The following is a 213,494-nucleotide window of genomic DNA, read 5'->3' on the forward strand; positions in this document are numbered from 1 at the left end:
GGTCTCCCCATGCGAGAGTAGGGAACTGCCAGGCATTAATTAAGTGAAGAGGCCATCCTGAGGGATGGCCTTTTTGCGTTTATGCGTCCGGGCGCAGCCGGATGTCGGCTGCGCCTTATCCGGCCTACGTATGAACCAGATTCAATAACGGATACGGTCTGCCAAGATCGTCTACCTCTGAACGTCCTGTCACTTTAAATCCCATCTTTTTGTAGAACCCAACCGCTTGTTCATTCTGTTCGTTAACGTTGGTTGTTAACTCGGGGGCCAGCGTAAACGCATGCTCAACCAGCAATTTCCCTACGCCGCAGCCACGAACGTCGGGATCGACAAACAGGGCATCCATGTGCTGCCCGGTCAGCAGCATAAACGCGACGGGCTCATCCTGCTCTGTCACTGCCACCCATAACGGCGCTTCTGGTAAAAAAGAACGCACCAGCTCTTCCAGCTCGCTCCGATAGGATGCAGACAGGAAATGGTGCGTAGCATCAACGGAACGACACCAGATAGCAATCAGTTTTTCCCCTTCATCTTGCCGCGATCGGCGAATGCTAATAACCATATTATCTCCTTTTCTTTGTGCTTATATTCTATCGTAAACACCGCCGTGAAACTTTCTCACCTTCAACATGCAGGCTCGACATTAGAAGAATTTCTGGGTATCTTCAGCTATCTGGATGTCTAAACGTTTAAACGTATGTAGTGAGGTTATCAGGTTATGCCAATTCGCGTGCTGGACGAGCTACCCGCCGTCAATTTCTTACGTGAGGAAAACGTCTTTGTTATGACGACATCCCGCGCTTCTGGCCAGGAAATTCGTCCGCTGAAGGTGCTTATCCTCAACCTGATGCCGAAGAAGATCGAAACGGAAAACCAGTTCCTGCGCCTGTTGTCAAACTCACCGCTTCAGGTCGATGTTCAGCTCTTGCGGATTGATGCCCGTGAATCGCGTAATACACCGGCAGAGCATCTGAACAACTTCTACTGTAACTTCGAGGATATCTGCGATCAGAATTTCGATGGGCTGATTGTCACCGGCGCACCTCTGGGCCTGGTGGAGTTTAATGATGTTGCGTATTGGCCGCAGATTAAGCAGGTGCTGGAGTGGGCAAAAGATCACGTCACCTCAACGCTGTTTGTCTGTTGGGCGGTACAGGCCGCGCTTAATATTCTCTATGGCATTCCGAAGCAAACCCGCACAGATAAACTTTCCGGCGTCTACGAACATCACATCCTTCATCCTCATGCTTTACTGACTCGTGGTTTTGATGATTCATTCCTTGCTCCGCACTCACGCTATGCCGACTTCCCGGCGGCGCTGATTCGGGACTATACCGACCTTGAGATCCTCGCGGAAACCGAAGATGGAGATGCCTACCTGTTCGCCAGCAAAGATAAACGAATCGCGTTTGTAACCGGTCACCCGGAGTACGATGCCCATACGCTGGCCAGTGAATATTTCCGGGATGTTGAAGCAGGTTTAAGTCCGAATGTACCGTACAACTATTTCCCGAAAAACGATCCGCAAAACAAACCTCGCGCGACCTGGCGCAGCCACGGTAATTTGCTGTTTACCAACTGGCTCAACTATTACGTCTACCAGATCACGCCATATGATCTGCGTCACATGAATCCAACGCTGGATTAATCTTCTGTAGCGCACGATCCTAAAGCGTTTCAGCATGTTGAAACAGGCACCTTCGGGTGCCTTTTTTATTTCTGAAATGCCGCTCATCTTGTAATTAAACTTTATTTTTATTGTTATCAATAAGTTAATTGATAATTAAATTAAAAATGGAAATTGTTTTTGATTTTGGAATTTAATTGAGTAGTCTTAGTTGTGCTGAACGAAAACCACACAACGATCCTTCGTTCGCATTGGGGATGTATTCGGATCAATGACGAGGAGCTGCATAATGAATCAACAGGCAACGACAACCGATGAACTGACCTTTACCAGGCCGCATGGTGAGCAGGAGAAGCAAATTCTGACCGCTGAAGCGGTAGAGTTTCTGACCGAACTGGTGACGCGTTTTACGCCAAAGCGTAACAAACTCCTCGCTGCTCGTATTCAGCAACAGCAGGATATTGATGACGGTAAGTTGCCTGATTTTATTTCGGAAACCGCTTCCATTCGTGAGGGTGACTGGAAAATTCGCGGCATTCCTGACGATTTACAGGATCGTCGCGTGGAAATCACCGGCCCGGTAGAACGTAAAATGGTGATTAACGCGCTGAATGCTAACGTGAAAGTGTTCATGGCCGACTTTGAGGATTCACTGGCGCCGGAGTGGAGCAAAGTGATTGATGGCCAGATCAACCTACGTGATGCGGTGAACGGCACCATCAGCTACACCAACGAAGCCGGGAAAATCTATCAACTCAAGCCGGACCCGGCGTTACTGATTTGTCGCGTACGCGGTTTACACCTGCCGGAAAAACATGTGACCTGGCGTGGCGAAGCCATTCCTGGCAGCCTGTTTGATTTCGCTCTCTACTTTTTCCACAACTATAAAGCGTTGCTGGCAAAAGGCAGCGGTCCGTATTTCTACCTGCCGAAAACTCAGGCCTGGCAGGAAGCCGCCTGGTGGAGCGAAGTCTTCAGCTATGCCGAAGACCGTTTTAATCTGCCGCGCGGCACCATCAAAGCCACCTTGCTGATTGAAACTCTGCCTGCCGTCTTCCAGATGGATGAGATCCTGCACGCGCTGCGTGACCATATTGTTGGTCTTAACTGCGGCCGCTGGGATTACATTTTCAGCTATATCAAAACACTGAAAAATCACCCGGATCGCGTCCTGCCGGACCGTCAGGTGGTGACGATGGATAAACCGTTCCTCAGCGCCTATTCACGGCTGTTGATCAAAACCTGCCACAAGCGCGGCGCATTTGCGATGGGCGGCATGGCGGCGTTTATCCCGAGCAAAGACGCCGAGCGCAACAATCAAGTGCTCAACAAAGTGAAAGCGGACAAAGCGCTGGAAGCCAATAACGGTCATGACGGCACCTGGATCGCGCATCCGGGGCTGGCGGACACCGCGATGACGGTCTTTAACGAGGCGCTGGGCGAAAACCAGAACCAGCTGTTTGTTACCCGTGATGAAGATGCGCCCATTACTGCCGAACAGCTGCTGGCGCCCTGCGAGGGCGATCGTACCGAAGAGGGGATGCGCGCCAATATTCGCGTGGCGGTGCAGTACATCGAAGCATGGATCTCCGGCAATGGCTGCGTACCGATTTATGGCCTGATGGAAGATGCGGCAACGGCTGAAATCTCCCGTACCTCTATCTGGCAATGGATTCATCACGAGAAAACCCTGAGCAACGGCAAACCCGTCACGAAAGCGCTATTCCGCCAGATGCTGGCCGAAGAGATGCTGGTGATCCAGGACGAGCTGGGAGAGCACCGCTTCAGCAGCGGGCGCTTTGATGAAGCCGCGCGCCTGATGGAACAGATCACTACCTCTGATGAACTGATCGATTTCTTGACCCTGCCAGGCTACCGCCTGCTGGCTTAACTCACCACATAACAATATGGAGCATCTGCACATGAAAACCCGTACCCAACAAATCGAAGAGTTACAGAAAGAATGGACGCAACCGCGCTGGGAAGGTATCCGTCGCCCGTATAGCGCGGAGGAAGTGGTGAAATTACGCGGCTCGGTCAACCCGGAATGTACGCTGGCGCAGCTTGGCGCGGCCAAAATGTGGCGTCTGCTGCATGGCGACGCGAAAAAAGGCTACATCAACAGCCTCGGCGCACTGACTGGCGGCCAGGCGTTGCAACAGGCGAAAGCGGGCATTGAGGCGGTCTATCTGTCCGGCTGGCAGGTGGCGGCGGACGCTAACTTGGCCTCCAGCATGTACCCGGATCAATCGCTGTACCCGGCAAACTCTGTTCCGGCGGTCGTGGATCGGATCAACAACACTTTCCGTCGTGCGGATCAGATCCAGTGGGCGTCCGGCATTGAGCCTGGCGATCCGCGCTTTGTCGATTACTTCCTGCCGATCGTTGCCGATGCGGAGGCCGGTTTTGGCGGCGTACTGAACGCGTTTGAACTGATGAAATCGATGATCGAAGCCGGTGCAGCGGCTGTTCACTTCGAAGATCAGCTTGCGTCGGTGAAGAAGTGCGGCCATATGGGCGGCAAAGTTCTGGTGCCGACGCAGGAAGCCATTCAGAAACTGGTGGCTGCGCGTCTGGCGGCTGACGTGATGGGCGTACCGACGTTGCTGATTGCCCGTACCGACGCGGATGCGGCAGATCTGATAACCTCCGACTGCGACGCGTACGACAGTGAATTTATTACCGGCGAACGCACCAGCGAAGGCTTCTTCCGCACGCGTGCCGGTATTGAGCAGGCGATCAGCCGTGGGCTGGCGTATGCGCCTTACGCAGACCTGGTGTGGTGCGAAACCTCCACGCCGGACCTTGAACTGGCGAAGCGCTTTGCCGATGCCATCCATGCGAAATACCCGGGTAAACTGCTGGCCTACAACTGCTCGCCGTCGTTCAACTGGCAGAAGAACCTGGACGATAAAACCATCGCCAGCTTCCAGCAGCAGCTGTCGGACATGGGCTACAAGTACCAGTTCATCACCCTGGCGGGCATCCACAGCATGTGGTTCAACATGTTCGACCTGGCACATTCCTATGCGCAGGGTGAAGGCATGCGCCACTACGTTGAGAAGGTTCAGCAGCCAGAATTTGCGGCGGCCAAAGACGGTTACACCTTCGTGTCCCATCAGCAGGAAGTGGGGACAGGCTACTTCGACAAAGTGACCACCATTATTCAGGGTGGCACCTCCTCAGTGACGGCATTAACGGGTTCTACTGAAGAATCGCAGTTCTGATTCATGCCGGATGGCGCTTACGCTGATCCGGCCTACCCCGAACCGTAGGCCGGATAAGGTGCTTGCTCCGCCATCCGGCAACCGATGAGGACAAACCATGTCGCGTGGCCTGGAATTACTGATTGCTCAAACCATCCTGCAAGGCTTTGACGCGCAGTATGGTCGATTTCTGGAAGTGACTTCCGGCGCGCAGCAGCGCTTTGAACAGGCCGACTGGCATGCCGTGCAGCAGGCGATGAAAAGCCGTATCCACCTCTACGATCATCACGTTGGTCTGGTGGTGGAACAGTTGCGCTGCATTACTGACGGCAAAAGCACCGATGCGGCCTTTTTACTGCGCGTCAAAGAGCATTACACCCGGCTGTTGCCGGATTACCCGCGCTTCGAGATTGCGGAGAGCTTTTTTAACTCCGTCTACTGTCGGTTATTTGACCACCGCTCGCTCACTCCCGAGCGGCTTTTTATCTTTAGCTCCCAGCCTGAACGCCGGTTTCGCACGATCCCGCGCCCGCTGGCGAAAGATTTCTTCCCCGATCACGGCTGGGAACCGCTGTTGACGCGTATTCTCAGCGATCTACCGCTGCGTTTGCCCTGGCAAAACAAAAGCCGTGATATTCATTACATCATTGCTCACCTGACGGAAGCGTTCGGAGCGGAGGCTTTGCACCGCAGCCATTTGCAGGTGGCGAATGAGCTGTTTTATCGCAATAAAGCCGCCTGGCTGGTGGGGAAGTTGCTGACCCCAGCCGGCACGTTGCCGTTTTTGCTGCCGATTCATCGCACCGATGAAGGCGAACTGTTTGTCGATACCTGCCTGACCACCACGGCTGAGGCTAGTATCGTGTTTGGTTTTGCCCGTTCCTACTTCATGGTGTACGCGCCGTTGCCCGCCGCGCTGGTTGAGTGGCTGCGTGAGATCCTGCCAGGTAAAACCACCGCCGAGCTGTACATGGCGATTGGCTGTCAGAAGCATGCGAAAACCGAGAGCTATCGCGAGTATTTACTGTATCTGGCGAACAGCGATGAGCAGTTTATTGAAGCGCCCGGTATTCGCGGCATGGTGATGCTGGTGTTTACGCTGCCGGGCTTTGACCGGGTGTTTAAGATCATCAAGGATACGTTTGCCCCACAAAAGGAGATGTCGGCCGCCCATGTGCGCGCCTGCTATCAACTCGTTAAAGAACACGATCGCGTCGGGCGGATGGCCGATACGCAGGAGTTCGAGAACTTTGTGCTGGAGAAGCGGCGAATCGCGCCAGCGCTGATGACGCTGTTGCGTCAGGAGGCGCCGGAGAAAATCATCGACCTTGGCGATCAGATAGTGATTCGCCATCTCTACATTGAGCGTCGTATGGTGCCGCTGAATATCTGGCTGGAGCAGGTGGAGGGCCAGCAACTGCGTGACGCGATTGAAGAGTACGGCAATGCGATTCGCCAGCTTGCCGCCGCCAACATTTTCCCCGGCGACATGCTGTTTAAAAACTTTGGCGTCACCCGCCACGGGCGCGTGGTGTTCTACGATTACGATGAAATTTGCTACATGACGGAAGTGAATTTCCGCGACATTCCGCAAGCGCGCTACCCGGAAGATGAGCTGGCCAGCGAGCCCTGGTACAGCGTTTCGCCAGGGGATGTTTTCCCGGAAGAGTTTCGCCACTGGCTGTGCGCTGACCCAAGAATTGGGCCGTTATTTGAGGAAATGCACGCCGACCTGTTCCGTGCCGACTACTGGCGGGCGTTACAGACGCGTATCCGCGAAGGACATGTGGAAGATGTTTACGCCTATCGGCGCAAACAGCGGTTTTGCTTCAGATTTGCGGCTTGACGCCCGGTGGCGCTGCGCTTACCGGGCCTACTCGTGACTGTAGGCTGGATAAGGCGCTTGCGCCGCCATCCGGCAAGCCTTGCTTATCTAAACCCGCCGTATGCCAGCGTGACTTCTTTCGCCGCTTTAATCACCATCGCGCCAAACTCGGTGACGCGATCGTCAGTGATGCGGGAAATCGGCCCGGAAATTGAGATCGCGGCAAACGGCTCGCGGTGCTCGTCGTAAATGCACGACGCAACGCAACGCAGGCCAAGCGCGTGCTCTTCATCATCAAAGGAATAACCGCGCTTGCGCGTCTGGGCGAGGTCGTCTTTCAGATGTACCGGCGACACCAGCGTGGCGTGGGTATAGGCATGCAGCCCTTTACGGTGCAGCAGGCCAGTCACCTGCTCTTCGCTGAGTTGCGCCAGAAACGCTTTCCCGGCGCCGGAAGCGTGCATTGGCAGTTTGCCGCCGATGGGCGCAGACATGCGCATCAGCTGTGTGCACTGTACCTGGTCGATAATAATCGCCTGGTGATCGCTCTGATCCAGCACCGCCAGATTGACCGTCTCGCCGGAGTCTTCCATCAGTTTGCGCAGGATAGGATGGACAATCGCCAGCAGATTACGGCTCTGCAAAAAACTGCTGCCGACGATAAACGCATGGGCGCCCACGGCCCAGTGGCCCAGCTCTCCCACCTGTCGCACAAAGCCCTGCTGCTGCATGGTGGTCAACAAACGGTGAGTCGTGGAGTTCGGCAGGCCCGCCTGCTGCGCCAGTTCGGTCAGCGCGACGCTGCCGTTGGATTCGGCAATCCACTCCAGCAGCTTCAGGCCACGGGTCAGCGACTGAACCTGCCCGGTTGCGGGCGCAGTGGCAGCGGCGGGTTTTCTACCGCGTTTCGCGGGGACAGGGGCAACCATGGCGGACTCCTTTTCTGTATCGTGGAAATCATTTTCGTTTTATTAAAATATAATGCAAGAATTCCTGCACTGATCGGAGGAGTGAAGCTGAACATGTCTCATGTTGCCCGTTGTTCTCTTTTCCGCCTGTCGTGTTTATGCCAGTATGGTTTGTTGGCCTTTTTTCGGTCCAGGTTGAGTGTTGTCGGGAGCAAGTCGTGAGCAGCAAAGTTGAACAACTGCGTGCGCAGTTAGATGAACGTATTCTGGTTCTGGATGGTGGCATGGGGACAATGATCCAGAGCTATCGCCTGAGTGAAGAGGATTTTCGCGGCGAGCGTTTTGCTGACTGGCCCTGCGATTTGAAAGGCAACAACGACCTGCTGGTACTCAGCAAGCCGGAGGTGATTACCGCGATTCATCACGCTTACTTTGAGGCGGGTGCGGATATCATCGAAACCAACACGTTTAACTCCACGACGATTGCGATGGCGGATTACCAGATGGAATCCCTGTCGGCGGAAATCAACTTTACCGCTGCGAAACTGGCCCGTGCCTGCGCCGATGAATGGACGGCGCGCACGCCGGAAAAACCGCGCTACGTTGCGGGCGTGCTTGGCCCAACCAACCGCACCGCATCCATCTCGCCGGACGTGAACGACCCGGCGTTTCGTAATATCTCCTTCGATCAGCTGGTCGCGGCCTATCGCGAATCCACCAAAGCGCTGGTGGAAGGTGGGTCAGACCTGATTCTGATTGAAACCGTCTTTGACACGCTGAATGCGAAAGCCGCCGTTTTTGCGGTGAAAGAAGAATTTGAAGCACTGGGCGTCGAGCTGCCGATTATGATCTCCGGCACGATTACCGATGCGTCCGGGCGCACGCTCTCCGGCCAGACTACCGAAGCGTTTTATAACTCGCTGCGCCACGCCGAAGCGCTCACCTTCGGTCTTAACTGCGCGCTGGGGCCGGATGAACTGCGCCAGTATGTGCAGGAACTGGCGCGCATTGCCGAATGCTATGTCACCGCGCACCCGAATGCCGGTCTGCCTAACGCCTTCGGCGAATACGATCTTGATGCTGATACGATGGCGAAGCAGATCCGCGAGTGGGCGGAGTCGGGCTTTCTCAACATTGTCGGCGGCTGCTGTGGGACGACGCCGGAACACATTGCCGCGATGAGCCGCGCGGTTGATGGTTTAGCGCCGCGTAAACTGCCCGATATTCCGGTTGCCTGTCGCCTCTCTGGCCTTGAGCCGTTGAATATTGGCGATGACAGCCTGTTTGTAAACGTGGGTGAGCGTACTAACGTTACCGGTTCCGCTAAATTTAAGCGGCTGATCAAAGAAGAGAAATACAGCGAAGCGCTGGATGTCGCCCGCCAGCAGGTGGAGAGCGGCGCGCAGATTATCGATATCAACATGGATGAGGGGATGCTCGACGCCGAAGTCGCGATGGTGCGCTTCCTCAACCTGATTGCCGGTGAGCCGGATATCGCCCGCGTACCGATCATGATCGACTCCTCAAAATGGGAGGTCATCGAAAAAGGGCTGAAATGCATTCAGGGTAAAGGCATCGTTAACTCCATTTCGATGAAAGAGGGCGTGGAAACCTTTATCCACCATGCGAAGCTGCTGCGTCGCTATGGTGCGGCGGTGGTGGTGATGGCCTTTGATGAACAAGGGCAGGCCGATACCCGCGCGCGTAAGATCGAGATTTGCCGCCGGGCGTACAACATTCTCACCAAAGAGGTGGGTTTCCCGCCGGAAGACATTATCTTTGACCCGAACATTTTTGCCGTAGCGACCGGTATCGACGAGCACAACAACTACGCGCAGGACTTTATCGGCGCCTGTGAAGATATCAAACGCGAACTGCCGCACGCGCTGATCTCCGGCGGCGTCTCTAACGTCTCCTTCTCGTTTCGCGGCAACGACCCGGTGCGCGAAGCGATTCATGCGGTGTTCCTCTACTACGCCATCCGTAACGGCATGGACATGGGGATCGTCAACGCCGGGCAACTGGCGATTTATGACGACCTGCCCGCCGAACTGCGCGACGCGGTGGAAGATGTGATCCTCAATCGCCGCGACGATAGCACCGAGCGTCTGCTGGCGCTGGCGGAAAAATACCGTGGCAGCAAAGCCGATGATTCAGCCAATGCGCAACAGGCGGAATGGCGCAGTTGGGAAGTGAAAAAACGCCTTGAGTATTCGCTGGTAAAAGGCATTACCGAGTTTATCGAACAGGATACCGAAGAAGCCCGTCAGCAGGCGACGCGTCCGATCGAGGTTATCGAAGGGCCGCTGATGGACGGTATGAACGTGGTGGGCGATCTGTTCGGCGAAGGCAAAATGTTCCTGCCGCAGGTGGTGAAATCGGCCCGCGTCATGAAGCAGGCGGTGGCGTATCTGGAACCGTTTATTGAAGCCAGCAAAGAGCAGGGCTCCAGCAACGGTAAAATGGTTATCGCCACCGTGAAGGGCGACGTGCATGACATTGGCAAAAACATTGTTGGTGTCGTTTTACAGTGCAACAACTATGAAATCATCGATCTTGGCGTTATGGTGCCGGCAGAAAAAATCCTCAAAACCGCAAAGGAAGTGAATGCGGATTTGATTGGTCTCTCCGGCCTGATTACCCCGTCGCTGGATGAAATGGTCAACGTGGCGAAGGAGATGGAACGTCAGGGCTTCACCATCCCGCTGCTGATTGGCGGCGCGACCACGTCCAAAGCGCACACGGCGGTGAAGATTGAGCAGAACTACAGCGGCCCGACGGTCTATGTCCAGAACGCCTCGCGTACCGTGGGCGTCGTGGCGGCGTTGCTGTCTGAAACCCAGCACGATGAGTTTGTCGCCCGTACCCGTAAAGAGTATGAAACCGTGCGCATCCAGCATGCGCGTAAGAAACCGCGCACGCCGCCGGTGACGCTGGCCGCCGCGCGTGATAATGACCTGGCATTTGACTGGGAAAGCTATACACCGCCTGTCGCTCATCGTCTGGGCGTGCAGGACGTTGAGGCCAGTATCGAAACGCTGCGCAACTACATCGACTGGACGCCGTTCTTTATGACCTGGTCGCTGGCCGGGAAATATCCGCGCATTCTCGAAGACGAGGTGGTGGGCGAAGAGGCGAAACGCCTGTTTAAAGACGCCAACGACATGCTGGATAAACTGAGTGCCGAGAAGACGCTCAATCCGCGTGGCGTGGTGGGGCTGTTCCCGGCAAACCGTGTGGGTGATGATATCGAAATTTACCGCGATGAGACGCGTACCCATGTGCTGGCGGTCAGCCATCATCTGCGTCAGCAAACGGAGAAGGTGGGTTTCGCCAACTATTGCCTGTCTGACTTTGTTGCGCCGAAACAGAGCGGCAAAGAGGATTACATCGGCGCCTTCGCCGTCACGGGCGGTCTGGAAGAGGATGCGCTGGCAGAGGCATTCGAGGCGCAGCATGATGATTACAACAAGATTATGGTCAAAGCGATCGCCGACCGTCTGGCGGAAGCCTTTGCGGAATACCTGCATGAGCGGGTGCGTAAAGTTTACTGGGGCTATGCGGCGAATGAGAACCTCAGCAACGAGGAGCTGATCCGCGAAAACTATCAGGGGATTCGTCCGGCGCCAGGCTATCCGGCCTGCCCGGAGCACACTGAGAAGGGTACCATCTGGCAACTGCTGGACGTGGAAAAACACACCGGCATGAAGCTGACCGAATCCTACGCCATGTGGCCGGGCGCTTCCGTTTCCGGTTGGTACTTCAGCCATCCTGACAGCAAGTACTACACCGTCGCGCAAATACAGCGCGATCAGGTGGAGGATTATGCGCAGCGTAAAGGAATGACGGTCGCGGAGGTGGAGCGCTGGTTGGCCTCCAACCTGGGCTATGATGCCGACTAGTTCATAAAACTGTCATTTTTCCTTACAACAAACAGGGTGCTCATCGGGCGCCCTGTCTCTTTATTGTTTTGAAACCCTTATACTGGAAGAAGGTTCACGGGGCTGCTTGCCGGATGGCGGCGTAAACGCCTATCCGGCCTATAAATATCCCCGTAAGCCGGATAAGCGCAGCGCTATCCGGTAAAAAGGCTGAACATCATAATAATGATAAGGAGTACCTGATTCTGTGTTAACTCTGCTACACCTGCTTTCTGCTGTTGCCCTGCTGGTGTGGGGCACCCATATTGTGCGTACCGGCGTGATGCGCGTTTTCGGCGCTCGTCTGCGTACCGTTCTCAGCCGCAGTGTTGAAAAGAAACCGCTCGCCTTCTGCGCGGGTATCGGCGTTACTGCGCTGGTGCAAAGCAGTAACGCCACGACTATGCTGGTGACGTCATTTGTCGCCCAGGATCTGGTCGCCCTGACGCCTGCACTGGTGATTGTGTTGGGGGCCGACGTGGGGACCGCGCTGATGGCGCGTATCCTTACCTTTGATTTGTCATGGTTATCGCCGCTGCTGATTTTCATCGGCGTTATCTTCTTTTTGGGGCGTAAGCAGTCACGCGCCGGACAACTGGGGCGAGTGGGGATCGGTCTTGGCCTGATACTGCTGGCGCTGGAGCTGATCGTGCAGGCGGTGACGCCGATTACTCAGGCGAATGGCGTACAGGTCATCTTCGCCTCGCTGACCGGCGACATCATGCTGGATGCACTGATTGGCGCCATGTTTGCCATCATCAGCTATTCCAGCCTGGCTGCCGTCCTGCTGACGGCCACGCTGACGGCGGCGGGCATCATATCGTTCCCGGTCGCGTTGTGCCTGGTCATCGGCGCCAACCTCGGTTCCGGCCTGCTGGCGATGCTCAACAACAGCGCAGCCAATGCCGCCGCTCGCCGCGTGGCGCTGGGCAGTCTGCTGTTTAAGCTGGTGGGCAGCCTGATTATCCTGCCGTTTGTCCATGTGCTGGCCGATACGATGGATGCGTTACCGCTGCCAAAATCCGAACTGGTTATCTACTTCCACGTTTTTTACAACCTGGCGCGGTGTCTGGTGATGATTCCGTTCGCCGAACCGATGGCGCGTTTCTGTAAACGTATTATCCGCGATGAACCGGAGCTGGATGCCCATCTGAAGCCTAAACATCTGGATGTCAGCGCGCTGGACACGCCAACGCTCGCGCTGGCCAATGCCGCCCGGGAAGCGCTGCGCATTGGTGATGCGATGGAGCAGATGATGGAAGGTCTGAAAAAGGTGATGCACGGCGAGCCGCGCGAAGAGAAAGAGCTGCGCAAGCTGGCGGATGATATCAACGTGCTTTACACCGCCATCAAACTCTATCTGGCGCGGATGCCGAAAGAGGAACTGGCGGAGGAAGAGTCGCGGCGCTGGGCGGAAATCATCGAGATGTCCCTGAACCTGGAGCAGGCCTCGGATATCGTCGAACGGATGGGCAGCGAGATTGCCGACAAGTCGCTGGCGGCGCGGCGGGCGTTTTCCATTGAAGGGCTGAAAGAGCTGGATGCGCTGTATGATCAGTTACTCAGCAACCTGCAACTGGCGATGTCGGTGTTTTTCTCCGGCGACGTCACCAGCGCCCGACGTTTGCGTCGTAGCAAACATCGTTTCCGTATTCTCAATCGTCGTTATTCACATGCGCATGTGGATCGCCTGCACCAGCAGAACGTACAGAGCATCGAAACCAGCTCATTGCATCTGGGACTGCTGGGCGATATGCAACGCCTGAATTCGCTGTTTTGTTCGGTGGCTTACAGCGTGCTGGAGCAGCCGGATGAAGACGACGAGCGGGATGACTATTGATTGCTGATTGCCGGATGGCGGCGTGAAATGCCTTATCCGGCCTACGTTATAAGCACTATCCTGTAGGCCTGATAAGCGTAGCGCCATCAGGCATTTTACATTCTACATGGCGACGATCAGAAGCGATGACCGGCTTCAAGAGGAACCGCTTCTTCACCCGCGTTGAACACATACGTCGTGTTCGGGCCGCCGAGCGTCGCCTGCCCCTTGCTCACCTGAATCCAGTTGCCTTCCGGCAGGCCAATCACCGTTAACTCTGGCGCGACCACCAGCAGCTCGCGAATACGCTGTTCGCGGGTTTCGCCTTTGTGGCCTTCCGGCAACGCGTTAGTGAAGTGCGGGTTAATCTGCAACGGGAACAGACCCAGCGCATCAAATCCTTGTGGGTCAACGATCGGCATATCGTTGGTGGTGCGAATAGTCGGACAGGCAAGGTTCGCGCCCGCGCTCCAGCCGATATACAACGCGCCACGCTTAACGGCAGCCACGATGGGCGCCAGCAGCCCACGTTCACGGCTCTCTTTTAGCAACTGGAAAGTGTTCCCACCGCCGACAATCACCACTTCCGCATCGGCAATCGCTGCGACCGGATCGGCGACGCTATGAATACCGGTCACTGAAACGCCGAGCGGCGCAAGGACTGCGGCGGTTTTCGCTGTGTAGTCGTCCCAGGTTTGCGTGACGCCAGCAAACGGGAGAAACACCGCTGAACGGCGGCCATGCAGTTGTTCCGCCACCAGCGGCAGCGCGTGTTCCAGCCAGGCTTTTCCCGGCAGAGTGGAGTTACTCAATAACAGCAGTTCCATGACATCTCCAGTAATCAAAAAGTAAAAACATCCGTGATGCTACCACCGCTCATCTTACCGCTTGCTGATGTGGCTCACGATGTGGTTATCGATATTCTGGAACGCGTCTCGCAGGGGGATTTCGTGATGTCATCGACTTTATGAGCAGCGGTGAGCCGCACTCCTGTCATTCGACGCTTTTTCCCTGACCGCAAGGTGCGGTATATTTCGCTTTTACAGGAGAATTTATGCTGCCCGACTCATCTGTCCGATTAAATAAATACATCAGTGAAAGCGGAATTTGCTCGCGTCGCGAGGCGGATCGCTACATTGAACAAGGGAATGTCTTCATTAATGGCAAACGCGCCACCATTGGCGATCAGGTGATGCATGGCGACGTGGTGAAGGTGAATGGTCGGTTGATTGAGCCGCGCGAAGCGGAAGATCTGGTCTTTATCGCGCTGAACAAGCCAGTAGGGATTGTCAGTACCACGGAAGACAGCGAACGCGATAACATCGTGGATTTCGTGAACCACAGCAAACGTATTTTCCCGATTGGCCGCCTGGATAAAGACTCCCAGGGGCTTATCTTTCTTACCAATCACGGCGATCTGGTTAACAAAATCCTCCGTGCCGGTAACGATCACGAGAAAGAGTATCTGGTCACGGTTGATAAGCCGGTGACGGATGACTTTATTCGCGGTATGGGCGCGGGCGTCCCGATCCTCGGCACGGTGACCAAAAAGTGCAAGGTGAAGAAGGAAGCGCCGTTTGTTTTCCGTATTACCCTGATTCAAGGGCTGAACCGCCAGATCCGCCGCATGTGCGAGCACTTTGGCTATGAAGTGACGAAACTCGAACGCACGCGCATTATGAACGTGAGTTTATCCGGTCTGCCGCCCGGCGAGTGGCGGGATCTGACGGATGACGAACTCATCGCTCTGTTTAAGCTGATCGAAAACTCTTCATCAGAAGCCAAACCGACGTCGAAGGCGAAAGCGAAGCCGAAAACGGCGGGCATTAAGCGTCCGGTGGTGAAAATCGAAAAAACCAATGAGAAAGCGCGCCCGGCGTCAAACGGAAAACGCTTTACCTCGCCGGGGCGGAAGAAGAAAGGGCGTTAACGTCTGCCGCGCGTCGGCGTATTGGCCGACCAGGAAAACGACGCCTCAGTATCTGGTTTATAAGCCTGCTTTTTCTTCAACTGGCGGGCTTTTTTGGCCTCTGCTTCGCGCAGCGCCATTAACTTATCAATGTACTCCTTTTTCACGCTGTTGGTTTCCGCATTCGTGAGCGGACGGCCATGTGCAATGCGCGCGCGATCGAGCAGCGTTTTCAGTTCACGCTGCTCGCGCTCGGTCATCTCTTTTTGGGTGATGCGTGGGAGTGCCATAAATGTACCCTCGGTCAGTCAGATAACCCAGTGTACGGCAAAGTGCAGAGGCTGTGTAGGCCGGATAAGGCGTTAGCCACCACCCGGCGACGTGCACGGATTGCGCCTGATGGCGCTACGCTTATCAGGTCTACACCTTCACCCTATCACGCGGCTTCTCGGCAATCGGCTTGCCTGACCAGTAACCGGCCAGCAGTGAGCCGGAGAGGTTATGCCAGACCGAGAACAGCGCGCCGGGGAGCGCGGCCAGCGGAGAGAAGTAAATTTTACCGAGCGCCGCCGCAAGGCCGGAGTTCTGCATTCCAACTTCAATCGCCAGCGTGCGGCAGGTGGACTCATCAAAGCCAAACAGGCGACCGCCCCAGTAACCGCCGAGCAGACCAATGGTGTTGTGCAGGATCACCGCCACAATCACCACAAAACCAACGGATGCGATATGCGAGGCGGAACCGGCCACCACTGCGCTGATGATCGCCAGAATGCACACCATTGAGAACGCAGGCAGATAAGGCTCCACGGTTTTTACCACGCGAGGAAACAGGTGGTGAATGACCAGCCCAAGCGCGATTGGAACCACGACGATCTGTAAAATGCTGAGCAGCATCCCCATCACATCCACCTGAATATGCGCATCCACATACAGGCGCGTCAGCAGCGGTGTCGCGACCACGCCAACCAGCGTGGAAACCGATGAGATAGTAACCGAAAGCGCCACATCCCCTTTCGCCAGATAGATCATGACGTTAGATGCCGTTCCGCTGGCGACGCTGCCCACCAGTACCATCCCGGCAGAGAGGTCCGGCGGCATGTTAAACAGTATCGCCAGTAGCCAGGCGGCGAGCGGCATCACCAGATAATGCAGGAAAATACCGGCAGCGACAGGCGCCGGGCGGGAAAGCACGCGTTTAAAGTCGTCGAGCTTAAGGTGTACGCCCATGCCGAACATAATCAGCATCAGCAGCGTGGTCACCCACGAGCCAATGGGGGTGAAGGTCGATGGCGTGTAATACGCAATAACAGAGAGCAGCAGCGCCCACAACGGGAACAGCCGGGTGATAACGGATAACATAATAAATTCCTTGCAGTATTGTCGTGTTGTTTAGTTATAAAAAAGCCGGGTTCGAGCCCGGCTATAGGTATTATTTATCGCGTGAGGAAATTTTATTCAAACAAATTATGATGAAGCTTCTGCACGACCTGTTCCGCTTCGGTGCCAGGCACCAGGAAACAGAGGTTATGGCTGGATGCGCCATAGCAAATCATGCGGATGTTGAACGGTTCCAGTACGCCGAACACTTCTTTACCGACGCCGCAGGCTTTAGACAGATCGTTGCCAATCAGCGCGACCAGCGCGAGATTTTCTTCCACTTCTACCCGGCATAGCGCGGAAAGCTCCATCAGCAAAGACTGTGTCAGCAGCGTGTCGCCCGTTGAAGTGGAACCGGTGGTATCCAGCGTCAGCGCCACGCTCACTTCCGAGGTGGTGATTAAATCTACGGAGATATTGTGCCGCGCCAGAATGCCGAACACTTCCGCCAGGAAACCACGCGAATGCAGCATATTCAGGCTGTGCAGCGTTAACAGCGTCTGTTTGCGACGCAGCGCCAGCGCGCGGAAGAGCGGTGGGTTTTGGGTTTTATTACATACCAGCGTCCCGCCCGCTTTTGGATCTTTACTGGAGCCGACGAAAACCGGGATATCGCTGCGTACGGCGGGCAGCAGCGTTGCAGGATGCAGCACCTTCGCGCCAAAGGTCGCCATTTCCGCCGCTTCTTCAAAGGCGATTTCATCGATACGCTGCGCGGCAGGCACCACGCGCGGGTCGGTGGTGTAGATGCCCGGCACATCCGTCCAGATATCGACGCGCGCCGCGTGCAGCGCTTCTGCAAGCAGCGCCGCCGTGTAGTCGCTGCCGCCGCGTCCCAGCGTCGTTGTGCGGCCTTTGCTTTCGCTGCCGATAAATCCCTGGGTGATGACCAGACCCTCTGCCAGGCGTGGGGCAAGCTGTAGCGTAGCCAGCTCCGACAGCGCTGCGATATCCGGTTCCGCGCGGCCAAAACGATCGCTGGTGCGCATCACCTTACGCACGTCAAACCACTGCGCCTGAATATTGCGCTCGCGCAGGATCTCCACAAACAGCAGGGTGGACATCAGCTCGCCGTGACTCACCAGCTCGTCGGTCAGAGCCATTGACGTCGCCAGTGAAGCCGCTTCGGCAAGCGTGGTAATGTTTTCCAGCAGACGCTCGATCTCTTCGCGGATAACGTTCGGGTAACGCAGACGCTCCAGAATATCGAACTGAATTTTACGGATGGCGTCGAGTTTTTCGAAGCGCTCTGGCGGTTCCAGCCCTTCTGCCAGCGCTACCAGCAGATTGGTGACGCCCGCAGAGGCGGAAAGCACCACTAAGCGTGCGTTAGCATCGGAAAGCACCACGTCGGCGCTACGGTTCATGGCGTCAAAATCGGCGACGCTGGTTCCGCCAAATTTGGCGACGACGAGCGGGGAAACAGCTGTTGTCATATCAACCTCGTGTCAGGGAATGAAAAAAGCGACCATGGCACAAGGGCAGAACAGAAACCGGTGCAGGCGCAAATACCGTATTTATAAATAAAATGTGTGGCTGGGACTGTCAACGCCGGGATTATGCGGATTTTTTATGCTGTCCTGGCCCTCAGTAACAGTGCTTATAACGACTATACCCGTCATACTTCAAGTTGCAGATGTGTTGGCTGCACTCAGAAACCCCAGTCACATAGTTATCTATGCTCCTGGGGATTTCTTCCCTTGCCGCCTTCCTGCAACTCGAATTATTTAGGGTATATACTTTTCGCTGCTTTTTATCCGCGTTTGATTCGCGTTCGGGCTAACGGCACTAAAACAATCACACTTTTTTGTGACTGGCGTTACAATCGATCTCAGTCACAATTCTCAAATCAGAAGAGTATTGCTAATGAAAAACATCAATCCGACGCAGACTTCTGCCTGGCAGGCACTACAAAAACACTACGACGACATGAAGGACGTTACTATCGCGGATCTTTTCGCGAAAGATAGCGACCGTTTTACCCGATTTTCCGCGACGTTTGACGATTTGATGCTGGTGGATTTCTCTAAAAACCGCATCACCGAAGAGACGCTGGCGAAATTGCAGGATCTGGCGAAAGAGACCGATCTGGCCGGTGCGATTAAGTCCATGTTCTCTGGCGAAAAAATCAACCGTACTGAAGACCGTGCCGTGCTGCACGTTGCGCTGCGTAACCGTAGCAATACTCCGATTATCGTTGACGGCAAAGATGTGATGCCGGAAGTGAATGCGGTGCTGGAGAAGATGAAAGCCTTCTCTGAAGCGATTATTTCAGGTCAATGGAAAGGTTACACCGGTAAAGCGATCACTGACGTGGTCAACATCGGTATCGGTGGTTCCGACCTGGGGCCGTTCATGGTGACTGAAGCGCTGCGCCCGTACAAAAACCATCTGAATATGCACTTTGTGTCTAACGTCGATGGCACCCACATCGCCGAAGTGCTGAAGAAAGTAAACCCGGAAACCACCCTGTTCCTGGTGGCGTCTAAAACCTTCACAACGCAGGAAACCATGACCAACGCCCACAGCGCGCGCGACTGGTTCCTGAGCACCGCGAATGATGAAAAACACGTCGCGAAACACTTTGCGGCGCTTTCCACCAATGCAAAAGCGGTGGGTGAGTTTGGGATCGACACCGCCAACATGTTCGAGTTCTGGGACTGGGTCGGCGGTCGTTACTCTCTGTGGTCGGCGATTGGCCTGTCTATCATCCTGTCTGTCGGCTTTGACAACTTCGTTGAACTGCTGTCCGGCGCGCATGCGATGGATAAACACTTCTCCACAACACCGGCTGAGAAAAACCTGCCGGTGCTGCTGGCGCTGATCGGTATCTGGTACAACAACTTCTTTGGCGCAGAAACCGAAGCGATTCTGCCGTACGACCAGTATATGCACCGTTTTGCGGCCTACTTCCAGCAGGGCAATATGGAGTCCAACGGCAAGTATGTTGACCGTAACGGCAATGCCGTAGACTACCAGACTGGCCCAATCATCTGGGGTGAACCGGGCACCAACGGCCAGCACGCGTTCTACCAGCTGATTCACCAGGGGACGAAGATGGTGCCTTGCGACTTTATCGCCCCGGCGATAACCCATAACCCGTTGTCCGATCACCATCAGAAACTGCTGTCTAACTTCTTCGCTCAGACCGAAGCGCTGGCGTTCGGCAAATCCCGCGAGGTGGTTGAGCAGGAATATCGCGATCAGGGGAAAGATCCGTCTCAGCTTGAGCATGTGGTGCCGTTCAAAGTGTTCGAAGGCAACCGCCCGACGAACTCCATCCTGCTGCGTGAAATCACGCCGTTTAGCCTGGGGGCGTTGATTGCGCTGTATGAGCACAAAATCTTCACTCAGGGCGCGATCCTGAACATCTTCACCTTCGACCAGTGGGGCGTTGAGCTGGGCAAACAGCTGGCTAACCGTATCCTGCCGGAACTGGGTGATGATAAAGCGATTTCCAGCCATGACAGTTCAACTAACGGTCTGATTAACCGTTATAAAGCATGGCGTGCCTGATGGCGTAACGCCCGGTGGCGCTACGCTTACCGGGCCTACAAACTGATGATGTAACGCCCGGTGGCGCCAGGCTTATCCGGCCTACAAACGGCGCGTCCTGTAGGCCGGATAAGGCGTTCCGCCGCCATCCGGCAGAAAAGTGATATATCTGTAATTAGAGCCGATATTATTATCGGCTTTTTTATAAGATAATTCCGGTTGTCTGTGCTATTCCGCAAAAATTTATATTGAGCTTAATCCTAAAATAATGAATAACCCGTAAGTTACTCGGTGTTATTTTCAGAGTATACGGATAATAAATATTGCATTGTTTTATTTTAATATAATGTTTTTAAAGGATATTTAATTATAATATAAGTGCCATTCCAGCCAAAAGTTTAATTATCCTAAAACCGCCTCGCTATTTAGACCTGTCGCAATCCACATGCTTTAGTTGTGTATACTCGATCCCGCCTGAATCGTTTTTCGGGTAAATCTCCATTCATTCAATGAAGGGATATTGTGATGAAAAAAGCTCTGTATGGCATTTTTGCCATATCTGCGCTTGCGGCGACTTCTGTCTGGGCCGCCCCCGTTCAGGTGGGTGAAGCAGCAGGGTCGGCGGCGACGTCGGTATCCGCGGGAAGTTCCTCCGCGACCAGCGTCAGCACCGTAAGCTCGGCGGTGGGCGTCGCTCTGGCGGCGACCGGCGGTGGCGATGGTTCTAATACCGGAACCACTACCACCACAACCACCAGTACCCAGTAACACCGGTACGTTTAATCATAACCACACTTCGGTGTGGTTATTTTAGCTTGCCTGAACCTGTGTGACTTCCTGGCCGGGGCCACCCGGCAATAATGCGGAGAAGAGTCGTGAAGCGACCTGGAATTATCATCATTTGCCTGCTGTTACAGGCTTGCTCAGCCACCACTAAAGGTCTGGGTAATTCGCTGTGGGACAGTCTGTTCGGTACGCCGGGCGTACAACTGACGGACGATGACATTCAAAACATGCCTTATGCCAGCCAGTACATGCAGCTCAATGGCGGGCCGCAGCTGTTTGTGGTGCTCGCTTTCGCAGAGAACGGGCAGCAGAAATGGGTGACGCAGGATCAGGCCACCATCGTGACCCAGCATGGTCGCCTGATTAAAACCCTGCTCGGCGGCGACAATCTGATCGGTGTGAACAATCTGGCGGCTGACCCATTGGCCAGACCGGCACAAATCGTAGATGGCGCAACGTGGACGCGCACGATGGGCTGGACGGAACATAAACAGGTGCGTTACGCCACCGCCCGCTCGGTCTTCAAATGGGATGGCGCTGACAGCATTAAAGTCGGTAGCGATGTAACCGCCGTTCGCGTACTGGATGAAGAGGTTACAACCGACCAGGCGCGCTGGCATAACCGCTACTGGATCGACAGCGAAGGGCAAATCCGCCAGTCGGAACAGTATCTGGGGGCGGACTACTTCCCGGTGAAAACCACGCTCATTAAGGCGGCAAAACAATGATGAAACAGACCATTGCAGCGCTGGCCCTGAGTTTGTGCGCTTCCTCATCTTTTGCCGCAGGCACCGTGAAGGTGTTTGCCGCAGGCAGCACTGAACCGAAGACGCTCACCGGCGCGGAACATCTGATCGATCTGGTCGGGCAGCCGAAACTGGCGAACAGCTGGTGGCCTGGCGCGGTTATCAGCGAAGAGCGGGCTACCGCCACGGCGCAGCGCCAGCAGCAGGAATTATTGGGCCGCCTGGCTGCGTTTGGCGCAGAGAAAAGCGGCGATGACGCCGCCGCAATCAATACGCTGCGCCAGCAGGTGCAGATGTTAAAAGTGACCGGCAGACAGCTCGTTAACCTTGACCCGGATACCGTACGCGTCAGCGAACGGGGCAATCCGCTGTTGCAGGGCCATTACACGCTGTGGGTCGGCGGGCAGCCGACGGATATCACGCTGTTTGGATTGGTTAGCCAGCCGGGTAAACGCCCCTTCAGCCCGGGGCGGGACGTGGCCAGCTACCTTGATGAGCAAAGCCTGCTCAGCGGGGCGGATCGCAGCTATGCGTGGGTTGTCTATCCCGACGGACGCACGCAGAAAGCGCCGGTCGCTTACTGGAACAAGCGTCACGTTGAGCCGATGCCAGGCAGCATCATTTTTGTCGGTCTTACGGATTCTCTATGGAGCAACACGCCGGATGCGCTTAACGCCGACATTCTTCGTACTCTGACGCAGCGGATACCCGAATAATGAAAAAAACACATCTGCTCAGCTTACTGGCGCTGGGCATCAGCGCAGCCTGCCATGCCGAAACATATCCGGCCCCCATTGGGCCGTCACAATCTGACTTCGGCGGCGTGGGGCTGCTGCAAACGCCAACGGCGCGAATGGCGCGGGAAGGGGAGATGAGCCTGAACTATCGTGATAACGATCAGTATCGCTACTACTCCGCGTCGATACAGTTGTTCCCGTGGCTGGAAACCACGCTGCGCTATACCGACGTGCGTACCAGACAATACAGCAGCGTGGAGTCGTTTTCCGGCAACCAGACCTACAAAGACAAAGCCTTCGACCTGAAACTGCGGTTATGGGAAGAGAGCTACTGGATGCCGCAGGTGGCGGTCGGCGCAAGGGATATCGGCGGGACGGGGCTGTTCGATGCGGAATACATCGTGGCGAACAAAGCCTGGGGGCCGTTTGATTTCTCGCTCGGTCTTGGCTGGGGTTATCTGGGCACCAGCGGCAACGTGAGCAATCCGTTTTGCTCATACAGCGATAAATTCTGTCACCGCGATAACAGTTATAAACAGGCCGGTTCCGTCAACGGCAGCGATATGTTCCATGGGCCAGCGTCGCTGTTTGGCGGGGTGGAGTATCAAACGCCCTGGCAGCCGCTGCGCCTGAAACTGGAGTATGAAGGCAACAATTATCAGCAGGATTTCGCGGGTAAGCTGGAGCAGAAGAGCAAGTTTAACGTCGGCGCCATTTACCGCGTCACCGATTGGGCCGACGTTAACCTCAGCTATGAACGCGGCAACACCTTTATGTTTGGCGTGACGCTGCGGACAAACTTCAACGATTTGCGCCCATCGTATAACGATAACGCGCGACCGAAATATCAGCCTGAGCCGCAGGACGCCATCCTGCAACACTCGGTCGTCGCTAACCAGTTGACGCTGCTGAAATACAACGCCGGACTGGCGGACCCTAAAATTCAGGTGAAAGGCGATACGCTGTACGTCACCGGCGAGCAGGTGAAATACCGTGATTCGCGGGAAGGGATCGAACGCGCGAATCGGATCGTCATGAACGATCTGCCAGAAGGGGTTCGCACGATCCGCGTGACGGAAAACCGTCTCAATATGCCGCAGGTCACCACGGAAACTGATGTCGCCAGCCTGAAACGCTATCTGGAAGGCGAACCATTAGGACACGAGACTCCACTGGCGCAAAAACGTGTGGAGCCGATCGTGCCGGAAACAACCGAGCAGGGTTGGTATATCGATAAATCGCGCTTTGATTTCCATATCGATCCGGTGTTGAACCAGTCTGTCGGCGGCCCGGAAAATTTCTATATGTACCAGCTTGGCGTGATGGGGACGGCGGATCTGTGGGTAACGGATCATCTGCTTACCACCGGCAGTCTGTTTGCCAATATCGCCAACAACTACGACAAATTTAACTACACCAACCCACCGAACGATTCGCATCTTCCGCGTGTGCGTACCCATGTGCGCGAATATGTGCAGAACGATATCTATGTGAATAACCTGCAAGCCAACTACTTCCAGTACCTCGGCAACGGTTTCTACGGCCAGGTTTACGGCGGTTATCTGTAGACCATGTACGGCGGCGCAGGGGCGGAAGTGCTGTATCGCCCGGTCGACAGCAACTGGGCGTTTGGTCTTGACGCTAACTACGTGAAACAGCGTGACTGGCGTAGCGCGCAGGATATGATGAAATTCACCGATTACAGCGTGAAAACCGGCCACTTGACCGCCTACTGGACGCCGTCGTTCGCGCAGGATGTGCTGGTGAAAGCGAGCGTCGGTCAATATCTGGCTGGCGACAAGGGCGGTACGCTGGAAATCGCGAAACGCTTTGACAGCGGCGTGGTGGTTGGCGGCTATGCCACTATCACCGATGTGTCGCCGGACGAGTACGGGGAAGGGGATTTCACCAAAGGCGTGTACGTGTCGGTACCGTTGGATCTCTTCTCGTCCAGCCCAACCCGCAGCCGCGCAGCGATTGGCTGGACGCCGCTGACGCGTGACGGCGGTCAGCAGCTTGGCCGGAAGTTTGGTCTGTACGATATGACCAGCGACCGCAACGTGAATTTCCGCTGATCGAGCCGTTTGCCAGCCGGATGGCGCTACGCTTATCCGGCCTACAAACCGCATCTATTGTAGGCCGGATAAGGCGTTTACGCCGCCATCCGGCAATTTACCACGCTTCCCGCGCCGATCACTGTGCCGTCGCTTTTCCCTTCTCTTTGAAACATGCCGTGACAGAGATAATTCTCCGCTGACCTTTGCTGCACAAAACATAAACAAAAAATATAGATCTCCGTCACATTTTTGCGTTATACAGGAACCTTGCTACTGAGAAAGAGGGTGCTGCTATGACGTCACTATCTCGTCCACGCGTGGAGTTTATCTCCACGATCCTACAGACCGTGCTGAATCTTGGGCTGTTAAGTCTGGGCTTGATCCTGGTCGTTTTCCTCGGTAAAGAGACCTTACATCTGGCGGATGTGCTGTTCGCGCCGGAGCAAACCAGCAAATACGAGCTGGTGGAAGGGTTAGTGGTCTACTTTCTCTACTTTGAGTTTATTGCGTTGATTGTGAAGTATTTCCAGTCAGGTTTTCATTTCCCGCTGCGCTACTTTGTCTATATCGGGATCACCGCGATTGTGCGGCTGATCATCGTCGATCATAAATCGCCGATGGATGTGCTGATCTACTCTGCGGCGATCCTGTTATTGGTGATCACCCTGTGGTTATGTAATTCGAAACGGTTAAAACGGGAATAAAAAAAGGCGCTCCGAGGAGCGCCGAAGAACAGTCACAAGTTGGGATAATATAAGTTGAGGGTTGCAGTGGCATTGCCCGTTTCCGGGCAGGTACATCAATGAAACTTAGCCTTTCACACCGCCTGCCGTCAGGCCGTTGACCAGCCAACGCTGGGCCAGCAGGAACACCAGCGTGATCGGGATGGCGGACAACACGGCAGCGGCGGCAAAATCGCCCCACAGATAGTTTTGCGGGTTGAGGTACTGCTGCATACCTACCGCCAGGGTATAGCTGTTTACATCACGCAGTAACAGCGAGGCGACAGGAACTTCAGTGATGGCGGCAATGAACGACAGAATAAAGACCACCGCCAGAATCGGCACCGAGAGCGGCAGCAGCACCAGGCGGAAAGCCTGCCACGGCGTCGCGCCATCCAGCGCCGCCGCTTCTTCCAGCGAACCGTCGATGGTTTCAAAATAGCCTTTAATCGTCCAGACGTGCAGCGCAATCCCGCCCAGGTAAGCGAAAATCACCCCGCCGTGGGTATTCAGACCGATAAACGGAATGTACTGGCCGAGACGGTCGAACAACGCGTACAACGCCACCAGTGACAGCACCGCCGGGAACATCTGGAAAATCAGCATCCCTTTGAGCAACGTCGCTTTGCCGGGAAAGCGCATACGGGCAAACGCGTAAGCGCAGGTCGTAGAGAGCGCCACGATGCCAATAGCGGTGATCGCCGCGACTTTGATCGAGTTCCACAGCCATAACAGAACCGGGAAGGGGGGCGGCGTGACACGGCCATCAGCGTGTTCCACGCTGAAGCCCAATGCCAGCCGCCAGTGCTCCCAGGAGATGCGTTCCGGGATCAGGCTCCCGGTTGCGAAGTTGCCTTCACGCAGCGAAATGGCGACGACCATCAGCAGCGGGAACATGATTGCCGCGATAAAAATCAGCAGCCCTAAGTGCGTGATGAAGAGACGCAGCTTTTGAGATTTGGGTTGAACCATTGCCATTGTTGTTATCTCCCTTAATCAAACTTCATACGTGTGGCTTTCAGGTTCACGATGGCCAGCGCGCCGACCAGCAGGAAGATCAGCGTGGCGATCGCGGCCGCCAGACCGAAGTCCTGGCCCCCGCCGCCTTCAAAGGCGATGCGGTAGGTGTAGCTCACGAGCAGGTCGGTATAACCGGCTGGCGTAGTGGTGCCGAGGCGGTCCGGGCCGCCGTTGGTCAGAAGCTGAATCAGTACGAAGTTGTTAAAGTTAAAGGCAAAGCTGGCGATCATCAGCGGCGTCAGCGGCTTAATCAGCAGCGGGAATGTAATCTTAAAGAAGTTCTGGAACGGGCCCGCGCCGTCCATTGCCGAGGCTTCGTACAGATCGTCTGGAATCGCTTTCAGCAGGCCCATGCAGAGGATCATCATGTACGGATAGCCCAGCCAGGTGTTGACGATAATGACCATCGTGCGGGCGGTGTTCGGGTCGCTGAACCAGGCCGGTTTGAGGCCAAACAGCGCGCTCAGCATCATGTTGATCTCACCAAAGCTCTGGTTGAACAAACCTTTGAAGATCAGAATCGAGATGAACGACGGCACCGCATACGGCAGAATCAGCAGCACGCGGTAAATCGCTTTACCTTTCAGCGCTTCCCACTGTACGAGGCAGGCCAGCACCATCCCAACCGCCACGGTCAGCAGCACGGTGAGAACTGAGAACACCACGGTCCAGACGAAGATCGCGAAGAACGGTTTCTGGATGCCCTCGTCAGTAAAGACGCGGGAGAAATTGTCCCAGCCGATGGTCACGGTGTAGCCTGGACTCAGTTTTTCGTCGCCCCAGTTGCCGTCCGCGTTGATGGCCTGATAGTAGCCAATATCGTTGTTTGGCCGATACGCCACGCCGCTCTGGTTATTTGTCAGCGTACCGTCGCTGGCGAGGGTATAGAGCGGCTGCGTGCCGGAAAACTGGCGCAGTGAGCTCATGATGACCTTGCTTTCATCGGGCAAAACGGCGGTAAGCTGGTTCAGCGCCTGACGATTTTGGGTGATGATGCGCAGGTTGGCGCGTTCACCGGCCGGCAGCGCGTCAGCCTCTTTCAGTTGCAGTTTTTGTTCGCCGCCGAATTTAAAGGCGTCGGAGAGATAATTCTTGCCGGTTTCGCCGTCGGTGAGGGCCAGTTGCCACTCGTCACCCGCCGGATACAGGCCAAAGTTATAGGTTTTGCCCGCCTGATAAGAACGATCCATCAGCACCTGCTGGGCGCGTTCAAAGGTGAGCTGGTTGGTGCTGCTGTAGTTGGTAAAGGCGATGGCGATAGTGCAGACCAGCGGGAACAGGACAAACAGCCCCATACCGGCCATGCCCGGATAAACATAGCGCCAGGCATAGGTTTTACGATTCGCGAAAATATACAGGCCAGCAGAGCTTAAAATCAGCGTCATGATGGCAAACAGGTACTCCCCTTGTGCGTACATTAAAACTACAAGGTAACCCACCAGCAGGCCCAGCAGACCAATCGCTGACCACTTCAGCGCGTCGCTTTGCCACCAATGTTTCTTTTTAATGACATCCATGGGGATCTTCCTCTACAACTTTGAAATCCTGTAGGTCAGCGTGCCTGATGGCGCTGCGTTTCTCCGGCCTACCTGTTCTGTAGGCCGGAGAAGGCATTGATGCCGCCAGCCGGCACACGACCTGAACATTACTTGGTGATACGGCCCTGCGCGTCTTTCAGCGCGGCGTCGACAGTCTGACGACCGCTGGCAGCGTTGATAACTGCCGTACGAACCGCATACCAGAAGGCTGACATCTGCGGAATGTTCGGCATGATTTCGCCTTTCTGGGCGTTATCCATCGTGGCGGCGATACGCGGATCTTTCGCTAACTGATCCTGGAAGGATTTCAGCGCAACCGCGCCCAGCGGTTTGTCCTTGTTCACGTCGTCCAGACCCTGATCGGTCAGCAGGTAGTTTTCGAGGAACTCTTTCGCCAGCTCTTTGTTCGGGCTGGCGGCGTTAATGCCCGCGCTCAGCACGCCAACGAACGGTTTAGACGGTTTGCCTTTGAATGTCGGCAGCAGTGTCACGCCGTAATTGATTTTGCTCTTGTCGATGTTTGACCACGCCCACGGACCGTTGATGGTCATCGCCGTTTCGCCTTTGTTAAAGGCGGCTTCCGCGATGGAGTAATCGGTATCGGCGTTCATGTGTTTGTTTTTGATCATATCGACCAGGAAGCCCAGACCGGCTTTCGCCCCTGCGCTGTCTACGCCGACATCTTTCACGTCATACTTACCGTTCTCAAACTTGAACGCGTAACCGCCATCGGCAGCAATCAGCGGCCAGGTGAAGTACGGTTCTTGCAGGTTGAACATCAGCGCGCTCTTACCTTTCGCCTTCAGCTCTTTATCCAGCGCCGGGATCTCTTCCCAGGTTTTCGGCGGGTTCGGAACGAGGTCTTTGTTGTAAATCAGGGACAGCGCTTCAACGGCGATCGGGTAGGCGATCAGCTTGCCGTTGTAACGCACCGCATCCCAGGTGAACGGATAGAGCTTGTCCTGGAACGCCTGGTCCGGGGTGATCTCAGCCAGCAGGCCAGACTGTGCGTAGCCGCCAAAACGGTCATGCGCCCAGAAGATGATGTCCGGGCCGTCACCGGTGGCCGCAACCTGAGGGAATTTCTCTTCCAGCTTGTCCGGGTGCTCAACGGTGACTTTAATGCCGGTGTCTTGTTCGAATTTTTTGCCCACTTCAGCGAGGCCGTTGTAGCCTTTGTCGCCGTTAATCCAGATAACCAGCTTACCTTCTTCAATCTTGGCGAGAGCCGAGGCGGAAAACATCATCGTCGTCAGTGCGGACAATGCGAGGATGCGTGCGCCAGTTTTGATTTTCATATCTCCCATCCTTTTTGGTGATGTGCTCGTGGATACACAGAGGTGGCTTAACGGTATCTAGTTTCTTTATACGACAACCTCTTTCCATCCTCCTTACCCCTACGCCCCACCCCTTCTTTATGTGATCTGTGTTGCATAAATGTGAGTAATGCGTGTTGGCGCACATAAAAACACCGCGATTTTTGCAGGTGACATCACGAAATTCCTCGGCGGGGCGCGGCCCGGGTCTCAGACGCTGCTCCCTCATCCTCCCGCCTCCTCCCCCATAAAAAAGCCGGGGGGTGGAGGATTTACGCAATCAAGGGATAACGCATAGTCAGGCCATCATGAATGTTGCTGTCGATGACAGGTTGTAACGAAGGGAGAAGGGCATGGCGAGCGTACAGCTGCGAAATGTAACGAAAGCCTGGGGTGACGTGGTGGTATCGAAAGATATCAATCTCGACATTCACGAAGGGGAATTCGTGGTGTTTGTCGGACCGTCAGGCTGCGGGAAATCGACCTTGCTGCGTATGATCGCCGGACTTGAAACCATCACCAGCGGAGATCTGTTCATTGGGGAAGCCCGTATGAACGACATCCCGCCCGCCGAACGCGGCGTGGGGATGGTCTTCCAGTCCTATGCGCTCTATCCCCACCTGTCCGTGGCAGAAAACATGTCTTTTGGTTTGAAGCTGGCGGGGGCCAAAAAAGAGGTGATGAATCAGCGTGTGAATCAGGTAGCTGAAGTGCTGCAACTGGCGCACCTGCTGGAGCGCAAGCCGAAAGCGCTCTCCGGCGGCCAGCGCCAGCGCGTGGCGATAGGCCGCACGCTGGTGGCGGAACCGCGCGTGTTCCTGCTTGATGAGCCGCTGTCTAACCTTGATGCCGCTCTGCGCGTGCAGATGCGTATCGAAATCTCCCGCCTGCATAAGCGTCTGGGCCGCACGATGATTTACGTCACCCACGATCAGGTCGAAGCGATGACGCTGGCCGACAAAATCGTGGTGCTGGATGCCGGCCGCGTGGCGCAGGTCGGTAAGCCGCTGGAGCTGTACCACTATCCGGCGGATCGCTTCGTCGCAGGTTTTATCGGTTCCCCGAAAATGAACTTCCTGCCGGTGAAAGTCACCGCGACCGCTATCGAGCAGGTGCAGGTTGAGCTGCCGAACCGCCAGAACGTCTGGCTGCCGGTAGAAAGCAACGGCGTTCAGGTCGGAGCAAATATGTCTTTAGGTATTCGTCCAGAGCATCTGCTGCCCAGCGACATCGCCGATGTCACCCTGGAAGGCGAGGTTCAGGTCGTCGAACAACTTGGTCACGAAACACAAATTCATATCCAGATCCCCGCCATTCGTCAAAACCTGGTTTACCGCCAGAACGACGTGGTGTTGGTAGAAGAGGGTGCCACATTCGCTATCGGTCTGCCGCCAGAGCGTTGCCATCTGTTCCGTGAAGATGGTTCCGCATGCCGTCGGCTGCATAAGGAGCCGGGCGTTTAAGGTCCCCATTAAAAAAACAAAACGCAAAACCATTCGAGGATGCATCAAGGCGGCAAGTGAAAAAACACCGCCAACAAAGAGGCAGTCCGAAGGGGGACGCGTTTAAAGAAAAGCAATGATCTCAGGAGATAGAATAATGATTACTCTGCGCAAACTTCCTCTGGCGGTTGCCGTCGCAGCAGGCGTTATGTCTGCTCAGGCAATGGCAGTGGATTTCCATGGTTATGCTCGTTCCGGTATCGGCTGGACGGGTAGTGGCGGCGAACAACAATGTTTCCAGGCAACTGGCGCTCAAAGTAAATACCGTCTTGGTAACGAATGTGAAACCTATGCGGAATTGAAACTGGGTCAGGAAGTGTGGAAAGAAGGCGACAAGAGCTTCTATTTCGACACTAACGTGGCCTACTCCGTAGCGCAACAGAATGACTGGGAAGCAACCGATCCGGCGTTCCGTGAAGCCAACGTGCAGGGTAAAAACCTGATTGACTGGCTGCCAGGCTCCACCATCTGGGCGGGTAAGCGCTTCTATCAGCGTCATGACGTTCACATGATCGACTTCTACTACTGGGATATTTCTGGTCCTGGTGCGGGTATCGAAAACATCGACCTGGGCTTCGGTAAACTGTCTCTGGCAGCGACCCGCTCTCAGGAAGCCGGTGGTTCCTACACCTTCAGCAGCCAGGATATTTACAACTCTTCTAAAGACACCGCCAACGACGTCTTCGACGTGCGTTTAGCCGGTCTGGAAACGAACCCGGATGGCGTGCTGGAACTGGGTGTCGACTATGGTCGCGCAAACACCACTGACGATTATCGCCTGGCTGACGGCGCATCTAAAGACGGCTGGATGTTCACTGCTGAACATACCCAGAGCATGCTGAAGGGCTACAACAAGTTTGTGGTTCAGTACGCCACTGACGCGATGACCACGCAGGGTAAAGGTATTCCTCAGGGTTCTTACGGCTCGACCTTTGATATCGGCGAAGGCGACGATCAGCTCCATTATGTCGATCGTTACGTCAATAACAACGGTAAGCTGTGGCGTATTCTGGACCACGGGGCGATCTCTCTGGGCGACCGTTGGGACCTGATGTACGTCGGTATGTTCCAGAAACAGGACCTGGATAACGATCTGGGTACTGACTGGTGGACCGTGGGCGTTCGTCCGATGTTCAAATGGACGCCGATCATGAGCACCCTGCTGGAAGTCGGTTACGACAACGTCAAATCTCAACAGACTGGCGATCGCAACAACCAGTACAAAATCACCCTGGCGCAACAATGGCAGGCTGGCGACAGCATCTGGTCCCGCCCGGCCATCCGTCTCTTCGCAACCTACGCGAAGTGGGATGAGAAATGGGGCTATATCAAAGATGGCGATAACACATTGCGTTATGCCGCATCGAATAACTCCGGCTTCAACACAACCAGCCGTGGCGACAACGATGAGTGGTCCTTCGGCGCCCAGATGGAAATCTGGTGGTAATACGTGACATAACGAGGGGGGCGCAAGTCCCCCGGTAACGAGATGCAGGCCGGATAAGGCGTAGCCGCTATCCGGCATTATCTGCACCGTTTCTCGCGGTTTAGCGCGCTATTGCCTGGCCACCGCTGAACCCGTGCTATCTGAGGTGATAACAATGAAAATGAAGAAAAGTCTCGTCGCCCTTTGTTTATCGGCAGGGTTGCTGGCAAGCGCACCAGGCATCAGCCTGGCGGATGTAAACTATGTTCCGCAAAACACCAGCGCAGCGCCTGCGATTCCGACCGCCGCACTACAACAACTCACCTGGACGCCTGTCGACCAGTCCAGTACGCAGTCCACACAGCTTTCCACCGGTGGTCAGCGGCTTGACGTCGCCGGTATTACAGGCCCGGTTGCCGCGTATAGCGTACCGGCGAACATCGGTGAGCTCACGCTGACATTGAGCAGCGAAGTTAACAAACAAACCAGCGTATTTGCACCGAACGTGCTGATTCTCGACCAGAACCTGACGCCTTCAGCGTTTTTTCCCAGCAGCTACTTTACCTACCAGGCCCCCGGCGTGATGAGCGCGGATCGTCTGGAAGGGGTGATGCGCCTGACGCCTGCGCTGGGCCAGCAGAAGCTGTACGTTCTGGTGTTTACCACCAATAACGATCTCCAGCAGACCACCACGCTGCTTGACCCGGCAAAAGCGTATGCGAAAGGCGTGGGTAATGCCGTCCCGGATATTCCCGATCCGATCGCGCGCCACACGACTGATGGCCTGCTGAAACTGAAAGTGAAAACCAACAGCAGCTCCAGCGTACTGGTTGGCCCGCTGTTTGGTTCTTCCGGTCCGGGACCTGTCACCGTCGGCAACACTGCGGCACCGGCGACCGCCTATACCGCACCAGCCGTTGCCGCGCCAGCGCCTGCCCCGGCGAAGAAAAGCGAGCCAATGCTGAACGACACGGAAAGCTACTTCAACAATGCGATTAAGGACGCGGTAGCGAAAGGTGACGTTGATAAAGCTCTGAAACTGCTTGATGAAGCCGAACGCCTGGGATCGACATCTGCCCGTTCCACGTTTATCAGCAGTGTAAAAGGCAAGGGGTAAGCGTCTCCCCACATTGCTGATTTTGCAACAACTGGTGCGTCTCCTGGCGCACCTTTTTTTTAGCATTCCATGCGAGTTGTTACACTTCTGTTGCGCAACCGATCACTTAATTATGTTTACGCCTCCCGTAATCTCTTTTCTGCGATACAATGCCTTTACGTTATGAAACGGAGAGTACGGCATGTCACACCCTGCGTTAACGCAACTGCGTGCGCTGCGCTATTTTAAAGAGATTCCTGCGCTGGATTCCCGGTTGCTCGACTGGTTACTTCTGGAAGATTCCATGACCAAACGTTTTGAGCAAGAAGGGAAACGGGTAAGCGTGACATTGCTTCGGGAAGCGTTTGTTGGTCCACATGAAGTGGCTGAAGAGGTGGCGCTGCTACCGGTCGAATCCCGCTACTGGTTACGTGAAATTTTGTTATGTGCAGACGGCGAACCATGGCTTGCCGGGCGTACCGTCGTGCCTGAATCAACGTTGTGCGGCCCTGAGCTGGCCTTACAAAATCTGGGAAAAACGCCGTTAGGGCGCTACCTGTTTACATCATCAACGTTGACCCGAGATTTTATTGAGATTGGTCGTGATGCCGCACTGTGGGGGCGTCGTTCCCGCCTGCGTCTGAGCGGTAAGCCGCTGATGCTTACCGAGCTGTTTTTGCCCGCATCACCGTTGTATTAAGAGGAAAACAAAATGGAGTGGAGTCTGACGCAGAATAAGCTGTTGGCGTTTCACCGCCTGATGCGTACGGATAAGCCAATCGGTGCCTTACTGCTGCTCTGGCCGACATTATGGGCGCTGTGGGTAGCGACGCCGGGAGTGCCGCAACTGTGGATTCTGGCGGTGTTTGTCGCCGGGGTCTGGTTAATGCGCGCCGCCGGTTGCGTGGTCAACGATTATGCCGATCGTAAGTTTGATGGACATGTGAAACGCACGGCCAACCGACCGTTGCCCAGCGGGGCGGTCACGGAGAAAGAGGCGCGCACGCTGTTTGTCGTACTGGTAGCGCTCTCCTTCCTGCTGGTGTTAACGCTGAATACGATGACCATTCTGCTGTCGATTGCGGCGCTGGCGCTGGCGTGGGTCTATCCCTTCATGAAGCGTTACACCCATTTGCCGCAGGTTGTGCTGGGCGCGGCGTTCGGCTGGTCTATTCCTATGGCGTTTGCGGCGGTGAGTGAGTCCGTGCCGCTGAGCTGCTGGCTGATGTTCCTGGCCAATATCCTCTGGGCGGTGGCCTACGACACGCAGTATGCGATGGTTGACCGGGACGACGATCTGAAAATCGGCATTAAATCGACGGCCATTCTGTTCGGGCGACATGACAAACTTATTATCGGGATTTTGCAGATTGCGGTGCTGGCGCTAATGGCGCTGATTGGCTGGCTGAACGGGCTGGGCTGGGGGTATTACTGGTCGGTGCTGGTGGCCGGCGCGCTGTTTGTGTATCAGCAGAAACTGATTGTCGGGCGCGAACGTGAAGCCTGTTTTAAAGCGTTTATGAACAATAACTACGTCGGCCTGGTGCTGTTTTTAGGGCTGGCGATGAGTTACGTTGGCTGAAAAAAAGCCCGGTAGCGCTTACCGGGCCTACATAACATATTGCGCAGAATGTAGGCCGGGTAGGGCGAAGCCGCCACCCGGCTTTTTATTGTCACTCGCCCTGCGTTGCGCTCTCAATGGTCAGACGCACATCCGACGTGATCAAATCGGCCAACATCTGATACACCTTCATCGTCTGCTCAGGCTCGGCGTCTCCGGTATCGCTGATGTATTTCTCATCACGCAGAGTCAGCACCAGAGAACTGAACACCGCTTTATCGAAGAACTCCGGCGCGTTAATGCCGTGCAGAACGGAAAGACGTTGCGCGACCGTGCGGCTCTCTTTTTCCAGCGTACCACGGTTGATCGACGGATTCGCGCTCAACAGCCAGAAGGTGATGGCATAGCGTTGCAGCGTTTCGCGCGCGCCAGCCGCCAGCAGTTGCAGCGTGCGAGAATGTGCCGGATTGATATGCAGCTCATCGTTCTGTACGGCGATCAGCCCCTGACGTTGCATCTCACTGCTCAGCGCGTCAATCACGCTGGCAAGCTCATCGTGTTCCCAGCGCAGGAACAGTTCCGCTTTCAGCATCGGATAGAGCACGTCAACATGCTGCATCAGCGCGTCACGCGAGATGTGGCGGTGCTGGGTAATGATGGCCGCCATCAGGGAAGGCAGAACCAGCATATGCGCGATGTTGTTGCGATAGTAAGTCATCAACACGGCCTGCTCGCGCGGCAGAATGATGATATCGCCGATGGTGTCTTTCTCGACCTCAAACTTGTTCATCTGCAAGGCGTGGTCGATCAGTTCACTGGCGCTCTGCGCAGGAACCGTAGAATCCGCCGCGTACGGCACGTTGCGCAGCAGACTCAGATAGCAGTCGAGCTGTTCAGTCAGTTGCTCACGGGTCAGAGAGCGCTGGCGGGAAGCCAGCAGCGCGGTGCAGCACAGGTTCATGGCGTTGGCGGCACCGGCGTTGTTAATGCGCACCATCAGATCGGCGGCAATGTTATTCACCGTCGGCGTCAGCCAGGCCGGGCGGATAGACTCGATAGGATCGATGGATTCACGCCACTCCGGCACATGCTGGTTGAGGTAAGTCATCAATGGCATCGGTTCGCCAAAGTTGACGTAGCCCTGGCCCAGATTACGCAGTTTGCTTAAACCGCGCAGCATCTGCGGCAGGCTCTCTTTCTCTTTCGTCGCGCCACGCAACTCTTTGGCGTAAGTGCCCACTTCCATCACATGCTCATAGCCGATGTAGATCGGCACCAGCGTGATAGGACGCGTGCCGCCGCGCAACATCGCCTGAATGGTCATCGACAGCGTGCCGGTTTTCGGGTCGAGCAGACGACCGGTACGCGATCGACCGCCTTCGACGAAATATTCGACTGAGTAACCACGGCTGAACAGCTCGCCCAGGTATTCACGGAAAACGGTGGAGTAGAGCTTGTTGCCCTTGAAGGTACGACGAATAAAGAACGCGCCCAGACGGCGGAAAATCGGACCCGCCGGCCAGAAGTTCAGGTTGATGCCCGCAGCGATATGCGGCGGCACCAGCCCCTGGTGATACAGCACGTAGGAAAGCAGCATATAGTCCATATGGCTGCGGTGGCAGGGCACATAGACAATTTCATGCCCGTCGTGCGCCAACTGACGAACGCGCTCGGCGTTATGGACGTTAATCCCCTGATAAAGACGGTTCCAGGTAAAGCCCAGAATACGGTCGGTCAGACGGATCATCTCGTAGGAGAAGTTGGCGGCAATCTCTTCCATCAGCGCAATGGCGTTTTGCTGCGCCTTTTCATGGGAGATTTTTTTGCTGCGCGCTTCATCTTCCACGGCGCGAGCGATGGCTTTTGAAGCCAGCAGCTTGTTAAACAGATCCTGACGGGCTGGCAGACGCGGCCCGACCGCCGCCAGACGTTGACGGGCGAAGTGCATACGCGCCACGCGCGCCAGTTTCTGCGCTATTGTCTTGTCAGTGCCGTGTTCGTCAGCCATCCGACGCAAAGACACGGACGGCGAGAAACGAACAAAGCTGTCGCGTCCCAGCCAGGAGACGGCAAAGAATTTCTGCACGCCGTTCAGCATACGTAAAGGCGGGTTCTCTTCTCCTTTTTCGCGCCCCGGAGAGCGGCCAAACATCACCGATACCGGCACCATTTGCACATCCAGATCGGGATTGCTGCGGTGGAGATCGAGATAGTTGTGGAAAAGCTTAATGGACTCTTCTTTTGGCGTGTAATAGGTGAAGACACGCGGCCCGCCGTGAATAAAGACATAACGCGGCAGCAGCGTTCCGTCGATCTCCAGCGGCTCCAGCGGGTCGGGAAGATCGTGCGCCAGACACTGGGCGCGCAGCGTCAGCAGGTCTGCTTTGGAGTTGTACGGCAATACGTACATAATAGGGCGCGATGTATCAAGCCCCAACTCCGGGGCAGGATCTGCCGGAATAGACTTGCTTTTTACCAGCACGCTTAATGGTAAATTCAGTAATTTGTAGTAAATTCGTGGCCAGCCGGACATAAACGATGTAAAGCCTCTGGTTAATAATGCAAATGCGCAGCAAGGATATCAGAAAGTCTGGTGAATTTCTGGTGTATCCCGTCATACTTCGCGCTGCGTTGCCGTCGCCCGAATCATACGGGCCAACGATATAATTTCATTGACGCTAATAATGCAAAAAGGTTCTTTTAATGGCCAATAATACCACTGGATTCACCCGAATCATTAAAGCCGCAGGCTATTCCTGGAAAGGTTTTCGCGCCGCATGGGTCAACGAAGCGGCGTTTCGCCAGGAAAGCATCGCCGTGCTGGCAGGTGTGCTGATTGCCTGCTGGCTGGATGTGGATGCCATTACTCGCGTATTGCTGATTGGTTCCGTGATGCTGGTGATGATTGTTGAAATCCTTAACAGCGCCATTGAAGCTGTTGTTGACCGTATTGGCTCTGAATACCATGAACTCTCCGGCCGCGCGAAGGACATGGGGTCTGCGGCGGTGCTGCTGTCTATTTTCGTCGCGCTGATGACCTGGGGTCTCCTGCTATGGTCACATTTCCGCTAAGGTTTTTTCGATAAAGATTCCATAACGGTATAAAACTCCTGTTTTCTGCGCAGTTTATGGTTCCAAAATCACCTTTAGCTGTATATACTCACAGCATAACTGTATATACACCCAGGGGGCGGAATGAAAGCGTTAACGGCCAGGCAGCAAGAGGTGTTTGATCTCATTCGGGATCACATCAGCCAGACAGGTATGCCACCAACGCGTGCGGAGATCGCGCAGCGTTTGGGGTTCCGTTCCCCAAACGCCGCTGAAGAACACCTGAAAGCGCTGGCGCGTAAAGGGGTGATTGAAATTGTTTCCGGCGCATCGCGCGGTATTCGCCTGCTTCTGGACGAAGAAGAAGGGTTGCCGCTGGTCGGTCGTGTCGCCGCCGGTGAACCGCTGCTGGCGCAGCAGCATATCGAAGGCCATTATCAGGTCGATCCCTCGCTGTTTAAACCCAATGCTGATTTTCTGCTGCGTGTTAGCGGCATGTCGATGAAAGATATCGGAATTATGGACGGCGATCTGCTGGCAGTGCATAAAACTCAGGATGTCCGTAACGGCCAGGTGGTTGTGGCGCGTATTGACGATGAAGTCACGGTAAAACGCCTGAAAAAACAGGGCAATAAAGTTGAACTTTTGCCAGAAAATAGCGAATTTAAACCGATTGTGGTTGACCTGCGTGAGCAGAGCTTCACCATCGAAGGACTGGCGGTAGGCGTTATCCGTAACGGTGAATGGTTGTAATCAGGTGCCGGCACAACGCCTGATGGCGCTGCGCTTATCAGGCCTACAAATATCCCCGTAGGCCGGATAAGGCATTTATGCCGCCATCCGGCGATTAATCGATTGGTTTATTTGACTTTTTCTCAGGCTCATCTGCATGCCTTTCTTCACATCCTCTGATAAAGCACTCTGGCGCCTCGCCTTACCCATGATTTTTTCCAACATCACCGTCCCCTTACTGGGTCTGGTGGATACGGCTGTTATTGGTCATCTCGATAGCCCCGTCTACTTGGGTGGTGTTGCCATTGGCGCAACCGCAACCAGCTTCCTTTTCATGCTGTTGCTCTTCTTACGCATGAGCACTACCGGGTTAACGGCGCAGGCCTTTGGCGCGAAAAATCCGCAAGCGCTGGCGAGAGCGTTGGTGCAACCACTCATCCTGGCGCTGAGCGCGGGGGCGCTGATTGCGCTGCTGCGCACGCCGATTATCGATCTGGCATTGCATATCGTTGGCGGTAGCGAAGCGGTGCTGGAGCAGGCAAGACGCTTTCTGGCGATCCGCTGGCTGAGCGCCCCGGCATCTCTGGCGAATCTGGTTTTGCTTGGTTGGCTGCTTGGCGTTCAGTACGCCCGTGCACCGGTTATACTGCTGATTGTCGGGAATATCCTGAACATCGTTCTCGACCTGTGGCTGGTTATGGGGCTGCACATGAACGTGCAGGGGGCTGCGCTGGCGACGGTCATCGCCGAATATGCCACGCTGTTAATTGGTCTGCTGATGGTACGCAAAGTCCTTCATCTGCGCGGTGTCTCTCCCGGTATGTTGAAACAGGCCTGGCGCGGGAACTTCCGTCGTTTGCTGGCGCTTAATCGCGACATCATGCTGCGTTCGCTGCTGCTGCAACTCTGTTTTGGCGCAATCACGGTACTGGGCGCCCGTATGGGAAGCGATATCATTGCGGTGAATGCCGTTCTTATGACGTTGCTGACTTTTACTGCCTATGCGCTGGACGGCTTCGCCTATGCGGTAGAAGCCCATTCGGGTCAGGCTTATGGCGCGCGGGACGGCAGCCAGCTACTGGACGTATGGCGGGCGGCGTGTCGCCAGTCGGGAATTGTGGCGCTGCTGTTTGCGCTGGTTTATGCGCTGGCGGGTGAGTACATCATCGCACTGCTGACTTCGCTGCCGCAGATTCAGCTTCTGGCCGATCGCTATCTTATCTGGCAGGTGGTTCTGCCGCTGGTGGGCGTCTGGTGCTATTTGCTGGACGGTATGTTTATCGGGGCGACGCGGGCGGCTGAAATGCGTAACAGCATGGCTGTCGCCGCAGCCGGGTTTGCGCTCACCCTACTGACGATACCGCTGCTGGGGAACCACGGACTGTGGCTTGCGCTAACCGTTTTTCTGGCGCTTCGTGGGCTTTCTCTGGCATTTATCTGGCGGCGACACTGGCGAAAAGGGACCTGGTTTGCCTGAGTCCGGTGGTTAAAAACTCTGAATTAAAAAATGAAGGCCGAATCACTGACTACAATTAATCTCACGTTCAGCAGAAAACGTAATGCGTTTGAGCGACGTTCTCCCGCTATTCACAACCGAACGATGAGGACTTGATGATGAATAAAGACGAAATCGGCGGCAACTGGAAACAGTTTAAAGGTAAAGTGAAAGAGCAATGGGGCAAACTGACCGATGACGATATGACAGTCATCGAAGGTAAGCGTGATCAACTGGTGGGTAAAGTCCAGGAACGCTATGGTTACGCAAAAGATGAGGCGGAAAAAGAAGTGAAAGAATGGGAAAACCGTAACGACTACCGCTGGTAATCAACTTCTCCTGCCCGTGAGTACAAGGACGTACTCCCCTCTGTTCAACGTACTTGCTTTGGGCGGCGTCTGCGGATTAGCCGCCCGATTTATTTAACGTGGTTTCTTCTTCACCAGAATAGAATGGTCGTGCTGGCACTCACCGGGGTGGCGACAGGCTTCGACTTCCACACACGCCGGGCATAACCCGTGTGCTTCAATCACGTTATGGCGCAGAGCGAACCCCATTTTTGCCGCCAGCGTATGCATAATGTCTTCCACGCCTTCAGCACACTCCTCTTTTACCACACCACAACGGTCGCAGATAAACATAGCCGAGCTATGGGTCGGCTGATCGAACAGGTGACAGAGCACGTAGCTGTTGGTGGATTCGACCTTGTGAACAAAACCCTGCTCAAGCAGAAAATCGAGCGCACGACACCGTCGGCGGTTTGGCCTGCGGCTCCGTTTCACGCAGCAGATCCAGCAGGTCATAGGCGCTGATCGCGCCTTCCTGTAGGCTCATCAGACGCAACACTTCGAGGCGCTGGGGTGTCAGCCGCACATTGCGTTGCGCACAGAGTTTTTCAGCTTGCGCTAAAAGCTCTTGCGTGGTGGTCTTTTCCATGTGGCACCTCGGATTGCGTGAAAGGTTAATCTTCTACTTTACCATGTTCTGCGTAAAACGCCGAGAAGCAGCTCATAACACAGCTCTGGTTGCTACACATAACCGTTTTATGCAAAAAGCAATACCTGCACGGTGGCGCGTCTGTCACTGGTTTCTGTAAGTGGGTAAATTGAACCGGGAGGAATAGTCCATAAAGTCACTGGACTTTCACCCGTGGTATTATTTTCTATCATTGAACGGTTATCTATTAACGCTAATCGTATTATTAAAATTGCTCAGTAAAATTACCATGAGACTTAAGTGAGGGCCTTTTATAAGCGTTCACCTATGAAAATTTTATGATATTCATGTTCAGTATGCTTTAAGGGTATTTATTGTTCTGCTTTTTATTTGTAACATTATTATTCTTAAATCGTGGTGGCAATACGTTATTTTTTGACGATGCACAAAATATTACTGTCCCCAGAGAATTACTCTCATAAAAGTGGTGTAATAAATCAGGGGCACAAATGGGTGATATTATTTATGTAACCATTGAGGGTGAGCATCAGGGGGATATTTCCTCTGGTTGTGGAACCACAACTTCAGTGGGGAATCGTTGGCAGCAGGGACATGAAGATGAAATTTTCGTTTTTAGCCTTACGCAGGGGATATCAAACACTGGAATGGGGGTGAAGCATCAGGGGCTGTCCTTTAGCAAAGTAATTGACAGGGCGTCACCGTTACTGACAAATGCGATCAATAATAATGAAAATCTTAAAATGCGCTTTGATATTTATCGGATCAATAGATTTGGCCGGTGGGAGAAGTATTATGTCATTAAACTGAGAGGGGCAAGATTAAATCGGCTGGTATCTGAATCACGGCAAAATAGTTTGGATTATGAATATATTTCGCTGGATTATGATTATATTCATTGTCAGCATCTTCTCGCTGGTACTGAATTCGATTACCTTGTTACGCCTGAACGATATAATCAGCTCTTTCCAGTGGCGCAGGTTATATCTCCTCCCCCGGAGCCGGAGAAACGAAAGGTTACGCTGGTGCTGGGGATCTTCTTCGATGGTACGGGCAATAACGCGGTCAATACGCGAAATATGCTGGCGGCTTGTACCGCGCAGCATTTTGACATTGATAACCCTGATGCGGAAAGAATTCTCCAAAAGAGTGCTTCCGAAAAAATGGGGCTGAGTGGTACAGAGGCAACCAGCTACTACGGATACTATACAAATATACACTGGCTAAATGAATTGTATTTGCAACGATTTCCAGCTGACGGGAAATATATTCAACATGCCGTATATATTGAGGGCATAGGTACGCAGGCTGGTGAAGCGGACAGCATGATCGGCTTAGGGCTTGGCACGTCTGATTACGGTGTAATCGCTAAAACTGACGATGCGGTAGCGCAACTGGCTGAAGCAATAAAGGCCACAATACGTATATTGGAGGGCAAACTTATTATTGAGAACTTGCTGTTTGATATTTTCGGCTTCAGTCGCGGTGCGGCGGCGGCCCGTCATTTTGCGAATCGCGTACAGTCAGAAGACGGCGCAATTGTGAATGCCATTAATGCTGGCATGGTAAAGCAGGTCTACACGGGGAAACCTGCAGGAAAGACCCGCTTTATGGGTATTTTTGATACCGTCACGGCCGTTGGAACTCCCTTTAATGGTCTGAATCCGCACAGCGCTGATACGGGCGACGTCAATATTCATTTGCGGCCCGGCGTGGCGCAAAAAGTTTTCCATATCACCGCTCAGCATGAATGTCGCTATAACTTTGCGCTTAACAGCGTGGCACCTGCCTGGCCGGAGATAACCTTACCCGGAGTGCATTCCGACATTGGCGGCGGTTACCTGCCTAAGACGCGTGAGGATCTGTTTCTTACCCGCCCACAGGTGGACACTTTACCATTAAATCAGCCTGATGAACGTTCCGGCGCTTACCGGAAGACCATGGCACAACTACCGGTTCTGGAAGCCTCTCCTGCTATCGCACCGATTATTCGTACTAATGAAATCACCCCTGAAGTTTGGTCAGACGACTACGCCGCTACTGACCGTTATGGTCAGATGCAAAAGCGCAGCTTTGCCGCACTGACTCTGCGCCAGCGTATTGTCCGAAATGACTGGTCGAAGGTAATTCTGTGGGTGATGGTCGATGCGGCGAAGGAGGCGGGAGTGATGTTTGAACCCCTTGAGAACAAAAAAGATATTCAGATTCCAGGTGAGCTTCTCACTTTCTATGAACATGCAACAAGGATAGGTAAATTCGCGCGTTTGAGACAGCCAGCAATCGGTTTTTCCGGGCAAGACATCGAAATTATCGCCAAAACCTATATCCACTGTTCAGCAAACTGGAATGCCGTCGCCGTAAGTAAAACGGGTAAACCACAAGGCGGGGTTTCTGCTTCTGAAACGATCGGCTTCGTTAACCGGCCTGACGCAGGATGGCTCAGAACAGTTTACAACATGGACGGGAAACAATGATGAACGCACGATGGTTACATATTCTGGCAGTCCTGCTGGCGCTGGCGGGGTGCAGTCACCCGCAGACGTATCCCTTACAGTCGAAGCAGGCTGCCAGCGGCGACTGGTCTTTACCCTACGGGAAATGGAGTTTTTCTTTTATCACTCCCTGGCGACTTCCAGCACGGGTGAGGCAGGCTCGGGTGATTGATACAGACGGGTATCTCTATACTTTTAACACGGTTGACCATACGGACAAAGATCCGGATTCAGTTAACAAATGGAAGACAAATCTCCATCGGGGAGGGGTGACTTTTAATAAAGTTAATAAACCACCACAGTATATGATCTTCTGTTGGGATTCGTTCATTGACCATCAGACCTACGAAACCCGCGTGATGTTTTCTCCTGCCATATGGCAGAGGATGAAGACCCCAGCAGACCATACTGATCGTTCAGGAGATCCTTTCTGGTACAACAATATTCTGTTCGGCCTTGCGCCTGGTGGCAAGGTCAGGATCTGGTTCCCTGATGTGGGCGATTATCCTGCCATCCCCGTAACGCCCCGGAAAATCCACACCCTGTCGGGTAATGAACTGACGATCTGTAAGGAGGGGGCAAACAGCGACTTTCTGCGCGAATACCGTTATTCCAGCGATACAGAAGCGTTTATCAAAGGAAAAACCTACCCCTACGGGGAGTGGTAATAACGTGGATGGGAAACAATGATGAACACACGAACAGTTATGATTCAGGCATTATTTCTCATGGCATCTTTTTAACCTCAATGTGCCATCTGCGTGCGGGTGTTTCTCTATGCTATAGTAGGCCATATCTCATTCCATTCTCCTCTGTAGGCTCCCATTTTTAGGGGGCTGTCAGAGGTACCGAGAATGCAAAAATACGTTAAAAAGTTTAAAAATGCATCAAAATAAAGAGTCACAAAACACGTTGCAAACCAACGTGATGCCAGAGAAGTTAGCCCTGTATCCTGCTCATCGTTTTTCTATCGCGCCGATGCTCGACTGGACGGACAGACATTGTCGCTACTTCCTGCGTCTGCTGTCTCGCCAGACGTTGCTCTATACCGAGATGGTAACTACCGGGGCGATCATTCATGGTAAAGGCGACTATCTGGCATACAGCGAGGAAGAGCATCCGGTGGCGTTGCAGCTTGGCGGCAGCGATCCGTCGGCGCTGGCGCAATGCGCGAAACTGGCGCAGGCGCGAGGATATGACGAAATTAACCTTAACGTAGGCTGCCCGTCTGACCGCGTACAAAACGGCATGTTTGGCGCCTGTCTGATGGGAAATGCGCAACTGGTGGCGGATTGCGTGAAGGCGATGCGGGACGTAGTGTCGATCCCGGTAACGGTCAAAACCCGTATCGGTATTGACGATCAGGATAGCTACGAATTTCTCTGTGACTTCATCAATACGGTCGCCGGTAAAGGCGAATGCGAGATGTTTATTATCCACGCGCGCAAGGCCTGGCTCTCCGGGCTCAGCCCGAAGGAAAACCGCGAGATCCCGCCGCTGGATTACCCGCGCGTTTACCAGTTAAAGCGTGACTTCCCGCATCTGACCATGTCCATCAACGGCGGTATTACGTCGTTGGAAGAGGCGAAAGCGCATCTGGAGCATATGGATGGCGTGATGATCGGGCGCGAAGCCTATCAAAACCCGGGCATTCTGGCCTCCGTTGACCGTGAGATCTTTGGCGCGACCACGGCGGATGCCGATCCTGTGGCTGTCGTTCGCGCCATGTATCCGTACATTGAGCGTGAACTGAGCCAGGGGACATACCTCGGGCATATTACCCGTCATATGCTGGGGCTGTTTCAGGGGATTCCTGGCGCGCGCCAGTGGCGCCGTTATCTGAGCGAAAATGCCCATAAAGCAGGCGCCGACATTGACGTGCTGGAACATGCGCTGAAACGGGTGGCGGATAAGCGTTAAGTTCTCACTAAAAGTTAGTCAATTTCACCACGCCCTGCGCACAGTCGCGGGGCGTTTTGTTTGCAAATCAATAGATTAATTTTGGCATGTTTCTTGTAATGGTCTGAATATGTCGGCCCGCAAAGCGCTACGCCACCGGGCATTCCATATTCAGGGGGAATCATGCTGGAACTACTTTTTGTGATGGGCTTTTTTATCATGCTGATGGCCACCGGCGTGTCATTGTTGGGGATTCTGGCTGCGCTGATGGTGGCGACCGCCGTGATGTTCCTGGGCGGGATGTTTGCGTTGGTGATCAAACTGCTGCCGTGGTTGCTGTTGGCTGTTGCCGTGGTGTGGGTCATCAAAGCGGTAAAAACGCCAAAAATCCCACAGTATCAGCGCAATAACCGTCGGTTTTACTAAGGTACTGTGCAGAGGATCACAACCTGTAACTTTCTTCTTAGAAGCAAATAGGAATTGATTATCAAATCTGTCACTATTGCGCGGCTAATGAATTCATCGAGCTGTACCCTACATACAGCCGAACTAAAAAAGAAAGGGCTTCCCGTGTGGAAGCCCTAATTCTTTTCCCCGTCATACTACGGAATGAGCAGGCTCGATCCCTGCGTTGCCCGGCTTTCCAGCACCTCATGCGCGCGCTGCGCATCTTTCAACGCGTATTTCTGATTCTCCGCGACCTCGACTTTTATCACGCCGCTGGCAATCAGTGAAAACAGCTCGTTGCTGGCTTCGGTCAATTCATCGCGACTGGTGATGTAACCCTGGAGAGAAGGGCGAGTGACGTACAGCGAGCCTTTTTGGTTCAGGATGCCTAAGTTAACGCCGGTCACCGGGCCGGAAGCGTTACCAAAACTCACCATCAGCCCCCGGCGTTGAAGGCAATCCAGCGACGCTTCCCAGGTATCTTTCCCGACTGAATCGTAAACCACCCGTACTTTTTTGCCGCCGGTAATCTCTTTCACCCGTTCAGCGATATTTTCTTCACGATAGTTAATCACTTTCCATGCGCCAGCCTGTAAGGCAATTTGCGCTTTCTGCGCGCTGCCTACCGTGCCAATAAGTTTCGCGCCCAACGCTTTAGCCCACTGGCAGGCGATAAGGCCCACGCCCCCGGCGGCGGCATGGAACAAAAACGGTTCGTCGGGTTTAACCTCATAGGTTTTGCGCAGCAGATAAAAGACCGTTAACCCTTTCAGAAAAGAGGCGGCAGCCTGCTCGAAAGAGATCGCTTTAGGGAGAATGGCGGCCTTATCGGCGGGAACATTGTGTACCGAACTGTAAGCCCCGAGCGCAGACTGGGCATAAACGACGCGGTCGCCCGCTTTAATATGTTTAACGTTGCTGCCGACTTTACTCACCACGCCCGCCGCTTCGGTGCCCAACCCGCTGGGCAGGGATGGCGGTGGATAGAGCCCACTGCGAATATAGGTATCAATGTAGTTGATGCCAATCGCTTTATTTTCGACCTGGATTTCGTTTTCCGCCGGGTCTACAGGGGTAAAGTCCACTGCTTTCAGGACGTCAGGGCCACCGTGCTTGTGAAATTCAATTCGTGTTGCCATGCTTCCTCCAGAACGTATCGTAAGGGTCCACTTATATGGTAAAGTTTCGACCCATTCTTTATCTCGGTAACTCCATTCACTATGGCAGGAAATAAACCCTTCAACAAACAACAGACTGATGCGCGTGACCGTGATTTGCAGGTTGACGGGCTGAAAGTGCCGCCGCACTCGATTGAAGCGGAACAGTCGGTGTTGGGCGGTTTAATGCTGGATAACGAACGCTGGGACGATGTCGCCGAACGCGTAGTGGCGGATGACTTTTATACCCGGCCGCACCGGCATATTTTTACCGAAATGCACCGTTTGCAGGAGATGGGGAAACCCATTGACCTGATCACGCTGGCGGAGTCGCTGGAAATTCAGGGGCAACTGGACAGCGTTGGCGGTTTTGCTTACCTGGCGGAGTTATCCAAAAATACGCCAAGTGCGGCGAACATCAGCGCTTATGCGGATATTGTCCGCGAACGTGCCGTTGTTCGCGATATGATTTCCGTCGCCCATGAAATTGCCGACGCGGGTTACGATCCGCAGGGGCGCAACAGCGACGAGCTGCTGGATCTCGCGGAATCTCGCGTTTTCCAGATTGCGGAAAACCGCGCCAATAAAGACGAAGGCCCGAAAAGCATCGATCAAATCCTCGATGCGACCGTGGCGCGCATTGAAACCCTTTTCCAGCAGCCGCATGACGGTGTGACAGGGGTCGATACCGGTTATCAGGACTTAAACAAAAAAACCGCCGGTTTGCAGCGCTCGGATCTGATCATCGTTGCGGCGCGTCCGTCGATGGGTAAAACGACATTTGCGATGAACCTCTGCGAAAACGCCGCGATGTTGCAGGAGAAACCGGTACTGATCTTCAGTCTGGAGATGCCCGGCGAACAGATTATGATGCGTATGCTGGCGTCGCTGTCGCGCGTGGACCAGACGCGCATTCGTACGGGTCAACTGGATGACGAAGACTGGGCGCGTATTTCCGGTACGATGGGCATCCTGCTGGAGAAGCGCAATATGTATATTGACGATTCATCCGGCCTGACGCCGACGGAAGTTCGTTCGCGCGCCCGTCGTATCTACCGTGAACATGGCGGGTTAAGCCTGATCATGATCGACTACCTGCAACTGATGCGCGTACCGTCGCTCTCCGATAACCGTACGCTGGAAATCGCGGAAATCTCCCGCTCGCTGAAAGCGCTGGCAAAAGAGCTACAGGTGCCGGTGGTGGCGCTGTCGCAGCTTAACCGCTCTCTGGAACAACGCGCTGATAAACGCCCGGTCAACTCGGATCTGCGTGAATCCGGCTCCATCGAGCAGGATGCCGACTTGATCATGTTTATCTATCGTGACGAGGTTTATCACGAAAACAGCGACTTAAAAGGCATCGCAGAAATTATTATTGGTAAACAACGTAACGGCCCAATCGGTACGGTACGTCTGACGTTTAACGGGCAATGGTCGCGTTTCGATAACTATGCGGGACCGCAATACGACGACGAGTAAATCTCCTTCATCATTCACGCCGCAGATGCGTTGACTGCGCCCGCTTACCCCTTCGGGGACAGCGCGTTTTGTCCTGCAACGCGAATGATTTTGGCGATTCTTTTTATAAGGAATTCAAATGCAAGCGGCAACTGTAGTCATTAACCGCCGCGCTCTGCGACACAATCTGCAACGTCTGCGTGAACTGGCGCCTGCCAGCAAGCTGGTTGCGGTCGTGAAAGCGAACGCTTACGGACACGGTCTTCTGGAGACCGCGCGAACGCTCCCTGATGCCGACGCTTTCGGCGTCGCCCGCCTTGAAGAAGCCCTGCGCCTGCGGACGGGCGGGATCACGCAGCCCATTCTGTTGCTGGAAGGTTTTTTTGAAGCCACCGATCTGCCAGTCATCTCTGCACAGCATCTGCATACCGCCGTGCATAACGAAGAACAGCTTGCCGCGCTGGAAGCCGCCGGGCTGGATGAACCGGTAACGGTGTGGATGAAACTGGATACGGGAATGCATCGTCTGGGCGTGCGTCCTGAAAAAGCCGAAGCGTTTTATCAACGGCTTACGCAGTGTAAAAACGTGCGCCAGCCGGTAAATATCGTCAGCCATTTCGCCCGCGCCGATGAGCCAGAATGCGGTGCGACCGAGCAGCAACTCGATATTTTTAATACCTTCTGCGAAGGTAAACCGGGGCAACGTTCCATCGCCGCTTCCGGCGGCATCCTGCTGTGGCCACAGTCTCATTTTGACTGGGCGCGACCGGGCATCATCCTCTACGGCGTCTCGCCGCTGGAAAATCAGTCCACTGGCGAAGATTTTGGCTGTCAGCCGGTCATGTCGCTAATCTCCAGCCTCATTGCCGTTCGCGAGCATAAAGCGGGCGAACCGGTGGGCTACGGCGGCACATGGATCAGCGAGCGCGATACGTGTCTGGGCGTGGTTGCTATGGGCTATGGCGATGGTTATCCGCGTGCGGCGCCATCCGGTACGCCGGTGCTGGTTAACGGTCGGGAAGTGACGATTGTCGGTCGCGTGGCGATGGACATGATCTGCGTCGATTTAGGCCCTCAGGCGCAGGACAAAGCAGGCGATCCGGTCATTTTGTGGGGTGAAGGTCTGCCCGTTGAGCGCATTGCGGAAATGACAAAAGTGAGTGCTTACGAACTTATCACGCGCCTGACATCAAGGGTTGCGATGAAGTATATCGATTAAATACGTGCCGGGTGGCGTATTGATCCCAGGCCGGATAAGGCGGATACCCCGCCATCCGGCGATATTCACATCAACATCCTCTCGATCTTCTCTCGCTTCCGGTTTATTGTGTTTTAACCCCCTGCCTGTAAACCTGGAGAACCACAGCGTGTTTCAAAAAGTTGACGCCTACGCTGGCGACCCGATTCTTTCGCTTATGGAGCGTTTCAAAGAGGATTCGCGTAGCGACAAAGTGAATCTCAGCATCGGTCTGTATTACAACGAAGAGGGCATCATTCCTCAGCTTAAAGCCGTTGCCGAAGCGGAAGCCCGGATTAATGCACAGCCGCACGGCGCGTCGCTGTACCTGCCAATGGAAGGTCTCAATACCTATCGCCATACCATTGCGCCGTTGCTGTTTGGCGCCGATCATCCGGTTCTTCAGCAGCAACGCGTGGCGACAATTCAGACGCTGGGCGGTTCCGGCGCGCTGAAGGTAGGGGCGGATTTCCTGAAGCGTTATTTTCCTGAATCCGCCGTGTGGGTCAGTGACCCGACCTGGGAAAACCACATCGCAATTTTTGAAGGCGCTGGTTTCGAAGTAAGTACTTACCCCTGGTATGACAACGCCACTAACGGCGTACGTTTCAACGACTTGCTGGCGACCCTCAACACCTTGCCTGCCCGCAGCATTGTGCTGCTGCATCCGTGCTGCCATAACCCGACCGGTGCTGATTTAACCCATTCGCAGTGGGATGCGGTTATTGAGATCCTGAAAGCGCGCGAGTTGATTCCGTTCCTCGACATTGCCTATCAGGGATTTGGCGCCGGTATGGAAGATGATGCCTACGCGATTCGCGCCATTGCCAGCGCCGGATTGCCCGCGCTGGTCAGTAACTCTTTCTCGAAGATCTTCTCGCTGTATGGCGAACGTGTGGGCGGGCTTTCGGTGGTCTGTGAAGACGCTGAGGCCGCAGGCCGCGTGTTGGGTCAGCTCAAAGCCACCGTGCGCCGTAACTACTCCAGCCCGCCGAATTTTGGCGCGCAGGTGGTTGCCGCCGTACTGAACGATGAGGCGCTAAAAGCCAGCTGGCTGGCGGAAGTGGAAGCAATGCGTACGCGTATCCTGGCGATGCGTCAGGAACTGGTGAATGTCCTGAACGCCGAGATACCGGGCCGTAACTTTGATTATCTGCTGCAACAGCGCGGCATGTTCAGCTATACCGGCCTGAGCGCTGCACAGGTGGACCGTCTGCGTGATGAGTTCGGCGTCTACCTGATCGCCAGCGGACGCATGTGCGTGGCGGGTCTGAATTCCGGCAATGTCCAGCGCGTGGCGAAGGCGTTTGCTGCGGTGATGTAAGTGATTGTGTTGCCGGATGGCGGCGTTGCCTTATCCGCCTACAAAGCAGCCCGTAGGCCCGGTAAGCGGTAGCGCCACCGGGCGACCTGCCGGATGGCGGCGTTGCCTTATCCGGCCTACAAAGCAACTCGTAGGCCCGGTAAGCGGTAGCGCTGCCCCCTCCATTCATATGTGATCATCCTCTTTTTCTGTAACAAAACCGCAGAAAATTCTTCCTTTCACCTGCCGCTGGGGTTATGGTCAGAGAGTTTTTTGACCAGTCAATATAATTAAAAATCATAACTAACTGACTATTTAGGGAAAAATATGCGCAAGATAACCCTGGCCTTGAGCGCCTTTTGTTTACTTTTCACGTTAAATAATTCAGCAATCGCCCTGGCGTCCTCGCCGTCGCCGCTAAATCCTGGCACCAATGTTGCGAAACTCGCCGAGCAGTCTCCCATCCACTGGGTTTCTGTCGCGCAGATCGAAAATAGCCTGGCGGGTCGTCCTCCCATTGCTGTCGGGTTTGATATTGATGACACCGTGCTGTTTTCCAGCCCTGGCTTCTGGCGCGGCAAAAAAGTCTATTCGCCAGAAAGCGAGGATTATCTGAAAAATCCGGCATTCTGGGAGAAGATGAACAACGGCTGGGATGAGTTCAGCATTCCGAAAGAGGTGGCGCGTCTGCTTATTGATATGCACGTCCGGCGTGGCGACAGCATCTTTTTTGTCACGGGGCGGAGCCAGACGAAAACCGAAACCGTCTCGAAAACGCTGGCTGATGATTTCCACATTCCCGCAGCCAATATGAATCCTGTGATTTTTGCAGGCGACAAGCCGGGCCAGAACACCAAAACGCAGTGGCTACAGGAGAAAAATATCCGCATCTTCTACGGCGACTCCGACAATGACATTACGGCAGCCCGTGACGCGGGCATTCGTGGCATCCGCATCCTGCGCGCCTCCAACTCTACCTATAAACCGTTGCCGCAGGCCGGCGCGTTTGGGGAAGAGGTGATTGTGAACTCGGAATATTAAAACCGGCGGAACCTTTTGCCCCAGGACTGATAAAACGCATTAGCGTCGCCATCAGGCAATAAGCGGCACGGGTGCCGGATGGCGGTGCAGGCACCTTATCCGGCCTACAGTGGCATCATCCGGCAAGATTCTCAATCGCTGTTTTTTTGAACAAAATTGAGCTGCTGGCTTTTACCTTTGGCGGACTTGCTGCAAACTGAGTAAGAGACGTTCTCAGTGGGGCAATATGCTTAAAAGGGGAATAAGAAGATGACCAATTCGGAGTTACTGCAATATTGCATGGCAAAAACAGGCGCGGAACAGAGCGTTCACAGTGACTGGAAAGCCACACAAATCAAGGTTGAAGATGTGCTTTTTGCCATGGTGAAAGAGGTGGAAAATCGCCCGGCGGTATCTTTGAAAACCAGCCCTGAACTGGCGGAGTTGCTGCGCCAGCAACACAGCGATGTGCGACCAAGCCGACATCTTAATAAAGCGCACTGGAGCACCGTCTACCTGGACGGTTCGCTACCGGATTCGCAAATCTATTATCTGGTGGATGCCTCTTATCAACTGGCGGTAAGTACCCTGCCGGAGGACAAGCGTAAGCTGTTGGTGCAGCCGTGAGCCGTTTTGCCGGATGCGGCGCAAGCGCCTTATCGAGCCTACAAACTATTACGCATATTCTGTAGGCCCGATAAGCGCAGCGCCATCGGGCATTATTACAGCATTGGCTTGAGGAAACGGGCAGTATGTGACGCTTCACACTCTGCGACCGTCTCCGGCGTCCCGGAAACAAGAATTTCGCCGCCGCCGCTGCCGCCTTCCGGGCCGAGATCGACAATCCAGTCCGCCGTCTTAATGACGTCCAGGTTGTGCTCAATCACCACAATGGTGTTGCCCTGGTCGCGCAACTGGTGCAGCACGTCCAGCAGTTGCTGAATATCGGCAAAATGCAGACCGGTGGTCGGTTCATCCAGAATGTACAGCGTCTGCCCGGTGCCGCGTTTCGACAATTCACGCGCCAGCTTCACGCGCTGTGCTTCACCGCCAGAGAGCGTGGTGGCGGACTGACCGAGACGGATGTAGGTCAGTCCCACGTCCATCAACGTTTGCAGCTTACGCGCCAGCGCCGGAACGGCGTCAAAGAATTCGCGCGCTTCTTCGATGGTCATATCCAGCACTTCGTGGATAGTCTTGCCCTTGTACTTAATCTCCAGCGTTTCGCGGTTATAGCGCTTGCCTTTGCACTGGTCGCACGGTACGTAAATATCCGGCAGGAAGTGCATTTCAACCTTGATGACGCCGTCGCCCTGACAGGCTTCGCAGCGCCCGCCGCGCACGTTAAAGCTGAAACGTCCCGGCGTATAGCCGCGTGAGCGTGATTCCGGCACGCCAGCGAACAGCTCACGTACGGGCGTAAACACGCCGGTATACGTTGCCGGGTTAGAGCGCGGCGTACGGCCAATTGGACTCTGGTCGATGTCGATGACTTTGTCGAAATGCTCCAGCCCCTGAATATCACGATACGGCGCAGGTTCCGCAATGGTCGCCCCGTTTAACTGGCGCTGGGCAATCGGGAACAGCGTGTCGTTGATAAGCGTGGACTTACCCGACCCGGATACGCCGGTAATACAGGTAAACAGGCCAACCGGCAGCGTCAGGGTGACGTCTTTCAGGTTGTTGCCGCGCGCGCCGGTCAGCTTCAGCACTTTCTCCGGGTTCGCGGGAACGCGCTGTTTCGGCACTTCAATCTTGCGTTTGCCGCTCATGTACTGGCCGGTGAGGGATTCCGGCACCGCCATAATCGCCTCCAGCGGCCCTTCGGCCACGACCTGACCGCCGTGTACGCCAGCGCCGGGGCCGATATCGATCACATGGTCGGCGGCGCGGATGGCGTCTTCGTCATGCTCCACCACAATCACGGTATTGCCGAGATTACGCAGGTGAATCAGCGTTCCCAGCAAACGTTCGTTATCGCGCTGATGGAGACCGATAGACGGTTCATCCAGCACATACATCACGCCTACCAGCCCCGCGCCAATCTGGCTGGCCAGACGGATACGCTGGGCTTCGCCGCCGGACAAGGTCTCTGCCGAGCGGGACAGCGTCAGGTAGTTGAGGCCGACGTTTACCAGGAACTTGAGGCGGTCGCCAATCTCCTTGAGGATCTTCTCCGCAATCTTTGCTCGCTGGCCTGCGAGCTTGAGATTGTTGAAGAAGTCCATCGCATGGCCGATGCTCATGTCGGAGATCGCAGGCAGCGGAGTATTCTCGACGAAGACATGACGTGCTTCACGGCGCAGACGCGTGCCTTCACAACTGGCGCACGGACGGTTGCTGATGAATTTAGCTAACTCTTCACGTACCGCGCTGGACTCCGTCTCTTTGTAACGGCGCTCCATGTTGTGCAGCACGCCTTCGAACGGATGGCGACGCACGGAGGTGTCGCCACGATCGTTGATGTATTTGAACTCGATGCTCTCTTTGCCGGAACCGTACAGAACGACTTTATGCACATTCTGACTCAGACTTCCCCACGGCGCTTCCACGTCGAACTTATAGTGTTCCGCCAGCGATTTCAGCATCTGGAAATAATAGAAGTTACGGCGATCCCAGCCGCGAATCGCGCCGCCAGCCAGAGAAAGCTCCGGGTTCTGGATCACGCGATCGGGATCGAAATATTGCTGTACGCCGAGGCCGTCACAGGTCGGGCAGGCTCCCGCCGGGTTGTTGAACGAGAACAGACGCGGTTCCAGCTCGCGCATACTGTAGCCGCAAATTGGGCAGGCGAAGTTGGCGGAGAAGAGCAGCTCTTCCGCTTTCGTATCGTCCATATCCGCGACGATCGCGGTGCCGCCGGAGAGTTCCAGCGCGGTTTCAAAAGATTCCGCCAGGCGCTGGGACAGATCGCTACGGACTTTGAAACGATCGATCACGACCTCAATGGTGTGTTTCTTTTGCAGCTCCAGCTTCGGCGGATCGGAGAGATCGCAGACCTCGCCATCAATACGGGCGCGGATGTAGCCCTGGCTGGCCAGGTTTTCCAGCGTTTTGGCGTGCTCGCCTTTGCGCTCTTTAATAATGGGCGCCAGCAGCATCAGGCGTTTGCCTTCCGGCTGAGACAGCACGTTATCCACCATCTGGCTGACGGTTTGCGCCGCCAGCGGGACGTCATGATCCGGGCAGCGCGGTTCACCCACGCGGGCGAACAGCAGACGCAGATAGTCATGTATTTCGGTAATTGTACCTACCGTAGAGCGCGGGTTATGGGATGTCGATTTCTGCTCAATTGAGATAGCGGGCGACAGCCCCTCAATATGGTCGACATCTGGTTTTTCCATCAAAGACAGAAACTGACGCGCATATGCGGAAAGGGATTCAACGTAACGACGCTGCCCTTCGGCATACAAGGTGTCAAAAGCGAGCGAGGATTTGCCAGAACCCGAAAGCCCGGTGACGACAATCAGTTTGTCGCGCGGGATGACGAGGTTGATGTTTTTGAGATTATGGGTGCGGGCGCCCCGAACTTCGATCTTATCCATTCACCTTTCCCGGATTAAAACGCTTTTTCCCGGCCGCATGGCGCTACCGGCGATCACAAACGGTTAATTATGACACAACTCAACCTGAATGGATATACAGTATTGGAATGCAAAACACAGGCTACTGTGTAACAATGTCCGCCCAAGGTTGTTTACTGGAATCAGCCTCGCATCGTAGTAAAAACGCTATTGGTAATGCTACAATCGCGCGTTTACACTTATTCAGAAACGTTTTTCAGGAGACTCGATCATGGCCAGCAGAGGCGTAAACAAGGTGATTCTCGTCGGTAATCTGGGCCAGGACCCGGAAGTACGCTACATGCCAAATGGTGGCGCAGTTGCCAACATTACGCTGGCTACTTCCGAATCCTGGCGTGATAAGCAGACCGGTGAGATGAAAGAGCAGACGGAATGGCACCGCGTTGTGCTGTTCGGCAAACTGGCGGAAGTGGCCAGCGAATATCTGCGTAAAGGTTCTCAGGTTTACATTGAAGGTCAGCTGCGTACCCGTAAATGGACCGATCAGTCCGGTCAGGACAAATACACCACTGAAGTGGTGGTCAACGTTGGCGGCACCATGCAGATGCTGGGTGGCCGTCAGGGCGGCGGCGCTCCGGCTGGCGGCAATATGGGCGGCGGTCAGCAGCAGGGCGGTTGGGGTCAGCCTCAGCAACCGCAGGGCGGTAACCAGTTCAGCGGCGGCGCGCAGTCCCGTCCGCAGCAACAATCCGCTCCGGCACCGTCTAACGAACCGCCAATGGATTTCGACGACGACATCCCGTTCTGATGAATTAAAAAAGCTCCCTTCACGGGAGCTTTTTTTGGCTGAAATAGCGTGCAATTAAATAGCAGGCTTGTCAGTTTTGTCACCGGACGTAAATATATCTACAGACTTTATGGGTTATTTCCTTTCTTGCTTATGATCAAAAAAGACAGGGTATTATTGATTATTATTCCCCCGTTATTTTGGTCGAATGAATGCTGAATCTTGCCAGGTCTTTTCAGGGATATGTGATTGGCCTGTCAGCTAACTTAAGGAAATCATCATGAATAAAGTTATTTTAATGCCCGTTGATATTCTGGCGATGGATCTCTCTGACAAAGCCATTGCCTATGCTGATCATATGGTGGACAAAGAAAACGGCGTGATCCATCTGCTGCATGTGTTCCCTAAACTGGGTACCTCCCCAATGCGTGGTTTTGCCTCGGATATCAGAAAATACGAGGAATACATGACGAATGACGCGCAAGAAAAAATGCTTAACCTTGCGAGAAAATTCAAAACGCCGCTGGAGAATATTCGTTTTGAAGTCCGTCATGGCAATATTCGTGATGAAGTAAATAACGCGGTAGAAGCGCATAACGCCGAGATGATTATCATCGGTTCGCGCAAGCCGGGTATTGCAACGCATTTGCTCGGTTCGGCTGCGGCGAATATTTTGCGATACGCGAAAATTCCGGTGATGGTCATTCGTTAATCTGCCATGCCCGGTGGCGCTTTGCTTACCGGGCCTACAAAATGCCTCCCCCATCGGCAAAAAAAAGCCTCCGCTACGGGAGGCTTTTTGCTTCGCGGTGAACCGCCGGCTATTTCCGGCGGAATTTACGGGTGAGCGGTTTCTCTATCTCCACAATGCAGAACAGCACTGCGCCGATAGCGAAGGTTATGCCCCAGTAACGCAGCGGCAGCGCTTCTGTGCCAAACAGCATCTGCATGAAAGGCATATAGATAATCGCCATTTGTAACAGCAACAGAATGCCGCTGACCATCCAGATGCCTTTATTCATCAGCAGCCCGCGTCCCAGCGAGAAACCATCCGAAACCCGACAGTTGAGCATATATACCCACTGTGCGGTGACCAGCGTCTGCAACAGCACGGTACGGATAAACTCCGGGCTGTGGCCGCGAGGCTGCAACCAGGCTTCCAGCGCAAAGGCGCAGGCCGCAATTAATGTTCCGACAAAACCGACGCGCCAGATAGCAAAGGCATCCATGACGTTCTCATTACTCTGGCGTGGCGGGCGTCGCATGATGTTGCGCTCACCGGCTTCAAATGCCAGCCCGAACGACAGCGTGGCGGAGGTCGCCATGTTCATCCACAGAATCAGTACCGGCGTGAGCGGGATCAGGTTCCCAGCCAACAGGGCAATGATGATCAGCAGACCCTGTGCCAGGTTGGTGGGCATGATGAACAGAATCGTTTTCTTCAGGTTGTCGTAAACGCGACGCCCCTCCTGCACGGCGCTGGCGATGGTGGCGAAGTTGTCGTCCGTCAGTACCATGTCCGCGGCTTCTTTTGTCACTTCCGTGCCTTTGATGCCCATCGCGATGCCGACGTCCGCCTGCTTCAGCGCGGGAGCGTCGTTGACTCCGTCGCCGGTCATACCGACAATCTCGCCTTTGTTTTGCAGCGCCTTCACCAGACGCAGTTTATGTTCAGGGCTGGTGCGGGCAAAGATGTCGTAAGTGACAGCAGCTTCGGCTAATGCCGCATCGTCCATCTGCTCCAGTTCGTAGCCCGTTACCGCGTGGGTGCTGTTATGAATCCCCAGCATGCCGCCGATACTCATGGCCGTTTGCGGGTGATCGCCGGTGATCATCTTCACGCGAATCCCCGCCTGCTGGCAGGCCTGGATTGCGTCAATGGCCTCTGGACGCGGCGGGTCCATCATACCTGCGATGCCCAGGAAGATCAGGCCGTCATTCAGGCACTCATGGGTGAGAGAGGCGGCTTCTGCACGCCCTGGCTTCCAGGCTGCCGCAACCATGCGCAGACCTTCTTTAGCATAGCGCGCGATCTCCGCTTCCCAGTGATTTTGCGTAAAGGCTTCAGTACCGGTAGCGGTCTGCTGTAGCTGGCACAGTTTAAACAACACATCTGGCGCGCCGGTCACCAGTACGCGCTCTTCATTTCCAATGCGATGGTGCGTCGCCATGTATTTGTACTGCGAATCGAACGGGATTTTGCTGCGCAGTTCAGTTTCAATGGCGGGAAGGCGTGCTTTTGCCGCCAGCACTTTTAAGGCTCCTTCCGTTGGCCCGCCGGTGATGCCCCAGTGACCGTTTTCGTCCTGAATCAATTGGCTGTCATTACACAGGTCGATAGTGCGAAGGTAGTTCTCCAGCAGGCTGCCGGGCAGGATCTCTACCGCAGCGTCGCTCTCCTCAGTATGGATCTCGCCCATTGGCTCATAACTGTTGCCCTGAACGCGGTAATTTTTGTCCGCCGTAATAATGGCTTTTACCGTCATCTCATTCATGGTCAGGGTGCCCGTTTTATCGGAACAGATCACGGACATCGCACCCAGCGTCTCGACCGTTGGCAGCTTGCGGATAATGGCGCGTTTGCGGGCCATCGTCTGTACGCCGAGCGACAGAATAATTGAGATGATCGCGGGCAGCCCTTCCGGTACGGCCGCGACGGCAAGGCTAATCAGAGAAAGCAGCAGTTCGCCCATCGGCATATCGCGCAGCAGCAGGCTGAACACAAATAGTCCTGCCATCATGGCGACGATAATGGCGAAAATGGCTTTGCCGAGTTTATCCATCTGAACCAGCAGCGGGGTACGGTGCTTCTCAATGCCCGTCATCATCTGGTTGATGTGGCCGAGTTCAGTCTCTTCACCGGTGGCGATAACCACGCCCAGCCCGGCGCCTGCGCTGATGGTGGTGCCGGAGAACAGCTGATTTTTACGATCGCCTAACGGCAGTTCGCCGGTAAGGGTGTCGGCTGTTTTATCGACAACGGTGGACTCGCCCGTCAGGATGGCCTCTTCAACCCGCAGGTTATGGGCTTCCATAACGCGAAGATCTGCCGGGATGCGATCGCCTGCGCGCAGCACGACGATATCGCCCACCACCAGTTCGGTTGTGGGGACGGTTTCATGTTGACCGTTGCGGATAGCGACCGCTGAGTTCGACAGCATATTGCGGATGCTTTTCAGCGACTTTTCCGCGTTATTTTCCTGAATGTGGCCAATCAGCGCGTTGATAATGGCAACACCCAAAATGACGGCCGTATCCACCCAATGACCCATGACCGCAGTCAGCACCGCCGCAGCGATCAGGACATAAATCAGAACATCGTGGAAATGCGCCAGGAAACGTAGCCATGCCGGTTTGCCTGTTTTTTCTGGCAGCGCGTTAGGCCCATGCTGCGCGAGGCGCGCGCTGGCTTCATTTTGCGTCAGCCCGGAAGGCTGACTCTGCTTTTTTTCAAGTACCTCGTTAACAGATTGCTGGTACGGTTTTTTTTCAACGCATGGCGCAGAATGGAGACGATTTTTATTCGGCATTCTGGTCAATTTAAAATTCCTCGAAGTATAAAATGCATAATGTTTTGAATCGCGCTTATACTATTAAAATAAAGAGTCTGAATTATTGACATTAATCAATGGCGTTTCGTTAAAGATTATTTTATCTTGATGGTTAGATAACGCTTGTAGCGTATATTTTCAGTGTTTTGATGGAAGTGTAAATTTAGTAAAGGAGGTAATTATGTTAGGAATATATAGCGGTAGGCGATTGATGTTACTGGTTATTTTTGCAATCATCATCGCGGTAATTAGCGGGATTTCAACCTACGCTTTCGTTAAATATCTGGGTTGAAAAACACTAAATATAGTGTTCCTTACATAACTTTTAAATATTTAAGGTTAATGACAGAGAATAAAAATAAAGGGCATAAGAATATATTTTTGATGAGCAGTCTGACAGGATGAACAGACTGCTCTGGACAGGTAAAAATATGGCTAGCAGACTAACGAATAATACACATTGGTTTTCCTGTTAGCGGTTCAGGGTGAATTTCCGCATCAACCTGAAATACCTTGCGTAATAATTCTGGTTGCATCACATCAACAGGTTGCCCTTGCGCAATCACATTCCCCTGCGCCAGCACGACAAGATGATCGCAATAGCGACTTGCCTGATTCAGATCGTGCAGTACCGTCACGACCGTTTTCCCCGCCTGTTTTAGCATCTGCATGAGCGCCATCAACTCCACCTGATGATTAATGTCGAGCCAGGTGGTGGGTTCATCCAGTAATACAATGGGCGTATCCTGCGCTAACACCATCGCCAGAAACACGCGCTGCCGCTGACCGCCGGACAGCTCCGTCAGCCGCCTTTCTGCCAGCGCGTCAGTGTGCGTCTGCGCCATTGCCCGGTTGACATGCTGATGGTCGTCGCGAGAAAGCCGCCCCCACAGCGGCAGCCACGGGCTGCGGCCATAGCTGACCAGTTCCCGCACGGTGATCCCTTCCGGCGTCATGTGCTGTTGCGGCAGTAGCGCCAGGTGACGCGAAAGCGCGCGGGGTGAGAATGCCGACAGCGGCTTACCCGCAATGTGCAAGGTGCCGGATTGCGGTATGAGCAGGCGGGCAAGGCATTTCAGCAGCGTCGATTTGCCGCAGCCATTAGGCCCCAGTAATGCGGTGATCTGCCCGGCGGGTAGCGTAACCGACAGGCCGTCAAGAATGCGTTTATCACCGTATCCGGCAGTCAGGTTTTCACATCTGATATCCATTTAGCGCATCCTCACAAGCAACCAGATAAACCACGGCGCGCCGATAATGGCGGTGAGCATGCCTGCCGGAAGCTCCGTGGGAGGGTTAATGATCCTTGCCAGCAAATCGGCCAGCGTTAAGACAAATGCGCCGATTAGCGCAGCGCCGGGCAGCAGCCAGTGATGGCGCCCTCCCAGCAGGCGTCGGGTCAGGTGGGGCACGACCAGGCTGACGAAAGCTATCGGCCCGCAAACTGCCACGCTGGTGGCTGCCAGCGCGACGGCGAGGAGCAATCCCAGGCGCTGTGCCCGCCTGACCGGGACGCCGAGCGTGCTGGCGCGATCATCGCCCAGCGCCAGCAGATCCAGATCGCGGCAAAACCAGGCGCTGAGTGGAATAAGCGCCAGCATTATCGGCAGCGCCACATACACAAACGACCAGCCGCGTCCCCATAAACTGCCGGTCAGCCACAGCAGCGCGTTGTTAACGTCCTGCGGGCGGGAGAGCATCAGGTAATCCGTCAGGCTGGCCCAGGTTGCCGACAACGCCACGCCGATTAACGCCAGGCGCAGGGGGGAGGAGCGACCCGCAATCGCACGCAGTAAGATCAGCGCACAAAGCCCGCCCACAAATGCCAGCAGCGGCAGCCAGACGACCGACAGCGATGGCAGCAGCATGAGTGCGCTTACTGTTGCCAGACTGGCGGCATGGTTCACCCCTAAAATATCCGGCGAGGCCAGCGGATTACGCACGATGCCTTGCACCAGTACGCCGGAAATCGCCAGGGCGGCGCCGACGAATATCGCCAGCAGCAGTCTCGGCAGACGATACTGGGTCAGAACATAGTGGTGCTCGTGACCGGTATGCCAGCCATCGATCAGCGCGGACCAGGGCAGGGGAACCACGCCCAGACGCAATGACAGCAGCGCGGTGATACTCAGCAGGAGCAACGTGATGAGCAGAATAAAGGCTTTCATCCACGCCTCCTTGCCAGCCAGACAAAACACGGCGCGCCAATCAGCGCCAGCACTGCGCCTGCCGGAAGCTCGCCCGGCCAGGCCAGTGCTCGCGCCAGAATATCCGCCAGCAGCATAAACGTTGCGCCCATCAGCAGGCTCATCGGCAGCAACTTACGCTGGTCGTGACCTGACCACGCCCTGGCCAGATGCGGCATTAACAGGCCGATAAACGCCACCGGCCCCGCCACGCTGACGCAGGCGCCGACCAGCACCAGCACGCCGATATTGACGGTAAGCCGCAGCCGAAACAGGTTTACGCCGAGTGTGTGTGCGGCGACATCGCTGACGTTGAGCAGATTAAGGGCGTTCGCCAGCAGCAGCATGACGGGAATAATCACCAGAACAAAAGGAAAGAGCTGCCAGAACTCGGCCCAGCGCACATGGGCAATACCGCCCGCCAGCCATGAAAAAATGCCGTAAGCGTGGTCTTCCGCCAATAACAGCGTGATGCGGGTCAGCGCCATACACAGCGCGGAGAGCGCGATTCCGGCGAGAATCAGTTTGTTGCGGTCGGGCTCCTGTCGCCAGCCGCCGCCAGCCAGCATCACCAGAAGCCAGGCGAGGCCTCCGCCTGCGGCGGCGATAAACGCGATGGAATACCCGCTGAGCAACATGGGGCTGAATGCGCTGGTTAACGCTATCGCCAGTGCCGCACCGCTGTTAATGCCGGTCAGAGAAGGGGAGGCTAGCGGGTTATGGGTCAGGGTTTGCAGCAATGTTCCCGCCAGGGCAAGGCTGGCGCCAATCAGCAATGCCACCAGGCTGCGCGGCAGACGTAAATTACGCACCAACGCCTCCGAAAGCGGAGGCGTTGAAGAAGGAAACAGGGCATGCAGAGCACTGACGGGTGAAATCGGGATCGCCGAGTAGCAGAACAGGCTCAGCCAGAACGCTGCCAGGAGCGCCAGTACGGGCGCTCCCCAAATGATCAATGTCCTCATTGCGTGGTATCAGGCGTCTGGTGATGAAAGATTTTCACCGTATCGCCGGCAATGCGTTCCGCAGCGAAAATCCCGCGCATCCGCGCCCAGCTATTGCTATCGACAGCGGCAACCTGGTGGTGTTGCGACGCCTGGAGCATGGACCATAACGTATCCTGCTGCCAGCGTTTAACGATGCTCTCCTGGCGGTAGTGCGCGACAATCAGCCACTGCGGATCGAGCGCCAGTAGCCGCTCCAGATTAATCGTGGTCATTGGCGCAGAGTTGATTGCCTCCGGCACGCGCAGACCCAGCGCAGCGAGCACGCCGCCCGTATACGATTCGCGGCTGTGCAGATTAAACTGCTGTTCGCGTGAGGTGCCGAATACCACGCTGGCCCCTTTCGGCAAGTGGGCGGCAAACGCGCGCATACGTTCCCGATGCAACGTCAGCCGTTTTTGCATTTCAGCATGTTTACCTGATACTTTCCCGATGATCGCGGCGGATTGCAGATTTTCAGCGTACGTTTCATTACGGGATTTGAGCAACAACACGGGGGCGATCTCTTGCAGCGCGGCGTAAATCCCTGCGTGGCGGCTGCTGTCAGCGATAATCAGGTCAGGTTTTAGCGCGCCGATCGCCTCAAGGCTCGGCTGAGCGCGGGTGCCGACGGACTGCCATTGCCCGATAATCTGACGCACTTCCGGCAGCAGACGCGTGGGATCGTTGTCATCGGCGATCCCCACCGGACTGACGTTCACCGCCGCCAGCGCATCGGCAAACGACAGTTCCAGTACGACAATCCGTTGCGGCGTTTTATTCAGGGTAAAGGCGCCGTGTTCATCCTGCACCGTCACGGCAAAAACCGGCGCTGCCAGGACGATCAGGCTGAAAAAATAAACGCGAATAAAAGCAAACATAGTCAACTCCGGTTACCGGATGGCGCTGCGCTTACCTGGCCTACGTCACTCTGTAGGCCGGGTAAGGCATTTACGCCGCCACCCGGCAACAAATGAACAATCAGAACTTCAGTGACCCTTGCAGGTACAGCGTTCGCGGCTGTCCGGCATAGATGCCTTTGTTGTTGTCGTCATACGAGCGGGTGTAATACTCGTGGTCGAAGATATTCTTTACGCCAAACGCGAGGTTCAGGTTGGCCATCTCGGGGCCGAAGTCATACGCCACGCGCGCGCCCCACAACATGTAACCCGGAATACGCCCGGTGCTGCCGTCCGCGCTCTCTTTCACAGTATTGGCGTTGTCGGCAAACTGGCTGGACTGGAAATCGCTGTTCAGGTTGAACGTCCAGTTGCCGGGTTTGTAATCCACGCCCAGCGTCCCTTTATGCTTCGGTGAGAACGGCACCTGATTGCCGTAAGTGTCGCCTTTTTCGCGAATTTCGGCGTTAACGTACGCGTAGTTAGCGTAAACGGCGACATTTTCCAGCGTGGGCGTCATATCGCCGAGATCGTAACGTACCTGCGTTTCCAGCCCGGTATGACGGGTTTTGCCACGGGCGGTGACCGTATCGTTAGTCTGGTTGGAGTCGTACTGATTATTAAAGTTAATCAGGAACAGCCCCATTTCCGCCGTCAGCGCGCCGTTGTCGAATCGGGTTCCGACTTCCCAGGTTCGCGCTTTTTCCGGTTCCACATTGCCGCTTTGCACAGCCTTGCCAATTTGACTGTACTGTACGGTGCCGAACGAGCCTTCAGTGTTGGCATAAAGATTCCAGCTGTCAGTGAGGTGGTAGAGGACGTTAAGCGCCGGAAGCGGAGCGTTGTAGCTCACCTCTTCGTGCGTACCTTTAACGTTGTTGTCCTGGTAGGATTCAATGTGCTCAAAACGCATACCTGGCGTAATGGTCCAGTTGCCGATATCAATTTTGTCATCGAGATACCAGGCGTGAGCTTCGGTTCCTGAACGCGTATCACGGTCATAAGGGCTGGATGTTGACGGCAACTGACCGCTGGTGGTTGCGGTGTAGTAGCGCATTTCATGCGTGGATTCATTGACATAGCGATAGCCTACGCCGACTTCATGCGCAGACGGGCCAATCATAAAGCTCTGGCTGTAGCGCGGTTCAATGCCGCGAACCCAGTAGTAGCGCGGTGAGAGCGTAATACGTTTCCCTTGCTCTAAATAACCGCTGCGCAGGGTGCGGGTGTAGAAACCCTGAATATTGAATTTGTGCTGGCTGTCGGGCTGGTATTGATATCCCAGACTGGCAAGCTGGCGGCGGCCCCAGAAGCTGTCATACGGGCGCGTGGACTGCCAGCGATTGGCGTCGTAGTCGGCGCGGGACAGGCCGCCGGGCATATCGGCGTGACCGTCATAGTATTGCAGCAGGCTATTGAAGGTGTGTACCTCGTCAGGCGCATATTTGCTTTTCAGCATCACGTCGTCGATACGGGTGTTGCTGTGTTCGCGCCAGTCGCTGCCGCGCGTGCCGGAGTAGAGCAGGGCCGTGCCGAAACCGTTATCCGCCGTTCCGCCTACCATCAGGTTGTGCGTCTCTTTTGGATTGTTTTGCGACGAGGTGGGGCTGAGTTGCCCTTCAACGCCGGCTTCAATACCGAAATCCTGCGGAATCGCGCGGGTCACGAAGTTCACCACGCCGCCCACGCTTTGCGGCCCATAGCGCACCGCGCCGCCGCCGCGCACCACGTCAACGGCATCCATATTGCCCAGAGAGACCGGCGCGAGCGACAGCTGCGGCTGACCGTATGGCGCAAAAGGTACGGGGATGCCGTCCATCAATACCGTCGAGCGGCTGGCCAGGCGTGGATTAAGACCGCGAATACCGAAGTTCATTGCCAGGTCATGGCTGCCGGTGCCGTTGTTTTCCGGGGCGTTGACGCCGGGGATACGGTTCAGCGCTTCGCGCATGGTCGTCGCGCCGGTTTTGGTGAAATCATCCCGACGGATAACGTCACGCGCGCCGGCATGTTCGAACACGTCGTTTTCCCGGGCTTCACCCAGCCAGTCGCCGACTACGGTCAACGAGTCCTCGCTGGCAACCGGGGCGGCTTCCAGCGTCCAGGTGTTATCGCCTAACGATTTTTCCTGTAGGCCGCTCCCCTTTAGCAGCGTGCGCAGGCCATCTTCAAGCGCGTAGTCGCCGTGCAGTCCGTCACTGTGTTTGCCCCGCGTGAGCGAAGCATCCACTGACATAATAATGCCGCTGCGGGCAGCGTATTGATTAAGTGCTTTGTCTAAGTCTCCGGCGGCAATATCGAACTGCGTGGCAAATGCAGGCAGTGAAGCCAGTCCGGCAAGCGGAAGCAGGCTTAAACGAATCGCCATCACCAGAGGTGCTGTGTTATGAAAGGCCATCACGTCTCCATCATCATTTCTTTATTTGTATTCAGTTATGAAGTCGAACGAGCGGGGCAAAAGGGACAATAAAAATGATAATTTTTTTCGTTATCGTTTAAATGGCGGGGGACAGCGTGACCCAGTAACGCGTAACAAACTGAATTTTCACAGGAAGTGTTTTCGCGATCGCATTCAGTACGGCATCGGTGTTGCCGAGCGGGAACGTCCCTGTCAGGCGTAATCCGGCAACGGCCGGGTCACAACGCAGTATGCCGTGCCGGTAGCGCGAGAGCGTGGCGATGACGTCGCCCAGAGGTTTGTCGCTGAAACTTAACACGCCTTGCGTCCAGCTTGCAGACTCGTCATTCAATGATGCGACGTCGCCAAACTGCGAGGCGCTGAAGCGCACCGTTTCACCTTGCTGAATAACCCGTTTTTGTTGCGGATCTCCGGCGAGAATCGCTTCGACGGCATGTTGTCGGACGCTAAGGACGGTTTCATCGCCGTCCTGGCGCACGGTAAATTCCGTACCCAATGCGGTGAGCTGGCCCTGGCGCGTCTGTACACGAAACGGGCGTTGCAGCGCGTCTTTACCGGTGGTAATGGCGATCTCGCCGTACCAGAGCTGGATCTGGCGCTGGCTACCGTCAAATCGCACGTTAACCGCGCTGTCGGTATTCAGTGAAAGCAACGTGCCATCCTCCAGCGTCTGCTGGCGAGTCTGCCCCCGGGCGGTACGATAATCAGCACGCAGACCTTCGCCCAACTCCGATCGCCAGAGCTGCCAACTGCCGCCCGCGCAGACCAGCAACAGCAACCCTTTCAGTACGTGGCGGCGCGTCAGGCGGCTGTCTTTCAGCGTGTGGCTGGCGAGTTTGCCGGGGACGCTGCTCATCTGGCAGCGCAGGTTTTCGACCTGCTGCCAGGCCCATTGATTATCCTGATCTTGTTCATACCACTGCTGCCAGCGCGCTTCCTGCTGGGGGCTTACGCGCTCCCCGCTTAAAACGGCATACCAGTGTGAGGCTGAACGTAGCGCCTGGCGGCGGGCATCGGTGAGGGAGGTTTTCACAGGCCATGCTCCAGGCGGAACAGCAGGCAGTGTTCCGTGGCTTTCGCGACGTACTTTTTCACCGAGCTGACGGAAACATTCAGACGTTGCGCGATGGCGCTGTAGGTCAGCCCGTCAAGCTGAGAAAGCAGGAAGGCCGTTCTCGCTTTGGCGCTCAACCCGTCCAGCATCCTGTCGACAAGTTGCAGCGTTTCGAGATGCGACTGCTTTTCTTCAGCGGAAGGCGCCAGCGTTTCGGGTAACTGCGCAAGCATCTCCAGATACGCTTTTTCCAGCGCATTGCGGCGGAAAAGGTCGATCATCACCCGTTTGGCGACGGTGCAGAGAAACGACTTTGGGTCGCGAATCGCCGTCAGAGATTCACCGTTAATAATACGCAGGAAGGTGTCCTGGGCGACGTCGTCGGCGTCGAACGCCGACTGTAACTTTCGCGCCAGCCAGTGCGTCAGCCAGCCGTGATGCGCGCGATACAGCGATTCAAACGTTAAAGGAGCGCACTGAACTGGAGTCGGCATAGCGGAAAAGTATCAAAAGTTAATCATCACGGCGGGGATGTTAATATGAGAATAGTTCTCATTACAATAAATGATACGGCGATTTTAGCGGGATAAAGGTTAACTGGCTGTTTTTGAGAGAATAAAAAAGCCTCCGGGCGGAGGCTTATATCAGCATCAGGTCAACACCATCGGCCACTCTGGCGGGGTATGGCTCATGGCTTCCACCATCACGGCTTCGATATTGTTCCAGATTGCGGAGACATCCATCAGAGTGATGCCGAGTAACCCGGTTGCAAACCAGCAGGCCGACACGACGCCAAGGCCGCTACTGATCACCGCGAGTCCGATATAGTCGGATTTACGAAAGCGAATATTGAGCGTGCTGGCTAAAAACATGAGCACAGCGCTCAGCAGTTGCCAGCGGAGAAGAACCACGCCAGTGGTTATGGTAGCCATGAAACATTTCCTCTGAGAATAGCAGGTGCCCTGGACAGCGCGGCGTTGCTCACGGAAGGCGTGGTACACTCTGGCTATCGACGGGCATAACATCGACACTGAATGAAACAACGTTTCTGTTTCATCATTTTTGTGAACTATATCACAATAAATTGTTTGTTAGCCAGTGCAGGGCACCCTTTTTTGTGCGCTTTATAACCACAAATTAAATATGGGTATCTGAAGGGGGCTATACCGGAAGATTATGGGGCTGGTTATTGAAGATGTATTTTTATTACCATTTTATTAGCGCCGGAAAATTAACCAGCCTGGAAATTTAACTTAATTTTTCTGCATTAATCGGAAAAAACCCTGGAAAATTCTTACTCCTTTTGGATTAGAATATTCCCTAATAAAAATAAGCATAACTTTAAGTTTGCCTTACGGGAAAATATTATCGTCATCCGTCAATATCAGACTTTTACCAGGAAAAGTCTGTTGCTAATGTCGCTTAATTCATGCAACGTAATCACCTGTTTGTTATAGCATCCGCCTTGATGATGACAGGCACAGACAATTCAGGGATACAGGGCCGAAATGAATCATAGCGCGCAACGAAAGTTGCTGAGATTCCTTGGAACAATCATGGTGGTATTACTCCCCGTGATGCTGGCGCTATGGTTTGCCCACATGCGGGCGGTGTCTGAAACCCGTAATCAACTGCACTCTTTTGCCGAGCTGGCATTAGAAAAAACGGAACTGGTTGTCCAGCAGGTGGAGCTGGCCCGCGACGCGATACAGCAGTATCAGGGAAAAGCCTGTACTCCTGCGCATCAAAAACGAATGCAGGATATTATTCGTGGTCGTTTGTATATCAGCGAGTTAATTTATGCGCAAGACGATCATTTTTTATGCTCTACGGTAATGGCGCCTGCCAGTCCTTATATTATCCCTGCCGCAGATTATAAACGAGAACCAGACGTTTCTATTTATTACTATCGTGATACGCCGTTCTTTGCTGGCTACAAAATGACGTATATGCAAAGAGGACACTATGTCGCGGTAATAAATCCGTTGTCTTACAGCGAGGTGATGTCAGACGATCCCACTCTGGCCTGGGGCGTATATGACACGGTGACGAACTCCTTTTTCTCCGTGAGCGAACAGGCAAACGTCGAGCAATTATTACCGTTGCTGCACCGTGATGAATCTACCTTTCAGCAAAATAATCGCTTCTATACCATTGCCCATTCAGAAAAACGTCCGATCGCGATAATTGTTTCCACTGATAACGCGCGTTTCTATCAGAACCTGTACCATCAGGCGACGTTAACGCTGCCGTTAGGCATTATCTGTAGCATCATTGTGTTATTGATGTGGTCGCGTACGCGCGAGGAATATCATTCACCGCGCCGTTTGTTGCAGCGAGCGATCGATAAACGTCAACTGCGTCTTTATTATCAGCCCATTATTGATATTCAAAATGAAAAATGCGTGGGGGCGGAGGCGCTATTGCGCTGGCCTGGTTTTGAAGGGCAGGTGATGAGCCCGGCAGAGTTTATCCCGCTGGCTGAAAAAGAGGGGATGATTGCACAGATTACCGATTACGTGGTGGAAGAAGTATTCAACGATCTGGGACATTTTCTCGCCTCGCAACCTCATCTTTATATCTCTATTAATCTCTCCGCTTCTGATTTCCACTCCTCCCGGCTTATCGCGTTAATTGCGGAGAAAGCCCGCCAGCATTCCGTTCTTGCGCAACAAATTAAGGTGGAAGTGACGGAGCGCGGCTTTATTGACGTGCCGAAAACCACGCCGGTTATTCAGGCATTTCGTCAGGCGGGTTTTGAAGTGGCGATTGATGATTTTGGAACAGGGTATTCAAACCTGCACAACCTGTATTCATTGAATGTCGATATTCTGAAGATTGATAAATCCTTTATCGATACGCTGACCACCAATAGCACCAGCCATCTGATCGCGGAACATATCATCGAAATGGCGCAAAGCTTACACCTGAAGGCCATTGCCGAAGGCGTGGAAACGGCAGATCAGGTGAACTGGCTGTTCAAGCGCGGCGTTCAGTATTGTCAGGGATGGTATTTTGCGAAGGCGATGCCGCCGCAGGCGTTTATTCAGTGGCTGCAACAGTCGCCCGCACTCCTGATGCAGCGCGGGCAGTAAGGTTACAGACGATGACGGTAGTCGCTGGGCGTGCGGTCAAACTCGCGGCGGAAGACGCGCGAAAATGTCTGTTGCGACACATATCCCAGATCCATCGCGATATCAAAAATGGGGCGCTCGGTCGTTCGTAGCTCTACGGCGGCCAGCAGGAGTCGGCGCTGACGAATATAGTCGCCCAGCGTCTGATGCATCACCGTGCGGAACATCCTCTGTAAATACCACTTCGAGTAACCTGATTTTTTTGCGACCACATCAATGTTCAGCGGTTGGTCGATATGTTCATCAATCCATTCAATAAGGGTCTGAATTATCTGCTGATGGGACATATTGCTGCCTCTTTCTCAGTGTTCGATTCGTCGTTTTGTCTGCGGGCGAGTATAATTCCTCAAGTTAACTTGAGGTAAAGCGATTTATGGAAAAGAAATTACCGCGTATAAAGTCCCTGCTGACGCCGGGTGAGGTGGCGAAACGTAGCGGTGTGGCGGTATCGGCGCTGCACTTTTATGAGAGCAAAGGGCTTATCAGCAGTGTCCGTAACAGCGGCAATCAGCGGCGATATAAGCGCGATGTGCTGCGCTATGTGGCGATCATCAAGATTGCTCAACGTATTGGCATTCCGCTGGCGACCATTGGCGAAGCGTTTGGCGTATTGCCTGAGGGGCATACGCTGAGCGCAAAGGAGTGGAAGCAGCTTTCTTCGCAATGGCGCGAGGAGCTGGACAGACGTATTCATACTCTGGTGGCGTTGCGTGATGAACTGGACGGCTGCATCGGCTGCGGCTGTTTGTCGCGTAGCGATTGCCCGCTGCGCAACCCAGGCGATCAGCTTGGCACGCAGGGAACAGGGGCGCGATTGCTGGAAGATGATTAAATGTCGTTTCGCCGGGACGCGCGTAGGCCGGATAAGCGAGCGCCATATCGCCGCGCATAAAACTAAAGCGCCGCAAGGGCGCTTTAGTTTGTTTCCGGTCTTTGTCTTTCGCTCTATCCCGTTGGTTCACGGGAGGGTTTCCCCCGACATCAACACCCCTCAGTCGAGCACGTGGTGGAGGTTCCGGTTTGTGTTGATACTGTAATTGTATGCCATGCCCGCCCGTTTGCCAGTGTATTGTCTGTTTTTTAGCCGAAATTTTTACGCCATCTCTCGCTCTTTTCTATAGTTAATTTGAATGAAAAACAGGAGACAGCCATGCTGACGGTGCATCATTTGAATCAATCTCGTTCCCAGCGCGTGCTCTGGGCGCTGGAGGAGCTGTCGCTGCCCTACCAGATTGTTCGCTACCAGCGTGAAAAAACCATGCTTGCGCCACCGGCGCTGAAAAAAATCCACCCGCTTGGAAAATCGCCCGTTATTGAAGATAACGGTGAGATCCTCGCCGAATCCGGCGCCATCCTGGAGTATTTGCAGGAAACCTATGACCACGCAGGGCAGTTTAAACCTGCCGATGCCCGGCAAAAACGGCAGTATCGGTTCTGGCTGCATTATGCGGAAGGCTCGTTAATGCCAATGCTGTTAATGAAACTGGTGTTTGTCAGCCTGGGTAAACCGCCGGTGCCATTTGGGTTACGCACGCTGGGCGGCATTCTGGGGCAGGGCGTGCAAAAAGCGTATCTCAACCCGCAACTGGAGACGCATGCGCGCTACATTGATGCGCATCTTGCCGCGCAGCCCTGGTTTGCCGGGGAACATATCAGCATGGCGGATATCCAGATGAGTTTTCCTCTGTTTGCGTTACTGAGCCGAGGCGGAATTAACGACCTGACGCACATTAGCGCCTGGAAGAAGCGCGTAGAGATGCGCCCGGCGTGGCAAAGGGCTATCCAGCAAGGCGGTCCTTTTGAGATCCCTGGCGGATAGACGGATGTGTCAGTCGTCCGCCCGAGAAAAAATGTTATCAGATTGCGCATTGACGATAACGTTTGCGCATCGACTGGCGATTTATTGAGCGTGATGAAAAGAAATAAGCAAAAAGCCGCAAAGTTTAGTTGAAAAGCCCCGTATTATCGCTGGATAATCGTTTGCTTTTTTTACTACCCGTTTTGTATGCGCGGAGTTAAACGTTTGCTTTTTTGCGACACCCCTTATTGTTGCAAACGTAGCACAAGGAGATGACGTTTCGCTGGCAGTGGATTGTCCACCACGCATACTCGACGAAAAATAAACTCTCAGGGGATGTTTTCTATGTCTACGCCTTCAGCGCGTACCGGCGGTTCACTCGACGCCTGGTTTAAAATTTCACACCGTGGAAGCACCGTCCGTCAGGAAGTGGTTGCCGGATTAACGACTTTCCTGGCGATGGTCTACTCCGTTATCGTGGTTCCGGGGATGCTGGGTAAAGCCGGATTCCCGCCTGCCGCCGTATTTGTGGCGACCTGCCTGGTGGCTGGCGTCGGTTCTATTGTTATGGGTCTGTGGGCGAACCTGCCGTTGGCTATCGGTTGCGCCATCTCGCTGACCGCCTTCACCGCGTTTAGCCTGGTGCTGGGTCAGCACATTAGCGTTCCGGTTGCGCTGGGTGCGGTATTCCTGATGGGCGTGCTGTTTACCATCATCTCGGCGACCGGTATCCGTAGCTGGATCCTGCGCAATCTGCCGCATGGCGTGGCGCACGGCACCGGCATCGGTATCGGCCTGTTCCTGTTGCTGATCGCCGCGAATGGCGTGGGTCTGGTGATTAAGAACCCGCTGGACGGTCTGCCGGTCGCGCTGGGTAACTTTGATTCTTTCCCGGTTATCATGTCGCTGATTGGTCTGGCGGTCATTATCGGCCTGGAAAAACTGAAGGTGCCGGGCGGCATTCTGCTGACCATTATTGGTATTTCGGTTGTGGGTTTGATCTTCGATCCATCCGTCCATTTCTCCGGCTTTTTTGCTATGCCGTCTTTAAGTGATGAACACGGCAACTCGCTGATTGGCAGCCTGGATATTATGGGCGCGCTGAACCCGATCGTCCTGCCGAGCGTGCTGGCGCTGGTGATGACCGCTGTTTTCGACGCCACCGGCACGATTCGCGCGGTCGCTGGCCAGGCGAACCTGCTGGATAAAGACGGGCAGATTATCGATGGCGGCAAAGCGCTGACCACCGACTCCCTGAGCAGCGTGTTCTCTGGTCTGGTTGGCGCAGCGCCTGCGGCGGTATACATTGAATCGGCGGCGGGTACGGCGGCAGGCGGTAAAACGGGTCTGACGGCGATCACCGTCGGCGTCCTGTTCCTGCTGATCCTGTTCCTCTCTCCGCTCTCTTATCTGGTTCCGGTCTACGCGACCGCGCCCGCGCTGATGTACGTCGGCCTGCTGATGCTGAGCAACGTGGCGAAAATCGACTTCGCTGACTTTGTGGATGCGATGGCGGGTCTGATCACGGCGGTGTTTATCGTCCTGACCTGCAACATCGTAACCGGCATTATGATTGGTTTTGCTACGCTGGTGATCGGCCGCATTGTGTCGGGCGAATGGCGTAAGCTGAACGTCGGCACCGTGGTGATTGCCGTAGCGCTGGTCGCCTTCTATGCGGGCGGCTGGGCTATCTGATTCCTGGCGTCCTCTAAAAACGGGTGGCTTTTGCCGCCCGTTTTTATTTTCAGGACACATCCCGTTGTCTTTTGCGTTACTCTGAGGAAGATAGAATTGAGGCACGACGCCTCACGTTTTAAAACATAAGAAATATCGCAAACAGGGAACGCATGGAAATCTTCTTCACAATACTCATCATGACCCTTGTGGTCTCGCTGTCGGGGGTATTTACTCGTGTATTGCCCTTCCAGCTTCCTTTACCCCTCATGCAAATCGCCATTGGCGCGCTGCTGGCATGGCCGACGTTTGGTTTGCATGTGGAATTTGACCCTGAACTGTTCCTGGTGCTGTTTATTCCGCCGCTGTTGTTCGCAGATGGCTGGAAAACGCCGACCCGGGAGTTTCTCGAACATGGGCGAGAGATTTTCGGCCTGGCGCTGGCGCTGGTGCTGGTCACGGTGGTCGGAATTGGCTTTATGATTTACTGGCTGGTGCCGGGTATTCCGCTGATACCGGCCTTCGCGCTGGCTGCCGTGCTGTCGCCGACCGATGCGGTTGCGCTTTCCGGCATTGTCGGCGAGGGGCGCATTCCGAAGAAAATTATGGGCATCCTGCAAGGCGAGGCGTTGATGAACGACGCGTCCGGCCTGGTGTCGTTGAAATTTGCCGTCGCAGTGGCGATGGGGACGATGGTGTTTACCGTCGGCGGGGCGACGGTGGAGTTCTTTAAAGTCGCAGTGGGCGGTATTCTGGCGGGCTTTGTCGTCAGTTGGTTATACGGTCGCTCCCTGCGTTTCCTGAGCCGTTGGGGCGGGGATGAGCCAGCGACGCAAATCGTCTTGCTGTTCCTGCTGCCGTTCGCCTCCTACCTGATTGCGGAACATATCGGCGTATCCGGCATTCTTGCCGCTGTGGCGGCCGGGATGACCATCACCCGCTCCGGCGTTATGCGTCGCGCGCCGCTGGCGATGCGTCTGCGCGCCAACAGCACCTGGGCGATGCTGGAGTTTGTCTTTAACGGCATGGTCTTTCTGCTGTTGGGTCTGCAACTGCCAGGGATTCTGGAGTCGTCGCTGGTGGCGGCGGAAGCCGATCCCAACGTTGAAACCTGGATGCTGTTCACCGATATCGTGCTGATTTATGCCGCGCTGATGCTGGTGCGCTTTGGCTGGCTGTGGACGATGAAGAACTTCAGTAATCGCTTCCTGAAGAAAAAGCCGATGGAGTTTGGCGCCTGGACGATGCGTGAAGTCCTCATCGCCTCCTTTGCGGGGGTACGCGGGGCGATTACGCTGGCCGGTGTGCTCTCTATCCCGCTATTGTTGCCGGATGGTAACGGCTTCCCGGCGCGCTATGAGCTGGTATTCCTTGCGGCGGGCGTGATTTTGTTCTCGCTGTTTGTGGGGGTCGTGATGCTGCCGATTCTGCTGCAACATCTGGAAGTGGGCGATCACTCACAGCAGCAGAAAGAGGAGCGAATCGCCCGCGCCGCCACGGCGGAAGTGGCGATTGTCGCGATTCAGAAGATGGAAGAGCGTCTGGCGGCGGATACCGAAGAGAACATCGATAACCAGTTGCTCACCGAGGTCAGCTCCCGCGTGATTGGTAACCTGCGTCGCCGCGCCGATGGGCGTAACGATGTGGAAAGCTCAATGCAGGAAGAGAACCTTGAACGGCGCTTCCGCCTGGCGGCGCTACGCTCGGAACGTGCAGAGTTGTACCACCTGCGCGCGACGCGTGAGATCAGTAACGAAACCCTGCAAAAACTGCTGCATGACCTGGATTTGCTGGAAGCATTGTTGATCGAGAATCAGTAAGCACCCGTATCGCCCGGTGGCGCTTTGCTTACCGGGCCTACAAAATGCATTCCCGTAGGCCGGATAAGGCGCTTGCGCCGCCATCCGGCGAGCGAGGCGTTATTCCTGCGTTAACCAGAACCCTTCGCAACACGTCAACCACGCCCTGGCGCTGTGGGACAAATAAACGCCTTCGCGCCAGATCATGCCCAACTGCCAGCGTAAATCACTCTCCAGCGGGAGCCAGCGCAGGGTTTGTTTATCCAGCCGTTGGCAAATCGGCTCCGGCAAAATCGCAATTCCGACGCCGGCCTGCACCATAGCGGCCAGGAAATCCCACTGACCGCTGCGTACCGCAATACGCGGCTTCACATCATGCTGCTTAAAAAGCCGCATCAACTGGCGATTCAACGCAAAATCTTCGTTGTAGATAAGCAGGGGATGCTCCGCCAGCGCTTCGGGGGAAATCGACTCGCACGCCATCCACTTACCAGAACGCGGCACCAGCACGCATAGCGGGTGGCTGAACAGCGGCAAGGTCGTCAGCCCGCTCTCTTCCTCCACCGGCAGCGCGGTCATCGCCACATCCAGCTCGCCGTTCATTACCGCCTGCTGTACCGTCAAGCCGCCAAATTCTGCAATCTTCAGTTCCACACCCGGATAACGCTGGCGAAACAGGCTAATCGGCCCGGCCATCAGCATGCCGACCATCGGCGGGATGCCAAGCCGCAGCAGCCCTTTATTGAGATGGTTGATATCGCCCAGCTCTGCTTCCAGCTGGCGAAATTCGGCGAGGATCGCCAGGCCGCGCTCGAACACCACGCGCCCGGTATCCGTCAGCAGCAGACGTCGCCCATCGCGGATCAGCAGCGTGCAATTAAGCTCATCTTCCAGATTCTTCAGCATCTTGCTGATGGTGGGCTGAGTGACAAATAACTTCTCCGCTGCGCGGGTGAAACTCTGCTGGCGCACCACCTCGACAAAATAACGCAGCGTTCTGATATCCATGATTATTCCTTAAGACTATGCCTGCAATGAGTTTAATTCATTTCAGTAGTGGACGGGCGCTCTCTATACTGGCGTTCCGTTTTATTTTTCAGGACATTCCCTCATGGCTGTGGCGATAAGCCGCGTTACGCCTGCTGTTATGCAACGACTCCAGATACCGGTTCAGGTACTGCTGTATGCAGGTTTATTTGTTTTTGCTCAATATCTTGTTTCATGGCTGCATCTGCCGCTTCCCGCCAATCTGGTTGGGATGGCGTTGATGCTGGCGCTGATTGTCTGTCGGGTGATCCCGCTTAACTGGGTTCGTGCGGGCGCACGCTGGCTACTGGCGGAAATGCTGCTGTTCTTTGTCCCCGCCGTGGTGGCGGTCGTTAACTATGCGCAACTGCTGTTGATGGACGGCTGGCGCATCTTCGCCGTGATTGCGATCAGCACGCTGATGGTGCTTGGCGCAACCGCATGGGTGGTGGATAACGTATACCGCTATGAGATGAGCAGGGTAAACCGTGAGTAATTTTCAGCTAAGCGTACTGTGCCTGGTCATCACGCTGGGGATCTATTTCGTCAATAAGCGGCTGTATCGTCGCTTTCGTAAGCTGCCGTTGATGCCGCTGGTGCTCACGCCCGCGCTGTTGGTATTGATACTGGTGTTTGGCCATATCTCCTGGCAGAACTACATTGGCGAATCGCACTGGCTGCTGTGGTTGTTAGGCCCGGCGACCATCGCGTTTGCCGTTCCGGTTTACGATAATCTCGCCATCATTAAACGCCACTGGATGTCGCTGACGGCGGGCGTGGTAACGGCAACCGTGGTGGCGGTCACCAGTTCCGTCTGGCTGGCGCGCCTGTTTACGCTGCCGGATGAGATTCAGCGCAGCCTGGCCGTGCGTTCCGTCACCACGCCATTTGCGCTGGCGGCGGCAGAGCCGCTGGGCGGTCAGCCGGATTTAGTGGCGCTCTTTGTGGTGGTGACCGGCGTGTTCGGGATGGCGGTTGGCGATGCGCTGTTTTTGCGCCTGTCTATTCGTGAAGGAATGGCAAAAGGGGCCGGGTTTGGCGCGGCATCACATGGGGCCGGTACGGCGCGTTCGTATGAACTGGGTCAGCAGGAGGGCGTCGTCGCCAGTCTGGTGATGATGCTGTCCGGTGTGATGATGGTGCTGGCGGCGCCGCTGGTCGCAAAAGTGATGTTCTGATGTTGTCCTCCGACCCGGGGGCCGGAGGAGTGCACTGAATTAATGCGCGCGGCCTTGCTCAACGCCGTACCCGGTCTGGGAACGGATGAACTGGGCGCGGAACTGCTCACGCTCGCGATTACCTTCCGCAGAATTATCGGTAGCGGAGAAGAACCAGATCCCGATAAAGGCAACGCTGATGGAGAACAGCGCCGGATACTCATACGGGAAGATGGCTTTTTCGTGGCCGAGGATTTGCACCCAAATCGTTGGGCCGAGAACCATCAGCACGACAGCCGTCACCAGACCTAACCAGCCGCCCATCATCGCGCCGCGCGTGGTCAGCTTCGACCAGTACATGGAGAGCAGGATGATTGGGAAGTTGCAGCTCGCCGCGATGGCAAACGCCAGGCCGACCATGAAGGCGATATTCTGGTTTTCAAACAGCACACCCAGAATGATGGCAATCACGCCCAGCACCAGTACGGTAATTTTCGATACCCGCAATTCTTCGCGTTCGGTCGCGCCTTTACGAAACACGTTCGCGTACAGGTCGTGAGATACCGCCGATGCGCCTGCCAGCGTCAGACCGGCCACGACCGCCAGGATCGTTGCGAAGGCTACCGCAGAGATAAAGCCGAGGAACAGGTTGCCGCCTACCGCGTTCGCCAGATGAACCGCCGCCATGTTGTTGCCGCCGATTAACGCGCCTGCGGCATCTTTATACTCCGGGTTCGCGCCGACCAGCATGATCGCGCCAAAGCCGATAATGAAGGTCAGGATGTAGAAATAACCCATAAAGCCAGTGGCGTAGAACACGCTCTTACGCGCTTCGCGGGCATCGCTGACGGTAAAGAAACGCATCAGAATGTGCGGTAAGCCTGCCGTACCGAACATCAGCCCCAGGCCTAATGACAGCGCGGAGATCGGGTCGTTGACCAGACCACCCGGGCTCATAATGGCTGAACCTTTCGGGTGTACCGCCATCGCTTCGGTGAACAGGTTGTTGAAGCTAAAGCCGACGTGCTTCATGACCATGAACGCCATAAAGCTGGCGCCGAACAGCAGCAGTACGGCTTTGATAATCTGTACCCATGTCGTTGCCAGCATGCCGCCGAACAGGACGTACATCATCATCAGAACGCCCACCAGCACCACCGCAATGTGGTAGTTCAGACCGAACAACAGCTCGATCAGTTTACCTGCCCCCACCATCTGGGCGATGAGGTAAAGCGCCACGACCACCAGCGAACCACAGGCAGACAGAATGCGGATCGGCCCCTGTTTCAGTCGGTAAGAGGCGACGTCGGCAAAGGTATAGCGACCCAGGTTACGCAAGCGCTCGGCGATCAGGAACAGAATGATAGGCCAGCCCACCAGGAAGCCAAGGGAGTAGATCAGCCCGTCGTAGCCGGAGGTGAACACCAGAGCGGAAATCCCGAGGAACGACGCGGCGGACATATAGTCGCCGGCGATCGCCAGCCCATTCTGGAAGCCGGTAATATTCCCGCCTGCCGTGTAATAGTCGCTGCGTGAACGAACGCGTTTAGAGGCCCAGTAGGTGATGCCGAGCGTAAACACCACGAAAATCAGGAACATGACGATTGCCTGCCAGTTGGTTGGCTGGCGTTCTACTGCACCGCTAATGGCATCCGCTGCGTTTGCAGCGAAGGGTAGTGTGGCGGCAAGCGCCGTCAGGACTCTCTTCATGATGCTTTAACCTCGTGCAGTACGGCTTTGTTAAGACGGTCGAATTCACCATTCGCCCGCCAGATGTAAATACCGGTCAGGATGAAGGAGATCAGAATGACGCCCACCCCAATTGGAATACCCCGGGTGACATTGGTGCCGGCGTGTAGCGGGGTGCCCAGCCAGCCCGGCGCGAAGGCGATCAGTAAAATAAAGCTGATATAAACCGCCAGCATGATGACCGACAGGATGGTGGCAAACCGTTGCCGTTTTTCGACTAACTCCCTGAAACGCGCACTGTCTTCTATCCGTTGATAAATATTGTCATTCATCACAGAGTCTCCAGAGATAAGGTAGGGGGATTTTTTTATTTTGCCGGATGGCGGCTGAAGCCTTATCGGGCCTACAAGCGATGTTGAACCTGTAGGCCCGATAAGCAGCGCGCCATCGGGCATTTCACGGTTAGGGTTATGAAGGCATTGCGATGGCCTGCTTCTCTTCGAGCAGTTTCTCGACCACGCCAGGATCGGCGAGAGTTGAGGTATCGCCCAGATTGCTGGTATCGCCCGCTGCGATTTTGCGCAAAATACGGCGCATGATTTTGCCGGAACGCGTTTTCGGCAGTGAGTCTGTCCAGTGCAGCACGTCCGGTGTTGCCAGCGGGCCAATTTCTTTACGTACCCAGTTGCGTACTTCGGTATACAGCTCCGGCGACGGATCTTCGCCGTGATTCAGCGTGACATAGGCGTAGATGGCCTGGCCTTTGATGTTGTGCGGAATACCGACCACCGCGGCTTCGGCAATCTTCGGATGCGACACCAGCGCGGATTCAATCTCCGCCGTGCCCAGACGATGGCCGGAAACGTTCAGTACGTCATCGACGCGCCCGGTGATCCAGTAGTAACCATCTTCATCACGACGCGCGCCGTCGCCGCTGAAATACATGTTTTTGAAGGTAGAGAAGTAGGTCTGCTCAAAACGCTCGTGATCGCCGAACAGGGTACGCGCCTGACCCGGCCAGGAGTCGGTAATCACCAGATTGCCTTCGGTCGCCCCTTCCTGCGGGTGGCCTTCGTTATCCACCAGCGCGGGCTGTACGCCAAAGAACGGACGCGTGGCGGAACCGGCTTTCAGTTCAGTCGCGCCGGGCAGCGGCGTGATCATGAATCCACCGGTTTCGGTCTGCCACCAGGTGTCCACTACCGGGCATTTTTCGTTACCGATCTTCTTCCAGTACCATTCCCACGCTTCCGGGTTGATTGGTTCGCCGACGGAACCGAGGATGCGCAGCGAAGAGCGATCGGTGCCTTCAATCGCCTTATCGCCTTCCGCCATCAGAGCGCGAATAGCGGTTGGGGCGGTGTAGAGAATAGTAACCTGGTGCTTATCCACCACCTGCGCCATCCGCGCTGGCGTCGGCCAGTTTGGCACGCCTTCAAACATCAGGGTGGTTGCGCCGCAGGCCAGCGGCCCATACAGCAGGTAGCTGTGCCCGGTCACCCAACCTACGTCTGCGGTGCACCAGTAGATATCGTCCGGGTGATAGTCAAAGACATACTTAAAGGTGGTGGCGGCATAGACCAGATAGCCGCCGGTGGTATGCAGCACGCCTTTTGGCTTGCCGGTTGAACCGGAGGTGTAGAGGATAAACAGTGGGTCTTCCGCATTCATCTCTTCCGGCTGATGGTCAGCGCTGGATTTCTCAATCACGTCGCTCCACCACAGATCGCGGCCTTCATGCCAGTCGACTTTCCCGCCAGTACGTTTTAAAACCACCACATGTTCAACGCTGTTCACATTCGGGTTTTTCAGCGCATCATCGACGTTCTTTTTCAGCGGGATGCCGCGTCCGGCACGCACACCTTCATCGGCGGTGATCACCAGACGTGAGCTGGAGTCGATGATTCGCCCGGCAACCGCTTCCGGCGAGAAGCCGCCGAAGATCACCGAATGCACCGCGCCAATGCGCGCGCAGGCCAGCATCGCCACCGCCGCCTCCGGCACCATCGGCATATAAATAGCCACGACGTCGCCTTTCTTAATGCCCAGCTCCAGCAGCGTATTGGCGAAACGACAAACATCGCGATGCAATTCGCGATATGAAATGTGTTTGCTCTGGGTGGCGTCATCGCCTTCCCAGATGATGGCGGTACGGTCGCCGTTTTCTTGCAGATGGCGGTCAAGGCAGTTTGCCGCCAGGTTCAGCGTGCCATCTTCATACCATTTAATCGACACGTTGCCGGGCGCAAAGGAGGTGTTCTTCACTTTTTTATACGGTGTAATCCAGTCGAGAATCTTTCCCTGTTCACCCCAAAAGGTATCTGGCTCGTTAATAGATTGTTGATATTTCGCCTCATACTGCTCCGGGTTTATCAGACAACGATCCGCAATGTTTGCGGGAATAGCGTGTTTATGTATTTGGCTCATGGCTTTTGTTCTCCTTGTAAGATGTTAATAATATGTCTCACAAAAGTTAAATGTAGGGGCTTTGGCAGTTTTGTTTAGTATTTGCGCGGCAGATCACGCAATAACGGAACTGTGCAAATAAACGGCAAAGTGATTTTTGAAGGAATCTCGCAAAAATGGATTAATACCCGCGATAACATGCAGTTACAGGCGAGTTGTTGAAAAAGTGATCCGCGTCGAATGCTAACGAAAGGAGTAGGTTTAAGGAGGGTGGTATAACTCTAAAGTGGTATTTTACATGCACTTACAATTGATTAAAGACAACATTTTTAATGTGGTTTTTTGTTACACATAGAGGGGAGCAATGTCATGACAGTATTCGTGCGGTTGCTGTTGTGGAAAAACAAAATAAAGAACCGCCATTGAAGGCAATGGCGCAATCTGGATGAGACCTCTATGGCAAGGACAATATTACGCGCACGCCGTTTCTTCAGCCTGATATTACCGTTTTTTTTCATTTCCTCTGTATACGCTGAACAAACGTCCGTTCCCGCAAAGACCGTCACCGTTGAAGCGAAGAATGAAACCTTCGCCCCTCAGCATCCCGATCAATATCTCTCATGGAAAGCGACGTCAGAACAGTCAACGCGTGAAGATGCGCTGGCAGAAGACCCACGTCTGGTGATCCTGTGGGCGGGATACCCCTTCTCGCGTGACTACAATAAGCCGCGCGGGCACGCTTATGCGGTTACCGATGTGCGTGAAACCCTGCGTACCGGCGCACCGAAAAATGCCGAAGATGGCCCATTGCCGATGGCCTGCTGGAGCTGTAAAAGCCCGGATGTGGCGCGTCTGATCCAGAAAGATGGCGAAGACGGCTACTTCCACGGTAAATGGGCGCGCGGCGGCCCGGAAATCGTCAATGCCCTGGGCTGCGCCGACTGCCATAACACCGCCTCAGACGATTTCGCCAAAGGCAAACCGGCGTTAACGCTCTCCCGTCCTTATGCCGAGCGCGCGATGGAAACCATCGGCAAACCGTTTGATAAAGCCAGTCGTTTTGACCAGCAATCTATGGTGTGCGGGCAGTGCCATGTGGAGTACTACTTTGACGGTAAAAACAAAGCCGTCAAATTCCCGTGGGATGAGGGAACAAAAGTCGAGGATATGGAGAAATATTACGACGCCATCGCCTTCTCTGACTGGACAAACCCGCTGTCGAAAACGCCAATGCTGAAAGCGCAGCACCCGGAATATGAAACCTGGAGCGTGGGCATTCACGGCAAGAACAACGTGACCTGTATTGATTGTCACATGCCGAAAGTGCAAAACGCCGAAGGCAAACTCTACACCGACCATAAGATTGGCAACCCGTTTGATAACTTCGCCCAGACCTGCGCCAACTGCCACACCCAGGATAAAGCCTCCCTGCAAAAAGTGGTTGCTGAGCGTAAACAGGCGATTCATGACCTGAAAATCAAGGTTGAAGATCAGTTAGTACACGCGCATTTCGAAGCGAAAGCCGCGTGGGATGCGGGCGCGACAGAAGCGGAAATGAAACCGATTCTGGACGATATCCGTCATGCGCAGTGGCGCTGGGATCTGGCGATTGCCTCGCACGGCATCCATATGCATGCCCCGGATGAAGGTCTGCGTATGCTGGGCGGCGCGATGGATAAAGCGGCGGATGCCCGTACCAAACTGGTGCGTCTGCTGGGCAGTAAAGGCATCACTCATGAAATCCCGCTGCCGGATATCTCCACCAAAGAGAAAGCCCAGAAAGCGATTGGTTTGAACATGCAGCAAATCAACGCCGAGAAGCAGGACTTCATCAAGACGGTGATTCCGCAATGGGAAGATCAGGCGCGTAAAAACGGTCTGTTAAGCCAATAACCCCACATTCCGCCTCGTAAGAGGCGGATAACTCAACGGAGTGAATATGAGCGTATTACGTTCGTTATTAACTGCTGGGGTGCTGGCGTCAGGTCTGTTCTGGAGCCTGTGTGGGATAACCGCTACCCCAACGCCGCAGGGCTCAGAGCAACGCTGGACGGTCACCCAGCAGCGTAATCCAGATGCTGCTTGTCTGGATTGCCACAAGCCGGATACCGAGGGTATGCACGGTAAGCACGCTTCTGTCGTTAACCCGAACAACAAGCTGCCGGTTACGTGCACCAACTGTCACGGTCAGCCATCGCCTAAACACCGCGAAGGGGTGAAAGATGTGATGCGCTTTAACGACCCGATGTATACGGTAGAGCAGCAGAACAGCGTCTGTATGTCCTGCCACCTGCCTGAGCAGCTGCAAAAAGCGTTCTGGCCGCATGATGTCCATGTGACCAAAGTGGCGTGCGCCAGCTGTCACTCGCTGCATCCACAGCAAGATACGATGCAGACGCTCAATGAGAAAGGACGGATTAAGATTTGCGTCGATTGCCACAGCGATCAGCGCACCAATCCGCACTTTAACCCGGCGTCCGTTCCCTTGCTTAAGGAGCATCCATGAGTTGCTCTCGTCGCCAGTTTATCACCCGCGTCGGCGCGCTGGTGGCGGTCAGCGGAACAGCAGGACGCGTGGTGGCGAAAACGTTGAATATCAACGGCGTGCGTTACGGCATGGTGCATGATGAGTCATTATGCATCGGCTGTACCGCCTGTATGGATGCCTGTCGGGAAGTGAACCAGGTGCCGGAGGGTGTGTCGCGTCTGACGATTATCCGCAGCGAGCCGCAGGGGACGTTTCCTGACGTGAAGTATCAATTCTTCCGTCATTCGTGCCAGCACTGCGACCATGCGCCCTGCGTTGACGTTTGCCCGACCGGGGCCTCATTCCGCGATGCCGCCAGCGGTATCGTTGATGTGAACCCGGATCTGTGCGTCGGCTGCCAGTATTGCATTGCGGCGTGTCCTTACCGCGTACGCTTTATCCATCCGGTCAGCAAGACGGCGGATAAGTGCGATTTCTGCCGGAAAACCAACCTGAAAGCGGGTAAGTTGCCCGCCTGCGTCGAGTCCTGCCCGACAAAGGCGCTGACGTTTGGCAACCTGGACGATCCCAACAGCGACATCTCTCGTCTGCTGCGGCAGAAAACCACCTACCGCTACAAGCTGGCGCTGGGTACGAAACCGAAGGTCTACCGCGTTCCCTTTAAATTTGGGGAGGTGAGCCAATGACGCACGCTTCTGCTTTCCATTTTGAATCGCTGGTGTGGGACTGGCCCATCGCCATCTATCTGTTTCTGATTGGTATTTCTGCCGGGTTAGTGACGCTGGCTATTTTGCTGCGCCGCATTCACCCGGAAGCGGGCGGGGCGGACAGCACGCTGCTGCGTACGACGCTGGTGGTGGGGCCGGGGGCAATTATTCTTGGTCTGCTGATCCTGATCTTTCACCTGACGCGTCCGTGGACCTTCTGGAAACTGATGTTCCACTACAGCTTCACGTCGGTGATGTCGATGGGCGTCATGCTGTTCCAGCTCTATATGGTGGTGCTGGTTCTGTGGCTGGCGAAAATCTTTGAAAAAGAGGTGCTTGCCCTGCAACAGCGCTGGTTGCCGCGTCTGGGGATGGTGCAAAAAGCGTTGACGTTGCTGACGCCGTTCCATCGCCTGCTTGAGACGGTAATGCTGGTGCTGGCGGTACTGCTGGGGGCGTATACCGGCTTCCTGCTGTCGGCGCTGAAGTCCTATCCGTTCCTTAATAACCCGATCCTGCCGGTGCTGTTCCTGTTCTCGGGGATCTCTTCCGGGGCGGCGGTGGCGCTGATTGCGATGGCCTTGCGTCATCGCAGCAATCCGCACAGCACTGAAGCGCATTTTGTGCATCGCATGGAAACGCCGGTCGTCTGGCTGGAAATCTTCCTGCTGGCGGCGTTCTTCGTTGGGCTGGCGTTGGGCGATGACGGTAAAATGCGCGCGCTGACTGCGGCGCTGGGCGGCGGATTCTGGACATGGTGGTTCTGGCTTGGCGTCGCGGGGCTGGGGCTGATTGTGCCAATGCTGCTGAAGCCCTGGGCGAATCGCAGTTCGACGTTTCACGGCGTGCTGGCGGTATGCGGCGCCAGCCTGACCGGTGTCCTGCTGCTGCGCTTTTTCATTCTTTATGCGGGACAGCTAACGGTCGCGTGAGCTTAGGCAGGGTGATCTCTGGACGTATTCCTTCCTGAAGCCGGTTTTCTGGCATTATTACTGAGTCTTGGGGTCAACGTGTTGACCCCACTTGCCACGCTGGTGGGGTTGCGCCAGCGCTGGCAGGGCATCAGACGTCTGGCGATAATCGGCGTCCTGGCGCAATTCGCGCTGTTATTACTGGCGTTCGCTATTCTGGTTTTCTGCTTTCTTACCAGCGATTTTTCGGTTGTCTACGTTGCACAGCATAGCTACAGCCTGCTGCCGTGGGGATTAAAACTGGCGGCGGTGTGGGGCGGTCATGAAGGATCGCTGCTGCTGTGGGTGCTGTTCCTTTCCGGCTGGAGCGCGCTGTTCGCCTGGCGGTGCAAAGGCGAGCGCGATGCGCTCTTTCCGCTAACGCTCTGTATTCTGTCGATGATGACCGCCCTGCTGCTGCTGTTTGTCGTGGTCTGGTCGGACCCGTTCGTGCGTATCTTTCCGCCCGCGATTGAGGGGCGCGATCTCAATCCGATGCTGCAACACCTGGGGCTGATTCTCCATCCACCGCTGCTTTATCTGGGCTATGGCGGCCTGATGGTCGCAGCGGGCGTTGCGCTGGCGTCATTGCTGCGCGGCGGCTTTAGCGCGGCCACTGCCTGGGTCTGCTGGCGCTGGGCGCTCCCCGGCTGGTGCGCGCTGACGCTGGGCATCATTCTCGGGTCGTGGTGGGCGTACTGCGAACTGGGCTGGGGCGGCTGGTGGTTCTGGGACCCGGTGGAAAACGCCTCTTTATTACCCTGGCTTTCCGCCAGCGCGCTACTGCACAGCCTGTTCGTTTCCCGCCGGCGCGGCATCTTCCGCCACTGGTCTTTGCTGCTGGCGATTCTGACGCTGATTTTATCCCTGCTGGGCACACTGATTGTGCGCTCCGGCATTCTGGTTTCTGTCCATGCCTTTGCGCTGGATAACGTGCGTGCGGTGCCGCTGTTCGCGCTGTTTACCGTGTTGAGCCTGGCGTCGCTCGGGTTGTACGCGTGGCGAGGCCAGCAAGTCCGCCAGAATGCGCGTTTTGGCAGTTGGTCGCGGGAGATGATGATTCTGGCCGCGCTGCTGCTTTTTAGCGCCGTGCTGCTGATTGTGCTTATCGGGACGCTCTATCCGATGATTTACGGCCTGTTCGGCTGGGGGCGCCTCTCCGTCGGCGCGCCCTATTTTAATCGCGCCACGCTGCCGTTTGGGCTGCTGATGCTGTTAGTTATCGTACTGGCGACAATCAGAAGCCGGAGAGTGTCTGTGCGCCGCCAGCTTCCGGCGCTGCTGGCGCACACCGGCGTACTGATTATCGCCGCCGGGATTATTTTCTCCAGCGGCAGTCGGCACGAGATCAGCCTTAATCTGCGCCCCGGAGAGCAGGTGGAACTGGCAGGCTACACGTTTCGTTTTGAACGTCTCGATCTGGAGGCGAAAGGCAATTACACCACCGAGAAAGCGCAGATCGCCATTGAGCAGGATAAACGGCACATCGGGCGCGTCACGCCAGAGCGGCGTTTTTACGCGGCGCGCCGTCAGCAGATGATGGAGCCGGGGATTCGCTGGAATCTGCTGCATGACTGGTATGCGGTAATGGGCGAAAAAACCGGGCAGGATCGCTATGCCATGCGTCTGTATGTCCAGACCGGCGTGCGCTGGATCTGGGGCGGAGGGCTGTTGATGATTGCAGGCGCGGCGCTCAGCGGCTGGCGTGGGAGGAAGCGTGATGAGTAAATTAATCAACGCGTTGCCGGATGGCGGCGTACGGGGTGCGCAACACATTGTAGGCCAGATAAGCGCAGCGCCATCCGGCAGAATAGGTTTACTCTTGGCTATCATTTTGTTTTTCATCACCTTCGCAACGTATGCCCAGGTTGTGGACACCTGGCGCTTTGAAAACGCGCAACAGCAGGAAAAATCACTATTTATTGCCAGCCAGCTGCGCTGCCCGCAATGCCAGAATCAAAACTTGCTGGAATCCAACGCGCCGGTAGCGGTCAGTATGCGCCATCAGGTCTATACCATGGTGGCGGAAGGTAAAAGCGAAGAGGAAATCACCGCCTGGATGACCGAACGCTACGGTGAGTTTGTCCTCTACAACCCGGCGCTAACCGGGCAAACGTTGCTGCTGTGGGCGCTGCCTTTCCTGCTGTTGCTGCTGGTGGGCGTGGCGCTGTGGCGAGTGATAGCGCGTCAGCGTAAAGAGGAGGGGGAGTGAATGAGTCTGCATCAGGTGAGCGTACTGCTGCTGCGTCACAGCCAGCGCCAGGCGCAGCAGGCGCTGGCGGGTCAGGACGCGGCGCAGCTACAACAGGAATTGCATCATGATTTGGCGGAGCCTGTGGCTTCGGACGCGCCGTCGCGCCCGCTGCCGGTGAAAGCGCTGCTGGCCGTTGCGATCGTCATGGTGATGGCTTGCGTCGGCGGCTATCTGGCGTCGTCAAAATGGCAGGCCGTTCGCCAGGAACAGCAGCGTCTGGCCGATCCGCTGCGGGCGTTTACCGATGAACCGACGGCGGAAAAGCAGTTACTGACGTTGCAGGCGGCGATTCGCGCAAACCCACAGGACAGCGCGCAGTGGGCGACGCTGGGCGAGTACTACCTCTGGCGTAATGCCTATGACAATGCTCTGCTGGCGTATCAGCAGGCGCTGCGCCTGCGGGGAGAGAACGCGGAGATCTATTCGGCGCTGGCGACGGTGCGCTATTACCAGTCCGGGCAGCATATGACGCCGGAAACGCGTGAAATGATCGATAAAGCGCTGGCGCTTGATGCTTCGGAAGTCACCGCGTTAATGCTGCTGGCCGCTGATGCGTTTATGCAGGCTGATTATGTGCAGGCCATCGCATTCTGGCAAAAATTACTGGATTTGAACTCGCCAAGGGTTAATCGCGTGCAACTCATTGACGCTATTAATATGGCGAAGTTGTTGCAGAATCGTCAGAAATAATTTTGTTTTTTTGTGATTTGTGTCGTTTTTGCTGTTTAAAAAGTAAGCGAATGAACGGTGGCGTTAAAATAATTCCAGAAAGGTATTATTCGTTTTTGAGGAAATAAAAATCTTTCCATAACAAATAGTTATTCATGATGATCGCGATAAACTCGCGTTATTATGCATAAAATCAGTTAGATGCCCTGTTCTGAAAGGGTTGCGCAGTATGCCATGCAAATGGTACTGATTATGCGCGTTAAAAAACTCCACAAACGAACGCAACACAATTCATACCCTTTCAGTATGTACTGTTCTCATCCTTTTTTGAATGCAGAACGGCGCTTCATTGAGGAAGTCTGTTGTTATGAAAAACTTGAAAATCAGCCTGGCCTGGCAGATTTTGCTGGCCATGGTGCTGGGTATTCTTCTGGGCAGTTATCTGCATTATCACAGCGACAGCCGCGAATGGCTGGTTGCCAACCTGCTGTCACCGGCGGGTGATATCTTTATCCATCTGATCAAAATGATCGTCGTTCCGATTGTTATTTCCACTCTGATTGTCGGTATTGCCGGTGTCGGCGATGCGAAACAGTTAGGGCGTATCGGTGCCAAAACCATTATCTATTTCGAAGTGATCACGACCGTCGCCATTATCCTCGGTATTACACTGGCGAACGTGTTTCAACCCGGTTCCGGGATTGATATGTCGCAACTGGCGACCGTGGATATTTCGAAATACCAAAGCACGACGGCGGAAGTACAAAGCCATGCGCACGGTTTGATGGGCACGATTTTGTCACTGGTTCCGACCAATATTGTCGCGTCGATGGCGAAGGGCGACATGCTGCCGATTATCTTCTTCTCGGTGCTGTTTGGCCTGGGTCTGTCTTCCCTGCCTGCGACTCACCGTGAACCGCTGGTCACCGTGTTCCGCTCCATCTCAGAAACCATGTTTAAAGTGACCCACATGGTGATGCGTTACGCGCCGGTCGGGGTGTTTGCGCTGATCGCCGTGACCGTGGCGAACTTTGGTTTTGCGTCGCTGTGGCCGCTGGCGAAACTGGTGCTGCTGGTACACTTCGCGATTCTGTTCTTCGCGCTGGTGGTGTTGGGCATCGTGGCGCGTCTGTGCGGTCTGAGCGTCTGGATTCTGATTCGTATCCTGAAAGATGAACTGATTCTGGCTTACTCCACGGCCAGCTCTGAGAGCGTGCTGCCGCGCATTATCGAGAAGATGGAGGCCTATGGCGCTCCGGCGTCGATCACCAGCTTTGTGGTGCCGACCGGGTACTCCTTCAACCTTGATGGCTCAACGCTGTACCAGAGTATTGCGGCGATCTTTATCGCGCAGCTGTACGGTATCGACCTGTCGCTGTGGCAGGAAATCATACTGGTGCTGACGCTGATGGTCACCTCGAAAGGGATTGCGGGCGTGCCGGGCGTTTCCTTCGTGGTGCTGCTGGCGACGCTGGGTAGCGTGGGCATTCCGCTGGAAGGGCTGGCGTTTATCGCCGGTGTTGACCGTATCCTCGATATGGCGCGTACCGCGCTGAACGTGGTGGGTAATGCGCTGGCGGTGCTGGTTATCGCCAAGTGGGAACACAAGTTTGACCGTAAGAAAGCGCTGGCGTATGAGCGCGAGGTATTGGGCAAATTTGATAAGACCGCGAATCAGTAATTCATGACAGATTGCCGGATGGCGCTACGCTTATCCGGCCTACGGGAAGCTGTGGTCTGTAGGCCGGATAAGGCGCTTGCGCCGCCATCCGGCAATATTACATTCACCCGTTGGTTAACTTATCAAACTCTTCGCAGCCGGTATCAAACCCTTCCGTACAGCTCAGATTCAACCAGTGCAGCGCCTTCTGTTTATTCTTCTCAATAAAGCCCTGTTCGCCGTTTAAGAACAACATTCCGGCCCAGTATTCGGAGTAGCCGGTACGGGAAATGGCGGAACTGCGTTTGAAATACCAGGTCGCCTTATCGTCATCGGCAGGAATGCCCACGCCGTTGGCATAAATCAGCCCGAGCAGCATCTGCGCATCGGCGGCAGAATCGCTCTCCAGGTTTTCTGAGGCGTTTTGCAGCAGTGAAATGGCTTTTGGATAATCAGGCGTCCCCGCCTGGGTGTTGACCAGAATGCGCGCCAGAGTGATTTCTCCGGCTTTGCTGCCCGCTTGTGCCGCCTTTTCGGCCAGCGTTTTAGCCTGCGGATAATCCAGACTGACGGGGTTGGTGATTTTGATTTGCGCCAGCAATGCGCAGGCATCCGCATCACCGTTGTCTGCGGCTTTTTGCGCCCAGTATTCCGCTTTGCTGAGATCGCCGGAACTGAACCAGGTATCGGCAAGAAAATACTGTGCGCGTCGGTCTCCGCCCTCCGCCGCCTTCAGATACTGGCTGCCAGGCTCAGTATCGGTGGCATGGGCAAAGAATGTCATTAAGAACATCAATGCAAGAAGTGGTTTCATTTTGAGTTTTATTTAGGGTACGGAGTAGACAGTATAAAGAGATCGTATGGATAAAAAAACAGCCTCCGGCGGAGGCTGTTGCAAGGAAAATGTCTGATGGCGATGCTCACGCATCTTATCAGGCCGACGGTGGAAACAGGTCGTAGGCCGGATAAGGCATTCTCATGCCGCCATCCGGCAGATTACCCCATTGCGCTTTCGCGCAGACGGGTTTTCAACTTGCTGTACTCATCAATCACATACTGCTCGGCGGCGCGCTGATCGGCGATCGGCTCGACGCGCACGGCGCAGTACTTGTACTCCGGCGTTTTGGTAATCGGGCTTAAGTTCTCCGTCACCAGCTCGTTACAGGCGCCAATCCACCACTGGTAGGTCATGTAAATCGCCCCTTTGTTCGGACGATCGCTGACCTGCGCACGGGTGATAATTTTGCCTTTACGTGAATGAACCCAGATCAGCGCTTCATCTTCAATGCCCAGACGCGCGGCGTCGGCCGTGTTGATTTGCGCATAGCCAGGCTCATCCGCCAGCGCCGCCAGCGCGGCACAGTTCCCGGTCATCGAGCGACATGAATAGTGGCCGACTTCACGCACCGTAGACAGCACCATCGGGTACTCTTCGGTGAGTTTGTCGATCGGCGCGACCCAGTCGCAGGTGAAGAACTGCGCCAGACCGTTCGGGGTGTCGAATTTCTCTTTGAAGAGATAAGACGTCCCCTGATCGGCATCCGACGTGTCGCGGCAAGGCCACTGAATGAAGCCCAGTTCGCCCATCTTCTCGTAAGTCGCCCCGTAAAAATCCGGGCACAGATGACGCAACTCATCCCAGATCTCCTGGGTGTTGTTGTAGTGCATCGGGTAGCCCATACGGGTGGCGATTTCGCTGATGATTTGCCAGTCCGTTTTCAGATCCCACTTCGGTTCAACGGCTTTAAAGAAGCGCTGGAAACCACGGTCAGCAGCGGTAAACACCCCTTCATGCTCGCCCCACGACGTAGACGGTAAGATAACATCCGCCGCCGACGCGGTTTTGGTCATAAAGATGTCCTGCACGATGACCAGTTCCAGGTCTTCAAACCCTTTGCGCACCGCAGAGAGTTCCGCATCGGTTTGCAGCGGATCTTCACCCATAATGTACGCCGCGCGAACTTCGCCATGCGCAGCACGGTGTGGCAGTTCGCTGATGCGATAGCCGGTATGCGCTGGCAGGCTTTCCACGCCCCAGGCTTTGGCGAATTTTTCGCGGTTAGCCGGGTCTTTCACGTACTGATAGCCCGGATAGGTATCCGGCAGCGCGCCCATGTCACATGCGCCCTGAACGTTGTTCTGGCCGCGAACCGGGTTTACGCCCACGCTTGGCTTACCGAGGTTGCCGGTCAGCATGGCGAGACTGGTCAGCGAACGCACGGTTTCCACGCCCTGATAGAACTGGGTCACGCCCATGCCCCACAGGATTGCGGCGCTTTTCGCTTCGGCGTACATACGCGCCGCCTTGCGAATATCGTGCGCGCTCACGCCGGTGATATCCTCAACGGATTCCGGCGTGTAGCCTTCGACAATCTTACGGTACTCTTCAAAGCCTTCAGTACGGGAGGCGACGAACGCCTGGTCGTACAGATTTTCTTCAATAATGACATGACCCATAGCGTTGAGCAGCGCGATATTCGAGCCGTTTCTCAACGCGATGTGGATGTCGGCAATGCGCGCGGTTTCAATTTTGCGCGGATCGCAGACGATAATTTTCGCGCCGTTGCGTTTAGCGTTAATCACATGATTCGCCACGATAGGGTGGGAATCCGCCGGGTTATAGCCGAAGATAAACACTAAATCGGTGTTATCAATTTCGTTAATCGCATTACTCATTGCGCCGTTACCGACCGACTGGTGCAGACCTGCAACCGATGGGCCGTGTCAGACGCGAGCGCAGCAGTCAACGTTATTGGTACCAATAACGGCGCGCGCGAATTTTTGCATTACATAGTTGGTTTCGTTACCTGTGCCGCGAGACGAACCGGTCGTCTGGATGGCGTCCGGGCCATACTTCGCTTTGATGGCGCTCAGGCGATCGGCGACGTAGTTCAGCGCTTCATCCCAGGAAACGGATTCCAGTTTGCCGCCACGCTGGCGACGGATCATAGGGGTTTTCAGGCGCGGGGTCAGGATCTGGGTATCGTTAATAAAATCCCAGCCATAGTAGCCCTTCAGACACAGAGTACCCTGATTGGTTTTCCCCTGCGCCGCCTCTGCCCGGACGATTTTGCCGTTATCGACCACCAGGTTGATTTTGCAACCTGATGCGCAATACGGGCAAACCGTGACGACTTTTTTCATCGGTCTCGCTCCAGTTAATCAAATCGCGCATACGCGCTGTCGGCCTCATTATGCATCTTTTATGCCATGTTTTTATTGGGGTCTTTCCCTGATATTACGGGTAAAATTTGGTCAAAACCCTGACGAAAAACAGGCTGTCGTCAGTTTTGACGTGACGAACAGGAAAAGCGGTGACGGCCCGGCAGTGTGACCAGGGTTATGTTTCCTGCATCTCCTGCTGCGCAATATCTGTCACTCCGGGCAGAATCAATCACACTCATCTGTAGGGGATGTGAAATGGGGAAGGGTGATGAAACCAGCCATACTGGTCGTGGATGATGACGCGGCGGTCTGCGCATTGTTGCAGGATGTCCTGAACGAGCACGTTTTTGCGGTGACGGTCTGCCATACCGGGCAGGCTGCGCTGGCGTGCGTCGAAACCCAGCCGGAGATTGCGCTGGTGTTGCTGGATATGATGCTGCCCGACACGAACGGTTTGATGGTGTTGCAGCAGGTACAGAAGATCAGGCCTACGCTGCCGGTGGTGATGCTCACGGGGCTGGGGAGCGAGTCGGATGTGGTGGTCGGACTGGAGATGGGCGCTGATGATTACATCAGCAAACCGTTTAACCCGCGCGTGGTGGTGGCGCGAATGAAAGCCGTACTCCGTCGGGTTGGCGTGCTGATCGCCGAAGGCGGAAGCGTGCAGACGTCCGGCCTCTCTTTCAATGGCTGGCATCTGGATACCGCGCGCTGTCAGTTGCACAATCCGCAGCAGCAGGCGGTGGATCTCACCCAGGGGGAATACAGTTTGCTGCTGGCGCTGGCGCAAAACGCCCGTCGGGTGCTCAGCCGTGAGCAGTTGCTGGAATTAACGCACAGCGACAGCGTCGAGGTGTTTGATCGCACCATTGATGTGTTGATTATGCGTCTGCGCCGCAAAATTGAAATCAATCCGCATCAGCCGACGTTGATCAAAACCCTGCGCGGCCTCGGGTATGTTTTTGCCGCCGATGTGCAGCACCACGATAAAGCCGCGTAATCAGGCGCAGTTGCCGGATGGCGGCGTAAACGCCTTATCCGGCCTACTGTAGGCCTGATAAGCGTAGCGCCATCAGGCGTACTGGCTACAAAAGCGTTCGCAACTCCTCAAGCGTTTTCGCGCCATCAATCGCATTGGCGCACAGCAGGCTGACCCGCGCGCAGGCGTGCGCCAGCTTAATGCTCTCGGCCAGCGGCCATACTTCGTGGCAGCCATACAAAAAACCGGCGCAGAACGCATCTCCCGCGCCAACGCTACCGACAATCTCCCTCTGCTCCAGCTTTTGCGATGGTATCCAGACGCCAGGCTGATCCGGCGTTTCGCCCCAGGCGCCTTCCGGGCAATGAATCACCACCCGCTGGCGGACGCCTGCATCCAGCAATTCGCGGGCGGCTGCGGCGATGTGCGGAATATGCGGTTCGCCGTTGGGCTGGCGGATCTCCAGGCCGCTGAACTCCCCGGCCTCCAGCTCGTTGATCACCAGATAATCCAGATGGCGTAGCGCGGGCAAAACCAGCGGCTGATAGCGCGGATCGCCTTTGCGAGACACCAGATCCAGCGAAGTCTCAAAGCCCTCCTCATGCATCTGCGCCATCAGCCGTGCGCTGCGGGTGCCGTAGTCATCATCCGGCATATCCAGACTGTCGAGCAGCAGCAGATAGCCCAGGTGGAAAATCTTCATCGAGGCATCAAGCTCATCGAACGCGGGCAGATCCAACAGACGGTTAGCGCCGGGGGAGTGGAAAAAGGTGCGCTGCCCGCTGGGATCGGTCATCACCTGCGACATCGACGTGGGGGCAAACGTGGTGCGCTGGACATGCTGGCGATTGACGTGATACTGCTCCAGCATCGCCATAATGTAGTCTCCGTCGGCGTCCTGGCCGATTAATCCCACAGCCTGCAACGGCAGTCCGGTGTGCATCTTTGCCAGCGTCAGCAGGACATTAAGCGGCGCGCCGCCCGTCGAACGTTCGCTATGGGTGATCTCCGCCAGCCAGCCGCGCTCCGGCCACTGTACGATTTGGTGCACATGGTCGACCAGCATATTGCCCGCCGCGATAATGCCTTTACGTTCCATCAGATCTGCCCCGCGCTGCCAAAAATGCGCATCTGTTCCGATACCGTATCGGTAATCGCTTCTTCAATGCCCAGCAGCAGTTCGGCGAACTCATCATACAGCGGCTGGCGGTTAGTCATCCGTGATTCCACCGCCGCCAGCGCAGCCTGCGACATACCGGTGTAGAAATTGATTTTGTGAATGCCCAGCGTAATGGCGCGACGAAAATCCTCATCGCTGATGCCGGAACCGCCGTGCAGCACCAGCGGTAGCGCCGTTTGCTGGCGAATGGCGTCCAGACGTGGGAAATCGAGTTTGGGCTCGCCTTTATATTTGCCGTGAGCGTTGCCGATGGCGACGGCCAGGGCATCAATACCGGTGCGGTCAACAAAATCGCGCGCCAGCTGCGGATCGGTAAACAGCGATTCGTCGGCATGACCATACAGCGCGCCGCCCTCATCGCCGCCAACCGCGCCAAGTTCCGCCTCTACCGACACGCCAACGGCGTGGCACATCTTCACTACTTCCCGGGTCTGGCGGATGTTTTCCTCATACTCCAGCGTGGAACCATCAAACATTACCGAGCTGAAGCCCAGACGTAACGCCCGCACTACGGATTCAAAATGCAGCCCGTGGTCGAGGTTAAGCACCACTGGAATATCGTGTCGGGCGGCTTCGAATTTTACCGCTTCGACCAGCGAGTCCAGCGAAACATACTTAAAATGGACCTCGGCAATGTTAATGATAAACGGCGAGCGTTCCTGCCTGGCGGCGGCGAACAGCGCGCGTAAAAAGTGGGAATCCAGAACGTTAAACGCCCCCAGCGCATAGCGATGCTTGCGGGCATGGTCGAGTCCATCGGCAAGAGAAATCAACGGCATAATGTGCTCCTTGTTCAGCAGAACAGGCGGTACTCGTTACACAACACCAGTTGCGCCGGTTCATCTTCTTCAATGTCGTTATAGCGGGCGATCGGCTGGAGAAAATGGTTGTCATGGTCATCGTCATTGACGGAAGAAACTTCGCCGACCAGCACGTCGCCAAACCCTTTTTCCGCCCAGAAGCTGTGATACAGGCCCGGCGTCAGGCAAATGCTTTCTCCTGGCGAAAGGCGCAGCTGGCTGCCTGCCGCATGGGTCTGTCGACAGCCGTCTATCACAATGGTGACGTCGGTATTGTCGGTCTGGTCCCGGGAGTCGGCGTTCCACAGCTCAACGATTAAATTACCGCCGCCGCGATTGATAATGTCTTCACGCTTGCGCCAGTGGAAATGCATCGGCGTAACCTGCGCGTCGCGCACATGCATGATTTTTTCCGCGTAGCATTTCTCATAAGGCATACCTTTGGGCGAGCCGTTGCGCAGGGTAAACAGCGTCAGTCCCTGAGCGGCAAAATCTGTCCCGCCGAATGCGGTAACATCCCAGCCGAGTCTGAGATCGAATATTTCGCTCCAGGCGGCATCAAGCTGACGCCATTGCGATGGGGCAAAGCTGGCGAAAGGCGGCAGGTGGACGTCATGCATGGAAAAGAATTGCCGCGTGTGGCCGAGAATTTCGTTTATTTCGGAGCGTTTCATTGAAAGAATTCTCCTTATTGTGATGTAGCCTTGTAGGCCGGATAAGGCATTTTTGCCGCCATCCGGCATGGGTTTACTGCCTGATGGCGCTGCGCTTATCGGGCCTACGCAGAGGCCGCTTTCCGTTATTTCACCGTCCAGCCCTTGTAGCTGCCGATGTTGTTTTTATCGATCATCGTCACCGGAATCAGCACAGGTTCACCAGGCGCCGGTTTGCCCTGTAGAATGTCATAGCCGATCTCCACCGCTTTTGCCGCCATCACCTGCGGATCTTGTGCGGGGGTCGCCACAAACAGGGAATTTTCACGCTTCAGCGCCTCTTCGCCATCGGGCGAACCATCCACACCGACGATAAAGAACTCATTGCGCTGTGCCTGTTTCGCCGCCAGATCGGCGCCGATCGCCGTCGGATCGTTGATCGCAAATACGCCGTCGATCTTCGGATTCGCAGCCAGCAGGGCGGTCATCACTTCCAGCCCGCCTTCGCGACTGCCTTTGGCATTCTGGTTCCAGGAGAGCACCTTGATATCCGGGTGGCGTTTGAACTCGGTCTGGCAGCCCTCGACACGGTTCTGCACGGCGGAAACCGGCGGCCCGTTGATGATCACCACATTGCCTTTGCCTTTCAGACGATCGGTAATGTATTTACAGGCCATTTCGCCCGCCTGGGTGTTATCAGAGGTGATGGTGGCGTCTGCGCCTTCGGCAGCCACGTCAACCGCGACCACCACGATCCCGGCGTCTTTCGCCCGTTTCACCGCCGGGCCGATCCCTTTTGAATCTGCGGCGTTAAGGATGATCATATCCACCTTCGCGGCAATAAAGTTGTCGATCTGCGAAACCTGCTGACCCAGATCGTAGCCGCTGGAGACCAGCGTCACTTTTACGCCATCACCGGCCAGTTTGCGTGCTTCCAGCTCCGCCCCTTTTGTTATCTGCACGAAGAACGGGTTGGCAAGATCGCCCACCGTCACGCCGATGGATTTCAGTTCTTTGGCCTGTACAAACGGCGATGCGGCCAGTAACGCGCCAGCACAGAGCGCGGTCACTAATGGTTTCAAACGCATACTCTTTTCCTCACGTAGGGTATTGTTGTTATAAGCCTGATGGCGCTGCGCTTATCCGGCCTGCGAACGGGTAGGCCTGCGCCGCCATCCGGCAAGTTTGTCTATGCACTTTGATGGTGTCGGGTACGGTATTTGTCGATCAGCACCGCTATGATGATCACCGCCCCTTTGATCACCAGTTGCCAGAAGTAAGAGACGCCCATCAGCGTCATGCCGTTATTCAGGGTGGCGATGATCAGCGCGCCTACCAGCGTGCCGGTGATCGTGCCGATCCCGCCGACAAAACTGGTGCCGCCGAGGATCACCGCCGCGATGGCGTCCAGCTCATACCCCATGCCTAAGTTGCCGTTGGCGCTGTAGAGACGCGAGGCGCTCATCACTCCGCCCAGCCCCGACAGCAGACCGCTCATGCCGTACACAAATAGCAGCACCAGCCACACTTTGATGCCGGTTAAACGCGCCGCCTGCATGTTGCCGCCCACGGCATAAATATGTACGCCCAGCGTGGTGCGGCGCAGAATGAACCAGCACAGCACGATCACCGCGAGGGCGATAACCACCAGCCACGGAATCGGGCCAAGATAGTTATTGCCAATCCACTCGAAGCTGATGTTGGAGTTGATCACCGTGGTGCCGTCCGCCAGCAGGTAGGCCGCGCCACGCAGCGCCGTATAGGTGCCGAGCGTGACAATAAAGGGCGGCAGCCCGGCGAAGGCCACCAGCGCGCCGTTAATCAGCCCCAGCCCCAGGCCGAGCATCAGCGCCGCCGGAATCGACAGCATGGCGAACTCCGGTATCAGAGAGACCACCATCGCCGCCACGGCGGTGGTGCCGAGAATCGACCCCACGGAGAGGTCGATGCCGCCGGTCAGAATGATGAACGTCATCCCCGCCGCCAGCACGATGTTGATCGACGCCTGGCGGGTGATGTTCAGCAGGTTGCTTTCAGTGAAAAAGTTAGGTGCGATAAAGCCAAATACCGCCACGATCAGCACTAAAATCGGTAAAATACCGACCGTTTGCATCAGATCGCTCATCAACATCTTTTTTGCGGAGGCGGACTTCGCCACCTGCTGGGGAGTGGTTGGGTTATTCATGATTTCACCGCCTCAAGGTGGGAGTCGTTTACGCCGGTCGCCAGCCGCATGATGTTTTCCTGTGTAATGTCCTGGCTGTGCAATTCCCCGGCAATGCTGCCTTCATGCATGACGTAGACGCGATCGCTCATGCCGACGATTTCCGGCAATTCACTGGAGATCATCAGGATCGCCACGCCCTTACGCGCCATTTCGTTCATGATGCGATAGATCTCGCTTTTCGCGCCGACATCCACGCCGCGCGTCGGTTCGTCCAGAATCAGAATGCGCGGGCCGATGGCGACCCAGCGTGAGATCAGAAGCTTTTGCTGGTTGCCGCCGGACAAACCTCCGGCGCGAACCTGGGCATGCGGCACGCGAATGTTGAGTAACTGAATGGCGTCATCGGAGATGCTTTGGGCTTTTTTACGGTTCAGCATCCCCCAGTTGGCGTCGCGCTCCAGCGTCGCCATCGTAATGTTCTCCGCCGCCGCCAGTTCTAAAAACAACCCCTGTTCTTTGCGGTTTTCGGTGAGGTAGCCAATACCGTGCTCAATGGCTTCACGCGGGGAGTGGATCACCACCGGCTCGCCATCCACCTCGATCATCCCGCCGGTGGCTTTACGCACGCCGAAAATCAGGTGCGCCAGTTCGGAGCGCCCGGCGCCGACCAGCCCGGCCAGGCCGACGATTTCGCCGGAACGTACCAGCAGGCTGCACGGCTGCACTTTACCGCCGTCGGTAAGGTGATGAACGTTCAGGCGCGGTTTACCGAGCGGGATGTCGCGTTCTTTGTTGAACAGGTCGCTTAACGGACGCCCGACCATCATGCGCACCAGTTCGGACGCGTTGAGTTTGTCGCGGGTGAGGCTGCCGACGTACTGTCCGTCGCGTAGGACGCTGACGCGATCGGACAGCTCATACACCTCCGCCATACGGTGGCTGATATAGATAACCGCCATCCCTTCATCGCGAAGGCGCATGATCAGCTCAAACAGACGGTGGGTTTCACGAGATGAGAGGGCGGCGGTAGGTTCATCCATCACCAGAATACGGCTGTTGCGATGCAGGGCGCGGGCGATCTCTACCTGCTGCTGTTCGGCGATGGTCAGCCGCATTACCCGATCGCTGGCTTTAAACTGCGCGCCGAGCCGGTCGATGACCTTTTGCGCCTGCAACACCATCTCTTTACGCTGCACGATGCCGCCGCGCGACAGTTCGCTGCCGAGGAAAATATTTTCGGCGACGGTAAGGTTAGGCGCAAGCTGCATCTCCTGATAAATCAGAGTGATGCCTGCGCTCAGGGCATCTTTCGGCCCACGAATATGAAAGGGCTGACCGTCGATCAGAATCTCGCCGCTGGTGGCGGTATACGCACCGGCGAGAATCTTCATCAGGGTGCTTTTACCGGCGCCGTTTTCGCCCATCAGCGCGTGGATTTCACCGGGGTATACCGTCAGATCGACCCCTTTCAGCGCGTAAAATTTGCCAAACGCTTTGGCAATATTGCGCATCTCCAGAACCGGTGTCCTGCTCATGGCGGATCTCCTGCGGGGTTAGCGATATCAGCACTCCATCACAGGAAAGTAAATGCAAAATGTCAGAAGCCGTTCATATTTGTCATATTGCGATTTTTCTTCATGGAGCGTGATATGCCGCAGCACAGACGTCACTTTTTCGCCAGTGCGCGCGGGCGACTGCTGTTTTTTAATCTGCTGGTAGTGGCGGTGACGCTGATGGTGAGCGGCGTGGCGGTGCTGGGTTTTCAGCATGCGAGTCAAATACAGGAGCAGGTGCAGCAGCAAACCGTCGATGACATGACCGGCAGTATGAACCTGGCGCGCGATACGGCGAACGTGGCGACGGCGGCGGTGCGGCTGTCGCAGGTGGTCGGTGCGCTGGAGTACAAGGGCGAAGCGGAGCGGTTGCAGGAGACTCAGCGGGCGCTCAGGCATTCACTCGAACAACTGGCGACCGCTCCGCTGGCGCAGCAGGAACCGGGGCTGGTGGCCCGCATTATTCAACGCAGCAACGAGTTGCAGACCAGCGTGGCGGGCATGTTGCAGCGCGGGCAGCGGCGGCATCTGGAACGTAATACGCTGCTGAGTTCGCTGTATCAGAATCAGAGTTACCTGCGGCATCTGCAACAGCTTGATGCGGCGCAGGATGCGGCGTTGTTCAGTCAAATGGATCGCCTGATTCGCGCCGCCATCGAAACGCCGACGCCGCGCGCCGTCATTAAACGGCTGGATGGCGTGATGCGCGCCCTGCCTGAGCAACATGCCGATCCGCTGGTGAACGTGATTCTGTCTGACTTTAACCAGGAGTTACGCAAACTTGAACCGCTCTCGGCGGCGCTGGAGCAAAGCGACCTGGCCATCAGCTGGTACATGTTCCACATCAAAGCGTTGGTGGCGATTTTAAACAGCGACATCAATCAGTATGCGGCGCAGGTGGCGATCATCTCAGAACAGCGGGTGGCGCAAAGCCATCAGGAATTGCGCTCCGGCGCGTTGTTTATCATGACCTTCGCCCTGCTGGCGGTGGTGATTACCGGCTTTGCCGGGTGGTATATCTACCGCAACCTCGGTTCTAACCTGACGGCGATTTCGCGCGCCATGACCCGGCTGGCGCACGGCGAATCGGATGTCAGCGTCCCCGCCTTGCAGCGGCGGGACGAGCTGGGGGAACTGGCGCGCGCGTTTAACGTTTTTGCCCGCAATACGGCGTCGCTGGAGCGCACCTCCCGCCTGCTGAAAGAAAAGACCTCCCAGATGGAGATCGACCGAACGGAGCGTCAGGGGCTGGAAGAGGCGCTGCTGCACAGCCAGAAACTGAAAGCGGTAGGGCAACTGACGGGCGGGCTGGCGCATGATTTTAACAATCTGCTGGCGGTGATTATCGGCAGCCTGGAGCTGGTCAGCCCCGACTCGCCGGATGCGCCGCGCATTACCCGCGCGCTGAAGGCCGCCGAGCGCGGGGCGCTGCTGACGCAACGCCTGCTGGCGTTCTCCCGTAAACAGTCGCTGCACCCGCACTCGGTGGAACTGAAAACGCTGCTGGAAAACCTGAGTGAACTGATGCGTCACTCGCTACCGGCCACGCTGACGCTGGAGATAGAAGCCCAGTCGCCCGCCTGGGCCGCATGGATAGACGTCAGTCAACTGGAGAACGCGATCATCAACCTGGTGATGAACGCCCGCGATGCGATGGAAGGGCAGACAGGGACGATCAAAATCCGCACCTGGAACCAGCGGGTTACGCGCAGTGACGGACGTCGTCAGGATATGGTGGCGCTGGAGGTGATCGATCACGGCTGCGGTATGTCGCAGGAGGTGAAGGCGCAGGTGTTCGAGCCGTTCTTCACCACCAAACAGACTGGCAGCGGCAGCGGGCTTGGGTTATCGATGGTTTACGGCTTTGTGCGCCAGTCAGGCGGCCGTGTCGAAATTGAGAGCGCGCCGGGGCAGGGGACGACGGTCAGATTGCAGCTTCCCCGCGCCATCGCGCCTGCGGTGGCAAACCTGGAGCCGGTTGCGGTGCAAAGTACCGCCAGCGACGAGAAACTGGTGCTGGTACTGGAAGATGAGGCGGATGTTCGTCAGACGTTGTGCGAGCAACTTCATCTGCTGGGGTATCTGACGCTGGAGGCCGCCAACGGCGAGCAGGCGATGCAGATGCTGGCGTCATCCGGCGAGATTGATGTTCTTATCAGCGACTTAATGCTGCCAGGCAGCCTGAGCGGCGTGGAGGTGATCAACCATGCCCGCAAGCATTATCCCCGCCTGACGCTGCTGCTTATCAGCGGGCAGGATTTACGCCCGGCGCATAACCCCGCGCTGCCGGATGTGGCGCTGCTGCGTAAACCGTTTACCCGGGCGCAGCTCGCGCAGGCACTGCGGGCGGCGCATGTGCAGGCATGATAAGCGTCGCGATATCACCGCGACGACAGAAAACGGCAGCGCGCCAGCGTTGCCGCGCCCTGCGCGCCGTTAAACGCGGAGGACGAGGCGGCAGTAAAACGTACGGCCTGATACGGCAACGGTCGGCGCAGGTATTTTTGGATCAGGGTAATTAATTGTTCGCGCGGGAAAGCCTGCATATCCATCACGCCACCACCCAAAATCACCGCATCGGGATCGAACAGATTTATGCTGGTGGCAATCGCGCGGGCGGCGCTTTCCAGCAGCGCCTGGACGAATGGCGCCTCTCCGGCGTGGACAAACAGTGCGTCCAGCGCGAAATCTCGTGGCTGTTGTTCGTACCAGCGTTTCAGCGCCAGCCCGGAACAGACCGTTTCGAGGCAACCTGGATTGCCGCAGGCACAGGTCTGCGCCATGTCGCCCTGGGGAATGTGCCCCAGTTCGCCCGCCACGCCATGCGCTCCAGTCCAGGGCGCGCCGTTCATCCACACCGCGAAGCCCATTCCCGTGCCGAGGTAGGCAGCCAGCACCTGCTGCTGTGTGAGATGGTTTTCCACGACGTCATACGACAGCTGTAAGTTCACGTCGCGGGAAAACGCGACCGGGCAGCCCAGCGCATCCTCCAGTTTTCCCGCGAGGTCATGCACTTCTTCAGGTTGCAGCGGCAAATTGGGTGTCGAAATGATGGTGCGGTTGTCTTTGCCGACCAGCGCCGGAAACCCCATCACCAGACCACGGCAGCGCGCCTCGTAGCGTGCGATCTGTTCGCTAATCATCTGCGCAATACCGGCCACCACGCCGGGCGCGATCACCTCCGCCGTACGCTGTTTCTCACAGTGCAGAGTCTCACCGGTTGCCGTTTGCAGGCAAAAACGGATATGGGTTGCCCCCATATCCACACCCGCCACAACGCTATGCTGTTTTTGCATGAGGCAGTACCTCGTTTTTCGCCGTCAGGATCTGCGTCGTCATCACTTGCCATGCGTCGTCGATATTCTCCGCGTGGTTAAACAGCCCGGAGGTGCCGACGATAAAGACATCCGCGCCTGCCGCCATTAATTTTTTGTAGGTGGCCTGATTGCAGGAGCCATCCACTTCAATTTCGTAATGCAGCCCTTCACGCTCGCGCCAGGCTTTCAGCTCGGCGATTTTATCCAGCATTTCCGGGATGAACGGCTGCCCGGCAAAGCCGGGATCGACGGTCATCACCGTCACTTTATCAGCCTTATGGATATAGTATTTCATCGCCTCAACCGGTGTTTCCGGGTTGAGAATCAGGCCCACTTTCATACCGTGGCGGCGGATTTCGTCAATCAGACGGAATGCCTGACCGTTGATGGTTTCCGGGTGCAGTGTGATGAAATCCGCACCGGCGCGCGCCAGTTGACCAATATAGTCCTGCGGACGCGTCACCATCAGATGACAATCAAGAGGTTTGCTCGCCAGTTTCTTGACCTGGCTGACGAAGAAGGGGGATAGCGTCAGATTCGGCACAAAGTGGCCGTCCATAATATCAATATGAAAATAGTCTGCATGGCTGTCGATAAATTCGATCTGTTCTTTAAACTTCAGCAGATCCATACACATTAAAGAGGGAGAGATTTTCATGATCCATTCCTTACTTACTGATAAGACGGTCAAGGGCGACAGCCGCGATAATTAATCCGCCCATCACCACCAGTTGGTAATAGGTTTGTACCTGCAAAATATTCAGACCGTTGTTGATGGTGCCGATGATTAAGCCGCCAATCACCACCGAGAAGATGCGCCCCTTGCCGCCGAAGAAGCTGGTGCCGCCAATGATGGCGCTGGCGATGGCGTAGGTTTCAAAACCCATTCCGGCTAAGGGTTCTGCGGCGCCGAGTCGCGCAGTAGAAACCACGCCCGCCAGTCCCGCGCAAATGCCGGAGATGATAAACACCACCAGGATGTGAAACTTCACGTCAATCCCGGAATAGAACGCCGAGTTTTTGTTGCCGCCGAGCGCGTAGATGTTGCGCCCAAGCCGCATCCGAGTAGTGAGGAACCAGAGGATCACCGCGACAATCAGCGAGAAGATGACCGGCACGGGAACACCTAACACGCTGGCGGCGAAGAAGTTCACGAAGTCGAATGAGAAGCCGTATACCGAGTTGGCGTCGGAAATCACCAGCGTGATACCACGGAAAATCGCGTTAGTACCAAGGGTGATAATGAACGGATGCAGGCCGGTCCAGTTCACCAGGCAGCCGTTAATCGCTCCCAGCGCACCGCCGACCAGCACGCCGCCAATCAGCGCCGCAAAGAACGGATCGACGCCTGCCAGCATCAGTTTGGCCGTCACCATCCCGGACAGCGCCAGAATCGCCCCGACGGACAGGTCGATACCGGCGACCAGGATGGCAAAAAATTCACCCATGCCGATCAGCACCGTTACCGAACTCTGAACAAAAATCTGGGTGATGTTGTTGGTGGTCAGAAAATATTCTGACGACAGCGAACCGAAGATGGCGACGATAATCGCCAGGATGAAGAAGGTGCCGTATTTATCCCAGAACAGCGCAAAGTTGAACGGTTTCTTCCCGTTCACGTCACCTTTTACTCTTGTGGTAATGCCCATGCCATAATCTCCTCTTCGCTCATGTCATCGCGATTGGTCAGGATTTGCGTCAGTCGTCCTTCGCAGAACACGGCGATGCGGTCGCAGACGGCGATAATTTCAGGAAGTTCAGATGACACCATCAGGATGACTTTTCCGTCGTCCGCCAGCTGGCGCATCACTTTATAAATTTCGGCTTTTGCACCGACGTCGATACCACGGGTCGGCTCGTCGAAAATGATCACCTCCGGGCTACAGCACAACCATTTGGAAATCAGCACCTTCTGCTGGTTTCCGCCGGAGAGTTCGGTGATGTTCTGGTTAACGGAATGACACTTCAGCGCCAGCAGTTCGCGCTGCGCTTCGGCGGTACGCTGCTCGTCGCCTTCGTGGAACAGGCCCATCGCCCCCTTAAAGCCGCCGCTTTTCAGGCTGCGGCCGATCGCCATGTTCTGGGCGATAGAGAAATTGGGGAAGAAGCCGTTATCCCGGCGGCTTTCGGTGATGTAAGCCATCCCTTTTTTCACCGCATCCAGGGGTGAGCGCGGGGAGATGGTTTTCCCGTTCAGACGGATCTCGCCGCTTGCGCGTTTATCGACGCCGAACAGGCAATCCATCAGCTCGGTGCGCCCGGAGCCGACCAGTCCGGCGAAGCCTAAAATTTCTCCCCGGCTGACGCTAAAGGAGATATCGCGAACCTTTTTCTTGTCGCGGCTGGTGACGTTTTTCACCTCGAATACCGTATCGCGCTCGATGTTGCCGGTGCTCTCTTTCATGGCGTTAAAGCGGTTTTGCAGTTCGCGGCCAACCATCAGGCGGACGATATCGTCGTTGCTGACGTCGCTCACCATCCCGCTGCAAACGCTGCTGCCGTCTTTCATCACCGTATAGCGGTCGCAGATGCGGCGAATTTCCGCCAGCTTATGCGAGATGTAGACGATGGCGGTGCCCTCTTTGCGTAGCTGGTTCATGATCAGAAACAGGTAGTCCACCTCTTTATTGGTGAGCGAGGAGGTGGGTTCGTCCATGATGATCACTTTGGCGTTGAGCATCAGCGTCTTGGCGATTTCCAGCATTTGCTTATGGCTGATGGATAAATTCGCCACCTTTTCGTCTAAATCGACTTTTAAACCGACGCGCAGCAACATCATGGCGGCCCGTACGCGCATCTCTTTCCAGTCAATAATATTGACGCCACAGACTTTTTTCGTCAGATGACGACCAATATATAAATTCTCCAGCACGGTTAATTCATCAATCACGCTGAGTTCCTGATAAATAATGCCAATGCCGAGTTGTGCCGCTAATTTATGATCCAGCTTGTCGTAATTAACGTTATTAATAGTAATGGTGCCTTTGGTCGGTTCATGTATTCCCGACAGAACCTTCATCAACGTTGATTTACCGGCGCCATTTTCTCCTAATAATGCGTGTATTTCATAAGGATAAACCGTTAAATCAACCGATTTTAATGCGTGAACCGGACCAAAGGATTTGCCGATCCCCGCCATCGAGATATATGGCGTGACCATAATTAACCTCTTTTACACTTCATCCTTCAAGCTGCCTCTTTGTTGACTGCCTTCGCTCACCCCAGTCACTTACTTATGTAAGCTCCTGGGGATTTACTCAGTTGCCGCCTCGATGCATCTCGAATGATTTTGTGTAAGAAAAATATTGACTAAATCAGTGCCATTGCCTGATGGCGCTACGCTTATCAGGCCTACGTTCGCGTCGCCATCCGGCAGATTTACGGACTTACTTTGCGACCAGGATGGAGTCGACCAGCTTAAATTCCGGCGCTTTATCCAGCGGGATCACGTTGCCTGATTTCGCGGCATCCACCATCAGCCTGAGCCCTGTCGCGCCGATATCCGCAGGGTTCTGAGCGATGGTCGCCGTCATCTGTCCGGCCTCCACCATTTTGCGGGCTTCCGGGATACCGTCTGTACCCACTACCAGCACTTTTCCGCTTTTCCCAGCGTTAGCCACGGCCTGGGCGACGCCCATCGCCATGGTGTCGTTAGCGCAATAAATCGCTTTGATATTCGGGTTGCGTTGCAGCACGTTGGTGGCAACGTCTAACGCTTTGATTCGGTCCCAGTCTGCGGGTTGGCTGGCGACCAACTTGATTTGGCTTGCCTTTTTGAAAGCCTCGGTTGCGCCATTGCGGCGCGCCTCGCCGGAGGCGTTACCGGCTTTACCTTCAATAATGGCGACTTCACCGCCCTCGGCGCCCAGTTTCTCAATAATGAACTCCGCGCCTTTGGCGCCCACGGCGACGTTATCGGTGGTGACAAACCCTTCGACGTTACCGCCCGCTTTTTTCAGGTTATCCATATCGATTTTTTCATCGAGATTGACCAGATAAATCCCTTTCTTCCACGCGCGGGCGACGGGCATCACCAGGTTTACTGAGGATAATGGCGCAAAGGCGATACCTTTGTAATTTTTATTGCTGAGATCTTCGAATAGCTGCAACTGAGACTGAAAGTCGCCTTCCGAAGGCGAGGCAAAAATATCGACGCTGACACCCAGCGTTTTTGCTTCATCTTCAATACCTTTTTTCATATCCACCCAGAATGGATTGGATAATGTTTTTAATACTACGGCATATTCGGCGGCGGCAAATGCGCTGGTGGACAACATTAAGCCCATAGCCGCACCGCTGAAATATTTCAGATATTTATTCATAGCAGTATTCTCAGTGTAGGGTGTTGCTCCCGAAAATGAGAGCAACGAGCATTTTATTTCAGCGCGCCTGGTGAAAAGAAATCAACAATTGCGCCAGTTTTTTGCATATTAATGGTTGCCTGTTCGATATTCAGTTGGGCGACGGAAACAAAAAATGCATCCAGTAGAGTGAGTTGTAATATGCGTGCGGAAGCATTGCGCCCTAATAACGGTGTTTCTGGTGCTGGCGAACAAATAATATAGTCAGCCAATTTGGCGATAGGTGAATGGTAGCTGTGGGTGATACAGATAATTTTGGCACCATTCTTTTTCGCCAGTTCAACTGCGGCTTTTACATCACTGGTGCGCCCGGAATGGGTCACTACCAACACGACATCGCCTTCTTTTAATAGCGATGCGGACATCATCATGATGTGCGCGTCCGGGTAAGTCTGGCAGCGCACGCCGATGCGTAAGAACTTATGCTGTACGTCTGCGCAGATGGCATTCGACCCGCCAGCGCCATACAAATCACGCTGCTTCGCTTGATAAAAGAAGCGTGCGGCGCGATGAATCTCATCCACGTTGACGATTGACTGACCTTCCATAATGGTGCGCAAGGTAATGTTGAATACCTTATTCACCACATCCTGCGGCGCTTCATCAAAGGCCAGTTCGGCAGGCAATACCTGCTCAGACTGAGAAAAATAGTCTTCCAGCGCGCTGCGTAAGTTGCGAAACCCGCTGAATCCCAGCAGTTTCGATACCTTAACAATCATGGCTTCAGATACCGCCAGCGCCTCTGCGACATCTTTAATGGCTGGCGCGCTACTGAGATTACCCGGCTTGAGTAACCACTCGACGATACGGCTCTCGTTCTCCGTCATGCCTTCCTGCTTCATGCGCAGGTAAGGCGCAAGCCCGATGCCGTTTGGAAGCCCTGAATCAAATTCTGACTGACTCATTACGTTCTCTTGTCCTTGAAATGAAGACGCCACTATATCACCACAGCAGGAACAGAAAAGATGCTGACAACTTCACAAAATAGTTAAATTTATAAAGTTTGTCATTTTGTGAATTTAATAACGTTGATAAAAATACGGAATGAAAATAAGTCAATATAAAACAATGAATTATAGTTTTGAGTTGTTCAGGCGCAGCCTGTGTAAGCATCAAGGTCGGGTATTTATCGCTCTTGCTTTGCCGAACGGAGGTGTGTAGAACAGGCCCATACAGCGTCTTTCTGTCGATTTATTGTTCTTTTAAATTCATTTAAATCACAAATATTTTTTATTCGTAAAGTTTGACTAGGGCGAGAATGAGTATGAAAAAGATTGCATTTGGCTGTGATCACGTTGGTTTTATCCTGAAACAGGATATTTTGACGCACTTAACCCAGCGCGGTATTACGGTGATTGATAAGGGAACCTGGTCGTCGGAGCGCACGGATTACCCGCATTATGCCAGCGAGGTGGCACAAGCCGTTGTCTCTGGCGAGGTTGATGGCGGTATTCTGGTGTGTGGCACCGGTGTGGGGATTTCGATAACGGCAAACAAGTTTGCCGGAGTCCGCGCCGTCGTTTGCAGCGAACCCTATTCGGCACAGCTTTCGCGCCAGCATAATGATACCAACGTGCTGGCTTTTGGCTCGCGGGTTGTTGGGCTGGAGCTGGCAAAAATGATCGTGGATGCCTGGCTGGATGCGGGGTTTGAAGGGGGTCGCCATCAAAAGCGCGTGGAGGCGATTATGGCGATAGAACAGCAGGGCAAATGAGATTCCTCCGCTACACGTCGAACAGGCCATTCGCTACCGTGAGGGGAAGATCTCTGCGAGGCTGGTTTTATGAAACGCTATTCTACGCTCATTGCTCTGAGCCTGTTGTCGCTGACGACGCTTCCTGCGCATGCCGATATTGTTGATGACACCATCGGTAATATTCAGCAGGCGATCAATGACGCGTATAAATCTGACAACGGGCGGGATTATGAGGATGACCGCCGTGATGAAGAGTGGCAGCGCCAGATGAGCGACGATCGCCGCAGACAATATGATGACAGACGCCGTCAGTTTGAAGATCGGCGTCGCCAGTTGGACGATCGCCAACGCCAGCTCGATCAAGAACGTCGTCAACTGGAAGATGAAGAGCGCAGAATGGAAGACGAGTACGATCGTTAACCGCGCGACAATCGTAGGCCGGATAAGGCGCAATGCGCCGCCATCCGGCGTAAGGCTACTCCAGCACAATCTCCATCCCGTCATATCCGGCTTCAATACCGCCCGGCAGGGAGTTATCCATCAGCCATACGTCGAACGAGTGGCTGATGTGGGTGAGAATGACCCGTGAGCAGTGAATCACCTCATTGAGCGCGATAACCGTGTTTACATCGCAGTGATTACGCGGCGCTTCCGCGCGTGGCGCGTGACTACAGTCGATGACGATCGTTTGCGGCTGGTTATTCAGCAGAAATTTTACTGTCTTATCCGGCAGCGCTGCGGTGTCCGACAGCCACGCGACGCGGCTGTGCGCAGATTCCAGCAGATAGCCAAACGTCAGTTTTGAATGGTTAAGCGGCAGCGGCGTTACCTGTAATCCCTGGAGATCGAAGACCACAAACGGTTCGACGGTATGGCTGAAATCAAGGATGCCGGGATGTTTAAACAGATCGTCGCAGCCCTGTTCATCCGGCGGACCATAAACCGGAATCGCGGCGCCCACGCCCCAGCGCAGGGGGAACAGCCCCTGAACATGATCCATATGATAATGCGTGAGCAGAAACTGCTGAAAAGATCCGGCGGGCCAGCGATCGGTAAGATCGTGCAGGCCCGCATCAAGCAGCGTTACCGCGTCATTGAATTTGACGACGCCGCTACAGGGGCGGCGGCGATACTGCTCCTGTAAGCGTGCCCGACGGCAGGCGAGACAATCGCAGCCGTATGCTGGCACGCCCTGTGCGCCGCCGGTTCCTGTTAGCGTAATCGTCAGGCTCATTAGTCACCTCAAAGCGCTTTGGTAAAACGAAAATGGCTTTGCGCATACCCTTCACGCAGATAAAACCGGTGCGCATCATGGCGTTTCACGCTGGTGGAAAGCTCCGTCATCTCCGCGCCGGCCTGGCGGGCCTCTTCTTCCGCCCATGCCAGCAACCGGCTGCCGACTTTCAGACCTCGCGCCTGCGGCATCACCACCAGTTCCTGGATCTCCCCGATCCAGTTAGCGTGATGCAGGTGGTACTGCATATGCAGGCCGATCATCCCGACTACCTGCCCGTCGCGCAGCGCCAGCTGGTAGCGTATCGTGCGATCCTGCAAATTTGAGGCAAACCCGGCGCGAAAGGCCTGGCGATCGAACTCCGCTTGTTTCAGTTCGCAGATCAGTTGATACACCGCGTCGGTATCGTCCGGCGTGGCCCGGCGTAGTTCACAGACAGGCATGGCTTTTCTCCTGGCGGCCCATTAACGTTAATAAGGTATCGACTGACTGTAGCAAACTTCCGTCATTATTGAGGATATGACAGTTAAAAGGGGCGTAACGGGCCGCGCGCGCCAGGCGAGCGGCAATCTCGGTTTCGCTTTCACGCCCGCGCGCCTGTAGGCGCTGGCGCAAAATATCGGGAGAGACCTGCAAACAGATAGGCAACAGCGCTTTGCCGTAGCGGGTCTGCGCCTGCGGCAGATGGGCGCGTGAGCCGTTAACCACCACGTCAAAACCGGCGTGCAGCCACAGATCGATCTCCACGCCAACGCCATAGTACAGGCCATTAGCGTGCCAGCTCAGCGCCAGTAAATTTTGCCCTGCCCGAGTGAAAAACTCCTGCTCGCTCAGCGCAATATGGTTCTCGTTGCCCGCGTTAGCCGCACGCGTGATATAGCGGTGCGCAACCAGCAACTGCGTATGTTCCCGCTGGCGGAGCGCCGCCAGCAAACTGTCCTTACCGGAGCCGGACGGCCCCATCAGCCAGATCAGTTTTCCCATAGTCAGAACACCCTTTTACCCTGACGCCAGACGTGGTCGATATGAATGTGATCGCCTTTACGGTGCGCCAGCACCAGATCGGCGCGCCTGCCTTCGGCGATGATGCCGCGATCGTCGAGATTCAGCGCGCGCGCCGGGTTGCGTGTCACCAGGCGCATTGCCTGCGGCAGCGTAAATGTGTTGGCCTCGTCGTCCGCCACGCGGAATGCCGCGTCGAGCAGGCTGGCGGGGTAATAGTCGGAGGAGAGGATATCCAGCAACCCCAGTTCTGCCAGCTTATGCGCCGCCACGTTGCCGGAGTGCGAACCGCCGCGCACAATGTTGGGCGCGCCCATCAGTACGTTCATCCCATGCTTGCGTGACGCCTCTGCCGCCTCGAACGTGGTGGGAAATTCGGCGATCACGCTGCCAAGCTGATGCGATTCCAGCACATGATCGGGCGTTGCGTCATCGTGGCTCGCCAGCGCGAGATGACGTTCGCGGCACATCTGCGCGATGGCGGCGCGGTTCGGCTGCGACCAGCGCGCCGCAAGCTGAAGCTGTTCCTCTTCGTAGTGGGCCATCTGCTCATCATTGAGTGAATATTTGCCCTGATAGTATTCACGGTACTTCTCGCGGTTAGCGAACTGGCGCTGACCCGGCGAGTGATCCATCAGCGAGACCAGCGTTACCGGCTCGCGATCCACCAGCTTTTCGAACAGCGGCAGGGTGGTGTGATGGGGCAATTCACAGCGCAGATGCAGACGGTGTTCGGCGCGGTTAACGCCGCGTTTCTGCGTCTCTTCGACGGCATTGATCATCTTTTCCAGATTTTCCAGGCGATCGCCGCCGTCGCGGACATCGCCAATCGCAACGGCATCCAGCACGGTGGTGATACCGCTGGCGACCATCAGCGCGTCGTGGCTGCTCATGGCGGAATGAGCGGGCCAGTCCACCTTCGGGCGCGGGGTGAAGAATTTGTCGAGATTATCGGTATGCAGCTCAATTAAACCCGGCAGCAGCCAGCCGCCTTCGCCATCCAGCGCCTCGGGGTGACGGCTCTGACTTTCCGCAAAGGCGCGGATAATCCCATCCTGCATTTCCAGCGATCCCTGCACCACTTCGTCTTCCAGCACCAGCTTTACGTTGTTGATAATCATGATGTGGTTCCCATCAGATGCAAACGATCCGCTACGCGATCGCGTACGGTTTGATCGTGAAAAATGCCGACAATCGCCGCGCCGCGCGCTTTGGCTTCTTCAATCAGCGCGACCACGGCGGCGCTGTTTTTGGCGTCCAGCGAGGCGGTGGGTTCATCAAGCAGCAGGATCGGGTAATCGACGATAAACCCGCGCGCGATATTCACGCGCTGCTGCTCGCCGCCGGAAAAGGTGGAGGGAGCGAGATGCCATAGCCGTTCCGGGACGTTCAGGCGCGTCAGCAGATTCGCGGCTTTCGCGGCGCACGTTTCGCGGGCGACGCCCAGATCCAGCAGCGGCTGCATCACCACATCCAGCGCGGAGATCCGGGGGATCACGCGCAGAAACTGGCTCACCCAGCCGATCGTCGAGCGACGCACTTCCAGCACCTTGCGCGCCGGGGCCTGCACCAGATCGATCCACTCATCGCTATGACGAATGTGGATGTGCCCTTCGTCCGGCAGATAGTTGGCATATAGCGAGCGCAACAGCGTCGATTTACCGCTCCCGGAGTGGCCGTGCAGCACCACGCATTCACCGTTTTGTACCTCCAGAGAGGCGTTTTGCAGCACCGGCAGGCGCACGCCATTTTGCTGGTGCAACACAAAGGTTTTACTGACGTTTTCTACGCGAATCATTTTGGCCTCTTAATTCTGATTGCCGGATGGCGGCTTCGCCTTATCCGGCCTACAGGTGCGCTTTTTGTAGGCCGGGTAAGCAAAGCGCCACCCGGCAAAACAAAAAATCAGCAAAACAAAAAATCAGTTCTGCAATACCGACGACACCAGCAACTGGGTATAAGGGTGGTGTGGATCGTCGAGCACGCGGTCGGTTAATCCACTTTCCACCACCTGACCCTGCTTCATTACCAGCAGACGATCTGCTAACAGGCGCGCCACGCCCAAATCGTGGGTGACAATCACCACAGCCAGATCCAGTTCCACCACCAGGCCGCGCAGCAGGTCCAGCAGCTTTGCCTGTACGGAAACGTCCAGCCCGCCGGTGGGTTCGTCCATAAACACCAGCTTCGGGTGAGTGACCAGGTTGCGGGCGATCTGCAAACGCTGCTGCATCCCGCCGGAAAAAGTGGTCGGCAGGTCGTCGATGCGCGAGGCCGGAATTTCCACCTCCTCCAGCCAGCGCTTCGCCGTGGCGCGAATTTCACCATAGTGACGCGCGCCGGTGGCCATCAGGCGTTCGCCGATATTGCCGCCCGCCGAGACCTGGCGGCGCAGTCCGTCCATCGGATGCTGATGCACCACGCCCCATTCCGTGCGCAGCAGGCGGCGGCGGTCGGCTTCGCTCATGCCGTACAGCGAACGGTTCTGGTACAAAATGTCGCCGGACTGCGGCGTCAGGCGCGAGGAGATCGATTTCAGCAGGGTGGTTTTGCCGGAACCGGACTCCCCGACAATGCCCAGCACTTCACCAGGCCACAGGTCAAAAGAAACATCGCTGAAGCCTTTGCCCGGCGCGTAGAGATGGGTCAGGTTATTGACTGAAAGCAGCGGTTGCGTCATTTGCTGAGTGCCTCGCTCTGTTGGCGGCAATAATCGGTGTCGGAGCAGACAAACATCCGTTTGCCGGTGTCATCCAGCACCACTTCGTCGAGATAGCTGTGCGTCGAACCGCAGATGGCGCAGGGCTCATCCCAGGTTTGTACGGTGAACGGGTGATCGTCGAAATCGAGGCTTTCCACGTGGGTCCAGGGCGGCACGGCATAGATGCGTTTTTCGCGTCCCGCGCCGAACAGTTGCAGCGCGGGCATCATATTCATCTTCGGGTTGTCGAATTTCGGGATCGGCGACGGGTCCATGACGTAGCGGTCATTGACCTTCACCGGGTAGGCGTAGGTGGTGGCGATATGGCCGAAGCGGGCGATATCTTCGTACAGCTTCACCTGCATGACGCCGTACTCTTCCAGCGCGTGCATGGTGCGGGTTTCGGTTTCGCGCGGTTCGATAAAACGCAGCGGTTCAGGGATCGGCACCTGGAAGATAATGATCTGATCTTCGGTCAACGGCGTTTCCGGGATCCGGTGACGGGTCTGGATCAGCGTCGCGTCTTCGGTGCGTTCGGTGGTGTTCACGCCGGTTACGCGCTTAAAGAAGTTGCGGATCGACACGGCGTTGGTGGTGTCATCCGCCCCCTGGTCGATCACTTTCAGAATGTCCGGCTCGCCAATCACGCTGGCGGTAAGCTGAATGCCGCCCGTTCCCCAGCCGTAGGGCATCGGCATTTCACGCCCGCCGAACGGCACCTGATAACCGGGGATCGCCACCGCTTTTAAAATAGCGCGGCGGATCATGCGCTTGGTTTGCTCGTCGAGATAAGCAAAGTTGTAGCCGGAGAGGTTAGTCGTCACGGGCGGCCTCCTGTTGCAGGCGTTTGAGCAGTTCCAGTTCAGCCTGGAAATCGACGTAGTGGGGGAGTTTGAGGTGCGAAACAAAACCCGCCGCCTCGACGTTATCCGCATGCGCCAGCACGAACTCTTCGTCCTGCGCCGGTCCCGTGACCGTTTCATCGTATTCGGGTGCCTGTAGGGCTCTTTCCACCAGCGCCATCGCCATTGCTTTACGTTCGCTCATGCCAAACACCAGTCCGTAGCCGCGGGTAAAGTGCGGCGCGTCGTTTTCCGGTGCGACAAAACCGTTGACCATTTCGCATTCCGTCATCAGCAGTTCGCCGACGTTCACGGCAAATCCCAGCTCTTCCGGCACCGTTTCCAGCCCGACGTAGCCGCTGCGGATCTCACCGGCAAACGGGTGGTTGCGCCCGTAGCCGCGTTGCGTGGAATACGCCAGCGCCAGCAGATACCCTTCGTCGCCGCGCATCAGCTGTTGCAGGCGTGAGGAGCGCGAACAAGGGTAAACTGGCGGCGTGCGGGTGATGTCATCCGGCATGGCGCCGCTGTCTTCTTCACGCTTCGCCAGCCCCTGGTTCGCCAGCAGAGAAAAAACGTGCGGCGCGGCGTCCTGCATGGCGTCAGCGGTACGCAACGGCGGCGTTTCGCCGTTCGCCAGCAGGGTAAAATCGAGCAGGCGATGGGTGTAATCGTAGGTCGGCCCCAGCAACTGCCCGCCGGGAATATCCTTGTAGACGGCGGAGATACGGCGCTCTAAACGCATCTCTGCGGTGTTCAGCGGCTCACTGACCGCCAGCTTTGCCAGCGTAGTGCGGTACGCGCGCAGCAGGAAGATGGCTTCGATGTTATCGCCGCTGGCCTGTTTTAAGGCGAGCGCGGCCAGTTCACGGTCGGCGATGCCTCCTTCGGTCATCACGCGATCCACGGCCAGGTTCAACTGTTGCTCGATTTGCGCCACGCTCAGCTCGGCGAGGGTGTCGTCGCCCCGGCGTCGGTTTTCCTGCAACGCGTGGGCGTTGGCTATCGCCTTTTCGCCCCCTTTGACGGCTACGTACATCAGCACACCTCCACATGGGTGGTTCGCGGAATCGCCAGCAGTCGCTCGCCGCAGGTGAGGATGAGATCGACCCCCAGCGGGAACGGGTGCGGGCGCTCAGTCAGTTCATGGATGAGGCACTCCGGCAGTTGCGGGGCAATCATGCGTTCTTCGGCGATACCCGCCCCGGTCAGGCGCAGCATACGTCCACCGCTCAGGCTGGCGACCTGGACGATCAGGGTGGCGCTGGTTTCCGGCGCGACGGCGCTTCCGGCGGAAAGGGCGTTTAGCTGCTCGCTGCTGATGCGTTCATCGGCGACGGCAAAGGCGGCCTGCTGCGGCTGTTCAACCAGCGGCGCGCTGGTGTGAAAGCGCAGGTTCTGACTGGCAATGTCGTTGTTGATGGACGGCGCGAGCCATACCGGGGTGTCGCCGTCGACCAGAGTGAGCAATACGCTGGTGGTGGCCAGATTCAGCGGCTGCCAGCCGTGCTTCAGTTGATGCAGGGCGACAATCACCCCCGGCTCGCTCATCGCCTTCAGCAGGCGACGAAAACTCTGTTGCGCGTCCTGAACGGGCAGGGTAAAGGCGGTTTGTAGGGTCATGCGTTATCTCCGCGTACCAGCGTAAAGAAGTCGACCCGGCTGGCGTTTACTTCGGCGCGGCGAGCGGTAATGTGTGCGTCGCGTTCCGCCTCCAGCGGGGCAATTAAGGTTTCCATTAAGGTCTGGAAGTGAGTGTGCTCCTGCAACAGCGCGTCGATGACGGCGCACTGCTCGGCGTGGTGTTTGTTGCGCCCCAGCAGGTAGCTGTAGCCCAGCGTGCCGCTCTTAAGACGCACCACCGCACGGGTCAGCGTGGTATCTCCGGCGAAAAAGCGGTTGCCGGTGCCGCCCATGCGGGCCTGAATCTGCATCAGCCCGGTTTCCGGGGCGCGAATCAGTTCATATTCCGGCGTGAGTTTCAGCGCCTGCATTTTCACGTTAAGCGCGTCGGCGTTGCTGTAAGCCAGCGCGCGCATCCAGCGCTGGCGAGTGGCGGTATCGAAGTGCATTCCGTCAGTGCTCCATAGTGAATTCGATCATGTCGGCGCGGGTCAGGCTGACGGAGTACTCCGTCGCGTTTTCCTCGCCATCACGGTGGTTCAGCGTGCGCACGCACAGCAGTGGCGCCATATTGGGAATTTCCAGCACCTTGCTCTCTTTGGCCTGCGCACGGCGGGCACTGATGCGCGTCTGGGTGCGCTGTAGCGCCAGACCGCACTGCTCGCGCAGGTAGTCATGCAGCGAACCGTGGTTAAAGCCCTGCAACAGCGGCCAGAGGGCGAGGTCGGAAAAGTAATGGTCGATCAGGCACAGGGCGATGCCATTTACCCGGCGCAGGGTGCGCAGGTGGATGACGTTATCGCCCTCTTTGACGCTCAGCGCATCGGCGATGTGGCTGGATGCCGGGCGCAGCACCGCCAGCAGTTTTTCGCTGGTGGGATGACTGCCTTGTTCCAGTAGATTCTGGCTAAAGCGCGCCTGGGCATTGAGCGGGTAATCGAACGGGCGCATCAGCACCAGTACGCCGACGCCCTGGCGACGCTGCACCCAACCGCGCTCCACGAGCTGGTCGATGGCGCGGCGCAGCGTGTGGCGGTTCACCTCATAGCGGGCGGCAAGCTGATGTTCCGCCGGAAGGTAATCGCCGCAGCGGTAATGCTGGCGAAGCTCCTGCTCAAGTCTCGCGGCAATCTCCTGATAGCGCGTTGGGTAACTGGTCGGATGTGTAGACAAGTGCATAGCCATCAATGCCTCGCTAATCAGATAAAGTGCTTACGCAAACGCTGGGAGAGGAAATCCAGCAGGCTGACGGTAATGATGATTAACACCATCAGGGCGCAGGTCTGCGGGAACTGAAAGCCGCGAATCGCTTCCCACAGCGTGACGCCGATGCCGCCTGCGCCCACCATGCCGACCACCGTGGCGGAGCGGACGTTGGACTCAAAACGGTACAGCGAGTAGGAGATGAGCAGCGGCATAACCTGCGGCAGCACGCCGTAGAGGATCTCTTCAATTTTGTTGGCGCCGGTGGCGCGAATGCCTTCAACCGGGCCGGGTTCAATGGCTTCCACCGCTTCAGAAAGCAGCTTGGAGAGCACGCCGGTGGTGTGGATAAACAGCGCCATTACCCCGGCAAACGGCCCGAGACCAACGGCGACCACGAACAGCATGGCGAAAACCATTTCGTTAATCGCGCGGCAGGCGTCCATCAGGCGACGCATCGGCTGGTAAATCCACCACGGCACGAGGTTATCGGCGCACATCAGGCCGCAGGGAATTGACAGAATGACCGCCAGCGCAGTGCCCCAGACGGCGATTTGCAGGGTGACGGCCATTTCACCCAGATAGTGCTGCCACTGGCTGAAGTCCGGCGGGAAGAAGTCGGCGGCGAAGGTCGCCATGTTGCCGGAATCCTGAATTAGCGTGAGCGGTGCCATTTCGGCGCCCTTCCACGAAACGACCAGGACGGCGAGAAGGATGGCCCAGCTCAGGAGCGAGAACCAGCTACGCTTTGGCGGGGCGACGGTGATGCTTTGCATGTTTAGCTCCGTGCGTCGTTTATTGCCGGATGGCGGCGCAAGCGCCTTATCTGGCCTACAGAACATCGTAGGCCCGGTAAGCGAAGCGCCACCGGGCCTCAGGTTTACTGCACCGCTTTGGTGACGCTGGTCATCGCGCCCAGCGCGGCGGTCAGGCGGTCGAGATCGTCCAGCTGCGCTTTAATCGCGGAGGTTTTGCTGGTTTTTTCGCTCTCGTTCAGCCCCTTGTTGTCCTTCACGCCCTGCATCTCTTTAAACAGCGCCAGCTGACGAATCGGCACCAGTTGCAGGTCGCTGGAGGGGCGGAATGGCGCCCAGCCCAGGCGTTCCAGCACGGTTTTCTCTTCCGCTGTTTTGCCGTAATTCATAAAGAAGTCGTACACCTTGTCCTTGGTGGTTTCGGAGAGATTTTTACGCCAGACGATCGGATCGCCCGGGATCAGCGGCGACTTCCAGACAACCTTCAGTGCTTTCAGCTTGTCCGGCGCGGAGGTTTTCAGTTTGTCGAGGTTTTCGGTGTTATTGGTTGCGACATCCACCTGCTTGTTGGCGACGGCCAGCGCGTTGGTTTCGTGGCTGGCGTTAACGGTGCGTTTGAAGTCGCTGGCGGAGATGCCGTTTTTGGCGAAGACGTAATAACCGGGGACGAGGAAGCCAGAGGTGGAGTTCGGATCGCCATTGCCGAAGGTGAGATCTTTACGTTTGGCGATCAGATCGTCCAGGTTATTGATCGGGCTGTCTTTGTTGACGATCAGCACGCTCCAGTAGCCCGGCGATCCATCTGCGGCGACGGTCTGGGCAAATACCTGACCGTTAGCGCGATCCACGGCTTCCATCGCCGAGAGGTTGCCGTACCAGGCGATATCCACTTTGTTGAAGCGCATTCCCTGAATGATGCCCGCATAGTCAGGCGCGAAGAAGGCGTTCACTTTGACGCCCAGTTTCTTTTCCATATCCTTCAGGAACGGGTCCCACTGCGGCTTCAGGTTTTGCTGTGATTCGGTCGAAATAATGCCAAAGTTCAGTGCTTTTTCCTGTTCTTCCGCATGTGCCGGGCTTAACAAGGTGCTGATGCTGAACATGCTGGTGAACGCCAGCGCGGCAACGGCTTTGTAGCTCATTTCCATTCCTCATTGTGGGGATGTTAAGCAGCCTGCGCGTTCTGTTCGACGCGGTTCATGCTGCGGTAGAGATGGTCAAAACGATCGTTATCAAAGTGCTGGCTGCTGCCGTCATAGAACACATGCCCCTGACGCAGCGCCACAATGCGTTCGCAGTAGCGCAGGGCGTAATCCACCTGATGCAGCGTGACGACCACGGTGATGCCGTCGGTCTGGTTAATGTCGCGCAGGGTGTCCATCACAATGCGCGCCGACTCCGGGTCCAGCGAGGCGATCGGCTCATCGGCGAGGATCACTTTCGCCTGCTGCATCAATGCTCTGGCGATAGCAACGCGCTGCTGCTGTCCGCCGGAAAGCGTCGATACGCGCTGATGCGCGAAGTGCGCCATCCCGACGCGGGTCAGCGCCTGTAACGCGCGCTGCTTCTGCGCCTGGGTGAACCAGCTAAAACAGGTACGCCAGAACGGCGTGCTGCCGAGCGCGCCAATCAGCACGTTCTCCAGTACGGTCAGACGGTTCACAAGGTTGAACTGCTGGAAGATGTAGCCGGTGTGAGCGCGGCTTTTGCGGATGTCCCGCGCCAGTTTGCCCTCACGCTGTACCGTGCGGCCCAGCAGCTCGACATGGCAGCCCGGCGCTTTATCGCCGGTAATCAAACCGCTTAAGTGACGTAAAAGGGTGGATTTGCCGGAACCGGAAGGCCCAAGCAGAGCCACCATCTCACCGGAAGAGATGTTCAGATCAACCGCATGCAGCGCCTGATGCTGATTGAACGTTTTGGAGAGTTTCTCGACGCGAATAACCGTTTGCATGATGCGGCCTCCCTAAAAAAGTGGCCCCATCGTGGCGGATTAATGTGACGTTTTAGTTAAGGGATGGTTACTTGACGATGAAGAATTGAAGGGGCTTCGATGACAGCACGGGAGGGCGCGCCTCCCGTCGGTTTACTCTGTCGGCTGCGGCTGTTTCACCACATTGATCATCCACGGTACGCCATATTGATCGGTCACTTTCCCGAAACCGTGCGCCCAGAAGGTTTCCTGCCAGTCCATTTCGATTTGTCCCTGTGCGGCCAGGTTATCAAACCAGCGTTTCCCTTCGGCGACATCCTGCGTGTCGAGCACCAGCGTAAAGCCGGAGTAACTCGCGTTACCCGACGCGACGGCGTCGCTCATCATGATGTCGCTGCCTGCAATGCGCACGTTGGCGTGGGCGATGGAGGTATCAGGGAATTGCATGCCTGACGGGCAACCGTCTTCGCTGCCCTGCTCTGGCGGGGGCATTTCACCAAAGGTGATTTTATAGAGGAGTTCCGCGCCTAACGTTTTGCGGTAGTACGCGATAGCGTCGGCACAGTGACCGGCAAAAGAGATGTAGGGACTTAACGGCATAATCGTGACCTCAGGTAAGAGAAGCCAGTTAAGTGTAGTTATCGTAGGCCCGGTAAGCGAAGCGCCACCGGGCAATAAATGCCAGATGGCGGCGTAAACGCCTTACCGGGCCTGGAAAAATCAGTTCTTTTTCACGAACTCAGATTTCAGCTTCATCGGGCCAAAGCCATCGATCTTGCAATCAATGTTGTGGTCGCCTTCAACCAGACGGATGTTCTTCACTTTGGTGCCAATTTTCAGCATGGAAGAACTGCCTTTTACTTTCAGATCCTTAACAACGGTCACGCTGTCGCCGTCTGCCAGCAGGTTGCCGTTGGCATCTTTTACGATCAGCTCGTCGCTGTCCTGTGCCGGTTCTGCGTCGTTCCATTCATGGGCGCATTCCGGGCAGATGAACATGCCGTTATCTTCGTAGGTATATTCGGAGTTGCATTGTGGGCAATGGGGTAATGACATGTCGATTTCCTCAAAAAAGTCAGCAGGGGCAAAAGCGCCCAAAAAATGGCAGATTGCCGAAAAAGGCCGCAATTATACACAAAATCCTTAACGTTGTCGGGACTACTCGCAATTTAAGGATACGACAACCTGTGGCTGAAGGTTGCCGCCAGGGTAAGAAAAATGTCATGACTATTTTTTTAAGGGAAATTGCTACGTTTTACTATTTAAGATAAGGTGAGAGGAACGACCAGACGCTTTATAAATCTTTATCCCTCTTACTTTTACACAGTAAGAGAGACAGGTGTGGTTGATAAAAATATCTCTAATATTAACAATAAGTTATTTTAATAAAATTATTTCCACACGTAATTATAAAAGCCGAAAAGCAAACAAATAAAATCATCCGGCTAAATAAAAGTAATAAAGTTTGCGTTAAGGAAAGATTTTCCATGTACACACAGACAATATATGAATTAAGCCAGGAAGCGGAAAGATTGTTGCTGCTTTCTCTGGAACATCTCCGGTTATTGCAACAACTGCCTGTGGCTTCGCTGGATGGCGTCGCTCAGGAAGGTGGGGAAGGGAATGAAAATACCCGGCCTCAGCATGTTAGCGGGCGTGACGTGGAGGCTCAGCACGGCACGCTCAATAATGAGCTACGCAAAATAACGCGCCTGGAGATGGTGCTGGCGATTGTCGGGACGATGAAGGCAGGGAAGTCGACGACAATTAACGCCATTGTCGGAACCGAAGTCCTGCCCAACCGTAATCGGCCGATGACGGCGTTACCGACGCTGATTCGCCATACGCCAGGGCAGAAAGAGCCGGTGCTGCATTTTTCTCACGTCGCGCCGATTGATACGCTCATGCAAACGCTGCAACAGCGTATGCAGGCGTGCGATCGCCAGCATCTGACCCAGGTGCTGGAAATCGATAAAGACATGAATGCGCTGCTCCAGCGAATTGAAAAGGGCGTGGCTTTTGAGCGTCATTACCTGGGCGCGCAGCCCATCTTCCACTGTCTGAAAAGCCTGAACGATCTGGTGCGCTTGTCAAAAGCGCTGGGGGTCGATTTTCCTTTTGCGGCGTATGCTGCGATTGAACATATTCCGGTGATTGAGGTGGAGTTTGTGCATCTGGCGGGGCTGGAGAACTATCCGGGGCAACTGACGCTACTGGATACGCCCGGCCCTAATGAAGCCGGGCAGCCGCACCTGCAAAAGATGCTTAATGAACAGCTGGCGCGCGCTTCTGCCGTACTGGCGGTGATGGATTACACCCAACTGAAATCCATTTCGGATGAAGAGGTGCGCCAGGCCATTGCGGCGGTGGGGAAATCCGTGCCGCTGTACGCGCTGGTGAATAAGTTCGATCAGAAAGACCGCAACAGCGACGATGAAGAACAGGTTCGCGCGCTGATTTCCGGCACGCTGATGAATGGCAGCATTACGCCCGGGCAAATTTTTCCGGTCTCTTCCATGTGGGGGTATCTGGCGAACCGCGCGCGTCACGAACTGCGGGTGCACGGGCGGTTGCCGGATCATCAGGAACAGCGCTGGGTGCAGGATTTTGCCGAGGCCGCGCTCGGCAGGCGCTGGCGGAGCGCCGATCTTGATGATATCGAACATATTCGTCATGCCGCCGATCTGCTGTGGGAAGATTCGCTATTTGAACAGCCCGTACAGCGGCTGATTCACGCCGCTTACGCCAACGCCTCACTGTATGCGCTCCGGTCGGCGTCGCATAAGTTATTGAATTACGCACAGCGCGCGCGTGAATATCTGGATTTTCGCTATCACGGGCTGACGGTGGCGCATGACGCGTTGCAGGTCAATATTTCCCGCGTCGAAGAAGATATGCGGCAGCTTCAGGTGAGCCAGGATCGCGTGAGCGATGAGGTTGGCCATGAAGTTGAACGGATGATGGAGGCGGCGAACACGTTCCTGAGCCAGCAGCAGGCCGATATTTTGCACCGCATCGCGCCGCTTTTTCGCGAAGAGAGCGTGGTGGGGTGGCTGCCGCGCGATCCCCTTTCCCCTGAGCAGGAGGCGGTGGTCGAGGGCGAAACGCTGGTGCTGCATAACGAAAGGCAGGCGCAGGTCGTTTTAAGCAAAATGCGTGCGTCATGCGAAGCGGTATTACTGGCGGCGCAGGAGAACATTAGCCGCGATCTGGCGCTGCGCTTCGAACAGCTCGAATCGACGCTAAGCCGGGTGTTAAATGACGCGATGCGGCCAATTGAGGCGCGGGTAAAAGACGATCTGAGCCAGGCGGGGTTCCGGGCGCGAATCAGCTTCCCGACGTTCCATGCCAGTATGTTTAACTTCAATACTCAACCGTTGTTTAGCGAGGCGGTCGCTCAGGAGAACCCGCCGGAAGGCGCCGCGCCTCGCGCGGGCGGCGTGCGCGACACCTTTGCGCGCTGGCTGAATCAACCGAACTGGGGATGGAATGATTATGTGGAAGCCAGGACACGCTATGTCATTGATATAACGGCATTGCATAACACTCTGATCCAGCATGTCAGCCATTTCTTCCAACAAATTCATAAAGCTTTAGATGCCCAGGTCGATGTTTCTGTTACGGCAGGTATGGCGACCTTTTTTGCCGATTTTTCGTTGTGTCTGTCGGGATTGCAGGAGAGCTTGCGCGAGAGTCTGGTGACGCGCCAGCAACATGAATCGGTTGTGAACAGACTGAGCCAACAATTACAGCACAGTATCTCCGCCACCCGGTGGATTCATGAAGATTCCCGCCTGTTACGTGATGATATCCAGACCCTTTTTGCAGCCGAGCACTCATGACGAACGTGTTACTGGAAGGCCCGGGACGGATGCTGGAATGCATCCACCCGAAGTTTATGGTCGATCTGGTTCAGGGAGAAGAGCCGAAGCGACCTGGCGGCAACCTGCAACAGCAGCAGCGTTTTCGCGAACGCCTGACGCAAGAAATTCTGAGCCAGACGCAGCTTCGCGCCTGGGTCATGGCGGGCGTATTCAATGAGCATCTGATGATGCGTCTTAAGCTGGTGGAAAAACTGGCGGGGATGCTCGATCCCGGCCATCTGGCGCTGACGCGCATTTCCCGGCAATTGACCCTTCTGCAACAGACGGAAAGCCCCAGAGGGCAAGCTATTCCTGGCATCACGCAGCAGTTAGCGGCGCTGAGCGACGGGTTTGCCCGGCGCAGCGAACATAAAGAGAAGGCGCTGACCCGGCGTGGATTGACGGTGCAGGCGGGCGAACACAGCGAGCAGATTTTTACCCGCTGGCGCGCCGGAGCCTATGACGGTTGGTCATTGCCGGGGCGCTGTTTTGTCGCGCTGGAGGAGTTGCGCTGGGGGCCGTTTGGCGATGCCTGTCGGTTGGGCAATATGGAAGTGGTCGCGATGCTGAAAGATAATTTGCGCGCGATGGCCACCGATTATCTGGCGCACAGTATTCACGCCGCGCCCACCACGCGTCATTATTACCATCAGTGGCTTCATTCGCCCGCCGTGGCCGGCGCGGGGGAGCACAATGACATGTTGAGCTGGATTGGCGACTGGTGCGATCCCGATAAACATCCGGTGTGCTGGTCAGTGACCCAGCGCTGGCAGACGGTGGCGTTGGGGATGCCAAGGCTGTGTTCGGCACAGCGCCTGGTGGATGCGATGATTGAGGAGATTTTTGCGCCGTCCCCTCTCGTGGGCTGAGAGGGGACGTATGACGTTTAGTGATGGAGGGATTCCGTTGGGTTTGCCTCCGCGTTGCCCGGCGCCGGGACGTTGCCGAAACGTTTTGCATACAGGGCGGTGATAATCGGAACCAGAATCGCCGTCACAATCACGCTGGCGGCAACCAGCGCCGTGGCGGACGCGGCGACGGGTTCAAACGCCGGGTTAATCTGCGCTATGATCACCGGGTTCGCTACCGCAGCGCCTGCCGCAGAGGAGGCCGCGACGCCCGCAGTGCCGTTACCGCCGCCAATGACGCGGTCTGCGATAATCAACGGGATACCGGTAATAATGATAACCGCGACACCCAGCAGGATACCCAGCAGGCCGGTATCGACAATCACGCTCAGGTTAATGGTGTTACCCAGCGCAAAGCCGAAGAACGGGATCAGCACCGGCGTAGCTTTGCTGAAGAACGCGCGCAGGTCGTGGTCCAGGTTGCCTAATGTGAAGCCAATCAGGAACGGCAGCACGGCGCCGACAAAGTGATGCGGTTCGAAGGAGGCGAGGCCTGCGGAACCCAGAATCACCATCGTCATCAGCGGGCCAGATTCCAGAGACATCAGGACGAACGCGCCGGACTCTTCTTTGGTGCCGTACTGGTTCATCAGGCTGGCGTACAGGCCGCCGTTGGTCATGTCCATTGCGGAGACGATCGCCAGTACGGACAAACCGGCGAAGAAGCCGGTTTGAATACCGGTATCCGGGATAAACGAGGCGGCAATCATCGCGACCACCCACGCCACGGCTATTTTAGTAATAACCAGCGTACCCGATTTACGTAATACCGTCCCGGTAGCGCGCAAATCAATCGAGGCGCCAATACAGAAGAACCAGACGGCCAGAATCGGCACGGTGCCGCTGATCATGCCTTTTGTAAATGAACCAAAATAGGCGCCGGTATCCGGGGCCAGGGTATTTAAAATTGCGCCGAGCAGCAGAGGGATCAACATCATCCCGCCAGGGATGCGTTCAATCGTGGCTTTAATTTTCATAAAAGTCCTCACATCTTGTCGCGCGGAACTAACGGACAAGTCGATAAATATTATTTAATTTCAATTTGTTATTTCACAAAGAGAACGGCGGGAAACCCTCTTTCTCCCTGCGTGATACATAATCGAATGTGGCATACGTCTGTTTGTCACAATCCTCAGGGATGTTGCGTCGGGTGTTATCTTGCATTCAGTGGAATATTGATTCAATCAAAATAAAACACTGTTTTAGTTATCTTCATCACATATTTTGCGTAAAGGCCCTGGAACGCGATGATTATTAAAAATGCTGTAAATTGTTTGTGAAGAGTTATGGCGGATTTTTTGCTAGCAGCATAATAGTGACGGACGTGATATTTCGAAAAGAATAACGAAATCGCCTCTCATTTATTGTCAATAATGCGCTTTGCTGACAATGTAAAAATACAGATAAAAATGCCCTTATTTACGCTCGCTGACGAAACGGCAACATATGTGTGAAGTTGATCACAAATTTAAACACTGGTAGGGTAAAGAGGTCATTAACCGCCCAATCAGGCGTCAACAGGTTCGGTTGTACAGACCTTGACCAGTCAGTGTAAGTAAACCTGCTACGCTTGTTCTACGAGGAATTGTGCCCGCACGATTCCAACGCTCGACGGTGACGTTAGCGCTTTGTGCGCCAATGAATGCAGTATGTAGCGAGACAGGGCTTAGTCTACGAGGACAGCTATGCTGAAAAGGAAAAAAGTAAAACCGATTACGCTTCGCGATGTGACCATTATTGATGATGGTAAACTGCGTAAAGCGATCACCGCAGCCTCGCTGGGTAATGCGATGGAGTGGTTTGATTTTGGTGTTTATGGGTTTGTCGCCTACGCGTTAGGTAAAGTATTTTTCCCGGGGGCTGACCCCAGCGTGCAGATGATTGCCGCACTTGCCACCTTCTCCGTTCCCTTCCTGATTCGACCGCTTGGCGGCTTATTCTTCGGTATGCTCGGCGATAAATATGGTCGCCAGAAGATTCTTGCCATCACGATTGTGATTATGTCGATCAGTACGTTCTGTATCGGGTTGATTCCCTCTTATGCCTCTATCGGCATCTGGGCGCCGATACTGTTGCTGCTGTGTAAGATGGCGCAGGGCTTCTCGGTCGGCGGCGAATATACCGGCGCGTCGATCTTTGTCGCCGAATACTCGCCGGACCGTAAACGCGGCTTTATGGGAAGCTGGCTGGACTTCGGCTCCATTGCGGGCTTCGTGCTGGGCGCGGGCGTGGTGGTGCTGATCTCCACCGTTGTCGGCGAGGAGAACTTCCTCGACTGGGGCTGGCGTATTCCGTTCTTCATCGCACTGCCACTAGGGATCATTGGTCTTTATCTGCGTCATGCGCTGGAAGAGACCCCGGCCTTCCAGCAGCATGTGGATAAGCTAGAGCAGGGCGATCGCGAAGGTTTGCAGGAAGGGCCAAAAGTCTCCTTTAAAGAGATTGCAACCAAACACTGGCGCAGCCTGCTGGCGTGTATCGGCCTGGTGATTGCCACCAACGTGACCTACTACATGCTGCTCACCTATATGCCGAGCTACCTGTCGCATAACCTGCACTACTCGGAAGACCACGGCGTGCTGATTATTATCGCCATCATGATCGGGATGCTGTTTGTGCAGCCGGTGATGGGGCTGCTCAGTGACCGTTTCGGTCGCCGTCCGTTTGTGATTATGGGCAGTATCGCGCTGTTTGCGCTGGCTATTCCGGCCTTTATTCTGATCAACAGTAATATTATCGGCCTGATTTTTGCCGGTCTGCTGATGCTGGCGGTGATCCTGAACTGCTTTACCGGGGTGATGGCTTCTTCTCTGCCAGCGATGTTCCCGACGCACATCCGTTACAGCGCGCTGGCGGCGGCGTTTAATATCTCGGTGCTGATTGCGGGTCTGACGCCGACCCTGGCCGCCTGGCTGGTGGAAAGCTCGCAGAACCTGATGATGCCAGCCTATTACCTGATGGCGATTGCGGTCGTCGGTTTTATTACCGGTATTACCATGAAAGAGACCGCCAACCGTCCGCTGAAAGGGGCGACGCCAGCGGCCTCGGATATCCAGGAAGCGAAAGAAATCCTTGGCGAGCACTACGATAATATCGAGCAGAAAATCGAAGATATCGATCAGGAGATTGAGGAGTTGCAGGCTAAACGTTCGCGGTTAGTGCAGCAGCATCCGCGTATTGACGAGTAAGCTTTAGCGCACCGCCTGATGGCGCTGCGCTTATCAGGCCTACAGACGGTGCAACACCTTTGCCTGATGGCGCTGCGCTTATCAGGCCTACAGACTGCGTTTATCAGGTCGACAAATCTTAATGTTCGCTTAATCTTCGTCAGGCATACTCTCCTCCAGACCATCGGAGGAGAGTGTGATGAAAACGCGAATGTATGAAAGTCTGACAACCCTGTTCAGTATGCTGATTGTCAGCAGTTTCCTGTATGTCTGGGTTACGACTTACTGATCTCTTTTCAACAGCACCCACGCGCGGGTTCCCGTCGTTCCCACACGGTTTTGCAAAAAGAATTGCCCGTGGTGCAACTGCGTGATGCGGGAGACGATGCTCAATCCCAGCCCGATACCGCCATAGCGGCTGTCCATGCGGACAAACGCTTCACTTAACTCCCCGCATTTACTTTCATCAATTCCCGGCCCTTCGTCTTCGACGGCCATCATCGCGTCGCTTTCCGCATTATTGAGGATAATGGTGATGGTTGACCCTTTCGGACTGTAGCGGTGCGCATTTTCCACAAGATTACGCAACAGCATACGCAGTAGCGTGGCATCGCCGCGCACGGTGGCGTCTGCTGTGCTTTCCGGCAGTTGCAGCGTCTGCTGGCGTGTTTCCAGCATGGTGTTCAGTTCATCGTAAGAGGGCAGGATCACATCATCCAGCAGCTTTACCGACTGGTAATTACCGGATGAGAACGATTGCCCCACGCGCGCTAATTGCAGCAGCTGTGAGACGCTGTCCATCATTTGATCAAGACGCGCAATCAGCGGCGTGACGTTAACATTGTGCGCTTTCGCCAGCAGTTCCAGATGCAGACGCACGCCCGCCAGCGGTGTGCGTAGCTCGTGGGCGACGTCGGCGGTGAACAGGCGTTCATTCTCCAGCGTTGTCGTCAGGCGAGTGACCAGTTGGTTAAGCGCCGAGACAACGGCTTCAATTTCAATCGTCGAGCTGTGAATGTCGATAGGCGTCAGGTTATCGGCCGTGCGGGCTTCCAGCTCTTTTTGCAGGTCGGCAAGCGGGCGGGTGATGCGCCGGACGGCCTGATAGCAGATCAGCAGCGTCAGGCTGACCATAAACACGGCGGGAACGATCAGGCTGGCGACCGCTTCGCGAACCTCATGCCTGATGTGCCGATCGTTATTCCTGTCCTCCAGCAGCGCCTGCTCGAAAAGCTCAATCTGCTCGGTGCTCTCGTGCCATAGCCAGAAGGTGCTGATCAGTTGCAGCACCAGCAGGATAGAGCCAATGGTCAGCATCAGACGCTGACGAAGGGTCATCGGTCTGTGCAGAAAACGCGTAAGGTTCACTTAGTTTTCCTCAACGGCAACCAGCATATAACCAAACCCGCGCACCGTGCGGATACGTGATTTCCCCACTTTGTCGCGTAGGTTGTGAATATGCACTTCCAGGGTATTGGTTGACGGTTCGTTATCCCAGTTATAGATGTCGTTATACAAGATTTCACGGTGTACCGGGCTGCCTGCTTTGAGCATCAGCCGCGACAGCAGCGCATACTCTTTGGGCGTTAAGATAAGCTCTTGCCCGGCCAGCCACACCTGACGACGCCCCAGATTCAGCATCAGATTGCCGACGGTCAATTCGCTTTCACCCTGATTGTGATGACGGCGCAGCAGCGCGCGAATACGCGCATGTAACTCCTCCAGCGCAAACGGCTTCACCAGATAATCATCCGCCCCGACATCCAGCCCGGTGATGCGGTCGTTGAGCGTGTCGCGGGCGGTGAGGATCAATACCGGAAGGGTGTATTTTTTCTGTCTTATTCGCGTCAGAAAATGCAGACCGTCCTCATCAGGCAACCCAAGATCCAGCACGACCAGGCTGTAATGCCCTGTTTCCAGACAGTGTTCCGCCGCCCGGGCGGTAGAAACGCCGTCGCAGGCGTAACCCTCCGTTTGTGCAGCGAGTATCAGTCCCTGTAATAACAGCGTATCGTCTTCAACAATCAGAATTTTCATTCAGTTAGCCTCCTGCAAGGTTGCAGAATATCGTCTGCGGCCTGGTAGTTCCTGGTCTGTACGCCCGTTAATCCGAGCATGGTTGAGAAAAGATTGTCCTGCGAGAAATCCTCCTGGGCTGCCCGCTTTTGCAAACATGTCAGGTCTGTCCGGTAACGTTTCTGATAATCCTCCGAGAGCCAGAGGAGCATCGGGATATGCTTTTGCGCATCCGGCGCAATGGCGTATGGCAGCCCATGCAAATAGACGCCATTTTCTCCTAAAGATTCACCGTGGTCGGAAAGATAGACCAGGCTGGTGGTGAATTTATCCTGATGCGCTTTTAATATATTGATTGCCTTATCAACAATATAGTCCACGTACAGTACGGTATTATCGTAAGTATTCACTAACTGTTGCTGCGAACAGGTCTGAATTTCATTGGTGTCGCAGGTCGGGGTAAATTGCGCAAACTGCGGCGGATAACGGTGATAATAGGTCGGGCCGTGGCTGCCGATGGTGTGCAGCACAATGACGCCGTCGCCCTGGAGTTTATCGATGTATTCCTCCAGCCCGTGAAAGAGCACTTCGTCGTAACATTCGCCGTTAATGCACTGACCCGGCAATTTCAGCGCGGTCATATCCTGATGCGGCACGCGATCGCAGGCGCCTTTACAGCCGCCGTCGTTATCGTTCCACAGCACGCTAACTCCGGCTCGTTGAATGATGTCCAGCAACCCTTCCTGATGGTGCGCCAGCCCTTCGTTGTAGTGTTTACGCGGCATACCGGAAAACATGCAGGGAACCGAGATCGCCGTTGCGGTGCCGCAGGAGGTGGTGTGCGGGAAGTAGACCACATTATCCTGCGCCAGACGCGGGTTGGTTTGCCGTGAATAGCCAGACAGCGAGAAGTTATCCCCACGCGAGGTTTCGCCGACGATCAGGATGGTCAGATTATGCCGTTTTTCTTTCAGCATCGCGGGATTGCGATGCGCATCTTCGCCAATGCGTACCAAAGGCAGGTTGGCGAGTCGCTCATGTGAATACCACGACCAACTGGCGATCAGGCTGTTCGACGGGCTGAGAGACTTGATCAGTTCTTTGTTATTGCGAAAAAGCGAGGCGTAATCTTTGTAGAAGCAGGCGGCGACCAGCACGATCAGCAGAAGCGAAGCCAGCACGTTGAGGGCGCGATACGCGCCGCTGCGTAATGTCAGAGAGGTCGGTTTGATTTTGATGCTACAGGCGATTACCGCCGCCAGAAGGCCGCTTAATCCCAGCGTAAGCGCCATTTGCGGCGTGACCAGCGCGAACGTTTCTGCCGGTGTGGTATCCATCATGTTGGCGATCATGGAGCGGTCCATGACGATGCCGTAGGTCATGATGAAGTATTGCGCGGCGGCGCCCGTCAGAATAAAGAGGCAGGCCAGCGGGCGGTTAAGCCACAGGAACGACGCCAGCGTCAGTACGATATTGATGACGCTAAACGCGACAAGCGGCATGGATAAAAACACCAGCACGTTGTGCATTGAATCCAGCGGCAGGGCTTGCATCACCTGCTTGTAGAAAGCGATGTTCAGACAGACGGCGATGTAGAATGAAAGGAGTAACAGCCAGGTAATGTGTCCGAGGGTCGGTCTTTTTAAAACGCGCTTCAGCATTATGGTATGTCCATCAACTAAGTGCGCCGATCCTCGCAAAGCAACATTAAGCCAACCTTAAGTTTTTAAGGTTGTGGGGCGACCTGCGATCGTCGCCACAGGACTGATAAACGTAGCGCCATCGGGGGGTAAACGGCGTATCCGCCATGCTGTAAATAAAGGGAAAAACGGCCCGATGAGATAACCGGGCCGGGCAGGTTATTTCGCGCAGTTCGCGCACTGTTTGCTGACAATCTGCTGGAAGAAATCGTTGCCTTTGTCATCCACCAGGATAAACGCCGGGAAGTCTTCCACTTCGATTTTCCAGATCGCTTCCATCCCCAGTTCCGGGTACTCCACGCACTCCAGATGCTTGATACTCTGCTGCGCCAGCACCGCAGCCGGGCCGCCAATGCTGCCCAGATAGAAGCCGCCGTATTTGTGGCAGGCGTCGGTGACCTGCTGGCTACGGTTGCCTTTCGCCAGCATGATCATGCTGCCGCCGTGAGATTGCAGCAGGTCAACGTAGGAGTCCATGCGTCCTGCGGTGGTTGGCCCCAGGGAGCCGGACGGGTAGCCTGCTGGCGTTTTCGCCGGGCCTGCGTAGTAGATGGGGTGATCTTTAATGTACTGCGGCAGACCTTCGCCGGATTCGATGCGCTCTTTCAGCTTCGCATGGGCGATATCGCGACCGACGATGATGGTGCCGCTCAGCGACAGGCGGGTTGATACCGGGTACTGTGAAAGCTGGGCGAGGATCTCTTTCATCGGCCGGTTGAGGTCAACTTTCACCACTTCGCCTTCACCGGCCTGACGCAGGGCTTCCGGGATGTACTGCGCGGGATTGTGTTCCAGTTTTTCGATCCAGATCCCTTCACGGTTGATTTTGGCTTTGATGTTGCGGTCAGCCGAGCAGGAGACGCCCATGCCGACCGGGCAGGACGCGCCGTGACGCGGCAGGCGGATTACCCGGATATCGTGCGCGAAGTATTTACCGCCAAACTGTGCGCCGAGGCCGAGCTTCTGCGCCTCTTCCAGCAGTTCCTGTTCCAGTTGAATATCGCGGAAGGCCTGGCCGTGTTCGTTACCTTCAGTCGGCAGACCGTCGTAATAATGCGCACTGGCCAGCTTCACGGTTTTCAGCGTGCTTTCCGCCGATGTCCCGCCAATCACAAACGCGATGTGGTACGGCGGGCAGGCTGCGGTGCCCAGGGTGCGCATTTTCTCAACGAGGAAGTTTTTCAGCTTGCCGGGCGTTAGCAGCGCTTTGGTTTCCTGATACAGATAGGTTTTGTTCGCCGAGCCGCCGCCTTTTGCCACGCAGAGGAACTTGTATTCGTCGCCATCAACCGTGTAGAGGTCGATTTGCGCGGGCAGGTTGGTGCCGGTGTTGACCTCTTTGTACATATCCAGCGCGGCGTTCTGCGAATAGCGCAGGTTGTCTTCGATATAGGTGTTGAACACGCCTTTGGAGAGCGCGGCTTCATCGCCGCCGCCCGTCCAGACGCGCTGGCCCTTTTTACCGACGATAATCGCCGTGCCGGTATCCTGGCAGGTCGGCAGAACGCCTTTAGCGGCAATTTCGGAGTTGCGTAAAAATTGCAGCGCGACGTACTTATCGTTTTCGCTGGCTTCGGGGTCATGGAGAATGGAGGCGACTTGTTGCTGGTGCTCCGGGCGGAGCATAAAGGAGGCATCGTGGAAGGCTTGCTGGGCCAGGAGTGTCAGGGCCTGTGGCTCAACCTTCAGTATCGACTCTCCTTCAAATTCGCCAACGCTAACGTGATCGGAGGTCAGGAGATAATACTCCGTTTTGTCTTCCCCCATCGGGAAAGGCGCCTGATATATAAATTCTTTATTCGACATATGCTTCCAGCCTTTTTAATTATCCTGAATTATTTGAATTGTATAGATGGCGTGCCGCGCGATAACGGGCGGCACGCAAGGTGCTGTTACAGGAACCCGTACATGGCGGCGAAGATCCAGCCAAATACACAGGAGACGCTTACGCCAATCAAACCGGGCAGAATAAAGCTGTGGTTAATGACGAAGCGACCAATGTGGGTGGTGCCGGAACGGTCGAACTGAATCGCGGCCAGATCGCTCGGGTAGGTCGGCAGAATGTAGTAGCCATAGCACGCTGGTGCTGACGCCACGATGTAAGCCGGGTCTACGCCGATAGCCAGTGCCAACGGAACAATCGCCGCCAGCGCCGCCGCCTGGGAGTTTACAAACTTGGAGACCAGCAGCAGAACAATTGCATAGGCCCACGGATACTCTTTCACCATTTCGCCCAGCACGCTTTCGATTTCAGTCATGTGCGCGCCGAACATGGTTTCCGCCATCCAGGCAATACCGTACACCGCCACAATCGCGATCATACCTGAACGGAAGACTTCATTTTTTGAGATAGAAGCAGGATTGGTTTTTGTCAGGATAATAATCAGCGCGCCGGTCAGCAGCATGAACATCTGAATGACCAGCACCATCGACAGCGGTTTGCCGCCGAAGACCGGACGCAGTTCAGAGAAGGCGCCTAACAGAGCGACAACGGCGATGGCCGACAGGAAGATCCACATGGCCAGCCAGTTGCTTTTCGGCAGTTTTTTATCCAGCAGCGTGGCGGTGTCGCCATACACGTAGTGGTAGTTTTCCGGGACGGAGATGAACTTCTGGAACTCTTCGTCTTTATCCAGATCTTTACCACGGAACCAGCTGAAAATACCGATAGCCAGGATACCCAGCAGGGTCGATGGAATGGTGATGGAGAGCAGGTCAAGGAACTCCAGATGCTTACCGTTAAAGGTGAAGTTACCCAGCATCGCGACCAGCGAAACGACCGCCACAGAAACCGGGCTGGCGATGATCCCCATCTGCGCGCCGATAGAACTGGCTGCCATAGGACGTTCCGGGCGAATATTGTTCTTAATCGCGACGTCGTAGATGATGGGCAGAATGGTGTACACCACATGGCCCGTACCGCACAGGATGGTCAGCGTGCAGGTTACAAACGGGGCGACGATGGAGACGTATTTGGGGTTGCGACGCAGCAGCTTCTCGGCAATCTGCAACATCACATCCAGGCCGCCGGAGGCCTGTAGCGTGGCGGAGGCGGCGACCACGGCGATGATCACCAGCATCACGTCGACGGGCGGTTTACCCGGCTGGAGGTGGAAAACAAAGACCAGAATGACCAGACCGATACCGCCTAATAAACCCAGCGCGATACCGCCTTTTCTGGCGCCATAAAACAAACACACTAATATTATGATAAGTTGTATACTAAATAACATTTATCTACCCTCGCGATAAACCTGTTTAATTTTTGATAAATAGATCACAGTCATGTTCTGTTTTTTGTGAATTGTCCTCAGAGCCTGACGAATATTCGCTTTGTCTGTATTGATGATTAATCTCTAAACATGAAATAAGAATTTTTCAGTAAATCATGAGTCATTCTTGGCTTCTGTTTATGGCGTATTCAGAGAACGAAGCTCCCTGGCGATGGGCTGGTTGACAAAGAAGAGCAGGGCAGGTTGTGTGTTTTGTATTCTATGTTACTGAATTTCAGGAACATATCGTCTGCTCACAAAAATAGCGTTATTTTAATTTTTTTTATGTGTCCGGTGAATCCCAGACTACTCCTTTATAGTTAAAAATACACACTCTACGAGTCACATAATACTTAATTAACTTTTGTTACCGTTTTTGAAATTAAAAACAATGTGACGCTTCTGAATAATAAGCTGATGAATTAAAACATATTTGTGTTCATATTTGATCTGGCACAAATTCTCTATTTTTGAGGGTGTAACTTGTGCCTTTGTTATTTTTCATTATTGTAATAATTGTTACCTTTATATAACGCATAATGCGAAGCGGCTTCTTTTCTACTGGCAATATTGCTTAAGTAAAGAATAATGTTCGGCCTGAATACGATAACGGTAAACCGGTCTGCCGGTCACGCCATAATGGATGCTGGTAAACAGAATATGGCAATTGACCAGCCAGATAAGATATTTACGGCAGGAAACGCGGGAAATATTGACCTCATTCGCCAGCTCGTCAGTTGAAAATTCCTGGTCCTGGTGCGCATCGATCCACTGACACAGGGTGCGCAGCGTTTGCGGCGTCAGCCCTTTAGGCAGGCGTCGGGTATCCGGCTCATTGGATGAACTGCCGTGAATCAGCCGATCCAGCTCTGATTGTTCATAATACTGGTGCTTCTCCATCGCCGTTTTCTTTTGCAGCCAGCCGGTCAGCGCCTCTTCAAAGCGGGAAGCCTGAAACGGTTTGATCAAATAATCGACCACGCCGTAATGGAGCGAATCTTTGATGGTGGTGGCGTCGGCGGCGGAGGAGATAACGATGACGTCACATTTGCATCCGGCGCTGTGCAGGACGGGCAGCAGGTCCAGCCCGTTCTCCTTCTGCATGTAAATATCCAGTAAAATCAGATCAATATGGTTTTCGCCATCGAAGATAAACGCTTTTGCTTTCTCCAGCGTAGACGCGGTGCCGCAGCAGTGAAAGCCAGCGATCTGCGCAACATAGCGGCGGTTTAACTCTGCTACCATCGCATCGTCATCGACAATTAAAACATTGATCATATGCTGGTCCTCTCCCCGTCCCAGGGTATTTGAACAAAAAATTGTGTGAAGATCCCGGGTTCCGATTCGACGGTAATATTGCCGCCGATACTCTCAACTTGCTGTTTTACTATCGCCAGACCGACGCCACGCTCCGTTCCTTTTGACGAGACGCCTTTGTCAAAAATTTGCTCTATGCGTTCGGGGTCAATTCCCGGCCCGTCATCGTTGACTTCACAATGCAGCCAGCCATGCCGATAATGCAAGGATACGCTGATTTCACCGCCGGGTTGTTGACCTAGCGCCTCCAGCGCGTTTTCAATTAAATTGCCCAGAATGGTAATCAATACGGTGATTTGATCTTCATTACGGCTGTCCGGTAATCGACTTTCATTGCTAATCACCAGACTGTGCCCTAAATCGGAGGTGCGATTAATCTTACTGAGCAAAAAGCCTGCGATAACGGGCGACTTTATTTTCCCCAACAGTGAGCCGATCTCTTCCTGATAGTTATTAGCCGTCTTAATAATATAATCTTCAAGCTGCTTATAACTCTTCAGATGCAATAATCCCAGAATGACATGTAATTTGTTCATAAATTCGTGGGATCGTTCACGGAGTGCATCCGCGTAGTTGACCATTCCGTCCAGACGCTGCATGAGCTGGCGGACTTCTGTTTTGTCCCTGAACGTGGAGATCGCGCCGATGATTTTTCCATTGCTGCGTACCGGAACGGTGTTGATAAGCAGCAGACGATCTTTAACGGTAATCTCTTCATCCCGGCGCGGCGTACCGTCGCGGAGCACGTCGTTCAGATTCACTACCTGCGACCAGGCGTGGCTAAGCGAGGATAAGTGCGCGTCATCCTGCGATTTGCGGTAATCAAGAAGTTCCTGCGCCGCCTGGTTGATTAATGTCACCTCGCCGCTGTCGTCAACGGCGACTACCCCCTCTTTGATGGATTGCAGCATCGCCTGGCGCTGCTCAAACAGCGTGGAAATTTCATACGGCTCCAGGCCGAACAGGATGCGTTTGAGCACCTTCACCAGCACGTAAGTGCCCAGCAGCCCCACCAGCGCGCCGAACAGAATCGACCAGATGATGCTCCAGCGGCTGTTGTTGATCTGCTCCGTTACTCTGCTGAGCTCAAGGCCAATCGCCACGACGCCGATCTGCTGATGATTGTCGTCATAAATGGGCGTGAAAACCCGCAGCGCTTTGGCAAGAAAACCGCGATTGATGGCGACGTTTTCATGCCCCTGTAGCGCCAGCAGGATGTCGTCGCCTTTAAACGGCTGGCCGATTCGCTGCGCTTCCGGGTGCGAATAGCGAATGCTTTTCATATCGGTAATTACGATAAATAACATATCGTTGCGTTTGCGAACCGCCTCGGCGATCGCCTGAATGCCGCTCTCTGTCGGCTTTTGCTTCATACGCTGGCGAATTTCCGGGGAGTCCGCCAGCGTACGGGCGACCGCCAGCGCTTTGTCTGCCAGCGCGTCGCGCGTCATGTGGCTGATCTGTGAGAAATAAATCAGATGGACGACGAGCAGCACGGAGAACAACACGGCGCTGACCATCAATATCACGGTCGTGCCGAGTTTCATCTGGCGTTTTCGTCCAGCGCGGCGTTGCAGAGAATGTTTCATCGCGATCCTGAGATTACACATTGTGTGGGTATTATCCCTGATGGGACGGGTAATTCAAAGGAGGTAGGGAAAGACAGGGGCATAAGCACGCTATCGCCCGGCAAACAGGTTAACAACCCGCCGCAATATAATCACCGTTCGCACTGATGGGGATCACCGTCAGAAACAGAATGAGGGCAAACAGTACCAGCGCCAGCCCGCCGATGATGCGGATAACCGGCCCCAGCCAGCGCAGGGGGGAATGGTTCCCGGCAAACAGCACCTGGGTCTGGTTGCGTGCGTAACGTACCGCCAGCGACAGCCCCATAATCGACAGCGCCGTGCCGAAGGACATGGTCATGACGGCGGCAATCCCCCAACTGACAATGCCGAGCGCGTTGGAGAACAGTAAAATCATGATTGCCCCGCTACAGGGGCGGGCGCCTGTCGCCAGAATCACGCCGAGGCGTGTTTTCCAGTTGCCGTCGGTGAGTTCTGCGCCCACGCCGTGATGCCCGCAGCCACAGTGTTCGTCGTGGCTGTGCGGCTGGGAGAAACGCGAAAAAATGGGCTTTGGACGCAGGGTTTTTAGCGCCTGGTAGATGATAAATAGCCCGAACGCGCCAATCAGGACGGCGCTGATTTTCTCGACGTACCAGCGGCTGGTGCTGAGATCGCCGGCGGCCAGGTTGAAGCCGACCGCCAGAATAAACACGAACAGTATGGCGCTGATGCCCTGCATCAGGCTGCCAATAAAGGGCACGACCCGCGCGGCAAGCAGGCTCTCTTTCGTCGTGCTCAGCCAGGTGGTGACGATAAATTTCCCATGCCCTGGCCCAATCGCATGCAGTACGCCATAGAAGAACGCGCCGGTCAGCAGCCATAGCCCGCCGGTGTACTGGTGGTTATTGAGTTGCAGCAAATACATGACCAGATAGCGGTGCAGGGTGATCTGGGCGGCGAGACACCACTGGATAAACGCTTCCCAATGGCTGTGCACGGTGAAACCTGCCCACAGCAGCGTCAACATCAGGAGTCCTGCCAGCGGTAAACGCAGGGAGGGAAGCTGTTTTGGTGCGATCATGATTCCGCCTGGTAATGAGTTTTGCGGAAAGTATAGCCTGAGGAAAGCGATTCTCCGCAGAATTGTCAGCCGGATAAGGCGAAGCCGTTATCCGGCATTTCCCGGTTAAGGCGCGAGGAAGATCTGCGGCCCGCCGCTTGTCGGGTGTGTTCCGACGTGAACTTCCGCGCCGTACCAGCGGGTTAGCGTACCGGCTTGCAGAACCTCGGCGGGTGCGCCTTCGGAAACGATGTTGCCGCCATGCAGCAGCACGATTCGATCCGCCCACAGGGCCGCCAGGTTGAGATCGTGCAGCACGATGCAAACATGCAGATGGCCCTTACGGGTCAGCGTTTTCAGCAACCGCAGTAAATGCTGCTGATGGAACAGATCCAGCGCGGAGGTGGGCTCATCAAGAAAAAGCCAGCCGCGTGGGGAGCCGTCGCACCATAGCTGCGCCAGCGCGCGCGCCAGCTGTACGCGCTGCTGTTCGCCGCCGGACAAGGAGGCGTAGCGTCTTCCCGCCAGCGGCAAACATTCGGTAAGCTGCATTACCTGATGGATCACCGCCGCTTCGGGCTGCTGCGTCCAGGGCATTCGCCCCATGCCGATTACGGCCTCAACGGGCCAGTCAAACCCCATTCGCGTTTGCTGAAGCATGACCGCGCGGTAGCGGGACAGCGTCTGCGCAGGCCATTGCTCAAGCGGTTTGCCAGCCAGCAGGCAACGCCCGTCTGCCGGAGTGAGATAACCGGTGAGCAGCCTTAACAGCGTCGATTTCCCGGCACCGTTGGGGCCAATTAATGCCAGCAGTTCTCCCTGGGTCAGGGAGAGCGAGATATCGCGAATAATCGTTCTGCCCGCAGCGGCGTAGCTGACGCTGTCAGCGAGAAAACGTTCAGCCATACTGACCTCCCCGGCGGAAAATAAGCCACAGGAACCACGGCGCGCCCAGAATACTGGTCAGCAGCCCGACCGGCATTTCAGCCGGGGCAACCAGCGTTCGGGCGATGGTATCGGCAATCAGCAGCAGAAAGGCGCCCGCCAGCACGGAGCCGGGGATCACCGCACGATGGTCCGCCCCTAGCCACATCCGTATCAGATGCGGCACGACCAGACCGATAAAACCGATCACGCCGCTGACGGCGACAGCCGCCGCCACCAGCAACGCGCTACAGATCAACAGGATTCGCTGAACAACCCGGACATCGACGCCCAGGTAATGCGCCTCTTCCTCTCCCAGTTGCAGCAGGTTAAGCGCGCCAGCAAGACGCCAGATGAGAAATACCGTTGGGATCATCAAAGAGGCGACCGCCAGCAACGTTGACCACTGCGCCTGGCCAAGGCTGCCCATTCCCCATAGCGAGAGCTGGCGTAGCTGGGTGTCATTGCTGATCCACGACAACACGCCCACCGCCGCGCCGCATAGCGCATTAATGGCGATGCCGACCAGCAGCAGCCGGGAGAGCGAACTGTCCCGCTGTCGGCTGAGCAGGAAAATAACGACCGTTGCGATGAGCGCGCCAATGAATGCCGCCAGCATCGGCGCATACAGCATAATCAGGGGAGGCAGCGTGAGCGGAAGGACAACCCACAGCGCAACGGCTAACGCCGCGCCGCTGCTGATGCCGAGCAGTCCCGGATCGGCGAGGGGGTTGCGAAAGAGCCCCTGCATCACGCACCCGGCCAGCGCCAGCGAGCCGCCAATCACCAGCGCGAGCAGTACCCGGGGCAGACGAATGTTGAACCAGATCTGGCGTAACGCGTCGTCGCCGTCATGCCAGAGCAGGCTGAGCGGCAGGCGTAATGCGCCAAAACCGCTTGCCACGACCGTCACCACTGCCAGCATCAGCGCCAGCGTATACAGAGAAAGCGTGATCCGCCGTGGCATCAGGGCAATGACTCCGCTTTCGCGCGTAGCTGCTGAATCGCCTGAGGCGTACGCACGCTAAAACCGAGCAGCGCCATATCATCGACCGCGAACACCTGCTTATTGCGCCCGGCAGGGGTCTGCGCCAGTCCAGGTAACTTCCAGAGATTCTCTTCGCCGCCCATCGCCGTTAATCCCTCCTGGGGAATCACCACCAGATCGGGCTGGCTGGCGATCACGCCTTCCTGTGAGAGCGGCTGATAGCGGGAGACGCCCTGCATCGCATTTTGTAGCCCTGCCGCGCGAATGGCGGCATCCGCTCCCGTTTGCTGTCCGGCGGCCATCGCGCTCATTCCACCGTGGTTAAGAATAAACAGCACCCGCTTATTGAGCGGCGTGGTCGGCAGCGCGGAAATCTCTTTATTCAGCGTCTGGCGCAGCGCCTCGCCTTCAGCCACCCGGTCGGTGGCGTTGGCGATGACCTGCACTTTCTCGTCGATGACGCGCAGGTCGTTGCGGCTCGGTACGGTAATGACCCGAACATGACTTTGCTCGACCTGTTTGAGTACCAGCGAGGGCTGAGCCTGGCTGCTTGCCAGCACAAGATCGGGACGCGTGGCGAGGATACCTTCGGCATTTAGCTGGCGCAGATACCCCACATCCGGCAGGGCAGTGACCTCCGGCGGCCACTGGCTGGTGCTGTCGCGGGCGACCAGCGAAGACTGTGCGCCGAGCGCGTACACGATCTCGGTGACATCTCCGCCGAGCGCGACGATCTTATCCTGTTTTGCGGCAAGAACCGTCAGCGGCAGGGCGGCAATCAGGGCAAGCAGTTTTTTCATGCCGCCAGCCCTTTTGGCATCAGCGCCTCAATCTGTTTGCGCCACTGTGTCTGTTCTGGTTCGCCTTCCGTACGCTGACCGTAAAGCTGAGCGATTTGCGTGCCGTCATGCGCAAAGAGTTCCAGACTGGTGACGTGGCCGTCTGCGGTAGGTTTGCGGGTTATCCAGGTTTCGGCAATCGTCTCTTCCAGCAGGTGCAGCGTAAATGTCGGGTTGAAAATATTCAGCCAGCCTTTCATCGGCACGACTTTTTCGACCACGCCGGTGAAAATTTGCACGCAGCCTCTGTTGCCGACGAACACCATGATTTCATTGCCGTCTTTAAGGGCGGCGTCGAGGAGCTGCGCCAGCGCGCTGTTCGGCACCTTGCAGGCCAGATCGTCAGCGACCCGTTCAAAAGCCTGCTGGCGGGTCAGGTTATGGCGCTTGAGCAGCGTGAAGAACTGGTGAACGTCGGTCATCGCGCGCCACTCTCTGTCAACGGTCACGGCATCGGCAACCGTTTCGTTAACAGGGGTTTCAGCCGCTTTCAGCGCCAGCGGCGCATTCTCGGTCACGATAAAATGTTGCAGAAGCTCGTTCCAGGCGGCGGTGTCGGTGTTGTCCGTGGCATACACCTTCAGGAGCGCATCGCCCTGATGATCAAAGAACTGAATGCTCTGGCGCTCGCCACGGGCGGTCGCTTCCTTAATGTGGAACACGCTGGCCCATTGATTTAAAAATAAGCGCAGATCGAGCGCGCGTGGGTTCAGCACCAGCCCGGCGTGACCGCTCAGGTGTTGATTGGTGAATGCGCCGACCTGCTCGTGTACCGCATACTCGTTGCGGCAGATGCATTTTGTTTCGCCAACGGATTCCAGCGCCGCGAAAATTTCACGCGTGTCGCCGCGCAGCCGCCATGCGTCATGACCGACGCGGGCAAACGTCAGCTCCGCCTCGCTGATCCCCAGTAAACCAGCGATGTCACGCGCGTACTTACCAGGATGTTGTTCTTTTAGCTCAAGCCAGCGTGTGTAGTGGTTCATTGTCTCTTCCTTCCAGTGTTTGCCCCGGCGAACCGGGGCGGGTGATTACCATTGATAGCTCACGAAAATCTTGCCGTTGCGCCCGTCCTGCGGGATGCCCTGCGGCGACCAGTACTCTTTATCGAAGGCGTTACCCAACACCAGCGTGGTGGTCATGCCTTTCAGCGCCTGCTGTCCCTGGTAGCTAACGTAAAAGTCGTTGACGGCATAACCCGGCTGTTTGCTGTATTCGCTGCTGATATGCGTTGAGCGATCGGCAAACGTTCCTACCCAGCCAACGGAGAAGCCGCTCTGCGCGACGGGAATATTCAGCTTGCTGGTGACGGTATCCGGGTTAATGCTGGAGATATACTCTCCGGTATCCTTGTCTTTCCCACGGGTGCGGTTGTAGGCCACGTCGAGGCTGAACAGATCAGCGGTATATTTCGTCATCACATCCCAGCCCCAGATTTTGGCGTTCGGGACGTTGTAAGACATGGTGGTCGCGGCGGCGAAATCGACGGTCGTGGAGATGTAATCTTTTGCTTTGGTATCAAAGTAGCTGGCTTTGAACTCCAGCGCATCGTTGGACAGCATCAGATTGTCGAAACGCAGACCAAAACCGTACTCCTGCGTTTCGTTGGTTTCCGGGCGCAGGTTAGGGTTTGGCACCCAGTAGTTAGTGTAGAAGCTGCCAATGGAGAAGTGTTTTGCATCGTTATACATTTCACCCATTGTCGGCGCGCGGAATGCCTGGGCGTAAGAGCCAAACAGCATCAGCCAGTCCGTCGGGCTGACGGTTAACCCGGCGCGAGATGACCATTTATCGGCATCAACATCGTCATAGCCGTCGCTGCTGCCGCGGTAGTTGTCGTAACGCGTGCCGCCCAGCAGGGTGACGGGCAGGTCGCGAAGGGTGATTTCATCCTGCAACCAGCCGGAGCTGAAGTCGATTTTTGCTTCCGGGAAGCCGGTTGTCACGCCGCCGGGTTTTTGCTCCTGACGGTAATACTCTCCGCCATACGTCAGCAGGTGAGAGGCGAAAGCGTCGCTGAAGAGACGCGTGCGGTTTTCAACTTTTCCGCCTTTGGTGGTTTGTTTGCGAAATTCGCCCGTGTTATCGACGTTCTGGGCGTTGATGCGCGCTTCAGACCAGTACACTTTAGCATCGGCATTCAGCCAGTCGTTGCCCTGCGGCGCGATCCTGTAAGAGAGCTGCATGTCGCGCTGGATGGTCGAGCGATCCACAAGAGGGTTGCTGGTGGAGGCATCAATCGTTTGCGGGTTCTTTGGCTCTTGCGCGTCGTTGTTGTAGTAACGTAATGACCCACTCAGCGCCTGCGCATCGTTAATATACCAGGTGCCTTTTGCCAGCATGTTATTGATCGATTCATCATTTGGCGCCGTGGAGCCGTCGCCCTGGCGCAGGTCGCCACGATCGCGGCTGGACCACGCCACCAGTCCATCAAGGTTATCGGTTCGGCCAAAGGCGCTGGCGCCCATTCCCAGACTGTGATCGCCGGTGCCGCCAGTGCCAAAGACGCGGAAACCGCTGTTCTGGCCTTCCTGAAGCAGATCTTTCGCATCGGCAGTTTCATAAGAGATCACGCCGCCCAGCGCGCCGCTGCCGTACAGCAGTGCGGAAGGGCCGCGAACGATCTCAATACGTTTGATCAACGCCGGATCGAGGAAGGTGCTGTTGAGGTGCCCGGTATCGGTTCCCTGACGAACGCCATCTACCAGAATCAGTACGCCGCGACGGTCATAGCCACGCATACTGATATCCTGGCCGTTGGTTCGCCCGCTTCCGCTCAGGGTGATCCCTGGAACAGGACGCAGCAGATCGGCTGCCGAGCTGGCGGTCTGGTTTTCGGGATCGGACGTATCGATAACGCTCACCATCATGGGGGCTTCAAAGGTGCTGCGCGCATTACCGGTCGCAGTGACGGTGATATCGTCTGTGGTCGCGTAAGCCGCTCCTGGCAGGGTGCTAACGATTGCCAGCGCCAGCAGAGATGGGCGCAAAGAGGCAGATTGCAGGCGTAACATAACAACTCTCCATAAGGAAATTGAAAAGTGCTGGCTGCCTGGGGGGAGACCTGGGTGGCTGGCGAAATTGGTTATTTATTTAGTCAGGATCAGTTTCCCGGATTGCGTCTGGCGGAGCAGATAATGTTCACCCTTATGCTCAATCAGTACCCAGCCTTCTTCACCGAGCAATACTTTGCTGTCTATCTGGCGTTTGGTGCCTGAAGGAGAAAGCGGAGCGTTGTTTTTTATTATTGCAGCCATAGTGTTATGCATAGCGGGCGCATCCGTTATGAAAATGATAATAAACATGATAACAAGAATGATTATCATCAAGATCAATTTTTGCATCAAGCGTTTTTTCGTAAAATAGCGTCTGGATCAACTTTGGTGAGAAAAGCGGTGATATTGAGGGGTACGGCAAGTAAAAACCCGCAAAATGGCGGGTTTTTTATCTCGTTACATCGTGATTCACAACGGACTTTATTTTTTCTCCAGCGCTTCCCAGAGACCTGACAGGTAAGTGACGCCGAGCGCGCGGTCGTAAAGACCATAGCCTGGGCGTCCCGTTTCTCCCCAGATAAAGCGACCGTGATCCGGGCGGATGTAGCCATCAAAGCCGTTATCGTGGAGCGCCTGCATTACGCGGTACATGTCCAGCGAACCGTACTGCGAAGGGTGGGCCGACTCGTAGAAGTCTTTATCTTTGATCAGCTTAATGTTGCGTACGTGCGCAAAATGGAGGCGCTTGCGACGCGTGAATTCAGCCAGGATTTCATAGACGTTATTTTCTGGATCTTCAGCGATCGAACCGGTACAGAGGGTGATGCCATTCGCCGGAGAGTCAACGGCATCGCAAATCATCGCCAGGTCGGCGTGGTTTTTGACCACGCGCGGAAGGCCGAAAATAGAATACGGCGGATCGTCCGGGTGAATGGCCATTTTCACGCCCACTTCTTCGCACACGGGAATAATCTCCCGGAGGAAATAAAACAGGTTTTCCCGCAGCTTGTCGTCATCCACTCCACTGTAGCGCGCGAATAATTCCTGCACTTTAGCCAGGCGCTCAGGTTCCCATCCCGGTAATGCGAAACCGTTGGAGTTATCCAGAACCTCTTTTACGACCTCTTCCAGCGTCTTATCAATGCCATGTTTTTCAAAGGCCATCGTCAGAGAACCATCCGGCAGGACGTAGTTCATGTCCGTTTTCATCCAGTCGAAGACCGGCATGAAGTTATAACAGATGACCTTTATGCCAAAGCCCGCCAGGTTGCGGATCGTCTGCTTGTAATTCTCAATATAGCGATCGCGTTCCGGGGTGCCGATTTTGATGTCATCGTGGATATTGACGCTTTCGATGACTTCCATCTTCAGGCCCGCAGCGTGCGCCTGCTCAACCAGCGCCTTAATTTTTTCAACCGGCCACACTTCTCCAGGGGCGACATCATAGAGCGCCCCGACGACGCCTTCTACACCCGGCACCTGGCGAATGTATTCCAACGGGATTTTGTCTTCCTGTGGCCCAAACCAGCGCATTGTCATCTGCATTCTTTGTCCGCCTTTCTTATCTTATTGCGTATTTCGTATATTTGACTTCATACCATACTAGTATTGACTAGCATATTCAGTAATGACAATTTGATCAACCTTACCGTAGAAAAAAGATTAAATGCCGCCAGGAATATACATTTCCGTTAAGGGGAAGCTTTTACTGGAAAGCTTATTTCCGGTAAGTGTTTTAATTTTGTAAAATATAATGATCAGTTTGTTCTTATTTGTCGTTTATCGTGAAAATAGCCGCTATCGCACAGGGATTAATACACGCCATTACGACTGAAAGTGATTTTTTTATTGAAAGTTGCATAACATGATTTAAGTCACAAATTTCTTAATTACACTTGTATGGTAGTAGACTTTAAATGGGCGGGAGGGGTAATGTCGGGGCTATTAAGTACCTGTCATACACCGATTTTAGCCTCAACCTGGGGACGTTTTAGCAAAAGCCATCCCCTTGTGCGGAGTAATTATGTCCATGATAAATAAAAGTTTTATGATAAATAACGAACCGGGTCAGCGGTTGTATTCTGAGCTGGCTAAGACGTTACCTATTATTGACTATCACTGCCATCTTGAAGCGAAAGCGATTTGGGAAAACAAACCTTTTGCCGATATTACCCAGCTTTGGCTGGAAGGGGACCATTATAAATGGCGGGCGATGCGCGCCAATGGCATACCCGAGCGGAAAATTACCGGCGATGCCTCTTCAGAGGAAAAATTTGAAGCGTGGGCGCAAACCGTTGAGGCCAGTTTTGGTAATCCGCTGTATCACTGGACTCATCTTGAACTGAAATATTATTTCGCGATTGAGGAAACGCTAAACAGTAAGAACTGGCGCACGATTATGGCGCAGTGTAATGAACAATTACGTCGCGATGATTTTTTACCGCAGGCGTTAATTACCCGTTCAAATGTTGAAGCGCTTTGCACAACCGATGGGCCGCTTGACGATCTGGAATATCATCAGCGACTGGCGGAAAAGCGTGATTTTTCAACGCTCGTGCTGCCGACCTTCCGTCCCGATGAACTGTTTGAAACGCATCCCGATCGTTTCCTGACGTTTGTTTCCCGCCTGTCGCAGAAAACCGGAAAAACCATTACCACTCTGAATGAGTTTCTCGCGGCGCTTGAAGCGCGCGTCGATTTTTTCCACAGCACGGGTTGCCGGGTGTCGGATCATGGGCCGCTGGCCGTTCGTTTTCGCCCGCTTGATGCTGCCGGGCAGGCCGCGCTGTTCCTGCGCCGACTGGCAGGTGATGCGCTGACTGAAGATGAACTTCAGGCCTGGGATAGCCTTATTTTTGTCGCCTTAGCCAAAATGTACAAACAGCGCGACTGGGCAATGCAGATTCACTTTGGCGCGATTCGCAACAACAACACGCCAATGTTCGAAAAAATCGGCATTAACTGTGGCTTTGATTCCATTGGCGATCAGACGCACCTTGCGGAAAGCCTGAATGGTCTGCTGAACGCAATGGCGGAAAACAACGGTCTGCCGAAAACGATCCTCTATAACCTCAACGCCAGCTATAACGATGTGGTTGCCTCCACCATCGCTAATTTCCAGAGCGGTGAAGATGGTGTGAAATCCCCGCTGCAATTTGGCTCCGGCTGGTGGTTTAACGATACGCGACGCGGCATGGTGAATCAGCTCAATGCGCTTGCCGATCAGGGATTACTCTCTAACTTTATTGGTATGCTGACGGATTCCCGTAGCTTTGTCTCCTATACCCGACACGATTATTTCCGCCGAATCCTCTGTGATTTGATTGGCGGGTGGGTCGAAAGAGGGGAAGTGCCGGAGGACGATGCGATCCTCAATAACATGATTCGTGGCATCTGCGTGGATAACGCCCGCCGCTATTTCCGTTTTCGATAAGACTGATGCAGGAATAAACGATGACCCGTAAGAACAGAAAAGTCACCATTCCCGTCAGTATCGGCTACGGCCTGACGGATATCATGGGGGGCGGCGCATTTACCGTTATCGGTGCCTGGCTGCTTTTCTTCTATACCACCTTTGTTGGTCTGTCGCCGATTGAAGCGGCATCTATTGTGGCGATCGCGCGTATTGTCGATGCGATCGTGAGCCTGTTTATGGGCAGCTTCACGGACCATTTCTATAAGCATTATTTGGGCAAGAAATTTGGCCGCCGCCGTTTCTTCCTGCTCATTGGCGCGCCACTCATGCTGGTTTACATCCTGTTATGGATGAACGGCATGAACTTCTGGTTCTATCTCGCTGTGTACCTGGCCTTTGAGATTATCGCCGCTATGGTACTGATCCCGTGGGAAACGCTGCCGTCTGAGATGACCAAAGACTTCAATGACCGTACCAAACTGTCAACGTGCCGCATGTTCCTGTCGGCATCCGGGACGTTCCTTGCCACCTTTATTCCGGGCCTGCTGATCGGCTGGCTGGGTGAAAACAACGCGGATGCGTATCTGATCAACGGCGTTGTATTTGCCGTGCTGTTTACGGTCTGTGTGTTTATCTCCTGGAAAGTGACCTGGGAACGTGAACTGACGCCGGAAATGCTGGCGGAAATGGAAAAAGAGCGTCAGCCGATGACCGCTGGCGAAAAACTGGCGGCGTTTGGCAACCTGTTCAAAGAGTATGCCTCAACGTTAAAAGTGCGCGCGTTTCGTAAACATCTGGCGATCTATCTCTTCTCCTTTACCGCCAAGGATGTCTACAACACCGTATTCGTCTTTTTCTGCGTCTACTGCCTGAATGTTTCATCCTCGCTGGCGGGAACATTGCTATCGATGAGTATCGTCGGCTTGCCGGTCACGCTGGCGGCGGGCGTGGCGATTATTAAATATGGCCCTTCTCGCCTCTATGTCTTCTCCTACAGCCTGATGATGCTGTGCCTGGGCGGGTTCTTCCTGGTTTACCAGTTCCCGACCGACAACAAAATCGTATTGTTGGTGATTCTCGCCGGGGTTTACCAGGTCGGGCGCTGCATTCTGGAGTTCACGCCGTGGAACGTGTTCCCATTCATCCCGGACATTGACGAAATGATCACCCGTCAGCGCCGTGAAGGACTGTTTGCCGCCGTCATGACGTTCTCCCGTAAGACAACGGTAGCTATTGCGACCTTTGCCGTGGGCCTGCTTCTGCAAAGCGGCGGCTTCGTGAAAGGCAGCCAGACGCAGCCGCAGGAAGCGATCACGACTATTGCCATGCTGCTGTTCGTTGGTACGGCCGGGCTTCTGATCATTGCACTGTGGCAAGCGCTGACCTTCCATCTGAATAAGCGCACGCACAAAATTTTCGTGGACGAAATTGAACGCCTCAAAGCGGACGGTCTTAAACAGGATGTGACGCCGGAAGCCCGCCATATTGTGGAAGACCTGACGGGCTACAGCTATGACTCGCTCTGGTGTCAAAGCGCGCCTGAACGGGTAAAGCCCGCTGAACCCACCTCCATACTGAGCTGATACAGCCTGGCGGCAGCAAGGGCGCAATAGGCCTGCTGCCGCCAATCCCTCTTTTTATACAGTGAGTAGAAAGATGCAAAATAAGCTATTACACGCGAAAGCCACCGTTCCGAACTGGGATCGCAACACGCTGGTTCCGCGAATTGTTCACCTGGGATTCGGCGCGTTTCATCGTGCGCATCAGGCCGTTTATGCAGATATTCTGGCTGCGGAACACGGCAGCGACTGGGGATACACCGAAGTTAACCTGATTGGCGGCGAGCAGCAGATCGCCGATCTGAAAAATCAGGATCGCCTCTATACGGTGGCGGAAATGTCGGCCGATGCCTGGACCGCCCGCGTGGTTGGCGTAGTGAAGAACGCGCTGCATGCGCAGGTGGATGGCCTGGAAACGGTGCTGGCTGCCATGTGCGAGCCGCAGGTTGCCATTGTATCGTTGACGATCACGGAAAAAGGCTACTGCCACTCTCCGGCTACCGGCCAGTTGATGCTCGATCACCCGGCTATCGTTGCCGATCTGCAAAACCCTCAGCAGCCAAAATCAGCGCCGGGCGTTATTGTCGCCGCGCTGGCGCGCCGCAGAGCGGCGGGTCTCCCGGCGTTTACCGTGATGTCCTGCGACAATATGCCGGAAAACGGTCATGTCATGCGCAACGTAATATGCGCCTATGCGCAAGCCGTTGATGCCGGGCTGGCTGCCTGGATTGCGCAGAACGTGACGTTCCCCTCCACGATGGTGGATCGTATCGTCCCGGCGATGACGGCGGAAACGCTGGATAAGATTGAACAGCTTACCGGCGTGCGCGACCCGGCAGGCGTGGCCTGCGAGCCATTCCGCCAGTGGGTTATCGAGGATAACTTTGTCGCAGGCCGCCCGGAATGGGAAAAGGCCGGAGCCGAACTGGTGGCTGACGTGCTGCCGTTTGAAGAGATGAAGCTGCGTATGCTTAATGGCAGCCACTCTTTCCTCGCTTATCTGGGTTATCTTTCCGGCTATCAGCACATTAATGAGTGTATGGAAGATGAGCACTTCCGACGCGCCGCGAGGGCGCTGATGCTGGAAGAGCAGGCGCCGACGCTGAACGTGACGGGGGTGGATCTCACCCGCTATGCCGATATGCTGATTGCGCGCTACAGCAACACGGGGCTGCGTCACCGTACCTGGCAGATTGCAATGGACGGCAGCCAGAAACTGCCGCAGCGCATGCTGGATTCCGTTCGCTGGCACCTGGTTCACCACCATCGTTTCGATCTGCTGGCGCTGGGCGTTGCGGGCTGGATGCGTTACGTCGGCGGGGTGGATGAACAGGGAAACCGTATTGACGTTAGCGATCCGCTGTTGCCGGTCTTGCAGAATGCGGTGATGCAGAGCGCGGAAGGCGAGGCGCGGGTAAAAGCGCTGCTGGGCGTGGAGGCCATTTTCGGGAACGAATTACCGCATGAGCCGCTGTTTGTGGCGCAGGTAACGCAGGCTTACCTGTCGCTGCTGGAAAACGGCGCGAAAGCGACGGTTGCCCGCTATATCTCTGAACGGTAAAGCGTAAAGGAGTGCCGCCAGATAACGACGGCACTCCTGCGTTGACTGACGCCCCTCATTCATCAACCCTTTTCCTCTTTTTTCTCTCCCGTCGCTTCCTTCTGCGCTAAACAGTGACTAAACAGCGATGATGTCGTTTTAACGATGTAACGCACCTGCGCGAATTAGCGATGTCCGCCACAAAATTCACATATCACTCCCACTGATGAAAGGAAGCGACTTGCTTTTGTACAGGGAGGCGGATAGCTTCTGTAACGTTACACTAAAACGTTACAGAAGAAACATACAGCAGTTTTTCTCATTTACTCTCCTGGCGATTTAGCGGTGCCAGACGGCGTTATCGCTACCCTAATGGTATGTGGAAGGACAATCATGATGGAAATAAAACAGCTTCGTTCGACCAGACGTTTTTTAGCTTTAGCTTGCTTAAGTACCGCGCTGATAGCGGGCAGTGTGGTGACTTCTTTTGCTCAGGCAGCGCTTAATTTTCGCGTTTACTCCTCTCTGCCCGGGGATGATTCCTCCGCGCACTATATCTGGTTTACCCGTTTTCAGGAGAACCTGAACAAAAACGAAAAATTGAAAGGGCAAATTAAGCTCAACTATTTCGCCAACGGGATGTTAGGAAAAGAGGCCGATGCCACGCAGCAGGTACGCATTGGCGCAATCAATATGATGATCTCCGGCACCTCGATTTGGGCCACGCTGGTGCCTGAAATCGGCGTTCTGGATCTGGGTTATCTGTTTAAAGATTACGACCAGGTTGGCAAAACGCTGGACGGAAAAGCGGGCGAGCAGCTTTCTGCGTTAATGCTGAATAAAGCCAACGTTATGGTGCTGGGTTATGGCTATAACTTAGGCGCGCGTAACGTGTATACCAAAAAGGCCATTGAAAAACCTGAAGATTTAAAGAATCTGAAAATCCGCGTTCTGCCAGTGCCTAACTTTATCGCCACGCTGAATCATATGGGCGCGGTGGCGATTCCGATGCCGGGCGGCGAGGTCTATTCCAGTCTGCAAATGGGCGTTATCGACGGCGTTGAACATGATGCGCCGACCATCTACTCCAGCAAATATTATGAAATTATCAAGAATGGCACCCTGACCCGCCATAGCTTTAACCCGCTGATGATAGCCATGAATAAGAAGAGCTTCGAGCAAATTCCAGAAGCGCTGCGGGCCGACGTCCTTGCGGCGGCGCAGGAAGCCACAGAGTACGAGCGCCAGCAGGCAAGCCAGAAAGAGCAGGAAGCGATTAAAAACCTGGAAGCCAAAGGGGTGACATTCCGCGAGACCGATCGCGCGTACTTTGCGCAGCAGGTGCAGCCGGTCTGGAAGGCATTCCTCGATCAATATCCTGATATGAAACCGATTGTTGATGAGATTACCGCCGCGGCGCCAGGCGATAAGTCGTAATACGTGAGCCGCCGATTCAGCCGGTTTTGGGGTGGGTCGGCGGTATCACCCGGTAAGCCCATGAAAGGAGTCCAACATGGCAGATATCTCTATGAAAGCAAAGGATGAAAATGCTTTGCTGATGCTGTTAGGCCGACTGAGCAGAGGCTTAACGACCTTAACATCCTGGGCCGGGGCACTGGTGCTGTTTATCAACGTACTGGTGGTATTCGCATCCGTTATCTGGCGCTACGCATTGCATTCACCGATTCACTGGGCGGAAGAGGTGGCGCGTGCGCTGATGATTGCCCTCGTCTTTTTTGGCGTGGCCACGTCCACAGGCAGAGGCGGGCATATTGGCGTCGATCTGTTCCTGCGTTTTTTGCCCGAGCAGGTGCGCCCTTATGTTATCCATGCCAGTCGTTGGGTGCTGTTTCTGGTGTCGGTGGGGCTGGTGATTTCCAGTTATGACCTGGTGCAGGCCGCGCGGGTACAAACGACCGAGACCGGCCTGCCGCAGACGATTTACGTTATCCCGGTGTTGATCGGTTCCGTGGTAATGATGGTGGCCGCGCTGGAACATGCGCTGCATGAACGCGCGCGGGTTGTTCTGCTCAGCGGCGGCGGAATCCTGGTGCTGGCGGCGCTGGGGTATCTGAAACTCTCGCTGATGGCCGATCCGGCCAGCGCGGCGGCGGGGCTGATGCTGATCTGTTTTGCGCTGGGTATCCTGGCCGGTGTGCCTATCGCGTTTACGCTGGGCATGTCCGCAATGGTGTTCTTTATTTGCGATCCGTCGTTACCGTTTGTCTTTTTCTCTCAGCAGGTTGCCGCCGGGGTGGATCACTTCGTTCTGCTGGCGATTCCGTTCTTTTTACTTGCGGGGGCGGCAATGGAAATCAACGGGATGTCGACGCGTCTGGTTGAGCTGATTGTGCGCGGGATGGGGCGCTTTCGCGGCGGGTTAAACATGACGACCGTGCTGTCGATGGCCTTCTTCTCCGGGATTTCCGGTTCCAAACTGGCGGATGTCGCTGCGGTGGGCGGTGTCTTGATGCCTGCGGTGCGTCGCGCTAAGCAGGACAGCGAAGAGGCCGCAGGGGTGTTCGCCGCATCGGCGGTGATGGCGGAGACCATTCCTCCGTGCGTAAATCTGATCGTCATGGGGTTTGTGGCGAATATCTCCATCGGCGCGCTGTTTATCGCCGGCCTGGTTCCCGCCGTCTGCCTGCTGATACTGCTGATGATCGCGGCCAACCGTTTCGGCGGAAAAATTAACGTCAGCGAGGCTTACCCGGTTTTACGCCCGCGTGCGCAGCTCTACCTTGGCGCCGCCGTGGGGCTGGTCATGATCTTTATGATTGGCCGTGGGGTGATGATGGGGATTGCCACCTCGACAGAAATCTCCGCCTTTGCGGTGATTTACGCCATCGTTGTCGGTCGCCTGGCGTTTCGCGAGCTGACGCTGAAAGCGACGGTAAAAATGTTTATTGATATCGCGGCTATGTCCGGCGTGCTGCTGTTCATCGTCGCCTGTGCGACCAGCCTTTCTTATGCGCTGACGATACAGATGATTCCGCAGCAAATCGCTGAACTGCTGGTGGGGATTGGGATGGAACAGGGCGCCTGGCTGTTCCTGCTGTTGACCATTGTGATTCTGATTATCTTTGGCGCGGTTCTGGAAGGTGCGCCAGCGTTGATCATTTTCGCCCCTATCCTGGTGCCAATCGCCATTCAGCTTGGGTTTAACCCGCTGCATTTCGGTATTGTCATGATTCTGGCGATGGGCTTTGGCTTATTTTCACCGCCGATTGGATTAGGGCTGTATACCACCTGCGCCATCTGCGGCGTGGAGATGAAACATGTTATTCGGCCAATGGCGAAATATCTGGCGGTTGTTTTCGTCGGCATCATCATTGTGGCGATGGCACCGCCATTAACCACCTGGTTGCCTGGACTGGCAGGCTACTGATTATTCATTACGGATATTCGCCACGCTCAGTGGCGGGGATGTCCGCGTGCTGAAAATGGCAGTAACGCGACAGGTTATCGCCTGGCGATGTTTAAATCTGAATAAGTGGAGTATGAAATGGGATCATTAGTGGGTAAAAAAGTTTTTATTACCGGTGCGGAACAGGGTATTGGTAAAGAAACGGCCAGAAAATTAATTGAGGCCGGATGTGATATCTATATTCATTATTTCAGCGGCGAAGAAGGCCCACGAGAATTAATGGCCATTGCGGAGCAAAAGGGAGGCCGGGCGGCTTGCGGTTATGCTGATTTAACGAATGAGGAAGATGCCGCGCGGTGCGTTGCGCAGGGCGCGGCGTTTCTTGGCGGCATCGATATTCTGGTGAATAACGTTGGTGGAATTATCGCCCGAAAATGGCTCGGCGAGATCGAACCACAGTTCTGGCGTACCGTTATTGACGTGAATATGACCACGATGCTCAATGTCACCCAGCAGGCGTTACCCTGGCTGAAAGCCTCGCCAGATGGGGCGAGCATTGTGAATCTGGCGTCATTAGCCGGTCGTTCCGGCGGCCATGCGGGCTCTCTGGTTTATTCCACCACGAAAGGCGCCGTCTTGACCTGGACGCGCTCACTTGCCGCCGAACTGGGCGAATCTGGCATTCGGGTGAACGCCGTGGCCCCAGGATTGATTCTGGGCACCCGTTTTCACAATCAGCATACGACGCAGGCGTCTGCCGACCAGACGATTCAGGCTATTCCTTTGGGGCGCGCCGGTACGCCTGAGGATGTCGCCCGGGTGATCTGTTTCCTCGCCTCTGAATATGATGGTTTCGTCTCTGGCGCGACGATTGATATTAATGGCGGTATTTATCGGGCGTAAAAGCGGGCGGGTTGTAAAACCCGCCTGATTTAAAAGGGACTCTTTATGATAAAGTCAGATATTATTCATCCTGATTTATTACAGGCACTGGCGCAGTGCGGTCATAAAGCCAATATTCTGATCGCGGATGCGAATTACTCTTTCCTGACCAACTCGTCACCGCAGGCACGTATTATCTGGCTTAACTTTTCTCCCGGCTTAATTGGCAGCGTGATGATTCTGGAGAAAATTCTTGGTTATATTAACGTAGAGAAAGCGACGTTAATGACGGGCCCGGCTGAATTTGATAACACGATTGAGCGTGAATACCGTGGTCTGCTTTCAGAAATGACGGAACTTTCTCATGTTGAGCGAAATGCGTTTTACGCGCTGGCAAAATCATCGGATACGCTGCTGGTGATTGCGTCAGGCGAAACCCGCCGTTTTGCCAATATTCTCCTCACCGTCGGCCCGACATTACTCTGAGAAGACGAGAAGAACGCGACGTTCTTCTCGCGTTATTCTCATCGTATATTTTCCGCTTCCCGCACCGATTGTCGGCATACCAGGGAAGGGGGAAACAAAAACTCGTCGGGAGGGATTGCCGGAGTCTCTATTCGGGCGATCAGGCGCTCAACCATTACGTCCGCCATCTCCGTGAGCGGCGGCATAATAGAGGTCAGGCCGGGGTAAACCAGGCCAGAGAGTGAAATATTGTCGATACCGACGAGAGAGATCTCTTCCGGCACGCGGATGCGGGCTTCGTGCAAACCACTCATCAAACCAATGCCAAGCGCATCGTTAATGGCGACGATGCCGTCAGGACGAAGGGATTGCTGGCAGAGGGTTTGCGCCAGAGAACGGCCCAGTTCGGTCATTTCGGTATCTCCGTAGGCGGCCATCGCTTTTCCTTCGATGATCATCCCTTCACGATACATGCCGTGCTGGCGTACCGCGCTGAGAAAGCCTTCTATTTTATGCGCGCGGCTGGGGGTCATTCCTGCGACGGTCGCAAACGCGAGGCGGCGACACCCGCGCGCGATAAGATGCTCTGCCGCCATTCGGCCCGCCTCAACGTTATCCATCGACACACTGTCCAGCGCGAAACCGCCAGAGTCAACGCTTGCGGGCATACGGCCATCGTAGTTCACCATTATCATGCCCTGCGCCGCCGCGCGGGCGAAATGCGGCTTTTCGATATCACAGGCGGCCACAATAATTCCGCGAACACCATGAGCAAACATATCTTCCAGAAACGCTTCTTCCTCTTCGATTTGGCGATAGGTGTTGCCGATCAGCACGCGGTAGAGGTGTTTTTTGGCGGCCAGATCCACTTCACGCGCCAGTGCCGCAAAGCTGGGGTTCACGATGGATGGCACCAGCAACCCGATCATTTTTGCCTGCCCCGTTTTGAGTTGCTGGGCGACCCGGTTGGGGAAATAGTTGAGCGTTTGCATGCTTTGCTGAATGCGCGCCAGCGTTTCCGGGCGCATTTGATCGGCGCGGCCGTTAAGCACATTGGACACCGTGCTGACGGAAACGCCCGCATGCTTTGCGACATCTCGAATGTTTGCCATACATCTCCTTTGCAGCAATCGGTGAATGGCGGCTCATTCAGTATCGCCATCGGGATAGCAGAGTATAAACTACAACGGTTTAGTGTAACGTTACAGCTAATCGTGTCAATGCCATAAATCCCGTAACCGTTGTTCACACAATGAAAAATCTAAATAACATTGATAATGAGTTTCACTCTCATTATCATGTTGGCTGTGCGGGTTTCGGTGATTATTCTTCGTATCAAGGATGGACACAGAACATATATATGGAAAACCCTTCCCATACATAAAACGAGCATTTTTGTTCGGGTTTCATTCAATAAAACCCCATTTTAAAGGGTTTTTTTCGTGTCCTTGTATTCATGAGATTAATGATGAAAAGCAGCGCAAAAAATAATTATTCTCTGCAAAAATCCTTGCTGGCATTCGCGATTGGTGCCGCCGCTCACGGTGTTTACGCAGCAGAAGACACTACCGGGAAAGAAGATACGATGGTCGTTGAGGCCAAATCCGCAAACAGTGGTTTTAAAGCCGGTGGCGACGCGCAGGTGCCCGCGTTCCTGGAGGGGCAGGTTGCCCACGGAGGACGACTGGGGGTTCTGGGCGAACAAAAAGCGATGGATGTGCCGTTTAACGTTATCGGTTACACCTCAAAACTGGTGGAAGACCAGCAGGCGAAGACCATCGGCGAGGTGCTGAAAAACGACGCCGCAGTACAGCCCGTACAGGGATACGGGAACTTCTCAGAAAACTATCGTATTCGCGGCTTTGAGCTGGCGGGGGATGACGTGACCTGGGGCGGTCTGGCTGGCGTGCTGCCGCGTCAGGTTGTGGATGCTTCGCTGTTTGAGCGCGTGGAAGTGTTTAAAGGCGCCAGCTCTTTCGTGAACGGCGCAGCAAGTTCCGGCGTGGGCGGTATGGTCAACATGGAGCCGAAACATGCTGATGACCTGCCGCTGACGCGCCTGGGAGTGGATTACACCTCTTCAACTCAGGTAGGCACCACGCTGGATGCCGGTCGTCGTTTTGGCGATAACAATCAGTTTGGCGCGCGAGTAAACATTCTGCATCGTGAAGGCGAAACCGCCGTTGATAACGAGAAAAAACGCACGACGCTGGCCGCCCTCGGGCTGGATTATCGCGGCGATAAACTGCGCTCCTCGCTGGATGTCGCCGCCCAGAAAAAGACGTTCCACGGCGGGACGATGGGAATTAACTTAAGCGGCGTCGATTTCGTGCCGGATGTACCGAACAACACGGATAACTACAGCCAGAAGTGGGGCTACAGTGATATCACTAACCAGTTCGGTATGGCGCGCGCTGAATACGACATCCTGAATAACTGGACGGTCTACGGCGGCGCCGGGGCGCAACATGCGCATGAAACCGGGATTTATACCGCGCCAAAATTACTGGACAGATCGGGTGATGCTGTCGTCAATGTGCTGTATACCAACCGTATTATTGACGCGTTCAGCAGTATGGCGGGTATTCGCGGCGAATTTGATACCTGGTCGGTCAGCCATAAGGTGAACCTGGGCTATTCGGCGGTGATCAAACGCGATAAAACGGCATGGCGTATGAACTGGGCCAACCCTGGCTCCATGACCAATATCTATGACAACCATGACGTGCCGATGCCGCAGTGGGATCTCGCCGGCGGCAACTATCACGATCCGCTGACAACCTCCCGAAACCGTACTCAGGGTTATCTCCTCAGCGATACGCTGGGATTCTTTGATGACCAGGTGCTGCTGACCGTCGCCGCGCGTAATCAGAAAGTGGTGGTGCGTAACTACAGCAATGCGACCGGTGAAGAAGACACTGACTCTCGCTATACGGAAAGTCGATGGATGCCGACCTACGGTATCGTATATAAGCCGTGGGACACGGTGTCACTGTATGCCAACCACACCGAGGCATTACAGCCGGGTGAAAACATTACCGATCAGGAGTCGCCGGATTACGGTAAAAGCATCGGTATTCTGCACTCTAAGCAAAATGAAGTGGGTGTGAAAATTGATTTCGGCACCGTCGGCGGTAGCCTGGCGCTGTTTGAGATTAAGAAACCGTCCGTGATTAAGAACGAGACGACGCAGGAATATTCGACCGATGGCGAGCAGCGTAACCGGGGTGTGGAAGTTAACCTGTTTGGTGAGCCGGTCTACGGTCTGCGTCTGAACAGCAGTGCGACCTGGTTACAGCCGAAACTGACCAAAACGCAGGATGGCGTCAATCAGGGGAATGATGCTTCCGGTACTCCACGTTTCACCGCCGTTCTCGGTGCTGAATATGATATCCGGCAGGTTGATGGGCTGACCGCTACCGCGCGACTGAATCACACCGGCTCGCAGTATGACGGCGCCGCCAATGAGAAGAAGCTGGACAGTTACACCACGCTTAACCTCGGCGTTCGTTACCGGATGCGCGTAAACCAGGAGCAGAATGAGATGGTATGGCGTTTAGGGGTGGATAACGTCACCAACGAGCAATACTGGTCTGGCGTATCCGACTACGATGGCGTGTATGTGTTCCGTGGCGAACCGCGTACCCTGAAGCTGTCTGTTAATTACGACTTCTGAGTTAAAAACGGGCAGGGATGCCCGGTAGTAATGCCGGATGACGGCTTCGCCTTATCCGGCCTACGGTATTACGGTATGGTGCGGGTAATGCCGGATGGTGGCTTTGCCTTATCCGGCCTACGGTACTACGGTGTGGTGCGGGTAATGCCGGATGGCGGCTTTGCCTTATCCGGCCTACGGTACTACGGTGTGGTGCGGGTAATGCCGGATGACGGCTTCGCCTTATCCGGCCTACGGTATTACGGTGTGGTGCGGGTAATGCCGGATGGCGGCTTTGCCTTATCCGGCCTACGGTACTACGGTGTGGTGCGGGTAATGCCGGATGGTGGCTTTGCCTTATCCGGCCTACGGTACTGCGGTGTGGTGCGGGTAATGCCGGATGGCGACTTCGCCTTATCCGGCCTACGGTACTACGGTGTGGTGAGATTGTAGGCCCGATAAGCTTGCGCCATCGGGCAACCGAACCGGCTATGATGATTTCTGAAACTCGCTGACGGTTTCCCACGCAATCTGCTGCAATGCTTTTGCGGTGGCTGGGGTCATATCCGTGTCTACGGGCAACGCTCCGCCCACTGGCGACTGGTTATACAGCGTGGCAAAGAACACACAGGCGGCTAAATAGGTTCCTGCGATGGAAGGGTGTACGCCATCGTGGTAATAAAGATTAATTTCCGGGTGTGCTTTACGCGCTTTTTCAAAAGCCAGGCCGACCGGCGCGACATAGCCGCCAGTTTTCTGCGCAATGGAAACATAGGCGTCAGCAAGTTTCTGTATATCCTCTGGTTGATCCCGCTTTGCCCAGGTCATGAAGTACACGACTTTTGAACCTGCCTGATGCGCCATATCCGCCATTTTTGTCGCGGATTCGATGAAATTCTGCCGGGTGCTCTCTTTCTGTGAGATCGTCTCCGTGGAGTTGCCTTGCAAGATGACAACGTCCCATTTTTGCAATGTATTCTGATAGGCGAGATTATGAATTTGCCAGCCTAAATGACCGCTTGAGATGGTGATCCCCCGATATTTATACCCTTTCGCGTGGTTCGGTAGTAAAGAACGCGTCAGATCCCGCAACCGGGTATTAATATTGTTGTTATAGAACGTAAACGAGTTGCCATACAGCGCGACAATTTTATTATCCCCCTCTATTTTTGCATAGGGTGAGGGCGCTAATAGCGCATCAGCATGCACACATAAACTGCCAAATAAAAAAGTTGATGCAAGGGATAACTGCATTATTCTTTTCATAAATCACCTGTCAAAAGTCATAGCGGAGTCCAACGATGAGCGCGTCATCATTGACTTTTTGGTTTTTATTGGCGAAGGCTTTATCGTAAGTAAATGATAACCAGGTATCATCGGCTAATGTTATTTGTGTTTCGACACGCCAGTCCTCTTTTTCATAGACGGATTTATCTTTCTCATCCAGGAAACTGTAACCGGTAAGGAATTTAAATTTACCGTATTTCCAGGACAGTAATGAATCCATGCCTTTAAAGTCATTGTCGCTTTTATTATCGCGCGCAATGGATGTGCGTAATGCGGTGACGGCGGCTTCAACGTTCTTATAGCTGAGCTGCAAGCCTGCCATGATCTGGTCGTTTTGATTCCGGCCATCAGTGGTTTTTACGCCATCCTGGCGTTTATAACGGCTGGCGGCAATCGCCGGTGTGAGTCTGAAATCCCCCAGTCTGAGCGTGTTTCTGTAACTGGCCATTGCGCCATAATCCAGAGCTTCATTACTGCTGCCATTGCCCGCGACCCACGCCAGCTGTATCTCATTGCCTGCAAATTTAGCATTCCATTGTACGGTGCCGTCCTGGCGGTTGAACTGGTAGGAGTCATCAATGGTGGTGATGCCGTAGCTGTAAATATTCGGCGTAAAGTTTTTATATTTATCAGTCATTTTCATGACCTGATACAACGGGTTTTTGGTCCTGCCGACAATCAGTTCGCCCCAGGTTTTATTGGACAAACCAATATAGGAGTAGCGCGCTTTTAAATCGCTATCCCCGGTATTGCTGTCGTTTTTTTCGGTTCGCACCTGCCATTCCAGACGGCCTACGATCTTTGTCTCGGGGATAAAATCCAAATCCCGGGTGAGGTAAATCCCCAGACGGCCACCCAGATTCGTTCGCGTTTCGCTTCCGGCATAAGAGTTTTCTCCGCTGGCAATTTTACCTTCTACACGGCCATAAATATCCAGCGTATTTCCATCTTTATTATAGATACTCATCGCATATGAGGAGGTTGTCATCCCCGTCAGTAGAATGAGTGAAATAATTTTTATTTTCATAGCATCCCCAGAAAACAATAGTTAGCTTATTTGTCTGTTCGAGTGAGCGGTTTATCGCAGGGGGGATTGTTCTGGAAAAAAGGAAAGTCATGATATGGGAATTATTTTTTCTCATTACAAAATGTGATTTTTAGCGCATAACGATGTCCTGTTTTATCGTGTTGCTAAATTTAATGGTGATTATTTGCGAAAAGTTAAAGCAAAGCGAAATACGCGTTGCACTAACAAAGCAACTCATTGTGATAGCTATCTCATTTTTGTGTTTTTCGGGTGTTAAAAAGGGAAAGCAAAATTCTCATGACGTATTTTATGAATGGGAATTTTATTTTCCCCTGTTAATCAGTTGGCCGATCCCGCAAGATTCATTCACGACCTTTTATATTAAGATGCTTTATATTGCCGGAGAGTCGTAGTATGTACGGTAAGCAAACAACAGTATTTGATTCTGACCTCTATTCATCGCTCTTTACCGAGAGTCGGATGCGGGAAATCTGGTCTGACGACAATCTGCTTCGCTGCTGGTTGACGTTTGAAGCAACGGTAGCGCGCGTGCAAAGCGAGCTGGGCATTATTCCTGAACAGGCGGCGATTGAAATCGAGCAGGCATGTCAGAACATCGAGATAAACTGGCCTGCCTTAGCCCAGGGAACGCAAACGGTGGGCATGGCGATTAAGCCCTTGATCGACCAGATTTCGGCTGCTGGCTCTCCGTTGGTTAGCCGCTATCTCCACTGGGGATGCACCACCCAGGATCTGCTGGACTCCGGCGTGGCGATGCGATTACAGCAGACGCTGCAACGGGTATATCAGCAACTGATTGAGGTAGGGGAAGAGATGAAGGGCATGGCCTTAAAGCATGCCCGCACCGTTATGGTTGCGCGCACCAATTCGGTTGATGCCTCCGCCACGACCTGGGGGCTGCATGTCTCCGGCTATCTGGCGGAGGTGAATCGGCATCTGAACCGGCTGCAACAGCTCTATCCCCGGGCGATTACGGGTCTGTTTGGCGGCGCGGTGGGGAATCTTGCCTCCGTCGGCTCTCAGGGAATGGCGACGCGTGAGCGGTTGATGCGGGCGCTGGGGCTAAACGTCCCCTGTGGTATAAACAATGCCAGCCAGGATGCAATTGTTGAAGTGGTTCAATGCTTTGCGCTGATTCACGGTACGCTCTGCCGCCTGGCGAATGACGTGGAAACTCTGGGACGCACCCCCATCGCGGAAGTGCTTGAAGGCGAGGGCGGCGGAGGCTCCAGCACCATGCCGCACAAGGCTAATCCGCGCGCCAGCAATATGATTCAGACGCTGGCGAGGATGGGCTGGATGTACGCCTCCGGCGCGCCTGCGATGTTGGATCAGCAGGATGTGCGCGCGGCGTCGATGAGAGTATTAAACTGGACGATTCTACCCGAGGCGTCGAACGCCTTATCGGTCAGTCTTAGCCGGGCCAAAAAGCTGCTTTCCCACCTTATTGTGAATGAAGACAGAATGCGCGCTAATTTTGACTGCTCGAAATCTTTCATTATGTCGGAATCGATTACGATGAGTCTGGCGAACAAAATAGGGCGAGAATCCGCTTATAATTTAGTTAAAGCGCTGCTCAGTCAGGCGAATGGTGAGCAAAGTCTTATCGACATTGTCCACGCCAGCCCGGAAATTCGGGCGTCGTTATCCGCAGAAGAAATTGCCGATGCCTGCGAGCCGTTGTCTTATATTGGTTGCAACGATGCGCTGATTGCCGAGACCCTCGCGCGGTTTGATGAAATGAAAGTCATCGATATTGCGTAGCGCTTTATGTCGGGAGCGTCCCTCCCGACTCTGCTGGTCAGGTATTATGTGAAGAAGCGGAAAATGTCTCAAAGAAGAGAAACAACTCTTCCAGTTGGGCAAAGTTGCCTTCATTGTCACTCTTCTCATAAGCCAGATGCAGAATCAGTTCGATAAAAAAGAAACCGAGAATTCGGCTTTGAAAAATGGACTCCACGTCGCTTGGCAGGACAAACTGAAGATCGCAGAATTTACCGTAAGGATTGGCATCAGAATTGGTGATCAGCACAACGGTCGCATTTTTCTTTCTGAACCATTTCGCGATATTGAGTGCGACCCGGTTAAAGCGATAGTAGGAGAATACGATCAGAACATCATCTGGTTCGATGTTTATCAGGCACTTGGGCAACTCGCTGATGTCGGTAGGCAGAAGAGTGATGTTGCTGCGAAAGTACTTTAACAACGTACAAAAATGCAGCGCCATCGCATGGGAGGAGGAAGGGCCGACCACATAAATATGGCGCTGGCTGTTGAGTACCAGTTCGATGAATTTATTCAGGCTATCGATGCTGATAGTCTGTTTAAAACCATTAAATAATGAAGTGACTTTATTATTAAAGGTCTCAACAATCTGTTCTGTTTTGGTGGTGTTTTTAGGCCGCTGGCGACTGTTTTTCTCAAAAGGCGCGGCGATTTTGTTTTTTGACAGCGTGGTATCCAGCGCTCTTCTGAAAGCCGCATAGCCGGTAAAACCGACTTTATTCAGAAAGCGCCCGATGGTTGCTTTGCTCACGGCGGCATTCTGGGAAAGATCGACAATCCCATGATAAGGTAATTCGCTGAAGTGTTTATTAATATAGTCATTAAGCCGACATTCAGACTCGGTCAGGTCACCAATATTTTGGGTGAGTGAATTATACTCATCCAGACTTAATGTGTTTTTTCTGTACATGTGCAGTACCCGGTGACGTTTTATATTGAGATTGTTATATGAAAAGATACCTCTGCCGTCAATCATTCCGTGGCTGGCAATTTAGTAAAACGTCTTATTTTCTGCGGGATCGCGCCCCATGTAGATAAGATGCGATCTTACTCACAAAAAAATATGGGAAAAGCCCTTTCCCATATTTTATAGCACGGTGGTTTATTACGATTAAATTGACAGTACAATTATTTAATACCGTGAACTGACGGACATATTCTCATGGCAATATGTATGAGCAGGTTTTTAGCTGTTGGTGAAAACGCTGCTTGCATAAGGCTGACATCTCTGATTTGTATGGTATAGGGATTGTTGTTATGACTGCATTTATTATAGCAATAGTGATAACAGTAATTGCCGCGTGGTTAATTGTGAAAAATTACCAGCCGCAAACTGTGTTATTATTCGCGGGGCTGGCGTTATTAACAGTTACCGTTCTGTTTTACCCAGAGAATAGTATTCTTTATGGTAAAGCAAAATCTACCGGGTCAACCTGGCTGGATATCTTCAGTTTTGCAAAAGAGTCTTTGACCACGCAAATCGCGGGTATCGGCTTAATTATTATGGCGGCGGGGGGATTCGCCAGTTATATGGATCACATCAAAGCCTCGAATGCGATGGTGAATATGTGTATTCGTCCCTTGCAGGTCATTAAAGCGCCTTATCTTATTCTTGCGCTGGGCTACATTTGCGCGCAGCTTCTGCATGTGGCGATCTCCAGCGCAGCCGGGCTGGCGATGTTATTACTGGTGACGTTCTTTCCCGTTCTGGTGCGGCTGGGCGTCAGTAAAGCGTCCGCTGCCGCGATGATCGGCCTGTGCGCGTTTATGGATCTTGGCCCGGCGGTTGGAACGGCGAATCTTGCGGCCAAACATGCCGGAATGGAAAGCGCGATTTACTTTGCGCACTATCAAATGCCGGTGGCGGTTGTGGTTATGCTGGCCGTCGCGGTGGTGATTTTCTTTACCGCCAAATATTTCGATAAAAAAGATGGGTTTGTTCCGGGGACGGAAGAGGTTGCCGAAGCGGAAGAGGAAGGACGCAAAGTGCCCGCCATTTATGCGCTGCTGCCCGTATTGCCCGTCATTCTGGTTCTGGTTTTCAGCCCGCTGGCGATCGCATCCATCAAAATTGACGTTGTGACGGCGATGATCCTCGGGGCGGTGGTCGCTTTTTTCTTCGAGCTGTTCACCACGCGTGATTTCCGCGCCTGTTGCAAAGGGTTGCAGGTATTTTTCAAAGGAATGGGAAGCATGTTTACCAGTATTGTTTCTTTACTGGTCTGCGCGGATATCTATGCCCAGGGGCTACAGAAAATCGGCGCAGTGGACTATCTCCTTCAGTCTGTACAAAGCGCTGGTCTGGGCTTTACCAGTATGACGCTGGTGATGACGGCGCTGGTAGGCGTTACTGCGGTATTAACCGGTTCTGGCGTGGCGGCATTCTTCTCCTTTTCCGGGCTGGCGCCCTCTATCGCGGCGAAGTTTGGTGAAAGCGCGGTCAATATGATTCTGCCTATGCAACTGATGGCGGGAATGGGGCGCTCTATTTCTCCGGTTGCAGGCATCATTATCGCCGTGAGCAAAGCGGGCGAATGCTCACCGTTTATGATCGTCAGAAGAACGCTGCTCCCGGCGCTGGCGGGGATTGCCGCGATGTTGATTGCCAACTATGTGCTGATTTAACGCTTTTCTTATTACCGGGTTTAACTCATGGACAGCAACGTGACACACGATGTTTTATACGTCCCGTTTACGGGGAAACTGTTACTGGAATCGCCGTTATTGAATAAGGGGAGCAGTTTTACTCAGCAAGAGCGGAATGATTTTAATCTTAATGGATTGTTGCCCTGCGCTATCGAAAATATTGATGAGCAAGCGGAACGCGCTTACCAACAATATCTGGAGGCGGAGTCTGATAACGCGCGGCATATTTATTTGCGTAATATCCAGGATACGAATGAGACGCTATTTTATTACCTGCTGAAAAAACATCTCCCGGAAATGCTGCCGATTGTTTATACCCCGACTGTTGGCGCGGCCTGTGAAAAGTTTTCCGGGATTTACCGTCGCGCCAGAGGGGTCTTTATTTCATGGCCCGATCGCGAACGTATTGACGATATTCTGCATGATATCCCGAGACACGATATCAAAGTGATTGTGGTGACGGACGGGGAACGCATTCTGGGACTGGGCGATCAGGGCGTTGGGGGAATGGGGATACCGATTGGCAAACTGTCGCTGTATACCGTTTGCGGCGGGGTAAATCCGGCGCATACGTTGCCCGTTATGCTGGATGTCGGGACAAACAATCCGCGATTATTAGACGATCCCCGCTATATGGGCTGGCGGCATCCGCGCATCACCGGTGAAGACTACTTTGCGTTTATCGGTATGTTCATCGCTGCGGTGAAACGTCGCTGGCCGGATGTATTGCTGCAATTTGAGGACTTTGCCCAGCATACTGCGGTTCCTTTGCTGCATCGTTATCGTGATGAGCTGTGCTGTTTTAATGATGATATTCAGGGAACGGCGTCGGTCGCGCTGGCGACAATTTTAGCGGCCTGCCGCGCCAGCCAGCGTGATTTTAATCAGCAGACGATGGTCATCGTTGGCGCAGGGGCGGCGGGTTGCGGCATTGCCCGCCATATCATCGCCTGCCGGGTGGCCGAAGGTATGGACGCCGCAGAGGCCAGCAAAACGATTTTCATGGTGGATCGCGACGGCCTGGTGATGACCACCGCCTCGTCGCTGGCTGATTTTCAGGTTCCGCTGGCGCAGCCTCCTGAAATGCTATCTGGATGGGCATACGCTGGCGTGACGCCGTCCTTGCTGGAGGTCATTAATAACGCGAAACCTGGCGTGATGTTGGGCGTTTCAGGGCAGGCGGGGCTGTTCACTGAAGAGGTGGTGCGTACGATGTATCGCCACTGCGAGCGCCCGATTATTATGCCGTTGTCTAACCCGACCTCCAGAATGGAGGCCCGGCCGCAGGACCTTATCCGCTGGACTGATGGACAGGCGATTATCGCAACGGGAAGCCCTTGTGAGCCGGTAGATTTTGCCGGACGTACGATACCGGTATCGCAGTGTAATAACGTGTATATCTTTCCTGCCATCGGTCTTGGCGCGATTGCCAGCGGCGCCAGGAGGATCACGGAAACGATGCTGATGGCGGCGAGCCGCGCGCTTGCCGACGCCTCGCCTTCGGTGCGTCATCATGGCGGAGGACTGCTGCCGGAAATCAACATGATATGTGATGTAACCCACCGTATTGCCTTTGCGGTGGGGAAGGCGGCGCAGCTGTCCGGCGTAGCGGATGCGCTGGATGATGCAGTGCTGACACAGCGCATTACGGCGCATTTTTGGCTACCGCACTATCGTCCTTATAAACGCCGTGCTATCTAGTTTTTGGCTATGAATGCTCCGCTTCGGCAGTCGCGCCGGAGCGGGCCCGGGCGTATTAATAAAAAATACAAGGCGATAAAAAATAAAGGTAAGGAATAAAACTGACATCATAAGTTGAAAAATAAAACTTCATTAGCCTGCGATGCATTGCGCGGATTGTGCAACTTCATGATATGTATTTAATTATTTTTGAAAGCGGATGCGCGGCCTTATACAAGGTCAGATGGACGACGGTTAATTAAAATGCTGTTTTTATTTTATGTGGGGAAAACCTTATTCAGAGCGATCGAAATAAGTAAAGAATTGCGGATAAATGTCGTTATAACACTTATCCAAACCGATCGAGACCCTACCCCATGATGTGGAAAACAACTCAAGCCCGAGTGACACTCCTGCTTATAAGTTTTTTTGTTATATTACTGTTGGTTACGTTTGTTGTTATCAAACAATTCGTCTCTCCGCAGATTATTGCAACGGAAACCAGAAATATAAGAGCCACGGTCGGGCTGCAAAGTGACGCGATAAAAGAGCAAATGAACCGCGTTAAAGCGCAGCAGCGCACGATCACCGAACTGGTTTCCGGGCTTCAGAGCGATCAAATTGACGCGCTCTTGCCGCTGTTTGTGAACCAGTATGGCGATCTGAACGTTTTTGGCGGCGGCATCTGGCCATTACCCGGGCTGCGCGAGCCGGGCCGCGACAAATTCAGCACTTTTTATGCGCGCGATGCCGGTGGCGTGCTCCAGCTTAATACGGTCTGGAACCAGCCGGAGTCAGAAAAATACTGGGAACAGCCGTGGTATAAAGACGGTATGGCTGCGCCAAAAGGTGAGTGTGCATGGGCCAAAGCCTACCAGGATTCGGCCAGCCCGCAGCCGAGAACCAACTGCGCGATGACAATCTGGAAAGAGGGAAAGGCCTGGGGTGTCGCCACTATCGATGTGACGTTGGGCTTTTTTAACCAACTGGCAAAAGAGATGGGGAAGGCGGTCGAGGGAACCGTATTAATTGTTGAGTCTGATGGCAAAATTGTTGGGAACGGCGCGCCGACTCAAGGCAATACCGCATTGATGAATGTGCGCGATTTGAATATTCCGTCAGCTTTACCGCTGCTCAATCTGCTGAGCCAGGGGCAAAAAGCGGAATATGAGGGCGGCTATGACGGCGAAGACGGCGCCCATTCGCTGTTTGTTTTGTCGATAGAAGGCAGCCCGTGGTATCTGGTGATTGATACGCCCAGCAGCAACCTGGTGCGCCAGTCTAATGCGATACTGACAACACTCACGCTCGTGCAGACGGTGATCGGCCTTATCATTGTTCTTGTCCTGATGCTGATTGTGCGCAACATTTTCAGGAATGTGACGCTGCTGAACAGGAACATAGAGGCGCTATCCGGCGGCGGCGCCGATCTCACGCAACGGCTTGTGGAAAGTAAAAGCCCGGAATTTAATGCCATCATCAATAACTTTAATAAATTCATCGCGTTCCTTCAGGATTTGATGCAGCAGGTTGGGCACAGCTCCTCGGCAATTTCTTCCGCTTCGCGGCAGATCGCCGGAGGAAACCTGGATCTCTCCTCCCGTACGGAAGAACAGTCCGCTTCCATTGTTGAAACGGCGGCGTCGATGGAGCAGCTCACCAGCACCGTACGGCAAAATGCGGAGAATGCGTTGCAGGCGAACAGGCTGGCGACACAGGCTTCCGACGCGGCGAAAGCGGGGGCTTCAGTGGTCAATGACGTGGTTGCCACAATGAGCAACATCAATGATTCATCCTCAAAAGTGGTGGAAATCATCAGCGTAATTGATGGCATCGCGTTCCAGACCAATATTCTGGCGCTGAACGCGGCGGTTGAAGCGGCGCGTGCCGGTGAGAATGGCCGTGGTTTTGCCGTCGTTGCCGGTGAGGTGCGTTCTCTTGCGCAGCGAAGCGCCCAGTCCGCGCAGGAAATTAAGAAGCTCATTGAAGAATCGGTCAGCAGTATTGAGCAAGGTAGCGGTCTGGTTCGCCAGGCGGGTACGACAATGGACGGCTTAATGGAGAAGGTTGAAGACGTGAGCGTTTTAATCTCTGAGATCAGCTCCTCAAGCGATGAGCAAAGTCGTGGAATTGAGCAGATTAATATCGCCATTACTCAGCTTGATAGCGCGACCCAGCAGAATGCGGCGCTGGTAGAAGAGGTTGCCGCAGCGGCCCAGTCAATGGAATCGCAAACCGAGATGCTTGAAAAAGTGGTCGGCAGCTTCAAACTCTGAAAAGCGGTATAACGAAACGCGCAGCATGATGGGGTTAGCCCTTCGCCGGACCGTGGAACACGTCGGTCTCAGAAAAGTTATCCCCTGTCATGCGGCGCTCTATGAAACCAGTAAGGCGCAGCGTACGTTCAGCGAGGTGCGGGATGTTTCGGTAAAAATTGCTGGATTATCTCCGGCAGACGATCGTGAGTGATGGGCGGCGAGAAAAGATAGCCCTGAAAGCGGTCAACTCCCAGCGCTTTCAACTGATTGAATTTCTCCAGACTATCGACGCCTTCGGCAATACAGCGGCTCTGCGTCAACTGGCAGTAATAGAGCAGACTCTTTATCAGCGCCAGTGCATGTGGATCGCGTTGAAAATCATTCACGATACTCATATCCAGCTTGTAGCCGCTAAAGCGGATTGTCCTGACGGGAAACATTACGCTGCTGTGTGAAAAGCAGTCATCGAGGAAGATGCGAAAGCCTTGCCGTTGGATTTTGTCCATATTTTCTGCTGTTCTTCCTTGCTGATGCAGATCGACCGTTTCTGCAAATTCCAGCACTAATCTACCCGACCATTGCGGCTGCTGTAGCTGCTGGCGCGCCGTTTCCATCATCCGCAGCAGGTTTTCGTGGTTGGCGATGCAGGGTGGAATATTTATTGAGAACCAGAACTTACCCTGGTGTTGGTTAATGTTCTGGATTGCTATTTGTAGCACAAAGGCCGTGAGCAGAAGCCAGGCGTATTCGGCGTGGATCTGCGGCAGAAATTCGCCGGGAAGCAATACGTTGTCGCCTCTTCTCCAGCGGGAAAGGATTTCAACCCCCTGCAACCGCAGGTGGCCGTCGGTTATGGGTTGAAATACCGGGAATACCTGTTGGCTATGAATGGCATGGATAAATTCGCGCTCAAAGGGAGATAGCGCGGCGATGAGCTGATTGTTGTGAGTCTTGCTCTGGCTTCCAGGAAAGCGGGTAATCAGATGCGGGTGAGACGCCACCATCTTTTTTAGTCCTGACGTTCTTTGATTATAAAGTGTTTTCTGGCTCACACCGCGGATCTTCGCCTGTGTGTTGATGCTGTACCCGTACAGAAGAGAGAGGGTGGCGCTCAATTCCGTTTTACTTAACCCTGCTGCCGGTTTGCCCTGTATCTGCGCGTCTAAAAAGGACAATTGCTGGAGTTTCGGGTATTGCAGGAAGTCCCCCTGTAGCAGCGCTGACAGTTGTTTCCCAGGAAGGTCGGAGGCGACCGCCCGGACGGCGGTAAGTTGCCGTTTATCAGGAACATGGTAGAGCAGCGTTTGCCATAGCCAGGCGGATGGACTACGGCTCAGGATCAGCATGGGTAGCGGTGTTTCTGCCTCAGCAAGCAGGAAGGCGGCTTCCCTAAGAATAAACAGCAGCCAGTAAGGATCGTCAGGGAGAAAAACGACAATCCTTCCGACCTCGGATGTTAGCTGTAGCGAAAGGCGCTCCTGCGTCTGGTGTTGCAGCAGCACCGGTCGCCGTTGACCGCAGGTCATCGTTCTGGCGAGTCCTTCCGCCGCCATTGAACAGGGAGACAGGATATAGTCCACCCTTGTTTTCTCCAGCGAGGAGGGAGGGTTACTGGTAAACAAATGTCACCCCGATGATCGACTGTACGTTGCCCGCCGTGACCTGGCCGCTGGTGCGCGCGTAGGTTGCGGTTAAGCCAAGATTTACCGGCGATGTGCCGACCGTGCCCAGTGCTACGGTGTTGTTAGCGGGAACAACACTACCGTATCGGGTCATCTGAACGCCGATACCCTGCGCCGCTGAGGAGGACGCGGTGTTGCTGAAAATAGAGTTGGCGGCATCGACGGTCGTACCTGAGAGGTAATAGCCGAGGTTCTGGTTTTGCGCACAGTGGACAGTGACCGGCACGGCCATTGAGCCGGGATAGTCTGGAAGCGTCACGGTGACATCACGCGCTGATACGTCGCATCCTCCAGTAGGGACAACAACATTATTGTTGGCGTAAATATTCCAGATGAAATTATTCGGGTTTCCGTCGCTGGCCACTTTATGCATATTCAATTGCGCGATGAGTTCGCCAGAGTTGATGACGACGCCTCCCGCTGCTCCGGTCGCGGTCAGATACATGCGCAGCGGCAATCCGCGATAATCCGTATGAGTGATGGTATAGACGGATGAATTACCGTTCATCGGCAAAGGATACGTATTCCCCGCCCAGTAAACGCTCCCCGTAAACGCCGCAAGCGCGCCACCGAAGGCGGAACCGCTGGTTAAATTGATGTAGTCAATGATAGAGCCGCCGGAGGAGTCGTTTTTACAGGAAACTGAAGAGGATAAATCTACGACCAGGTTTTGACCTACTCCAACAGATGGTGTCAGGTTTACATAGACATTCGCTGACCCTGAGGTCATGGTCTGCCCGGTATCATTGACTTTACAGGTGAATGCCGCAGCATCCAGCGACCAACCCATCAGCAGCAGCGTGGTGAATAGCACGATGATTTTTTTCATGACAAACTCTCCTGACTCAGGCGTAGGTATAGGTGACGCTAATCACCGCCTGAATAGTTCCCTGGGTGGCACCGCCGTTGACCGTTAACGCTCTGACCTGTAACGGAAAACGGGTGGACTGCGTTGAGTCATCCACCTGAACGGATTTCGTGGCGCCATTGTTTAACGTGGTGCCTGCGTCATCCTGCAATTCGAGCTGAATATTGCCGGCGGTCCCCTGGTTTTTGTAATAACCGGTGCTGTCTGCGGTTCCGCTAAAGGTTGCGATGACCCGGGAGGTGCCGATCGGACAGTTAGTGAGTTCCAGCGCGGTACTGTGCCAGGCGGAAGCCGAACCTGCGGTTACCAGGCTGAAGGTATACAGGTCGCCGAGGTCAACGGTGGCATTGGTGGTAGACACCGTGCACGGCTTCGCCACCACCTTCCCGTTGACGGTAATCGTGATATCAGCGGCCTGAAGCCCTGAAGAGGCCGCTGTCAGTACGCTTGCCAGAAGCCACCCTACATAGTTGCGTTTCATCTCAGCCTCCGGTTACTGAAATTCAAGCGTGAATGTTGCTGTGGCATTGACGTGCCCGGCGGTGACCGGAATCTGCGTAGCCATCAGGCGTGCATAAAAGTTGAGGATGTTGGTCTGCCCAGGCGTGAGCGTGGTCCACGCGATGGATGATGACGCGGCATTGAGCGGCAGCATCGTCTGTTGGTTATTGAGGATCTGCACGCCCATGCCTGCGGCTGCCGAGGCACCGCTATCGATCTTCAATAGACTGGTGTTGCTGCCATCCTCCGTGCCGGTAAAGCCGACTTTGACTGCCGTAACCGAGTTACCGCAGGGAGAGAGGACAATACGGAATGGGACGAGCGGGGTTGTCGCCCCCACCGCATTAAACTGTTTAGCGGCGTTATTCATCAGGTCAACGGTAAAATCTTTTGACTCTCCCGCGACAGCGCAGGCATTGTCGCGGACGTAGCCGCTAATCGTAATCGTGCTGTCGGCGGTGAAGACATTGACGCAGGCCAGCGTCAGCACAGCGCCGAGGAAATACAGTGGTTTTTTCATCATCATTCCTTCCTTAACGGCACTCTGCAAAGAGCTGGCTCAGCACATGTTTCTGGCTCTCTTCCGGCAGGCGATACCGGGCCATGCAGTTAGCCCCCGGGCCTTCGCCCCATTTCACCTGAACGCTTCCCGCCAGCGGCATGCCGCTCAGGTAGACCTGGCCGTTATCTGCCACGATGCTGCCGCTCTGGTTATCGCCGGAGGTGACCATAGCGCCGAATGGCACGGGTTTGCCGTTGTGCGTCAGCGTCATCAGGATTTTTACCCCGACGTGGGCTTTAAATTCGGCGCGGACGATGGCGCCGTGGGTCGGCACGACGCTGACCACCGCATCATCGAGATCGACGTTATCCGCCAGGGTGTTGGTATCCAGCGCGACGCGGTTTTCCCTGTACTCAGTGGCGTACGGCATGACGGCATAACCGCGCCAGTCGGTACGTACGCCGGTCTGGTTCTCGACTTTCACGTCTCCGGCGCCAGGCGCTTTAATCAGCACTACCGTGTCATTTAATGGCTGGCTTAAGGTGATGCCGTTGGCATGGGCAAGTACACCGCCGCTCATCCCGTAGTACAGCTGTTTAAATCCATCGCTGTGGCTGTAGCCCACGTTAGCGTTGCCGTAGCCGCCGCGATAGTTCATCGCCGCGTAGCCGGTTCCGCCATTATTGCCTTCGCCACCGCTGGCATAACCGGTTTGCATGCTGTAGCTCAGGTTATTGTCTTCCAGCAGCGTGCCGTAAAGACCGGCCAGGTTAGTCATCCTGCCATTCAGGTCGTGCGACATGCTGTAGCTGGCGCTTGCGTGCCGCCAGACGGATTTGCTGTCGGAACGCAGCCAGTGGCTGAACGGAATATTGACGTTGAACGCTAACATCTGGTCGCGGCCCTGTTGCCAGGCGTTTTTGGTCAGGCTGTAGCTCAGCGTCCAGTTGATATCGTCAACGGCGGCATTTAACCCTAGCTGTAGCTGTTCGTCGGCCTTGTTGGTTGACCAGTAAGTTTGACGGCTGCCATTCACGTACAGTGTGGCAGTGCGCCCCAACTGCTGCGTTACGCTCATCTGAACCTTGCCCCGCTTGTTATAAGCAAGGTTGTAGTAGTCGGTGAATTTGGGTTTGACCTGAATCACGCCATCCTGGGTTTCAACGTCATAGCCACTCATCCTGCGGTAAGTGGTGTCGGCAAAGCTGTAATAGCCCTGGGTGGAATAACGGTATCCCACCAGTTGGACGTTGGTGCCGGTCTCATAGAGCGACTTGTTATAAAGGAAGCGTATCGATTGCCCCTGGTGAGAGCTGTCGTCAGGCAGGGTGGCGTTGGCCTGAGTTGCATCCAGCGAAACCGCGCCGAACTCGCCCATGTTCTTACCGACCCCTAAATTGAAGGCGCGATAGTTGTCGGCCAGTTGGGTGCCGCCATACAGCGTCCAGCCTGCCGGGAGCCCGTGCAGGAGGGTGCTCTGGAAGAACTTTGGTTTTTCCTGCTGGTCGTTGCCGCTGCGGTATTCACCAGCGGTCACTGCATAACGGGTGTGCCCTTCACGCTGTAACATTGGCACCGTAGACCACGGCACGCTGAAGACCTGGCTGGTGCCATCGGCCTCTTTGATGGTGACCTGGAGATCGCCGCCGTTGCCTGCGGCGTAGAGATCGTTAATTGTGAAGGGGCCCGGCGGCACCGTGCTCTGGTAGATTTCATAGCCGTTTTGTTTGATCGAGACCTGCGCCGTGCCGCGCGCAATGCCGTGGATGACCGGCGCAAAGCCTTTCTGGCTATCCGGCAGCATATTGTCGTCAGAGGCTAACTGGGCGCCACGGAAGTTAATCCCGTCGAAGATATCGCCGTTGGTGTAGCTGTCGCCAAGCGTCAGGCGGGCGCGCAGGGGGGTAATATCGCGCTCCAGCCAGCTGTTCACATGCTGCCATTTATTCTCATTACTGGACGCGCTACCGCCACTGCTGTAGCTCCAGATGGTGTTATCACGCAGACGCCAGGCGCCAAGGTTGAGGCCGCTTTGCAGGTTTAAATACGCGTAATTGCTGCTGTCGCTGGCATCGTTATGTACGTTGTTGCCGGTAAAGTTATAGTTCAGCAAACCGGCGTTAATCCCGTCATCCCAGAGTTCCGGTGGAATATAACCGCGCGCGCGATTGCCCATGAAAGCCTGCGGGACACTCAGGTACAGGCGCTGTTGGCTGACATCGAAGCGGGTGGTGGCATCTTTGACCATTTCCGTCAACGGTACGCAGGCGTCGGACGCCAGCGTATCCATACCGGTGATGGCCGACGTGCTGACCCCCATGCCAGCGAGCTGGCTGCGGGTCAGGCACGGTTCCAGTCGATGACCGTTTGCGCCAGCGTTAAACGTGACGTCGCGGGTAGTTATAAAGCCATCGTTCAGATAGATATCCACGCGATAGGCGCCAGGCGGCACCTCTTGCCCGTTTTCAAATCCAGAGAGATCCGCAACGGCCGAGGGATCGTCGGCCAGGAAACGGGGGTTAAAATAGAGATCTGCCCGCGCGAAACCCGCGAGGCAAAGCGCCAATGGTATCTGCGCAAGGACAAAAATAGAGAATGCTTTGCGCCGGGCGCGTTGGGAACCCAAACGGTCCAGTCCGTATTTGAGATGTGACATAGTCCCTCTGGTCCGAAGTCGCCCGGCTGTCAGTTCTTAATTGTAATGTGCGGGGGAGTCCTGTTGGTGGACGGCCCCTGTGTTAACGCAGAACGCCCTTCATTTGCGGGGTCAGTGCGCCATAGTCATTAATCGTCCGGTAGGTAATGTTGCTACCGGCATCAGGTGGCAACTTGACCGAGGTTTTACCCATTGGCGGCACCAGCGCATTTTCCAGCACGCGCGTGCCGGCATTGAGTTCGGTCACCGTCAGGTAATACGGCGTCGGGTTGTTGAGCGTCAGCGATGAACCGTTACGGTTAAAGGTCAGTTTTTCCGCCGCCTGATCCGGTGGCAGAGCCAGTTTCGTTGGGCGGTAGTAGAGTTTGATGCGGCTGATAATCGCCAGTTGTAAGGTGTTATCGCTGAGCTTTGATTTATCCATCGAAGGAATGGCTTTTACGTTTACCCAGAACAGGCTTTCCCGGTCCTGCGGTAACTGGTTGTTCGTGGCATCAATAATGCGCAAGGTATTCTCTTTCTTACCTTGCATCGCAAACAGCGGAGGGGTGATGACAAAACGACCATCTTTGCCGCCATCGGCGTTTTCAACCCATGACTGAATCAGATAGGTACTGTTATTGTCGTTATTGGTCACCGCCAGCTGAACCTGTTTTTGTCCAGCCGGATAGATAACCCGGGTTGCGCCCAGCGCCACGCCTGCTTCAGCGCTGGTGGAAAAACCGCTTGCGGCGAGCATCAAAAAGCCCGCCAGTAAGCCGCGTGTCATCTCCAGTGTTTTTTTCACATTTTCCCCTTTCGTACTCACCGTTGTTTCCTGTTTCCGGCATACCTGCTGGCTAATTACTGATAGGTCAGAGAGAACCAGATTTGAGCATTGGCGGCTCCCCCGGTGACCTGCTTCCCGGTCGCCCGATACTTCGCCACGAAATGAAGCGTGGTGGGGCCGCTATACAACTGCGTCCAGGCGCCCGGCGGGCTGTTGAGTGGAATCAATTGATTGTCTTTATCAAATAAAGCGATGCCTACGCCGGTTGCTATTCCCGGCCCTTCGCCAACTGAAAGCACCTCCGGGTTTTTGCCGTCGGCAACTCCGCGAAATGACACGCCTACGCGCTGACTCACGGCAGTGCTGCAATCCTGTAGATGAATATCGAATGGCACGGGGTTGGCATCTTCCCCAGACGAATGAAACCGATTACTGCTGATGCCCCATATTGACCGTCATCTGTTGATCTCCTGCTTCAACGCGGCAGGATTCGGCAATAATGACCCCCTGGAAACGCATGTTTCCCCCGGGCAACGTCACGTTCCAGTGATTGCCAGCCAGTGCCAGCGACGGAAACAGAAATATCAGCAGACCTGATCTCACTCCTTGCATCGTTATCACCCCTGTCCTGTTATGGATAACGGGCCATCCTGGCCCGGAATGCTTCCCTGTCAGACGTTTGAATTACTGGTATTGCACTTTGAAGGTCGCGTCTGCGTTCGCAGTACCGGCAGTTGCTGCGCCAGTTGCGTAGTAACGAGCCTGGAAAGGAATGATGTTAGTGCCGTCATTCAGCGTGGTAGCGCTGCTGAAGGTCGCGCCATCCAGCCCCAGAGCGGTGCCAGTTTTGTCGAGGATCTGTACGCCGACGTTAGTCGCGCCGCCTGATGCGGAACTCTGTAGCGCCAGAACGGTAGGGTTGGCGCCATTAACAGCAGTACCTGTGAACGCAACGGAAGCCTGGGTCGCAACGGTCGTGTCGCAATCATCCAGTTGAATGTTGAAACCCACAGCGGAGCTGGTGTTGCCTTCAGCAGCGAGTTTGGCGGAACGAACCTGGCCTAACTGAACTGTCTGATCGATAGAACCGGCATCAACTGCACAAGCGGCGTTAACGATTTCCCCTTTAAAATGCACGGTGCCGCCGTTTACCGTGGTGGTGTCGGCCAGGGCTGCTGTGGAGCTCAGGGACAGTGCTGACAGAACAACGATTGCCAGTGTTTTGATTTTCATGCGGTTTTCCTTTAAACAATGTCGATATTACGAACCGAAACTGGCAGTCGTTGTACCTTCCTGGCATTTCAGGTTTAAGCCGAATAGTTCGACTGCCGATCTTGCGCAGTTTTTACCCAACTGATGAGTCAATTGGGACCATTTTGACTCGTCGCAATAAATTTCTTAATTTCGTTTTTTTATGCGTTTTTCTGGAATTTAATTCTTATTTTTTGGTTTTTTATAGATGAATATATCTGAGGTGATCGTGAGTTATATCAACAAGACAAGTGGAAAGCAGAACTCGACGTGCGGAGAAAAGGTGCGGAAAAAAGGTGAGGATGTATGAAACGTAAAAAAATGTGAGTAAAAAAACAATTTTAAATCAGTTGGATATTTTTTTTTCGCAAAAAAAATGGACTTACAGGTTGCAGAAAATCACAAAATTCCTCTACGATATAGACAGTTTGGTCCCAATTGACTTGTTCAGCGTCTTATTTTTCCTTAGTTATCAATGAACTATATAGTTCATCATTTTTGATCTTCTGTTTTAGTAGCTTTTCCTCTAGCGGATTTACCCTTTCCCATAATCCTGCAAACCGGGCGGCATTACTGGCTGTATAACGTACGGTGTGGCGAATATTTCGGTGACCAAGGTAATCCTGGATTAGACGTGTATCTGTACCTCTTTCAGCAAGTTCATAACCACATGCATGTCGCAGCATATGCGGATGTGTGGTGGTGCTGGTTCCGGCCTTTTGACCAGCAGAACGTATTATACGGTATGCCTGCTGGCGGGAAAGTTGTGAGCCTTTGCGGGAAATAAACACCGCGTTTATTTTCTGCGCTCCTTTCCAGCTCGCACGAACCCGGCTCCAGCATTCAATGGCTTCACACTCGTCCGGCATGAGGGGATGAATAGTAGAAAAACCATTTTTCAGTCGGCGGATATTGATCCGACCTTCATAAAGATCAAAATCCCGGTAATGCAGGTTCAGTAGTTCACTTATACGCATTCCATGACGAAAGGCCAGCAGGATAAGACAATAATCTCGCTCTCCTGTCTGGCCATGACGTACGGCTTTCATCATGGCCTGAACTTCTCTGGCAGTAAGAAAACGGCGTCGGTTCATAATATTTCTCCTGGTATCAGAATGATAAAGAGTCAGCTCCAGTGATACGAATAACTGATAGCTAAAGCTAGGGATGTATTATTAATTGCACATATTGACCACTATCCCATTTTATTCTATGAAGCTCACAAAGCCCCATGTCAGTGGGCGACTTCATTCTAAAGATTTCATCAGACATCACAAGAAGACTATTCCGTATATTCTCAGAGGGGAAAAACGTATTCAGCGGGGGAATAACTAATCAGACCATGTCAGAGGTGTCAATTATACTGGTCAGAAAAAATAACACAGGATATAGTGTAGAAACATAAAATAGATAACCATACAGCCAATGCGACTATTACAGTGCCATCCATGGCACATAGCTTTATTCAGACTTATTTACTGTCTATATTTTTCTTTCCTTACAGTCTGCTACAGACATCTCTGTTTTTTGTTTTATTCCAGATGCCATAAAAACGACCAGCGTTACTGGCAGTATACCAGACAGTATGACGAATATTGCGATGGCCAAGGTAATCCTGAATCAAGCGGGTATCTATCCCCATATTTGCCAGAGCAAACCCACAGGAATGGCGAAGCATATGCGGGTGGGCACAAATTGCAAGTTTTGCTTTCTTCCCGGCTCTGGCGATTATCTGATAAAATTGCTGTCTTGAAAGGGGATTGCCTTTACGTGATAAAAATAACCATTCAGTTTCTGAATGTTGGCTTGTAAGGCGAATTTTCAGCCAGGACTTTATCGAACGAATTTCCTCTTCAAGTAAGGGATGGGTAGTTGAGAATCCTTTTTTTAATCGGTAAATATGTATACATTTATCCTTAAGGTCAATATCTGAGATACGCAGACGACATATTTCGCTTGCCCTTAGCCCATGAATAAAACACAGCAAAACCAGACAGCGATTACGCACTGCATAGGTTCCTGTACTAACAGCATTAAGAATTAAATTGATTTCATTTTGTGTCATAAACCTGCGTTTCTCTAGTCCATTATTATTTTTCATATCACCTGTTATCCTTTATTTTGCCGACATTCCGCTTATACCTGACTCTCTTCTAATGGATTAAAATCTGCCGAATAATAGCTTTTTCTTCAGGAAATAACCAGGTGTAGTTAAAAATAATGGTATGTTCTTAAATTTATGTAGAGTCACAAATGAATAATTAGTCATATGCAGAACTAATTTGTTTTTTGATATCGTAGATGAATTACATATCCGTAATGACGGGACTATCGCTGTAGTTATCATATGGTAATATGATTAATTTAACTTAAGGGTAATTGAATGGCGAAAAGATAAGGTGAATGAACCACATAAGATTCTACATAAATATATTATTCTCAATGGATTGATTTTTTTCGGCGTGTGCGGTGTATTGTTATTTCAATAGGCTATTTCACTCTTTCACACAGTTCATTTTACCGGGGTTGCAGGTTTTCTTCAGTTTGTATATGTCTTTCAATCTTTCTCGCTTTGATATCTACCATTAAGTCAGAACGGTTTGCTGCGGTGCGAAGCCTGTATACACTCTTCATATGTATTAGCTCAGACTTGATCTGGCTTTGTCACAATACAGAGTTTAATCTAATCTGACAGGCAGCTCTGTGCCAGGAGGAGACGTTGCTAACCAATACCATTTTGACTCCTTATGTAGCAGGTGAAATTGTCAGTTCCAGTATTCATATTTCGCCGTCATTACGGCGTTATGTTTGTCCACATACTGTTTACCTGTCCGAGCAGTTGGGGTTATCGTGATATCCATATTGGCGCGTGTGCATTCTCCATGTGAGTTCCACTCCTCGCAGGTGGCCAGTGTTTTTTCGATGGTGAAATACGTCTGGGTCTTGCTCAGGGTCAACTCACGGCCCTCGTTATCATAGCCATACTCTTCTATGGTTGAGGGTGATTGGGTTTTGATCAGGCGATGATTGCCATCATAACTATATACAATCGTATTATTATCTATCGCCATACTTCCTTTGCTTGCCGCGCTTGCCAGTAATCCTGATGAATTGAAGGCGTAGTCGATTGTGCCCACTACGGTTTTGTCTTTATCTTCTGGTTTTGTGGCCGCGATAACCGAACGATTAACTGCACGGCTGATAATTCCTTTATCGTTAAGCAGGTACATTCCCTCAAGAGTCTGCCGATATGCCTGCGTGGTTTTCTGGCTGTTTTTATCGGCTATGACGCCGTTTGAGTCCACCTGGATGCGCCAGCCAAATTCCGTTTTATTCAACTGAATTTCAGAGGTTGCCGTGAAAACTGCTTTCTGGCCTGTTGAGGTTTTGACCTCTTTCATACGGCCGCCAATTAATTCACCGCATTGACTGAAGTTGCTTTGAACCGATGTGCGGAGATATCCATCAGGACTATCAATAGTGATTGATACAGATTTGGGAATTTCAGTTCTTGTTGGCTCGCTCAGAAGGATGAAGTTGTTCAGTTTGTTTTTAGCGAAGGTTTCCGCAGTGCATTGTGCTGCATAAGTCTGAAATGTGCAGAGGGATAAGAGAGTAATTAACAGTTTTTTATTATTGAATGACATTATTTGTTGTCCTCATGAACCGATCAGTTATCCAGATTTGGTTACGTTGGCGAAGTTTTGTTTCATTGGCTGCTCGTCTGGTTTGACTCACTTGTCAATCAATGGCTTCACTATAATCTGGCTACATGCTTTGTACAAGAGAGTCCGCTCCTCGCTCAGAGAGGACACTCAGGTTTAATAATGCAATACGTTCAGCTCAAGTAGTATTACTACTGATAAATCATTTTATGATGGCGTGGAGAACGGGGGATTCTGGTAATGGTAAGAAGTGAAAGGGAAAGAAATGTATGTTGCAGGTGGACGGACTTGTGAAGATCCCCATATGACTAGTGGAGGGCGTATGTTGTCAGATTCCCCCGTTTTCCTCGTGCTTTTGCATCATTATGAACAGTTAGAAATGAAAAGAACCGTAGCTGACCGTAGAAAGACCGTATCTGGAAGTAAGAGATAGGCTTGTCAGAGGGTATATATGTCTTTAAATGCAACGAACATCTAAGAAAATGGCGAGAAATCCAGCAAGCAAATAACGTCCTGCAATGACCAGAAATCTACCGGAACCCCACAAAGCAAAAAACCAGCCCGTAGGCTGGTTTCTTTAAATAGTGGTGCCCGGACTCGGAATCGAACCAAGGACACGGGGATTTTCAATCCCCTGCTCTACCGACTGAGCTATCCGGGCAACGGGGCGCATTAAACCGTAAAGGGGCGCAGGCGTCAACGGCTTTCCATGAAAAAAATGACAAAAGACAGCTGACTGCCTGCTTTTCACGCAAAAAACGCAAAATTGGCTCTAATTACGTCAACGCGCCGCCCTGACGGCAGCGGGCAAAGCGCAGTATATCCTCCGCCAGACGGTGAGCAGTATCCACATCAGCCTGGCTGCGATTGACCAGCATTCGGCTGAGGCAACCTTCCAGCACCAGTTCCATCTGTTTCGCCACCATCGCCGGGTCGTCAATTTCGAGCGTTGTCAGCAATTCGTGGGTGAAGTCATGCGCCGCCCGTTTTTGCTGATCGGCCAGTTGGTGAATAGGGTGGGCAGGATCGGGATAAAACGTACAGGCAGCAATAAACAGACAACCGGGGTAGCGGTTGTTGCTCACGCACTCCGAAAGCGCGTTGTAGCGCGCCAGCAGTTTTTGTTCTGCGGTAAGGGTTTCATCAAGCAAAAGCTGGCGACGCCAGATGTCTACCTGTTGACTCAGATAACGCAGGGCGTCGTACAGAATAGCCTCTTTATCGGGCCAGAAGCGCTGTAACTCATCAAGCGGATAATCAATGCGTTCTGCCACCATCTCAAGCGTGGTGTTTGCTATCCCTTGAACCTCAAGTAATTTCAGGGCTTCTCCCAGGACATCTTCACGTTGCACGGTATTCTCCTCCGTCTTTCCCACAGAAAGTGTCGCTCACGGTTGGCGATCGCGCAAATGTGCGCTAAAGGTCGTCGCATCCATAAAGCCCGTCACTCGCGCATTCGGGTGCTCATGGCCTTGCGCATCAAAAAACAGGATTGTCGGTAAACCCAGCACATTCAGGTGCCTGAGTAAGGCGACATCCTGCGCATTGTTAGCGGTGACATTAGCCTGTAGCAGCACGGTGTCGCCCAGCGTCTGCTGAACCTGCGGATCGCTGAAGGTGTACTTCTCAAACTCTTTACAGGCGACGCACCAGTCGGCGTAGAGATCCAGCATTACCGGCTTTCCTTTTGCCTCTGCCAGCGCCTGATTTAACGCATCGACTGTCGTAATCGGCTTGAAGTTCAGGTGCGCCTGCGTCTGGGCGGTTGTTGCGCCAAACGCCCAGTCCTGTAACGGGCGTACGCTGATCAGCGCCGCCGCCAGCAGGATGATTTGCACAATGCGCATCCCGCCGCGTCTGGCGTGCAGGCTGGTAATAAACGCCCAGCCGAAGAAGGCGACGCCCAGCAGCGACCACAGACGCAGCCCCCACTCGTCGCCGATTACCCGCTCCAGCAAAAAGACCGGTAGCGCGAGGATCACAAAGCCAAAAGCGGTTTTGACGTGTTCCATCCACGGGCCGCTTTTCGGTAGCAGACGGTTGCCAAACACGGTGACCAGAATCAGCGGCAGCCCCATGCCCAGCGCGTAGAGATACAGCGTTCCACCGCCAAGCCACATGTTCCCGCTCTGGGCGATGTACAGCAAAATGGCGCTCAGTGGCGCGGTGGTGCATGGCGAGCAGATAAGCCCGGCAATCGCGCCCATGACAAATACGCCACCAGGAGAGCCGCCCTGCTGACGGTTACTCATCAACGTGAGGCGCGTTTGCAATGAAGAAGGCAGCTGTAGCGTGAACAGTCCGAACATTGACAGCGCCAGCAGCGTGAAGACCAGCGCAAGGCCGATTAGCACATAAGGGTGCTGGAGCGCTGCCTGGAACTGTAGCCCGGCAGCGGCCACAACCAGCCCCAGCGCGGTGTAGGTGAGCGCCATACCCTGTACGTAGATAAAGGTCAGCAGCAGCGCGCGTCCGGTTGAGAGGCGTTGTTTACCGCCGAGCACAATGCCGGAAATCAGCGGATACATCGGCAGGACGCAGGGCGTAAAGGCGATCCCGATGCCAATCAGCAATGCCCACAGCGCGGAGAAAGGCAGCCGGGCGGCAGGTTGCGGCGTCTCTTCCGTTTGCGCTGCGACCGGCGACGGCGTGGATTTAGCCACCGTGCTGGCGCTCACTTCGCTTAACGGCACGGTTTTGGTTTCCGGCGGATAGCAGAAGCCTGCGTCAGCACAGCCCTGATACGTCACGGTTAACGTCGCGCCGGATGCGGCCTGGTTAACGATGAGCGGAATGTTTAAGCGCTTGCGGTAGATTTCGCTTTTGCCATAAAACTCATCTTCATGCCAGACGCCCGCCGGGAGCCGGACTTCGGCAATTTCGGCCTGAGAGGGGGTGATGCTTATCTGTTTGCGGTAAAGATAGTAGCCGTCTTTCACCTGCCAGGAGAGGTTCAGGTCATGTTGATTCTGCTGAAAATCAAAGGAAAAAGCCTGGTCAGCAGGGACAAACTGCGAGCGGCCTGGTGCGTCAAATAATCCGGCGAAGGCGGATGTGCTACACAGCAGCAGGATCAGCGTAAGGATGCGTTGAGCCATGAGAGGTAATCAGTGTCTCCGTGAGTGACGGGTAAAACCAGAAGTTCAGGCGTTTGATACGGGTGGTGAGACTTCAGGCATTCAAGAAGCGCTTGCTGGTGCGAAACGGTGGTTTTTAAAATCATCTGCACTTCGTATTCCTGCTCCAGTTTGCCCTCCCAGTAATACAAGGATGTCGCGCCCGGCAGTAACGTGGCGCAGGCGGCCAGTTTTTCCGCCAGCACCTTAGCGGCCAGATCCTGGGCTGTCGCTTCATCCGGCGCGGTACAGAGCACCACGACGGCCTCGGGGATGGAGATATCCTGACTATTATCATCAAGCATAAACACCTCGAAAGAACAGAAAGAGCAGCAAGAGTGTGGTCACTATACAACGGAAGGCGGCGGGATGTTAGTCAAAGCGGAGGTAAGAAAGCGGGGCGCGTATACGCCCCGCGAGGAGAACTTACAGCATGACGCTGCCCAACAGGAAGCCGAAGCAAACGGCAAGGGCAACACCCAGCGTACCTGGGATAAAGAACGGGTGGTTAAAGACGAATTTACCGATACGGGTTGTACCGGTGTCATCCATCTGAACCGCAGCGACCAGCGTTGGGTAGGTCGGCAGAATGAACAGGCCGGAAACCGCAGCGAAAGACGCGACAGCGGTCAGCGGAGAGACGTTCAGCGCCAGCGCCATTGGCATCAACGCTTTCGCTGTGGCTGCCTGAGAGTACAGCAGAGCGGAAGCAAAGAAGAAGATGACGGCCAGCAGCCACGGATGGCCCTGAATCACGCTACCCGCAGTGTCTTTGATCCAGTCGATGTTGTGAGAAACGAAAGTATCGCCCAACCATGCTACGCCCAGAATACAGATACAGGCGCTCATACCCGCTTTAAAGGTACTGGAGTTCAGGATGGAGTCCGTTTCGACACGGCAGACGATGGTCGTCAGCGTTGCGACGCTCAGCATGATGATCAGAATCGCGTTGGTGGTGTTCATCAGCGGTGTTGCGACCAGACCGAGGCTTGGACTGTTGACGATGGCATAAACCACGACGCAGACAACGCCCAGCAGGAACAGCCAGACCGAGGTTTTTGCCATCGGTTTGATTTCAATTTGCTTTTCGCCGCGCAGCTCGATCAGCCCTTCTTCCAGACGTTTGCGGTAAACCGGGTCGTCAGAAAGTTTAGAGTTAAACAGCATTGTGACCAGGAAGGACATCACCAGTACCGCCAGCAGAGTGGACGGAATCACCACGGACAACAGGTGAATATAGCTGATGCCATGACCTTCCATGACGGAAGACATGTACACAACCGCCGCAGAGATAGGCGATGCGGTGATCGCAATCTGTGCGGAAACCACCGCGGTGGAGAGCGGACGGCAAGGTTTGATGCCTTGCTCCTTCGCCACTTCAGCGATAACCGGCAGGGTTGCCAGAGAGATGTTGCCAGTACCGGCAAAGATAGTCAGGAAATAAGTGACGATCGGTGCAAGGATCGTGATGTATTTCGGGTTTTTGCGCAGCAGTTTTTCCGTCTGGTTAACCAGATAGTCCAGACCGCCCGCAACCTGCATTGCGGAGATGGCAGCGATAACCGCCATGATGATGGAAATAACATCGAACGGGATATTCCCTGGTTTAACGCCGATGGCTGCAAGAACCAGAACGCCAAGCCCACCTGCAAATCCAATACCGATGCCCCCAAGTCTGGCACCCAAAAAGATTGCCAGCAAAACGATGATAAGTTCTAAAACTATCATATTAGCCTTCCTTGTTGTTTAACAAGTTGATATTAAATTGTTGTTATTTGGTAACTTATGACAAGAAAAAAGGCACGTCATCTGACGTGCCTCCTGTGTTACTACCCTGTACGATTACTGTTCGCTTTCATCAGTATAACGTTTTGCTTTGTAAGCCGGGTGCATCAGGTTCTGTGCGGAGAAAATATCGTCCAGCTCTGCTTCAGTCAACAGGCCGCGCTCCAGCACCACTTCACGGACGCTCTTACCGGTCTCGGCGCAAATCTTACCAACGATGTCGCCGTTGTGGTGGCCGATGAACGGGTTGAGGTAGGTGACGATGCCGATGGAGTTATAAACGTATCCTTCGCACACTTCTTTGTTTGCGGTAATGCCGTTAATGCATTTTTCCAGCAGGTTGTAGCAGGCATTGCTCAGAATGTGGATAGATTCAAACATCGCCTGGCCGATAACCGGCTCCATTACGTTCAGCTGCAACTGGCCTGCTTCGGCTGCCATCGTTACGGTGGTGTCGTTACCGATGACTTTGAAGCATACCTGGTTAACAACTTCTGGTACTACCGGGTTTACTTTCGCTGGCATGATAGAAGAGCCCGCCTGTAGTTCCGGCAGGTTGATCTCGTTCAGACCCGCGCGTGGGCCTGAGGAGAGCAAACGCAGGTCGTTACAGATTTTAGACATCTTCACAGCCAGACGTTTCAGCGCGCTGTGTACCATGACATAAGCGCCGCAGTCGGATGTTGCTTCAATCAGGTCTTCTGCCGGTACGCAGGCAAAGCCAGTGACTTCAGCCAGTTTCTGCACCGCCAGCGGAGAGTATTCTTTCGGGGTGTTCAGGCCAGTACCGATTGCCGTCGCGCCGAGGTTAACTTCCAGCAGCAGCTCAGCAGTACGTTCAATGCTTTTCACTTCTTCTTTCAGCAGTACGCTGAAAGCGCGGAATTCCTGGCCGAGGGTCATTGGTACAGCATCCTGCAACTGGGTACGACCCATTTTCAGGATGTCCTGGAACTCAACGGCTTTACGCTCGAAGCCTTCACGCAACTGATTGATTGCATCAATGAGTTTGACGATAGACGCGTAAACGGCAACACGGAAACCGGTCGGATAGGCGTCGTTGGTGGACTGACATTTATTCACATGGTCGTTCGGGTTCAGGTACTGATATTCACCTTTCTGATGACCCATCAGCTCCAGCCCGATATTGGCCAGCACTTCGTTGGTGTTCATGTTGACGGAAGTACCTGCACCGCCCTGGTAAACGTCTACCGGGAACTGGTCCATGCATTTGCCGTTATTCAGGACTTCATCACATGCGGCAATGATGGCGTTGGCCACACTTTTAGGGATGGTTTGCAGCTCTTTGTTGGCCAGGGCCGCTGCCTTTTTTACCATTACCATACCGCGTACAAATTCAGGGATATCGCTGATTTTGTTATTGCTAATGTAGAAGTTTTCAATCGCTCTCAGAGTGTGAACACCATAGTAGGCATCCGCTGGAACTTCCCTGGTACCCAACAAATCTTCTTCGATACGAATGTTGTTTAACATGTGAACCTTCTTTTTCAAGCTGCCAATAATTACATAAACACACAGGATATATGTGGTTTCGAATGTTTCCTGACCGACGATTATCCCCTGCATCGGTCTGATACTCGAGATCATATTCTGCTTCAGGATTTCTACCGTAACCTGGATCACTTAAAGTGTGGGAAGTTACCCCTTATTTATTATTTTGTGAAATAGGTCACCGCTTTGGGATTACCACTAAAAATAAGTGTACAAACAGCTTGAAATTTTGCTAACCGTCTCAACATCTGACGCATGCGAATCGCGCACCCATATCAGACAGACGTGATGAAAACGGCTGTCATTTACAGGAGAGTCCTTTGCGCTGGATACCGTTTATTGCCATCTTTCTCTATGTTTACATTGAGATTTCTATTTTTATCCAGGTCGCCCATGTGCTGGGCGTCCTGATGACGCTGATCCTGGTGATTTTCACCTCGGTCATTGGTATGTCGCTGGTGCGAAACCAGGGTTTCAAGAACTTTTTGTTGATGCAGCAGAAAATGGCGGCTGGCGAAAGTCCGGCGGCGGAGATGGTCAAGAGCGTGTCGCTGATCATCGCGGGCCTGCTGCTGGTGCTGCCCGGCTTCTTCACCGACTTCCTGGGGCTGCTTCTTTTATTGCCGCCCGTGCAGAAACACCTGACCATGAAGCTGCTGCCGCATTTGCGTTTTTCCCGTATGCCTGGCGGCGGTTTTAGCGCCGGAACGGGCGGCGGCGAGACGTTTGACGGTGAGTTTCAGCGTAAAGAGGACGAGCGTGACCGTTTAGATCATAAAGACGACCGCAAGGATTAAATCAAACGTTGAACCGTAGGCCGGATAAACCGCTTCAGCGGCGCCATCCGGCATAAATGCCCGGTGGCGCTATGCTTACCGGGTCTACAACTGCTGACGCTTAGCCAACCTGCGGGGTAAAAACAGCCACAGCGCCGTCAGCATAATCAGCGCGTACAGGCACTTCCATCCCACCATTGCCAGCAATAACAGACACAGCAGAGCGCCAGTCACCGCCAGCGCGCGATAGCGTCCTGCCAGCAACCGACACCCGGCCAGCATACACAGCAAGTAGATCATAATGAAAATGCCGTTGGCATAGACGATCAGCGCGTCGAGATTGATCTCAAGGATGTAAATGCACAATGTGCTGAGTACGCAACAGCCCAGTACGGCGTTCAGCGCATTGCGGGGAACGCGGCGGGCAGAAAGGCGCGCCAGATAATGGTCTGGCCTGTCCTGCGCCTGTGACCAGACAAGGCGGGCGAAACTCTGGATATAGATATTCAGGCTGGCGAAGCAGGCCAGATAACCAATAATGCAGGCGACCCACAGCGCCTGTACGCCAAACAATCGCACGACGATGTCAGGGAGCGACGCTGCCGCCGCCATTTGCGCGCCGTAGGCGTCAAAATGCAGAACCGCCACCGTACACGCCCAATAAACGGAGCCAGCCAGCAGCAGACCGATCATCAGCGCGCGCGGGAAATCGCGTTCAGGGTTTTTAAATTCCGATGCCAGATGGGCGAACGCTTCAAGGCCGACAAAGCACCAGAACATAACCGACAGCGCGGCGAACAAGGCGGGCAGCTCAATATCCGCAGGGGCAGGGAACGGAATTTTGTTCGGCTTGAGATCGCCCGCCCACCAGATGGCGACAATCAGCGCCACAATCAGCCCGGCAATGATCGTTTGCAGGTTGGCGCTGGAGCTGGCGCCGCGAGAGCCAATGAACCACACCAGCGCCAGCGTGCCGAATTCCGCCAGTAAAAGCTGCCAGCCGTGCCAGCCAAACATCGCCTGACCGAATCCGGCGGCGATATGCAGCGCCGCTGGCAGGCCGACGGGGATGACCGACAGGAACAGCCATCCGGTGACGCGCGCCATTCGCGAACCAAACGCCATCCCGACAAAATGCGCCACGCCGCCCGCACTGGGGAAATGACGCCCCAGGATGGCAAAAACAATCGCCACAGGAAAGACTAAAACGATGAGCGCAGGCCAGGCCCACAGGCTGTTATTGCCCGCCACCAGCGCGGCCAGCGCCGGGACGGCAAAGACGCCGGTTCCTAACAGTGATGTCGACAACAGGCCCACGCCCTGAGCCAGTCCCAGCTCTTGTTTTAGTCCACTCATGAGTCACTATCCGGTTACGCCCAATTTTTGGGCAACTGCGCAGATTTTCGATGGTAACACAATCGGATTTACTTATGACGGGCCGCCTTAAATCGTTATGAAATGTGAGGTGACCTACCGTTTTCGCGCGATTTTCTGCTGATAAGAATTTTTTTTCATCTGCCCCCTTGAAGGGGCAAAAACCCATCCCCATCTCTCTGGTCACTAGCCGGGAAACCGTTCACGGGCCGGCGTCACCCATAACTGATAAAGACTTTCTCAAAGGAGAGCTATCAATGAGTATTCGTCCGTTACATGATCGTGTGATCGTCAAACGTAAAGAAGTTGAATCCAAATCTGCTGGCGGCATTGTTCTGACCGGTTCCGCAGCGGGTAAATCAACGCGTGGCGAAATCATCGCTGTCGGTAAGGGTCGCATCCTGGATAACGGTACTGTGCAGCCGCTGGACGTTAAGGTTGGCGACATCGTTATTTTCAACGATGGCTATGGTGTGAAATCTGAGAAGATCGACAATGAAGAAGTGTTGATCATGTCTGAAAGCGACATTCTGGCAATTGTTGAAGCGTAATCCGCGAACGACACTGAACATACGAATTTAAGGGAAAGAGAAAATGGCAGCTAAAGACGTAAAATTCGGTAACGACGCTCGTGTGAAAATGCTGCGCGGCGTAAACGTACTGGCAGACGCAGTGAAAGTGACCCTCGGTCCGAAAGGCCGTAACGTGGTTCTGGATAAATCTTTCGGTGCGCCGACCATCACGAAAGATGGTGTTTCCGTAGCGCGTGAAATCGAGCTGGAAGACAAGTTCGAAAACATGGGCGCGCAGATGGTGAAAGAAGTTGCCTCTAAAGCGAACGACGCGGCAGGCGACGGCACCACCACCGCGACCGTACTGGCTCAGTCCATCATCACTGAAGGTCTGAAAGCCGTTGCTGCGGGCATGAACCCGATGGATCTGAAACGTGGTATCGACAAAGCGGTTGCTGCTGCGGTTGAAGAACTGAAAACCCTGTCCGTACCGTGCTCTGATTCTAAAGCCATTGCTCAGGTTGGTACTATCTCCGCTAACTCCGACGAAACCGTAGGTAAACTGATCGCTGAAGCGATGGACAAAGTCGGTAAAGAAGGCGTGATCACCGTTGAAGACGGTACTGGTTTGCAGGATGAGCTGGACGTGGTTGAAGGTATGCAGTTCGACCGTGGCTACCTGTCTCCTTACTTCATCAACAAGCCGGAAACTGGCGCAGTAGAACTGGAAAGCCCGTTCATCCTGCTGGCTGATAAGAAAATCTCTAACATCCGCGAAATGCTGCCGGTTCTGGAAGCCGTTGCGAAAGCAGGCAAACCGCTGCTGATCATCGCTGAAGATGTGGAAGGCGAAGCGCTGGCTACGCTGGTGGTTAACACCATGCGCGGCATCGTGAAAGTGGCGGCGGTTAAAGCGCCGGGCTTCGGTGATCGTCGTAAAGCAATGCTGCAAGATATCGCAACCCTGACCGGTGGTACCGTCATCTCTGAAGAGATCGGTATGGAGCTGGAAAAATCTACCCTGGAAGACTTGGGTCAGGCAAAACGCGTTGTGATCAACAAAGACACCACCACCATCATTGATGGCGTGGGTGAAGAGTCTGCGATCCAGGGCCGTGTCACTCAGATCCGTCAGCAGATCGAAGAAGCCACTTCCGATTACGACCGTGAAAAACTGCAAGAGCGCGTAGCGAAACTGGCAGGCGGTGTTGCGGTTATCAAAGTTGGCGCTGCGACCGAAGTTGAAATGAAAGAGAAAAAAGCACGCGTTGAAGATGCCCTGCACGCGACCCGTGCTGCGGTTGAAGAAGGCGTGGTTGCCGGTGGTGGCGTTGCGCTGATTCGCGTCGCGTCTAAAATTGCGGAGCTCAAAGGCCAGAACGAAGACCAGAACGTGGGTATCAAAGTTGCGCTGCGCGCAATGGAATCCCCGCTGCGTCAGATCGTGCTGAACTGCGGCGAAGAACCGTCTGTTGTGGCTAACACCGTTAAAAGCGGCGACGGCAACTACGGTTACAACGCAGCAACCGAAGAATACGGCAACATGATCGATATGGGTATCCTGGACCCGACCAAAGTAACCCGTTCTGCTTTGCAGTACGCGGCATCCGTGGCTGGTCTGATGATCACTACCGAGTGCATGGTAACTGACCTGCCGAAAGGCGATGCTCCTGACTTAGGCGCAGCCGGCGGCATGGGCGGTATGGGTGGAATGGGCGGCATGATGTAATTGCCCACACCCTGCATCCTTCAGGCCGCAGGTGCGTTGGTTGCGTTTGCTAACCCCAGTCACTTACTTGAGTAAGCTTCTGGGGATTAACAAACTGGCCGCCTCCCTGCAACCAGAATGATTTGGGTGCTCATCTCCCAGAATTTAGAAACCCCCGGGCAGAAATGTTCGGGGGTTTTTCTTTTGGTCATCTTTTTAGTATAAGATTCAGACATGGACGACGTGAGTGGCGTCCAGCTCATTGATTATGGGGAATAACATGCACGTAAAATATTTAGCAGGGATCGTCGGTGCTGCGCTGCTGATGGCGGGTTGTAGCTCCAGCAACCAACTGACCGCTGCCGGGCAAAGTGTGCGTTTTGTGGAAGACAAGCCTGGCGCAGAATGCCAGTTGATCGGCACTGCGACCGGTAAGCAAAGCAACTGGCTTTCTGGTCAGCACGGTGAAGAGGGCGGCTCCATGCGTGGTGCAGCGAACGACCTGCGTAACCAGGCTGCGGCAATGGGCGGAAATGTGATTTATGGCGTCAGCAGCCCAACGCAGGGAATGTTGTCCAGCTTTGTCCCGACCGCCAGTGAAATGAACGGTCAGGTTTATAAGTGCCCTAACTGATTACACTTCATTCTTCAACCTGCCTCTTTGTTGGCTGCGCTGTGAAACCCCAGTCACATAGTTATCTGTGCTGCTGGGGATTTCTTCGCTTGCCGCTGCGATGCAGGTTGAATGATTTTGTGTAATACAGTGGTCTATACAGGCGTATGTGATCGTAGGCCGGATAAGCGCAGCGCCATCAGGCGTTTTTCGCTTTCTCGACCGACTGCACGCGTAAATGATGCAACGCGCGCAGGCACTGCTCCTGAGTGAGTTTGTGCGTCTTATCAGCGGTTAGCGTTCTGACAAACACCTGGCACGGTTTCCCGGCCAGCTTCTTCAGCCGTGGGCTGAAATCAAGCAGTCGGCGTGAAATGGCCTCTGCCTCTTTGCTGCCAGAAGGGGTGCGGTTTTTCACTACGGCGCCGCTAAAATGTGTTTTACCTGTCTCATCGGTATAACGATAGAGCACCGCCAGATAATGGCTGAAGAGATTGTGCTTCCATTCAGGTTGCGCGTAGGCGTCATATTCCAGATTACCGTTATCCAGACAGTCAGCATCATATAATGGCAGAAAATCCAGTAGTGATGTAATACGCAGCACCAGCTCACGCATACCGGCATTATCTATAGCACGAATAATTGCGCGCACCAGAACGTCAATCTGTAATTCATTAATCATCAGCTCGCATGTTTTACCGTCATGCAGCGTAAAAGAAAGCATGACGTTTTCGCTCTGGTCGTCTACCAGCGTTAATGTATTCACCCGGCGATTAATATCTGCGTTTTTGAGTTCCTCTTCCTGAATGGCCGGAATACTCTCAAGCATTTTTTTACTGACTCTATCCCGTGCTTTTTCATATTGTTGGCGAGCGTTGGGGGACAGGTGATGCTTCTGGTGCAGCCGGCTTTCCAGAGCGATCAGCAGATCTCTTAATTCCAGCGCCGTCAGAAAAAACAACGACTCTTTATTCCTCGGTTCTTTTATTTTTAATGCCAGCGCAATAAACTCATTCGCTTTTCGAATAACGCCTGTATTAACGCCTTTGATACTCATCGCCATAAAGGTTCTCCCTAACCAATTATTAATCAGGTAACTTAATTTGAATCAATGTATAATTTTGAAATATATTCGGTGTGTTATGTTATTAAAATAACATAATATGGAAAGCGTCGCGCTATATGAACGGATTCAAATAAGCGATTTTAAGGGCGAGTGTCCGAAACCGGACACTCGTTTGAACAATTATTGCTGGCGTAACTGCAAATCTAATGGTGTTTTGCTCGGCTCCCCGCCAATTTCACGCGCCAGTCTGGGCACCATATAACCGGATACCCGCGTCAGCAGTTCACGCATAATTCGCCGCGCTTCATCGTCGCTCACCATGAAATGCGCCGCGCCCTGAACTTTATCCAGCACATGCAGGTAGTAGGGCATGACGCCGGCGTCAAACAGCGCATTGCTGAGGTTTGCCAGCGTTTGCGCGTTATCGTTCACCCCGCGTAGCAGTACGCTCTGGTTGAGCAGGGTAACACCCGCGTTGCGTAGCGTCGTCATGGCCTGACGGAACGTGTCGTCAATTTCGTTGGCGTGGTTGATGTGATTCACCAGCAGAATTTGCAGAGAAGAGCGCGCAAAGCGGGCTGCCAGCCCATCCGTAATGCGCGCGGGGATCACGATCGGCAAACGACTGTGGATACGCAGCCGTTTGATGTGCGGGATCGCTTCCAGTTGCGTAAGCAACCAGTCCAGTTCGTGATCTTTCGCCATCAAAGGATCGCCGCCGGAGAAGATGATCTCATCCAGTTCAGGGTGTGCGGCGATGTAGTCCAGCGCGACCTGCCAGTTGCGTTTGTTGCCCTGATTATCCGCATACGGGAAGTGGCGACGGAAGCAGTAGCGGCAATTTACCGCGCATCCGCCTTTTACCAGCAGCAACGCACGGTTGCGGTATTTGTGCAGTAATCCGGGCACGACGCTGTGCTGCTCTTCCAGCGGGTCGGTGGAAAAACCGGGGGCGGTTACGAATTCGTCCTGCGAGGTAAGTACCTGACGCAGAAGCGGATCGTTGGGATTGCCTTTCTCCATACGCGCGATGAAAGATCGCGGTACGCGCAGGGCGAACAGGCGTTTGGCGTCGCGTCCGGCCAACAGTTTTTCATCTGCGTCTATATTCAAAAGATGCAGTAGTTCATCGGGATTGGTCACAACATCGGCAAGTTGCGCTAACCAATCTTCTCTGGATGGGGTATTTAGGGTTACAATATGCGCCATTTTGTGGCTTAGCTACCAGTTAACAATTTTCAGAGGGCCTTATGGCAACGTACTATAGCAACGATTTTCGTGCTGGTCTTAAAATCATGTTGGACGGCGAACCTTATGCGGTTGAAGCCAGTGAATTCGTTAAACCGGGTAAAGGCCAGGCATTCGCACGCGTTAAACTGCGCCGCCTGCTGACCGGCACTCGTGTAGAGAAAACCTTCAAATCCACCGACTCTGCTGAAGGTGCTGATGTTGTCGATATGAACCTGACTTACCTGTACAACGACGGTGAGTTCTGGCACTTCATGAACAACGAAACGTTCGAACAACTGTCTGCTGACGCCAAAGCGATCGGCGACAGCGCGAAATGGCTGCTGGATCAGGCTGAGTGCATCGTGACCCTGTGGAACGGCCAGCCGATCACCGTGACCCCGCCGAACTTTGTTGAACTGGAAATCGTAGATACCGATCCCGGCCTGAAAGGCGATACCGCAGGTACTGGCGGCAAACCGGCTACGCTGTCTACTGGCGCAGTGGTTAAAGTTCCGCTGTTCGTCCAGATTGGCGAAGTGATCAAAGTGGATACGCGCTCTGGCGAATACGTATCCCGCGTTAAATAAGACGCTGATATTAAGATTGATGACAACGTCTGAAATGCCCGATGGCGCAAGTTTATCGGGCCTACGGCGACTGCGTGACGCATGGGTATTAACGCCATCCGGTAAAACAGACGTGGAGTTTGTCAGCAATTTGCTAAGTTGAATTTATGGTGCGGCATTGAGCTGCGCCATACCTTTTCCAGGGCAGGAATGATGAAACGTCTTATCAGTCTTGTAGCACTCATCCTTTTCACCGGCGCGTTGCTGACGGGTTGTAATACCGCGCGTGGCTTTGGTGAAGACATCAAACATCTCGGCAATTCTATCTCTCACGCTGCCAGCTAATTATTTCCAGGTGTCTTAAAAAATCGTCGAACGCCCGTCACATTGCGGGATCTTGTCTATGCTTAAGTGGCTATACACAAACAACATTGGCTAGAAAAGGAAGACGTTATGGTTAAGAAAACAATTGCAGCGATCTTTTCTGTTTTGGTGCTTTCTTCCGTGCTAACTGCGTGTAATACAACACGCGGCGTTGGGCAGGATATCTCTGAAGGCGGCAGCGCCATTTCAGGCGCCGCGACCAGAGCCCAGCAATAAATGTGAACGGTACGGCGTGGCGTCGTACCGTTAATTGATTTGCTCCGGTAAGGATAAAAACGGTGAGTAGCGATTATCCATATGCAATTTCATGCGGATATTGCGTTTGTAGGTGTAGACCGTTTTGCCGTGAATACCGAGCGCAGCCGCGATTGCGTTGTTTCCCGCACCTTCCATCCACATTGTCAGCACCTTTTCCTCCTGCGGCGTAAGCAGCGGCGTGGCGGTTTTTGGCGTGTCAGTAACGGACTGGGCAAGCAGCACGTCCTGAATATTCCGCGATAGCTCATGCAGCGTGGCCTGTTTCGACACTACAGCATGGACCTGATACAGCGGGTCGCTATCGGCCTGGTACTGTACGCCGCCTGATTGCAGCAAAATTAAAGGCGTAGCTCCGCAGGCCATCAGGAGCGGCGCTGCTGGCTTAAAAGAGTGGCTGTAGTTGAAAAAACTATATAAGTCAGCGATAACCAGATGAGGTTTCCACTGGGAAATATGCTCTTTTGCCAGTAGCAGGTTATTCAACCCTGATACCAGGAACGAAGAATCAAATAAGCCAGAATGATTAAGCCAGGCCTCTATCCCCGTGCGGGTGAAATGGCAGCGGTCAATCACTAAAATTTTTAACATAAACTTTCCGCATCCAGAAGTAGGCGATGGCTTCCTGACCTCAGAAAGCGTCTCATCATAGAGAAGTCCGATGAGCGTCGAATGCGTGAACTGCGCTGCGAATTGCGCCCAATTCATGCTTTTGCAACGGCGGAAAATAAAAGGGTTGAATTTGATTTTTTCGCAGGCAAAAATGCTTTCTCACACCTCTGCTTTGCAGGACGACCTGCAAATGTATCTTTCACCGGGGACGGCCCCATTTTTCTGGAGCCAGATATGTCCTGGATAATTTTGTTCATTGCGGGTCTGCTTGAAGTCGTTTGGGCGGTTGGCCTGAAATATACCCACGGATTCAGTCGCCTGACGCCCAGCGTCATTACCATTGCAGCGATGATTGTCAGTATGGCGCTGTTGTCATGGGCGATGAAAACCCTGCCTGTCGGTACTGCCTATGCGGTCTGGACGGGTATTGGCGCGGTAGGGGCTGCCATCACCGGCATTTTGCTGCTTGGCGAATCCGCCAGTCCTGCGCGTCTGGCGAGCCTTGCGCTGATCGTAGCGGGGATTATTGGGCTGAAGCTCAGCGCTCACTAATCCTCCGGGAAAAGCGTTAAGCGCCGGGTTGTTTTACCCAGATTAATTTACTGACATCAAACCCTTCCCGGGTCGCGACGGCCAGCATCTGCTGCTTCATCTCTTCGGAGAGCGTCGGCGTGCGTGAGAGTATCCACAGGTAGTCGCGATCCGGGCCGCACACCAGCGCATGGCGGTACTCTCTGTCGATCGCAATGACGTTATACCCGCCGTAGAAGGGGCCGAAGAACGATACCTTCAGCGCGGCGCGGCTGGGGTCGCCCGTAAACCAGGCTTTCCCTTCTGCTTTCTGCCACATGCCCCTGTCCGGGTTGTAGCCTTTGTTGAGGACGTTCAGGCCACCGTCATCCCGCAGACTGTAGGTTGTCGTCACTTTTTCAAGACCGCTTTCAAAGCGGTGATCGAAACGCGCGATTTCATACCAGGTGCCCATGTAGCGTCTGGCATCAAAGTCAGTGACAACGGTAACGCCCTTGGGCGGGACAGGCGTGCTACACGCGACGACCAGAAACGCAGCGGTAACGGCGGCAACGACAGGCAGCAGGCGCATGGGATTTTCCTTAGCGATTTTTTCTAAGTGTAGAACCTGGCGGGAAAAATAAGGGAGAAGGGGAAATAAAAAAGCGCCCTCTTATCGCGCAGATAAGAGGGCGTATGGCTTAGATTGTGAGGATACCGATTGCCGTAACAACGGTCAGAATCGCCGCCAGACCGTAGAATACCCATTTGCCGCTTGGCACATGGATTTTCAGGTCATGCATCGCATGGTGCATACGGTGTAAACCGCACCACAGCGGCAGGACGATCATCAGGAACAGGAACGCGCGGCCAATGAAGCTCTGGGCGAACGCCAGTACGCGTTCATAGCTCAGCGCATCGCCCGGGAAAAGTCCCAGCGGCAGCAGAATACCCACCAACAGAACCATTACCGGCGCAATAATCGCGCCCCACATACCACCTGCACCGAACAGGCCCCAGAATACGGGTTCGTCAGAGCGTTTTGGATTTGGATTAATCATCCCGGACTCCTTACCAGTACAGGGCAACATACAGTATGACTACGGTGACAACCGCAGTAACAACCCAGAGACCTTTAATGATCGGCTCTGGCCCCATTTTTTCGTCTTTAACAATGATGTTGGCGGCTTTTGGCGCCAGCTCGAACCAGGTTTTGGTGTGCAGCAAGGCTGCCGCCAGGGCGATCAGGTTTAAGATCACCACTACCGGGTTTTGCAGGAAGCCAACGAAGCCCATCCAGGATTCCGCGCCATGTTTGAGGGCAAACAGGCCGAAAATCAGTTCAATGCTGAACCAGACTGCCGGAACCGCCGTGCCTTCGCGCAGCATGTAAAAGCGATAAAACGGCAGTTTTTTCCACCAGGTGGACGTCATTGGCCGCACATAGGCTTTGCGTTTAGTCGTCATGTTGCACTCCTTAGCGTGGTTTCAGGGTGGCGATAAGAAAGTCTTTCGAACTTTCCACTTTACCCTGCTGAATGGCCGCAGCCGGATCGACGTGTTTCGGACAGACTTCGGAGCAGTAGCCCACGAAGGTACAGGTCCATACGCCGTTCTGACCGTTTAACTGCGCCATACGCTCCTTCTTACCGTGGTCGCGGCTGTCTTCGTTATAACGATGCGCCAGCGTGATCGCAGCCGGGCCGATGAACTCAGGGTTCAGGCCGAATTGCGGGCACGCGGCGTAGCACAGACCACAGTTGATGCAACCGGAGAACTGGTGATACTTCGCCATCTGCGCCGGGGTCTGGGTATTTGGCCCCTGATCCGGCGTACGCGGGTTGCCGATGATGTACGGTTTGATCGCTTCCAGGCTCTCGATAAAGTGCGTCATATCGACGACCAGATCGCGTTCGATCGGGAAGTTCCCCAGGGCTTCAACCTTCATACCCTTGGTGTAATCACGCAGGAAGGTTTTGCACGCCAGTTTTGGCACGTTGTTGACCATCATGCCGCAAGAACCGCAGATTGCCATACGGCAGGACCAACGGTAGCTCAGGTCTGGCGCCAGGTTATCTTTGATGTAGCCTAACGCATCCAGCAGCGACGTCGCTTCATCGTAAGGCACTTCGTAGAAAGCACTGTGCGGCGCGGTGTCGGTTTCCGGGTTATAGCGCACCACCTCAATTTTCAGGTTTTTCATCTCAGACATTACGCCTTCTCCTTCTTATCGGCGGCTTCCGCTTCAGCGCCATACACACGTTTTGCCGGTGGCAGAGTGGTGATTTTCACGTCGCTGTATTCCAGGCGAGTTGTGCCATCAGCATCGCGGAAGGCGAGGGTATGTTTGAGGAAGTTGACGTCGTCACGCTCGGTGCAGCCTTCGTCCAGACGCTGGTGAGCGCCGCGTGATTCTTTACGTGCCAGCGCGGAGTGCGCCATACATTCCGCTACGTTCAGACCATGACCCAGCTCGATGGTGTACAGCAGGTCGGTGTTGAATACGCTGGAGGTATCGGTGATACGAACACGCTTGAAGCGTTCCTGCAACTCCGCCAGCTTATCCACGGTTTTCTGCATGAGTTCCGGCGTACGGTAGATACCGCAACCTTCTTCCATCGATAGGCCCATTTCATCGCGGATTTTCGCCCAGTTCTCGTTGCCTTCCTGGTTAACGAGGTCTTTCAGACGTTGTTCAACGCCCGCAACCTGCGCATCAAGCGCGGCGTCGTTAGCCGTACCTGCGGTTGAGGCGCGTTCCATTGCTTGTTCGCCCGCCAGACGGCCAAAGACCACCAGTTCCGCCAGAGAGTTAGAACCCAGACGGTTAGCGCCGTGCAGACCCACAGAGGAGCACTCGCCAACGGCAAACAGACCTTTAATGCGGGTTTCGCAATTCTGATCGGTTTCGATGCCGCCCATGGTGTAGTGCGCGGTTGGACGAACCGGAATCGGCTCTTTAACCGGATCGACACCCACGTAGGCTTTCGCCAGTTCGCAGATGAACGGTAAACGTTCGAGCAGTTTTTTCTCGCCCAGATGGCGCAGGTCGAGGTAAACCACATCGCCACGCGGCGTGGAAATGGTGTTGCCTTTGCGCCATTCGTGCCAGAACGCCTGAGACACTTTGTCGCGCGGCCCCAGTTCCATGTATTTGTTTTTCGGCTCGCCAAGCGGCGTTTCCGGGCCCATGCCGTAATCCTGCAAATAGCGGTAGCCGTTTTTGTTGACCAGAATACCGCCTTCACCACGGCAGCCTTCGGTCATCAGGATACCGGAACCCGGCAGACCGGTCGGGTGATACTGAACGAATTCCATATCACGCAGCGGTACGCCGTGGCCCAGCGCCATGCCCATACCGTCGCCGGTCACGATGCCGCCGTTGGTGTTGTAGCGATACACGCGGCCTGCGCCGCCGGTAGCCATCACCACCGCGTTGGCGCGGATCTGCACAAGCGTGCCTTCCATCATGTTCATGGCCACGAGGCCACGGGCATGACCGTCATCGACCAGGATATCCAGGACGAAGTGTTCATCAAAACGTTGGATTTGTGGGAACTGCAAAGAGGTCTGGAACAGGGTATGCAGCATATGGAAGCCGGTTTTATCCGCGGCAAACCAGGTACGCTCAATTTTCATACCGCCGAAACGACGTACGTTGACGCTGCCGTCCGGGCGACGGCTCCACGGGCAACCCCATTGCTCAAGTTGCGTCATTTCAGTTGGACAATGGTGGACAAAGTAATCCACGACATCCTGTTCACACAGCCAGTCTCCGCCCGCTACCGTATCGTGAAAATGGTAGTCAAAGCTGTCATGATCCTGGGCGACAGCGGCTGAACCCCCTTCGGCAGCAACGGTGTGGCTGCGCATTGGGTACACTTTTGAGATCAGTGCGATTTTAGCGTTAGGATTCGCCTGCGCGGCAGCTATTGCAGCACGTAATCCCGCGCCACCGGCGCCTATAATGGCAAGATCGGCTTGAAAGGTTTGCACGACATTCCTCCAGATTGTTGTTATTTCGTCCCCGTACACCATCAGATTGAACTCCTGATTGATGCGGGTTGCGAACGCGTTTCCACTGCTCCTTTATAGGTACAACAGTATAGTCTTACGGATGTGAGGGAAATTTGACGTGTTCGATTTTTTTAGCGCATCAACGGGTCGATTTATCATTGATTCTGATTAATTTAATTACTAAACCACCTGGCTTCACTTTTTTTACTTTTCCGGCGGAGCGCATTATTCCCGCACAAAATTTGTTTCACTGGCGTGTTACGAGTAGACTTCGTGCCCTTGTCTTAAATCGGAGAAAGTACCATGAGCGAAACGGCAACCTGGCAGCCGAGCGCGTCCATTCCTAACCTGTTAAAACGTGCAGCAATTATGACGGAGATCCGTCGTTTCTTTGCCGATCGTGGAGTGCTGGAGGTTGAGACGCCCTGCATGAGCCAGGCGACGGTAACGGACATTCATCTGTTCCCGTTCGAAACGCGTTTCGTCGGCCCTGGCCACTCTCAGGGCATGAACCTTTATCTGATGACCAGCCCGGAATACCACATGAAACGCCTGCTGGTGGCGGGATGCGGCCCGGTTTTCCAGCTGTGCCGTAGCTTTCGCAACGAAGAGATGGGGCGTCATCACAACCCGGAATTCACCATGCTGGAGTGGTATCGTCCCCACTACGACATGTACCGTTTGATGAACGAAGTGGACGACCTGCTGCAACAGGTGCTGGAATGTCAACCTGCGGAGAGTCTTTCTTACCAGCAGGTGTTTCAGCGCCATCTGGAGATTGATCCGCTGTCTGCGGATAAAACTCAACTGCGTGAAGCGGCGGCGAAGCTGGATTTAAGCAATATCGCGGATACCGAAGAAGATCGCGATACGCTGCTGCAACTGCTGTTTACTATGGGCGTGGAACCGCACATTGGCAAAGAGAAGCCGACGTTTGTGTACCATTTTCCGGCAAGCCAGGCATCGCTGGCGCAAATCAGCACTGAAGACCATCGGGTGGCTGAACGCTTCGAGGTTTACTTCAAAGGTATTGAGCTGGCGAATGGTTTCCACGAACTGACGGATGCGCGCGAGCAGCAACAACGCTTCGAGCAGGATAACCGTAAGCGCGCCGCGCGAGGCTTACCGCAGCAGCCTATCGATAACAACCTGCTGGAGGCGCTGAAGGTGGGGATGCCTGACTGTTCCGGCGTGGCGCTGGGCGTGGATCGTCTGGTGATGCTGGCGCTGGGGGCGGAAAGCCTCGCTGAGGTTATCGCTTTTACCGTTGATCGGGCATAAATCCGAAAACCCCTCTTTTGCGAAACAAAATGGCGCAATGAGCGCCATTTTGTAGCACATTTTTTCAATTCCCCTCTTATAGCCACAATATAAGTCTGGATGTTTGATACCATTCAGGTATCAATTCTGTGTTGATTTTTATTGCTGACCTCTGCAAAGGGGCAGTGCAAACCGGTGAGCGCCGTTTAGCCAACGTGCCCAGAGTAAGGGATGGTTTCATGAACCAGACAATAAAGAAGATGAGCCTGGCTGGCCTCATCCTGATGATATTTACGTCCGTTTTTGGTTTTGCCAATAGCCCGTCGGCGTTTTATTTAATGGGGTATAGCGCGATCCCGTGGTATATCTTTTCTGCATTATTATTCTTTATTCCATTTGCCTTAATGATGGCTGAAATGGGTTCTGCTTATCGAAAAGAAGAAGGCGGAATCTATTCGTGGATGAATAATAGCGTTGGCCCGCGTTATGCGTTTATCGGCACTTTTATGTGGTTCTCCTCCTATGTTATCTGGATGGTGAGCACTGCGGCGAAAGTCTGGGTGCCTTTCTCTACGTTCTTGTTTGGTGCAGATATGACGCAGCACTGGCGGATCGCCGGGCTTGAACCGACGCAGGTTGTTGGTCTGCTCGCCGTCGGCTGGATGATTCTGGTGACCTGTATCGCATCAAAGGGAATTAATAAAATTGCGCGTATTACGGCAGTAGGGGGGATTGCCGTGATGTGTCTTAATTTAGTTTTGTTGTTAGTGAGTGTCGCTATTTTGTTATTAAATGGTGGGCATTTTGCGGAAAATATTAATTTTGTCTCCTCACCCAATCCCGGATATCAATCCGGCCTGGCCATGCTCTCATTTGTTGTTTTCGCTATTTTTGCCTACGGCGGAATTGAAGCGGTAGGCGGCCTGGTGGATAAAACAGAAAAGCCGGAAAAGAATTTTGCGAAAGGAATTGTTTTTGCGGCAATTGTTATTTCCGTTGGTTATTCGCTGGCGATATTTTTATGGGGTGTTAGCACCAACTGGCAACAGGTATTAAGTAATGGCTCCGTTAACCTCGGAAATATCACCTATATTCTGATGAAAAGCCTGGGGATGACGTTGGGTAACGCGCTGCATCTGTCGCCGGAAGCGGCAATGGCGACCGGCGTCTGGTTTGCGCGTATCACTGGCCTCTCCATGTTCCTTGCCTATACCGGCGCGTTCTTTACGCTGAGCTACTCGCCATTGAAGGCCATTATCCAGGGGACGCCAAAAGCGCTGTGGCCTGCGCCGATGACGACGCTGAACGCGGCAGGTATGCCAGCTACCGCAATGTGGATGCAGTGTCTGCTGGTGAGTCTGTTTATTCTGCTGGTCTCTTTTGGCGGTGATACCGCGTCGGCGTTCTACAACAAACTGACGCTGATGGCGAACGTGTCGATGACGTTGCCGTACCTGTTCCTCGCGCTGGCCTTCCCGTTCTTTAAGTCTCGCGAAGGCCTGGAACGGCCATTTGTGATCTTCAAAACCCATGTTTCTACGATGCTGGCAACGGGCGTGGTCGTGCTGGTGGTGACGTTTGCGAATGTGTTTACCATCATTCAGCCGGTGATTGAAGCCGGGGACTGGAATAGCGCGCTGTGGATGACCGGCGGCCCGATATTCTTCTCGCTGTTAGCGATGGCGATTTATCAGAACTACAGCCGCCGGATGGCAAACCAGCCCCGGTGGGCGGTGGAGTAATCTTTTTGCCGTTACCCGGCCTACGCGTTCATTGCTGTTCTGTAGGCCGGATAAGGCGAAGCCGCCATCCGGCATTATTACGGCTTACAAACTTCCCGCCGGGCGACTTTTCCTGGCGGCGGATGTCAGCGTTCTTCCAGTCTGCCTGCCATTCAGGCTTTCCAGGCGCATCTGGAACGGCGGGAATGGCATATCGATACCGTGCTCATGGAAGCCCGCCAGAATCAACTGGTGAATTTCATGGCGCAACGGCATACGGTGCCCCATCTCTGCGGCATAGATACGCAGTTCGAAGATCTGAATCCCCTGTTGCAGGTCAACCAGGAATACTTCCGGCGCCGGGTTGTCAATCACCAGTGAACAGCGGTGCGCCGCAGTCAGCAGAATTTGCGTCACCTCTTCGCTGTTAGCGTCTGACGGCGCCGGGATGGTCAGCACCACACGCGTTACCGAATCAGACAGCGACCAGTTGATAAACTGCTCGGTGATGAACGCTTTGTTCGGCACGATAATCTCTTTACGGTCCCAGTCGCTGATGGTGGTGGCGCGGGTGTTGATTTTGGTCACGCTGCCGGTAAGGTCGCGAATGGTCACCGTATCGCCAATACGAATCGGCTTTTCGAACAGGATGATTAAGCCGGAAATAAAGTTGGCGAAGATCTCCTGTAAACCAAAGCCCAGACCGACACCGAGCGCGGCGACCAGCCATTGTAACTTCGACCATTCAATGCCAATCATCGAGAAACCGACCAGCCCGCCAATCAGCATCAACAGATACTTGGTGATGGTGGTGATGGCGTAGCCGGTGCCGGGCGTCAGATCCAGATGCTGCAAGAGCGCCAGCTCCAGCAGTGCGGGCAGGTTACGCACCAGTTGCGTGGTGATGATAAACACCAGGATCGCAATCAACACCGCGCCCAGCGTAATCGGCTCCAGACTTTCAACCCCTTGCACCGTGGAGGTGACATCCCACAGCGAGATATTCTCCAGGAAGCCAAAGGCGGAATGGATTTCCGACCACAGCACAATGACCGACAGCAGGGCGATAAGCATCAGGATAGAACGTACCAGGCGCAGCGACTGGGCGCTGATGGCGTCGAGATCCACTTCGCTTTCATCCACTTCGACGGCCCCTTCGAGGCTGGTGGAGTGGGCGGGTTCTTCTTCACCGCGCGCACGTTGCGCCAGCATTTCGGCCCGGCGATGCTTAGCGCGATCGAACGCCAGACGGCGACGCTGAATCAGCATCCAGCGGCGAATGACGTGATAGATAACCAGCAGCAGGAACCAGATAGCAACGGAGGTCTCCAGTCGCGCCAGCAGCGCCTGTGCGGTAGCCAGATAGCCGACAGCGGCCGCAAGGATCGCAATGAGCGGCGCGCCCATCAGCAGATTCCAGAGCATACTGTTAACCATATTGTCACCGCTGCCCTCTTTATCGAGGTACAGCGGGATACCGGCGCGCTTCAGACTCAGCGTGACAATCGCGAGCGCGCCGCAAATCAGGATGAAGCAGAGACGCCCCAGCGACGCGGAGAACTCCCGATCGTTAAGATTATCAAACATAATCAGCGCCATAATGAGCGGGACAATCAGCCCGATGCTCATCAGGTAATAGCGCATGGCGCGCGCGACACGGTTTCGGGGCCAGCCAAAATGCGCCACGAACAGACCGTTAGGGCGGGCAAAGGTGGCGCAAATCATGACGACCCACAGCAGCGGAACCGTTGCTGTCACCCCGTCGCCGATGGCGACGGCCAGAGGATAAGGCCATGCCTCCTGCAACCCATAGCCCAGCGTGGCCCACAGTACGGGCAGCGGGGAGGCGACCAGAATCGACCAGAACACGGTGCGCAGCGTCAGCCAGAAGTGATCCTGCGTGACTTTCCCGACGCGGGAGGATGAACGCTCCAGAAAACGGGTGAAATGTTTGCGCGAATAGAGACTAAAACCAACCAGCACCAGCGCGCCAAACAGCGGCAGCAGCGTCTCCTTGCTGGTAAGCATCATGATGCTGGCTTTGCCGAGCTGATTGAACGTATCCAGTGAGATCAGTCGACGCAGATCCTGAACGAGGCTGATAGGCCACGAGAGCGACATCGGACTCACGTCAGACGTCCAGAACAGGTAACGGTGAGTGGCTTCGTTGACCTCTTTCAGCGCGTCTTCCAGTTGACTATTGGACACTTTCAGCTTGGTGAGCTCAAGGATCAACGTATCACCGCCCTGCAACAGTGAATTCAGCAGCTCGCGTTGGGTACGCAGTTGGGCGTCAAGAATGCGGCTCTGCTCAGAGGTCAGCGTTTGACCGTCGTCCTGGCGAATCTGACGTAGTTGCGGTTGTTTGTTGAGCAGGTCTTCGTAGCGCATACGGTGTACGCGCAGCTGCGCCATTTCGGTGTCTAACTGCTGTGGCTTGGGCATTTCCGGGAGACGCGATACCTGCGCGCGCAGGGCTTCCCCCAGCATATTCGATACGCCTAACCACTGCGACTGTTCCCGCAGGGTGTTCAGGGCCTGACGAACCTGTAGCGTCTGGCTGGTGGCCTGGCGTTGCTGTGAGGCCACCAGATCCATGCGTTGCGCCTGCTGGTTAAGCGCCTGTGACAGCTCGCGGTTCACCTTGAACTGTTCGATAATGCCCGGCGGCAGGTCAGCGCTGTTTTCCGCCAGCAGTTCGGTGCTTTCCAGCGCTCGCTCTGCTTCTCGTTGGCGCTGGCTGTTTAATTGATTGCGTAATGCCTGCAACCAGGCATCCAGCTGTTGGCTCTGTTTTTCCGCCAGTTCGGAGCGCATTCGCGCCAGTTCCTGACGGTTATTCGCCGAAAGCTGCGCCAGTTCCAGCTCATCAACCTGCGCTTTGAGTCTGGCGGATTCGGCCTGCATACTCAGATTTTGCGCCTGGTTGAGCGGGGAGTTGCCGCTGGCGGTGCCGATGCGCCGCTCAATCTCATTTAACTGGCGACGGGCATCCGTTTGCTGTTGTGGAAGCTGGCTTAACGAATCGGCGATTTCACGAGCGCGCTCTCGCTCCTGCTGGGCCTGACGGCTTTTATCCAGCAACTGGCTGCTGACCTGGAGGATCTCCTGGCTTAGCGCATCGGTGGACATGCCTGGCGGCACGCTGCGCGGTTCATCGCGCAAGTTATTGAGCTGTGCGCGTAGCGTCGCGGACAGCTTAGGGAAATTGTCGATAACTTGCTGATATTGTTCGGCGCGCTCAAGAGAACCTTTTCGTTCCTCAAGCGCGTTCAGCGCGGACTGGAGGGCCTCTACGGCCTCTGGCTGAGCGGGTTTTGCTGCTTTAGCCTGCTCCAGTTCCTGGGCAATCAGTTTGGCGTCGGGGGCCGTCGCAGCGTACGCCCCCAGGCTGAGGCACCAGGCCATCAGAAAAGTGATAATCAGGCGCACAGCAGCGATCCTTTATTTAACTTTCGTCTTTCTTGTCGTCAACCAGCGGGCTGGCGTCGTGTTCGGCGTTGATCTCTTCTTCCGGCAGCGGCGCGGGTTCCGCTTCAGGGGTCACGAAGAGTTCGGTAGAAACGGCCAGCGGCTGACCGATTTTGGTCACTGACAGGCTTTGCAGCTGTTCAGCCAGCGTGACTTTACCCGGCGCAAACAGGTTGATCACGGTTGAACCCAGTTTGAAACGGCCCATCTCCTGACCTTTCAACAGCGCCACAGACCCTTCGCTTTCCCCTTCCGGCCAGGTCCAGCGTTTGATCACGCCTTCACGCGGCGGCGTAATGGTTCCCGCCCAGACGGTTTCGATGCTGCCGACAATGGTCGCCCCGACCAGAATTTGCGCCATTGGGCCAAACTCCGTGTCAAACAGGCAGATCACGCGTTCGTTACGGGCAAACAGGTTTGGTACGTTCTGCGCGGTCAGGTGATTCACCGAGAACAGATCGCCCGGTACGTAGATCATCTCGCGCAGGATACCGTTGCACGGCATGTGTACGCGGTGGTAGTCGCGCGGAGAGAGGTAGGTGGTGACAAACGAACCGTTGCGGAACAGGTCCGCCATCAGGTAGTTACCTGCCAGCAGCGCTTCCAGGCTGTAGTTGTGACCTTTCGCTTGCAGGATTTTATCTTCTTCGATTTTACCTGACTGGCTGATCACGCCGTCAGCCGGCATTACCAGTACGTTTGGATCGGTATTCACCGGACGGACGTCGTCACGCAGCGGACGAACAAAGAAATCGTTAAAGGTGCGATAGCTGGCGGTATCCGGCTTCTGCGCCTCTTTCATATCGACCTTGTAGTATTTCACGAACAGATCGATAACCAGTTTGGTCAGCCAGCCCGCTCGTTTTCTCGCGCCCCAGCCCGCCAGGCGAGTGAGCCATAGTTTCGGCAGAATGTATTGTAGCGAAAGTTTAAATGAGTTTAACAAGGTAGCCTCCAGGCCATTGTTGTTCCTGAACCGGCATTGACGCCGGCATCCTGAAAAAAGGGGACGATTCTAGCGATGCTTAGCGTAGTTGTCAGTCGTCCATATCAGAAAAGTTTTTACGTGTTTTTACCTGTGCCATGCTTTCCAGAATGCGGTGATAATTTTCGAAACGGGTTTCTGCAATTTTACCGTCTTCTACCGCTTCACGGATGGCGCAACCTGGGTCGGTATCATGCTTGCAGTCGCGATATTTGCAATGGCCCAGGTAGTCATGAAATTCGACAAATCCGTGGGTGATTTGTTCCGGTTCGAGATGCCAGAGGCCAAATTCGCGTACCCCGGGGGAGTCAATCACATCGCCGCCGTGCGGGAAGTGATACAGGCGCGCGGCGGTCGTGGTGTGCTGCCCCAGACCGGAGTTATCCGACACATCATTGGTGAGGATCGCTTCTTGCAGGCCCAGAAGGGCGTTCAACAGGCTCGATTTTCCAACGCCAGACTGCCCGGCAAAGATGCTGATACGGCCGGTTAGCGCCTCTTCTAATGGTTTGAGGCCATCTTGCGTATGGCTGGATACCATCAACACGCGATAGCCGATGTCGCGATAGATATCCATCTGCTCATTAACGAAGTCCATCCCTTCGTCATCCAGCAGATCGATTTTATTGAGCACGATGATCGGTTCAACCTGCAACGTTTCGCAGGCCACCAGGTAGCGGTCGATAATATTGAGTGACAGCTCCGGCAAAATGGCGGAGACAATGACGATTTGGTTGATATTGGCGGCAATAGGCTTCACGCCGTCGTAGAAATCCGGGCGCGTTAGCACGGAGGTGCGTTCGTGTACGGCTTCGACGATCCCTTTGACGTTAACGCCTTCAGCCGCCGCTTTACCCGGACGCCAGACGACGCGATCGCCGGTGACCAGCGAACGGATCGTGCGACGGATGTTGCAGCGGTGAATCTCGCCATCGGCGGATTCTACGTCGGCATGCATGCCAAAGCGGCTGATGACGATACCTTCAGCGGTCTCGCCGAACAGGTTGTCATCGAAGTCTGCCTTCTCCGTGGACGTTTTTAGACGACGCTGATGATTGGCTTTCACGCGGCGCTGTTGGCCTTTGGAGAGTTTATTTTTACTCAATCGTACTGGCTCCTGGTCGCCCGCAATGGGCAAAACATCTATGATACACGCTATTTTAGATGAATATAGTCACACTGACTGTGACCTCTGAAGGGTGGAAAATAGCATGAGTGCCAATGAAAACAACCTCATTTGGATAGATCTTGAGATGACCGGCCTGGATCCCGAGCGCGATCGCATTATTGAGATCGCGACGCTGGTGACCGATGCCAACCTGAATATCCTGGCGGAAGGGCCGACGATTGCGGTGCATCAGTCTGCTGAACAACTGGCGTTAATGGATGACTGGAACGTGCGTACCCATACCGGAAGTGGTCTGGTGGATCGGGTAAAAGCCAGCACGTTTGACGATCGCGCCGCAGAACTGGCGACCATTGAATTTTTAAAAGAGTGGGTTCCGGCAGGTAAATCACCGATTTGTGGCAACAGCATCGGCCAGGATCGCCGTTTTCTGTTTAAGTACATGCCTGAACTGGAAGCCTATTTCCACTATCGCTATCTGGATGTGAGTACGCTGAAAGAGCTGGCGCGTCGCTGGAAGCCGGAAATCCTTGCTGGTTTTACCAAGCAGGGGACGCACCAGGCGATGGATGATATTCGCGAGTCGGTGGCGGAGCTGGCTTATTACCGCGAGAATTTTATTAAGCTGTAAACGGCGTATTTGCCGGATGGCGAAGCGAAGCGTCTTATCCGGCTTACGCTTTGCCTGCCGGGTGTGCTTGCGGCGGGGTGAATTTGGCGCTAAATTGTACGCTTTGCTGATAAATTCAACACTCAGAACGAAAACGGAAAAAATTGCGTTTTAGGGGGTTGCAGCAGAAAGGATTTCTCGTATAATGCGCCTCCCGTAACGACGCAGAAATGCGAATTACGACAGCAACAAATTTAATCACAGAATTTCAGATAACAGTCTGAAAAACGAAGATTAAGCGGGAATAGCTCAGTTGGTAGAGCACGACCTTGCCAAGGTCGGGGTCGCGAGTTCGAGTCTCGTTTCC

General features: G+C 54.5%; 180 protein-coding genes, 1 tRNA gene and 5 pseudogenes. 80 read left to right on the forward strand and 106 right to left on the reverse strand.

The window, feature by feature from the left end; translation table 11 throughout:
• Positions 1-124: 124 nt before the first annotated feature.
• Positions 125-562, reverse strand: coding sequence for an acetyltransferase (locus OGV67_RS18510; protein ID WP_058668401.1), 438 nt, complete (start codon positions 560-562; stop codon positions 125-127).
• Positions 563-718: 156 nt separating this feature from the next.
• Between OGV67_RS18510 and metA the strand changes: the two genes are divergently transcribed.
• From metA to aceK, 4 genes are all read left to right on the forward strand, one after another.
• Positions 719-1,648: a homoserine O-acetyltransferase MetA gene (gene metA, locus OGV67_RS18515; protein ID WP_012134677.1), complete on the forward strand. Its 930-nt coding sequence runs from the start codon at positions 719-721 to the stop codon at positions 1,646-1,648.
• 268 nt (positions 1,649-1,916) lie between these two features.
• Entirely contained in the window at positions 1,917-3,518 is a 1,602-nt protein-coding gene (gene aceB, locus OGV67_RS18520; RefSeq protein ID WP_012134676.1) for a malate synthase A, read from the forward strand.
• Between the two features lie 31 nt (positions 3,519-3,549).
• Positions 3,550-4,854 (forward strand): isocitrate lyase, encoded by a 1,305-nt coding sequence (gene aceA, locus OGV67_RS18525; RefSeq protein WP_024130843.1) that lies wholly within the window; start codon positions 3,550-3,552, stop codon positions 4,852-4,854.
• Positions 4,855-4,951: 97 nt separating this feature from the next.
• Positions 4,952-6,679, forward strand: coding sequence for a bifunctional isocitrate dehydrogenase kinase/phosphatase (aceK, locus tag OGV67_RS18530; protein ID WP_115615260.1), 1,728 nt, complete (start codon positions 4,952-4,954; stop codon positions 6,677-6,679).
• Between the two features lie 83 nt (positions 6,680-6,762).
• Here the strand turns inward: aceK and iclR are convergent, their stop codons facing one another.
• On the reverse strand, positions 6,763-7,587 hold the full coding sequence (gene iclR, locus OGV67_RS18535; RefSeq protein ID WP_047459716.1) for a glyoxylate bypass operon transcriptional repressor IclR: 825 nt from the start codon (positions 7,585-7,587) through the stop codon (positions 6,763-6,765).
• Between the two features lie 197 nt (positions 7,588-7,784).
• On the opposite strand from iclR, the gene metH reads away from it, so the two are divergent.
• Both metH and OGV67_RS18545 read left to right on the forward strand, forming a co-directional pair.
• Positions 7,785-11,468 carry a methionine synthase gene (metH, locus tag OGV67_RS18540; RefSeq protein ID WP_024130842.1) on the forward strand — a complete coding sequence of 1,228 codons (3,684 nt, stop codon included), beginning with the start codon at positions 7,785-7,787 and terminating at the stop codon, positions 11,466-11,468.
• Positions 11,469-11,694: 226 nt separating this feature from the next.
• Entirely contained in the window at positions 11,695-13,326 is a 1,632-nt protein-coding gene (locus OGV67_RS18545) for a Na/Pi cotransporter family protein (RefSeq protein ID WP_024130841.1), read from the forward strand.
• A 116-nt stretch (positions 13,327-13,442) separates the two neighbouring features.
• Here the strand turns inward: OGV67_RS18545 and pepE are convergent, their stop codons facing one another.
• Positions 13,443-14,132 (reverse strand): dipeptidase PepE, encoded by a 690-nt coding sequence (pepE, locus tag OGV67_RS18550; RefSeq protein WP_012134669.1) that lies wholly within the window; start codon positions 14,130-14,132, stop codon positions 13,443-13,445.
• 227 nt (positions 14,133-14,359) lie between these two features.
• Between pepE and rluF the strand changes: the two genes are divergently transcribed.
• On the forward strand, positions 14,360-15,235 hold the full coding sequence (gene rluF / locus OGV67_RS18555) for a 23S rRNA pseudouridine(2604) synthase RluF (RefSeq protein WP_115615259.1): 876 nt from the start codon (positions 14,360-14,362) through the stop codon (positions 15,233-15,235).
• On the opposite strand, the gene OGV67_RS18560 is transcribed toward rluF, so the two are convergent.
• The 3 genes from OGV67_RS18560 to lysC all read right to left on the reverse strand — a co-directional run bounded on the left by OGV67_RS18560 (position 15,232) and on the right by lysC (position 18,027).
• Complete coding sequence (locus OGV67_RS18560; RefSeq protein ID WP_012134667.1) at positions 15,232-15,504, reverse strand: YjbD family protein; 273 nt, start codon at positions 15,502-15,504, stop codon at positions 15,232-15,234. The genes rluF and OGV67_RS18560 overlap by 4 nt on opposite strands.
• Positions 15,505-15,634: 130 nt before the next feature.
• Positions 15,635-16,573, reverse strand: a complete 939-nt coding sequence (gene panS / locus OGV67_RS18565) for a ketopantoate/pantoate/pantothenate transporter PanS (protein ID WP_047459702.1) — start codon at positions 16,571-16,573, stop codon at positions 15,635-15,637.
• A gap of 92 nt (positions 16,574-16,665) precedes the next feature.
• Positions 16,666-18,027 carry a lysine-sensitive aspartokinase 3 gene (gene lysC, locus OGV67_RS18570; protein ID WP_012134664.1) on the reverse strand — a complete coding sequence of 454 codons (1,362 nt, stop codon included), beginning with the start codon at positions 18,025-18,027 and terminating at the stop codon, positions 16,666-16,668.
• Between the two features lie 430 nt (positions 18,028-18,457).
• Here lysC and pgi point away from each other — a divergent pair, with 430 nt between their 5' ends.
• The 7 genes and pseudogenes from pgi (at position 18,458) to psiE (ending at position 25,116) form a co-directional block, all read left to right on the forward strand.
• Positions 18,458-20,107: a glucose-6-phosphate isomerase gene (gene pgi, locus OGV67_RS18575; protein WP_012134663.1), complete on the forward strand. Its 1,650-nt coding sequence runs from the start codon at positions 18,458-18,460 to the stop codon at positions 20,105-20,107.
• A gap of 504 nt (positions 20,108-20,611) precedes the next feature.
• A complete protein-coding gene (gene yjbE / locus OGV67_RS18580; RefSeq protein ID WP_012134661.1) occupies positions 20,612-20,854 on the forward strand; it encodes an exopolysaccharide production protein YjbE in 243 nt (80 codons plus the stop codon).
• A 107-nt stretch (positions 20,855-20,961) separates the two neighbouring features.
• Entirely contained in the window at positions 20,962-21,600 is a 639-nt protein-coding gene (locus OGV67_RS18585) for a YjbF family lipoprotein (protein ID WP_115615257.1), read from the forward strand.
• Positions 21,597-22,334 (forward strand): capsule biosynthesis GfcC family protein, encoded by a 738-nt coding sequence (locus tag OGV67_RS18590; protein WP_115615256.1) that lies wholly within the window; start codon positions 21,597-21,599, stop codon positions 22,332-22,334. The genes OGV67_RS18585 and OGV67_RS18590 overlap by 4 nt, the downstream gene beginning before the upstream one ends.
• Positions 22,334-24,430 (forward strand): annotated as a pseudogene (locus tag OGV67_RS18595) (YjbH domain-containing protein). Before OGV67_RS18590 ends, OGV67_RS18595 begins: the two are co-directional and overlap by 1 nt.
• A 16-nt stretch (positions 24,431-24,446) precedes the next feature.
• Positions 24,447-24,689, forward strand: a pseudogene (locus OGV67_RS22205) (hypothetical protein); the annotation flags it as partial.
• A gap of 16 nt (positions 24,690-24,705) precedes the next feature.
• Complete coding sequence (psiE, locus tag OGV67_RS18600; protein ID WP_012907714.1) at positions 24,706-25,116, forward strand: phosphate-starvation-inducible protein PsiE; 411 nt, start codon at positions 24,706-24,708, stop codon at positions 25,114-25,116.
• A 105-nt stretch (positions 25,117-25,221) separates the two neighbouring features.
• Here psiE and malG read toward each other — a convergent pair whose 3' ends face one another.
• The 3 genes from malG to malE form a co-directional block, all read right to left on the reverse strand.
• Positions 25,222-26,112: a maltose ABC transporter permease MalG gene (gene malG, locus OGV67_RS18605; RefSeq protein ID WP_012134654.1), complete on the reverse strand. Its 891-nt coding sequence runs from the start codon at positions 26,110-26,112 to the stop codon at positions 25,222-25,224.
• Positions 26,113-26,126: 14 nt separating this feature from the next.
• Complete coding sequence (gene malF, locus OGV67_RS18610) at positions 26,127-27,671, reverse strand: maltose ABC transporter permease MalF (protein WP_115615254.1); 1,545 nt, start codon at positions 27,669-27,671, stop codon at positions 26,127-26,129.
• 128 nt (positions 27,672-27,799) lie between these two features.
• Complete coding sequence (gene malE, locus OGV67_RS18615) at positions 27,800-28,990, reverse strand: maltose/maltodextrin ABC transporter substrate-binding protein MalE (RefSeq protein WP_024130838.1); 1,191 nt, start codon at positions 28,988-28,990, stop codon at positions 27,800-27,802.
• A gap of 371 nt (positions 28,991-29,361) precedes the next feature.
• On the opposite strand from malE, the gene malK reads away from it, so the two are divergent.
• From malK to ubiA, 5 genes are all read left to right on the forward strand, one after another.
• A complete protein-coding gene (gene malK, locus OGV67_RS18620; RefSeq protein WP_012134650.1) occupies positions 29,362-30,471 on the forward strand; it encodes a maltose/maltodextrin ABC transporter ATP-binding protein MalK in 1,110 nt (369 codons plus the stop codon).
• Positions 30,472-30,604: 133 nt separating this feature from the next.
• Positions 30,605-31,957: a maltoporin gene (locus tag OGV67_RS18625; RefSeq protein ID WP_024130837.1), complete on the forward strand. Its 1,353-nt coding sequence runs from the start codon at positions 30,605-30,607 to the stop codon at positions 31,955-31,957.
• Positions 31,958-32,111: 154 nt separating this feature from the next.
• Complete coding sequence (gene malM / locus OGV67_RS18630) at positions 32,112-33,053, forward strand: maltose operon protein MalM (RefSeq protein ID WP_012134648.1); 942 nt, start codon at positions 32,112-32,114, stop codon at positions 33,051-33,053.
• Positions 33,054-33,234: 181 nt separating this feature from the next.
• Positions 33,235-33,732: a chorismate lyase gene (ubiC, locus tag OGV67_RS18635; RefSeq protein WP_012134646.1), complete on the forward strand. Its 498-nt coding sequence runs from the start codon at positions 33,235-33,237 to the stop codon at positions 33,730-33,732.
• Positions 33,733-33,744: 12 nt separating this feature from the next.
• Entirely contained in the window at positions 33,745-34,614 is an 870-nt protein-coding gene (gene ubiA, locus OGV67_RS18640) for a 4-hydroxybenzoate octaprenyltransferase (protein ID WP_012134645.1), read from the forward strand.
• Between the two features lie 91 nt (positions 34,615-34,705).
• Here ubiA and plsB read toward each other — a convergent pair whose 3' ends face one another.
• Positions 34,706-37,126: a glycerol-3-phosphate 1-O-acyltransferase PlsB gene (plsB, locus tag OGV67_RS18645; protein WP_049011993.1), complete on the reverse strand. Its 2,421-nt coding sequence runs from the start codon at positions 37,124-37,126 to the stop codon at positions 34,706-34,708.
• Between the two features lie 170 nt (positions 37,127-37,296).
• On the opposite strand from plsB, the gene OGV67_RS18650 reads away from it, so the two are divergent.
• The 4 genes from OGV67_RS18650 (at position 37,297) to OGV67_RS18665 (ending at position 40,200) form a co-directional block, all read left to right on the forward strand.
• Positions 37,297-37,665, forward strand: coding sequence for a diacylglycerol kinase (locus tag OGV67_RS18650; protein ID WP_012134643.1), 369 nt, complete (start codon positions 37,297-37,299; stop codon positions 37,663-37,665).
• Between the two features lie 123 nt (positions 37,666-37,788).
• Positions 37,789-38,397 (forward strand): transcriptional repressor LexA, encoded by a 609-nt coding sequence (gene lexA, locus OGV67_RS18655; RefSeq protein WP_012134642.1) that lies wholly within the window; start codon positions 37,789-37,791, stop codon positions 38,395-38,397.
• A 136-nt stretch (positions 38,398-38,533) separates the two neighbouring features.
• Complete coding sequence (gene dinF / locus OGV67_RS18660) at positions 38,534-39,853, forward strand: MATE family efflux transporter DinF (RefSeq protein WP_115615253.1); 1,320 nt, start codon at positions 38,534-38,536, stop codon at positions 39,851-39,853.
• 137 nt (positions 39,854-39,990) lie between these two features.
• Positions 39,991-40,200: a CsbD family protein gene (locus OGV67_RS18665; protein ID WP_024130835.1), complete on the forward strand. Its 210-nt coding sequence runs from the start codon at positions 39,991-39,993 to the stop codon at positions 40,198-40,200.
• Between the two features lie 93 nt (positions 40,201-40,293).
• On the opposite strand, the pseudogene zur reads toward OGV67_RS18665, so the two are convergent.
• Positions 40,294-40,807: pseudogene (gene zur, locus OGV67_RS18670) on the reverse strand (zinc uptake transcriptional repressor Zur).
• A 509-nt stretch (positions 40,808-41,316) separates the two neighbouring features.
• On the opposite strand from zur, the gene OGV67_RS18675 reads away from it, so the two are divergent.
• The 4 genes from OGV67_RS18675 to pspG all read left to right on the forward strand — a co-directional run bounded on the left by OGV67_RS18675 (position 41,317) and on the right by pspG (position 45,642).
• Positions 41,317-43,299, forward strand: a complete 1,983-nt coding sequence (locus OGV67_RS18675) for an Hcp family type VI secretion system effector (RefSeq protein ID WP_115615252.1) — start codon at positions 41,317-41,319, stop codon at positions 43,297-43,299.
• Positions 43,296-43,985 (forward strand): DUF2931 family protein, encoded by a 690-nt coding sequence (locus OGV67_RS18680; protein ID WP_286465895.1) that lies wholly within the window; start codon positions 43,296-43,298, stop codon positions 43,983-43,985. The genes OGV67_RS18675 and OGV67_RS18680 overlap by 4 nt, the downstream gene beginning before the upstream one ends.
• Before the next feature lie 214 nt (positions 43,986-44,199).
• Positions 44,200-45,237 carry a tRNA dihydrouridine(20/20a) synthase DusA gene (gene dusA / locus OGV67_RS18685; RefSeq protein ID WP_110123652.1) on the forward strand — a complete coding sequence of 346 codons (1,038 nt, stop codon included), beginning with the start codon at positions 44,200-44,202 and terminating at the stop codon, positions 45,235-45,237.
• 162 nt (positions 45,238-45,399) lie between these two features.
• Positions 45,400-45,642: an envelope stress response protein PspG gene (gene pspG / locus OGV67_RS18690; protein WP_012134631.1), complete on the forward strand. Its 243-nt coding sequence runs from the start codon at positions 45,400-45,402 to the stop codon at positions 45,640-45,642.
• A 176-nt stretch (positions 45,643-45,818) separates the two neighbouring features.
• Here the strand turns inward: pspG and OGV67_RS18695 are convergent, their stop codons facing one another.
• Positions 45,819-46,802, reverse strand: a complete 984-nt coding sequence (locus tag OGV67_RS18695) for a quinone oxidoreductase (protein ID WP_012134630.1) — start codon at positions 46,800-46,802, stop codon at positions 45,819-45,821.
• Between the two features lie 81 nt (positions 46,803-46,883).
• On the opposite strand from OGV67_RS18695, the gene dnaB reads away from it, so the two are divergent.
• The 5 genes from dnaB to OGV67_RS18720 all read left to right on the forward strand — a co-directional run bounded on the left by dnaB (position 46,884) and on the right by OGV67_RS18720 (position 52,465).
• A complete protein-coding gene (gene dnaB / locus OGV67_RS18700) occupies positions 46,884-48,299 on the forward strand; it encodes a replicative DNA helicase (RefSeq protein ID WP_012134629.1) in 1,416 nt (471 codons plus the stop codon).
• A gap of 118 nt (positions 48,300-48,417) precedes the next feature.
• On the forward strand, positions 48,418-49,497 hold the full coding sequence (gene alr / locus OGV67_RS18705; RefSeq protein WP_071257671.1) for an alanine racemase: 1,080 nt from the start codon (positions 48,418-48,420) through the stop codon (positions 49,495-49,497).
• Positions 49,498-49,645: 148 nt separating this feature from the next.
• Positions 49,646-50,839: an aromatic amino acid transaminase gene (gene tyrB / locus OGV67_RS18710; protein ID WP_071257673.1), complete on the forward strand. Its 1,194-nt coding sequence runs from the start codon at positions 49,646-49,648 to the stop codon at positions 50,837-50,839.
• 306 nt (positions 50,840-51,145) lie between these two features.
• Positions 51,146-51,859 carry an acid phosphatase AphA gene (aphA, locus tag OGV67_RS18715; RefSeq protein WP_012134616.1) on the forward strand — a complete coding sequence of 238 codons (714 nt, stop codon included), beginning with the start codon at positions 51,146-51,148 and terminating at the stop codon, positions 51,857-51,859.
• Between the two features lie 249 nt (positions 51,860-52,108).
• Positions 52,109-52,465, forward strand: a complete 357-nt coding sequence (locus OGV67_RS18720; protein WP_012134615.1) for an MmcQ/YjbR family DNA-binding protein — start codon at positions 52,109-52,111, stop codon at positions 52,463-52,465.
• Between the two features lie 95 nt (positions 52,466-52,560).
• On the opposite strand, the gene uvrA is transcribed toward OGV67_RS18720, so the two are convergent.
• A complete protein-coding gene (gene uvrA, locus OGV67_RS18725) occupies positions 52,561-55,383 on the reverse strand; it encodes an excinuclease ABC subunit UvrA (RefSeq protein ID WP_012134614.1) in 2,823 nt (940 codons plus the stop codon).
• Positions 55,384-55,633: 250 nt separating this feature from the next.
• On the opposite strand from uvrA, the gene ssb1 reads away from it, so the two are divergent.
• Both ssb1 and OGV67_RS18735 read left to right on the forward strand, forming a co-directional pair.
• On the forward strand, positions 55,634-56,170 hold the full coding sequence (gene ssb1 / locus OGV67_RS18730; protein ID WP_047459655.1) for a single-stranded DNA-binding protein SSB1: 537 nt from the start codon (positions 55,634-55,636) through the stop codon (positions 56,168-56,170).
• 259 nt (positions 56,171-56,429) lie between these two features.
• Entirely contained in the window at positions 56,430-56,861 is a 432-nt protein-coding gene (locus OGV67_RS18735) for a universal stress protein (RefSeq protein WP_012134612.1), read from the forward strand.
• A 109-nt stretch (positions 56,862-56,970) separates the two neighbouring features.
• On the opposite strand, the gene OGV67_RS18740 is transcribed toward OGV67_RS18735, so the two are convergent.
• The 9 genes from OGV67_RS18740 to OGV67_RS18780 all read right to left on the reverse strand — a co-directional run bounded on the left by OGV67_RS18740 (position 56,971) and on the right by OGV67_RS18780 (position 68,173).
• On the reverse strand, positions 56,971-59,679 hold the full coding sequence (locus OGV67_RS18740) for a cation-transporting P-type ATPase (protein ID WP_115615249.1): 2,709 nt from the start codon (positions 59,677-59,679) through the stop codon (positions 56,971-56,973).
• 464 nt (positions 59,680-60,143) lie between these two features.
• Entirely contained in the window at positions 60,144-60,911 is a 768-nt protein-coding gene (gene fecE / locus OGV67_RS18745) for a Fe(3+) dicitrate ABC transporter ATP-binding protein FecE (protein ID WP_012134609.1), read from the reverse strand.
• On the reverse strand, positions 60,912-61,868 hold the full coding sequence (fecD, locus tag OGV67_RS18750) for a Fe(3+) dicitrate ABC transporter permease subunit FecD (RefSeq protein WP_049011977.1): 957 nt from the start codon (positions 61,866-61,868) through the stop codon (positions 60,912-60,914). It abuts the gene before it with no gap.
• Positions 61,865-62,851: an iron-dicitrate ABC transporter permease FecC gene (fecC, locus tag OGV67_RS18755; protein ID WP_114848701.1), complete on the reverse strand. Its 987-nt coding sequence runs from the start codon at positions 62,849-62,851 to the stop codon at positions 61,865-61,867. Before fecC ends, fecD begins: the two co-directional genes overlap by 4 nt.
• Positions 62,848-63,750 carry a Fe(3+) dicitrate ABC transporter substrate-binding protein FecB gene (locus OGV67_RS18760; RefSeq protein WP_115615248.1) on the reverse strand — a complete coding sequence of 301 codons (903 nt, stop codon included), beginning with the start codon at positions 63,748-63,750 and terminating at the stop codon, positions 62,848-62,850. Before OGV67_RS18760 ends, fecC begins: the two co-directional genes overlap by 4 nt.
• A gap of 100 nt (positions 63,751-63,850) precedes the next feature.
• Positions 63,851-66,166 (reverse strand): TonB-dependent Fe(3+) dicitrate receptor FecA, encoded by a 2,316-nt coding sequence (gene fecA, locus OGV67_RS18765; protein ID WP_200051207.1) that lies wholly within the window; start codon positions 66,164-66,166, stop codon positions 63,851-63,853.
• A 97-nt stretch (positions 66,167-66,263) separates the two neighbouring features.
• Positions 66,264-67,220: a ferric citrate uptake sigma factor regulator FecR gene (gene fecR / locus OGV67_RS18770; RefSeq protein ID WP_012134603.1), complete on the reverse strand. Its 957-nt coding sequence runs from the start codon at positions 67,218-67,220 to the stop codon at positions 66,264-66,266.
• Positions 67,217-67,735 (reverse strand): ferric citrate uptake sigma factor FecI, encoded by a 519-nt coding sequence (gene fecI / locus OGV67_RS18775; protein ID WP_114848698.1) that lies wholly within the window; start codon positions 67,733-67,735, stop codon positions 67,217-67,219. The genes fecR and fecI overlap by 4 nt, the downstream gene beginning before the upstream one ends.
• Positions 67,736-67,891: 156 nt before the next feature.
• Positions 67,892-68,173 (reverse strand): YjcB family protein, encoded by a 282-nt coding sequence (locus OGV67_RS18780; RefSeq protein WP_012134601.1) that lies wholly within the window; start codon positions 68,171-68,173, stop codon positions 67,892-67,894.
• Between the two features lie 576 nt (positions 68,174-68,749).
• Here OGV67_RS18780 and pdeC point away from each other — a divergent pair.
• Positions 68,750-70,336 carry a cyclic di-3',5'-guanosine monophosphate phosphodiesterase PdeC gene (gene pdeC, locus OGV67_RS18785; RefSeq protein ID WP_012134600.1) on the forward strand — a complete coding sequence of 529 codons (1,587 nt, stop codon included), beginning with the start codon at positions 68,750-68,752 and terminating at the stop codon, positions 70,334-70,336.
• 2 nt (positions 70,337-70,338) lie between these two features.
• Here the strand turns inward: pdeC and soxS are convergent, their stop codons facing one another.
• Positions 70,339-70,662, reverse strand: coding sequence for a superoxide response transcriptional regulator SoxS (gene soxS, locus OGV67_RS18790; protein WP_012134599.1), 324 nt, complete (start codon positions 70,660-70,662; stop codon positions 70,339-70,341).
• 86 nt (positions 70,663-70,748) lie between these two features.
• Between soxS and soxR the strand changes: the two genes are divergently transcribed.
• The 4 genes from soxR (at position 70,749) to OGV67_RS18810 (ending at position 75,667) form a co-directional block, all read left to right on the forward strand.
• A complete protein-coding gene (gene soxR / locus OGV67_RS18795; RefSeq protein ID WP_012134598.1) occupies positions 70,749-71,207 on the forward strand; it encodes a redox-sensitive transcriptional activator SoxR in 459 nt (152 codons plus the stop codon).
• A 318-nt stretch (positions 71,208-71,525) separates the two neighbouring features.
• The gene (locus OGV67_RS18800; RefSeq protein ID WP_012134597.1) at positions 71,526-72,194 is read left to right on the forward strand and encodes a glutathione S-transferase family protein; all 669 of its coding nucleotides are present in this window, start codon (positions 71,526-71,528) and stop codon (positions 72,192-72,194) included.
• 324 nt (positions 72,195-72,518) lie between these two features.
• Positions 72,519-73,868 (forward strand): guanine/hypoxanthine transporter GhxP, encoded by a 1,350-nt coding sequence (ghxP, locus tag OGV67_RS18805; protein WP_024130830.1) that lies wholly within the window; start codon positions 72,519-72,521, stop codon positions 73,866-73,868.
• 152 nt (positions 73,869-74,020) lie between these two features.
• Entirely contained in the window at positions 74,021-75,667 is a 1,647-nt protein-coding gene (locus tag OGV67_RS18810; protein ID WP_012134595.1) for a Na+/H+ antiporter, read from the forward strand.
• 99 nt (positions 75,668-75,766) lie between these two features.
• Here OGV67_RS18810 and OGV67_RS18815 read toward each other — a convergent pair whose 3' ends face one another.
• Entirely contained in the window at positions 75,767-76,654 is an 888-nt protein-coding gene (locus OGV67_RS18815; RefSeq protein ID WP_012134592.1) for a LysR family transcriptional regulator, read from the reverse strand.
• 103 nt (positions 76,655-76,757) lie between these two features.
• Between OGV67_RS18815 and OGV67_RS18820 the strand changes: the two genes are divergently transcribed.
• Positions 76,758-77,168, forward strand: a complete 411-nt coding sequence (locus OGV67_RS18820; RefSeq protein WP_012134591.1) for a CidA/LrgA family protein — start codon at positions 76,758-76,760, stop codon at positions 77,166-77,168.
• Complete coding sequence (locus OGV67_RS18825) at positions 77,161-77,850, forward strand: LrgB family protein (RefSeq protein ID WP_012134590.1); 690 nt, start codon at positions 77,161-77,163, stop codon at positions 77,848-77,850. Before OGV67_RS18820 ends, OGV67_RS18825 begins: the two co-directional genes overlap by 8 nt.
• Before the next feature lie 39 nt (positions 77,851-77,889).
• On the opposite strand, the gene actP is transcribed toward OGV67_RS18825, so the two are convergent.
• The 3 genes from actP to acs form a co-directional block, all read right to left on the reverse strand.
• Complete coding sequence (gene actP, locus OGV67_RS18830) at positions 77,890-79,539, reverse strand: cation/acetate symporter ActP (protein ID WP_012134589.1); 1,650 nt, start codon at positions 79,537-79,539, stop codon at positions 77,890-77,892.
• Positions 79,536-79,850, reverse strand: coding sequence for a DUF485 domain-containing protein (locus tag OGV67_RS18835; protein WP_071257223.1), 315 nt, complete (start codon positions 79,848-79,850; stop codon positions 79,536-79,538). The genes actP and OGV67_RS18835 overlap by 4 nt, the downstream gene beginning before the upstream one ends.
• 136 nt (positions 79,851-79,986) lie before the next feature.
• A complete protein-coding gene (gene acs / locus OGV67_RS18840; RefSeq protein WP_012134587.1) occupies positions 79,987-81,945 on the reverse strand; it encodes an acetate--CoA ligase in 1,959 nt (652 codons plus the stop codon).
• Positions 81,946-82,380: 435 nt separating this feature from the next.
• On the opposite strand from acs, the gene nrfA reads away from it, so the two are divergent.
• From nrfA to gltP, 7 genes and pseudogenes are all read left to right on the forward strand, one after another.
• A complete protein-coding gene (gene nrfA / locus OGV67_RS18845; RefSeq protein WP_012134584.1) occupies positions 82,381-83,817 on the forward strand; it encodes an ammonia-forming nitrite reductase cytochrome c552 subunit in 1,437 nt (478 codons plus the stop codon).
• 46 nt (positions 83,818-83,863) lie between these two features.
• Complete coding sequence (nrfB, locus tag OGV67_RS18850) at positions 83,864-84,430, forward strand: cytochrome c nitrite reductase pentaheme subunit (RefSeq protein ID WP_071257227.1); 567 nt, start codon at positions 83,864-83,866, stop codon at positions 84,428-84,430.
• A complete protein-coding gene (gene nrfC / locus OGV67_RS18855; protein WP_012134582.1) occupies positions 84,427-85,098 on the forward strand; it encodes a cytochrome c nitrite reductase Fe-S protein in 672 nt (223 codons plus the stop codon). Before nrfB ends, nrfC begins: the two co-directional genes overlap by 4 nt.
• Complete coding sequence (nrfD, locus tag OGV67_RS18860; RefSeq protein WP_115615247.1) at positions 85,095-86,051, forward strand: cytochrome c nitrite reductase subunit NrfD; 957 nt, start codon at positions 85,095-85,097, stop codon at positions 86,049-86,051. Before nrfC ends, nrfD begins: the two co-directional genes overlap by 4 nt.
• A gap of 18 nt (positions 86,052-86,069) precedes the next feature.
• A pseudogene (gene nrfF, locus OGV67_RS18865) lies at positions 86,070-88,281 on the forward strand (heme lyase NrfEFG subunit NrfF).
• Positions 88,282-89,013, forward strand: coding sequence for a heme lyase NrfEFG subunit NrfG (nrfG, locus tag OGV67_RS18870; protein WP_369701134.1), 732 nt, complete (start codon positions 88,282-88,284; stop codon positions 89,011-89,013).
• Between the two features lie 346 nt (positions 89,014-89,359).
• Complete coding sequence (gene gltP / locus OGV67_RS18875; protein ID WP_024130825.1) at positions 89,360-90,673, forward strand: glutamate/aspartate:proton symporter GltP; 1,314 nt, start codon at positions 89,360-89,362, stop codon at positions 90,671-90,673.
• Between the two features lie 103 nt (positions 90,674-90,776).
• Here gltP and yjcO read toward each other — a convergent pair whose 3' ends face one another.
• Together yjcO and fdhF are read right to left on the reverse strand one after the other, a co-directional pair.
• On the reverse strand, positions 90,777-91,466 hold the full coding sequence (gene yjcO, locus OGV67_RS18880; protein WP_012134575.1) for a Sel1 family TPR-like repeat protein YjcO: 690 nt from the start codon (positions 91,464-91,466) through the stop codon (positions 90,777-90,779).
• 182 nt (positions 91,467-91,648) lie between these two features.
• A complete protein-coding gene (gene fdhF / locus OGV67_RS18885) occupies positions 91,649-93,796 on the reverse strand; it encodes a formate dehydrogenase subunit alpha (protein ID WP_115615244.1) in 2,148 nt (715 codons plus the stop codon).
• Between the two features lie 289 nt (positions 93,797-94,085).
• Between fdhF and OGV67_RS18890 the strand changes: the two genes are divergently transcribed.
• On the forward strand, positions 94,086-94,817 hold the full coding sequence (locus OGV67_RS18890; RefSeq protein WP_012134571.1) for a response regulator transcription factor: 732 nt from the start codon (positions 94,086-94,088) through the stop codon (positions 94,815-94,817).
• Positions 94,818-94,902: 85 nt separating this feature from the next.
• Here OGV67_RS18890 and OGV67_RS18895 read toward each other — a convergent pair whose 3' ends face one another.
• The 6 genes from OGV67_RS18895 to OGV67_RS18920 all read right to left on the reverse strand — a co-directional run bounded on the left by OGV67_RS18895 (position 94,903) and on the right by OGV67_RS18920 (position 101,131).
• Positions 94,903-95,898, reverse strand: a complete 996-nt coding sequence (locus tag OGV67_RS18895) for a carbohydrate kinase family protein (protein WP_096753815.1) — start codon at positions 95,896-95,898, stop codon at positions 94,903-94,905.
• Positions 95,895-96,755, reverse strand: a complete 861-nt coding sequence (locus OGV67_RS18900) for a ketose 1,6-bisphosphate aldolase (protein ID WP_012134569.1) — start codon at positions 96,753-96,755, stop codon at positions 95,895-95,897. The genes OGV67_RS18895 and OGV67_RS18900 overlap by 4 nt, the downstream gene beginning before the upstream one ends.
• A 14-nt stretch (positions 96,756-96,769) precedes the next feature.
• On the reverse strand, positions 96,770-97,450 hold the full coding sequence (locus tag OGV67_RS18905; RefSeq protein ID WP_071257244.1) for a D-lyxose/D-mannose isomerase: 681 nt from the start codon (positions 97,448-97,450) through the stop codon (positions 96,770-96,772).
• Between the two features lie 125 nt (positions 97,451-97,575).
• Positions 97,576-98,517 carry an ABC transporter substrate-binding protein gene (locus OGV67_RS18910; RefSeq protein ID WP_012134567.1) on the reverse strand — a complete coding sequence of 314 codons (942 nt, stop codon included), beginning with the start codon at positions 98,515-98,517 and terminating at the stop codon, positions 97,576-97,578.
• A 101-nt stretch (positions 98,518-98,618) separates the two neighbouring features.
• Positions 98,619-99,614, reverse strand: coding sequence for an ABC transporter permease subunit (locus OGV67_RS18915; protein ID WP_047459617.1), 996 nt, complete (start codon positions 99,612-99,614; stop codon positions 98,619-98,621).
• On the reverse strand, positions 99,611-101,131 hold the full coding sequence (locus OGV67_RS18920; protein ID WP_012134564.1) for a sugar ABC transporter ATP-binding protein: 1,521 nt from the start codon (positions 101,129-101,131) through the stop codon (positions 99,611-99,613). The genes OGV67_RS18915 and OGV67_RS18920 overlap by 4 nt, the downstream gene beginning before the upstream one ends.
• Before the next feature lie 114 nt (positions 101,132-101,245).
• Between OGV67_RS18920 and OGV67_RS18925 the strand changes: the two genes are divergently transcribed.
• Positions 101,246-103,516, forward strand: coding sequence for a hybrid sensor histidine kinase/response regulator (locus tag OGV67_RS18925; protein WP_286465904.1), 2,271 nt, complete (start codon positions 101,246-101,248; stop codon positions 103,514-103,516).
• 14 nt (positions 103,517-103,530) lie between these two features.
• Here the strand turns inward: OGV67_RS18925 and alsK are convergent, their stop codons facing one another.
• From alsK to OGV67_RS18955, 6 genes are all read right to left on the reverse strand, one after another.
• Positions 103,531-104,445: an allose kinase gene (alsK, locus tag OGV67_RS18930; RefSeq protein ID WP_115615243.1), complete on the reverse strand. Its 915-nt coding sequence runs from the start codon at positions 104,443-104,445 to the stop codon at positions 103,531-103,533.
• On the reverse strand, positions 104,429-105,124 hold the full coding sequence (alsE, locus tag OGV67_RS18935) for a D-allulose 6-phosphate 3-epimerase (protein ID WP_110494789.1): 696 nt from the start codon (positions 105,122-105,124) through the stop codon (positions 104,429-104,431). Before alsE ends, alsK begins: the two co-directional genes overlap by 17 nt.
• Positions 105,125-105,134: 10 nt before the next feature.
• The gene (gene alsC / locus OGV67_RS18940; RefSeq protein ID WP_012134559.1) at positions 105,135-106,115 is read right to left on the reverse strand and encodes a D-allose ABC transporter permease; all 981 of its coding nucleotides are present in this window, start codon (positions 106,113-106,115) and stop codon (positions 105,135-105,137) included.
• Entirely contained in the window at positions 106,094-107,626 is a 1,533-nt protein-coding gene (gene alsA, locus OGV67_RS18945) for a D-allose ABC transporter ATP-binding protein AlsA (protein ID WP_112001345.1), read from the reverse strand. Before alsA ends, alsC begins: the two co-directional genes overlap by 22 nt.
• A gap of 226 nt (positions 107,627-107,852) precedes the next feature.
• Positions 107,853-108,788, reverse strand: coding sequence for a D-allose transporter substrate-binding protein (alsB, locus tag OGV67_RS18950; protein WP_012134557.1), 936 nt, complete (start codon positions 108,786-108,788; stop codon positions 107,853-107,855).
• Between the two features lie 53 nt (positions 108,789-108,841).
• Positions 108,842-109,732: a MurR/RpiR family transcriptional regulator gene (locus OGV67_RS18955; RefSeq protein WP_012134556.1), complete on the reverse strand. Its 891-nt coding sequence runs from the start codon at positions 109,730-109,732 to the stop codon at positions 108,842-108,844.
• Between the two features lie 359 nt (positions 109,733-110,091).
• Here OGV67_RS18955 and rpiB point away from each other — a divergent pair, with 359 nt between their 5' ends.
• Both rpiB and yjdP read left to right on the forward strand, forming a co-directional pair.
• Entirely contained in the window at positions 110,092-110,541 is a 450-nt protein-coding gene (gene rpiB, locus OGV67_RS18960) for a bifunctional allose-6-phosphate isomerase/ribose-5-phosphate isomerase RpiB (protein WP_058668429.1), read from the forward strand.
• 69 nt (positions 110,542-110,610) lie between these two features.
• A complete protein-coding gene (gene yjdP, locus OGV67_RS18965; protein WP_071257247.1) occupies positions 110,611-110,943 on the forward strand; it encodes a DDRRRQL repeat protein YjdP in 333 nt (110 codons plus the stop codon).
• Between the two features lie 55 nt (positions 110,944-110,998).
• Here yjdP and phnP read toward each other — a convergent pair whose 3' ends face one another.
• The 16 genes from phnP to OGV67_RS19045 all read right to left on the reverse strand — a co-directional run bounded on the left by phnP (position 110,999) and on the right by OGV67_RS19045 (position 122,872).
• Positions 110,999-111,757 carry a phosphonate metabolism protein PhnP gene (phnP, locus tag OGV67_RS18970; protein WP_115615242.1) on the reverse strand — a complete coding sequence of 253 codons (759 nt, stop codon included), beginning with the start codon at positions 111,755-111,757 and terminating at the stop codon, positions 110,999-111,001.
• 8 nt (positions 111,758-111,765) lie between these two features.
• Entirely contained in the window at positions 111,766-112,200 is a 435-nt protein-coding gene (gene phnO / locus OGV67_RS18975) for an aminoalkylphosphonate N-acetyltransferase (RefSeq protein ID WP_012134549.1), read from the reverse strand.
• A complete protein-coding gene (phnN, locus tag OGV67_RS18980; protein WP_071257251.1) occupies positions 112,187-112,741 on the reverse strand; it encodes a ribose 1,5-bisphosphokinase in 555 nt (184 codons plus the stop codon). The genes phnO and phnN overlap by 14 nt, the downstream gene beginning before the upstream one ends.
• A gap of 2 nt (positions 112,742-112,743) precedes the next feature.
• On the reverse strand, positions 112,744-113,880 hold the full coding sequence (phnM, locus tag OGV67_RS18985) for an alpha-D-ribose 1-methylphosphonate 5-triphosphate diphosphatase (protein ID WP_012134547.1): 1,137 nt from the start codon (positions 113,878-113,880) through the stop codon (positions 112,744-112,746).
• Positions 113,877-114,557 carry a phosphonate C-P lyase system protein PhnL gene (gene phnL, locus OGV67_RS18990; protein ID WP_047459594.1) on the reverse strand — a complete coding sequence of 227 codons (681 nt, stop codon included), beginning with the start codon at positions 114,555-114,557 and terminating at the stop codon, positions 113,877-113,879. Before phnL ends, phnM begins: the two co-directional genes overlap by 4 nt.
• Before the next feature lie 123 nt (positions 114,558-114,680).
• On the reverse strand, positions 114,681-115,439 hold the full coding sequence (phnK, locus tag OGV67_RS18995; protein ID WP_047459591.1) for a phosphonate C-P lyase system protein PhnK: 759 nt from the start codon (positions 115,437-115,439) through the stop codon (positions 114,681-114,683).
• Positions 115,436-116,227: an alpha-D-ribose 1-methylphosphonate 5-phosphate C-P-lyase PhnJ gene (gene phnJ, locus OGV67_RS19000; RefSeq protein ID WP_233586378.1), complete on the reverse strand. Its 792-nt coding sequence runs from the start codon at positions 116,225-116,227 to the stop codon at positions 115,436-115,438. The genes phnK and phnJ overlap by 4 nt, the downstream gene beginning before the upstream one ends.
• Positions 116,228-116,273: 46 nt before the next feature.
• A complete protein-coding gene (locus OGV67_RS19005; protein WP_071257254.1) occupies positions 116,274-117,341 on the reverse strand; it encodes a carbon-phosphorus lyase complex subunit in 1,068 nt (355 codons plus the stop codon).
• Positions 117,341-117,925: a phosphonate C-P lyase system protein PhnH gene (phnH, locus tag OGV67_RS19010; protein WP_012134542.1), complete on the reverse strand. Its 585-nt coding sequence runs from the start codon at positions 117,923-117,925 to the stop codon at positions 117,341-117,343. Before phnH ends, OGV67_RS19005 begins: the two co-directional genes overlap by 1 nt.
• A complete protein-coding gene (phnG, locus tag OGV67_RS19015) occupies positions 117,922-118,374 on the reverse strand; it encodes a phosphonate C-P lyase system protein PhnG (protein ID WP_012134541.1) in 453 nt (150 codons plus the stop codon). Before phnG ends, phnH begins: the two co-directional genes overlap by 4 nt.
• Positions 118,375-118,378: 4 nt before the next feature.
• The gene (phnF, locus tag OGV67_RS19020) at positions 118,379-119,104 is read right to left on the reverse strand and encodes a phosphonate metabolism transcriptional regulator PhnF (protein WP_024130818.1); all 726 of its coding nucleotides are present in this window, start codon (positions 119,102-119,104) and stop codon (positions 118,379-118,381) included.
• 20 nt (positions 119,105-119,124) lie between these two features.
• On the reverse strand, positions 119,125-119,904 hold the full coding sequence (gene phnE, locus OGV67_RS19025) for a phosphonate ABC transporter, permease protein PhnE (protein WP_012134539.1): 780 nt from the start codon (positions 119,902-119,904) through the stop codon (positions 119,125-119,127).
• Positions 119,905-120,008: 104 nt separating this feature from the next.
• On the reverse strand, positions 120,009-121,025 hold the full coding sequence (phnD, locus tag OGV67_RS19030) for a phosphonate ABC transporter substrate-binding protein (RefSeq protein ID WP_024130817.1): 1,017 nt from the start codon (positions 121,023-121,025) through the stop codon (positions 120,009-120,011).
• A gap of 23 nt (positions 121,026-121,048) precedes the next feature.
• The gene (gene phnC, locus OGV67_RS19035; protein ID WP_012134537.1) at positions 121,049-121,837 is read right to left on the reverse strand and encodes a phosphonate ABC transporter ATP-binding protein; all 789 of its coding nucleotides are present in this window, start codon (positions 121,835-121,837) and stop codon (positions 121,049-121,051) included.
• 132 nt (positions 121,838-121,969) lie between these two features.
• Positions 121,970-122,416, reverse strand: coding sequence for a VOC family metalloprotein YjdN (gene yjdN / locus OGV67_RS19040; RefSeq protein ID WP_115615241.1), 447 nt, complete (start codon positions 122,414-122,416; stop codon positions 121,970-121,972).
• A 120-nt stretch (positions 122,417-122,536) separates the two neighbouring features.
• A complete protein-coding gene (locus OGV67_RS19045) occupies positions 122,537-122,872 on the reverse strand; it encodes a zinc ribbon domain-containing protein YjdM (protein WP_003031835.1) in 336 nt (111 codons plus the stop codon).
• Between the two features lie 431 nt (positions 122,873-123,303).
• Here OGV67_RS19045 and crfC point away from each other — a divergent pair, with 431 nt between their 5' ends.
• Both crfC and OGV67_RS19055 read left to right on the forward strand, forming a co-directional pair.
• Entirely contained in the window at positions 123,304-125,658 is a 2,355-nt protein-coding gene (gene crfC / locus OGV67_RS19050) for a clamp-binding protein CrfC (protein ID WP_115615240.1), read from the forward strand.
• A complete protein-coding gene (locus tag OGV67_RS19055) occupies positions 125,655-126,548 on the forward strand; it encodes a diguanylate cyclase regulator RdcB family protein (protein ID WP_012134530.1) in 894 nt (297 codons plus the stop codon). Before crfC ends, OGV67_RS19055 begins: the two co-directional genes overlap by 4 nt.
• 17 nt (positions 126,549-126,565) lie before the next feature.
• On the opposite strand, the gene kdgT is transcribed toward OGV67_RS19055, so the two are convergent.
• On the reverse strand, positions 126,566-127,564 hold the full coding sequence (kdgT, locus tag OGV67_RS19060) for a 2-keto-3-deoxygluconate transporter (RefSeq protein ID WP_012134529.1): 999 nt from the start codon (positions 127,562-127,564) through the stop codon (positions 126,566-126,568).
• 708 nt (positions 127,565-128,272) lie between these two features.
• On the opposite strand from kdgT, the gene proP reads away from it, so the two are divergent.
• The gene (gene proP / locus OGV67_RS19065; protein WP_047459579.1) at positions 128,273-129,775 is read left to right on the forward strand and encodes a glycine betaine/L-proline transporter ProP; all 1,503 of its coding nucleotides are present in this window, start codon (positions 128,273-128,275) and stop codon (positions 129,773-129,775) included.
• Positions 129,776-129,953: 178 nt separating this feature from the next.
• Complete coding sequence (pmrR, locus tag OGV67_RS19070; protein WP_052194426.1) at positions 129,954-130,043, forward strand: LpxT activity modulator PmrR; 90 nt, start codon at positions 129,954-129,956, stop codon at positions 130,041-130,043.
• On the opposite strand, the gene pmrB is transcribed toward pmrR, so the two are convergent.
• The 15 genes from pmrB to uxuA form a co-directional block, all read right to left on the reverse strand.
• On the reverse strand, positions 130,037-131,122 hold the full coding sequence (gene pmrB / locus OGV67_RS19075) for a two-component system sensor histidine kinase PmrB (RefSeq protein ID WP_024130816.1): 1,086 nt from the start codon (positions 131,120-131,122) through the stop codon (positions 130,037-130,039). The two genes, pmrR and pmrB, sit on opposite strands and share 7 nt — an antisense overlap.
• Complete coding sequence (gene pmrA, locus OGV67_RS19080; protein ID WP_012134524.1) at positions 131,123-131,791, reverse strand: two-component system response regulator PmrA; 669 nt, start codon at positions 131,789-131,791, stop codon at positions 131,123-131,125.
• Positions 131,788-133,431 (reverse strand): phosphoethanolamine transferase EptA, encoded by a 1,644-nt coding sequence (eptA, locus tag OGV67_RS19085; RefSeq protein ID WP_115615239.1) that lies wholly within the window; start codon positions 133,429-133,431, stop codon positions 131,788-131,790. Before eptA ends, pmrA begins: the two co-directional genes overlap by 4 nt.
• A 198-nt stretch (positions 133,432-133,629) precedes the next feature.
• The gene (fumA, locus tag OGV67_RS19090; protein ID WP_071257269.1) at positions 133,630-135,276 is read right to left on the reverse strand and encodes a class I fumarate hydratase FumA; all 1,647 of its coding nucleotides are present in this window, start codon (positions 135,274-135,276) and stop codon (positions 133,630-133,632) included.
• An 86-nt stretch (positions 135,277-135,362) separates the two neighbouring features.
• Positions 135,363-136,703: an anaerobic C4-dicarboxylate transporter DcuB gene (gene dcuB / locus OGV67_RS19095; RefSeq protein WP_012134520.1), complete on the reverse strand. Its 1,341-nt coding sequence runs from the start codon at positions 136,701-136,703 to the stop codon at positions 135,363-135,365.
• Between the two features lie 597 nt (positions 136,704-137,300).
• Positions 137,301-138,020 carry a two-component system response regulator DcuR gene (gene dcuR / locus OGV67_RS19100; RefSeq protein ID WP_049011800.1) on the reverse strand — a complete coding sequence of 240 codons (720 nt, stop codon included), beginning with the start codon at positions 138,018-138,020 and terminating at the stop codon, positions 137,301-137,303.
• Positions 138,017-139,648: a sensor histidine kinase gene (locus OGV67_RS19105; RefSeq protein ID WP_047459570.1), complete on the reverse strand. Its 1,632-nt coding sequence runs from the start codon at positions 139,646-139,648 to the stop codon at positions 138,017-138,019. Before OGV67_RS19105 ends, dcuR begins: the two co-directional genes overlap by 4 nt.
• 109 nt (positions 139,649-139,757) lie before the next feature.
• Positions 139,758-140,711 carry a nickel/cobalt transporter gene (locus tag OGV67_RS19110; RefSeq protein ID WP_115615238.1) on the reverse strand — a complete coding sequence of 318 codons (954 nt, stop codon included), beginning with the start codon at positions 140,709-140,711 and terminating at the stop codon, positions 139,758-139,760.
• 105 nt (positions 140,712-140,816) lie between these two features.
• On the reverse strand, positions 140,817-141,596 hold the full coding sequence (locus OGV67_RS19115) for a heme ABC transporter ATP-binding protein (protein ID WP_115615237.1): 780 nt from the start codon (positions 141,594-141,596) through the stop codon (positions 140,817-140,819).
• Positions 141,589-142,581: a FecCD family ABC transporter permease gene (locus OGV67_RS19120; protein ID WP_047459566.1), complete on the reverse strand. Its 993-nt coding sequence runs from the start codon at positions 142,579-142,581 to the stop codon at positions 141,589-141,591. Before OGV67_RS19120 ends, OGV67_RS19115 begins: the two co-directional genes overlap by 8 nt.
• Positions 142,581-143,402, reverse strand: coding sequence for a heme/hemin ABC transporter substrate-binding protein (locus tag OGV67_RS19125; RefSeq protein WP_049011924.1), 822 nt, complete (start codon positions 143,400-143,402; stop codon positions 142,581-142,583). Before OGV67_RS19125 ends, OGV67_RS19120 begins: the two co-directional genes overlap by 1 nt.
• Entirely contained in the window at positions 143,399-144,427 is a 1,029-nt protein-coding gene (gene chuS, locus OGV67_RS19130; protein WP_115615236.1) for a hematinate-forming heme oxygenase ChuS, read from the reverse strand. Before chuS ends, OGV67_RS19125 begins: the two co-directional genes overlap by 4 nt.
• A gap of 45 nt (positions 144,428-144,472) precedes the next feature.
• Positions 144,473-146,455: a TonB-dependent hemoglobin/transferrin/lactoferrin family receptor gene (locus tag OGV67_RS19135; RefSeq protein WP_012134511.1), complete on the reverse strand. Its 1,983-nt coding sequence runs from the start codon at positions 146,453-146,455 to the stop codon at positions 144,473-144,475.
• Positions 146,456-146,530: 75 nt separating this feature from the next.
• Complete coding sequence (gene hemP / locus OGV67_RS19140) at positions 146,531-146,767, reverse strand: hemin uptake protein HemP (RefSeq protein ID WP_077956852.1); 237 nt, start codon at positions 146,765-146,767, stop codon at positions 146,531-146,533.
• 150 nt (positions 146,768-146,917) lie between these two features.
• Positions 146,918-147,982 (reverse strand): mannonate dehydratase, encoded by a 1,065-nt coding sequence (gene uxuA, locus OGV67_RS19145; protein WP_012134508.1) that lies wholly within the window; start codon positions 147,980-147,982, stop codon positions 146,918-146,920.
• 478 nt (positions 147,983-148,460) lie between these two features.
• Here uxuA and uxaC point away from each other — a divergent pair, with 478 nt between their 5' ends.
• From uxaC to OGV67_RS19180, 7 genes are all read left to right on the forward strand, one after another.
• A complete protein-coding gene (gene uxaC / locus OGV67_RS19150; protein WP_049011921.1) occupies positions 148,461-149,870 on the forward strand; it encodes a glucuronate isomerase in 1,410 nt (469 codons plus the stop codon).
• 20 nt (positions 149,871-149,890) lie between these two features.
• Entirely contained in the window at positions 149,891-151,435 is a 1,545-nt protein-coding gene (locus OGV67_RS19155) for an MFS transporter (protein WP_047459551.1), read from the forward strand.
• A 73-nt stretch (positions 151,436-151,508) separates the two neighbouring features.
• Positions 151,509-152,972: a mannitol dehydrogenase family protein gene (locus OGV67_RS19160; RefSeq protein WP_115615235.1), complete on the forward strand. Its 1,464-nt coding sequence runs from the start codon at positions 151,509-151,511 to the stop codon at positions 152,970-152,972.
• Positions 152,973-153,344: 372 nt separating this feature from the next.
• A complete protein-coding gene (locus tag OGV67_RS19165) occupies positions 153,345-154,388 on the forward strand; it encodes a TRAP transporter substrate-binding protein (protein WP_012134504.1) in 1,044 nt (347 codons plus the stop codon).
• A gap of 76 nt (positions 154,389-154,464) precedes the next feature.
• A complete protein-coding gene (locus OGV67_RS19170) occupies positions 154,465-156,339 on the forward strand; it encodes a TRAP transporter large permease (protein WP_058668440.1) in 1,875 nt (624 codons plus the stop codon).
• Positions 156,340-156,456: 117 nt separating this feature from the next.
• A complete protein-coding gene (locus tag OGV67_RS19175; protein ID WP_012134502.1) occupies positions 156,457-157,221 on the forward strand; it encodes an SDR family NAD(P)-dependent oxidoreductase in 765 nt (254 codons plus the stop codon).
• Between the two features lie 45 nt (positions 157,222-157,266).
• Positions 157,267-157,686 carry an RbsD/FucU family protein gene (locus OGV67_RS19180; protein ID WP_286465919.1) on the forward strand — a complete coding sequence of 140 codons (420 nt, stop codon included), beginning with the start codon at positions 157,267-157,269 and terminating at the stop codon, positions 157,684-157,686.
• Between the two features lie 38 nt (positions 157,687-157,724).
• On the opposite strand, the gene OGV67_RS19185 is transcribed toward OGV67_RS19180, so the two are convergent.
• A complete protein-coding gene (locus OGV67_RS19185; protein ID WP_338405124.1) occupies positions 157,725-158,792 on the reverse strand; it encodes a LacI family DNA-binding transcriptional regulator in 1,068 nt (355 codons plus the stop codon).
• A gap of 341 nt (positions 158,793-159,133) precedes the next feature.
• On the opposite strand from OGV67_RS19185, the gene OGV67_RS19190 reads away from it, so the two are divergent.
• Both OGV67_RS19190 and OGV67_RS19195 read left to right on the forward strand, forming a co-directional pair.
• Positions 159,134-161,341 carry a TonB-dependent receptor gene (locus OGV67_RS19190; protein ID WP_165383390.1) on the forward strand — a complete coding sequence of 736 codons (2,208 nt, stop codon included), beginning with the start codon at positions 159,134-159,136 and terminating at the stop codon, positions 161,339-161,341.
• 30 nt (positions 161,342-161,371) lie between these two features.
• Complete coding sequence (locus OGV67_RS19195) at positions 161,372-161,773, forward strand: hypothetical protein (protein ID WP_115615233.1); 402 nt, start codon at positions 161,372-161,374, stop codon at positions 161,771-161,773.
• Between the two features lie 36 nt (positions 161,774-161,809).
• Here the strand turns inward: OGV67_RS19195 and OGV67_RS19200 are convergent, their stop codons facing one another.
• Both OGV67_RS19200 and OGV67_RS19205 read right to left on the reverse strand, forming a co-directional pair.
• Entirely contained in the window at positions 161,810-162,586 is a 777-nt protein-coding gene (locus OGV67_RS19200) for an SGNH/GDSL hydrolase family protein (RefSeq protein WP_012134496.1), read from the reverse strand.
• Positions 162,587-162,596: 10 nt separating this feature from the next.
• Complete coding sequence (locus OGV67_RS19205; protein ID WP_199971727.1) at positions 162,597-163,634, reverse strand: porin; 1,038 nt, start codon at positions 163,632-163,634, stop codon at positions 162,597-162,599.
• Positions 163,635-164,048: 414 nt separating this feature from the next.
• On the opposite strand from OGV67_RS19205, the gene OGV67_RS19210 reads away from it, so the two are divergent.
• Positions 164,049-165,419 carry a class-II fumarase/aspartase family protein gene (locus OGV67_RS19210; protein WP_115615230.1) on the forward strand — a complete coding sequence of 457 codons (1,371 nt, stop codon included), beginning with the start codon at positions 164,049-164,051 and terminating at the stop codon, positions 165,417-165,419.
• A 37-nt stretch (positions 165,420-165,456) separates the two neighbouring features.
• Here the strand turns inward: OGV67_RS19210 and OGV67_RS19215 are convergent, their stop codons facing one another.
• Entirely contained in the window at positions 165,457-166,350 is an 894-nt protein-coding gene (locus OGV67_RS19215) for a MurR/RpiR family transcriptional regulator (RefSeq protein WP_047463819.1), read from the reverse strand.
• A 347-nt stretch (positions 166,351-166,697) separates the two neighbouring features.
• Here OGV67_RS19215 and dcuC point away from each other — a divergent pair, with 347 nt between their 5' ends.
• The 3 genes from dcuC (at position 166,698) to OGV67_RS19230 (ending at position 172,042) form a co-directional block, all read left to right on the forward strand.
• Positions 166,698-168,065, forward strand: coding sequence for a C4-dicarboxylate transporter DcuC (gene dcuC, locus OGV67_RS19220; protein ID WP_047459531.1), 1,368 nt, complete (start codon positions 166,698-166,700; stop codon positions 168,063-168,065).
• A 27-nt stretch (positions 168,066-168,092) separates the two neighbouring features.
• Positions 168,093-169,787: an NAD-dependent malic enzyme gene (locus tag OGV67_RS19225; protein ID WP_115615229.1), complete on the forward strand. Its 1,695-nt coding sequence runs from the start codon at positions 168,093-168,095 to the stop codon at positions 169,785-169,787.
• A 356-nt stretch (positions 169,788-170,143) separates the two neighbouring features.
• On the forward strand, positions 170,144-172,042 hold the full coding sequence (locus tag OGV67_RS19230) for a methyl-accepting chemotaxis protein (RefSeq protein WP_077956845.1): 1,899 nt from the start codon (positions 170,144-170,146) through the stop codon (positions 172,040-172,042).
• A 128-nt stretch (positions 172,043-172,170) separates the two neighbouring features.
• Here OGV67_RS19230 and OGV67_RS19235 read toward each other — a convergent pair whose 3' ends face one another.
• The 17 genes and pseudogenes from OGV67_RS19235 to aspA all read right to left on the reverse strand — a co-directional run bounded on the left by OGV67_RS19235 (position 172,171) and on the right by aspA (position 190,313).
• Positions 172,171-173,604, reverse strand: coding sequence for an EAL domain-containing protein (locus OGV67_RS19235; RefSeq protein ID WP_374189576.1), 1,434 nt, complete (start codon positions 173,602-173,604; stop codon positions 172,171-172,173).
• A 28-nt stretch (positions 173,605-173,632) separates the two neighbouring features.
• Positions 173,633-174,535, reverse strand: a complete 903-nt coding sequence (locus tag OGV67_RS19240) for a fimbrial protein (protein WP_115615227.1) — start codon at positions 174,533-174,535, stop codon at positions 173,633-173,635.
• Between the two features lie 16 nt (positions 174,536-174,551).
• Positions 174,552-175,055: a type 1 fimbrial minor subunit FimG gene (fimG, locus tag OGV67_RS19245; protein ID WP_115615226.1), complete on the reverse strand. Its 504-nt coding sequence runs from the start codon at positions 175,053-175,055 to the stop codon at positions 174,552-174,554.
• Positions 175,056-175,067: 12 nt separating this feature from the next.
• On the reverse strand, positions 175,068-175,598 hold the full coding sequence (gene fimF, locus OGV67_RS19250; RefSeq protein ID WP_286465923.1) for a type 1 fimbrial adaptor subunit FimF: 531 nt from the start codon (positions 175,596-175,598) through the stop codon (positions 175,068-175,070).
• A gap of 10 nt (positions 175,599-175,608) precedes the next feature.
• Positions 175,609-178,233 (reverse strand): fimbrial biogenesis usher protein, encoded by a 2,625-nt coding sequence (locus tag OGV67_RS19255; RefSeq protein WP_114848039.1) that lies wholly within the window; start codon positions 178,231-178,233, stop codon positions 175,609-175,611.
• A gap of 82 nt (positions 178,234-178,315) precedes the next feature.
• A complete protein-coding gene (locus tag OGV67_RS19260) occupies positions 178,316-179,020 on the reverse strand; it encodes a fimbria/pilus periplasmic chaperone (protein ID WP_160880302.1) in 705 nt (234 codons plus the stop codon).
• Between the two features lie 56 nt (positions 179,021-179,076).
• Positions 179,077-179,614, reverse strand: a pseudogene (gene fimI, locus OGV67_RS19265) (type 1 fimbrial minor subunit FimI).
• Positions 179,615-179,686: 72 nt separating this feature from the next.
• On the reverse strand, positions 179,687-180,235 hold the full coding sequence (gene fimA / locus OGV67_RS19270) for a type 1 fimbrial major subunit FimA (RefSeq protein ID WP_012134480.1): 549 nt from the start codon (positions 180,233-180,235) through the stop codon (positions 179,687-179,689).
• Positions 180,236-180,708: 473 nt separating this feature from the next.
• Entirely contained in the window at positions 180,709-181,347 is a 639-nt protein-coding gene (locus OGV67_RS19275; RefSeq protein ID WP_012134479.1) for a tyrosine-type DNA invertase, read from the reverse strand.
• 404 nt (positions 181,348-181,751) lie between these two features.
• The gene (locus OGV67_RS19280) at positions 181,752-182,354 is read right to left on the reverse strand and encodes a tyrosine-type DNA invertase (RefSeq protein ID WP_012134478.1); all 603 of its coding nucleotides are present in this window, start codon (positions 182,352-182,354) and stop codon (positions 181,752-181,754) included.
• Between the two features lie 664 nt (positions 182,355-183,018).
• Positions 183,019-183,900: a hypothetical protein gene (locus OGV67_RS19285; RefSeq protein ID WP_115182182.1), complete on the reverse strand. Its 882-nt coding sequence runs from the start codon at positions 183,898-183,900 to the stop codon at positions 183,019-183,021.
• A gap of 603 nt (positions 183,901-184,503) precedes the next feature.
• Positions 184,504-184,579 (reverse strand) — tRNA-Phe (locus OGV67_RS19290).
• A 115-nt stretch (positions 184,580-184,694) separates the two neighbouring features.
• The gene (locus OGV67_RS19295) at positions 184,695-185,270 is read right to left on the reverse strand and encodes a transcriptional regulator (protein WP_024130805.1); all 576 of its coding nucleotides are present in this window, start codon (positions 185,268-185,270) and stop codon (positions 184,695-184,697) included.
• Between the two features lie 36 nt (positions 185,271-185,306).
• Complete coding sequence (locus OGV67_RS19300; protein WP_200003645.1) at positions 185,307-187,016, reverse strand: protein-disulfide reductase DsbD; 1,710 nt, start codon at positions 187,014-187,016, stop codon at positions 185,307-185,309.
• Entirely contained in the window at positions 186,992-187,339 is a 348-nt protein-coding gene (gene cutA / locus OGV67_RS19305; protein WP_012134473.1) for a divalent cation tolerance protein CutA, read from the reverse strand. Before cutA ends, OGV67_RS19300 begins: the two co-directional genes overlap by 25 nt.
• A gap of 121 nt (positions 187,340-187,460) precedes the next feature.
• Complete coding sequence (gene dcuA, locus OGV67_RS19310) at positions 187,461-188,762, reverse strand: anaerobic C4-dicarboxylate transporter DcuA (protein WP_012134471.1); 1,302 nt, start codon at positions 188,760-188,762, stop codon at positions 187,461-187,463.
• 114 nt (positions 188,763-188,876) lie between these two features.
• Positions 188,877-190,313 (reverse strand): aspartate ammonia-lyase, encoded by a 1,437-nt coding sequence (gene aspA / locus OGV67_RS19315; protein WP_024130804.1) that lies wholly within the window; start codon positions 190,311-190,313, stop codon positions 188,877-188,879.
• A gap of 338 nt (positions 190,314-190,651) precedes the next feature.
• Between aspA and OGV67_RS19320 the strand changes: the two genes are divergently transcribed.
• Positions 190,652-191,128, forward strand: a complete 477-nt coding sequence (locus tag OGV67_RS19320) for an FxsA family protein (RefSeq protein ID WP_200003654.1) — start codon at positions 190,652-190,654, stop codon at positions 191,126-191,128.
• Positions 191,129-191,212: 84 nt separating this feature from the next.
• On the opposite strand, the gene yjeH is transcribed toward OGV67_RS19320, so the two are convergent.
• Positions 191,213-192,463, reverse strand: a complete 1,251-nt coding sequence (gene yjeH, locus OGV67_RS19325; RefSeq protein WP_071257317.1) for an L-methionine/branched-chain amino acid transporter — start codon at positions 192,461-192,463, stop codon at positions 191,213-191,215.
• Positions 192,464-192,738: 275 nt separating this feature from the next.
• Here yjeH and OGV67_RS19330 point away from each other — a divergent pair, with 275 nt between their 5' ends.
• The 3 genes from OGV67_RS19330 (at position 192,739) to OGV67_RS19340 (ending at position 195,335) form a co-directional block, all read left to right on the forward strand.
• The gene (locus OGV67_RS19330) at positions 192,739-193,032 is read left to right on the forward strand and encodes a co-chaperone GroES (RefSeq protein ID WP_000027827.1); all 294 of its coding nucleotides are present in this window, start codon (positions 192,739-192,741) and stop codon (positions 193,030-193,032) included.
• 43 nt (positions 193,033-193,075) lie between these two features.
• Entirely contained in the window at positions 193,076-194,722 is a 1,647-nt protein-coding gene (gene groL / locus OGV67_RS19335) for a chaperonin GroEL (RefSeq protein ID WP_012134466.1), read from the forward strand.
• 259 nt (positions 194,723-194,981) lie between these two features.
• Complete coding sequence (locus tag OGV67_RS19340; RefSeq protein ID WP_024130803.1) at positions 194,982-195,335, forward strand: DUF4156 domain-containing protein; 354 nt, start codon at positions 194,982-194,984, stop codon at positions 195,333-195,335.
• A gap of 178 nt (positions 195,336-195,513) precedes the next feature.
• Here OGV67_RS19340 and OGV67_RS19345 read toward each other — a convergent pair whose 3' ends face one another.
• Positions 195,514-196,377 carry a YjeJ family protein gene (locus OGV67_RS19345; protein WP_071257322.1) on the reverse strand — a complete coding sequence of 288 codons (864 nt, stop codon included), beginning with the start codon at positions 196,375-196,377 and terminating at the stop codon, positions 195,514-195,516.
• Positions 196,378-196,560: 183 nt separating this feature from the next.
• Positions 196,561-197,589, reverse strand: a complete 1,029-nt coding sequence (gene epmB / locus OGV67_RS19350; protein ID WP_012134462.1) for an EF-P beta-lysylation protein EpmB — start codon at positions 197,587-197,589, stop codon at positions 196,561-196,563.
• A 41-nt stretch (positions 197,590-197,630) separates the two neighbouring features.
• Between epmB and efp the strand changes: the two genes are divergently transcribed.
• The 3 genes from efp to ecnB all read left to right on the forward strand — a co-directional run bounded on the left by efp (position 197,631) and on the right by ecnB (position 198,776).
• A complete protein-coding gene (gene efp / locus OGV67_RS19355) occupies positions 197,631-198,197 on the forward strand; it encodes an elongation factor P (RefSeq protein WP_012134461.1) in 567 nt (188 codons plus the stop codon).
• A gap of 189 nt (positions 198,198-198,386) precedes the next feature.
• On the forward strand, positions 198,387-198,521 hold the full coding sequence (ecnA, locus tag OGV67_RS19360) for a lipoprotein antitoxin entericidin A (protein WP_024130802.1): 135 nt from the start codon (positions 198,387-198,389) through the stop codon (positions 198,519-198,521).
• Positions 198,522-198,629: 108 nt separating this feature from the next.
• Entirely contained in the window at positions 198,630-198,776 is a 147-nt protein-coding gene (ecnB, locus tag OGV67_RS19365) for a lipoprotein toxin entericidin B (RefSeq protein WP_024130801.1), read from the forward strand.
• A 30-nt stretch (positions 198,777-198,806) separates the two neighbouring features.
• Here ecnB and OGV67_RS19370 read toward each other — a convergent pair whose 3' ends face one another.
• Positions 198,807-199,406: a LuxR C-terminal-related transcriptional regulator gene (locus OGV67_RS19370; protein WP_024130800.1), complete on the reverse strand. Its 600-nt coding sequence runs from the start codon at positions 199,404-199,406 to the stop codon at positions 198,807-198,809.
• A 255-nt stretch (positions 199,407-199,661) separates the two neighbouring features.
• Here OGV67_RS19370 and sugE point away from each other — a divergent pair, with 255 nt between their 5' ends.
• Entirely contained in the window at positions 199,662-199,979 is a 318-nt protein-coding gene (gene sugE / locus OGV67_RS19375; RefSeq protein WP_012134457.1) for a quaternary ammonium compound efflux SMR transporter SugE, read from the forward strand.
• A gap of 16 nt (positions 199,980-199,995) precedes the next feature.
• Here sugE and OGV67_RS19380 read toward each other — a convergent pair whose 3' ends face one another.
• The 5 genes from OGV67_RS19380 to frdA form a co-directional block, all read right to left on the reverse strand.
• Positions 199,996-200,529: a lipocalin family protein gene (locus OGV67_RS19380; RefSeq protein ID WP_115615220.1), complete on the reverse strand. Its 534-nt coding sequence runs from the start codon at positions 200,527-200,529 to the stop codon at positions 199,996-199,998.
• Positions 200,530-200,638: 109 nt separating this feature from the next.
• Positions 200,639-200,998, reverse strand: coding sequence for a fumarate reductase subunit FrdD (frdD, locus tag OGV67_RS19385; protein WP_012134455.1), 360 nt, complete (start codon positions 200,996-200,998; stop codon positions 200,639-200,641).
• Positions 200,999-201,008: 10 nt separating this feature from the next.
• Entirely contained in the window at positions 201,009-201,404 is a 396-nt protein-coding gene (frdC, locus tag OGV67_RS19390; protein WP_012134454.1) for a fumarate reductase subunit FrdC, read from the reverse strand.
• Between the two features lie 10 nt (positions 201,405-201,414).
• Positions 201,415-202,149, reverse strand: coding sequence for a fumarate reductase iron-sulfur protein (gene frdB, locus OGV67_RS19395; RefSeq protein ID WP_012134453.1), 735 nt, complete (start codon positions 202,147-202,149; stop codon positions 201,415-201,417).
• A complete protein-coding gene (gene frdA, locus OGV67_RS19400) occupies positions 202,149-203,933 on the reverse strand; it encodes a fumarate reductase (quinol) flavoprotein subunit (RefSeq protein ID WP_047459485.1) in 1,785 nt (594 codons plus the stop codon). Before frdA ends, frdB begins: the two co-directional genes overlap by 1 nt.
• Before the next feature lie 324 nt (positions 203,934-204,257).
• Between frdA and epmA the strand changes: the two genes are divergently transcribed.
• Together epmA and yjeM are read left to right on the forward strand one after the other, a co-directional pair.
• The gene (epmA, locus tag OGV67_RS19405; protein WP_012134451.1) at positions 204,258-205,235 is read left to right on the forward strand and encodes an elongation factor P--(R)-beta-lysine ligase; all 978 of its coding nucleotides are present in this window, start codon (positions 204,258-204,260) and stop codon (positions 205,233-205,235) included.
• A 218-nt stretch (positions 205,236-205,453) separates the two neighbouring features.
• Complete coding sequence (yjeM, locus tag OGV67_RS19410) at positions 205,454-206,956, forward strand: glutamate/gamma-aminobutyrate family transporter YjeM (protein WP_115615219.1); 1,503 nt, start codon at positions 205,454-205,456, stop codon at positions 206,954-206,956.
• Between the two features lie 84 nt (positions 206,957-207,040).
• Here yjeM and mscM read toward each other — a convergent pair whose 3' ends face one another.
• The 3 genes from mscM to rsgA form a co-directional block, all read right to left on the reverse strand.
• The gene (gene mscM, locus OGV67_RS19415; RefSeq protein WP_115615218.1) at positions 207,041-210,367 is read right to left on the reverse strand and encodes a miniconductance mechanosensitive channel MscM; all 3,327 of its coding nucleotides are present in this window, start codon (positions 210,365-210,367) and stop codon (positions 207,041-207,043) included.
• 16 nt (positions 210,368-210,383) lie between these two features.
• Positions 210,384-211,352 carry an archaetidylserine decarboxylase gene (gene asd / locus OGV67_RS19420; RefSeq protein WP_012134448.1) on the reverse strand — a complete coding sequence of 323 codons (969 nt, stop codon included), beginning with the start codon at positions 211,350-211,352 and terminating at the stop codon, positions 210,384-210,386.
• 91 nt (positions 211,353-211,443) lie between these two features.
• Positions 211,444-212,496: a small ribosomal subunit biogenesis GTPase RsgA gene (gene rsgA, locus OGV67_RS19425; protein ID WP_104867864.1), complete on the reverse strand. Its 1,053-nt coding sequence runs from the start codon at positions 212,494-212,496 to the stop codon at positions 211,444-211,446.
• 106 nt (positions 212,497-212,602) lie between these two features.
• On the opposite strand from rsgA, the gene orn reads away from it, so the two are divergent.
• Positions 212,603-213,148 carry an oligoribonuclease gene (gene orn / locus OGV67_RS19430; protein ID WP_049011514.1) on the forward strand — a complete coding sequence of 182 codons (546 nt, stop codon included), beginning with the start codon at positions 212,603-212,605 and terminating at the stop codon, positions 213,146-213,148.
• Positions 213,149-213,494: the final 346 nt, after the last annotated feature.

The sequence above is a fragment of the Citrobacter sp. CK188 genome (assembly GCF_030333525.1).
GTDB classification, from domain to species: Bacteria; Pseudomonadota; Gammaproteobacteria; order Enterobacterales; family Enterobacteriaceae; genus Citrobacter_B; species Citrobacter_B koseri.

Coding starts and splice junctions, on each gene's coding strand:
- OGV67_RS18510 (WP_058668401.1), bottom strand. CDS start 562: ATGGTTATTAGCATTCGCCGATCGCGGCAAGATGAAGGGGAAAAACTG.
- metA (WP_012134677.1), top strand. CDS start 719: ATGCCAATTCGCGTGCTGGACGAGCTACCCGCCGTCAATTTCTTACGT.
- aceB (WP_012134676.1), top strand. CDS start 1,917: ATGAATCAACAGGCAACGACAACCGATGAACTGACCTTTACCAGGCCG.
- aceA (WP_024130843.1), top strand. CDS start 3,550: ATGAAAACCCGTACCCAACAAATCGAAGAGTTACAGAAAGAATGGACG.
- aceK (WP_115615260.1), top strand. CDS start 4,952: ATGTCGCGTGGCCTGGAATTACTGATTGCTCAAACCATCCTGCAAGGC.
- iclR (WP_047459716.1), bottom strand. CDS start 7,587: ATGGTTGCCCCTGTCCCCGCGAAACGCGGTAGAAAACCCGCCGCTGCC.
- pepE (WP_012134669.1), bottom strand. CDS start 14,132: ATGGAACTGCTGTTATTGAGTAACTCCACTCTGCCGGGAAAAGCCTGG.
- rluF (WP_115615259.1), top strand. CDS start 14,360: ATGCTGCCCGACTCATCTGTCCGATTAAATAAATACATCAGTGAAAGC.
- OGV67_RS18560 (WP_012134667.1), bottom strand. CDS start 15,504: ATGGCACTCCCACGCATCACCCAAAAAGAGATGACCGAGCGCGAGCAG.
- panS (WP_047459702.1), bottom strand. CDS start 16,573: ATGTTATCCGTTATCACCCGGCTGTTCCCGTTGTGGGCGCTGCTGCTC.
- lysC (WP_012134664.1), bottom strand. CDS start 18,027: ATGACAACAGCTGTTTCCCCGCTCGTCGTCGCCAAATTTGGCGGAACC.
- pgi (WP_012134663.1), top strand. CDS start 18,458: ATGAAAAACATCAATCCGACGCAGACTTCTGCCTGGCAGGCACTACAA.
- yjbE (WP_012134661.1), top strand. CDS start 20,612: ATGAAAAAAGCTCTGTATGGCATTTTTGCCATATCTGCGCTTGCGGCG.
- OGV67_RS18590 (WP_115615256.1), top strand. CDS start 21,597: ATGATGAAACAGACCATTGCAGCGCTGGCCCTGAGTTTGTGCGCTTCC.
- psiE (WP_012907714.1), top strand. CDS start 24,706: ATGACGTCACTATCTCGTCCACGCGTGGAGTTTATCTCCACGATCCTA.
- malG (WP_012134654.1), bottom strand. CDS start 26,112: ATGGCAATGGTTCAACCCAAATCTCAAAAGCTGCGTCTCTTCATCACG.
- malF (WP_115615254.1), bottom strand. CDS start 27,671: ATGGATGTCATTAAAAAGAAACATTGGTGGCAAAGCGACGCGCTGAAG.
- malE (WP_024130838.1), bottom strand. CDS start 28,990: ATGAAAATCAAAACTGGCGCACGCATCCTCGCATTGTCCGCACTGACG.
- malK (WP_012134650.1), top strand. CDS start 29,362: ATGGCGAGCGTACAGCTGCGAAATGTAACGAAAGCCTGGGGTGACGTG.
- malM (WP_012134648.1), top strand. CDS start 32,112: ATGAAAATGAAGAAAAGTCTCGTCGCCCTTTGTTTATCGGCAGGGTTG.
- ubiC (WP_012134646.1), top strand. CDS start 33,235: ATGTCACACCCTGCGTTAACGCAACTGCGTGCGCTGCGCTATTTTAAA.
- ubiA (WP_012134645.1), top strand. CDS start 33,745: ATGGAGTGGAGTCTGACGCAGAATAAGCTGTTGGCGTTTCACCGCCTG.
- plsB (WP_049011993.1), bottom strand. CDS start 37,126: ATGTCCGGCTGGCCACGAATTTACTACAAATTACTGAATTTACCATTA.
- OGV67_RS18650 (WP_012134643.1), top strand. CDS start 37,297: ATGGCCAATAATACCACTGGATTCACCCGAATCATTAAAGCCGCAGGC.
- lexA (WP_012134642.1), top strand. CDS start 37,789: ATGAAAGCGTTAACGGCCAGGCAGCAAGAGGTGTTTGATCTCATTCGG.
- dinF (WP_115615253.1), top strand. CDS start 38,534: ATGCCTTTCTTCACATCCTCTGATAAAGCACTCTGGCGCCTCGCCTTA.
- OGV67_RS18665 (WP_024130835.1), top strand. CDS start 39,991: ATGAATAAAGACGAAATCGGCGGCAACTGGAAACAGTTTAAAGGTAAA.
- OGV67_RS18675 (WP_115615252.1), top strand. CDS start 41,317: ATGGGTGATATTATTTATGTAACCATTGAGGGTGAGCATCAGGGGGAT.
- OGV67_RS18680 (WP_286465895.1), top strand. CDS start 43,296: ATGATGAACGCACGATGGTTACATATTCTGGCAGTCCTGCTGGCGCTG.
- dusA (WP_110123652.1), top strand. CDS start 44,200: ATGCATCAAAATAAAGAGTCACAAAACACGTTGCAAACCAACGTGATG.
- pspG (WP_012134631.1), top strand. CDS start 45,400: ATGCTGGAACTACTTTTTGTGATGGGCTTTTTTATCATGCTGATGGCC.
- OGV67_RS18695 (WP_012134630.1), bottom strand. CDS start 46,802: ATGGCAACACGAATTGAATTTCACAAGCACGGTGGCCCTGACGTCCTG.
- dnaB (WP_012134629.1), top strand. CDS start 46,884: ATGGCAGGAAATAAACCCTTCAACAAACAACAGACTGATGCGCGTGAC.
- alr (WP_071257671.1), top strand. CDS start 48,418: ATGCAAGCGGCAACTGTAGTCATTAACCGCCGCGCTCTGCGACACAAT.
- aphA (WP_012134616.1), top strand. CDS start 51,146: ATGCGCAAGATAACCCTGGCCTTGAGCGCCTTTTGTTTACTTTTCACG.
- OGV67_RS18720 (WP_012134615.1), top strand. CDS start 52,109: ATGACCAATTCGGAGTTACTGCAATATTGCATGGCAAAAACAGGCGCG.
- uvrA (WP_012134614.1), bottom strand. CDS start 55,383: ATGGATAAGATCGAAGTTCGGGGCGCCCGCACCCATAATCTCAAAAAC.
- ssb1 (WP_047459655.1), top strand. CDS start 55,634: ATGGCCAGCAGAGGCGTAAACAAGGTGATTCTCGTCGGTAATCTGGGC.
- OGV67_RS18735 (WP_012134612.1), top strand. CDS start 56,430: ATGAATAAAGTTATTTTAATGCCCGTTGATATTCTGGCGATGGATCTC.
- OGV67_RS18740 (WP_115615249.1), bottom strand. CDS start 59,679: ATGCCGAATAAAAATCGTCTCCATTCTGCGCCATGCGTTGAAAAAAAA.
- fecE (WP_012134609.1), bottom strand. CDS start 60,911: ATGGATATCAGATGTGAAAACCTGACTGCCGGATACGGTGATAAACGC.
- fecD (WP_049011977.1), bottom strand. CDS start 61,868: ATGAAAGCCTTTATTCTGCTCATCACGTTGCTCCTGCTGAGTATCACC.
- fecC (WP_114848701.1), bottom strand. CDS start 62,851: ATGAGGACATTGATCATTTGGGGAGCGCCCGTACTGGCGCTCCTGGCA.
- OGV67_RS18760 (WP_115615248.1), bottom strand. CDS start 63,750: ATGTTTGCTTTTATTCGCGTTTATTTTTTCAGCCTGATCGTCCTGGCA.
- fecA (WP_200051207.1), bottom strand. CDS start 66,166: ATGGCCTTTCATAACACAGCACCTCTGGTGATGGCGATTCGTTTAAGC.
- fecI (WP_114848698.1), bottom strand. CDS start 67,735: ATGCCGACTCCAGTTCAGTGCGCTCCTTTAACGTTTGAATCGCTGTAT.
- OGV67_RS18780 (WP_012134601.1), bottom strand. CDS start 68,173: ATGGCTACCATAACCACTGGCGTGGTTCTTCTCCGCTGGCAACTGCTG.
- pdeC (WP_012134600.1), top strand. CDS start 68,750: ATGAATCATAGCGCGCAACGAAAGTTGCTGAGATTCCTTGGAACAATC.
- soxS (WP_012134599.1), bottom strand. CDS start 70,662: ATGTCCCATCAGCAGATAATTCAGACCCTTATTGAATGGATTGATGAA.
- soxR (WP_012134598.1), top strand. CDS start 70,749: ATGGAAAAGAAATTACCGCGTATAAAGTCCCTGCTGACGCCGGGTGAG.
- OGV67_RS18800 (WP_012134597.1), top strand. CDS start 71,526: ATGCTGACGGTGCATCATTTGAATCAATCTCGTTCCCAGCGCGTGCTC.
- ghxP (WP_024130830.1), top strand. CDS start 72,519: ATGTCTACGCCTTCAGCGCGTACCGGCGGTTCACTCGACGCCTGGTTT.
- OGV67_RS18810 (WP_012134595.1), top strand. CDS start 74,021: ATGGAAATCTTCTTCACAATACTCATCATGACCCTTGTGGTCTCGCTG.
- OGV67_RS18815 (WP_012134592.1), bottom strand. CDS start 76,654: ATGGATATCAGAACGCTGCGTTATTTTGTCGAGGTGGTGCGCCAGCAG.
- OGV67_RS18820 (WP_012134591.1), top strand. CDS start 76,758: ATGGCTGTGGCGATAAGCCGCGTTACGCCTGCTGTTATGCAACGACTC.
- actP (WP_012134589.1), bottom strand. CDS start 79,539: ATGAAGAGAGTCCTGACGGCGCTTGCCGCCACACTACCCTTCGCTGCA.
- OGV67_RS18835 (WP_071257223.1), bottom strand. CDS start 79,850: ATGAATGACAATATTTATCAACGGATAGAAGACAGTGCGCGTTTCAGG.
- acs (WP_012134587.1), bottom strand. CDS start 81,945: ATGAGCCAAATACATAAACACGCTATTCCCGCAAACATTGCGGATCGT.
- nrfA (WP_012134584.1), top strand. CDS start 82,381: ATGGCAAGGACAATATTACGCGCACGCCGTTTCTTCAGCCTGATATTA.
- nrfB (WP_071257227.1), top strand. CDS start 83,864: ATGAGCGTATTACGTTCGTTATTAACTGCTGGGGTGCTGGCGTCAGGT.
- nrfC (WP_012134582.1), top strand. CDS start 84,427: ATGAGTTGCTCTCGTCGCCAGTTTATCACCCGCGTCGGCGCGCTGGTG.
- nrfD (WP_115615247.1), top strand. CDS start 85,095: ATGACGCACGCTTCTGCTTTCCATTTTGAATCGCTGGTGTGGGACTGG.
- nrfG (WP_369701134.1), top strand. CDS start 88,282: ATGAGTCTGCATCAGGTGAGCGTACTGCTGCTGCGTCACAGCCAGCGC.
- gltP (WP_024130825.1), top strand. CDS start 89,360: ATGAAAAACTTGAAAATCAGCCTGGCCTGGCAGATTTTGCTGGCCATG.
- yjcO (WP_012134575.1), bottom strand. CDS start 91,466: ATGAAACCACTTCTTGCATTGATGTTCTTAATGACATTCTTTGCCCAT.
- OGV67_RS18890 (WP_012134571.1), top strand. CDS start 94,086: ATGAAACCAGCCATACTGGTCGTGGATGATGACGCGGCGGTCTGCGCA.
- OGV67_RS18900 (WP_012134569.1), bottom strand. CDS start 96,755: ATGCCGTTGATTTCTCTTGCCGATGGACTCGACCATGCCCGCAAGCAT.
- OGV67_RS18905 (WP_071257244.1), bottom strand. CDS start 97,450: ATGAAACGCTCCGAAATAAACGAAATTCTCGGCCACACGCGGCAATTC.
- OGV67_RS18910 (WP_012134567.1), bottom strand. CDS start 98,517: ATGCGTTTGAAACCATTAGTGACCGCGCTCTGTGCTGGCGCGTTACTG.
- OGV67_RS18915 (WP_047459617.1), bottom strand. CDS start 99,614: ATGAATAACCCAACCACTCCCCAGCAGGTGGCGAAGTCCGCCTCCGCA.
- OGV67_RS18920 (WP_012134564.1), bottom strand. CDS start 101,131: ATGAGCAGGACACCGGTTCTGGAGATGCGCAATATTGCCAAAGCGTTT.
- OGV67_RS18925 (WP_286465904.1), top strand. CDS start 101,246: ATGCCGCAGCACAGACGTCACTTTTTCGCCAGTGCGCGCGGGCGACTG.
- alsK (WP_115615243.1), bottom strand. CDS start 104,445: ATGCAAAAACAGCATAGCGTTGTGGCGGGTGTGGATATGGGGGCAACC.
- alsE (WP_110494789.1), bottom strand. CDS start 105,124: ATGAAAATCTCTCCCTCTTTAATGTGTATGGATCTGCTGAAGTTTAAA.
- alsC (WP_012134559.1), bottom strand. CDS start 106,115: ATGGGCATTACCACAAGAGTAAAAGGTGACGTGAACGGGAAGAAACCG.
- alsA (WP_112001345.1), bottom strand. CDS start 107,626: ATGGTCACGCCATATATCTCGATGGCGGGGATCGGCAAATCCTTTGGT.
- alsB (WP_012134557.1), bottom strand. CDS start 108,788: ATGAATAAATATCTGAAATATTTCAGCGGTGCGGCTATGGGCTTAATG.
- OGV67_RS18955 (WP_012134556.1), bottom strand. CDS start 109,732: ATGAGTCAGTCAGAATTTGATTCAGGGCTTCCAAACGGCATCGGGCTT.
- rpiB (WP_058668429.1), top strand. CDS start 110,092: ATGAAAAAGATTGCATTTGGCTGTGATCACGTTGGTTTTATCCTGAAA.
- yjdP (WP_071257247.1), top strand. CDS start 110,611: ATGAAACGCTATTCTACGCTCATTGCTCTGAGCCTGTTGTCGCTGACG.
- phnP (WP_115615242.1), bottom strand. CDS start 111,757: ATGAGCCTGACGATTACGCTAACAGGAACCGGCGGCGCACAGGGCGTG.
- phnO (WP_012134549.1), bottom strand. CDS start 112,200: ATGCCTGTCTGTGAACTACGCCGGGCCACGCCGGACGATACCGACGCG.
- phnN (WP_071257251.1), bottom strand. CDS start 112,741: ATGGGAAAACTGATCTGGCTGATGGGGCCGTCCGGCTCCGGTAAGGAC.
- phnM (WP_012134547.1), bottom strand. CDS start 113,880: ATGATTATCAACAACGTAAAGCTGGTGCTGGAAGACGAAGTGGTGCAG.
- phnL (WP_047459594.1), bottom strand. CDS start 114,557: ATGATTCGCGTAGAAAACGTCAGTAAAACCTTTGTGTTGCACCAGCAA.
- phnK (WP_047459591.1), bottom strand. CDS start 115,439: ATGACGCAACCGCTGCTTTCAGTCAATAACCTGACCCATCTCTACGCG.
- phnJ (WP_233586378.1), bottom strand. CDS start 116,227: ATGATCCGCCGCGCTATTTTAAAAGCGGTGGCGATCCCCGGTTATCAG.
- OGV67_RS19005 (WP_071257254.1), bottom strand. CDS start 117,341: ATGTACGTAGCCGTCAAAGGGGGCGAAAAGGCGATAGCCAACGCCCAC.
- phnH (WP_012134542.1), bottom strand. CDS start 117,925: ATGACCCTACAAACCGCCTTTACCCTGCCCGTTCAGGACGCGCAACAG.
- phnG (WP_012134541.1), bottom strand. CDS start 118,374: ATGCACTTCGATACCGCCACTCGCCAGCGCTGGATGCGCGCGCTGGCT.
- phnF (WP_024130818.1), bottom strand. CDS start 119,104: ATGCACTTGTCTACACATCCGACCAGTTACCCAACGCGCTATCAGGAG.
- phnE (WP_012134539.1), bottom strand. CDS start 119,904: ATGCAAAGCATCACCGTCGCCCCGCCAAAGCGTAGCTGGTTCTCGCTC.
- phnD (WP_024130817.1), bottom strand. CDS start 121,025: ATGAGCTACAAAGCCGTTGCCGCGCTGGCGTTCACCAGCATGTTCAGC.
- phnC (WP_012134537.1), bottom strand. CDS start 121,837: ATGCAAACGGTTATTCGCGTCGAGAAACTCTCCAAAACGTTCAATCAG.
- yjdN (WP_115615241.1), bottom strand. CDS start 122,416: ATGCCGTTAAGTCCCTACATCTCTTTTGCCGGTCACTGTGCCGACGCT.
- OGV67_RS19045 (WP_003031835.1), bottom strand. CDS start 122,872: ATGTCATTACCCCATTGCCCACAATGCAACTCCGAATATACCTACGAA.
- crfC (WP_115615240.1), top strand. CDS start 123,304: ATGTACACACAGACAATATATGAATTAAGCCAGGAAGCGGAAAGATTG.
- OGV67_RS19055 (WP_012134530.1), top strand. CDS start 125,655: ATGACGAACGTGTTACTGGAAGGCCCGGGACGGATGCTGGAATGCATC.
- kdgT (WP_012134529.1), bottom strand. CDS start 127,564: ATGAAAATTAAAGCCACGATTGAACGCATCCCTGGCGGGATGATGTTG.
- proP (WP_047459579.1), top strand. CDS start 128,273: ATGCTGAAAAGGAAAAAAGTAAAACCGATTACGCTTCGCGATGTGACC.
- pmrR (WP_052194426.1), top strand. CDS start 129,954: ATGAAAACGCGAATGTATGAAAGTCTGACAACCCTGTTCAGTATGCTG.
- pmrA (WP_012134524.1), bottom strand. CDS start 131,791: ATGAAAATTCTGATTGTTGAAGACGATACGCTGTTATTACAGGGACTG.
- eptA (WP_115615239.1), bottom strand. CDS start 133,431: ATGCTGAAGCGCGTTTTAAAAAGACCGACCCTCGGACACATTACCTGG.
- fumA (WP_071257269.1), bottom strand. CDS start 135,276: ATGTCGAATAAAGAATTTATATATCAGGCGCCTTTCCCGATGGGGGAA.
- dcuB (WP_012134520.1), bottom strand. CDS start 136,703: ATGTTATTTAGTATACAACTTATCATAATATTAGTGTGTTTGTTTTAT.
- dcuR (WP_049011800.1), bottom strand. CDS start 138,020: ATGATCAATGTTTTAATTGTCGATGACGATGCGATGGTAGCAGAGTTA.
- OGV67_RS19105 (WP_047459570.1), bottom strand. CDS start 139,648: ATGAAACATTCTCTGCAACGCCGCGCTGGACGAAAACGCCAGATGAAA.
- OGV67_RS19110 (WP_115615238.1), bottom strand. CDS start 140,711: ATGATCGCACCAAAACAGCTTCCCTCCCTGCGTTTACCGCTGGCAGGA.
- OGV67_RS19115 (WP_115615237.1), bottom strand. CDS start 141,596: ATGGCTGAACGTTTTCTCGCTGACAGCGTCAGCTACGCCGCTGCGGGC.
- OGV67_RS19120 (WP_047459566.1), bottom strand. CDS start 142,581: ATGCCACGGCGGATCACGCTTTCTCTGTATACGCTGGCGCTGATGCTG.
- OGV67_RS19125 (WP_049011924.1), bottom strand. CDS start 143,402: ATGAAAAAACTGCTTGCCCTGATTGCCGCCCTGCCGCTGACGGTTCTT.
- chuS (WP_115615236.1), bottom strand. CDS start 144,427: ATGAACCACTACACACGCTGGCTTGAGCTAAAAGAACAACATCCTGGT.
- OGV67_RS19135 (WP_012134511.1), bottom strand. CDS start 146,455: ATGTTACGCCTGCAATCTGCCTCTTTGCGCCCATCTCTGCTGGCGCTG.
- hemP (WP_077956852.1), bottom strand. CDS start 146,767: ATGATAATCATTCTTGTTATCATGTTTATTATCATTTTCATAACGGAT.
- uxuA (WP_012134508.1), bottom strand. CDS start 147,982: ATGCAGATGACAATGCGCTGGTTTGGGCCACAGGAAGACAAAATCCCG.
- uxaC (WP_049011921.1), top strand. CDS start 148,461: ATGTCCATGATAAATAAAAGTTTTATGATAAATAACGAACCGGGTCAG.
- OGV67_RS19155 (WP_047459551.1), top strand. CDS start 149,891: ATGACCCGTAAGAACAGAAAAGTCACCATTCCCGTCAGTATCGGCTAC.
- OGV67_RS19160 (WP_115615235.1), top strand. CDS start 151,509: ATGCAAAATAAGCTATTACACGCGAAAGCCACCGTTCCGAACTGGGAT.
- OGV67_RS19165 (WP_012134504.1), top strand. CDS start 153,345: ATGATGGAAATAAAACAGCTTCGTTCGACCAGACGTTTTTTAGCTTTA.
- OGV67_RS19170 (WP_058668440.1), top strand. CDS start 154,465: ATGGCAGATATCTCTATGAAAGCAAAGGATGAAAATGCTTTGCTGATG.
- OGV67_RS19175 (WP_012134502.1), top strand. CDS start 156,457: ATGGGATCATTAGTGGGTAAAAAAGTTTTTATTACCGGTGCGGAACAG.
- OGV67_RS19180 (WP_286465919.1), top strand. CDS start 157,267: ATGATAAAGTCAGATATTATTCATCCTGATTTATTACAGGCACTGGCG.
- OGV67_RS19190 (WP_165383390.1), top strand. CDS start 159,134: ATGAAAAGCAGCGCAAAAAATAATTATTCTCTGCAAAAATCCTTGCTG.
- OGV67_RS19195 (WP_115615233.1), top strand. CDS start 161,372: ATGCCGGATGACGGCTTCGCCTTATCCGGCCTACGGTATTACGGTATG.
- OGV67_RS19200 (WP_012134496.1), bottom strand. CDS start 162,586: ATGAAAAGAATAATGCAGTTATCCCTTGCATCAACTTTTTTATTTGGC.
- OGV67_RS19205 (WP_199971727.1), bottom strand. CDS start 163,634: ATGAAAATAAAAATTATTTCACTCATTCTACTGACGGGGATGACAACC.
- OGV67_RS19210 (WP_115615230.1), top strand. CDS start 164,049: ATGTACGGTAAGCAAACAACAGTATTTGATTCTGACCTCTATTCATCG.
- OGV67_RS19215 (WP_047463819.1), bottom strand. CDS start 166,350: ATGTACAGAAAAAACACATTAAGTCTGGATGAGTATAATTCACTCACC.
- dcuC (WP_047459531.1), top strand. CDS start 166,698: ATGACTGCATTTATTATAGCAATAGTGATAACAGTAATTGCCGCGTGG.
- OGV67_RS19225 (WP_115615229.1), top strand. CDS start 168,093: ATGGACAGCAACGTGACACACGATGTTTTATACGTCCCGTTTACGGGG.
- OGV67_RS19230 (WP_077956845.1), top strand. CDS start 170,144: ATGATGTGGAAAACAACTCAAGCCCGAGTGACACTCCTGCTTATAAGT.
- OGV67_RS19240 (WP_115615227.1), bottom strand. CDS start 174,535: ATGAAAAAAATCATCGTGCTATTCACCACGCTGCTGCTGATGGGTTGG.
- fimG (WP_115615226.1), bottom strand. CDS start 175,055: ATGAAACGCAACTATGTAGGGTGGCTTCTGGCAAGCGTACTGACAGCG.
- fimF (WP_286465923.1), bottom strand. CDS start 175,598: ATGATGAAAAAACCACTGTATTTCCTCGGCGCTGTGCTGACGCTGGCC.
- OGV67_RS19255 (WP_114848039.1), bottom strand. CDS start 178,233: ATGTCACATCTCAAATACGGACTGGACCGTTTGGGTTCCCAACGCGCC.
- fimA (WP_012134480.1), bottom strand. CDS start 180,235: ATGAAAATCAAAACACTGGCAATCGTTGTTCTGTCAGCACTGTCCCTG.
- OGV67_RS19275 (WP_012134479.1), bottom strand. CDS start 181,347: ATGAACCGACGCCGTTTTCTTACTGCCAGAGAAGTTCAGGCCATGATG.
- OGV67_RS19280 (WP_012134478.1), bottom strand. CDS start 182,354: ATGAAAAATAATAATGGACTAGAGAAACGCAGGTTTATGACACAAAAT.
- OGV67_RS19285 (WP_115182182.1), bottom strand. CDS start 183,900: ATGTCATTCAATAATAAAAAACTGTTAATTACTCTCTTATCCCTCTGC.
- OGV67_RS19300 (WP_200003645.1), bottom strand. CDS start 187,016: ATGGCTCAACGCATCCTTACGCTGATCCTGCTGCTGTGTAGCACATCC.
- cutA (WP_012134473.1), bottom strand. CDS start 187,339: ATGCTTGATGATAATAGTCAGGATATCTCCATCCCCGAGGCCGTCGTG.
- dcuA (WP_012134471.1), bottom strand. CDS start 188,762: ATGATAGTTTTAGAACTTATCATCGTTTTGCTGGCAATCTTTTTGGGT.
- aspA (WP_024130804.1), bottom strand. CDS start 190,313: ATGTTAAACAACATTCGTATCGAAGAAGATTTGTTGGGTACCAGGGAA.
- yjeH (WP_071257317.1), bottom strand. CDS start 192,463: ATGAGTGGACTAAAACAAGAGCTGGGACTGGCTCAGGGCGTGGGCCTG.
- OGV67_RS19330 (WP_000027827.1), top strand. CDS start 192,739: ATGAGTATTCGTCCGTTACATGATCGTGTGATCGTCAAACGTAAAGAA.
- groL (WP_012134466.1), top strand. CDS start 193,076: ATGGCAGCTAAAGACGTAAAATTCGGTAACGACGCTCGTGTGAAAATG.
- OGV67_RS19340 (WP_024130803.1), top strand. CDS start 194,982: ATGCACGTAAAATATTTAGCAGGGATCGTCGGTGCTGCGCTGCTGATG.
- OGV67_RS19345 (WP_071257322.1), bottom strand. CDS start 196,377: ATGGCGATGAGTATCAAAGGCGTTAATACAGGCGTTATTCGAAAAGCG.
- epmB (WP_012134462.1), bottom strand. CDS start 197,589: ATGGCGCATATTGTAACCCTAAATACCCCATCCAGAGAAGATTGGTTA.
- efp (WP_012134461.1), top strand. CDS start 197,631: ATGGCAACGTACTATAGCAACGATTTTCGTGCTGGTCTTAAAATCATG.
- ecnA (WP_024130802.1), top strand. CDS start 198,387: ATGATGAAACGTCTTATCAGTCTTGTAGCACTCATCCTTTTCACCGGC.
- ecnB (WP_024130801.1), top strand. CDS start 198,630: ATGGTTAAGAAAACAATTGCAGCGATCTTTTCTGTTTTGGTGCTTTCT.
- OGV67_RS19370 (WP_024130800.1), bottom strand. CDS start 199,406: ATGTTAAAAATTTTAGTGATTGACCGCTGCCATTTCACCCGCACGGGG.
- sugE (WP_012134457.1), top strand. CDS start 199,662: ATGTCCTGGATAATTTTGTTCATTGCGGGTCTGCTTGAAGTCGTTTGG.
- OGV67_RS19380 (WP_115615220.1), bottom strand. CDS start 200,529: ATGCGCCTGCTGCCTGTCGTTGCCGCCGTTACCGCTGCGTTTCTGGTC.
- frdD (WP_012134455.1), bottom strand. CDS start 200,998: ATGATTAATCCAAATCCAAAACGCTCTGACGAACCCGTATTCTGGGGC.
- frdC (WP_012134454.1), bottom strand. CDS start 201,404: ATGACGACTAAACGCAAAGCCTATGTGCGGCCAATGACGTCCACCTGG.
- frdB (WP_012134453.1), bottom strand. CDS start 202,149: ATGTCTGAGATGAAAAACCTGAAAATTGAGGTGGTGCGCTATAACCCG.
- epmA (WP_012134451.1), top strand. CDS start 204,258: ATGAGCGAAACGGCAACCTGGCAGCCGAGCGCGTCCATTCCTAACCTG.
- yjeM (WP_115615219.1), top strand. CDS start 205,454: ATGAACCAGACAATAAAGAAGATGAGCCTGGCTGGCCTCATCCTGATG.
- orn (WP_049011514.1), top strand. CDS start 212,603: ATGAGTGCCAATGAAAACAACCTCATTTGGATAGATCTTGAGATGACC.